Source organism: Mycolicibacterium baixiangningiae (assembly GCF_016313185.1).
GTDB lineage: Bacteria > Actinomycetota > Actinomycetes > Mycobacteriales > Mycobacteriaceae > Mycobacterium > Mycobacterium baixiangningiae.
On the sequence record NZ_CP066218.1, the window covers coordinates 5,100,777 to 5,330,067 of the forward strand.

221 protein-coding genes, 2 tRNA genes and 5 pseudogenes (2 of these 228 only partly in view) are annotated in these 229,291 nt (G+C 68.0%); 101 read left to right on the forward strand and 127 right to left on the reverse strand.

Annotation, left to right across the window (positions count from 1 at the left end; all coding sequences use genetic code 11):
• Positions 1-223, reverse strand: the 5' end (the start) of a protein-coding gene (locus I7X18_RS24205; RefSeq protein ID WP_193046528.1) for a GMC family oxidoreductase. 1,304 nt of this gene lie to the left of the window's left edge; only the first 223 of its 1,527 coding nucleotides appear in the window; it begins with the start codon at positions 221-223; its stop codon lies beyond the left edge, outside the window.
• Between the two features lie 12 nt (positions 224-235).
• Positions 236-1,132: a dioxygenase family protein gene (locus tag I7X18_RS24210; protein WP_198730473.1), complete on the reverse strand. Its 897-nt coding sequence runs from the start codon at positions 1,130-1,132 to the stop codon at positions 236-238.
• A gap of 75 nt (positions 1,133-1,207) precedes the next feature.
• Between I7X18_RS24210 and I7X18_RS30010 the strand changes: the two are divergent.
• Positions 1,208-1,315: pseudogene (locus I7X18_RS30010) on the forward strand (MerR family DNA-binding transcriptional regulator); the annotation flags it as partial.
• 139 nt (positions 1,316-1,454) lie between these two features.
• The gene (locus I7X18_RS24215) at positions 1,455-2,030 is read left to right on the forward strand and encodes a GyrI-like domain-containing protein (protein ID WP_319017987.1); all 576 of its coding nucleotides are present in this window, start codon (positions 1,455-1,457) and stop codon (positions 2,028-2,030) included.
• A gap of 13 nt (positions 2,031-2,043) precedes the next feature.
• On the opposite strand, the gene I7X18_RS24220 is transcribed toward I7X18_RS24215, so the two are convergent.
• The 26 genes and pseudogenes from I7X18_RS24220 to I7X18_RS24335 form a co-directional block, all read right to left on the reverse strand.
• Complete coding sequence (locus I7X18_RS24220; protein ID WP_193046529.1) at positions 2,044-2,856, reverse strand: alpha/beta fold hydrolase; 813 nt, start codon at positions 2,854-2,856, stop codon at positions 2,044-2,046.
• A 106-nt stretch (positions 2,857-2,962) separates the two neighbouring features.
• A complete protein-coding gene (locus I7X18_RS24225; protein WP_193046530.1) occupies positions 2,963-3,802 on the reverse strand; it encodes an SDR family NAD(P)-dependent oxidoreductase in 840 nt (279 codons plus the stop codon).
• A 4-nt stretch (positions 3,803-3,806) separates the two neighbouring features.
• The gene (locus I7X18_RS24230; RefSeq protein WP_193046531.1) at positions 3,807-4,175 is read right to left on the reverse strand and encodes a nuclear transport factor 2 family protein; all 369 of its coding nucleotides are present in this window, start codon (positions 4,173-4,175) and stop codon (positions 3,807-3,809) included.
• A 44-nt stretch (positions 4,176-4,219) separates the two neighbouring features.
• The gene (locus I7X18_RS24235; RefSeq protein WP_193046532.1) at positions 4,220-5,473 is read right to left on the reverse strand and encodes a polysaccharide biosynthesis protein; all 1,254 of its coding nucleotides are present in this window, start codon (positions 5,471-5,473) and stop codon (positions 4,220-4,222) included.
• Positions 5,457-6,464 (reverse strand): glycosyltransferase family 2 protein, encoded by a 1,008-nt coding sequence (locus I7X18_RS24240; RefSeq protein WP_193046533.1) that lies wholly within the window; start codon positions 6,462-6,464, stop codon positions 5,457-5,459. Before I7X18_RS24240 ends, I7X18_RS24235 begins: the two co-directional genes overlap by 17 nt.
• A 29-nt stretch (positions 6,465-6,493) precedes the next feature.
• Entirely contained in the window at positions 6,494-7,321 is an 828-nt protein-coding gene (locus I7X18_RS24245; protein WP_193046534.1) for a glycoside hydrolase family 16 protein, read from the reverse strand.
• 19 nt (positions 7,322-7,340) lie between these two features.
• Positions 7,341-7,535, reverse strand: a complete 195-nt coding sequence (locus tag I7X18_RS24250; protein WP_193046535.1) for a hypothetical protein — start codon at positions 7,533-7,535, stop codon at positions 7,341-7,343.
• Positions 7,532-9,562 carry a hypothetical protein gene (locus tag I7X18_RS24255; RefSeq protein WP_193046536.1) on the reverse strand — a complete coding sequence of 677 codons (2,031 nt, stop codon included), beginning with the start codon at positions 9,560-9,562 and terminating at the stop codon, positions 7,532-7,534. Before I7X18_RS24255 ends, I7X18_RS24250 begins: the two co-directional genes overlap by 4 nt.
• A 206-nt stretch (positions 9,563-9,768) precedes the next feature.
• Positions 9,769-11,019 carry a DegT/DnrJ/EryC1/StrS family aminotransferase gene (locus tag I7X18_RS24260; RefSeq protein WP_193046537.1) on the reverse strand — a complete coding sequence of 417 codons (1,251 nt, stop codon included), beginning with the start codon at positions 11,017-11,019 and terminating at the stop codon, positions 9,769-9,771.
• Complete coding sequence (rfbF, locus tag I7X18_RS24265; protein WP_193046538.1) at positions 11,016-11,789, reverse strand: glucose-1-phosphate cytidylyltransferase; 774 nt, start codon at positions 11,787-11,789, stop codon at positions 11,016-11,018. The genes I7X18_RS24260 and rfbF overlap by 4 nt, the downstream gene beginning before the upstream one ends.
• The gene (locus I7X18_RS24270; protein WP_193046539.1) at positions 11,786-12,820 is read right to left on the reverse strand and encodes an NAD-dependent epimerase/dehydratase family protein; all 1,035 of its coding nucleotides are present in this window, start codon (positions 12,818-12,820) and stop codon (positions 11,786-11,788) included. The genes rfbF and I7X18_RS24270 overlap by 4 nt, the downstream gene beginning before the upstream one ends.
• Positions 12,811-13,389, reverse strand: a complete 579-nt coding sequence (locus I7X18_RS29720; protein WP_226863750.1) for a glycosyltransferase family 4 protein — start codon at positions 13,387-13,389, stop codon at positions 12,811-12,813. Before I7X18_RS29720 ends, I7X18_RS24270 begins: the two co-directional genes overlap by 10 nt.
• An 84-nt stretch (positions 13,390-13,473) precedes the next feature.
• Positions 13,474-13,938: pseudogene (locus I7X18_RS30150) on the reverse strand (glycosyltransferase); the annotation flags it as partial.
• A complete protein-coding gene (locus I7X18_RS24280; protein WP_193046541.1) occupies positions 13,935-14,828 on the reverse strand; it encodes a glycosyltransferase family 2 protein in 894 nt (297 codons plus the stop codon). The gene I7X18_RS24280 and the pseudogene I7X18_RS30150, both read right to left, overlap by 4 nt.
• A gap of 1,443 nt (positions 14,829-16,271) precedes the next feature.
• Positions 16,272-16,943 (reverse strand): PE domain-containing protein, encoded by a 672-nt coding sequence (locus I7X18_RS24285; RefSeq protein ID WP_193046542.1) that lies wholly within the window; start codon positions 16,941-16,943, stop codon positions 16,272-16,274.
• Between the two features lie 27 nt (positions 16,944-16,970).
• Entirely contained in the window at positions 16,971-18,113 is a 1,143-nt protein-coding gene (locus I7X18_RS24290) for a hypothetical protein (RefSeq protein ID WP_193046543.1), read from the reverse strand.
• 292 nt (positions 18,114-18,405) lie between these two features.
• On the reverse strand, positions 18,406-19,149 hold the full coding sequence (locus I7X18_RS24295; protein ID WP_193046544.1) for a response regulator transcription factor: 744 nt from the start codon (positions 19,147-19,149) through the stop codon (positions 18,406-18,408).
• A gap of 70 nt (positions 19,150-19,219) precedes the next feature.
• Positions 19,220-19,348 (reverse strand): hypothetical protein, encoded by a 129-nt coding sequence (locus tag I7X18_RS29880; RefSeq protein ID WP_264295999.1) that lies wholly within the window; start codon positions 19,346-19,348, stop codon positions 19,220-19,222.
• Positions 19,341-20,663, reverse strand: a complete 1,323-nt coding sequence (locus I7X18_RS24300) for a hypothetical protein (protein WP_193046545.1) — start codon at positions 20,661-20,663, stop codon at positions 19,341-19,343. The genes I7X18_RS29880 and I7X18_RS24300 overlap by 8 nt, the downstream gene beginning before the upstream one ends.
• Positions 20,664-20,924: 261 nt before the next feature.
• Positions 20,925-21,794, reverse strand: coding sequence for a LuxR C-terminal-related transcriptional regulator (locus I7X18_RS24305; protein ID WP_193046546.1), 870 nt, complete (start codon positions 21,792-21,794; stop codon positions 20,925-20,927).
• 763 nt (positions 21,795-22,557) lie between these two features.
• Positions 22,558-23,715 carry a 17-hydroxy-3-oxo-4-pregnene-20-carboxyl-CoA lyase gene (locus I7X18_RS24310; RefSeq protein ID WP_193046547.1) on the reverse strand — a complete coding sequence of 386 codons (1,158 nt, stop codon included), beginning with the start codon at positions 23,713-23,715 and terminating at the stop codon, positions 22,558-22,560.
• Entirely contained in the window at positions 23,715-24,116 is a 402-nt protein-coding gene (locus I7X18_RS24315; RefSeq protein WP_193046548.1) for a MaoC family dehydratase, read from the reverse strand. The genes I7X18_RS24310 and I7X18_RS24315 overlap by 1 nt, the downstream gene beginning before the upstream one ends.
• Positions 24,113-25,105, reverse strand: a complete 993-nt coding sequence (locus I7X18_RS24320; RefSeq protein ID WP_269751280.1) for a bifunctional MaoC family dehydratase N-terminal/OB-fold nucleic acid binding domain-containing protein — start codon at positions 25,103-25,105, stop codon at positions 24,113-24,115. The genes I7X18_RS24315 and I7X18_RS24320 overlap by 4 nt, the downstream gene beginning before the upstream one ends.
• Before the next feature lie 28 nt (positions 25,106-25,133).
• Positions 25,134-26,297: an acyl-CoA dehydrogenase FadE29 gene (gene fadE29 / locus I7X18_RS24325; protein ID WP_193046549.1), complete on the reverse strand. Its 1,164-nt coding sequence runs from the start codon at positions 26,295-26,297 to the stop codon at positions 25,134-25,136.
• Between the two features lie 28 nt (positions 26,298-26,325).
• Positions 26,326-27,336: an acyl-CoA dehydrogenase family protein gene (locus I7X18_RS24330; protein ID WP_193046550.1), complete on the reverse strand. Its 1,011-nt coding sequence runs from the start codon at positions 27,334-27,336 to the stop codon at positions 26,326-26,328.
• A gap of 34 nt (positions 27,337-27,370) precedes the next feature.
• Entirely contained in the window at positions 27,371-28,621 is a 1,251-nt protein-coding gene (locus I7X18_RS24335) for a cytochrome P450 (protein WP_193046551.1), read from the reverse strand.
• Between the two features lie 131 nt (positions 28,622-28,752).
• Between I7X18_RS24335 and I7X18_RS24340 the strand changes: the two genes are divergently transcribed.
• The 8 genes and pseudogenes from I7X18_RS24340 to I7X18_RS24375 all read left to right on the forward strand — a co-directional run bounded on the left by I7X18_RS24340 (position 28,753) and on the right by I7X18_RS24375 (position 37,090).
• Positions 28,753-29,928: a steroid 3-ketoacyl-CoA thiolase gene (locus I7X18_RS24340; RefSeq protein ID WP_193046552.1), complete on the forward strand. Its 1,176-nt coding sequence runs from the start codon at positions 28,753-28,755 to the stop codon at positions 29,926-29,928.
• Between the two features lie 9 nt (positions 29,929-29,937).
• A pseudogene (locus I7X18_RS24345) lies at positions 29,938-30,315 on the forward strand (hypothetical protein); the annotation flags it as partial.
• Between the two features lie 15 nt (positions 30,316-30,330).
• Positions 30,331-30,831, forward strand: coding sequence for a nitroreductase family deazaflavin-dependent oxidoreductase (locus I7X18_RS24350; protein ID WP_193046864.1), 501 nt, complete (start codon positions 30,331-30,333; stop codon positions 30,829-30,831).
• Between the two features lie 185 nt (positions 30,832-31,016).
• Entirely contained in the window at positions 31,017-31,721 is a 705-nt protein-coding gene (locus I7X18_RS24355; protein WP_232375320.1) for an aldo/keto reductase, read from the forward strand.
• A complete protein-coding gene (locus I7X18_RS24360; protein ID WP_193046554.1) occupies positions 31,718-33,373 on the forward strand; it encodes a GMC oxidoreductase in 1,656 nt (551 codons plus the stop codon). Before I7X18_RS24355 ends, I7X18_RS24360 begins: the two co-directional genes overlap by 4 nt.
• 66 nt (positions 33,374-33,439) lie before the next feature.
• The gene (locus I7X18_RS24365; RefSeq protein ID WP_193046555.1) at positions 33,440-34,330 is read left to right on the forward strand and encodes a glycosyltransferase family 2 protein; all 891 of its coding nucleotides are present in this window, start codon (positions 33,440-33,442) and stop codon (positions 34,328-34,330) included.
• Positions 34,327-35,481 carry a hypothetical protein gene (locus tag I7X18_RS24370; protein ID WP_193046556.1) on the forward strand — a complete coding sequence of 385 codons (1,155 nt, stop codon included), beginning with the start codon at positions 34,327-34,329 and terminating at the stop codon, positions 35,479-35,481. The genes I7X18_RS24365 and I7X18_RS24370 overlap by 4 nt, the downstream gene beginning before the upstream one ends.
• 4 nt (positions 35,482-35,485) lie before the next feature.
• Positions 35,486-37,090: a right-handed parallel beta-helix repeat-containing protein gene (locus tag I7X18_RS24375; RefSeq protein ID WP_193046557.1), complete on the forward strand. Its 1,605-nt coding sequence runs from the start codon at positions 35,486-35,488 to the stop codon at positions 37,088-37,090.
• 15 nt (positions 37,091-37,105) lie between these two features.
• Here the strand turns inward: I7X18_RS24375 and I7X18_RS24380 are convergent, their stop codons facing one another.
• Both I7X18_RS24380 and I7X18_RS24385 read right to left on the reverse strand, forming a co-directional pair.
• On the reverse strand, positions 37,106-38,425 hold the full coding sequence (locus I7X18_RS24380; RefSeq protein ID WP_232375321.1) for an O-antigen polymerase: 1,320 nt from the start codon (positions 38,423-38,425) through the stop codon (positions 37,106-37,108).
• Between the two features lie 2 nt (positions 38,426-38,427).
• The gene (locus I7X18_RS24385) at positions 38,428-39,624 is read right to left on the reverse strand and encodes a hypothetical protein (protein WP_193046558.1); all 1,197 of its coding nucleotides are present in this window, start codon (positions 39,622-39,624) and stop codon (positions 38,428-38,430) included.
• A gap of 511 nt (positions 39,625-40,135) precedes the next feature.
• Between I7X18_RS24385 and I7X18_RS24390 the strand changes: the two genes are divergently transcribed.
• Both I7X18_RS24390 and I7X18_RS24395 read left to right on the forward strand, forming a co-directional pair.
• A complete protein-coding gene (locus tag I7X18_RS24390) occupies positions 40,136-42,052 on the forward strand; it encodes a cellulose biosynthesis cyclic di-GMP-binding regulatory protein BcsB (protein WP_198730474.1) in 1,917 nt (638 codons plus the stop codon).
• Between the two features lie 6 nt (positions 42,053-42,058).
• A complete protein-coding gene (locus tag I7X18_RS24395; protein ID WP_193046560.1) occupies positions 42,059-43,372 on the forward strand; it encodes a hypothetical protein in 1,314 nt (437 codons plus the stop codon).
• Here the strand turns inward: I7X18_RS24395 and I7X18_RS24400 are convergent.
• The 5 genes from I7X18_RS24400 to I7X18_RS24420 all read right to left on the reverse strand — a co-directional run bounded on the left by I7X18_RS24400 (position 43,309) and on the right by I7X18_RS24420 (position 48,534).
• Positions 43,309-44,436 carry a glycosyltransferase family 4 protein gene (locus tag I7X18_RS24400; RefSeq protein ID WP_193046561.1) on the reverse strand — a complete coding sequence of 376 codons (1,128 nt, stop codon included), beginning with the start codon at positions 44,434-44,436 and terminating at the stop codon, positions 43,309-43,311. The two genes, I7X18_RS24395 and I7X18_RS24400, sit on opposite strands and share 64 nt — an antisense overlap.
• 2 nt (positions 44,437-44,438) lie before the next feature.
• Positions 44,439-45,383, reverse strand: a complete 945-nt coding sequence (locus tag I7X18_RS24405) for an NAD-dependent epimerase/dehydratase family protein (RefSeq protein WP_226863720.1) — start codon at positions 45,381-45,383, stop codon at positions 44,439-44,441.
• Between the two features lie 24 nt (positions 45,384-45,407).
• The gene (locus I7X18_RS24410) at positions 45,408-46,541 is read right to left on the reverse strand and encodes a glycosyltransferase family 4 protein (RefSeq protein ID WP_193046563.1); all 1,134 of its coding nucleotides are present in this window, start codon (positions 46,539-46,541) and stop codon (positions 45,408-45,410) included.
• 296 nt (positions 46,542-46,837) lie between these two features.
• Positions 46,838-47,743: an SDR family oxidoreductase gene (locus tag I7X18_RS24415; RefSeq protein WP_193046564.1), complete on the reverse strand. Its 906-nt coding sequence runs from the start codon at positions 47,741-47,743 to the stop codon at positions 46,838-46,840.
• A gap of 14 nt (positions 47,744-47,757) precedes the next feature.
• Positions 47,758-48,534 (reverse strand): SDR family oxidoreductase, encoded by a 777-nt coding sequence (locus I7X18_RS24420; RefSeq protein WP_193046565.1) that lies wholly within the window; start codon positions 48,532-48,534, stop codon positions 47,758-47,760.
• Between the two features lie 65 nt (positions 48,535-48,599).
• Between I7X18_RS24420 and echA20 the strand changes: the two genes are divergently transcribed.
• Genes echA20 through I7X18_RS24455 form a run of 7 tightly spaced genes read left to right on the forward strand, consistent with a single transcriptional unit; the run spans position 48,600 to position 54,700 of the window.
• Positions 48,600-49,358 (forward strand): (7aS)-7a-methyl-1,5-dioxo-2,3,5,6,7,7a-hexahydro-1H-indene-carboxyl-CoA hydrolase, encoded by a 759-nt coding sequence (echA20, locus tag I7X18_RS24425; RefSeq protein ID WP_193046566.1) that lies wholly within the window; start codon positions 48,600-48,602, stop codon positions 49,356-49,358.
• Positions 49,359-49,392: 34 nt separating this feature from the next.
• Complete coding sequence (gene ipdA, locus I7X18_RS24430; RefSeq protein ID WP_193046567.1) at positions 49,393-50,280, forward strand: cholesterol ring-cleaving hydrolase subunit IpdA; 888 nt, start codon at positions 49,393-49,395, stop codon at positions 50,278-50,280.
• On the forward strand, positions 50,277-51,038 hold the full coding sequence (ipdB, locus tag I7X18_RS24435; protein ID WP_193046568.1) for a cholesterol ring-cleaving hydrolase subunit IpdB: 762 nt from the start codon (positions 50,277-50,279) through the stop codon (positions 51,036-51,038). The genes ipdA and ipdB overlap by 4 nt, the downstream gene beginning before the upstream one ends.
• The gene (gene ipdC / locus I7X18_RS24440) at positions 51,035-52,105 is read left to right on the forward strand and encodes a (3aS,4S,5R,7aS)-5-hydroxy-7a-methyl-1-oxo-octahydro-1H-indene-4-carboxyl-CoA dehydrogenase (RefSeq protein WP_193046569.1); all 1,071 of its coding nucleotides are present in this window, start codon (positions 51,035-51,037) and stop codon (positions 52,103-52,105) included. The genes ipdB and ipdC overlap by 4 nt, the downstream gene beginning before the upstream one ends.
• 57 nt (positions 52,106-52,162) lie before the next feature.
• Positions 52,163-52,795: a SatD family protein gene (locus tag I7X18_RS24445; protein WP_193046570.1), complete on the forward strand. Its 633-nt coding sequence runs from the start codon at positions 52,163-52,165 to the stop codon at positions 52,793-52,795.
• Positions 52,792-53,541: a hypothetical protein gene (locus I7X18_RS24450; RefSeq protein WP_193046571.1), complete on the forward strand. Its 750-nt coding sequence runs from the start codon at positions 52,792-52,794 to the stop codon at positions 53,539-53,541. Before I7X18_RS24445 ends, I7X18_RS24450 begins: the two co-directional genes overlap by 4 nt.
• 46 nt (positions 53,542-53,587) lie before the next feature.
• On the forward strand, positions 53,588-54,700 hold the full coding sequence (locus tag I7X18_RS24455) for an NDMA-dependent alcohol dehydrogenase (protein ID WP_193046572.1): 1,113 nt from the start codon (positions 53,588-53,590) through the stop codon (positions 54,698-54,700).
• 22 nt (positions 54,701-54,722) lie between these two features.
• Here I7X18_RS24455 and fadA6 read toward each other — a convergent pair whose 3' ends face one another.
• The 4 genes from fadA6 to ipdE1 form a co-directional block, all read right to left on the reverse strand.
• Positions 54,723-55,871 carry a steroid 3-ketoacyl-CoA thiolase FadA6 gene (gene fadA6, locus I7X18_RS24460; RefSeq protein WP_193046573.1) on the reverse strand — a complete coding sequence of 383 codons (1,149 nt, stop codon included), beginning with the start codon at positions 55,869-55,871 and terminating at the stop codon, positions 54,723-54,725.
• On the reverse strand, positions 55,864-56,424 hold the full coding sequence (locus I7X18_RS24465) for a TetR/AcrR family transcriptional regulator (protein ID WP_226863760.1): 561 nt from the start codon (positions 56,422-56,424) through the stop codon (positions 55,864-55,866). Before I7X18_RS24465 ends, fadA6 begins: the two co-directional genes overlap by 8 nt.
• A 62-nt stretch (positions 56,425-56,486) precedes the next feature.
• Complete coding sequence (gene ipdF / locus I7X18_RS24470) at positions 56,487-57,275, reverse strand: (5R,7aS)-5-hydroxy-7a-methyl-1-oxo-2,3,5,6,7,7a-hexahydro-1H-indene-carboxyl-CoA reductase (protein WP_193046575.1); 789 nt, start codon at positions 57,273-57,275, stop codon at positions 56,487-56,489.
• Complete coding sequence (ipdE1, locus tag I7X18_RS24475; RefSeq protein ID WP_193046576.1) at positions 57,272-58,420, reverse strand: acyl-CoA dehydrogenase IpdE1; 1,149 nt, start codon at positions 58,418-58,420, stop codon at positions 57,272-57,274. Before ipdE1 ends, ipdF begins: the two co-directional genes overlap by 4 nt.
• 48 nt (positions 58,421-58,468) lie before the next feature.
• On the opposite strand from ipdE1, the gene fadD3 reads away from it, so the two are divergent.
• From fadD3 to I7X18_RS24500, 5 genes are all read left to right on the forward strand, one after another.
• Positions 58,469-60,004 carry a 3-((3aS,4S,7aS)-7a-methyl-1,5-dioxo-octahydro-1H-inden-4-yl)propanoate--CoA ligase FadD3 gene (fadD3, locus tag I7X18_RS24480; protein ID WP_193046577.1) on the forward strand — a complete coding sequence of 512 codons (1,536 nt, stop codon included), beginning with the start codon at positions 58,469-58,471 and terminating at the stop codon, positions 60,002-60,004.
• Positions 60,005-61,147, forward strand: a complete 1,143-nt coding sequence (locus I7X18_RS24485; RefSeq protein ID WP_193046578.1) for an acyl-CoA dehydrogenase family protein — start codon at positions 60,005-60,007, stop codon at positions 61,145-61,147. It begins immediately after the preceding gene.
• A complete protein-coding gene (locus I7X18_RS24490; protein ID WP_193046579.1) occupies positions 61,144-62,097 on the forward strand; it encodes an acyl-CoA dehydrogenase family protein in 954 nt (317 codons plus the stop codon). The genes I7X18_RS24485 and I7X18_RS24490 overlap by 4 nt, the downstream gene beginning before the upstream one ends.
• Positions 62,097-63,038, forward strand: a complete 942-nt coding sequence (gene ipdE2, locus I7X18_RS24495) for an acyl-CoA dehydrogenase IpdE2 (protein ID WP_193046580.1) — start codon at positions 62,097-62,099, stop codon at positions 63,036-63,038. Before I7X18_RS24490 ends, ipdE2 begins: the two co-directional genes overlap by 1 nt.
• A 253-nt stretch (positions 63,039-63,291) precedes the next feature.
• Positions 63,292-64,404, forward strand: a complete 1,113-nt coding sequence (locus I7X18_RS24500; protein ID WP_193046866.1) for a pyridoxal phosphate-dependent aminotransferase — start codon at positions 63,292-63,294, stop codon at positions 64,402-64,404.
• A 12-nt stretch (positions 64,405-64,416) separates the two neighbouring features.
• Here I7X18_RS24500 and I7X18_RS24505 read toward each other — a convergent pair whose 3' ends face one another.
• From I7X18_RS24505 to I7X18_RS24515, 3 genes are read right to left on the reverse strand one after another with little or no spacing between them, the layout of a single operon-like run.
• Positions 64,417-66,366, reverse strand: a complete 1,950-nt coding sequence (locus I7X18_RS24505) for an acetoacetate--CoA ligase (RefSeq protein ID WP_226863722.1) — start codon at positions 66,364-66,366, stop codon at positions 64,417-64,419.
• Positions 66,351-67,097 carry an SDR family oxidoreductase gene (locus I7X18_RS24510; protein WP_193046582.1) on the reverse strand — a complete coding sequence of 249 codons (747 nt, stop codon included), beginning with the start codon at positions 67,095-67,097 and terminating at the stop codon, positions 66,351-66,353. The genes I7X18_RS24505 and I7X18_RS24510 overlap by 16 nt, the downstream gene beginning before the upstream one ends.
• Positions 67,094-68,482: an MFS transporter gene (locus I7X18_RS24515; RefSeq protein ID WP_193046583.1), complete on the reverse strand. Its 1,389-nt coding sequence runs from the start codon at positions 68,480-68,482 to the stop codon at positions 67,094-67,096. The genes I7X18_RS24510 and I7X18_RS24515 overlap by 4 nt, the downstream gene beginning before the upstream one ends.
• Before the next feature lie 133 nt (positions 68,483-68,615).
• Between I7X18_RS24515 and I7X18_RS24520 the strand changes: the two genes are divergently transcribed.
• Positions 68,616-69,530, forward strand: a complete 915-nt coding sequence (locus I7X18_RS24520) for a LysR family transcriptional regulator (protein WP_226863724.1) — start codon at positions 68,616-68,618, stop codon at positions 69,528-69,530.
• A 3-nt stretch (positions 69,531-69,533) separates the two neighbouring features.
• On the opposite strand, the gene I7X18_RS24525 is transcribed toward I7X18_RS24520, so the two are convergent.
• The gene (locus I7X18_RS24525; RefSeq protein ID WP_193046584.1) at positions 69,534-69,752 is read right to left on the reverse strand and encodes a hypothetical protein; all 219 of its coding nucleotides are present in this window, start codon (positions 69,750-69,752) and stop codon (positions 69,534-69,536) included.
• Positions 69,753-69,831: 79 nt separating this feature from the next.
• Here I7X18_RS24525 and I7X18_RS24530 point away from each other — a divergent pair, with 79 nt between their 5' ends.
• Positions 69,832-70,299 (forward strand): UCP032817 domain-containing protein, encoded by a 468-nt coding sequence (locus I7X18_RS24530; protein WP_232375322.1) that lies wholly within the window; start codon positions 69,832-69,834, stop codon positions 70,297-70,299.
• Positions 70,300-70,312: 13 nt separating this feature from the next.
• Here the strand turns inward: I7X18_RS24530 and I7X18_RS24535 are convergent, their stop codons facing one another.
• The 5 genes from I7X18_RS24535 to hsaA all read right to left on the reverse strand — a co-directional run bounded on the left by I7X18_RS24535 (position 70,313) and on the right by hsaA (position 74,409).
• Entirely contained in the window at positions 70,313-70,486 is a 174-nt protein-coding gene (locus tag I7X18_RS24535) for a CsbD family protein (protein WP_193046868.1), read from the reverse strand.
• Positions 70,487-70,843: 357 nt separating this feature from the next.
• Entirely contained in the window at positions 70,844-71,410 is a 567-nt protein-coding gene (hsaB, locus tag I7X18_RS24545) for a 3-hydroxy-9,10-secoandrosta-1,3,5(10)-triene-9,17-dione monooxygenase reductase subunit (protein WP_193046586.1), read from the reverse strand.
• A 15-nt stretch (positions 71,411-71,425) separates the two neighbouring features.
• Positions 71,426-72,328 (reverse strand): iron-dependent extradiol dioxygenase HsaC, encoded by a 903-nt coding sequence (gene hsaC, locus I7X18_RS24550; protein ID WP_193046587.1) that lies wholly within the window; start codon positions 72,326-72,328, stop codon positions 71,426-71,428.
• Positions 72,325-73,215: a 4,5:9,10-diseco-3-hydroxy-5,9,17-trioxoandrosta-1(10),2-diene-4-oate hydrolase gene (hsaD, locus tag I7X18_RS24555; RefSeq protein WP_193046588.1), complete on the reverse strand. Its 891-nt coding sequence runs from the start codon at positions 73,213-73,215 to the stop codon at positions 72,325-72,327. The genes hsaC and hsaD overlap by 4 nt, the downstream gene beginning before the upstream one ends.
• 9 nt (positions 73,216-73,224) lie before the next feature.
• Positions 73,225-74,409, reverse strand: coding sequence for a 3-hydroxy-9,10-secoandrosta-1,3,5(10)-triene-9,17-dione monooxygenase oxygenase subunit (hsaA, locus tag I7X18_RS24560; RefSeq protein ID WP_193046589.1), 1,185 nt, complete (start codon positions 74,407-74,409; stop codon positions 73,225-73,227).
• Positions 74,410-74,563: 154 nt separating this feature from the next.
• Here hsaA and I7X18_RS24565 point away from each other — a divergent pair, with 154 nt between their 5' ends.
• Together I7X18_RS24565 and I7X18_RS24570 are read left to right on the forward strand one after the other, a co-directional pair.
• Positions 74,564-75,625, forward strand: coding sequence for a ferredoxin--NADP reductase (locus I7X18_RS24565; RefSeq protein ID WP_269751324.1), 1,062 nt, complete (start codon positions 74,564-74,566; stop codon positions 75,623-75,625).
• Between the two features lie 21 nt (positions 75,626-75,646).
• Positions 75,647-76,219, forward strand: coding sequence for a hypothetical protein (locus I7X18_RS24570; protein WP_193046591.1), 573 nt, complete (start codon positions 75,647-75,649; stop codon positions 76,217-76,219).
• Between the two features lies 1 nt (position 76,220).
• Here I7X18_RS24570 and I7X18_RS24575 read toward each other — a convergent pair whose 3' ends face one another.
• A complete protein-coding gene (locus I7X18_RS24575; RefSeq protein ID WP_193046592.1) occupies positions 76,221-78,347 on the reverse strand; it encodes an acyl-CoA dehydrogenase family protein in 2,127 nt (708 codons plus the stop codon).
• 199 nt (positions 78,348-78,546) lie between these two features.
• On the opposite strand from I7X18_RS24575, the gene kstR reads away from it, so the two are divergent.
• From kstR to I7X18_RS24590, 3 genes are read left to right on the forward strand one after another with little or no spacing between them, the layout of a single operon-like run.
• Entirely contained in the window at positions 78,547-79,203 is a 657-nt protein-coding gene (gene kstR, locus I7X18_RS24580) for a cholesterol catabolism transcriptional regulator KstR (RefSeq protein WP_193046593.1), read from the forward strand.
• Between the two features lie 3 nt (positions 79,204-79,206).
• Positions 79,207-79,968, forward strand: coding sequence for a trehalose-phosphatase (gene otsB / locus I7X18_RS24585; RefSeq protein WP_193046594.1), 762 nt, complete (start codon positions 79,207-79,209; stop codon positions 79,966-79,968).
• Between the two features lie 49 nt (positions 79,969-80,017).
• Positions 80,018-80,959 (forward strand): phosphotransferase, encoded by a 942-nt coding sequence (locus I7X18_RS24590; protein WP_193046595.1) that lies wholly within the window; start codon positions 80,018-80,020, stop codon positions 80,957-80,959.
• On the opposite strand, the gene I7X18_RS24595 is transcribed toward I7X18_RS24590, so the two are convergent.
• Genes I7X18_RS24595 through I7X18_RS24615 form a run of 5 tightly spaced genes read right to left on the reverse strand, consistent with a single transcriptional unit; the run spans position 80,956 to position 85,541 of the window.
• The gene (locus tag I7X18_RS24595; protein ID WP_193046596.1) at positions 80,956-82,056 is read right to left on the reverse strand and encodes an Rv3575c family transcriptional regulator; all 1,101 of its coding nucleotides are present in this window, start codon (positions 82,054-82,056) and stop codon (positions 80,956-80,958) included. The two genes, I7X18_RS24590 and I7X18_RS24595, sit on opposite strands and share 4 nt — an antisense overlap.
• Before the next feature lie 30 nt (positions 82,057-82,086).
• A complete protein-coding gene (locus I7X18_RS24600; RefSeq protein ID WP_193046597.1) occupies positions 82,087-82,953 on the reverse strand; it encodes a metal ABC transporter permease in 867 nt (288 codons plus the stop codon).
• A complete protein-coding gene (locus I7X18_RS24605) occupies positions 82,950-83,735 on the reverse strand; it encodes a metal ABC transporter ATP-binding protein (RefSeq protein ID WP_193046598.1) in 786 nt (261 codons plus the stop codon). Before I7X18_RS24605 ends, I7X18_RS24600 begins: the two co-directional genes overlap by 4 nt.
• Positions 83,722-84,660: a metal ABC transporter solute-binding protein, Zn/Mn family gene (locus I7X18_RS24610; protein ID WP_193046869.1), complete on the reverse strand. Its 939-nt coding sequence runs from the start codon at positions 84,658-84,660 to the stop codon at positions 83,722-83,724. Before I7X18_RS24610 ends, I7X18_RS24605 begins: the two co-directional genes overlap by 14 nt.
• Before the next feature lie 47 nt (positions 84,661-84,707).
• Positions 84,708-85,541 carry a sulfurtransferase gene (locus I7X18_RS24615; RefSeq protein WP_193046599.1) on the reverse strand — a complete coding sequence of 278 codons (834 nt, stop codon included), beginning with the start codon at positions 85,539-85,541 and terminating at the stop codon, positions 84,708-84,710.
• Between the two features lie 32 nt (positions 85,542-85,573).
• On the opposite strand from I7X18_RS24615, the gene bluB reads away from it, so the two are divergent.
• A complete protein-coding gene (gene bluB / locus I7X18_RS24620) occupies positions 85,574-86,215 on the forward strand; it encodes a 5,6-dimethylbenzimidazole synthase (RefSeq protein ID WP_193046600.1) in 642 nt (213 codons plus the stop codon).
• A 10-nt stretch (positions 86,216-86,225) separates the two neighbouring features.
• On the opposite strand, the gene I7X18_RS24625 is transcribed toward bluB, so the two are convergent.
• Positions 86,226-86,732, reverse strand: a complete 507-nt coding sequence (locus I7X18_RS24625) for a GNAT family N-acetyltransferase (RefSeq protein ID WP_193046601.1) — start codon at positions 86,730-86,732, stop codon at positions 86,226-86,228.
• Between the two features lie 83 nt (positions 86,733-86,815).
• Between I7X18_RS24625 and I7X18_RS24630 the strand changes: the two genes are divergently transcribed.
• Together I7X18_RS24630 and I7X18_RS24635 are read left to right on the forward strand one after the other, a co-directional pair.
• A complete protein-coding gene (locus I7X18_RS24630) occupies positions 86,816-87,421 on the forward strand; it encodes a TetR family transcriptional regulator (protein WP_193046602.1) in 606 nt (201 codons plus the stop codon).
• 52 nt (positions 87,422-87,473) lie between these two features.
• Positions 87,474-88,238 carry a LamB/YcsF family protein gene (locus I7X18_RS24635; protein ID WP_193046603.1) on the forward strand — a complete coding sequence of 255 codons (765 nt, stop codon included), beginning with the start codon at positions 87,474-87,476 and terminating at the stop codon, positions 88,236-88,238.
• Here I7X18_RS24635 and I7X18_RS24640 read toward each other — a convergent pair.
• Positions 88,231-88,554 (reverse strand): ArsR/SmtB family transcription factor, encoded by a 324-nt coding sequence (locus tag I7X18_RS24640; protein WP_193046870.1) that lies wholly within the window; start codon positions 88,552-88,554, stop codon positions 88,231-88,233. The two genes, I7X18_RS24635 and I7X18_RS24640, sit on opposite strands and share 8 nt — an antisense overlap.
• Before the next feature lie 101 nt (positions 88,555-88,655).
• On the opposite strand from I7X18_RS24640, the gene I7X18_RS24645 reads away from it, so the two are divergent.
• Genes I7X18_RS24645 through I7X18_RS24655 form a run of 3 tightly spaced genes read left to right on the forward strand, consistent with a single transcriptional unit; the run spans position 88,656 to position 92,052 of the window.
• The gene (locus I7X18_RS24645) at positions 88,656-89,855 is read left to right on the forward strand and encodes an MFS transporter (protein ID WP_193046604.1); all 1,200 of its coding nucleotides are present in this window, start codon (positions 88,656-88,658) and stop codon (positions 89,853-89,855) included.
• Positions 89,856-89,889: 34 nt separating this feature from the next.
• A complete protein-coding gene (locus tag I7X18_RS24650; RefSeq protein ID WP_193046605.1) occupies positions 89,890-90,810 on the forward strand; it encodes an MBL fold metallo-hydrolase in 921 nt (306 codons plus the stop codon).
• A gap of 3 nt (positions 90,811-90,813) precedes the next feature.
• Entirely contained in the window at positions 90,814-92,052 is a 1,239-nt protein-coding gene (locus tag I7X18_RS24655) for an SLC13 family permease (RefSeq protein ID WP_193046606.1), read from the forward strand.
• An 81-nt stretch (positions 92,053-92,133) separates the two neighbouring features.
• Here the strand turns inward: I7X18_RS24655 and rlmB are convergent, their stop codons facing one another.
• The 5 genes from rlmB to I7X18_RS24680 are packed head-to-tail and all read right to left on the reverse strand — an operon-like array spanning position 92,134 to position 96,210.
• Entirely contained in the window at positions 92,134-93,078 is a 945-nt protein-coding gene (rlmB, locus tag I7X18_RS24660) for a 23S rRNA (guanosine(2251)-2'-O)-methyltransferase RlmB (RefSeq protein ID WP_193046607.1), read from the reverse strand.
• Between the two features lie 2 nt (positions 93,079-93,080).
• Entirely contained in the window at positions 93,081-94,538 is a 1,458-nt protein-coding gene (gene cysS / locus I7X18_RS24665; protein WP_193046608.1) for a cysteine--tRNA ligase, read from the reverse strand.
• Positions 94,539-94,557: 19 nt separating this feature from the next.
• Positions 94,558-95,043, reverse strand: a complete 486-nt coding sequence (gene ispF / locus I7X18_RS24670) for a 2-C-methyl-D-erythritol 2,4-cyclodiphosphate synthase (protein WP_193046609.1) — start codon at positions 95,041-95,043, stop codon at positions 94,558-94,560.
• Positions 95,044-95,050: 7 nt separating this feature from the next.
• The gene (gene ispD / locus I7X18_RS24675; protein ID WP_193046610.1) at positions 95,051-95,716 is read right to left on the reverse strand and encodes a 2-C-methyl-D-erythritol 4-phosphate cytidylyltransferase; all 666 of its coding nucleotides are present in this window, start codon (positions 95,714-95,716) and stop codon (positions 95,051-95,053) included.
• A gap of 5 nt (positions 95,717-95,721) precedes the next feature.
• A complete protein-coding gene (locus I7X18_RS24680; RefSeq protein ID WP_134056717.1) occupies positions 95,722-96,210 on the reverse strand; it encodes a CarD family transcriptional regulator in 489 nt (162 codons plus the stop codon).
• 323 nt (positions 96,211-96,533) lie between these two features.
• Between I7X18_RS24680 and I7X18_RS24685 the strand changes: the two genes are divergently transcribed.
• The 3 genes from I7X18_RS24685 to disA all read left to right on the forward strand — a co-directional run bounded on the left by I7X18_RS24685 (position 96,534) and on the right by disA (position 99,733).
• A complete protein-coding gene (locus I7X18_RS24685) occupies positions 96,534-97,109 on the forward strand; it encodes a copper chaperone PCu(A)C domain-containing protein (RefSeq protein WP_193046611.1) in 576 nt (191 codons plus the stop codon).
• A gap of 73 nt (positions 97,110-97,182) precedes the next feature.
• Entirely contained in the window at positions 97,183-98,574 is a 1,392-nt protein-coding gene (gene radA / locus I7X18_RS24690) for a DNA repair protein RadA (protein WP_193046612.1), read from the forward strand.
• A 43-nt stretch (positions 98,575-98,617) separates the two neighbouring features.
• Positions 98,618-99,733: a DNA integrity scanning diadenylate cyclase DisA gene (disA, locus tag I7X18_RS24695; protein ID WP_193046613.1), complete on the forward strand. Its 1,116-nt coding sequence runs from the start codon at positions 98,618-98,620 to the stop codon at positions 99,731-99,733.
• Positions 99,734-99,739: 6 nt separating this feature from the next.
• Here the strand turns inward: disA and I7X18_RS24700 are convergent, their stop codons facing one another.
• Together I7X18_RS24700 and I7X18_RS24705 are read right to left on the reverse strand one after the other, a co-directional pair.
• Positions 99,740-100,501 (reverse strand): hypothetical protein, encoded by a 762-nt coding sequence (locus I7X18_RS24700; RefSeq protein ID WP_193046614.1) that lies wholly within the window; start codon positions 100,499-100,501, stop codon positions 99,740-99,742.
• Between the two features lie 58 nt (positions 100,502-100,559).
• On the reverse strand, positions 100,560-101,180 hold the full coding sequence (locus tag I7X18_RS24705) for a carbonic anhydrase (protein ID WP_193046615.1): 621 nt from the start codon (positions 101,178-101,180) through the stop codon (positions 100,560-100,562).
• Between the two features lie 28 nt (positions 101,181-101,208).
• Here I7X18_RS24705 and I7X18_RS24710 point away from each other — a divergent pair, with 28 nt between their 5' ends.
• Both I7X18_RS24710 and I7X18_RS24715 read left to right on the forward strand, forming a co-directional pair.
• A complete protein-coding gene (locus I7X18_RS24710) occupies positions 101,209-102,075 on the forward strand; it encodes an HhH-GPD family protein (RefSeq protein WP_193046871.1) in 867 nt (288 codons plus the stop codon).
• A 59-nt stretch (positions 102,076-102,134) separates the two neighbouring features.
• A complete protein-coding gene (locus I7X18_RS24715) occupies positions 102,135-104,012 on the forward strand; it encodes a putative bifunctional diguanylate cyclase/phosphodiesterase (protein WP_193046616.1) in 1,878 nt (625 codons plus the stop codon).
• Positions 104,013-104,016: 4 nt separating this feature from the next.
• Here I7X18_RS24715 and I7X18_RS24720 read toward each other — a convergent pair whose 3' ends face one another.
• Positions 104,017-104,997, reverse strand: a complete 981-nt coding sequence (locus tag I7X18_RS24720) for a GlxA family transcriptional regulator (RefSeq protein WP_193046617.1) — start codon at positions 104,995-104,997, stop codon at positions 104,017-104,019.
• A gap of 71 nt (positions 104,998-105,068) precedes the next feature.
• Between I7X18_RS24720 and I7X18_RS24725 the strand changes: the two genes are divergently transcribed.
• On the forward strand, positions 105,069-105,332 hold the full coding sequence (locus I7X18_RS24725; RefSeq protein WP_193046618.1) for a hypothetical protein: 264 nt from the start codon (positions 105,069-105,071) through the stop codon (positions 105,330-105,332).
• Here I7X18_RS24725 and I7X18_RS24730 read toward each other — a convergent pair.
• On the reverse strand, positions 105,306-106,100 hold the full coding sequence (locus I7X18_RS24730) for an alpha/beta fold hydrolase (protein ID WP_193046619.1): 795 nt from the start codon (positions 106,098-106,100) through the stop codon (positions 105,306-105,308). The genes I7X18_RS24725 and I7X18_RS24730 overlap by 27 nt on opposite strands.
• A gap of 39 nt (positions 106,101-106,139) precedes the next feature.
• Between I7X18_RS24730 and mhuD the strand changes: the two genes are divergently transcribed.
• Together mhuD and I7X18_RS24740 are read left to right on the forward strand one after the other, a co-directional pair.
• A complete protein-coding gene (mhuD, locus tag I7X18_RS24735) occupies positions 106,140-106,469 on the forward strand; it encodes a mycobilin-forming heme oxygenase MhuD (protein ID WP_193046620.1) in 330 nt (109 codons plus the stop codon).
• Positions 106,444-107,823, forward strand: coding sequence for a serine hydrolase (locus tag I7X18_RS24740; RefSeq protein WP_193046621.1), 1,380 nt, complete (start codon positions 106,444-106,446; stop codon positions 107,821-107,823). Before mhuD ends, I7X18_RS24740 begins: the two co-directional genes overlap by 26 nt.
• Here the strand turns inward: I7X18_RS24740 and I7X18_RS24745 are convergent.
• From I7X18_RS24745 to lysS, 6 genes are all read right to left on the reverse strand, one after another.
• On the reverse strand, positions 107,820-108,371 hold the full coding sequence (locus I7X18_RS24745) for a histidine phosphatase family protein (protein WP_193046622.1): 552 nt from the start codon (positions 108,369-108,371) through the stop codon (positions 107,820-107,822). The genes I7X18_RS24740 and I7X18_RS24745 overlap by 4 nt on opposite strands.
• Entirely contained in the window at positions 108,368-109,162 is a 795-nt protein-coding gene (locus I7X18_RS24750; protein ID WP_193046623.1) for a CbtA family protein, read from the reverse strand. Before I7X18_RS24750 ends, I7X18_RS24745 begins: the two co-directional genes overlap by 4 nt.
• Positions 109,163-109,207: 45 nt before the next feature.
• Positions 109,208-109,423, reverse strand: a complete 216-nt coding sequence (locus I7X18_RS24755) for a CbtB domain-containing protein (protein ID WP_193046624.1) — start codon at positions 109,421-109,423, stop codon at positions 109,208-109,210.
• A 225-nt stretch (positions 109,424-109,648) separates the two neighbouring features.
• Positions 109,649-112,174 (reverse strand): ATP-dependent protease ATP-binding subunit ClpC, encoded by a 2,526-nt coding sequence (clpC1, locus tag I7X18_RS24760; protein ID WP_193046625.1) that lies wholly within the window; start codon positions 112,172-112,174, stop codon positions 109,649-109,651.
• A gap of 341 nt (positions 112,175-112,515) precedes the next feature.
• Entirely contained in the window at positions 112,516-112,860 is a 345-nt protein-coding gene (gene lsr2 / locus I7X18_RS24765; protein WP_193046626.1) for a histone-like nucleoid-structuring protein Lsr2, read from the reverse strand.
• 114 nt (positions 112,861-112,974) lie between these two features.
• Positions 112,975-114,453, reverse strand: a complete 1,479-nt coding sequence (gene lysS / locus I7X18_RS24770; protein ID WP_404822826.1) for a lysine--tRNA ligase — start codon at positions 114,451-114,453, stop codon at positions 112,975-112,977.
• A gap of 170 nt (positions 114,454-114,623) precedes the next feature.
• Between lysS and I7X18_RS24775 the strand changes: the two genes are divergently transcribed.
• Positions 114,624-115,871 carry an alanine racemase gene (locus I7X18_RS24775; protein WP_193046628.1) on the forward strand — a complete coding sequence of 416 codons (1,248 nt, stop codon included), beginning with the start codon at positions 114,624-114,626 and terminating at the stop codon, positions 115,869-115,871.
• Here I7X18_RS24775 and I7X18_RS24780 read toward each other — a convergent pair whose 3' ends face one another.
• From I7X18_RS24780 to ftsH, 10 genes are all read right to left on the reverse strand, one after another.
• A complete protein-coding gene (locus tag I7X18_RS24780; RefSeq protein ID WP_193046629.1) occupies positions 115,872-116,687 on the reverse strand; it encodes a type III pantothenate kinase in 816 nt (271 codons plus the stop codon).
• Positions 116,688-116,773: 86 nt separating this feature from the next.
• Positions 116,774-117,715: a pantoate--beta-alanine ligase gene (gene panC / locus I7X18_RS24785; RefSeq protein ID WP_193046630.1), complete on the reverse strand. Its 942-nt coding sequence runs from the start codon at positions 117,713-117,715 to the stop codon at positions 116,774-116,776.
• Positions 117,712-118,653, reverse strand: a complete 942-nt coding sequence (locus tag I7X18_RS24790; protein ID WP_193046631.1) for a Rossmann-like and DUF2520 domain-containing protein — start codon at positions 118,651-118,653, stop codon at positions 117,712-117,714. Before I7X18_RS24790 ends, panC begins: the two co-directional genes overlap by 4 nt.
• 82 nt (positions 118,654-118,735) lie before the next feature.
• Positions 118,736-120,202: a DUF6779 domain-containing protein gene (locus I7X18_RS24795; protein ID WP_193046632.1), complete on the reverse strand. Its 1,467-nt coding sequence runs from the start codon at positions 120,200-120,202 to the stop codon at positions 118,736-118,738.
• A 76-nt stretch (positions 120,203-120,278) separates the two neighbouring features.
• Positions 120,279-120,758, reverse strand: coding sequence for a DUF3180 domain-containing protein (locus I7X18_RS24800; protein WP_193046633.1), 480 nt, complete (start codon positions 120,756-120,758; stop codon positions 120,279-120,281).
• Entirely contained in the window at positions 120,758-121,288 is a 531-nt protein-coding gene (gene folK, locus I7X18_RS24805) for a 2-amino-4-hydroxy-6-hydroxymethyldihydropteridine diphosphokinase (protein ID WP_193046634.1), read from the reverse strand. The genes I7X18_RS24800 and folK overlap by 1 nt, the downstream gene beginning before the upstream one ends.
• Positions 121,285-121,662, reverse strand: coding sequence for a dihydroneopterin aldolase (folB, locus tag I7X18_RS24810; RefSeq protein ID WP_193046635.1), 378 nt, complete (start codon positions 121,660-121,662; stop codon positions 121,285-121,287). The genes folK and folB overlap by 4 nt, the downstream gene beginning before the upstream one ends.
• Positions 121,655-122,461, reverse strand: coding sequence for a dihydropteroate synthase (gene folP / locus I7X18_RS24815; protein WP_193046872.1), 807 nt, complete (start codon positions 122,459-122,461; stop codon positions 121,655-121,657). The genes folB and folP overlap by 8 nt, the downstream gene beginning before the upstream one ends.
• 20 nt (positions 122,462-122,481) lie before the next feature.
• Positions 122,482-123,087: a GTP cyclohydrolase I FolE gene (folE, locus tag I7X18_RS24820; protein WP_193046636.1), complete on the reverse strand. Its 606-nt coding sequence runs from the start codon at positions 123,085-123,087 to the stop codon at positions 122,482-122,484.
• 21 nt (positions 123,088-123,108) lie between these two features.
• Complete coding sequence (ftsH, locus tag I7X18_RS24825; protein WP_193046637.1) at positions 123,109-125,454, reverse strand: ATP-dependent zinc metalloprotease FtsH; 2,346 nt, start codon at positions 125,452-125,454, stop codon at positions 123,109-123,111.
• Positions 125,455-125,728: 274 nt separating this feature from the next.
• Here ftsH and I7X18_RS24830 point away from each other — a divergent pair, with 274 nt between their 5' ends.
• The 4 genes from I7X18_RS24830 to I7X18_RS24845 are packed head-to-tail and all read left to right on the forward strand — an operon-like array spanning position 125,729 to position 129,603.
• On the forward strand, positions 125,729-126,658 hold the full coding sequence (locus I7X18_RS24830) for an alpha/beta fold hydrolase (protein WP_193046638.1): 930 nt from the start codon (positions 125,729-125,731) through the stop codon (positions 126,656-126,658).
• Complete coding sequence (locus I7X18_RS24835) at positions 126,655-127,845, forward strand: LLM class flavin-dependent oxidoreductase (protein ID WP_193046639.1); 1,191 nt, start codon at positions 126,655-126,657, stop codon at positions 127,843-127,845. Before I7X18_RS24830 ends, I7X18_RS24835 begins: the two co-directional genes overlap by 4 nt.
• Positions 127,845-128,861 (forward strand): zinc-binding dehydrogenase, encoded by a 1,017-nt coding sequence (locus I7X18_RS24840; RefSeq protein WP_193046640.1) that lies wholly within the window; start codon positions 127,845-127,847, stop codon positions 128,859-128,861. The genes I7X18_RS24835 and I7X18_RS24840 overlap by 1 nt, the downstream gene beginning before the upstream one ends.
• Positions 128,862-128,877: 16 nt before the next feature.
• Positions 128,878-129,603, forward strand: a complete 726-nt coding sequence (locus I7X18_RS24845) for an SIMPL domain-containing protein (RefSeq protein WP_193046641.1) — start codon at positions 128,878-128,880, stop codon at positions 129,601-129,603.
• 13 nt (positions 129,604-129,616) lie between these two features.
• Here I7X18_RS24845 and hpt read toward each other — a convergent pair whose 3' ends face one another.
• The 4 genes from hpt to dacB are packed head-to-tail and all read right to left on the reverse strand — an operon-like array spanning position 129,617 to position 133,626.
• Entirely contained in the window at positions 129,617-130,201 is a 585-nt protein-coding gene (hpt, locus tag I7X18_RS24850) for a hypoxanthine phosphoribosyltransferase (RefSeq protein ID WP_193046642.1), read from the reverse strand.
• Between the two features lie 46 nt (positions 130,202-130,247).
• Positions 130,248-131,210, reverse strand: coding sequence for a tRNA lysidine(34) synthetase TilS (gene tilS, locus I7X18_RS24855; protein ID WP_193046643.1), 963 nt, complete (start codon positions 131,208-131,210; stop codon positions 130,248-130,250).
• Complete coding sequence (locus I7X18_RS24860) at positions 131,189-132,241, reverse strand: Rv3626c family coenzyme F420 biosynthesis-associated protein (protein WP_193046644.1); 1,053 nt, start codon at positions 132,239-132,241, stop codon at positions 131,189-131,191. Before I7X18_RS24860 ends, tilS begins: the two co-directional genes overlap by 22 nt.
• Positions 132,238-133,626 carry a D-alanyl-D-alanine carboxypeptidase/D-alanyl-D-alanine endopeptidase gene (dacB, locus tag I7X18_RS24865; RefSeq protein ID WP_193046645.1) on the reverse strand — a complete coding sequence of 463 codons (1,389 nt, stop codon included), beginning with the start codon at positions 133,624-133,626 and terminating at the stop codon, positions 132,238-132,240. Before dacB ends, I7X18_RS24860 begins: the two co-directional genes overlap by 4 nt.
• Positions 133,627-133,755: 129 nt before the next feature.
• Between dacB and I7X18_RS24870 the strand changes: the two genes are divergently transcribed.
• The 6 genes from I7X18_RS24870 (at position 133,756) to I7X18_RS24895 (ending at position 139,964) form a co-directional block, all read left to right on the forward strand.
• Positions 133,756-134,241, forward strand: a complete 486-nt coding sequence (locus tag I7X18_RS24870; RefSeq protein WP_193046646.1) for an inorganic diphosphatase — start codon at positions 133,756-133,758, stop codon at positions 134,239-134,241.
• Between the two features lie 158 nt (positions 134,242-134,399).
• Positions 134,400-134,921 carry a 2-oxo-4-hydroxy-4-carboxy-5-ureidoimidazoline decarboxylase gene (locus I7X18_RS24875; RefSeq protein ID WP_193046647.1) on the forward strand — a complete coding sequence of 174 codons (522 nt, stop codon included), beginning with the start codon at positions 134,400-134,402 and terminating at the stop codon, positions 134,919-134,921.
• Positions 134,922-134,943: 22 nt separating this feature from the next.
• On the forward strand, positions 134,944-135,957 hold the full coding sequence (gene alc, locus I7X18_RS24880; protein WP_193046648.1) for an allantoicase: 1,014 nt from the start codon (positions 134,944-134,946) through the stop codon (positions 135,955-135,957).
• 1 nt (position 135,958) lies between these two features.
• On the forward strand, positions 135,959-137,137 hold the full coding sequence (locus tag I7X18_RS24885) for a metallophosphoesterase (protein ID WP_193046649.1): 1,179 nt from the start codon (positions 135,959-135,961) through the stop codon (positions 137,135-137,137).
• 122 nt (positions 137,138-137,259) lie between these two features.
• A complete protein-coding gene (locus I7X18_RS24890) occupies positions 137,260-137,955 on the forward strand; it encodes an ATP-binding cassette domain-containing protein (RefSeq protein WP_193046650.1) in 696 nt (231 codons plus the stop codon).
• 14 nt (positions 137,956-137,969) lie between these two features.
• On the forward strand, positions 137,970-139,964 hold the full coding sequence (locus I7X18_RS24895) for a YhgE/Pip domain-containing protein (RefSeq protein WP_193046651.1): 1,995 nt from the start codon (positions 137,970-137,972) through the stop codon (positions 139,962-139,964).
• Position 139,965: 1 nt separating this feature from the next.
• Here I7X18_RS24895 and I7X18_RS24900 read toward each other — a convergent pair whose 3' ends face one another.
• Positions 139,966-141,411, reverse strand: coding sequence for a carotenoid oxygenase family protein (locus I7X18_RS24900; protein ID WP_193046652.1), 1,446 nt, complete (start codon positions 141,409-141,411; stop codon positions 139,966-139,968).
• Positions 141,412-141,479: 68 nt separating this feature from the next.
• Between I7X18_RS24900 and I7X18_RS24905 the strand changes: the two genes are divergently transcribed.
• Positions 141,480-142,139: a TetR/AcrR family transcriptional regulator gene (locus I7X18_RS24905; RefSeq protein WP_193046653.1), complete on the forward strand. Its 660-nt coding sequence runs from the start codon at positions 141,480-141,482 to the stop codon at positions 142,137-142,139.
• A 3-nt stretch (positions 142,140-142,142) separates the two neighbouring features.
• Here the strand turns inward: I7X18_RS24905 and I7X18_RS24910 are convergent, their stop codons facing one another.
• The 3 genes from I7X18_RS24910 to I7X18_RS24920 are packed head-to-tail and all read right to left on the reverse strand — an operon-like array spanning position 142,143 to position 145,249.
• Entirely contained in the window at positions 142,143-143,738 is a 1,596-nt protein-coding gene (locus tag I7X18_RS24910) for an aldehyde dehydrogenase (NADP(+)) (RefSeq protein WP_193046654.1), read from the reverse strand.
• A gap of 38 nt (positions 143,739-143,776) precedes the next feature.
• Entirely contained in the window at positions 143,777-144,184 is a 408-nt protein-coding gene (locus I7X18_RS24915; protein WP_193046655.1) for a hypothetical protein, read from the reverse strand.
• A 36-nt stretch (positions 144,185-144,220) separates the two neighbouring features.
• Entirely contained in the window at positions 144,221-145,249 is a 1,029-nt protein-coding gene (locus tag I7X18_RS24920) for a TerC family protein (RefSeq protein WP_193046656.1), read from the reverse strand.
• 274 nt (positions 145,250-145,523) lie between these two features.
• Between I7X18_RS24920 and I7X18_RS24925 the strand changes: the two genes are divergently transcribed.
• From I7X18_RS24925 to I7X18_RS24955, 7 genes are read left to right on the forward strand one after another with little or no spacing between them, the layout of a single operon-like run.
• Positions 145,524-149,540, forward strand: coding sequence for a Pls/PosA family non-ribosomal peptide synthetase (locus I7X18_RS24925; RefSeq protein ID WP_193046657.1), 4,017 nt, complete (start codon positions 145,524-145,526; stop codon positions 149,538-149,540).
• Positions 149,537-150,865: a M1 family metallopeptidase gene (locus tag I7X18_RS24930; RefSeq protein ID WP_193046658.1), complete on the forward strand. Its 1,329-nt coding sequence runs from the start codon at positions 149,537-149,539 to the stop codon at positions 150,863-150,865. The genes I7X18_RS24925 and I7X18_RS24930 overlap by 4 nt, the downstream gene beginning before the upstream one ends.
• Positions 150,862-152,142: a hypothetical protein gene (locus I7X18_RS24935; RefSeq protein ID WP_193046659.1), complete on the forward strand. Its 1,281-nt coding sequence runs from the start codon at positions 150,862-150,864 to the stop codon at positions 152,140-152,142. The genes I7X18_RS24930 and I7X18_RS24935 overlap by 4 nt, the downstream gene beginning before the upstream one ends.
• The gene (galE, locus tag I7X18_RS24940) at positions 152,139-153,128 is read left to right on the forward strand and encodes a UDP-glucose 4-epimerase GalE (protein WP_193046660.1); all 990 of its coding nucleotides are present in this window, start codon (positions 152,139-152,141) and stop codon (positions 153,126-153,128) included. The genes I7X18_RS24935 and galE overlap by 4 nt, the downstream gene beginning before the upstream one ends.
• On the forward strand, positions 153,074-154,879 hold the full coding sequence (locus I7X18_RS24945; protein ID WP_226863726.1) for a hypothetical protein: 1,806 nt from the start codon (positions 153,074-153,076) through the stop codon (positions 154,877-154,879). The genes galE and I7X18_RS24945 overlap by 55 nt, the downstream gene beginning before the upstream one ends.
• Before the next feature lie 56 nt (positions 154,880-154,935).
• A complete protein-coding gene (locus I7X18_RS24950; RefSeq protein ID WP_193046661.1) occupies positions 154,936-157,140 on the forward strand; it encodes a TPR repeat domain-containing protein in 2,205 nt (734 codons plus the stop codon).
• Entirely contained in the window at positions 157,140-157,916 is a 777-nt protein-coding gene (locus I7X18_RS24955) for a hypothetical protein (protein WP_193046662.1), read from the forward strand. Before I7X18_RS24950 ends, I7X18_RS24955 begins: the two co-directional genes overlap by 1 nt.
• A 105-nt stretch (positions 157,917-158,021) precedes the next feature.
• On the opposite strand, the gene I7X18_RS24960 is transcribed toward I7X18_RS24955, so the two are convergent.
• Together I7X18_RS24960 and I7X18_RS24965 are read right to left on the reverse strand one after the other, a co-directional pair.
• A tRNA-Thr gene (locus tag I7X18_RS24960) sits at positions 158,022-158,094 on the reverse strand.
• Positions 158,095-158,158: 64 nt separating this feature from the next.
• Complete coding sequence (locus I7X18_RS24965; protein ID WP_193046663.1) at positions 158,159-159,367, reverse strand: DNA polymerase III subunit delta'; 1,209 nt, start codon at positions 159,365-159,367, stop codon at positions 158,159-158,161.
• An 81-nt stretch (positions 159,368-159,448) separates the two neighbouring features.
• Here I7X18_RS24965 and I7X18_RS24970 point away from each other — a divergent pair, with 81 nt between their 5' ends.
• Positions 159,449-161,035, forward strand: a complete 1,587-nt coding sequence (locus I7X18_RS24970; RefSeq protein ID WP_193046664.1) for an adenylate/guanylate cyclase domain-containing protein — start codon at positions 159,449-159,451, stop codon at positions 161,033-161,035.
• Between the two features lie 6 nt (positions 161,036-161,041).
• Here I7X18_RS24970 and topA read toward each other — a convergent pair whose 3' ends face one another.
• From topA to I7X18_RS24985, 3 genes are all read right to left on the reverse strand, one after another.
• Positions 161,042-163,909 carry a type I DNA topoisomerase gene (topA, locus tag I7X18_RS24975; RefSeq protein ID WP_193046874.1) on the reverse strand — a complete coding sequence of 956 codons (2,868 nt, stop codon included), beginning with the start codon at positions 163,907-163,909 and terminating at the stop codon, positions 161,042-161,044.
• Between the two features lie 120 nt (positions 163,910-164,029).
• The gene (locus I7X18_RS24980; RefSeq protein WP_193046665.1) at positions 164,030-164,623 is read right to left on the reverse strand and encodes a hypothetical protein; all 594 of its coding nucleotides are present in this window, start codon (positions 164,621-164,623) and stop codon (positions 164,030-164,032) included.
• 132 nt (positions 164,624-164,755) lie between these two features.
• On the reverse strand, positions 164,756-164,959 hold the full coding sequence (locus tag I7X18_RS24985; protein ID WP_193046666.1) for a cold-shock protein: 204 nt from the start codon (positions 164,957-164,959) through the stop codon (positions 164,756-164,758).
• Positions 164,960-165,268: 309 nt separating this feature from the next.
• On the opposite strand from I7X18_RS24985, the gene I7X18_RS24990 reads away from it, so the two are divergent.
• A complete protein-coding gene (locus I7X18_RS24990; protein ID WP_193046667.1) occupies positions 165,269-167,596 on the forward strand; it encodes a DNA 3'-5' helicase SftH in 2,328 nt (775 codons plus the stop codon).
• A gap of 249 nt (positions 167,597-167,845) precedes the next feature.
• Positions 167,846-168,877 (forward strand): PAS domain-containing protein, encoded by a 1,032-nt coding sequence (locus I7X18_RS24995; RefSeq protein WP_193046668.1) that lies wholly within the window; start codon positions 167,846-167,848, stop codon positions 168,875-168,877.
• On the opposite strand, the gene I7X18_RS25000 is transcribed toward I7X18_RS24995, so the two are convergent.
• The 7 genes from I7X18_RS25000 to ssd are packed head-to-tail and all read right to left on the reverse strand — an operon-like array spanning position 168,866 to position 173,371.
• Entirely contained in the window at positions 168,866-169,216 is a 351-nt protein-coding gene (locus I7X18_RS25000) for an Rv3654c family TadE-like protein (RefSeq protein ID WP_193046669.1), read from the reverse strand. The genes I7X18_RS24995 and I7X18_RS25000 overlap by 12 nt on opposite strands.
• Positions 169,206-169,511 carry a TadE family type IV pilus minor pilin gene (locus I7X18_RS25005; RefSeq protein ID WP_232375324.1) on the reverse strand — a complete coding sequence of 102 codons (306 nt, stop codon included), beginning with the start codon at positions 169,509-169,511 and terminating at the stop codon, positions 169,206-169,208. Before I7X18_RS25005 ends, I7X18_RS25000 begins: the two co-directional genes overlap by 11 nt.
• 23 nt (positions 169,512-169,534) lie before the next feature.
• Positions 169,535-169,741 (reverse strand): DUF4244 domain-containing protein, encoded by a 207-nt coding sequence (locus tag I7X18_RS25010; RefSeq protein WP_193046670.1) that lies wholly within the window; start codon positions 169,739-169,741, stop codon positions 169,535-169,537.
• Positions 169,742-169,789: 48 nt separating this feature from the next.
• Positions 169,790-170,368 (reverse strand): type II secretion system F family protein, encoded by a 579-nt coding sequence (locus tag I7X18_RS25015; RefSeq protein WP_193046671.1) that lies wholly within the window; start codon positions 170,366-170,368, stop codon positions 169,790-169,792.
• On the reverse strand, positions 170,365-171,147 hold the full coding sequence (locus tag I7X18_RS25020; RefSeq protein WP_193046672.1) for a type II secretion system F family protein: 783 nt from the start codon (positions 171,145-171,147) through the stop codon (positions 170,365-170,367). Before I7X18_RS25020 ends, I7X18_RS25015 begins: the two co-directional genes overlap by 4 nt.
• Positions 171,144-172,310: a TadA family conjugal transfer-associated ATPase gene (locus I7X18_RS25025; protein WP_193046673.1), complete on the reverse strand. Its 1,167-nt coding sequence runs from the start codon at positions 172,308-172,310 to the stop codon at positions 171,144-171,146. Before I7X18_RS25025 ends, I7X18_RS25020 begins: the two co-directional genes overlap by 4 nt.
• Positions 172,307-173,371, reverse strand: a complete 1,065-nt coding sequence (gene ssd / locus I7X18_RS25030) for a septum site-determining protein Ssd (protein ID WP_269436118.1) — start codon at positions 173,369-173,371, stop codon at positions 172,307-172,309. The genes I7X18_RS25025 and ssd overlap by 4 nt, the downstream gene beginning before the upstream one ends.
• A 428-nt stretch (positions 173,372-173,799) precedes the next feature.
• On the opposite strand from ssd, the gene I7X18_RS25035 reads away from it, so the two are divergent.
• Positions 173,800-174,657, forward strand: a complete 858-nt coding sequence (locus I7X18_RS25035; RefSeq protein WP_193046674.1) for an HAD-IB family hydrolase — start codon at positions 173,800-173,802, stop codon at positions 174,655-174,657.
• A gap of 413 nt (positions 174,658-175,070) precedes the next feature.
• Here the strand turns inward: I7X18_RS25035 and I7X18_RS25040 are convergent, their stop codons facing one another.
• Positions 175,071-175,811, reverse strand: a complete 741-nt coding sequence (locus I7X18_RS25040; protein ID WP_193046675.1) for a Fic family protein — start codon at positions 175,809-175,811, stop codon at positions 175,071-175,073.
• A gap of 126 nt (positions 175,812-175,937) precedes the next feature.
• On the opposite strand from I7X18_RS25040, the gene acs reads away from it, so the two are divergent.
• Positions 175,938-177,887, forward strand: a complete 1,950-nt coding sequence (gene acs, locus I7X18_RS25045; RefSeq protein WP_193046676.1) for an acetate--CoA ligase — start codon at positions 175,938-175,940, stop codon at positions 177,885-177,887.
• 70 nt (positions 177,888-177,957) lie between these two features.
• Here acs and I7X18_RS25050 read toward each other — a convergent pair whose 3' ends face one another.
• Positions 177,958-178,665 (reverse strand): S1 family peptidase, encoded by a 708-nt coding sequence (locus I7X18_RS25050; protein WP_193046677.1) that lies wholly within the window; start codon positions 178,663-178,665, stop codon positions 177,958-177,960.
• A gap of 129 nt (positions 178,666-178,794) precedes the next feature.
• Between I7X18_RS25050 and I7X18_RS25055 the strand changes: the two genes are divergently transcribed.
• Entirely contained in the window at positions 178,795-179,334 is a 540-nt protein-coding gene (locus tag I7X18_RS25055) for a phage holin family protein (RefSeq protein WP_193046678.1), read from the forward strand.
• Entirely contained in the window at positions 179,334-180,296 is a 963-nt protein-coding gene (locus I7X18_RS25060; RefSeq protein WP_193046679.1) for an alpha/beta fold hydrolase, read from the forward strand. Before I7X18_RS25055 ends, I7X18_RS25060 begins: the two co-directional genes overlap by 1 nt.
• Here the strand turns inward: I7X18_RS25060 and marP are convergent.
• The 4 genes from marP to nth are packed head-to-tail and all read right to left on the reverse strand — an operon-like array spanning position 180,289 to position 183,735.
• Positions 180,289-181,476, reverse strand: a complete 1,188-nt coding sequence (marP, locus tag I7X18_RS25065; protein ID WP_193046680.1) for an acid resistance serine protease MarP — start codon at positions 181,474-181,476, stop codon at positions 180,289-180,291. The two genes, I7X18_RS25060 and marP, sit on opposite strands and share 8 nt — an antisense overlap.
• Positions 181,473-182,255: an NUDIX hydrolase gene (locus I7X18_RS25070; protein WP_193046681.1), complete on the reverse strand. Its 783-nt coding sequence runs from the start codon at positions 182,253-182,255 to the stop codon at positions 181,473-181,475. Before I7X18_RS25070 ends, marP begins: the two co-directional genes overlap by 4 nt.
• Positions 182,252-182,899: a TlpA family protein disulfide reductase gene (locus tag I7X18_RS25075; RefSeq protein WP_193046682.1), complete on the reverse strand. Its 648-nt coding sequence runs from the start codon at positions 182,897-182,899 to the stop codon at positions 182,252-182,254. Before I7X18_RS25075 ends, I7X18_RS25070 begins: the two co-directional genes overlap by 4 nt.
• 17 nt (positions 182,900-182,916) lie before the next feature.
• Positions 182,917-183,735, reverse strand: a complete 819-nt coding sequence (nth, locus tag I7X18_RS25080) for an endonuclease III (protein ID WP_372442992.1) — start codon at positions 183,733-183,735, stop codon at positions 182,917-182,919.
• A gap of 98 nt (positions 183,736-183,833) precedes the next feature.
• On the opposite strand from nth, the gene I7X18_RS25085 reads away from it, so the two are divergent.
• Positions 183,834-184,133, forward strand: a complete 300-nt coding sequence (locus tag I7X18_RS25085; RefSeq protein WP_193046684.1) for a hypothetical protein — start codon at positions 183,834-183,836, stop codon at positions 184,131-184,133.
• Positions 184,134-184,265: 132 nt separating this feature from the next.
• Positions 184,266-184,940, forward strand: coding sequence for a cAMP-activated global transcriptional regulator CRP (gene crp / locus I7X18_RS25090; protein ID WP_011562195.1), 675 nt, complete (start codon positions 184,266-184,268; stop codon positions 184,938-184,940).
• Between the two features lie 54 nt (positions 184,941-184,994).
• On the opposite strand, the gene I7X18_RS25095 is transcribed toward crp, so the two are convergent.
• The 3 genes from I7X18_RS25095 to I7X18_RS25105 all read right to left on the reverse strand — a co-directional run bounded on the left by I7X18_RS25095 (position 184,995) and on the right by I7X18_RS25105 (position 186,509).
• Positions 184,995-185,774 carry an MBL fold metallo-hydrolase gene (locus I7X18_RS25095; protein WP_193046685.1) on the reverse strand — a complete coding sequence of 260 codons (780 nt, stop codon included), beginning with the start codon at positions 185,772-185,774 and terminating at the stop codon, positions 184,995-184,997.
• An 82-nt stretch (positions 185,775-185,856) separates the two neighbouring features.
• The gene (locus I7X18_RS25100; RefSeq protein ID WP_193046686.1) at positions 185,857-186,351 is read right to left on the reverse strand and encodes a RidA family protein; all 495 of its coding nucleotides are present in this window, start codon (positions 186,349-186,351) and stop codon (positions 185,857-185,859) included.
• Positions 186,348-186,509, reverse strand: a complete 162-nt coding sequence (locus I7X18_RS25105; protein WP_134056910.1) for a Sp36 family protein — start codon at positions 186,507-186,509, stop codon at positions 186,348-186,350. The genes I7X18_RS25100 and I7X18_RS25105 overlap by 4 nt, the downstream gene beginning before the upstream one ends.
• Positions 186,510-186,557: 48 nt before the next feature.
• Here I7X18_RS25105 and I7X18_RS25110 point away from each other — a divergent pair, with 48 nt between their 5' ends.
• Positions 186,558-187,577 carry an ATPase BagA gene (locus tag I7X18_RS25110; protein WP_193046687.1) on the forward strand — a complete coding sequence of 340 codons (1,020 nt, stop codon included), beginning with the start codon at positions 186,558-186,560 and terminating at the stop codon, positions 187,575-187,577.
• Positions 187,578-187,678: 101 nt separating this feature from the next.
• Positions 187,679-188,809, forward strand: a complete 1,131-nt coding sequence (locus I7X18_RS25115) for an ATPase BagB (protein WP_193046688.1) — start codon at positions 187,679-187,681, stop codon at positions 188,807-188,809.
• A 24-nt stretch (positions 188,810-188,833) separates the two neighbouring features.
• Here the strand turns inward: I7X18_RS25115 and I7X18_RS25120 are convergent, their stop codons facing one another.
• Positions 188,834-189,190: a WhiB family transcriptional regulator gene (locus tag I7X18_RS25120; protein WP_404822822.1), complete on the reverse strand. Its 357-nt coding sequence runs from the start codon at positions 189,188-189,190 to the stop codon at positions 188,834-188,836.
• A 293-nt stretch (positions 189,191-189,483) separates the two neighbouring features.
• Between I7X18_RS25120 and ponA2 the strand changes: the two genes are divergently transcribed.
• The 4 genes and pseudogenes from ponA2 (at position 189,484) to I7X18_RS25140 (ending at position 194,452) form a co-directional block, all read left to right on the forward strand.
• Complete coding sequence (gene ponA2 / locus I7X18_RS25125) at positions 189,484-191,925, forward strand: transglycosylase/D,D-transpeptidase PonA2 (protein ID WP_193046689.1); 2,442 nt, start codon at positions 189,484-189,486, stop codon at positions 191,923-191,925.
• A gap of 77 nt (positions 191,926-192,002) precedes the next feature.
• Positions 192,003-192,989 carry a metallophosphoesterase gene (locus I7X18_RS25130; protein WP_193046690.1) on the forward strand — a complete coding sequence of 329 codons (987 nt, stop codon included), beginning with the start codon at positions 192,003-192,005 and terminating at the stop codon, positions 192,987-192,989.
• Positions 192,986-194,086 (forward strand): annotated as a pseudogene (gene cds1 / locus I7X18_RS25135) (L-cysteine desulfhydrase Cds1); the annotation flags it as partial. The gene I7X18_RS25130 and the pseudogene cds1, both read left to right, overlap by 4 nt.
• A gap of 292 nt (positions 194,087-194,378) precedes the next feature.
• Positions 194,379-194,452: transfer RNA gene (locus tag I7X18_RS25140), tRNA-Pro, on the forward strand.
• 34 nt (positions 194,453-194,486) lie between these two features.
• Here I7X18_RS25140 and I7X18_RS30230 read toward each other — a convergent pair.
• Positions 194,487-194,747, reverse strand: a pseudogene (locus I7X18_RS30230) (site-specific integrase); the annotation flags it as partial.
• 56 nt (positions 194,748-194,803) lie between these two features.
• Positions 194,804-195,178, reverse strand: a complete 375-nt coding sequence (locus I7X18_RS25150; RefSeq protein ID WP_232375325.1) for a cupin domain-containing protein — start codon at positions 195,176-195,178, stop codon at positions 194,804-194,806.
• Positions 195,179-195,231: 53 nt separating this feature from the next.
• Between I7X18_RS25150 and I7X18_RS25155 the strand changes: the two genes are divergently transcribed.
• The 4 genes from I7X18_RS25155 (at position 195,232) to I7X18_RS25170 (ending at position 198,661) form a co-directional block, all read left to right on the forward strand.
• Positions 195,232-196,269: a GlxA family transcriptional regulator gene (locus I7X18_RS25155; protein ID WP_198730475.1), complete on the forward strand. Its 1,038-nt coding sequence runs from the start codon at positions 195,232-195,234 to the stop codon at positions 196,267-196,269.
• A 226-nt stretch (positions 196,270-196,495) separates the two neighbouring features.
• On the forward strand, positions 196,496-196,870 hold the full coding sequence (locus tag I7X18_RS25160) for a metalloregulator ArsR/SmtB family transcription factor (RefSeq protein WP_404822823.1): 375 nt from the start codon (positions 196,496-196,498) through the stop codon (positions 196,868-196,870).
• Positions 196,867-197,982 carry an ACR3 family arsenite efflux transporter gene (gene arsB / locus I7X18_RS25165; protein WP_193046693.1) on the forward strand — a complete coding sequence of 372 codons (1,116 nt, stop codon included), beginning with the start codon at positions 196,867-196,869 and terminating at the stop codon, positions 197,980-197,982. The genes I7X18_RS25160 and arsB overlap by 4 nt, the downstream gene beginning before the upstream one ends.
• A 4-nt stretch (positions 197,983-197,986) precedes the next feature.
• Positions 197,987-198,661, forward strand: a complete 675-nt coding sequence (locus I7X18_RS25170) for an arsenate reductase ArsC (protein WP_193046694.1) — start codon at positions 197,987-197,989, stop codon at positions 198,659-198,661.
• Positions 198,662-198,680: 19 nt separating this feature from the next.
• On the opposite strand, the gene I7X18_RS25175 is transcribed toward I7X18_RS25170, so the two are convergent.
• Entirely contained in the window at positions 198,681-199,901 is a 1,221-nt protein-coding gene (locus I7X18_RS25175) for an MFS transporter (protein ID WP_193046695.1), read from the reverse strand.
• Positions 199,898-201,235: an NAD(P)-binding domain-containing protein gene (locus I7X18_RS25180; protein ID WP_193046696.1), complete on the reverse strand. Its 1,338-nt coding sequence runs from the start codon at positions 201,233-201,235 to the stop codon at positions 199,898-199,900. Before I7X18_RS25180 ends, I7X18_RS25175 begins: the two co-directional genes overlap by 4 nt.
• Before the next feature lie 87 nt (positions 201,236-201,322).
• On the opposite strand from I7X18_RS25180, the gene I7X18_RS25185 reads away from it, so the two are divergent.
• Complete coding sequence (locus tag I7X18_RS25185) at positions 201,323-201,682, forward strand: ArsR/SmtB family transcription factor (protein ID WP_193046697.1); 360 nt, start codon at positions 201,323-201,325, stop codon at positions 201,680-201,682.
• Positions 201,683-201,714: 32 nt separating this feature from the next.
• Here the strand turns inward: I7X18_RS25185 and I7X18_RS25190 are convergent, their stop codons facing one another.
• Positions 201,715-202,575, reverse strand: a complete 861-nt coding sequence (locus I7X18_RS25190; RefSeq protein WP_193046698.1) for a class II glutamine amidotransferase — start codon at positions 202,573-202,575, stop codon at positions 201,715-201,717.
• Positions 202,576-202,677: 102 nt separating this feature from the next.
• Between I7X18_RS25190 and I7X18_RS25195 the strand changes: the two genes are divergently transcribed.
• Together I7X18_RS25195 and I7X18_RS25200 are read left to right on the forward strand one after the other, a co-directional pair.
• A complete protein-coding gene (locus tag I7X18_RS25195) occupies positions 202,678-203,490 on the forward strand; it encodes an acyl-CoA thioesterase (protein WP_232375326.1) in 813 nt (270 codons plus the stop codon).
• Positions 203,491-203,553: 63 nt separating this feature from the next.
• A complete protein-coding gene (locus tag I7X18_RS25200) occupies positions 203,554-204,585 on the forward strand; it encodes an iron-containing redox enzyme family protein (protein ID WP_193046700.1) in 1,032 nt (343 codons plus the stop codon).
• On the opposite strand, the gene I7X18_RS25205 is transcribed toward I7X18_RS25200, so the two are convergent.
• Entirely contained in the window at positions 204,565-204,801 is a 237-nt protein-coding gene (locus I7X18_RS25205; protein ID WP_232375327.1) for a CDGSH iron-sulfur domain-containing protein, read from the reverse strand. The two genes, I7X18_RS25200 and I7X18_RS25205, sit on opposite strands and share 21 nt — an antisense overlap.
• Positions 204,798-205,493, reverse strand: coding sequence for a HemK2/MTQ2 family protein methyltransferase (locus tag I7X18_RS25210; protein ID WP_193046701.1), 696 nt, complete (start codon positions 205,491-205,493; stop codon positions 204,798-204,800). Before I7X18_RS25210 ends, I7X18_RS25205 begins: the two co-directional genes overlap by 4 nt.
• Before the next feature lie 42 nt (positions 205,494-205,535).
• Between I7X18_RS25210 and I7X18_RS25215 the strand changes: the two genes are divergently transcribed.
• On the forward strand, positions 205,536-206,261 hold the full coding sequence (locus I7X18_RS25215; RefSeq protein ID WP_193046702.1) for a phosphodiesterase: 726 nt from the start codon (positions 205,536-205,538) through the stop codon (positions 206,259-206,261).
• 3 nt (positions 206,262-206,264) lie between these two features.
• Here I7X18_RS25215 and I7X18_RS25220 read toward each other — a convergent pair whose 3' ends face one another.
• The 3 genes from I7X18_RS25220 to I7X18_RS25230 all read right to left on the reverse strand — a co-directional run bounded on the left by I7X18_RS25220 (position 206,265) and on the right by I7X18_RS25230 (position 207,994).
• Complete coding sequence (locus I7X18_RS25220) at positions 206,265-206,423, reverse strand: hypothetical protein (RefSeq protein ID WP_193046703.1); 159 nt, start codon at positions 206,421-206,423, stop codon at positions 206,265-206,267.
• Positions 206,424-206,470: 47 nt separating this feature from the next.
• Entirely contained in the window at positions 206,471-207,457 is a 987-nt protein-coding gene (locus tag I7X18_RS25225; RefSeq protein ID WP_193046704.1) for an LLM class F420-dependent oxidoreductase, read from the reverse strand.
• A gap of 72 nt (positions 207,458-207,529) precedes the next feature.
• Positions 207,530-207,994 (reverse strand): GatB/YqeY domain-containing protein, encoded by a 465-nt coding sequence (locus tag I7X18_RS25230; RefSeq protein WP_193046705.1) that lies wholly within the window; start codon positions 207,992-207,994, stop codon positions 207,530-207,532.
• 93 nt (positions 207,995-208,087) lie between these two features.
• On the opposite strand from I7X18_RS25230, the gene I7X18_RS25235 reads away from it, so the two are divergent.
• From I7X18_RS25235 to I7X18_RS25255, 5 genes are read left to right on the forward strand one after another with little or no spacing between them, the layout of a single operon-like run.
• The gene (locus I7X18_RS25235) at positions 208,088-209,320 is read left to right on the forward strand and encodes a DUF7847 domain-containing protein (protein WP_193046880.1); all 1,233 of its coding nucleotides are present in this window, start codon (positions 208,088-208,090) and stop codon (positions 209,318-209,320) included.
• 1 nt (position 209,321) lies between these two features.
• Entirely contained in the window at positions 209,322-209,972 is a 651-nt protein-coding gene (locus I7X18_RS25240; RefSeq protein WP_193046706.1) for a DUF4129 domain-containing protein, read from the forward strand.
• Positions 209,969-211,111, forward strand: coding sequence for a DUF4350 domain-containing protein (locus tag I7X18_RS25245; protein WP_193046707.1), 1,143 nt, complete (start codon positions 209,969-209,971; stop codon positions 211,109-211,111). Before I7X18_RS25240 ends, I7X18_RS25245 begins: the two co-directional genes overlap by 4 nt.
• Positions 211,108-212,091 (forward strand): AAA family ATPase, encoded by a 984-nt coding sequence (locus tag I7X18_RS25250; RefSeq protein WP_193046708.1) that lies wholly within the window; start codon positions 211,108-211,110, stop codon positions 212,089-212,091. Before I7X18_RS25245 ends, I7X18_RS25250 begins: the two co-directional genes overlap by 4 nt.
• A complete protein-coding gene (locus I7X18_RS25255) occupies positions 212,091-213,413 on the forward strand; it encodes a DUF58 domain-containing protein (RefSeq protein WP_193046709.1) in 1,323 nt (440 codons plus the stop codon). The genes I7X18_RS25250 and I7X18_RS25255 overlap by 1 nt, the downstream gene beginning before the upstream one ends.
• Here the strand turns inward: I7X18_RS25255 and I7X18_RS25260 are convergent, their stop codons facing one another.
• On the reverse strand, positions 213,414-214,406 hold the full coding sequence (locus I7X18_RS25260) for a stage II sporulation protein M (protein ID WP_193046710.1): 993 nt from the start codon (positions 214,404-214,406) through the stop codon (positions 213,414-213,416). It lies immediately after the preceding gene.
• Between the two features lie 26 nt (positions 214,407-214,432).
• On the opposite strand from I7X18_RS25260, the gene I7X18_RS25265 reads away from it, so the two are divergent.
• Positions 214,433-215,269 carry an RDD family protein gene (locus tag I7X18_RS25265; RefSeq protein WP_193046711.1) on the forward strand — a complete coding sequence of 279 codons (837 nt, stop codon included), beginning with the start codon at positions 214,433-214,435 and terminating at the stop codon, positions 215,267-215,269.
• Between the two features lie 4 nt (positions 215,270-215,273).
• Here I7X18_RS25265 and I7X18_RS25270 read toward each other — a convergent pair whose 3' ends face one another.
• Together I7X18_RS25270 and I7X18_RS25275 are read right to left on the reverse strand one after the other, a co-directional pair.
• The gene (locus I7X18_RS25270; RefSeq protein WP_193046712.1) at positions 215,274-216,611 is read right to left on the reverse strand and encodes a carotenoid oxygenase family protein; all 1,338 of its coding nucleotides are present in this window, start codon (positions 216,609-216,611) and stop codon (positions 215,274-215,276) included.
• Positions 216,612-216,721: 110 nt separating this feature from the next.
• On the reverse strand, positions 216,722-217,498 hold the full coding sequence (locus tag I7X18_RS25275) for an SDR family oxidoreductase (protein WP_193046713.1): 777 nt from the start codon (positions 217,496-217,498) through the stop codon (positions 216,722-216,724).
• A 154-nt stretch (positions 217,499-217,652) separates the two neighbouring features.
• On the opposite strand from I7X18_RS25275, the gene I7X18_RS25280 reads away from it, so the two are divergent.
• From I7X18_RS25280 to I7X18_RS25305, 6 genes are all read left to right on the forward strand, one after another.
• Positions 217,653-218,528: a helix-turn-helix transcriptional regulator gene (locus I7X18_RS25280; protein WP_193046714.1), complete on the forward strand. Its 876-nt coding sequence runs from the start codon at positions 217,653-217,655 to the stop codon at positions 218,526-218,528.
• Between the two features lie 56 nt (positions 218,529-218,584).
• Positions 218,585-219,292 (forward strand): GntR family transcriptional regulator, encoded by a 708-nt coding sequence (locus I7X18_RS25285; protein WP_193046715.1) that lies wholly within the window; start codon positions 218,585-218,587, stop codon positions 219,290-219,292.
• Positions 219,293-219,411: 119 nt separating this feature from the next.
• On the forward strand, positions 219,412-220,968 hold the full coding sequence (locus tag I7X18_RS25290; RefSeq protein ID WP_193046716.1) for an NCS1 family nucleobase:cation symporter-1: 1,557 nt from the start codon (positions 219,412-219,414) through the stop codon (positions 220,966-220,968).
• Positions 220,969-221,023: 55 nt separating this feature from the next.
• On the forward strand, positions 221,024-221,551 hold the full coding sequence (locus I7X18_RS25295; RefSeq protein WP_193046717.1) for a PadR family transcriptional regulator: 528 nt from the start codon (positions 221,024-221,026) through the stop codon (positions 221,549-221,551).
• A gap of 85 nt (positions 221,552-221,636) precedes the next feature.
• The gene (locus I7X18_RS25300; RefSeq protein WP_193046718.1) at positions 221,637-222,389 is read left to right on the forward strand and encodes a PadR family transcriptional regulator; all 753 of its coding nucleotides are present in this window, start codon (positions 221,637-221,639) and stop codon (positions 222,387-222,389) included.
• Positions 222,390-222,457: 68 nt separating this feature from the next.
• Entirely contained in the window at positions 222,458-223,321 is an 864-nt protein-coding gene (locus I7X18_RS25305) for an oxidoreductase (RefSeq protein ID WP_193046719.1), read from the forward strand.
• Between the two features lie 49 nt (positions 223,322-223,370).
• Here the strand turns inward: I7X18_RS25305 and glpK are convergent, their stop codons facing one another.
• Entirely contained in the window at positions 223,371-224,888 is a 1,518-nt protein-coding gene (gene glpK, locus I7X18_RS25310) for a glycerol kinase GlpK (RefSeq protein ID WP_193046720.1), read from the reverse strand.
• 42 nt (positions 224,889-224,930) lie between these two features.
• Between glpK and I7X18_RS25315 the strand changes: the two genes are divergently transcribed.
• Both I7X18_RS25315 and I7X18_RS25320 read left to right on the forward strand, forming a co-directional pair.
• Complete coding sequence (locus tag I7X18_RS25315; protein ID WP_193046721.1) at positions 224,931-225,692, forward strand: class I SAM-dependent methyltransferase; 762 nt, start codon at positions 224,931-224,933, stop codon at positions 225,690-225,692.
• Between the two features lie 65 nt (positions 225,693-225,757).
• Positions 225,758-227,083: an MFS transporter gene (locus I7X18_RS25320; RefSeq protein ID WP_193046722.1), complete on the forward strand. Its 1,326-nt coding sequence runs from the start codon at positions 225,758-225,760 to the stop codon at positions 227,081-227,083.
• A 4-nt stretch (positions 227,084-227,087) separates the two neighbouring features.
• Here the strand turns inward: I7X18_RS25320 and I7X18_RS25325 are convergent, their stop codons facing one another.
• Both I7X18_RS25325 and I7X18_RS25330 read right to left on the reverse strand, forming a co-directional pair.
• A complete protein-coding gene (locus I7X18_RS25325; protein ID WP_193046723.1) occupies positions 227,088-228,749 on the reverse strand; it encodes a catalase in 1,662 nt (553 codons plus the stop codon).
• Between the two features lie 63 nt (positions 228,750-228,812).
• Positions 228,813-229,291, reverse strand: partial view of an MBL fold metallo-hydrolase gene (locus tag I7X18_RS25330; RefSeq protein WP_193046724.1) — the 3' portion only. The gene runs 325 nt beyond the window's last position; only the last 479 of its 804 coding nucleotides appear in the window; its start codon lies off the right edge, out of view — the gene reads right to left on this strand; it ends in the stop codon at positions 228,813-228,815.

Below are 229,291 nucleotides of genomic sequence, written 5' to 3' on the forward strand. Positions count from 1 at the left end.
GCCCAACGGTTCCCGGCTGCGCAACGGTGCGGTAGCCGTAGTCGACCTCGGTGCCCCACAGCGCCGGCCATGCCGGTGGCGCGGCGATCTCGGGTCGGGTGTCGGCCTGCCCGGATTCGAGTAGCAGGACCCGGGTGGCCGGGTCCTCCGAGAGCCGCGTGGCGATCACACAACCGGCCGATCCGGCGCCGATCACCACGTAGTCGTAATGTTCGTCAAGCATGTCGGTGTCCAATCATGTTCGGCGAGTCAGCAATTCGGCTGCAGGATGAAGTCGTACGTCGCCAGGAGCCACGGCGCGTTCCACGTGCCCCCGTCCGGGGCGGGACCCGGCTCGCGCCGCTCGAACTCGACCACCCTTCGTACCGAACACGACGTCACTGTCGAGGTACTTCGCACCCTTCTGGAACAGGTGGGTGGTCAGCGGTTCGTAGCCCGGCACGTCGATCAGGAAATGGATGTGTGCGGGACGGAACGGCCTGATGTCGGTGTGCGAGATGAGCTCTCCGACAGGACCGTCCATCGGGATGGTGTAGCCGCGGGGTGCGACCGTCCGCAGGCAGTACGCCCCGTCCGGCTTCGAGGTGTACTTCGCGCGCAGCCTTGTCTCGTTCACGTCGAGCTGGGACTCGTAGGTTCCCTCCGGGTCGGCCTGCCACACGTCGAGCACCGCCCCGCCGACCGCGTCGCCGTCGAGGTCACGGACCATGCCGGTGACGAACAGCGGCACACCGGGCAGCCCGTCGGACATGTCGCCCCCGTACGCCAGTTCCGGTGAACCCGCAATGTGGAACGGTCCCAGCACTGTCGCGGGAGTGGCGCCCGGGTCGAGGCGGTGGTTCATGTCGACGACGAGCATCGACAGGCCCAGCACGTCCGAAGCGAGGATGAACTCCGCGCGCGTGTGGTCGCTGATCCGCCCGGTGCGGGCGAGCCACTGCATCGCGGCCATCCATTCGGGCTCCGTCAGCCGCACCTCGCGAGCGAAGTTGTGCAGGTTGCGCACCACCGCCTGCATGAGCTCCGCCAGCCTCGGATCGTGTGTGGTGCCGCAGCGCGCCACGGCGCGTTCAGTGATGTCCTTGTCGATGTCGTCGTCGATGTCGTCGTCGGGCACCAATTGCAGGTGCATTCCAGTCCTTTCGCCGATAGATTGCATCTCGCTTGCGAGGTCTCCCTTGTGGAGAACGCCAAAGGAGCCCCAGCCATGCGTTCCGGACTGACCATCGGAGAATTCGCCGCGTTGACGCGCTTGAGCGTGCGCACGCTGCGCCGCTACCACGAGGCCGGACTGCTCGAACCCGCGACGGTGGACCCGTTCACTGGCTATCGGTATTACTCGCCGGAGCAGATCCCGACCGCGCAGGTCATCCAGCCGTCTCCGCCAGCTCGACGTCCCGCTGTCCGAGGTCGAGGCCATTCTCGCCACCGAGGACCCCCGGGATCGGGCCGAGGTGATCGCGGGCCATCTCACACGCCTGGAAGCGGAGTTGGACCGCACCCGGGCTGCGGTCGTCTCACTGCGCCGACTGATGCGCCCCGAGCCCGGGCACCTCGACGTCGAGATGCGCTCGGTACCGGCCCGCACCGTCGCGGCGATCAGCGGGCACGTTCACCTCGACGAATCCCTTGCCTGGTACGACGCCGCGATGGTCGAACTGGACGCGGCCTTCCCGCCCTCGGAACGCACCGGACCACCCGGCGGGCAGTACGCGAACGAGCTGTTCACCCACGGCGCCGGCGCCTTCACCGTCTACCGGCCGGTCCGCTCGCCCCGCCCGTCCGGACGCATCCGGGCCGTCGACCTCCCATCGGCAGACCTCGCCGTCACCGTCCACCCCGGACCGCACGACGACATCGACGTCACGTACGGCCGTCTCGGCGCCTGGGTGGTCGAGCACGCCCTGGCCGTCGCCGGACCGATCCACGAGATCTACACGGTCGGCCCGCGGGACAGCGCGGATCCGTCGACGTGGCGCACGGAGATCGGCTGGCCGGTGTTTCACCTCGCGACGACGGTGCAGGCCTGACACGCAGCCGATCTCACGTGGTGCTCGCCCCGGCCGCCGTGTCGATCAGGTCCGCAACGGCTGCGGGCTGGGAGACGGTGACGGCGTGGGAGGCCTCGATCTCCACGTTCTGCGCGTTCGCCCGCTCCCCCATGAAGCGCATCGAGTCGGCGGGGATGGCGAGATCTTGAAGGGTGACCATGTTCCACGACGGGATGGTCTTCCAGGCCGTCTTCGTCGCCGGATCCTCCAGTGCGGCTGCGGCGATGGGCCGCTGGGTCGTGGCCATCAGAGCGGCGACGTCGGCGGGTACGTCCGCGGCGAACACCCGCTGGAACTCGTCTGACCTGATGTACAGGTCGTCGGCCAGCCCGCCGCCGGGGAGCGGGTACTTCACCGTGCGCAGGGCGGATCCGAGTTGGGCTCCGGGGAACTTGCCGGCCAGCTGCCCGGTGCTCTCCCCCGCCTCGAGGATGAAGCTGGCGATGTACACCAGCGCCTTGACGTTCGGGTGGCCGTCGGCGGCCTCGCTCATCACCGACCCGCCGTACGAATGACCGGCCAGGACCACCGGGCCGGAGACGCTGTCGAGGATGCTGCGCACGTAGTCGGCGTCGGGCTGCAGGCCGCGCAGCGGGTTGGCGGCGGCGATGACCGGATAGCCGTCGCTTTCGAGGATCTTGATCACGCCGTTCCAGCTCGAGGAGTCGGCGAACGCTCCGTGGACCAGCACCACCGTGGGCTTGTTGCCTTCAGCCGCAGGCTGTTCAGCCGCAGCGCCGCCGCAGCCCGCGGTCATGGCCGCCGCGGCCATCAGGCCGAGCGCGGCGAGTAGCGATTTGTTCATCTGTCGTGGACCTCTCGTTGTCGCGACGGGATATCGAAATGCAATATATTACATATGGAGGATGTTCACCGGGAAAGTCGCACATCCGCGCCGAACGGCGCGCCGGTTACCCGGCGGGGAAATCGGCGCCCCGGGAGAGCGCTTCGTATTCGCGGATCTCGGCGAGCGTGCTCTCGAGCGTCGCCACCACGACGTCGAACCCGTCGCCACCGAGCACCAGCCGCCGTGGCGGCGGATCCTGGGCCATGGCCGCGATGACCGCGCGTGCCCCACGGCGGGGATCGCCGGGTTGCGCACCGTCCTGCGCGACCATCGCGTCGCGAACCGCCTCCAGCATGGGCCGGTACTCCACGAGGGACTCCGCGACGGGCTCGTCGGCGAACCCGGCATAGGCACGCGTGCGGAAGGCCCCGGGCTCGACCGCCATCACCTTGATGCCGAACGGCGCGACCTCTTCGCGCAGCACCTCGGTGACACTTTCGACGGCGAATTTCGTTGCGCTGTAATAGCCGAACCCGGTGACGCCGCTCATGCCCGCGACCGACGACATGTTCACGATCCACCCGCCGCCCCGCGCGCGCATCCCGGGCAGCGCGGCGCGGATGACCGAGAGAACGGCGAAGAAGTTCAGCTCGAACATCGCACGCACATCGGAGTCCGCCATACCCTCGATGGAGCCGTACCAGCCGCGGCCGGCGTTGTTCACCAGCACGTCGATACCCCCGAAGTCCTCGGCCGCCGCCACCGCTTCCCGCACCTGATCCGCATCGGTGACGTCCAACGGCACGACGCGCACGCGATCGCCGTAAGCCCTTGCCCACGTGTGTAACTCGGCGGGCCGCCGCGCGGTGAGCACCACGCGGTCCCCGGCCTCCAGAGCCGCTTCCGCGAACGCCATACCGAATCCGCCCGGCGTGCCGCCGGTGATGAAATAGTTCCTCGTCATCGGACTAAGGCTCGATGATCAGCCGGCTGATGAGGCCGCCGTCCAGGGTGAACCGAAAATGCAGGTCGGCCACTCCACCGGGGAAGTCGCCCTCCAGGTGCTGGACCACATCGGCATACGCCCCGCCGGTCACGGTGGCATCGGTGAAGTCGGTGGTGAACGTGTACTCCCTTGCCGCGGCGCCCAGCCAGTCGACGATCTCGTCCCGGCCGCGGTAGGTGCGGCCCTCATCGGTCACGACGGCGTCGGCGGTGAAGGTGGCGATGGCCGTGTCGACGTCACGAACGCGGTGGGCGGCAAGGTATGTCCTGACCGCGTCGGGAAGATCGACCCAATCGGTCCTGATCACTTTGGTGCTCTTGTGGACTGTCATGACTTGAGCGTGAGGTCTCCCCCGAGGAGAGGGTCAAGCGGTGGCTAGTGGAGCCACCGTCGGTGCAGGTCCCAGGCGCCGACCGCGCCGAGAATCGCCGATACAAATGCAAGCCCGGACGCTGCACCGACGCTACCCCACATCCGTGTCATGCAGATAACCACCGGCACGGCTATCGCGAACGCGATGCTGTTGATCCGCAACACCTTTCCAGTTTCCAGCGCTGCCCGCAGCACTGACATCCAGAGTGAGTACGGGACCCGTAGCACCGAGGCCAGAGCCAACACGATCAAACACCGCTGGAACTCCGCACCGCGGTAGTCTCCGCCGAACAGCTGTCCCACCAATGAAGCTCCGAGCACGATCACAAGGGCGCCCAACACCACTGCTGCCTGTGAAATGATCCAAATGCGACGGACGTGGCCGATAGCCTTGGCGGGGTCCTTCGCCATGTGCGCTGTAAGCGCCGCTCCCATGCCGTCTGGAACAAAGTCCAACGCCTGCGCGACCGCGAACGCCACTGCCACAGTGGCACCGGCCACCGGCCCGGCCAACCATGTTGTCAGGAACGGCAACGCCAGGATCAGGCCGAAAGAGGTGGTGCTCGCCAGGCCGTCACGATAGGCGAACACCGTCAACGCCCTGCGCGTCAAACGCGGGTCCACCGGCAGATCAGCATGCCACTGGTGATGGCGCAGGACCGCGCGTGGCACGAGGACCATGAAGGCGATTCCCGCGGCGGCGGTCGCGGGTATGACCGTCGCCCAGACGGTGGCTAACGGAATCGTCGCCGCAAGCAAGACGAAAGCGACCTTGGCTGCCACCGTCAAGAGGTTCAGACAGGGCAGCCATTGGGCAGCGTGTAAGCCGATGAGGGCAGCATCCTTCAGGACGAAGAAGGCCATGGTCACGGATCCGGCTGCGACCATGATCGCTATCGCCGCACCGCCTGGGATGGCGCCTCCGATGACGAGCAGGGCAGCGAGTACACCGACCGTGGCCGACACCGCGAGCGTGATCATGACGCCGTCGAGCAGTCGCTTCCTACGGGGGCACTCGGGCACTGCCAACATCGCCTTGAAGGCGCTACCGACCCCGTAGGCAGTGACCGTGCCGACCGTCGTGATCAACGAGATGAGCGCCGTTTGGAGGCCCAACTCGGCCGCGGGGATCGAACGCGCGGCGACGACCCAGAACAACATGCCTGCCGCCGCGGTGAGGAAGTAGGTGGCGACGATAGCTGTCGAGTCGGAGGCCAGACCGCTGGGCCGATGCCTTATATCAGCGAAGGAAGCCATCGGACCTTGCGTCCCTCCACAACTGGGAGTCCCACCAGTCATGCAGCAGCGCGTATACGTAGCCTCCTGCAGCGGTCATCACCGACAATGCGATCACCGCTGACCGCGCAATACCGGCGAGCTCCCTGCTGGGGCCTCCGGATACCGCTTCGCGGAGGCCGCGCATCATTGCCACTGGCACGGTCCTCGACAAGTAGGCACGTTCGGTTCTGGTTGCATCCCCTCGCCCGACCAGCGCTACCATGCGCCGCTTGGAAACACCTTCTCCCGCGCATCTTCTGATGAAGTAGCGAAGATTGACGCGGTCAGGGGAAACATAATGGCGTACCCGCATTTTCGGCTCGAACACGATCGTCTTCGACGGCCATCGCTGGGCAATGCGGACGCAGATCTCCGTTTCCTCGCAGCCGACAGGGTAACTGCCCACGCGCCCGAGGCCGGTATTGAACCCGCCCACGGCAGTGAGTGACTCGCGTCTGAACGACATGTTGCAACCCATGACATTCCGTACGGGTGACACCTCCCGGGGAAGGCCTGCATAACTGCAGCCGACCACCCAGTCGCATTCCTGGGGTAGCCATCTTGGTCGGCCATCAGGCCACACCGGTTCCGCATATCCCCCCACCACTGTGACCTCTGCACCCCGATAGTGCGCAACGAGGGCTGCTCGCCACCCGCCCTGTACGGCGGCATCGTCGTCGACGAACGCAACGATGTCACCGGTCGCGTATGCGATCCCACTGTTTCGGGCGCCCGAGAGGCCACGCACATCGGTATTCGGGGTCACCACGACATCGAGCCCGCCGGTCGAGCGAAACGCACCGCGAGCGCGCGCGAGCAGGACCTCATTGTGGTCGATGACCAGAATCAGTTGGTCACCGTCTGCGAGCGCTTCAGTCGCTGCGTCAACCGATCGAACCAGATCGGGCCATCGCCGGTCGGTGTAAGCGCATATGATCAACGAAATCTTCGGCACGGTAGGCTGTTCCATTCCAATCCTATCTCTAGCCTGGACGCCGTCTATCCGACGTAAGACCAGACGGAGACCCAGTCGACGAGGAGCTGACCTCGGTTGTCTCCATCTCCGCGCGTCTCGGTCTGCAATTGCCACCGCATGGGAGTGGTTGGCACCCACTCAGTGCTATCGAGGACGACCGCTCCGTCCAACAAGTAACGCACTCGGCCCGGCGACCATTCGATGGTGTAAACATGCCAGTCGATGAACTGCGCCCCAGTATCAACATGCTTCGCGCAATCTCGACACGCCCCCGAGCCGGCGTAATGCTGAAAACCGTTGACTGTCCCGTCTAAATACCCTTCTGGAAAGTCCAGCTCGCCGTCTGCGGGCCACCGCTCCGATTGCGGCCAGAGCAGCCAGGCAACGTAGTACTCGCTCATAGTCGGCGTATCCACCCGCATTCTCGCCGAGTAGCGACCATACAACTGATACTGGCTGCCGTCCTTGATGATCGGTGACGGATTGGCCCCCGCCGGCTGCCCGTCGACAGAGTCCAGATGGAACCTCAAGTAGCCGTCGCCCACACTGAGGACCTCGTCGGCTCGATAGGGCCGGCCTTCTGCGGTATCCGTGAAACAACGCGGATATGTCAGCCATTGTTGGCCCTGCTGCCCCCTATACACGACCCGTCCTGCGTCGCAGTCATTCGCCCAGCTGCCCAGAGGGGCGGCCTTGTCGAAATCATCGCGGAAAATCAGCGCCCATTCACCCTCGTCCGGCGCACTGCTGACCGAAGGCAGACTGCCCGTACCGATTACGATGAGCAGGACGGTCACTATGACCACCGACATGCAGCGCTGTAGCATTTCCGGCCTCTCAAAACTGTGCATATTCGGCCTTCCTCAGCGTCTAGATCGACAGGATCATGTGCACGACGGAAAGCACTACGGCGAGAAGCGTGGCGCAAATCGTACTGACCACCAGCAAGGCGTTCAGAACCTGAGCGCGCGCCTTCCGCGCCGAACCGGTCGCCAGCTCGCGTGAGTAACTCGTGAGCGCGTACAACACCCCGCACACGACGAAGACACCAGCAAGTACGTTCACTGTCCTACCCCCAGCTCTATACGAGGAGCATCCGGTCGCCTCAGGACGTCGATGTACTCCCCGTCGTAGATGAGGTCGTAATTCTTGTCCGTGACCAGCTGAAGGATGGCCTCGCCGAAATCGTCGGGCTCGACGCCGAACCTGTACTGGAGGAACTTCTCGTCTTGGCGTGTGAGGACAACATAGGGAAGACCTTCGTCGGCGGTACATTCCGCCAGCTTCCTATTGGATTCTATGCAATTTGGGCCGAGGTCATAACTTTTCGGCGTACCCATCAGTGATCCTGGGCCCCAGTAGGCGACATCGTCGGATCCGACTGCATCGACGACTCGGGTGGCGATAGAGAGTTCTTCATAAGTCGTGTGCTCGAAGGATGTGTTCAGCCCCCGGTTCGTCGTGGCTACGACTGCCAGGGCGAAGAACAGTAAAGCCGCAACGGCGACGGGCTTTTTTGAGCCGGATTCCGATCGAGGCCGGGCTCGGACCAATGACTGTAAGGCCCATGCGGCGAGCGGTGCGAGGACAGGCGACGCATAGAGGAAGCAACGAATGACCACCTCGCCTCCGTAGCTCTGCACCAAGATCAATGTGAACGGAACGAGAGCGAGTGCCGCAAGTATCGGCCGGCATTTGTCACGACCGATTCTTCGCCATCCGAACGCGCCGATCACGAACAACGACGCTGCGGCGACTATTCTCAGGTACTGCATACGGCTGTAGACAAGGTCGCCGGATACGCGCGCCGAGACACTCGCACCAACGCTTTCGGTGACGCCACCCACTTCTGCAAGCACCTCACGGAGGTGTCCCTCCCAGAAGTTGTCTGCACCGTACGTGAACCACGCGGTGAAGACCACGATGGCGGCCGACCACAAGATCTTGTAGCGCGTTACTCCGAGCGCGGAGAAGAGTGAGGCCGCGGCAATAACGACTAAAGGGGTCAATTGGTGCGAGACAACTATTGCACTGATCAACAGAAGGAGGACGACCTCCATCGCGTGGTACCAACGACGGTCCCTGCCGACGACTCGTCCGGGCATGCGCTTGACCACCGCAAGAGTCCCGGTCAGGCGTCTCTTGACCAGAGATGGCACTTCCGCGCCGCGGAGTTGCCACAGGAGCACCGCCAGTACCGTCGCATACAGTTGCATGGCTACCGCTTGGGGTGCGAAGTAGTCCTGCTGGTACCAGTTGAAAAGTATGTAGATCGTCACGCCCACCCATGCAGCCCGTGGGTTGCCGCTGACCGAGATGCCAATGGCGTACACGGGGTAAATCATCAACACCCCGAAGAACAGCGACGCGTTGACGACGAATGTGTCGCTATCCGGTAGTGACCCAACTTTCATCAATTGCGCTGCGCCGGAGAAGAACCCCGCCCAGCTCATACGCGCATCAACAGCCGGAGGGAGCGTGCCGATCTCTGCGATCCAATTTGCGATATGGCGGTGGACATAGGCGGTCGCGAACGGGGCGGTGCGGTCGGCCCACGCTACGGGCATCGCCGTGTACACGATCAGCATGACGTTCGACGCTGCGATCGTCATCGGGTCGATGACCGCGCCGCGATACTCGGCGCCGAGCACCACGCACAGAAGGGCAAGCCCGATGAAGTATTCGACACCGAGGATTCCGATGATGCCGAAGGCATTACTGTGCTGGGTCTCCAGCCTCGCAACGGCGCTGAGAAAGAGGACGGACGACGCGACGAGCAGGATCGCACGTGATCCTCGCCTACGCCATGCAATGCGTTTCGCGCGACTCGAAGCCAGCATCGGCGAGCCACTTTTCAGCTCCGAGGCAGGACGCCGCCTGTCGACGAGTACTGCGACAGCAATCCAGGTGACGACGACTATCACCGTCTGAGAGAAATACGGTTGCCCGAGGCCGATCACTGTGCCCGCCTGAGAAACGAGCAGGGTGGTCGCCAGCGAGACACCTGTCGCAACGCTTGCGAAAATACCGTTCCGCGGCAGTCGAAGTACCGCCGCGATGGGGAGTCCCGGGAGTGTGATCGCGGCGAGCACGACGACGACCGCACGGGGTCCGGCCGGAACCACCTCAGCGAGTCCGAACTTCGAGAGAAGCGCCAAACCGAATGATGAGCCCGACAGCACGAGGGAGTAGAGAACCACTCGGGGCGCAGCCGCGGAGGGGGCATCCCATGCGGGGGTCCGCACAGTAGTCACCGGGGGACTCCGCACCCCTCGCGACTGATCTGGAACGGTGGCGATCACGCCGTTGCTGATCGTTTCACCGCATCGGTCGACCGTCTTCCTCGAAAGACGGTCGACACGGAATCACCGGCTCCGAAGAAGGCGCGCACCGCTTCAATAACCCGGTCGAGCGTCGACTTGTCCATATACGGGTGCAGCGGGAGCGTCAAGACCTGTTCAGCCACAGTCTCCGTGACGTCCAATCCCCCCCGGGCGCAACGCTCGTAGAAGCTGAAATGGTGTGCACCGATGAAGTGGATTCCCGTTGATATTCCGTACTGTTTGAGGTGTTCGATCAAGCTGGCTCGCTGCTCACCGTTCCGGACCCTGATCACGTATATGTAGGGCGCAATGCCCTCCCAGTCGGTGTCGAAGAGCTTTATGTCCGGAATACCGCTGAATCCTTCGTCGTAATACCGACAGTACGATTGCCGGTTCGAGATGAACTCGTCGACTCTCGACAACTGCGCCAAGCCGATGGCGGCGGGAACGGAGCCGAGGTGGCATCGATATCCTTGCCGTACAACGTTGAAATCCCAGTTGCGTTGGTTTCTGTAACGCGCGTCTGTATCGGAGTCGATACCAAGGTGGCGCAACTCGTGCAACGTTTGCCGGTCCGCTGGGTCCGGCGTGATGATCGCGCCCCCTTCGAGAGTGGTGATCATCTTGACGGGGCCGAAACTGAAACAGGTGATGTCGCCGACCGCGCCGATTTGCCCGCCGCTGCGGACAGTACCGAAGGCATGCGCCGCATCCTCGATGACCCGTAACCCATACTCACGGGCGATTGACATCAAATCGTCCAGGTAACAGGGCAACCCCAGATAATCGACCGCTAGGATCGCCTTGGTCCTCGGAGTGATCAGGCCCAGCACTCGTTCGGGGTCGATGCTCAGGAACCGGTTCTCCACGTCGCAGAATACGATCGACGCGCCGGTGCGACTGATCGCTTGGTGCCCGGCCACGTACGTGAACGACGGAGCAATGACTTCGTCACCGGGTTGGAGCCCGATCAGCCGCCCCGCAAGATGTAGGGCCTCGGTGCAGGAATTTGTGGACACGACCCGACGCTGCTGGAGCCCGAGGAAGCGCTCGACGGCGCATTCGAACTCCTGGCTCAGCTTGCCCATTCCCAGCCAACCTGCGGACAGCGCGTCGACCGCTGCGCTCTTGATGTCATCGCCCAGATAGGGCCGGTATACCGGTATCGGCACGTCATAGTCAGTGGTGACCGCTTCACACTCCGCTTCAACCGATGAGGGCCTCATTCGGAATCCCATCGCTTCCAAGGCGGATCCCCCTGCGCCCACAGATCATTCAGGTAGATCTTGTCCCAGATCGTGTCCATCCCGCGCCAGAAACCTTGATGCTTGTACGCAGTGAGCTGGCCTTCAGCGGACAGCCGCTCCAGCGGCTGTTGCTCGAGTAACGTGCTGTCACCGTCGATGTAATCGAGGATCTTCGGCGATGCGACGAAGAACCCACCGTTCACCCAGCCACTGCTTCCCTGTGGCTTCTCGCTGAACGCGGCATAGCCGTCGCTGATGTCTAGTGTGCCAAACCGACCTGGCGGCTGTACCGCCGTGACCGTCGCGATCGAGCCGGAATTCTTGTGGAAGGCAACGACGTCATTCACGTCGATGTTCGCAACACCGTCGCCGTACGTGAACGAGAAAGTGTCGTTACCGATGTAGTCCCTCGCCCGCAGGAGGCGCCCGCCGGTCATGGTATTCAAACCGGTGTTCAGCAGCGTGACCTTCCAGGGCTCACTTCGCGAATTCAACGTGCTGACGGTGTCGGTCTCGAGGTCGATGGTGACGTCCGTCGTGTGCAGGAAGTAGTTCGCGAAGTACTCCTTGATCATGTAGCCCTTGTAGCCAAGCAACACGATGAACTCGTTGAAACCTGCTGACTCGTAGATCTTCATGATGTGCCAGATGATGGGATGGCCGCCTATCTCCACCATCGGCTTCGGCCTATCTTGGGACTCTTCGCTGATCCGCGTCCCTCTGCCGCCAGCCAGTATTACTGCTTTCATATGACACCCTCCTCGACCCATCTGAGGTCTTCGTCGAGAAGACCTTTGTCACGCAACTCCTGCAGGGTGCGTAGACGCACGTAAGCCGGTCCTGTGAAGAGCGTTGCGGTCATGTGCTCACGGAAGCACTCGTACAGTTGGCTGATTCCTCGATCGACAGACCACCGGGGCTCATACCCCCGAAGCGTTGTCTCGATCTTGGTGAAGTCGACGACGTAGTTCCGCACGTCGCTTCCCGCACCGGGGCCGAACTCGAGGGAGCTGCCCGCGACGGTGTCCGCGACGAGTTTGGCGACGTCACGGATCCGGTAATTCTCCGAACTGCGGCCCACGTTGAACGCCTGGTCGTGCACCATGTCCCTCGGTGCGGCGAGCACTTGGCTGAAAGCGTGCGCAATGTCGAGCACATGAACCAGGGGGCGCCATGACTCCCCGTCGCTCATCAGATGGACGCGACCGGTGGTGACTGCGTGCCCCACCAGGTTGTTGACCACGACGTCGGCACGAAGACGGCGCGAGAAGCCGTATGCCGTCGCGTTTCTCAGGTAGGTAGGTGAAAAGCCGTCGTCTGCTAGACGACTCACTGCAGACTCGGTGCGGGCTTTCGACTCACCGTAAGGCGTGACGGGTCGAAGCGGCGCGTCTTCGGCGAGAGCCTCGCCACCACCACTCCCGTACAGGCTGCACGAAGATGAGAAGAGGAACCGCGACACCCCCGCTTGTTTCGCCGCCTGGGCCAGGCGAACACTGGCGTGCAGGTTTATGTCGTATGTGAGCGTTGGATTGAGCTGGGCCACCGGGTCATTCGAGAGTGCTGCAAGATGTACAACAGCATCGAACCCCTCGAGGTGTCGCGGCTCCACGTCGCGTATGTCGATGTCCAGTGCCGGTATGGGATCCGGCGGCGCGACGAAGTTCCCCGACGAGTAGTAGTTCGTGTCCAGTCCGATGACTTCGTGGCCGTAAGCGAGCAGATGTGGCACCATCTCTGCGCCTAGGTAACCGGAATGACCGGTCATCATTATGCGCATTTCGACCTCACTGTCGCCACAGTTGCGTAGAGCTGAGCTATGGCATCGAACATGGCATCTTCCGAGTACGCACTGGCTGTCACCAGAGCGTTCGATGACGCTGTTGTCCATGCTGACCGGCTGTTCAGCAAGTTCGCGAGAAGGCTCATATCGGCGTCGGTGTCGTCCGTGAACGTTGCCCCGCAACTGGACCTCGAAACTATGTCACCGATCTCTCCGCATGGAGTGGTCACGACAGGAGTTCCGCTGGCCAGCGCTTCGAGCGCGGACAGGGGAAGTCCTTCCCACCTCGAGGTCAGCATGAAGACCTTGGACCTCGCAACTATTTCACGAGTTGCAGAGTGACTCCCCCCAACGATCAGCTCGACCGTTCCGCTTAGGCCAAGCGCCTTCCGTCGGTCGAGGAACTGCCGCTTCAGCGAGCCGTCACCTGGCGCTATCCATGTGGCCGAGACAGGGTCGCCCAAAGTGCGGCCGAGCTGGTGAACGATGTCGAGGAATCTGAGCGGGTCCTTCTGTTCCTCCAGCCGGCCGATACACACAAGTCCGATCCGCCGTTCTGAGAACATGGGCACTTCCCCGGGGGGCCGGCTCACACCGTTGCGGATGACACCAAGACGGTACGGCCGCAGCCGGGGGTACGCCCGCAGCAGCCGCACAGCCAGTTGATCCGAGACGGCGATGACCCGCGGACCACGGAATGAAAGAACTCTATGGTCGTGGAAGTTATTGTGTACGTGCTCAATCGTCCGTGAGCGCGCTCCCAGAGCCTGCGATATCACCCCCAGGACCCTTTGATGACAGTGCACGATGTCCGCATTCCGAATCAGCCTGACCCAGCCGAGGTTCGGCGATGTATGAATGGGGATGCCTTGTTCGCGGCAGCGCGAATCCCACTCGCCTTTACCAAGAGTCACCACGTCGACTTTGTGATCGAGCCGTTGAAAGTGCGCGGCGGTCCGCAAAATGACCCGCGAGACGCCACCCGGGCTCATCCTGTCGGTCGCCAATACGATCCGCTGCGCGGGTTGCAGCTCCCGAACTTGCTGTTTCACCATGGTGTTCGGACCCGGAGGTGCATGCGGGATATCTGCGTGCCCGCGGTTCTCCAGGTTCATCGGAGCGCGTCCAGGTGTGGGCCGCTGCCGAGTCGGCGGCTGGTCCTCGCCCGGCGTGTCGACGGTTTCCACACTTGGCTGCGCGCGGAGTTTGCGATTCGGCCGACCTGGTGACCGCTTACCACCGTGCTGAGGACCCGCCGGCCATCGCGAATGGCGTGCAAGTTCGATTTGCCCGCTCGACGAGGGAGCTCAAGACTGGGGACCTCGGCGATCCGTAGTCCCGTCTGCATTGCGCGCACAACCATCTCGGCTTCGATCTCGAATCCTGTCGCCGTGAGGTTCAGGTGCTCGAGATACCGTCGATGAAACGCGCAGAAGCCGTAGCAGAGATCAGTGAGTTCGGCGTCGTAGAGAGAGTTGAATACGGCCAGCAGGAATCGGTTGCCCATTCGTCGGAACCGGGTGATGTCCAACGAACCGCCGCCGACGATGAATCGGGATCCTTTGACGAAGTCGTAACCGTTGGTGAGGAAGTGGAGATAGTGGCGTATCTCCTGCGGCGCCATGCTGCCGTCAGCATCCATCATGACGATGATGTCCCCTGAGGCAGCCAGAAAGCCGGTCCTGAGGGCGCTTCCCTTGCCCAGTCCCTCCTGGGCGACGACCTTGACATCTGGACGGTAGCTGCGGGCAGTGATCAATGTGGCATCGGTCGAGTTGCCGTCAACGAGGATGATCTCATCGACCTCATCGGCGACTTGCTCAAGCACCCATGCGATGTTCCGAGCCTCGTTCCTGACTGGGATGACGAGACTGACAGTGGATGTCGTCCGCACCGGATCGGTGGGGCGAGTCGCATACGTCGGCAGTGGATCAATCGGCAGGGTTTGCGGAGACTGCACACCGCTCAGGGTCCCGTGTCCGTTTGCGGACATCACCTCGGTCATTACTGATCCTCACTTGGTCTTGGCACTGTGGTCTCTGCTGTCGGCCCAGATGGCTGTACTTTTCTGACGTCCGATCGAGACACGCCTGGTCCACTGCCGTCACTCGCGCTGGTTGTCAAGGGTCGGTTCAGTCGGGCGTACCTTCGGTATGCGATGACTCCGCACATCACGACTCCTCCTGCCGCACGGAGAAGTGCCTGCGAGACTGCGGTGGCGTGGTGGGATCCCAACGCGTCCAGAAGACGTTTGCCGGTGATCGCCGGTCAAGTGCCCTAGCTAAAGCGAAAAACACATCCTCACTATCGAGGTCGACGCCGTTCCCGTACATGGACCATCCGAGCCAACTTTGGCTAGGCCGCGGCCTAGTTCTCCCGCGGCGCTCACGGAGGCCCGCGCGGTGCGCGAAGTGCCGCTTCTTCAGCACACGCGCTTACACCGAGATCGGTCAGAACGCCGTGTACGTGGTCTTCCCGGACGTACTGCGGCGGACAGCTGCGCTGCGATGTCTTGATTCGACCGACCCAGGTCCAGCATCCGCAGGATCTAAACCTTCCGCGTCGTAAGAGCTAGTTCTCTGCCCCTCAGTTGCTTCCGGGACCGAAGCGTTGAGATGGGTGACCGGTTGGCGCGCCTCCCGACGCAGCAGCATTGCCGAACCCTCAGCGAACATCCGACTCACCCGAAGCGACGTTCTGTGCGAGCAGAAGCAAGTCGTCAAGGGAGTCAGTGCTCATGCGACAGCCGACAACCCTCGCAGCGCTACCCGCAGGAATCTCGGCCTCGCCCTTTTCCGAAGCTAGCGAGGCAGATCAGTTCCTGGTGGCTTCGTCCCGAACACCTCGATCGGGTACCAGATCTGCTTGGTGAATGCGATGAACGCCAGCAAGGCCGCAGGTGCAGTGTCGAACTGTTCGACCACCTTCGGTAGTAGGCCGGTGTATTGCCGATCCCGTTGCGCTGCAGCGCAAACCATCGTATGGCTGATCGCGGCCCGGGTGGAGCAGAGAGTCCTCGAGTGACTTTGGCCGCTCTCTCGAAGGAGCGGCGAGGTCGGCGGTCATGTTCGATCCGCCCTCGCAGAGATCGCGCAAAGAATCACCCTGTTCCGGTTCCCCACAATCACATGCTGGATAAGACCTGATCCACTTGCTCCCTCAGGTTTCTGTCGTGTCCCCCCCATGAGAACCGATGGCCCAGATCTGCAAGGACGTGCGCTGACAGGGATGCTGCGGCTCGATCGGTTTCAGACTGCAAGTCTCCGGGCGAGTGCACTCTTTTCCGATGGCGTTACCCCGCCGCCGAGCCCGGAGGCGCCGACGAGGAACCAACCATCGTCTTGTGACACACACAGAATGGGGTTGCTAACACACCGACCCTCGACCCTGTGAGCCGCGGATGCGAGCGATCCGAGAATGGTCGGACTGATCAGGGGTCGACCGACCGCTACAGCATCCGGCGTGCCAGGTCCGCGATCTCGGCGTTCGTCGCCGGCGGGGGTACGGGGACCGCGCCGGCGTTCGGATCCTCGTTCGGCTCTGCGCCTTCGACGTGCTGCAGCGGTGTCCGCTGCTCGTCCTCCCGCCTCTCGTCTTGGGCGCGTTCGGGCTGAGCCTCCTGGACCTGCCCTGCCTGTGGGGGCGCCGGTGGCGGGGTGGCACCCGGTGCGGGCTGGCCGGCCGCCGCCGGCTGCGGGGCACCGCCGGCGCTCTGCGAACCACCGCCCTGACCGCCGAACTGCTGCGCCGCCTGCATCGCCTGCTGCATGAGCGAACCGAACATCCCGCCGCCCTGGCCTCCGCCGCCGCCCTGACCGGCCGCCTGGCCACCCATCTGCCCGAGTTGCCCGAGCATGCTAGTGATCTGGCCGACCGCCTGTCCTCCGGAGTCGTCCGCGTTCTGATAAGCGGACTGCGCGGCGGTCAGCTTGCCCGAGAACATGCCTTCCTTCGCCTGCAGCGCCGCGACATTGGCCATCAACGGTGCAGCCAGAGTCGGCAGCACCGCCGAGATCGTCGCGCTCATCGCGTCCTCACCCGGCGGGAGCATCGGCATCTCCGGCAGTTGCACCGTCGCTGCGTCCCACGAGATCCCCTCGGGCTTCTTCAGCGGATCCATCAGCGGCCGACTCCTCTCACGAACGTGTCACCACTCATCGTCGACGTCCTCGTCGAGGTCGTATTCCAGCGGCGCCGGAGCGGATAGTCCGGCGGTCGTGCTGCCGCCACCGGTACCGCGGCCGCCCATCATGCCCATCGGCGCACCCATACCACCACCGCCCATCGCGCCCGCGGCGACCGGTGCGGCTCCCCCTACCGCCGCCGTCCCCGCGACCATGGATTCCGCCGGTGCCACGGACACCGCGTTCGTTCCCACCAGACCGGCCATCAGGGGCGTCTGCGCGGGGACTCCACCTGAGCCGGGCAACGAGGCGGCGCGCGTCATCCCGCCACCCCCACTCGCACCCGAACCACCGGCCAGCGGATGGTTGGAGAACGACGAGAACGGCAGACCCGCGGCGCCGAGGGAATCCGATTTCCCGCCCTGCCCGAACATCGACGTCAGCTGCTGCAACGGCTGGGACAACTGCTGCAGCGGCTGCATCAACTGTTGCGGCGCCTGGCTGACCATCTGACCCAGTTGCTGCGGGAGTTGAGCGGCCATCGACGCCATCTGCGTCATCATCTGCATTCCCTGCTGCGAACCCTGCCCGCCGGCCTTACCAGCCTCCTTGGCAGCGTCCTGGGCCGTCTGCTGCCCGGGCACCGTCGGCGGGACGCCGGGGGTGGGGATGCTCGGTGGCACGCCGAAGGCATTGGCCAGTTCGCTCGAGCTCGCCGTGACCTGTGAGATGTTCTGCGAGAGCCCCATCTTGATGCGGCTCTGTACCAACTCCTGGGTATTGCTGAACGGCAACGCCTGGATCGCCTCGCACTCGTGCTGCGTTTCCTGCGCAATCGTGTTGACCATAGTCTTGGTCCGGACGACGGCGACCTCCATCTCGCGCAGCTTGGCGGCGATCGCCGTGGCGTGCGCCGCATTCGCCTCATGCCCGCCGATGATCGTGCTGGCTTCCCCGGTCGCGGCGACCGCGCCACCGCCCTCCCACGCGTCGGAGAGCTTCATCATCTGGCCCTGTTGCTGCGGCACGACGGATCCGCTGAGCTTCGCGGCGAGTGCCTCATACGACGCGGCCGCGGCGGCGAGGGTCTCCTCGTCGACGTTCGGCCACCCCGGACCCGTGACGGTCTGCGAACCGTACGGGCTGGTGTCCGGCATGATTCCCACGCGCGGCCCCCTTTTGGCGCAATGGACGACAACCTGCCAGCAAACTCTACCGCGTAGCTGGCAGGTGTACCGACGGCAATCCAGCCGGGAACGGGCTCTCAGGTCGGGACGCCCGCCCTGGCGGTTTACCAGCACGTGCCGGAACGCGCGGCTCGTCCGAAGGGCGCACTAGAGATCGCGCGTCGCACAGGCTCCCCGTCCGCATATGCCATGTCGCATCCGGATGATTGGTCGTGCGCAGTCCGGGTGCGGATGCGCGTTGGCCTGGCACACGGACCACCGGACCCCGACTTCAGGTGAACCGAGATCTAGATCTATTCCGCGTGACGACTTCCATCCTTGTGGACGTCGACAGCGTCGCCGCCTCGTCGCGGGTGTTCACGCTTAGCTTTCTCAAGACACTGCGTACGGGGTTTTCGACGGTGCGCACGGCGATGGACAGCTGGGTCGCGATGTCCTGGTTCAAGGGGCGGAGATCCAGCATCGACAGAATCTGCGCCTCCCTCACCGTCAGAGCTAGTTCCTTTACTGCCGGTCCCCCCTGAGATACCAAGTCAGAGAGTCGGTGAAGCAAGACAGCGGCGACCCGTGGCGGGCACACCATCCCACCTGCCGCGACATCTCGGATGAGGGTAAGAAGGTGCTGTAGGGAGCCCGTCCGCATGAGGTAGCCGGCGACCCCGGCCTCGGCGCAGGCAACGATCCCATCCTCATCGTCCTCCGATGCGCCGACGACGATCACCTGCGCGCAAGGGCAGATGTCCGCCACGGCACGCACCAGCAGTTGACTATCCCGGGTAGCGAGGTCGAGAACCACGACATCCGGTGTCGCGGCGTCAAGCGAGGCGACCAACGACGGAAGGTCCCACGCGACACTTGGAGCAGGCAGCCCGTGGCGGACCAGGGCCGCGGCCAAGTTCTCGCGATGGAGCGTCGAGTCGTCGACGAGGAGCATCTGTGTTTCGGACCCGCGGGCCGTGACCGTCGTCATCTGTTCCCGGACCGGTATCGCACCTTTGACGTCGATCGAGAACACCTATATGCCTCCGAACTGTTCCGTCTCAGCCTTGTTACCAGCCCCAGGTCGAAACTCGTTGTGTGCCCCCTCAGCGACGCCGGCGTACGGCGACCGCTCCTGCGGCGTCCACGGCGTTGGCGCGGAATCCACAGCCGGCGATGCAGCCTGAGGACAGCCGGTGCTTTCCGGTCGTCGTCGCGACGTCGGCTTCATTCATCGCTTGAAGATTCGCCACCGCCGTCTGCGCCGGTGGATCTAACGCCGTCCGAGGCGTTCGAGCCACCACCGGCGGAATCATCCGCCGTACCGCCCGACGAACTGATACCCGGCTCTGAGTCGCCCGATACCCTCGCAGTGGTGCGAGACAGGGCGTCACTGGCGCCGCCGTCCGAATCGCCATCGCCACCGCCGGAACCATCCGTCCCCTCGTCCGATTTTGCATCTGCGCCTTCTGGGACCGTCGCTCCGCCGTCGGTGCCACCAACCCCGCCATCGATGCCGCCCCCTCCGGGCTCGGTTCCGGCTTCGACGCCTCCCGCCTCACCGTCGCTGCCGCCCAGGAGTGGTTCGAGATCCACGACGGGTTCAGTCAGTTCGACGACAGGAGTGAGATCGACGACCGGTTCGGTCGAGTGCGCCGCTTGTGGCTCTACTGGGTCCGGCTCGGGTACTGACGGCGCAATCATCTCGGCCTCGGGAAGTGGAGGGGGTACCACCACGGAGGGCAGAAACACGGGTTCCACCAGGGCGGGGACGACGGGCGGTTCGACGGCAATCGGAACTTCGATGGCTGGTCGCGCAACCGTTGCCATCAAGGGTTCCGGTGGAGAGACCTCCTCGATTGCTGGCAGGACTTTTTGCGTCACGACGGCAGACGGCGCCGCAACGAAAGCGGACAGGATCTGCGCCCCAGGCGGCAGGGCCGCCGGGAGATGTGGCATATCCAGGGCCATGACGAGTGCCGGAAGCACAGTCGTGATGATCGCCGTCAGAGATTGCCCCCCGTACGTGGGGACGTTCTTCAACAGGAAGTCGAGTAGCACCATGAGGTTCGACAAGACGTCCACGGGAATGCCCATGCCGCCGCCGCCACCCCCGCCGCCACCCGGTGACGGCCATGTCAGGTCCGGCCGGAACGAACCATCGGACATCAGCAGTCCGAGGGAGTTGACCACATCGGCCAGCCCGTATGTCCGGACCAGCTCCAGAATCGATTGGGCACGCAGGCCGGAGAGATCGGCGTTCGCCAAATCGCCCACAAGCTTGAGCAGATCGGGCAATTCGAGCGTGGCAGCGCCGGCGATTGCCTGACCCGGATTTACCGACGTGATCAGGTCACGGACATCCGAGATTCCCTCCCCCGGCATCAGCAGGTCAAGAAGCGCCGAATCGCCCGGCAGCGGAACCAGTGAGGCGCCCAACGCCAGAGTGCCTGCCACGATTGCCGCGCCGACGGCGCGATTCGTCGACCGCTCGGATGGACCATGACGCGGAAAATATTGGCTCGATATGGGACTGATCGCGTCGGACATCAGTGGGTTCTCCTCGGGGTCAAGGGCTCAGCGGACCGAGATGGAACTTCACCTCTGGTTGTGTCATGTCGCCTCCGGTGGTCCGGCTGAGGCGACGCCGTGGCCTTAGCCGAGTGTGGTGGCCTGTTGAAACCAGAAATCAAGCTCTACAGACGATGCCGCCTCCGGGATCCAGCTAATGCGAACGGCACCCCTCCAATATCGGCCCCAGCCGACCGGAGGTACATAGGTCATCGGAGCCAATCTCGCACGGGTCCGTACCTAGTACTCCTCGGTCAATAGGGGGTGCCGGGTCGACCGCGAATAGGCCGCCGCCTCCGCCCGGCTGTTGACACCGAGCTTGCCCAACACGCTGTGCACATGATTCTTCACGGTATGCAGTGCGATACACAGCCGGTCGGCGATGGCCCGGTTGGAAAGACCTGATTCGAGCAGTCTCAAGATCTGAGCCTCACGGGCCGTGAGGACTAGTTCCTTCGCCGCCGGTTGCCGCAGCGCCGCCAGCGCGGAAAGACGCCTGAGCAAAATCGCCGACACCTTGGGCGAGCACAGCGACTCGCCGCTGGCGACCCGCGACATGAGGAGCATCAGATCATCCAGGGACTCGGCTCTCATGTGATAGCCGGCGACCCCCGCCTCGGCGCAGGCGACGATCTGGGATTCGTCGTCCTCCGAGATTCCGACGGCGATCACCTTCGCGTCCGGGCATGTCTCCCTGACGACTCGCAGCAGCATCACGCCGTCACGCGTGCCCATGTTGAGCAGAACGATGTCCGGGGTCGGCTGACTCAGCGCGGCGCAAACCGATGGCAGGTCCCACGCCACGGCGGGCGTGGAATCGCTGTGGGCAGCCATCACTGCCGCCAGGTTCTCGCGATGGAGGGTGCAATCGTCGATGATGAGGAAATTCGCCGTAGGTAGGAAGCCGTCGAGGACAACCGGCTGCGCCGGTTCTCCGATGCAGTCAGGATTCTGGGTCCGAACGGGCATGCCCGACGACGAATACATCGAATGCGCAGTCGTCTCGACGGGAGGAAGATCGCGCGGCGCCGGCACACCGCTGGTTACGGTACCGAGCGCCGGCTCCTTGAGCGGATTCTCAATCGGGCAACGGGCCAGCGCGCCCGCCATCTTCGCCGTTGCACCGGCCTTGTCGTTGGGTTCACGCCACCCTCGAGCTGCGCCGGCGACGTAACTTGCAGCAGCGACGCCGCGTCGACCATCTTCGGTCGAGTGTATTGAGTGAGCCACTTCTTCGACTCCATCCCCCGTGTTTTCATTCTTGATTCAGCGAGGGATGACTGGACGAGAGCGTGTAAACACCGCTCTCGCCCGTTCCCCCGTAGCAGCCAAGGCCCGAGTGACGCTTCATCGTCAACGGCCCTGCCTTTGTCCCCCGTAACCGCTTGCCCCGTGTGAGGTGGGCCAATGATAGACATTTGCCGGGAATGGGGTCAACCGACAAGTAGGGCGGCGCCACGCAAAGATTGTCTACGGAACTAGATCTCCTGGGCGAGCTTCGGAATGCGTCGCGGACTATTGCCTGCTCCGAGCCTGCTTTATCGCCCTACGTTGAGCGTTCGCTCCCGGATCCGTACTTCGATTTCGCCTGACAGGCGACACGCACAAGAGATCGATAGGCCGATACCCCAAAGCAGGGTCGCAGCGCTCGTTCACGATGCGGATTTCGAGCCGGGGATCCATGACCAGCCGTCAACCGTTATTGTCGGCAACAGATTCGGGGTTCTCCGCCTCATCAGCGTTGAGTTTGCTGGCGGGACGTGACAGCTGCTGACTAGTCGCGCTCTGAGTTCAGGCCCGGTCGTATCAGGCTGATCGTGACTACGAGATCTGCGCCGCTATGCCGAGGGTGGACGCGTCTCCTATCGGGATTTCAGCCGAGGATCAAACCCGACGTCGGAACCCCGGTGCCCGCCGTCACGAGCACGTGCTCGACGGCGTCGACCTGGTTGACCGAGGTGCCGCGCAGCTGGCGCACGCCCTCGGCGATGCCGTTCATTCCGTGGATGTAGGCCTCGCCGAGCTGGCCGCCGTGGGTGTTGATGGGCAGCCGCCCGCCGATCTCGATCGCGCCGTCGGCGATGAAGTCCTTCGCCTCACCCTTACCGCAGAAGCCGAGCTCCTCGAGTTGGATCAGGGTGTACGGGGTGAAGTGGTCGTAGAGCACCGCGGTCTGGATGTCCGACGGCGACAACCCGGACTGCCCCCACAGCTGCCGGCCGACCAACCCCATCTCGGGCAGCCCGAGTTCGTCGCGGTAGTACGAGTACATGGTGAACTGGTCGGCGCCCGCGGCCTGAGCGGCCGCCTCGATGATCGCCGGACGGTGCCTGAGGTCCTTCGCCCGTTCCGGGGTGGTCACGACGATCGCGACGCCGCCGTCGGTCTCCTGGCAGCAGTCCAGCAGTCGCAGCGGTTCGGCGATCCACCGGGAGTTCTGGTGGTCCTCGATGGTGATCGGCTTCTCGTAGAAGTAGGCGTTCGGATTCTTCGCGGCGTGCTTGCGGTCGGCCACCGAGATCGCCCCGAAGTCGGCACTGGTTGCGCCGTATTCATGCATGTAGCGCTGAGCGATCATCGCCACCGACGCGGCCGGGGTGCTCAGCCCATGCGGGTAGGACCAGCTGTACTCGACACCGCGGGAGTCGGCGTTGACCGTCAGACCGGTCATCACCTGACCGAACCGGTGCTCCGAGCGCTCGTTGAATGCCCGGTACGCCACCACGACCTCGGCCACCCCGGTCGCGACGGCCAGTGCCGCCTGCTGCACGGTGGCGGCCGCAGCCCCTCCGCCGTAACCGATTTGGCTGAAGAAAGTCAGCTCGCCGATCCCGGTCGAACGAGCGACGGCGGTCTCCAGATTGGAGTCCATCGTGAACGTCACCAGGCCGTCCACATCGGCAGGCGTCAGACCCGCGTCGTCCAACGCGTCGAGCACCGCCTCGGCGGCCAGGCGAAGCTCGCTGCGACCGGAGTTCTTCGAGAAGTCGGTCGCGCCGATACCCGCGATCGCGGCCTTTCCGGAGAGCATCAGTGGTCCCCCAGTTCGAGTGTCGCCGTGGCGATGACGTGATTGCCGAGGCTGTTGGCGCCCACCACCTTGACGGTGGCGACACCGTCCTCGACGGCGGTGACCTCACCGGTGAACGTGATCGTGTCGTACGCGTACCACGGGACGCCCAGGCGCAGCCCGATGGATTTGATCCGCGCCGTCGGACCCGCCCAGTCGGTGAGGTAGCGCTGCACGAGACCGGTGTCGGTCAAGATGTTGACGAAGATGTCCTTCGAACCCTTGGCCTGCGCCTTGTCCCGGTCGTGGTGCACGTCCTGGTAGTCACGGGTCGCGATGGCCGTCGAGACGATGAACGTCGGGTCGCCGTGGATCTCGAGCTCGGGCAGCTGAGTCCCGGCCTTCAGCGTGGGCGCGCTCACCGGGCCGGCTCCCAGGCATACAGCGTCCACGCAGGGCTGACGTCACTGTCCGGGAAGTCGATATACGTTGCGCGCACAGGCAATCCGATCTGCACTTCGCCGGGGTCGATGTCGCGCAACTCGCCGAGCATCCGCACCCCCTCCTCCAGTTCGACGAGGGCGATCACGAAAGGCAGGCTGCGGCCGGGCACCTTCGGTGCGTGGTGCACGACGTAGCTGTAGACCGTGCCGTTGCCAGTGGAGACCACGTAGTCGACGGGGGCCTCTTTGGCCTGCCAGACCGCGGGCACCGGCGGGTGCTGCAGCGTGCCGTCGGGGCGACGCTGGATCCGCAACTCGTGGGCGTTGACGCCGTCCCAGAAGAACTGGGTGTCCTTGGACGAGGCGGGCCGCATGAGCTTGTCCGGATCCAGGTCGTCCGGCACCGAGTAACTTCCCCGGTCGCTGCGCTCCTGCCCTCCGGCGGGCTTGTCCTCCGCCCGCGGCTTAAATTTCATGATGCGCCAGTTCATCTCGGCGACGGTCTCGCCACCGGGGACCGTCCACGTGATGAGCTGGTTGATGAAGTAGCCCTCACCCAGCGCGGTCTGCTTGGGCCCCACCACATCGGTGATGTCAGCGTGGATGGTGAGCTCTTCGCCCGGCTGCAGATAGCGGTGGTAGGTCTGCTCACAGTTGGTCGCTACCACCCCGACATAGCCGGCGTCGTCGAAGAGCTCCATCATCTTCGACAGCGGGTCGTCATCCGAGCGGCCTTGACCGAGCCCGCCCATCGTCCACACCTGGATCATCGCCGGGGGCGCGACGATGCCGGGGTGACCGGCGGCCTTCGCAGCCGATTCGTCGACATAGATCGGGTTCTTGTCACCCATGGCATCGACCCAGTGGTGAATCATCGGCTGGTTCACCGGATCCCGGCCGGCGCGCGGCTCGCTCTTCCCCTCCGCTTTGATCTTGTCGATGCCTGGCTGCAAGTCTGCAGTCGTCACGATCGTCTGCTCTTCGCGCAAGCGCTCATCACCGCGGAACCCTCGGCACCTTCAGGCCCGACGCCGCGATCATCTCGCGCATGACCTCGTTGACCCCACCGCCGAAGGTGATGACGAGGTTGCGCTTGGTCTGGCTGTCCAGCCACCGCAGCAGTTCGGCTGTATCGGGGTCGGCGGGGTTGCCGTACGCGCCGACGATCTCCTCAGCGAGCCGGCCGATCCGCTGAATCCGTTCTGTGGAGAACACTTTCGTGGCGGCGGCGTCGGCGACCGCGATGGTCTCCCCCGCCGCGGCGACCTGCCAGTTGAGCAGCTCGTTGATCCGCCAGACCGCGCGGATCTCCCCCAGCGCGCGGCGGACGTTGTCGTTCTCGATCGGCGTCGCACCGTTGGTTCCCGGCTTCGACGCCCACGCGTGCACGCGGTCGTAGATGCCTGCGACCTTGCCCGCCGGGCCGAGCATGACGCGCTCGTGGTTGAGCTGCGTGGTGATCAGCTTCCAGCCCGCATTCTCCTCGCCGACGAGCATGTCTGCGGGAACGTGGACGTCGTTGTAGTAGCTGGCGTTGGTGTGATGGGCACCGTCGGACAGGATGATCGGCGTCCAGGAGTAGCCGGGGTCCTTGGTGTCGACGATCAGGATCGAAATCCCTTTGTGCTTGGCGGCTTCCGGATCGGTGCGCACCGCGAGCCAGATGTAGTCCGCATCGTGGGCGCCGGTGGTCCACATCTTCTGACCGTTGACGATCCACTCGTCACCATGGCGCACCGCCGAGGTGCGCAGCGACGCCAGGTCGGTGCCCGCCTCGGGTTCGGAATAGCCGATCGCGAAGTGCACCTCACCGGCGAGGATCGCGGGCAGGAACTTCTTCTTCTGTGCGTCGTTGCCGTACACCTGCAACGTCGGACCGACCGTCTGCAACGTGACGGCGGGGAGCGGCACATCGGCACGGGCGGCCTCGTTGACGAAGATCGACTGCTCGACGGGGCCGAAGCCCAGCCCACCGAACTCCTTGGGCCATCCGACGCCGAGCTTACCGTCCGAACCCATCCGCTTGATCACCGCGCGGTAGGCCTCGTTGTGCCGGTCGGTCTCCATCGCATCCCGCTCTTCGGGCGAGATGAGCGTCGAGAAGTACTGCCGCAGTTCGGCTTGCAGTTGCCGCTGCTCGGGGGTCAGGTCGATGAACATTTGATCTCCCGTCGCTTCGCTCGCCCCATCAGGCTCCCACCAGGTCCAGACGGTGTGACGGGCCACCCAGTAACCGGGTCAGGTCCTTGATCGTCGAGTAGTAGCGGTTCATGGGGTAGGTGATGTCCATACCCATACCGCCGTGCAGGTGATGACAGGTCTGCATGACCGGCGGCGCCTGCGACGTCAACCAGTAGCCCAGCACCTCGAGGTCGTCGTCGGCATCCCGCCCTTCGGCGAGCCGCCAGACCACGGAGGTGCTCGCCAGATCCAGTGTGCGAGAGGCGATGTAGACCTCAGCGAGCTGCGCTGCGACAGTCTGGAACGTCGACAGCGGCCGCCCGAACTGATGCCGGTTGGCGACGTAGTCCGCGGTCAGCCGCAACGCACCGGCCACCAGCCCGGCGGCGAACGCCCCCGTGGAGGCCAACGCCAGCGCGTTCACCCGGCGAACCGCCTCCGGACCGGAGGCGAGCACATCGGCGTCGTCGACCGCCACGTCGGAGAAGGTGACCGAAGCCTCGTCACCGCCGTTCGACGTCGGTGTCGCGGTGACCGCCACACCGCCGGCGGACGCCGACACCACCACGACACCGCTGTCCGTGGTGACCAGAACCCATTCCGCCCCTTGGGCGTACGGGACCCCGACCTTCGTGCCGTTGAGGCGACCGCCGCCCAGCGTGGTCACCGGCCGGTCGGGCAGCGCCACACCCGGCTCGTTGAGCGCCGCGGTCAGGGTCGCACCCTTGGCCACCCCTGCCAGGTAGCGGTCCTGCTGCGCCTCGGACGCGAGGTCGAGCAACGGGACGAGCCCCAGACCGAGTGTGGCCAGCGCCGGGCTGATGGTGCCGCGCCTGCCGATCTCGGTCAGCGCGGTGGCCAGTTCGGCCAAGCCGACGCCGTCACCGCCGAGGCGTTCCGGTACGCCGAGCGCCGTGACGCCACCGGAAACCAAAGCGTCCCAGCTGTTGTCGCGCTCGAGCACCGAAGTCACCACATCGGCGACGGCCTGCTGCCCCTCATCTGGACTGAAATCCACCCGACTCCTCCTTGAGTCTTCGCCGCCTACTGGCCTACTGAGAGACCGGGCACTTGCCGGTGTAGTCCACCGGCCAGTGCTTGATGCCGTTGAGCCACCCTGACCGGAGCCGCTCGGGCTCACCGACCGGCTTGAGATCGGGCATGTTGTCGGCGACCGCGTTGAAGATCAGGTTGATGGTCATCTTGGCCAGGTTGGCACCGACGCAGTAGTGCGCACCCGTGCCGCCGAAGCCGACGTGCGGGTTCGGGTTGCGCAGGATGTTGAACGAGTGCGGATCCTCGAAAACCTCTTCGTCGAAGTTGGCCGAGCGGTAGGACATCACCACCCGCTGCCCCTTCTTGATGGTGACACCGCCCAGTTCGACGTCCTCCAACGCGGTCCGCTGGAACGCCGACACCGGCGTGGCCCACCGCACGATCTCGTCGGCGGCAGTCTCCGGGCGGTCCCGCTTGTAGAGCTCCCACTGTTCGGGGTTGTTCGAGAACGCGATCATGCCGTGGGTGATCGAGTTCCGGGTGGTCTCGTTGCCCGCCACCGCCAGCATGATCACGAAGAACCCGAACTCGTCGTCGGAGAGCTTCTCGCCGTCGAAGTCGGCCTCGATCAGCTTCGTGACGATGTCGTCGGTCGGGTTCTTGCTGCGCTCCTCGGCCATCTTCATGGCGTAGGTGATCAGCTCGAACGACGACATGGCCGGATCGATGTCGGCGTACTCCGGATCCTCGCCGCCGGTCATCTCGTTGGACCAGCGGAAGATCTTGTCACGGTCGTCCTGCGGCACCCCGAGCAGTTCGGCGATGGCCTGCAGCGGCAGTTCGGCCGAGACCTGCTCGACGAAGTCACCCTGCCCGCTGGCCAGCGCCGTCTTGGCGATGCTCTGCGCGCGCTGGTGGAGTTCATCCTCGAGGCGCCCGACCGCGCGCGGCGTGAAACCACGCGAGATGATCTTGCGCAGCCGGGTGTGCTGGGGTGCGTCCATGTTCAGCAGCACGTGGCGCTGCAGGTCGATGGCGTCGCGCGTCATCTCCTGTGGCCACGCGGGGATCGCGCCGTCCGGCGAGCTGCCGAAGACGTCACTGCGCTTGGACACCTCCTTGACGTCGGCGTGCTTGGTGACGAGCCAGTAGCCCTTGTCGCCGAATCCGCCGGTTCCGCCCGGGACGTCCACCCAGTGAATAGGCTCGGACTGACGCAGTTCGGCGAGCTCCTCGACGGGCAGCGCCTTGAGATTCACATCGGGGTCGAGAAAATCGAAGTTCTCGGGAAGATTCGGGCAGGCCATGAGTGGAACTCCTCAATACACAACGTGGTCTAGTGCCGATTAGGACCATTCAAACATGCCTTCTGCGCAGATCAAAGGCACGGCTGCATAGTCGCTTGTCAGACTAATGAAACGTGTTCTAGCCTGGCTGAATGGGTAACCCTGTCATCGTTGAAGCCACCCGCAGCCCCATCGGCAAGCGGAATGGATGGTTGTCGGGCCTGCACGCGACGGAACTGCTCGGCGCGGTGCAGAAGGCTCTGGTGGACAAGGCACGGGTCGAGTCCGGCTTTGATGCAAGCCAGGTCGAGCAGATCATCGGCGGTTGCGTCACCCAGTACGGCGAACAGTCGAACAACATCACCCGCGTGGCGTGGCTGACGGCCGGCCTGCCCGATCACGTCGGCGCCACCACCGTGGACTGCCAGTGCGGCAGCGGCCAACAGGCCAACCACCTGATCGCCGGGCTGATCGCCGCCGGCGCCATCGACATTGGCATCGCCTGCGGGGTGGAGGCGATGAGCCGGGTCGGGCTGGGCGCCAACGCCGGACCGGACCGGTCGAAGATCCGCGCGGAGTCGTGGGACATCGACATGCCCAACCAGTTCGAGGCCGCCGAGCGCATCGCCAAACGCCGCGGCATCACCCGCGAGGACATCGACCAGCTGGGGTTCGCCTCGCAGGCCAAGGCCAAGCAGGCGTGGGCCGAGAACCGCTTCGACCGCGAGATCTCCCCGATCGTGGCGCCGGTGCTCGACGAGAACAAGCAGCCGACCTCCGACCGCGCACCGGTCTCCAAGGACCAGGGCCTGCGCGACACCACCCTCGAGGGGCTGGCCCAGCTCAAACCGGTCATGGACGGCGGAATCCACACCGCGGGCACGTCGTCGCAGATTTCCGACGGCGCAGCCGCGGTGCTGTGGATGGACGAGGACAAAGCGAAGGCGCTGGGCCTGAAACCCCGCGCCCGGATCGTCAGCCAGGCGCTGGTCGGCGCGGAGCCGTACTACCACCTCGACGGTCCTGTGCAGTCGACGGCCAAGGTGCTCGAGAAGGCCGGGATGAAGATGGGCGACATCGACATCGTCGAGATCAACGAGGCGTTCGCCTCCGTCGTCCTGTCGTGGGCGCGTGTGCACGAAGCGGATATGGACCGCGTCAACGTCAACGGCGGGGCGATCGCGCTGGGGCATCCGGTCGGCAGCACCGGCAGCCGCTTGATCACCACGGCGTTGCACGAACTCGAGCGCACCGACTGCAGTACCGCGCTGATCACCATGTGCGCGGGAGGGGCCCTGTCGACGGGGACGATCATCGAGCGGATCTGACCGATTCCGATGATCCCCACCGCGGACCGCATCGCTGCCGCGCAGGCCTACATCACCGCGCTGGCCAGCCACCGGGCCGATGAAGTCCCATTCGCGCCCGGCTGCACCCGCGTCGAGGTCGGCCTCAAGACCGGCTTCTCGGGAGACCAGTTGCGCCGCAGCCTCAACCGCGGTCTGCAATACCGGGTGATCCGGGCGGTGACGTCACCGGAGTTCACCGTCGACGGTGACACCGTCGGTGCCCGGTTCGAGCTGTCGACGAAACCGTCGGTGGCCGGCCGCAGCATCGGTGCCCGCATCGACGAGACGTTCCTCATCCCGGCCGACGATCCGTCCGGGCGGGCGCAGATCCACCGCATCAAGGCCTCCATCCGTCCGTTCCTGACCGATGAGGTGCATACCATGACCCAGCCTCCGCGCCCGCTGAGTCCCAAGCAGGTCGAAAGCCTCAACTCGACGGCCGTCGGCGTCGGCATCAAGTGGATGTCGAAGCTCAACACGTGGGTCTACAAGGTCACGGACGGGCGGATCGGCTACAACTGGCGTCTCGGGTCGAACCGGTTCTCCGCGCCTCCCCCGGTGGGAATCCTGACGACGATCGGTCGCAAGTCCGGCCAGCCCAGGGAGAGCCCGCTGCTGTTCCTGCGCGAAGGGAACCGCGTCGTACTCGTCGCGTCGCAGGGCGGCCGTGCCACAAATCCGATGTGGTACCTGAACATTCAGGCCAATCCGCAGGTGATGTTTCAGATCAAGAACGAGAAGCTGGCGTTGGTCGCACGTGAGGCTACCGACGTCGAGCGCGACGAGTACTGGCCGAAGCTCGATGCGATGTATCCGGATTTCGTGAACTACCGCTCCTACACCGACCGCCAGATTCCGATTCTGATCTGCGACCCCGCCTGAATCGGCGTACCCGCCGCTCGAGCGGTTGACACTGCAAAGACGGTGTGGTCGAGTTAGCTGTGGGGATCGAGAAGTCCGGTATCCAGTGTGCGAGGACGACATTGCCCAACTCCGGTCTGGAGATCTCGCGGATCGGACTCGGCTTCGCGCACGCACATCTGATCGATCCGGCAACCCGGGCGGCGTTGGTCGACCGCGCCCTCGCACTCGGCATCACCCACTTCGACACCGCACGCCTGTACAGCGATGGATTGTCCGAAAGAGCGCTGGGCGATCTGCTCGCTCCACGCCGGGCGGCAGTGACGATTTCGACCAAGTTCGGCCTGTTGCCCACGCCGCTGGTCGGGTCGATGGGCAAGGCGGCCAAACCAATACGCAAGGTGCGGACTTTAGCCGACAGATTGAGGCTCGTGCCGTATCCGCTGCGCTCCTACTCGGCAGCGACGATGCGCAAGTCGCTGAAAGCGTCACTGCGCGCGTTGAAAACTGACTACATCGACATCTACGAAGTGCACGAACCGCAAGCCGACACCGTGCTGTCCGACGAACTCGTCACAGAGTTGGAACGCGCGAAGGCAGCCGGCACAATTCGCTCAATAGGGGTGTCAGGCAATGAGATAGACGCGGTGGTGCAACGGTACCGGGGTGTCTTCGATGTGATCCAGGCCGCCGAGTCGAGCTGGGACGCCGCACTCTGGGTGCCCGACATCACCCACAGCCTGTTCTCCGATACGGCGAACCGGTCGTCCAGCACCCTGCCTCCCGGCTCGATTCGCAAGATGCTGCATGAGGCGCTCGTGCGTCGGCCCGAGGGAGCCGTCATCGTGCAGACCCGAAGCCCCGAGCGGCTGACCCAGCTCGTGGAGTTCGCGCAGCAACAGGCGCGATGACGGTCAGGAAACTGGTCGACGCGACGACATCGTCGACGCCGTCGTCGATCACGCTGTCGAGCACTGTCTGCATCATCGGCGGTGGCATCGCGGGTTTGACCGCAGCGGTACGACTCGCGCGCGACCCCCGGGTGCGCGTCGTCGTGCTCGAAAGCGGCATCGACAAGGACGATCCGGACACACTCGCGCTCGACCACATCGACAACCCGCGGAAGAACTACGAAGGCAGCCTGCGTTCGCGCGGCCTCGGCGGAACGTCCCGGCGATGGGACGGCAAGCTGCTTCCCTTCTCGAGCGGCGATACGGCTGAGCGTCCATGGGTCGGTCTCTCGGCTTGGCCGTTCGACGTCGCCGAACTGGATCGCTACGTGAGCGAGATCGAAAGGCTGATGGGCGTCGACCGGGCCTCCTACGAGGAGGACATCGCGCCCCTGCTCGACCCGAGCGGGCTGCTACCGCGTGACGATTCCGACTTCCGGCAACGCTGGGCGAAACGACCATCCAAAGCGAACCTGGACCTTGCGCATGTGCTGCGCGATGACATCGCGACACGGGACAACCTCGACATCTGGCTGGGGGCGACGGTGTCGACGTTCGGCTTCGACCCGTCCGGTAGCCGGTTGGCATTTGTCGTCGCAGTCGACCGTCACGGTCACACATTGACGGTCACCGCCGATGAGTTCCTCATCGCAGCGGGTGCACTCGAGTCCACGCGGCTGCTGTTGGTCGCAGACCGCCAATCCGGGGGCGTGATCTCCCGCGACAGCGACGCTCTCGGCCGGTATTTCAACGACCACTTCGGGATCGAGGTCGCGGCTGTGCGACCGATCGATCACCGGCGAACGAATATGGCATTGGCGGACCGCTGGGTGCTCGGCCCGAATCGCCACCTGCATTTCGAGCTCAGGCGGGCCGTGCAGGAAGCAGGCCGCATCGGCAGTGCGTACTTCGACTTCGTCGTGGAGGTGCCCGAGACGTCAGCGCTGACCCAGGCGGAGTCGGCGGTACAGGCGGCCAAGCAGCGCCGTGTCCGCATCGCTGTGAGGTCGGCGGCCGCGGCGCTGACCGACCTGCCCACCTTGACGCGCATCGTGACGTGGCGGTATCGGGACAAGCTGAGGTATTGGCCGCCCCACCCGAGCGCGCGCATCAAGATCTGGATCGAACAGTTGCCTCATCGGCGCAACCGCATCGTGCTTTCCGACTGCGTCGATGCGCTCGGCCAGCCGTTGTTGCGACTCGAATTCGAGAAGACCGACGACGAGGAACGCGCCTTCCGCTTCACCGTGGAGAAAGTGCGTGCGTTCTGGGAGCGGCACATGAGCGGCCTCGCCACGCTCGACTGGATTCCGATGGTCGACGATCCGCACGGGCGTCTTGTCGAACTGTCGGCGGAGTTGGCCCATCCAGCGGGAGCGACCCGCATGGGGCTGGACCCCGCCACGTCGGTCGTGGACCCCTGGTTGCGTGTGCACCGCGTCTCCAACCTCAGCGTCGCGAGTTCTTCGACTTTTCCCTCCTCGGGCAGCGCCAACCCGACCTTCATGATCATGCAGTTGGCGATGCGCGCAGCCGACGCAATAGCGACCCGTCTCCAACCGCAACCCGACTCGCACGAGGCGCAACCGACGAAATCCCATACGGCGACATGATCATGACGGTTGCCGCACACCGATGTTCCGCAGCCCGTCAGCAAACGTCGATTAGGCTCAGTGCATATGACGATCGATGCGAATGCAAAGTTCGGCGTCGCCATCTCCACCGTCGGTCGGTGGGGTCCGCTCAAAGATCTACTCGGTGACCTGGTGACCCAGCGCCACCCACCGGTTGCGGTGGCGATCGCCCACCACGACGAAGCCCACGCCGCCGACCTGGCCGATACCGTCGGCATGTTCGCTGATGTCCTAGACATCCGCACCGTCGTCAGCCCTCGCGGAATCTCCAACGGACGCAATGCCGCTGCGGCACTGTTGGGTAACGAGGTCGATTGGCTCTGGTTTCCCAACGACACCAGCCGCGTCCAAGCTGACTTCCTGCAGCGCGCATGCCGTCACTGTGTCCCTCCCACCACCGTGTGCGCGGGACAGATGGTCGACAGCGAGGGCCCTCGGAATCCCCTTCCTGCTGCGGGTAGGACGCTGACGCGGCGATCCGTGTGGGGTGCGATCGAGCCGGCTACTCTGTTCCGCCGCGACGAGTTCATCGCAGCGGGCGGGTTCAATCCCGCATTCGGTACGGGCGCCGACACCCCGTGGCAGTCTGGCGAGGGAATCGACCTCCTGCTGCGGCTGGCCGACCGTCCTGGCTTCGCCATCGAGTGGGCACCAGACATCGAGGTCACTGCACTGACTGAATTCGCCCACCTCCCGGTCCGGGAGCGCAGTAGGAAACAACGCAGCTACGGACGAGGCGCCGGATACGTCCTGCGCACATGGAACTACCCGATCTGGTACCAAGTCGCTCATGTGGCCGCGGCCGCCCTGATGCCGTTGCGAAACCCCGAAAAGTTCAGCGCCCGGGAAAGCTTCGCGTTGATGGTCGGCCGCTTCGAAGGGGTGTTGGGGCGGCCCTTCCCAGGAGACGGCGACCACCGGGCGATCCTCCGATGAAACAAACGCCGGCCCGGCTTCGCGGAATTCCGACCAAGTATGTCGAGGGCGTCGCCCAGGTCGTCGCCGGTCTGGCGCTGGCGGCTTTCCCCGCGTTCTTCCTCGCCATCTACGCCAGGATCGCTCCGATCGAAGACCAGGGCTTCCTCGCCGTCAGCCTCGCCGTCGGGTCATATGTGGGGGTCGTCCTGAGCGCGTTCATCGTTGAGTCCAGGCTGGCCACCCCGGGCGCTCAGCACCCGGTCGCGCTACCGCGATGGATGGCGGTTGTCAGCGCCGCCGGTGGCGGATTGCTGATTCTCGGACCTCCCGTCCCGCCAGCGCCGGTTCTGCTGATCGCCGTGGTCGGACTCACGTCGGGCCTGTTGATGGCGCGATCCATCGGCGTCGTGTCCGGTAGGTGGAAGATGGAGGCGGCGGCGGCGATAACGCTGCTCGTCGGCTGCTGCCTCGCCCTCTTGCTGGCAACGCTGCACAACCCCCTCGGTCTGCGAGTCCTCGCAGGCGGTGCGGTCATCACTGTCGCCATGAGACTGTGGAATGCACCTCACGACGGTCATTCCGGTATTCCGCCGGACCTCAGGCGGGCGGCGTGGGTGAGTGGCGAGACTGCGGTCGTCGGCATCGTCCAACCCGCACTGACAACGCTCATCCTCGTCATCCTCGGGCCCGCCGCCTCTGTCGCCTTCCGGGTCATCTCAACCATCGCCGGAGCACTGGAACCCATCCTCGCCTACGGCCGTCTCCGGCTGCTGGCTTACGGGCACAAAGGCGAGATCGCGGTCATCGCAGTCGCTTTCGGCGGCGGGTTGGCCATGATCTTCTGCGCCGAGGCGCTGGGAGTATGGCGGCTGATCTTCGGGCCAGCGTGGGCCGGTGTGACGGTCACGGGACTGCTCATCGCGTGTCTGTGGAAGGGACTGATACTCGGTTCCACAGTACCGTTCGCGGCGGTGCGCCGGGCCGGTAGGACAACGCTCGTATTCTGGGCGAGGTGCGCCTGCACCGCCATCTACCTGATCCTCGGCGTCGCGTTCGTGATGGTATTCCGCACGAACACGGCCGCTTTCGCCTCGTTCGTCGTGACCGAGGTGCTCAGCATCCTGATCTACTACAGCGTTGCGAAGAGAACCGCATGGAGGAAGCCATGAGCTCATGAAACGCGTGGACGTGAACGTCTCCAGACGCCGCTTCATCTGCGCGCTACCCGCAGCGGTTGCGCTGGCGGCATGCACCCAGCCCGAGACCCCGCAGCGGCACGTCATCGATGTCCGCGATCACGGTGCGGTCGGAGACGGGATCGCCGACGATTCAGCTGCAATTCGCGCCGCTGCGGCAGCACTGGAGCCGGGCAGCACGCTTGTGTTCCCGCAGGGTACCTACCGATTCGCCGAGCAGCGCCCACAAACGGGTGCGGCGGTCCGCATCGACGGAATATCCGACCTCGTGGTCGAATTCGAGCCCGGCGCCGAACTGTTGATGGACAACGTCGACCCGGCGACCAACCTGGGAACGAGCCACGGCTTCCTCATACATGGCCCCGCCGCGAATATCGCGTTCCGAAACGTACGGATCCGATGGGCACACCGCGCATCGCGCTCGATGGGCGACGGCATTCGAATTCTCGGCTGCCCCACCGACTCCCAGCCACCCGCCGGATGGGACGGCCCACCGCGACCGGTCAACAACATCGAGTTGACCAACTGCGAGATCCGCTCGAGCCCGCAGACCGGCGCCATCATGAACGGTGTCTCCGACATCACCGTCACCGGGCTGCGGGTGCTCGACACCGCCGCCGACGGTCTCCACTTCAACGCCTGCCGCCGGGTCAAGGTCGACGACTACGTTGCCAGGAACAACGGAGACGACGGTCTGGCGCTGGTCACGTACTTCGCCGACGAATTCTCCTACGACCGAGCTGCCGAGACGTTCGCGTTCCCCACCCTCACCGACTGGTCCAACGCCGATTTCACCGCAACGAACGTCGATGTGAGCGAGGGTCTCGCCAACGGCGCGCGGATCGCCGGCGCCCACCGCGTGTCCATCCGAAATTTCACCGCCACCCGCAAGCCCGAGGGATCCGGCGTGACTGTGGATTCCGCAACGGTCGAATCCGACCCGATCTGGCATTACGTCGCTTCCCGTGACATCCGCCTGGAGGGCATCACCGTGGAGGAGTGCAGTATCGGGATCCAAGTGCTGGCCCGGCCACCGGCTGATGCCATCGATCCCCGTTTCACGGATTTCGACGTCGAGGTCGTTGACGCGGTCTTCCGCAATTGCACCAACTGGGGACTACAGGCCGAGTCGCTCACCGATCAGCGTGTCACCGGACTGCGGTTGGGCTCGTGCACCGTAGAGGCCGTGTCGACCGAAGGCGGCCGGGGCGGAGTCGGTCTGCACAACGCCGACAACATCACGCTCGGTTCGGTGTCGGTCACGCACGCCCATTCCGTCACCGCGTTCCTGTCCGATCGCAGCGACCGGCTGGCGATCGACCGTCTGCAGCTCACGATCAACGGTCCCGCACAACCCGACACTCCTCTGGTTCCCTGCGCGCACTTCGTGGACAGTGCGGGCACCGTCGACGTGATGGACGTGACCTGGCAGCAGGCGCCGCAGGACTGGACCCCGGTTCAGGTGACCAGCTCCGGCGTCGCGTGCGTCGCCCCCGACGCACCTGCTCCGCCGCTTCCGGTGGCCATCCGGTCCCTGACCGTCGTACCGCCGAGGCCGGGCAGCGCGATCGCGACGTGCTGACCGGGTCATCACCGATCAGAACGGGGCGGCCCTCTCGTCCACGCGGCACCAGAGCAACGCCGCGACAGCGCACGCCCAGGTGAGCAACAGCAGGAATATCACGAAGCCGTAGTTCACGATCTGGGTGCGCCATATCTCCGAGAGTGCGTACGCCATCACCCCGGCCGATCCCGCGACGACCACCCCGTAGCGCACGAGTCGCGCGAACAGATAGCCGGCAACCGAATACAGCAGGATCGCGTAGACCCAGCCCCACATCCCGTAGATGGCATAGGTGTCGGCGAAGACAGAGTTCGTGGTGAAGTTCGACTCCAATACGACGCTGTACCCGTAGAAAGCGCCTTCGCGCAGACCGTCTTCCTTACTGACCTTGGTGAACTGCAGGAATGTCGGTTGCGCCGCATTGATCGAGTCGATCCGGTGTCCGGTCTGCTCCCAGGAACCACTCATCACCGCCTCGGCCACTCCAAGCGACACCTGGGCGGGAGTGGCCAGGTAGGCACCCATCTGATAGAGGTTCATCTCGAATGGGTTGGCAACACCGGCATCCCGGTAATAGTTCGCGTTGCGAATGTAATTGAGCCCGGTGAGCACCCCGAAGCCCACTGCTCCGATGACGATGAGCGTCATCCACCGGCGCCCTCGATTCAGCCGGACACGTTTGGACGGCACCCTGCTGACCACCATGATGGTGACGAACACGAACGCGGCCATGAACAACGAAAGACGCGATGCGATGGCGGCATTCAACACCAGGAGCAGGACCGAAAGCGCCATCAAGTGAAACCCGATGACCTTCTTTCGCCACAGATAGATGCCGACCGGTGCGGCCAGAATCGTCGCTGAACGGAGCGTCTGTATTCCGGCGTAGCCGGGCAGCGAGGTGGTGAACTGATTACTCTGCGTCGTCAGCGAATCAAGAATGGACTGCGAACTGCCGATTTTGTAATAGGAGTACAGCACTCCGACCAGTGCGGCGGCCAGGACCAGGAGAAAGTACCGCTTCTCGAAGTTCGGGCTGCTGATCCGTTCGACGGTGGCGGGGTCGAGCTTCTTGTCAGTGCCCAACCGCCACCCGATCGTCGCCACCGACACCGCCGCGGCGTACCAGACGACCAGTAACACGATGCCCGACGCACTCGTCGTCGACGGTTCGGCGAATCCGGACAGCTTCGCCCACGAAGAGGTTCGTTCACCGAACTCGCGCCAGCCGACGAGGCCCATCCATGCCAGGAACGACATCGTGACGGGGAGCAACATGAAGAACGCCGGCCTGAACCACCACCGTCCGGCCAGTCCGGGCCGCACCGGCTGCGGTTCGGCCTCAATGGTCACCGCTACGCGTCCGCACGTGCGGGTTCGGCGGGGCTGTCCCGTTGCGTGGGGCCGAAGCTCCACCAGGGCCGATAGGTGAAGGCCGCGACAAGCGGTACGGCAAGCGACGCTGTGGCGGCGCGGACGGCCAGCACCTGCGTCACGGTGTCGACCCCGAGCCGTCCGACCAGCACGACGCAGGTCGCCGTCCCGAGGACACGGGGAACCAACGGTGAGCCGCCGAGAGCGCCCGCGTCGACGACGGCCGACCCGGCGCAGCTGTCGAGGACCAGCGATTCGTCGGCGGCGTCTCCGAGGGAGATGGTCGTGACCGGTCCGTTCTCCGCGGCCGCCGACGACAACAGGGTGGACACCCGTGCCGCGCCGGATGCCGATGAAGCGCCGAGGACGACCACGATGCGGTCTACGCCCGGCGCGTCCGGCAACTGCGCCCACAACGTTCGGGCCAGCGTGGTGTCGTCTTCGTTGCGGCGTCTTCCTTGCCGCAGATTCACCGCGGGGATCAGGATGCCGTCGACGGACTCGGCCACCTCGGGGTCTGACGACAACACACCCGCCCGCCGCCGGCGGCCCATCAGAACCAGCGGCAACGCGGATCCGGCGAGCAGAGCGCCGAGCAGCGCGCCGATCGTTGCGCGATGTGCGGTATCCGCGTTGACAGTTGGCGTCTGCAGCACGGCGGCGCCGCTCGACGCCGCCTGGAGCATCACGCTGTTCCGCAAGCCGTGGATCGTCTGGACGCGATCTGGGCCGGCCTCCTGCTCCCAGCGGTCGAGAACCGGCAGCACCACGCGCAGCTGCTGATCGGTGCGCTGAGCGAGTTGGGTCCGGTACAGCTCGACTGCCGCGGCGACTGTTCTGATGGCATCGCTTGCAGTGAGCGCGGTGCTGGTGATGGTCACCACTGTCGTCTCGCCGTCCTGCATGACATCGAGATCGGCCGGCTCGGATTTCCCCAGTTTCTCCGCGACTTCCTGGGCGAAACCACTCCCCGACAGGTAGGCGACCTCCCCGGAGGCGTAACTCCGCAGATTCTCCTGGGTGTCGGGGGTGCTCTGACTCGCTCCTCCGGCCACGGCCACCAGGTTCGGTGGTTGATCGATACGCAGAAGCGCGGTCGCGGTGGCATCAGTGCCGAGCAACCGGAAGACCGTGTGACCGATGAGCGCCCCGGCAACGACGCCGACCAAGGCCGCCACCATGAGCTTCGTCGTCCAAGCGCGACCTTCGATCGAGGCGAGCGACGATAACGTCGTCTCAGACGCCGCCCGCGCATTGGCAGACAAAGTCACGGGCCTCCATCCTGAAGGGTCGCAATGAAACTAGATAGTAGCGGTATTGGCGTCCCACATATTCGGGCAACGCTGCCGCGACCCCCCGCACTCGAATTACCCTCCCATGGCTGCTTTTACGGGCACGCGAATATCGGCAGCCCGGCCATCTCCGCGGTGCGCACCCGAGTCCTTGCGCTTGGCGTCGATGTGACCTTTGCGGCGGTATAGTTCAGCCACTGTCGAGAGTCCGAGCTCCGAACCGAAAGCGGAACAGCGTGCAATCACTGGGATCAGGAAGCCCGCGGTATTCGTGGACATCGGCACGGTGAATGCAATTCGGGCGGATCCAGCGCACTCCGTCCCCGCACAAAGTCGCCCACCCGTCAACGTTGCGCGCAAACGTCCCGTGGCACGGTCGTTAATCACCGCGTTTTTGTTGGCTGTCGCACCGTTGTTCGGCACCGTGACGCTACCGAGCGCACACGCGCAACCCGAACCACCCGGCGAGGTCGTGCTTTCGTTCCCGACCGTCGGCGTCAGTCCGCGACTCGAATTGGGCAACAACGTCGCTTCGGAGGTGAACCTACCGCTGCCGGCCGGGATGTCAGCGGTCCGACTGCGCGGTGTCATCCGCGACCAGGCGAACCTCGGAGCAGGTTTCCTGGAGGTCACTGACGACAACGGAACCTTCCTCGGAATGGTGGAGATACCACCGCGTTCAGCGCGACCCGCCCCCCTTCCGTTCGACATCGACATCTCAGGCGCCCGCCCGAAGGGTTCCTCGCTGCCGCTTCAATTCCTGGTCCGCACCAACGACATCCCCGCGGACTGTGGCCCGGCCCAACAGCTGGTCGTCACCGACCTCGCGGCCGTGTACTCGGGCGACGAACCCAGCCCGGTTACGATCGCGACGTTCTTCCCGCCGGTGTTGCAACGTGTCACCGTCGTCGCGCCCACTGACGCCGACCCGTCCGAGCAGCAGGCGGTCTTGACGCTGGTTTCCACGCTGACCCGTCTCTACAACCCACAGCCGGTGCAGGTGCGGGTCATCAGCTCACCGCGCGGCACCGCGCCACCGCCAACCGGTCCGATGGCGCGCGCGGTCGTCGTGGAGCGCGGATCGGCGGGCCTCGCCGTCGAAGAAGCAGGCAACCCGGGCGCATTTCTCCGTGTGTCCGGGAGGGGCGACGAGCTCACGGCGCAGATCTCACTGCTCGACAACGAACTCCAGTCGCTGGCACAGGTGACCCGGGCGCGCGTAGACCAGTCGGCGTCGCACCAGCTGCCGACCGGAGACACCCTGACCTTCAGCCAGCTGAACCTCGAGGGCCGTGCAGGTGTGTTGCGGCGCAGTACGTTCAACATCGGCGTCGACCGCGCCGCGCTCGGTGGCGGGCGGATCGCCGGGGTCGGTGTGAACCTGCTCGCCGACTACACACCGGTAGCCGGCGGCGATGCGGCGGCGCTGACGGTGCGCGCCCACGACACGGTCGTCTACACGGCACCGCTCAATGCCAGCGGTCGCGTCGATGCGACGTTCGATGTCCCGAGTCAGGCGCTGACACAACGGGTCGCGTTGGACTTCGAGATCACCTACACGCCCGGGCAGGAGTGTGGCCCGCTGATCGCGCCGATGGAGTTCGCCGTGGACCCACGGTCGACGCTCCAGCTCGTCCGCGGCGGGCCGCCGTTGGGTGGATTCGGCGCGCTGCCGTCGGAATTCAGCCCGAGGTTCTACGTCGCAATGGACGGCAGCGGGCAGGAACAGCTCGGTCACGCGGCCGCCGTCGTCGCGGCCGTCTCCAGGGCAACGTCGACACCGATGACACCGCAGGTGGTCGACGTCAAGGCCGCTGCGGAAGCGGATTCGGGTGCATTGATCGTCGCCAATTCGGTTGCGGTCGAGCAGACGTCGCTGAACCCACCGATCGGCGGCAATCGCTCGGCCATCGATGTCGGCCTGCCGCAGAACCTGCGCGCCGACATCGCCGACGGTCTGGGGTCGATCCAGGTGTTCGCGGACCCACCGCGTGATCGCACTGTCGTCCTGGTGACCACGACCGATGCCTGGACGTTGGTCGATCCGCTCTTCGGGTACCTGGACGGTCTGGCGGGCGGCTGGAACGATCTCCGCGGCGACGTGCTCGCCGCGGGCGCGGCGGGTACCCCGGTCGATCTCACGGTCAGGGCCGGTGGCAGCGATCCGTTCGAGCCTCCGAACGTCGTCGAGCATCGGGCACCGTGGCTCGGTATCGGTATCGGTATCGGTCTGGCGGTCGTCGCGGTGTGCACTGCGACCGTGGGTCTCCTGCTGTGGCGGCGCCGACGAACTGATGCCGCCGAAAGGCCGTAGCTCGCAATGTCTACGGAAGCACGTACCGCGTTGACGCCTCCGGTGGCGACGCTTGTGACGTTCGAACGGCAGATCCGCCGTCCGCGGCTGATTCTGACCGCAGTCGCCTGCACCGTCGTCGGCGCGGTGCTCGGCGCTCTCCTGTTCGCCCTGCGAGCGCCGGATGTCACAGCCACGGCATTCATCCGGATCACCCAACCGGCCGATCTCGCCGCGGTCGCGAGCGGTGCCGACTACTCGACCCCGGACACCCAGGCGGCGACCGAATCGTACGTCGCCGGCGAGGTCGCATATCTGTCCGGTGAGGGTTTCGCGCAAGCCGTGAGCACGGAAGCCGGGGACACCGAGGTGGTGGCCCAACAGGTGGGTGGTTCCTCGGTGGTCGAACTCAGCAGCGTCGCGACATCGGAGCACGACGCCAGGGCGGCCGTGCAGACCGCGATTGACGTGTACGGCCGGGCCGTGAAGGAACGCGCCGACGGTCAGTTGCGCTCTGTGCTGCCCACCCTCGACCAGTGGCAGACGGCGGCCACCCTCGACCCGCTACGGACTGCCGAGATCGCGAGGCTCAGGGAGGGCATCCTGGTGCAGGCGCAATCAGCGGGCGCGGTCACGGTCCTGCAGCCCCCGACAGTGGATGACAACCCGGCCGCCGAATGGATCACCGGAGCGGCGGTCGGGGCCGTGGGACTGGGCGGCGCCGTCGCCGGGTTGTCCTTGGCCCGCCGCAGGCGCTCACCCTCACTGGTCTCGCAGATCGCCCAGGCCTCAGACGGAGTGCTCATCCCGCCGGTGAACCTCCGTCTGCCCGAGTCCGCAGGCTGGGGCGCGCCCCAGGTCGCACTGGCCAGGACACTGTCAGCGCAGATCGGTGCTGCGAACACCCACCGAACGGTCGTCATCGTGGGCCTCACGCCGGAATCCGGAACCGACGTCGTCGCAGCACTTCTGGAGGTCGCCGCGGCTGACCACCGGCCGTCCCGGGACCCGGATGATCACTTGACCTCGATCATCGATGCGGGGGCCATCGGCACCGAGCCACTTTCTGACCTGCCCATTGAGGCCGCGACGCACATCGTGGTCGTGGTGCGCATCGACGTCGACGACGCCGCCGCCGTTGTACCCGTCTTCTCGGCTGCAGCCGGCTACGGCGTTTCGGTGTTGGCGGCGTTCACCTTCCGGCCGTGGTGGCAGCGTCGTAGGACGATCGCCCGGCCGATGCGCCGCACAGAGACGGGCGCCGCCCACAGACGTGATCAGCCGACGGCGAGTTCGGCGGCCACCGCTTCCGCTGCCGTCTCAAAGGCGATGCCCGACTGACGCGCGGTGACATGCGCCCACCCCCGCGCTGCCAGATCCGCTCTGGCACTGTCGTCGAGGCAGTACTTGGCGAGCAGCACCGCCAGAGCCCGATAATCACGGGGGTCGAAGTACTCGGCTCCGTCACCGCATGTCTCCCGCAACGCCGGGATGCCGGACGCCAGAACCGCAGTGCGCGACGCCATCGCCTCGATCGGTGGCAGACCCGCACCTTCGTGTAGCGAAGGCATCACCAACAGATCGGCCGATGCCACCAGGGCGCGCAGAACATCGAAGTCGAGCCGGCCCATCACCTCGACGCGGGCGCCCTGCCGGGCGGCGAGCTCGGCGACACGTTCGTCACCGGCGCGCAGCGACTCACCGCTGCCCGCGATCACGATCTTGGGCGGAATATCCTGCGCCACACCGGCGTATGCTTCCAGCAACAGTGGAAGATTCTTGTGCCATTTCGCGTTGCCGACATATAGGATGTACCGACCGGAGACCGGCGACAGTCCGGGATCGACCGGCTTGAACCATTGGTCATCGACGGGAATGGGCGTCACCATCACCGGTGCGGCAGGTGCCATCCTGGTCAACGACGACGCCGTCGCCTCAGAGGGCGCGAAGATCTTGCGACACATCCGGACGTCGAGGCGCATCATGGCCCGCGCATACATCCGTCGGGCGAAATTGTGACCGCTGACCTCCCGGCTCATCACATGCAATGTGTCATGCACCGTGCTGAACAGCATCGGTCTCGTTCCCGTCATGCGTAGTGCGGCGAGCGGGAACGGATAGTGGGGGGTCCAGAAGCCCTGTGGTCGAGTGCTTTTCAATACGCGATCCCAGACCCGTTGCTCGGCCAGTGAATACATCGGTGCGATCTCCCGTTCGACGATGGTCGTCGTGGAGTCCCGCAGTGGGGGCACGGCGCGTTCGGCGACCAGCACAGCCAGTGACATCCCGCGAGAGGCGAACGTCTCCTCCAGATGCGGCAGGAGGGTGGCGATATAGGTGCCGATACCGCTCTGCCGGATGTGCCGGGCATCGAACAGGAGATCGATGCGCTCACGTCCGACCATGGTTAGGTCAGGCGTCCTTCCAGTGCGGGGAGGAACTCGGGGTTGTCCCACATACGCTTCAGCGTTTCGTCGAGCCCGTGTACAGGGCTCCAGTCGAACACCTCGCGGATACGGGTGATGTCGGCGCCGAGGAACGGCCGGTCGACAGCGCGCATCCGGCGTTCGTCCTGGCTTACCTCGAACTGGAGTCCGAGCACCGACTTCATCCGCTCCACGATGTCGTTGACGGAGTACTGCTGTCCGCTGCCGAGGTTGACCACCTCACAGCTGCCGGGCTCCGGCGCGGCGCCGAGAGCGGCGGCCGCGAATCCTCCTGCGGCGTCGAGGACGTCGATGTAGTCACGCTTGGGCCACGTGTTTCCCAGGGAGATGGCTTCCGGGTTGTTCCGCAGCTGCGCCACGATCGCGGGCAGCAGATGCGGGTTGGTCTCGCCCGGCCCGATGACGTTGAACAGGCGCACGATCACACCCGCCAGGCCGCGGTTGGCGGCCAGCGTACGCAGGTAGTCTTCGCCGTGCTGTTTTGTGAAGCCGTAGATGTCGACCGGTGCGACCACCGATTCGTGCTCGCGGTGCGCCGCCTCATCCGGTTGGTAGACCGCTCCGCTGCTGGCGAATACGAACCGGGTGCCCTCCGGGCAGGGAGCCAGGAGGTTGACCGTTCCCGCGACGTTCGTCGCGACGGCGTTGGCGGGATCCTTGTCGCACTCGGGTATGTAGTGGATCGCGGCCAGGTGCACGATGACGTCAGGGGCGAACTCCTCGATCAGTTCCCGCGTGGCCGCGGCATCGCGGATGTCGATGCGGCGGAAGGCAAAACCTTCCGGTTCGCCTGCCAGCCAGTCGGGCGTGCCGTAGCGCAGCAGGTCGGCGACCAGCAGATCGGACCGATCGCGCAGCGCGCGCACCAACTCCTTACCGACGAAACCCGCTCCGCCCGTGACCATGATCCGCAACTACGTTCCCCCTCGTCAGCGTTGGTTTCGCCGCGTCACTGCGCGGGCGTGTTCTTCGAGCGTCGTGGCGATGCGCGACCAATCCAGCGAGTCGGTGCCGGCAAGACCTGCCCGGGAGAACCGATCCCACTGCGCTTCGGCCTCGTGCAACCCATCCGCGAATTCCGCGGGTTCGGTGCCGCAGACCACGCCGGCACCGAACTGCCGGACCACGTCGCGCGCCCCGTTCTCGGTGAAATCGGCCGTCACGACGGGCAGGCCGCTGGCCATCGCCTCGGCGATCACCCGCGGAAAACCCTCCCGGCGGCTCGGCATTCCCAGGATCGCCGAGCGGGATAGCAGGTCGATCTTCTGCGCCTCGTCGACCGGGCCCAGGACGCGCACCCGGTCGGCCACCGGGGACTGACGCGCGGAGGACTCGATGTCGGCGCGGGCCGGTCCGTCCCCTGCGATCACCAGGTCGCCCGCGAATCCTCGCTCAGCGGCCAAGGCGAAGGCGTCGATGAGCAATGGCAGATTCTTGTGCGGCGCCAACCTCCCGACGTAGAGCACACCGGAGCGCTCAGCCTTCGGCGCAGACCTGTACCGCCTCGACTCGATTCCGCTGGGTAGGACGCCACAATCCTGTCGGGACTGCTGACGTATCGACGCCGCCACCGCCTCGCTGACGGCGAAGTTCATGCCGACCCGTTTCGGCAGCTGCGCTTGGAGGACGCGCAGCAGCCGGTCTTCCCGGATCTCGCACCAGTGCACGGCGCTGCGGGATTTCACGGCGGCCGGTAGCGCCGGGACGTGCATGAGCGGCCACTGGTTCAGCAGGAAGAAGTCGTATCGGTTCCACGTCGCCAGCCGTCGCACTCCGGCGCTGTACTTCACGATGTCCGACCAATTCCTGCGCATGTCGGCCAATTTGGGAGTCTTGTAGTGCCCGCCGTTCGGATGACGGCGGACATGGACGCCGTTCACCACCTCGGTGTCGGCGAGCCCCGGTTGGTGGCCGATGCAGTGGACGTCGACATGGTGCCCACGTCTGACCATCGCTTCGGCCAGCTCCTGGAAGAAGACCTCCTGACCGCCGACGCTCGGATGGTAGAGCTCGGTCAGGAACCCGAACCGCAGAGCCGATCCATGGTCCGGTCGCGATGGCATCCGTTGAAGCCCCCCGTAGCTCGAACCTCACGCTGCCACCGGATCTCCCAGTTCGTCCGATGGCGCGGATTCGGAATCCCGATCGTACCCGCGATCCTTGCCCATGCAAGGGCATTGCTGGAGGTCGGTGTTTTCCGCGGTCGCCGGATGCGGCTCGGCCAGCTGGATCGAGGCGACAGTCACTGGACGGCTATGTCGCCCAGTCCGTCACCGCTCGTCGAATGTCCGACGTCATGGACCGCAGCGGACAGCTTGGAGATTTGCTGGTATGCCCGCATCAGGCCATTGGCTGCGCGTCAGGCGCCGTACACCGGCACCGGCGGATGTGACTTGGCGAGCAGATCTTTCACGACCGGCGCGAGTTCGGCGGGATCCCACCGGGCACCCTTGTCGACCTGCGGACCGTGCGCCCACCCTTCAGCGACGCGAATCTTGCCGCCCTCGACCTCGAACACCTTGCCGGTCACGTCGCGGGACTCGACGCAACCCAGCCACACCACCAGTGGTGAGACGTTCTCCGGTGCCATGGCGTCGAATTCGGCATCCTGGGTCGACATCATGTCGGCGAACACCGTCTCGGTCATCCGGGTACGGGCCGACGGTGCGATCGCGTTCACTGTCACGCCGTAGCGGCCCATCTCGGCCGCGGCCACCAGCGTCATCGCGGCGATACCCGCTTTGGCGGCACTGTAATTGGCCTGCCCGACGCTGCCCTGCAGCCCGGCACCGGAACTGGTGTTGACGATGCGGGCGTCCACGGTGTTGCCTGCCTTGGACTGTGCCCGCCAGTACGCCGCGGCGTGTCGCATGGTGGCGAAGTGCCCCTTGAGGTGGACGGCGATGACGGCGTCGAATTCCTCTTCGCTGGTGTTGGCGAACATCCGGTCGCGGACGATGCCGGCGTTGTTGACCAGGACGTCGAGCCCGCCAAAGGAGTCGACCGCCGTCTGGATGAGGCCTTCGGCCTGACCCCAGTCCGCGACGTTGGCACCGCTGGTGACGGCTTCGCCACCGGCGGCGGTGATCTCGTCGACGACGCTCTGCGCGGCGCTGCCGCCCCCTGCCGGGGACCCGTCGAGGCCCACACCGATGTCGTTGACCACCACCCGCGCGCCTTCTGCGGCGAATGCCAGCGCGTGCGCGCGGCCGATCCCGCCACCTGCGCCCGTCACGATGACCACACGGCCGTCGAGCAGTCCCATATGCGTGTCTCCTCTTACTGTTTGATGTCGGCGGTGGTGGCCGACAGATAGTGCGGGGGTTCGCCGCCGCCGTGCACTTCGAGTGATGCGCCGCTGATGTAGGACGCCACATCGGAGGCGAGAAACGCTGTCGCCCAGCCGATGTCGGCAGGCGCGGCCAACCGGCCCAACGGCACGTTGCGGGAGATGGCGGCGATCGACTCGGCGTCACCGTAGAACAGTTCTGACTGCTCGGTCTCGACCATGCCGACCACGACGGAGTTCACGCGCACCTTCGGCGCCCACTCGACGGCGAGGGTGGTGGTCATGTTCTCCATACCGGCCTTCGCCGCGCCGTAGGCGACGGTGCCCGGTGTGGGCCGTCTGCCGCTGACGCTGGTGATGTTGACGATCGAGCCGCCGGCCTCCTGGGTCTGCATGACGGCGTTGGCGTGCGTCGACACCGACAGGGCGCCCAGCAGATTCAGCTCGACGATCTTCCTGCTGAACTTGGCCGAGGCCTCGGCGGCGGGCACGTAGGGCGAACCGCCCGCGTTGTTGACCACCACGTCGAGGCGGCCGTGCGCGCCGACGATGCCGTCGATCAGCGCCTCGACCGCGTCGTCGTCCCGGATGTCGCAGGGGCGGAACTCGTACGGGCTGCCCTCGACCGGCCGGCGGGCGCAGGTCACCACCGTGGCGCCCTGAGCTGCGAAGACAGCGCTGATACCGGCACCGACACCACGGACGCCGCCGGTCACGAGCACCACCCGGCCGACGAGTCCGAGATTGATTCCAGCAGCGTCACTCACTGTGCTAGCGTACCAAGCAAGTGCTTGCTTAGGTAGTCACCCCAGCAGTCAGCTCAGGAGTTCGCATGTCCATCAGCACCAAGACCGTGGAACCGGGCATCGTCTCGGTCACCGTCGACTACCCGCCCGTCAACGCGATCCCGTCGCGCGGCTGGTTCGAACTCGGCGACGCCATCACCGCCGCGGGCCGCGACCGCAGCACCCACGTGGTGATCCTGCGGGCCGAAGGGCGCGGCTTCAACGCCGGTGTCGACATCAAGGAGATGCAGAACACCGAGGGCTTCACCGCGCTCATCGACGCCAATCGCGGTTGCTTCCACGCCTTCCGCGCGGTGTACGAGTGCGAGGTGCCCGTCGTCGCCGCGGTCAACGGATTCTGCGTCGGTGGCGGTATCGGGCTGGTCGGCAACGCCGACGTCATCGTCGCCTCCGACGACGCGAAATTCGGACTGCCCGAGGTGGAAAGAGGCGCACTGGGCGCCGCCACGCACCTGTCGCGGCTCGTGCCGCAGCACCTGATGCGCCGGCTGTTCTTCACCGCCGCCACCGTCGACGCCGAGACCTTGCACCACTTCGGCTCGGTGCACGAGGTCGTCCCGCGCGCCGACCTCGATGAGTCCGCGCTGCGGGTGGCCCGCGACATCGCCGTCAAAGACACCAGGGTGATCCGCGCGGCCAAGGAGGCGCTGAACCTCATCGACGTGCAGCCGCCCAACGCGAGGTACCGAATGGAGCAGGGTTTCACGTTCGAGCTGAACCTGGCAGGCGTGTCCGACGAGCACCGGGATGCGTTCGCCGGGACTGACAAGGGCGGGAAGGCATGATTCGGCGGGCACGAGCGAAGCGAGCGGGGAAGAGATGAGCGACAAGACAACGACTCTCGACGAGGCCGTCGCATCGATCGAGAGCGGTATGACCATCGGCCTCGGCGGCTGGGGTTCGCGGCGCAAGCCGATGGCCTTCATCCGGGCGCTGCTGCGCACCGATGTCACCGACCTCACCGTCGTCACCTACGGCGGGCCGGACCTCGGACTGCTGTGCTCGGCGAACAAGGTCAAGCGGGTCTACTACGGGTTCGTATCGCTGGACTCGCCGCCGTTCTACGACCCGTGGTTCGCCAAGGCGCGCACCACCGGCGCCATTGAGGCACGCGAGATGGACGAGGGCATGTTGCGGTGCGGTCTGCAGGCCGCCGCGCAACGTCTTCCGTTCCTGCCCATCCGCGCTGGCCTCGGCAGCGATGTGCGCACGTTCTGGGGTGACGAACTCAAGACGGTGCGCTCGCCCTACCCGACGGGTCAGGGTTATGAGGAACTGGTCGCGATGCCTGCGCTGAACCTCGACGCGGCGTTCGTGCACATGAACCTCGGTGACACGCAGGGGAATGCGGCCTACACCGGAATCGACCCCTACTTCGACGACCTGTTCCTGATGTCCGCCCAGCAGCGGCTGCTGAGTGTCGAGCAGGTGGTCTCCACCGAAGAGCTCATCAAGGCCGTTCCCCCACAGGCGCTTCTGGTGAACCGGATGATGGTCGACTCCGTCGTCGAAGCACCCAACGGTGCGCACTTCACCATGGCCGAACCGGATTACCGCCGCGACGAGAAATTCCAGCGGCACTACGCCGAGGCTGCCGGCTCCGACGAGACGTGGGCCACCTTCGTCAGCACGTACCTGTCCGGTAGCGAGGCCGACTACCAGGCCGCGGTCCGCAAGTTCGCCGAAGAGCAGGGAGCCGCGAAATGACCAGCGAAACGACCACTGTGACCCGCGCCGAAGTGTGCGCCGTCGCGTGTGCCGAATTGTTCCGCGGCGCAGGCGAGATCATGGTCAGCCCGATGGCGAACATGGTGTCGGTCGGCGCCCGCCTTGCCCGGCTGACGTTCTCCCCCGACATCCTGCTGACCGACGGTGAGGCCCGCCTGCTGGCGGACACCCCCGCACTCGGCGCGACGGGTGCCATCGAAGGCTGGATGCCGTTCGGCCGCGTCTTCGAGACGTTGACGTGGGGGCGACGCCATGTCGTGATGGGCGCCAACCAGATCGACCGGTACGGCAACCAGAACCTGTCGGCCTTCGGCCCGATCCAGCATCCCAAGCGGCAGATGTTCGGCGTGCGCGGCGCCCCGGGCAACACCATCAACCACGCCACCAGTTACTGGGTCGGCGGCCACAGCACGCGGGTGTTCGGCGATTCGGTGGACATCGTGTCGGGCGTCGGGTGGGACAAGGTGGACCCCGACAACCCGGCGTACCGGTTCCTCAACGTGTACCGCGTCGTGAGCAATCTCGGCGTCTTCGACTTCACCGGGCCCGACCACCAGATGCGCGCGGTGTCGCTGCATCCCGGCGTCGATGCCGCACAGGTCGCCGAGAACACCTCCTTCGAGATCCACGGTCTGGACTCCGCCGAGGTGACGCGTGAGCCGTCCGACGAGGAGCTACGCCTGATCCGCGAGGTGATTGATCCGAAGTCGCTGCGGGACAGGGAAATCCGGTCGTGACCCGTCTTCGCACGGCGCTGACCGAGCTCGTCGGGATCGACCATCCCGTCGTGCAGACCGGCATGGGCTGGGTGGCCGGGGCGCGGCTGGTGTCGGCGACGTCGAATGCGGGCGGTCTGGGCATCCTCGCGTCGGCCACGATGACGCTCGAGGAACTGCAGACGGCCGTCACCAAGGTCAAGGCCACCACAGACAAACCCTTCGGCATCAACATCCGGGCCGACGCGGGTGACGCGAACCAACGGGTCGACCTGCTGATCCGCGAGGGCGTGAAGGTCGCGTCTTTCGCGCTGGCGCCGAAACCCGACCTCATCGCACGGCTGAAAGAGGCCGGCGTCGTGGTGATCCCGTCGGTCGGCCTGGCGAAGCACGCCAAGAAGGTCGCCGGCTGGGGGGCCGATGCGGTGATCGTGCAGGGCGGTGAGGGCGGCGGCCACACCGGCCCCATCGCGACGACACTCCTGCTGCCGTCGGTACTGGACGCCGTGGCCGACACCGGGATGCCGGTGATCGCCGCCGGTGGCTTCTTCGATGGCCGTGGGCTCGCGGCGGCCCTGTCGTACGGTGCCGCTGGAGTTGCCATGGGCACCCGCTTCCTGCTGACCTCGGATTCCACGGTGCCCGACGCCGTCAAGCAGCGGTACCTGCAGGCCGCACTCGACGGCACCGTGGTGTCGACCCGGGTGGACGGGATGCCGCACCGCGTACTGCGGACCGGACTGGTGGAGAAACTCGAGAGCGGTTCGCCCGTGCGCGGCCTCGTCGCGGCGGTGGGCAACGCGCAGAAGTTCAAGAAGATGTCGGGCATGACGTGGCGTTCGATGGTCAAGGACGGCCTGGCCATGCGCCACGGCAAGGAGCTGACCTGGTCGCAGGTCGTGATGGCGGCCAACACCCCGATGCTGCTCAAAGCCGGCCTGGTCGAGGGCAACACCGATGCCGGTGTACTGGCGTCGGGTCAGGTGGCGGGAATCCTCGACGATCTGCCGTCGTGCGCCGAATTGGTGCCGTCGATCGTCGACGACGCCGTCAAGCACCTCCAGGCGGCCGCGGCACTGGTGGAGTAGCCGCTCGTCGATGTAGCTCACAGCTGAATTCGCCTCCAATTAAGCTATAGTCTTCATATGGGCGATGTTAAGCCGGATCCTTCAGCGGCCGCTGCGGTGATCGGTGACGTCGTCGCCTCGCGCCGCGCACCGGACCGCCGCGCGCTGCACCGGCAGCTCGGCGATGCGCTCGACGCGGCCGGTTTCGCCTTCACGGTCGGCGACGAGTTCCAGGGCACCCATCAGAGCGTCGGCGCCGCGATCGACGCCGCCCTGACGGTCCGGCTCGCCGTCGCACCGGACATCGACATCCGCTTCGGCATCGGGTGGGGGCCGATCACCGTGCTCGACGCCGAAACGGGCATCCAGGACGGCCCCGGCTGGTGGGCGGCGCGCGAGGCGATCGAGTGGACCGCATCCGCGCAGCGCCAACCGGGCCTCGCCGCCGTCCGCACGTCGTACCGCCGGGCCGCAGACACCGCCGGACCGGACGTCGACGCCGTCAACGCCGCACTGTTGTGTCGGGACCACCTGCTTGGATCACTCGATGACCGGTCGTCGAGGATCTTGAAGGGCCTGTTGAGCAACCGCACCAAGAAGGACATCGCCGCCGCCGAGCACGTCAGCGCCTCGGCGGTGTCCCAGCGTGCCGGCCGGGACGGGTTGGACCTGCTCGTCCTGACCACGACTTACCTGCGCGGTGTCCGGTGAGCGCGCTGGCCGTCCTGCTGATCGCGGTGGGTCTCGCCGACATGTGCCGGCGGGTCGCCCGCCGGGCATGGCTGCCCGTTGCGGTCGTGCCCGCGGCGGTCGTGGGGTGCGCGCTGCTGGCCGGCCTGTGGCACCGCGGCGACGTCCCGCTACTGGTGATCGCCTGCGCCGCCGGCATCGCCTGGGAGTTGCTCGGGGCACGCGCCGAACGCACCGGCCACCGGCAATGGGCCCCACTGCTGGTGTTGGCTTCGGCCGCCGCCACCCTGATCCTGTTGTCCGGGTGGGCCTCCGAGGTCACCGGGCTGGTCGGCCGGTGGTCGACGTGGACGCAACTGCCCGCGGTCGACGCCCTCACCCCCGACCGGCTGCTGATGGTGGTGGCCGTCGTACTGCTGCAGCTGGTCACCGGCAATCAGCTGGTGCGGCTGGTACTCGGGTCGGTCGGTGCGGTCAAACCCGCCGGGCAGCCGCAGCCGTCGGACCGGCTCAAGGGCGGGCGGCTGCTCGGGCCGATGGAGCGGCTGCTGATCCTCGGGCTCGGGCTGGCCGGACAGTTGGCCGCCGCGACCGCCGTCGTCGCCGCCAAGAGCATCATCCGATTCCCGGAGATCAACGCGCAGAAGGCGAAGGCGAACGGCAACGGCGATCTGGGTGTCGGCATCGACGAAGTGACCGAGTACTTCCTGGTCGGCAGCTTCGCGAGCTGGATCATCGCGCTCGGCGGGCTGGCTCTCGCGCAATAGTCGGCAAACGCCCGTCGCGCGGGCCGCGGCTTCCTAGACTGCGCGCATGAAGACCAACGCGGCCATTCTGTGGGAGTACGGGGGTGACTGGACGGTCGAGGAGATCGACCTCGATCCCCCCGGTGACGGCGAGGTACTGGTGTCGTGGGAGGCAACCGGTCTCTGCCACTCCGACGAACACGTCCGCACCGGCGACCTGCCGGGGCCGCTGCCGCTGGTCGGCGGTCACGAAGGGGCCGGCATCGTGCGTGAGGTGGGTCCGGGCGTCATCGGTCTGGCACCCGGCGACCACGTCGTGGCGTCGTTCCTGCCCGCGTGCGGACGGTGCCGCTTCTGCTCGACCGGACACCAGAACCTCTGCGACCTCGGCGCGATGATCATGACCGGAACGCAACTCGACGGCAGCTACCGTCGGCGCGCCCGGGGACAGGACGTCGGCGTGATGGCGCTCGTCGGCACTTTCTCTCAGCATGGGACTGTGCCCGAGGCATCCGTGGTCAAGATCGACGACGACATTCCGCTCTCGCGGGCATGCCTGCTGGGTTGCGGCGTGACCACGGGGTGGGGCTCGGCGGTGAACACCGCCGACGTGCAGCCCGGTGACACCGTCGTCGTGGTCGGCTGCGGCGGAATCGGCAGCGGCGCGATCCAGGGCGCCCGCCTGGCAGGCGCGGAGAAGATCATCGTCGTCGACCTGGTGGAGTCGAAGCGGGACAAGGCATTCCAGTTCGGCGCCACCCACTTCGTCACGTCGATGCCCGAGGCCACGGAGTTGGTCGCCGACGTGACCCGCGGCGTGATGGCCGATTCGGCGATTTTGACCGTAGGACTGCTGGAAGGCTCGATGATCGAGGATGCGCTCAACATCATCCGCAAAGGCGGCGGCGTGGTGGCCACCGCGATCGCCGCGATGACCGACACCACCGCCAACCTCGGCCTGATGATGTTCACTCTCTTCCAGAAGCGCCTGCTGGGCAGCCTCTACGGCGAGGCCAATCCGCGCGCCGACATCCCGCGACTGCTCAGCCTGTACCGCGAGGGCAAGCTACTGCTCGACGAGACCGTCACCCGCGAGTACAAGCTGGCCGAGGTCAACGAGGGATACGCCGATATGCGCGCGGGCCGCAACATCCGCGGCGTGATCATCCACGACCACTGACGCCTGTCTCGCGAGAAGGGGACTAGAGGCGCTCGATGATCGTGACGTTGGCGGTGCCGCCGCCCTCGCACATCGTCTGCAGGCCGTAGCGGCCGCCCGTGCGCTCGAGTTCGTTGAGCATCGTGGCGAAGAGTTTGGCGCCTGTCGCGCCGAGCGGGTGCCCCAGCGCGATCGCTCCACCGTTCGGGTTGACCTTCTCCGGGTCGGCCTTGGTCTCCTTGAGCCAGGCGAGGACGACGGGGGCGAACGCCTCGTTGATCTCCACGACGTCGATGTCGTCGATCGACAGCCCGGTCTTCTCCAGCGCGTAACGCGTCGCGGGGATCGGGCCCGTCAGCATAAACACCGGGTCGGCGCCGCGGGCGCTGATGTGGTGGATGCGGGCGCGCGGCTTGAGACCGTGCTCCTTTACGGCCTGCTCCGAAGCCAGCAGCACCGCACTCGACCCGTCCGAGATCTGGCTCGCCACAGCGGCAGTCAGCCGGCCGCCCTCTGCGAGCGGCTTGAGCGATGCGAGCTTCTCCAGCGTCGACTCGCGCGGACCCTCGTCGACACCGAAGTCACCCACCGGGATGACCTCGTTGTCGAAGTGGCCGCCGCGGATGGCGCCGAACGCCCGCTGATGGCTGGTGTAGGCGAACTGCTCCATCTCCTCGCGCGAGATGTCCCACTTCTCCGCGATCAGTTCCGCGCCGCGGAACTGGGAGATCTCCTGGTCGCCGTAGCGGTGCCGCCAGTTCTCCGATTCGCCTGTCGGCGAGGTGAATCCGAACTCCTTGCCCACCACCATCGCCGACGCGATCGGGATCTGGCTCATGTTCTGCATGCCGCCGGCCAGGATGATGTCCGCGGTGCCCGACATGATCGCCTGTGCGCCAAACGAAATCGCCTGCTGACTAGACCCGCACTGCCGGTCGACGGTCACGCCCGGCACCTCTTCGGGGTAGCCGGCGGCGAGCCACGCGTTGCGGCCGATGTTGCCGGCCTGCCCGCCCAGCGCGTCCACACAGCCGACGATCACGTCGTCGACGGCGCCCGGGTCGACGTCGACGCGGTCGAAGAGGCCCCGGAACGCATGCACGCCCAGGTCGATCGGATGCACATGGGCCAGCGAGCCGTTCCGCTTGCCGACGGGCGTCCGCACAGCGTCGATGATGTACGCCTCAGGCATGATGTGTTTCTCCTTCGGATGCGCCGGCGGTGATTCCGCCGAGGACTATGGCGAGGTACTGGCGGCCGACCTCTTCGGCCGTGAGCGGGCCGCCCGGCTGATACCAGCGGACCGACACCCACGTGGTGTCTCGGATGAACCGGTAGATCAGGTCGACGTCGATGTCGGGCCGGAAATAACCCTCCGCGATGCCCTGCTTGAGCACCTCGATCCACATCTTGCGCTGTTCCCGGTTGCGCTCCTCGACGTAGGAGAAGCGCGGCTGCGACGAGAGCCGCTTGGCCTCGTCCTGATAGATGACGACCTGGGCGTGGCGGGAGGCGATCGCCTCGAACGACGCCATGAACAGGCCCTTGAGCCGTTCGAGCGGATTCGGTTCGGTCTCGACGATCTGGTGATACCGCTCGAACAGCCAGTCCAGGAAACCGCGCAGCACCTCGTCGACCATCTCCTCCTTGGAAGAGAAGTGGTGGTAGAGGCTGCCGGACAGGATGCCCGCCGAATCGGCGATGTCACGCACCGTGGTGGCCCGCAGCCCGCGCTCGGCGAACATCGTCGCGGCGAGGTCGAGAAGTTCGTCGCGCCGGGTCGGCGGCTGGCCGGCTGCGGATGCGGTCACGGGTGCTGGCTCGATACCGAGATCACTTCGCCGGTCAGGTAACTGGAGTAATCGCTGGCGAGGAACGCGATCGTCGCCGCCACCTCCCAGGGTTCGGCGGCGCGGCCGAACGCCTCGCCTTCGGAGAGCCGGTCGAGCAGATCCGACGAACTCGTCTTCTCCAGGAACTTGTGCCGGGCGATGCTGGGCGACACCGCATTGATGCGCACCCCGTGCTCGACGGCCTCGATCGCACTGCACCGGGTCAGCGCCATCACCCCCGCCTTTGCCGCGGCGTAGTGCGACTGCGAGTGCTGGGCCCGCCAACCCAGCACGCTGGCGTTGTTGACGATGACGCCGCCGTGGTCGGCCTCGCGGAAGTAGCGCAGTGCGGCGCGGGTGGCCCGCATGACCGACGTCAGGGTCACGTTGAGCACGCGGTCCCACTCGTCGTCGGTCATGTCGACCACCGGTGTCTGGCCGCCGAGCCCGGCGTTGTTGACGAGAACATCGAGCCGGCCGGCCTTTTCGACGGTGGCGCTGATCAAGGCGTCGACGGCTTCGGTGGACGTGACATCGCAGACCACCGAGTCGACCTTGCCGAGCCCGAGTTCGGTGAGCTGGTCACGGGTTTCGCCCAGCCGGCGCTCGTGGTAGTCGGAGATGACGACGTCCGCGCCTTCGAGCAGCGCGCGCCGCGCCGTCGTCGACCCGATGCCGGTGCCGGCAGCGGCGGTCACCAGCACCACCTTGCCGGTCAGCAGGCCGTGGCCGTCGATCTCCTTCGGCGCTTCTGCGAGATTCATCCCTTGGGCTCCCTGGGTAGGCCGAGCACCCGCTCAGCGATGATGTTGCGCTGCACCTCGTTCGACCCGCCGTAGAGGGTGTCGGCTCGCGAGAACAGGTACAGCCGCTGCCATTCGTCGAAGTCGCCGTCTTTCAGGGCCAGACCCGCAGCGCCTTCGACGTCCATCGCGATCTCGCCGAGTTCACGATGCCAGTTGGCCCACAACAGCTTCGACACATTATCTTGGCCCGGCTGCTCGACGTCCATGGTCGCGAGCGCATACGACCGCATCGTGCGCAATCCGGCCCACGAGCGGGTGAGCCGCTCACGGATCAGCGGATCGTCGGCGGCGCCGGTCTTCTTGGCGAGCTCCGCGATCCCGGACAGTTCGCGGGCGTATTCGATCTGCTGACCGAGCGTGGACACGCCGCGTTCAAAGGTGAGCGTGCCCATCGCGACGCGCCACCCGTCACCCGGTTCACCCACCACCAGCGACGCGTCGGTGCGGGCGTCGTCGAAGAAAACCTCGTTGAACTCGGAGTCACCGGTCAGCTGGATGATCGGACGGACCTCGACGCCGGGCTGGTCGAGCGGCACCAGCAGATACGACAGACCGGCGTGCCGCTTCGACCCCTTCTCGGTGCGCGCGATGACGAAGCACCACTGCGCCCAGTGCGCCAGCGACGTCCACACCTTCTGGCCGTTGATCACCCACTGGTCGCCGTCGAGCACCGCGGTGGTCGCGACGTTCGCGAGATCGCTGCCGGCGCCGGGTTCGGAGTAGCCCTGGGACCACAGCTCGGTGACGTCGACGATCTTGGGCAGGAACCGCTCCTGCTGCTCGGGTGTGCCGTAGGCGATCAGCGTCGGGCCGAGGAGTTCCTCACCGAAGTGATTGACCTTCGCCGGCGCGTTGGCGATCGCGTACTCCTCGTAGAACGCGACGCGGTGCGCGACCGACAGCCCGCGTCCGCCGTGCTTCTCCGGCCATCCCAGACAGGTCAGCCCCGCCGCGGCGAGATGGCGGTTCCACGCCAGCCGCTCCTCGAATGCCTCGTGCTCGCGGCCGGGCCCGCCCAACCCCTTGAGCGCCGCGAATTCGCCGACCAGGTTGTCGGCGAGCCACTGCCGGACCTCGGCCCGGAACTCCTGGACCTCTATCACCCCTGTAGGCTAACCTACCAAGCACTTGCTTTGTTAGAGGGAGCATCAATGACGACCGCCCCGAGGACGATCCCCGCCGTTCTCGACCGGATTGCCGAGCAGTTCGGCGACCGCGAGGCGGTGGTCACGGACGACCGTCGCCTCACCTATGCGCAGCTTCGCGACGAGGTGCGGCAGGCCGCGGCGGCGATGATCGAACTCGGCATAAGCGCCGGCGACCGCATCGCGATCTGGTCCCCCAACACCTGGCACTGGGTGGTCGCATGCCTGGCCACCCACTACGCCGGCGGCGTCGTCGTCCCGCTCAACACCCGCTATACCGCCAGCGAGGCGAGCGACATCCTGGCCCGCACGTCCGCCCCGCTGCTGATCTCGGCGGGTGAGTTCCTGGGCGCCGACCGGACCGCCGACCTCGACCGCACCGCGCTGCCGTCGCTGCGCCACATCGTGCGGGTGCCGATCGACACAAACGACGGGACGTGGGACGAATTCGTCTCGCGAGGAACCGATCTGGGCGCGGTCGACGAGCGGGCAGGGGCCGTACGCCCTGACGACGTGTCCGACATCCTGTTCACCTCGGGTACCACCGGCCGCAGCAAGGGGGTGCTGTGCGCCCACCGCCAATCGCTCGACGCCTCCGCGGCCTGGGCCGAATGCGGACAGCTCTCCAGCTCCGACCGCTACCTCTGCATCAACCCGTTCTTCCACAACTTCGGCTACAAGGCCGGCATCCTGGCCTGCCTGCAGACCGGCGCCACGCTGATTCCCCAGCTGACCTTCGACTCCGAGAAGGCGATGGCCGCGGTCCAGGAGCAGCGCATCACCGTGCTGCCGGGACCGCCGACGATCTACCAGACGCTGCTCGACCACCCGAAACGCGCTGAGTACAACCTGAGTTCGCTGCGCTTCGCGGTCACCGGCGCCGCCGTCGTCCCCGTCGTCCTCATCGAACGGATGCAATCCGAACTCGACATCGACATCGTGCTGACCGCCTACGGGCTGACCGAGGCGAGCGGATTCGGGACGATGTGCCGGGCCGACGACGACGCGGTCACCGTCGCCACGACATGCGGGCGGCCGATCGCCGACTTCGAACTGCGCATCGACTCACCCGACGAACACGACGCGGGCGAGGTGCTGCTGCGCGGCCCGAACGTGATGCTCGGCTATCTCGACGACCCCGAGGCCACCGCCGCGACGATCGACGCCGAGGGCTGGCTGCACACCGGCGACGTGGGCACCGTCGACGACAACGGCAACCTACAGATCACCGACCGGCTCAAGGACATGTACATCTGCGGCGGATTCAACGTCTACCCCGCCGAGATCGAGCAGGTGCTGGCCCGCCTCGACGGGGTCGCCGAATCGGCCGTGATCGGTGTGCCCGACGAGCGGCTCGGTGAGGTGGGCAAGGCATTCGTCGTCACCAAAGCGGGCGCCCACCTCGATGAGCAGACCGTGATCGCCTACACGCGCGAGCATCTCGCGAACTTCAAGACACCGCGTTCGGTGGAGTTCCTCGACGCGCTGCCCCGCAACCCGGGCGGCAAGGTCGTCAAACCGCTCCTGAGGAAGAGAGCCTGAATGGACCTGACGTTCGACGACGCAAGCGAGGACTTCCGCGCCGAGGTGCGTGAATTCCTGTCCTCCCACCGCGACGACTTCCCGACGAAGTCCTACGACAACGCCGAAGGCTTCGAACAGCACCGGCGCTGGGACAAGGTGCTTTTCGACGCGGGCCTGTCGGTGATCTCCTGGCCGCAGCGCTACGGCGGCCGCGACGCGACGCTGCTGCAGTGGATCGTGTTCGAGGAGGAGTACTTCCGCGCCGGCGCACCCGGACGCGCGAGCGCCAACGGGACATCCATGCTGGCGCCGACGCTGTTCGCGCACGGCACCGATGAGCAGATGGACCGGGTGCTGCCGAAGATGGCCAGCGGCGAGGAGATCTGGGCACAGGCCTGGTCGGAGCCGGAGTCGGGCAGCGATCTGGCGTCGCTGCGGTCAACGGCGTCCCGCACCGACGGCGGATGGCTGCTCAACGGGCAGAAGATCTGGAGTTCGCGGGCGGTGTTCGGCGACCGGGCGTTCGGGCTGTTCCGTTCCGATCCGGAGTCGCAGCGGCACAAGGGTTTGACCTATGTCATGTTCGACCTGAAAGCCGACGGGGTGACCGTCCGCCCGATCGGCCAGCTCGGCGGCGACACGGGATTCGGTGAGATCTTCCTCGACGACGTGTTCGTCCCGGACGCCGACGTCATCGGTGCGGTCGACGACGGCTGGCGCGCGGCGATGAGCACGTCGAGCAACGAGCGCGGCATGTCGTTGCGCAGCCCGGCCCGGTTCCTCGCACCCGCCGAACGGCTGGTCGCCCAATGGCAGAAGGACCGCAACCCGGCGTTCGCCGAGCGGGTGGCCGACGCGTGGATCAAGGCACAGGCCTACCGGCTGCACACCTTCGGCACCGTCACGCGCGTGGCGGGTGGCGGTGAGCTCGGTGCGGAATCGTCGGTGACCAAGGTGTTCTGGAGCGACCTCGACGTCGCGCTGCACCAGACGGCACTCGACCTGCGCGGCGCGGACGGCGAGCTGGCCGACAACTGGACCGACGGCCTGCTGTTCGCGCTCGGTGGTCCGATCTACGCCGGTACCAACGAGATTCAGCGCAACATCATCGCCGAGCGGCTGTTGGGTCTTCCCCGCGAGCCGAAAGGGCAAGCGAAGTGAACTTCGAACTCGACGATCAGCAGCGGGATTTCGCTGCCAGTATCGATGCCGCACTGACCGCCGCCGGTGTTCCGGCCGCGGTGCGGGCGTGGTCCGACGGTGACACGGCACCGGGCCGCAAGGTGTGGGCCACACTGGCCGACCTCGGGGTGACCGCGCTGATGGTGGCCGAAGAACACGACGGTATCGACGCCACCCCGGTCGACCTGGTGGTCGCCGCCGAACGGCTGGGCCGCTGGTGCGTGCCGGGCCCGGTGGCGGAATCCGTTGCGGTGGCGCCGGTTCTGCTGCGCGGCGACGAGCGCAGCGCGGCGCTGGCCGCCGGTGAGCTCGTCGTCACCGTCGCGCTGCCCCCCGCCGTGCCGCGTGCGGTCGACGCCGACACCTCGGGGCTGGTGCTGCTCGCGCAGGACGGGACGGTCAGCGAGGCCACCGCCGCCGCACAGCACGAGTCCGTCGACCCCGCCCGCAGACTCTTCGACGTGAGCGCGTCCGGTGAGGCGCGTGACGCCGACGTCGCCCTCGCGTTCGAGTTCGGTGCGCTCGCGACGGCCGCGCAACTGGTCGGTGCGGCGCAGGCGATGCTCGACCAGTCGGTGGACTACGCCAAACAACGGCATCAGTTCGGCCGCGCAATCGGCAGTTACCAGGCGATCAAACACAAGCTGGCCGATGTGCACATCGCGATCGAGTTGGCCCGTCCGCTGGTGTACGGCGCCGCACTGTCGCTGGGCGACCGCTCCCCCGACACCGCGCGGGACGTGAGTGCGGCCAAAGTGGCCGCGTCCGAGGCCGCGCTGCTGGCTGCCCGCTCAGCGTTGCAGACACACGGCGCGATCGGGTTCACCCACGAACACGATCTGTCACTGTGGCTGCTGCGCGTGCAGGCCCTTCGCTCGGCGTGGGGCGATCCGACGTCGCACCGTGCGCGGGTGCTGGAGGCCTTCTGATGAGCGAAGAACGCGAGCTGCTGCGCGAGACGGTGGCGGCGCTGGTGGACAAGCACGCGTCGCCGGCCGCCGTGCGTGAGGCGATGACGTCGGAGCGCGGGTACGACGAGTCGCTGTGGACGCTGCTGTGCGAGCAGGTCGGCGCGGCCGCGCTGGTCGTGCCCGAGGAGTTGGGTGGCGCCGGCGGCGAACTCGCGGACGCGGCCGTGGTGATGCAGGAGCTCGGCAGGAACCTCGTGCCGACGCCGCTGCTCGGCACGACACTGGCCCAACTCGCGCTGCTGTCGGCCGGCGAGCCGGATACCGAAGCGCTCGAAGGGCTGGCCGAGGGCGCGCAGATCGGGGCGGTCGTCTTCGACCCCGGCTACGTCGTCAACGGTGACATCGCCGACGTCGTGATCGGGGCGGCGGACGGGCAGCTCACCCGCTGGACGTCGTTCGAGGCCCATCCGCTGCAGGCGATGGACCTGACCCGGCGGCTGGCCCGCCTCGAACCCGGCGAGACCGCCGAAATCGGCGCCGACCCCGGGCTGGCGGACACCGCGGCGCTGCTTCTGGCGGCCGAGCAGATCGGCGCGGCCACCCGATGCCTCGAGCTGACCGTCGCCTACACCAAGGACCGGGTGCAGTTCGGCCGCCCGATCGGCAGCTTCCAGGCGCTCAAGCACCGCATGGCGGACCTGTACGTGAAGGTGCAGTCCGCCAAGGCCGTCGTCGACGAGGCGCTGTCCGAACCCTCTCCGACGTCGGCTGCGCTGGCGCGCTTCTCGGCCACCGAGGCGTTCTCGGCGGTGGCCGCCGAGGCGGTGCAGATGCACGGCGGCATCGCGATCACCTGGGAAAGCGACATCCAGCTGTACTTCAAGCGGGCGCACGGCAGCGCTCAACTGTTCGGCCCGCCCCGCGACCAGCTGCGCCGGCTCGAATCACAGGTGTTCTAACGGCTGCGGCTGTACGCGCCGGAGGACGATAGGCGGAGTTGCCCGGCTATGAGCGACAGTGTCGCTACGAGGCGGGCAGTCGAGACAGCGGCGCGCCAGACAACGGTCGCCCCAGACAACGGTCCGGCGGTGTCGCCGGCGTCGCCGCCCACCGATACCGATGTTCTAGCCTCGACTGGTGAGTGGAGCGCACGCGAAAAGCACAGAGCACCGGAGCGTGGCGCTGCGCGCCGGCATCCCGCCGTTCTATGTCATGGACGTCTGGTTGGCCGCCGCGGAACGCCAGCGGACCCACGGCGATCTGGTGAACCTGTCGGCGGGCCAGCCCAGCGCGGGTGCCCCCGCCGCCGTACGCGAGGCCGCCGTCGACGCGCTGCACCGCAACCAGCTCGGCTACACCGTCGCGCTCGGTATCCCGGAACTGCGCGCCGCGATCGCCGGAAGGTACGCCGATCGGTACGGGCTCACGGTCGAAACCGACGACGTCATTCTCACGACGGGGTCGTCCGGCGGCTTCCTGTTGACGTTCCTCGCCTGCTTCGACGTCGGCGACCGGGTGGCGATCGCCAGCCCCGGCTATCCCTGTTACCGCAACATCCTCACCGCGCTCGGCTGCGAGGTCGTCGAGCTCCCGTGCGGCGCCGAGACCCGCTTCCAGCCGACCGCCGCGATGCTCGCCGCGCTCGATCCGCCGGTGCAGGGCGTGATCGTCGCGAGCCCCGCGAATCCGACCGGCACCGTGATCCCGCCGGAAGAGTTGGCGGCGATCGCCACGTGGTGTGAGGCGACCGGCGTCCGGCTGATCAGCGACGAGGTGTACCACGGCTTGGTCTACGACGGCGCTCCCCCGACCAGCTGCGCCTGGCAGACGTCACGAAACGCCGTGGTGGTCAACAGCTTCTCCAAGTACTTCGCGATGACGGGCTGGCGGCTGGGCTGGCTGCTCGTGCCTGCCGAACTGCGCCGCGCCGTTGATCGGCTCACCGGCAACTTCACCATCTGCCCTCCCGCACTGGCCCAGCACGCCGCGCTCGCCGCCTTCACACCCGAGTCGACCGCGGAAGCCGACGGTCTGTTGGCGCACTACGCCGACAACCGCCGGCTACTGCTCGACGGGTTGCGCGCCATGGGCATCGACCGGCTGGCCCCGACCGACGGCGCGTTCTACGTCTACGCCGACGTCTCGCATCTCACCGACGACTCGCTGTCGTTCTGCGCGACGCTGTTGGCGGACACGGGTGTGGCGATCGCACCGGGCATCGACTTCGACACCGTGCACGGCGGCTCGTTCGTCCGGCTGTCGTTCGCCGGACCGACCGCCGACATCACCGAGGCGCTGCGCCGGATCGGGGCCTGGCTGCGCTGACGTTCCGGGGCCTCACGTTCGCCGCTGCGTGACATACCAGTCCAGCAGCGCCGGATCGTCGACGGCGGTCGGCTCCACCACGCGCGCCGGGTCACCGCCCTGGAGAAGCTTCTTGATCGGCACCTCGAGCTTCTTGCCGGTGCGGGTGTGCGGGATGCCGGGTGCGAGCACGATGTCGTCGGGTACGTGTCGGGGCGACACCTCGGTGCGAATCGTCTGGCGGATACGGTCTTTGAGCTCGTCGGTGAGTTCGGCGTCGTCGGTCAGCGTGACGAACAGCGGCATCCAGTAGCCGCCGTCGAGCTGCTCCGCGCCGATCACCAGCGCCTCGGCGACCTCCGGTATCCGCTCCACGGCCTGATAGATGTCTGCGCTGCCCATCCGGATGCCGTGGCGGTTGAGCGTTGAATCCGACCGTCCGTGCACGACGACGCTGCCGTGGTCGGTGATGGTGATCCAGTCGCCGTGCCGCCACGCTCCCGGGAACATCTCGAAATACGCATCGCGGTAACGGGTTCCGTCGGGATCATTCCAGAACTTCACCGGCATCGACGGCAGCGGTTTGGTGACGACGAGTTCGCCGACCTCACCACGCACGGGCTGCCCCGAGGTGTCCCACGCCTCGACGGCGGCGCCGAGGTAGGGCGCCGAGAGCTCACCGGGCCACACCGGGACGGTGCGCACACCGCCGATGAACGCCGACACCACATCGGTGCCGCCGCTGATCGACGCCACCTGCACGTGCTCACCGACGTTGTCCCGCAACCACAGCGCCGATGCCGGCGGCAGCGACGAACCCGTGATCCCGACGGTGCGCAGCGCGGCCAGGTCGTGTTCTTTGCGCGGTACGGCACCCGCCTTGTCGCACGCCAGCACGTACCCGGGGCTGGTGCCCAGCACCGTCGCGCCCACCTGGGCGGCGATGCGCCACAGCGTGTCGGCCGCCGGATACGTCGGGCTGCCGTCGTAACAGACGATCGTCGCCCCGACCAGCAGGCCGGCCACCTGGAAGTTCCACATCATCCAGCTCGGGCTGGTGAACCAGAAGAATGTGTCCGCCGCGCCGATATCCGATTGCAGTGCAACGGCTTTGAGGTGTTCGACCACCACACCGCCGTGACCGTGAACGATACCCTTGGGCAGGCCGGTCGTGCCGGAGGAGTACAGCACCCACAGCGGGTGGTCGAAGTCGACGGCGACCGGTTCCAGCGTGCCGCCGTCGGCGGTCACCGTCTCCCAGTCCAGCCAATCCCCCTCCGGCGCCGCGGCACCGATACGTGGCACCAGGACCGCCCCCCGGACCGTCGGCAATCCGGCCCGCAGCGCGGCGACGTCGGCCGTCTTGTCATGGGTCTTACCGCCGAACCGGTAGCCGTCGGCCGCAATCAGGACCGCCGGTTCCAACTGCCCGAGCCGGTCCAGCGCGGCCTTCGCGGTGTAGTCCTGACCGCAGGCGCTCCAGATGGCCCCGATGCTGGCGGTGGCGAGGAACGCGATGACGGCTTCGGGCACGTTGGGCAGATACCCCGCGACGCGGTCACCCGGACCGACGCCCATCGACTGCAGTGTGCGGGCGAATCCTGCCGCCTGGGCGAGCATTTCGTCCCACGACCACTCGGTGACCTCGCCGCCCTCGGCGACGTAGAGGATGGCCGGCCGGTCGGTGCGGGCGTGCCGGAGAACCTGGTCGGCGTAGTTCAGTTGCGTCCCCGGAAACCAGCGCGCCCCCGGCATCGCATCACCGGCGAGCACCTCGGCTGGCGGATCGCCGAGGTCGAAATACTCCCACAGCGCCCTCCAGAACCCCGTGAGGTCGTCGACCGACCACTGCCACAGGGCGTGGTAGTCGGAGACGTCGGCGCCGGTGCGCTGCTGCACGAACCGGGCGAAGTCGGTGACCCGGGCACCCGCGATGTCCTCGTCGGTGGGCACCCACTGCGCTTCGCTCACCGCGCGCTCCATCCGCCGTCCATCGTGTAGGCCGCCCCGGTCACCATGCCGGACTGCGGGGAGGCCAGCCAGCCCACCAGCGACCCCACCTCGGTCGGTTCGACGAGGCGCTTGATGGCGCTCTCCTTGAGCAGGATGTCGGTCACCACGTCATCCTCACCGATGCCGTGCACCTTGGCTTGATCGGCTATCTGTTTGGTGACCAGCGGGGTCCGCACATAGCCGGGGTTCACGCAGTTGCTGGTGACCTGATGCGGCCCGCCTTCGAGCGCGGTCACCTTCGACAGCCCCTCCAGCGCGTGCTTGGCGGTGACGTAGCCGACCTTGTACTCCGAGGCGCGCAGACCGTGCACCGACGAGATGTTGATGACCCGGCCGAACTTCTGGGCGTACATGTACGGCAGAGCCGCACGGATGAGCAGGAACGGCGCCTCGACCATCAACGTCATCAGCATCCGGAAGTTCTCCGGCGCGAAGTCGACGATCGGGTCGATGCGCTGCACGCCGGCGTTGTTGACCAGGATGTCGGTGTCCAGCGCCAGGCTCTCCAGCGCCGACACGTCGAGCAGGTCCACCACCCACGGGTTGCCGCCGATCTCGTCGGCCAGCGCGGTCGCGGCGGTCTCGTCGCGGTCGGCGACGGTCACGGTCGCGCCCCGCGCGGCGAGCTCACGCGCACACGCCTCACCGATGCCGCTCGCACCGCCCGTCACCAGCGCGGTCCGTCCGGCGAGATCCCTCATGCGCCGGTTCTCGAGGCCGCCACCCGGGCGAGGTCCTCCCGGTCGGCCACGTCGAGGTCGTGCAGGTCGATGCCGTTGGTCTCACGGGTGAAGAAGACCGCGACCAACGTGATGGCACAAGCGATTGCCAGATAGATCGCGATCGGCACCGACGAGTCGTAGATGTCCAGCAGTTTGACCGCGATGAGCGGCGCCACCGATCCGGCCACGATCGAGGTGACCTGATAGCCAAGGGAGACACCGGAATACCTCATCCGGGTCGGGAACATCTCGGCCATGATCGCCGGCTGCGGCGCGTACATCAGCGCGTGGATCATCAGACCGATGCTCACCGCGGCCGTCACGACGACATAGTTCCCGCTGTTCATCATCGGGAAAGCGAAGAAGCCCCACGTCGCGCCGAGGACCGCGCCCACCACATACACCGGGCGGCGGCCGAAACGGTCCGACAACCGGCCGACGAGCGGCACGACCGCGAAGTGGATCAGGTGCGCCACCAGCAAGTACCAGAGGATGTCGCTGGTGTCGGCGCCGACCTGCACCTTCAGATAGGTGATCGAGAAGGTGACCACCAGGTAGTACATGATGTTCTCGCCGAACCGCAGACCCATCGCGGTGAACACTCCGCGCGGGTAGCGCTTGAGCACCTCGACCACACCGTACGAAGTGGATTTGGCCTGCTCCACCTCTTGCTGCACGGCCACGAAGATGGGGGCGTCGGTGACCTTGGTCCGGATGTAGTACCCGATCAGCACGACCACGGCCGACAGCCAGAACGCCACACGCCAGCCCCACGACAGGAACGACGTCTCGGGGAGGGTGGTGGTCAGGACGAGCAGCACCACGGTGGCGAGCAGGTTGCCCACGGGCACACCGGCCTGCGGCCAGCTGGACCAGAAGCCACGTTCCCTGTTCGGGCTGTGCTCGGCGACCAGCAGCACCGCGCCGCCCCACTCCCCGCCGACCGCGAAGCCCTGGATGAACCGCAGCGCGACGAGCAGCGCCGGCGCCCAGTACCCGATCTGTCCGTATGTCGGCAGACAGCCCATCGCGAAGGTGGCGGCGCCGACCAGCAGGAGGCTGAACTGGAGGAGCTTCTTACGGCCGTACTTGTCGCCGAAATGGCCGAAGACCACGCCCCCGAGCGGGCGCGCGACGAAGCCGACCGCGTACGTCGCGAACGCGAGGAAGATCGCGTTCAGCTCGCTGGTGGTCTCCGAGAAGAAGATCTTGTTGAACACCAGGGTGGCGGCGGTGCCATAGAGGAAGAACTCGTACCACTCGACGACGGTGCCCGCCATCGAGGCGACCACCACGCGTTTGAGCCCGGTCGGGACCGACCCGCGGGGGCTGGTGTCGGGTTGGGACGGAATCGGCGTGCTCATTGCTGGCTCCATTCATGACCGGGGACACGTCGGTCGCCTGAGTGTGACTGGCCACACATACACGTGAGTATTCATGCAGGTTTCCCCGGCGGCAATGGTCAAGTGTGCAGCGGCCATCTGCAAAACTGCAGACATGACCGCAATGTCGGGGCGACGGCCCAGCGCCGACGACCTCCTCGTCCTGCTCGCGGTGGGTCGTTCGGGCCGCTACACCACCGCGGCGGAGGAACTGGGTCTCAACCACACGACGATCTCCCGGCGGATCGCGGCGCTGGAGCAGTCGATCGGGGGGCGGCTCGTGGCCCGCGTCGCCGGCGGCTGGGAGCTGACCGATCTCGGCCGTGAGGCGCTCACCGCCGCCGAGGCCGTCGAATCGGCCGTGGGGTCGCTGACCGTCGACCCGGCCGGGCGGCGCGCGCTCGAGGGGGTCGTCCGTATTTCCGCGACCGACGGATTCAGCGCCCACATCGTGGCGCCGGCCGCCGCGCGAGTGCAGCGGGACCACCCCGGCGTGGCGGTCGAGATCGTCGCCACGACCCGTCGCGCGTCACAGCAGCGCTCGGGCCAGGACATCGAAGTGGTGGTGGGCGAGCCGCAGGTGCACCGCGCCGAGGCGATCCGCCTCGGTGACTACTGCCTGGGCCTGTACGGGGCACGCGACTACCTCGCCGAACACGGCACGCCCGACAACGTCGCAGACCTCGCCCGGTATCCGCTGGTCTACTTCATCGACTCGATGCTGCAGGTCGACGACCTCGACTCGGCGACCGGGTTCGCCCCGGCCATGCGGGAGTCGGTCACGTCGACCAACGTCTTCGTGCATGTCGAGGCGACCCGCGCGGCGGCGGGTCTGGGCCTGCTGCCGTGCTTCATGGCCGACCGGCACGACGATCTGGTGCGGGTGCTGCCGCAGTCGGCGTCGGTGCGGTTGACCTACTGGCTGGTTACCCGGGCCGAGACGCTGCGCAGGCCGGAGGTCGCCGCGGTCGTGGATGCCATCCGGGAACGCGTCCACGACCAGCGCGACGTACTGCTCGGCGCGCCGTAGGTGTCATTCTCCCCCGCCGCCGCCACCGCAGCCCCCGCCTCCGCCGTAATCGCCGCCTCCGCCGTAACCGCCGTAACCGCCGCCAAAACCGCTTCCCCAGTGGGCGCGCCGCCTGTGCGGGCGGGCGTCATGAGCCCGCCGGGAGCGGGCGACGAAGAACGACGTGATGACCAAACCCGTCAGCACCAACAAGATGCAGACCACCACGGCCGTGGCGCTCATACCTCGAAGCATACGCGTGTTCGCCGTCGGCGCATACAGTGAAAATGTGCTGCGGCGCAACAGACATCGGCTTGATCAGGTGAGCACGACCGTCGCGGATCTCGAGCTGCCTCCGGCCGTGTTCAAGACCTGCCCATGGCAGCCACGGGCGCTCGTCGAGACCGGTCTGCGCCAGTGGCTGCGGTGCTGCGCGCCCGCGATATGGGACGACCAGGTGATCGGAATGCCGTCGCGCGCGGTCGACGAGGCCTGGCACGGTTTCATTTTGTGCACCGTCCGGTACGCGGCTTTCTGCAGCGCGGCCTACGGCCGGTTCCTGCACCATCACCCCGAGGGTGGTGCACCGCCGGGTGTCCCCGCGGCCACCGACCCCGTCGGCGAGCAGTTGCGCAGGACGGTGGTCGCGTGGTCGATGGTCGCGCGGACCGACGAGGAATGCGTGCTGTGGGACCTCGACACCCGGCTCGGAGTCGACGAGCCGTGGGGCATCGACGCCGGCCGGGTGGAGGTCATCCAACGCGAGATCGCCGAATGTCGGCGTGCGTAGGCCTCAGCCCGCTCTACTTCTTGAAGGCGTCCTTCACCTTTTCGCCCGCGTCCTTGAGGCTGGACTTGGACTGGTCGGCTTTACCTTCATTGGCGGTGCTCTTGTCGCCCGTGGCCTTACCCAAAGCTTCCTTGGCCTTGCCGCCGAGATCCTCGATCTTGTTGTTGGCTTTGTCGGTGCCGCTCACGATGTACTCCTTCGGTCGCAATCGACCGGGTCGGCCGATGCACCGTCGGCATACCCCGCCCGGTGGGTCGGCGAAACCGCGGGTATCAGCCGTCACGCAGATGCGGGTCGAGCATGTCCCACCACGCGCGCGACATCCGGTCGTACTCCCCTCGTCGCACTGCGCGCCGATCAGGCGGACATCCTCGGGCGAGACGAAGGAGGACTCGTTGACGTCGGCCGCCAGCGCCTCCAGCAGTGCGCTCTCGGTGAGGATTCTGCGGCCGTTGACCGCCATGCGGGTGGTGGCGTCCTCGAAGACGACGGTCGAGTTCGGCACGGACGTCAATATGCCAGGGAACGACAGCTGCCAGGGGAACTACAGCCAAGTGTCCGGAGTGGTGGCCGTCAGGAACGCCTCGAGGTCGTCACGCCAATGGGCGGGCGAATTCTTGTCGGGTTCGATGCCGGTGTACTCGCCGCGGTAGAACAGCAATGGCCGCGGTTTCTTGCGCGGCACGTCCGACAGCGAGTGCACGGCCCCGAAGACCACCAGATGGTCGCCGCCGTCGTGCACCGAGTGCACTGTGCAGTCGATGTGGGCCAGCGTGCCGTCGATGACCGGCGACCCCAGCTTTGACGTCGTCCAGTCGAGGCCATTGAACTTGTCGGGCTCACGCGACCCGAAGCGTGCGGAGACGTCTTTCTGATTCTCGTGCAACACGTTCACACAGAACCGGCCGCTGGCCTCGATCGCCTTCCACGACCGTGACAGCTTGGTCGGGCAGAACAGCACCAGCGGCGGTTCGAGCGAGAGCGCCGCGAAGGACTGGCAGGCGAATCCGACCGGCGCGTCATCGTGGATCGTGGTGATCACCGTGATGCCCGTGCAGAACTGCCCGAGCACATTCCGGAACGTCCGCGGGTCGATCGTCGTGTCCGTCACGGTGACCTCGCGCAGTTACTTGAAGCCGACGCTGAAGTCGTGACCCCAGAGGCTCACCGCGGTGCTCTCCCGGGCGATCCAGCCCTCGTTGTCCTCGACTTCAAGTCCCTCACAACCGAATTCGATATCGAAGCCACCCGGAGTCTTCATGTAGAACGACAGCATCTTGTCGTTCACATGGCGACCGAGCGTCGCAGACATCTTCACCTTGCGGCGCAACGCCCGGTCGAGGCACAGGCCGACGTCGTCGGCGTTCTCCACCTCGACCATCAGATGCACGATGCCGCTGGGGGTCTCCCCCGGCATGAACGCCAGGCTGTGGTGGCGCGGGTTGACGCCGAGGAACCGCAGCCACGCCGGCGCACCGTCGGCGGGCCGGCCGACCAACTGCGGTGGCAGCCGCATCGAGTCGCGCAGGTAGAAGCCGAGGACGTCCCGGTAGAAGTGCAGCGTCTCGGCGTCGTCGCGCGTGGTGAGCACCACGTGCCCGAGGCCCTGCTCCTCGGTGACGAACTTGTGACCGTACGGGCTGACGACCCGACGATGCTCGAGCGCGACACCGTGAAAGATCTCCAGCGTGTTGCCCGACGGATCGTCGAAGGTGATCATCCCGTCGACACGGCGGTCGGCGAGTTCGGCCGCGGTGGCCTCCTTGTACGGGGTGCCCTGGATGTCGAGCCGGTGGCGGATCTCCTGCAGACCTTCGGCGTTGGCGGTCTCCCAGCCGGACTGCAGCAGCCGGTCGTTCTCACCCGGCACGATGACCAGGCGGGCGGGGAACTCGTCCATCCGCAGGTACAGCGCACCGTCGGTAGGGCCCTTGCCCTCCACCATGCCGAGCACCTTCAACCCGTACTCGCGCCATGCGCCGACGTCGGTGCTCTCGATCCGCAAATAGCCCAGTGACCGGATGCTCATCGCTCGCCTCCGAGGAAATCGATTGTCAGCTTGTTGAACTCGTCGAACTTCTCGAGCTGCGCCCAGTGTCCGCACTGGCCGAAGACGTGCAGTTGGACGCGGGGAATCTGCTTGAGTGCGACCAGCGCACCGTCGAGCGGGTTCACCCGGTCCTCCCGACCCCAGATGAGCAGTACCCGCTGGCGCAGCTTGTACACCTCACGCCACATCATGCCGAGCTCGAAATCCGGACCGGCGAACGACATCCCCATCGCACGGGCGGCCGCCAGCGATTCGGGCCTGCTGGCGATCGCGAACCGCTCCTCGACGAGTTCCGGTGTCACCAGCTTCTGGTCGAACACCATGATGCGCAGGAACTTCTCCATGTTCTCGCGCGTCGGATTCGCGGTGAAGCGGCCGAGGAGTTTGACGCCCTCGGTGGGGTCGGGTGCGAAGAGGTTGACGCTCAACCCGCCCGGCCCCATCAGCACCAGCCGGCCCGCGCGCTCGGGATTGTCCAGCGCGAATCGCACCGCGGTGCCACCGCCGAGCGAATTACCCACCAGCGCTGCGCGTTCGATGCCGAGATGGTCGAACAGGTTCAGCAGGGCGGTGGCGCTGTAGCGGTTGTACTGCTCATGCTCGGTGTGCTTGTCGGAGTGGCCGTACCCCGGCTGGTCGACGGCCAGCACGTGGAAGTGGCGCGCCAGCACCTCGATGTTCTTCGAGAAGTTCGACCAGCTCGACGCACCCGGCCCGCCGCCGTGCAGCAGCACCACGGTCTCCGAGTGACTCACCCCGGCTTCGTGATAGTGCAGGCGCATGTCATCGCGAACCTGCGCGTACCGCGAGGTGGATTCGAAGGTGATCTCGACCTGGGACTCGGTCTGCTTGATATAGGAAGTCATCGCGTCCGATCAGACCATCGTGTCCTGCGGCGGGAGGCCGAAGGCGTCGTTGCCGAAAATCAGGTAGGCCCGCTCCGGCTCGTTGGCGGCGTGCACCCGCCCGGCGTGCGCGTCGCGCCAGAACCGCTGCACCGGCGCGTCGAGGTTCAGCGCGGTGGCGCCGGACGCCTCGAACAGCATGTCGATCGACGCGATAGCACGGGCGGTGGCACGCACCTGATCGCGGCGGGCCCTGGCGCGCAACTCGAACGGAATCTCGTTGTCAGCCTGCAGCAGCGCGTACTCGTCTGCCACGTTGCCGATCAGCTGCCGCCAGCCGGCGTCGATATCGCTTGCCGCCTCGGCGATGCGGATCTTCGCGAACGGATCGTCCTTGGACTTCTCCCCGGCGAACGCCGCGCGCACCCGCTTGCCCTGATGCTCGACGTGAGCGTCGTACGCGCCGTAAGCCATACCCATGATGGGCGCGGTGATGGTGGTGGGATGCATTGTCCCCCAGGGCATCTTGTAAACCGGCGCGGTGTTGTTCTCCAGTCCGCCTGCGGTGCGGTCGTTCATCGCCTTGTAGGACAGGAAGCGGTGGCGCGGGACGAAGACGTCCTTGACGACGACGGTGTTGCTGCCGGTTCCCTTAAGGCCCACCACATTCCAGACATCATCGATGCGATAGTCACTGCGCGGGATCAGGAAGCTGCCGAAGTCGACGGGCTTGCCGTCCTTGATCACCGGGCCGCCGAGGAACGCCCAGGTAGCGTGATCGCAACCCGACGACCACTGCCAGGCGCCGCTGACCAGGTAACCGCCGTCGACCACGGTGCCCGCACCCATCGGCGCATACGACGACGACACCCGCACCGACGGATCGTCGCCCCAGACCTCGTCCTGCGCCTTCTGGTCGAACAGTGCGAGGTGCCAGTTGTGCACGCCGATGATCGACGCGACCCACCCCGTCGACCCGCACGCGCTGCCGAGGCGGCGCACCGCCTCGTAGAACAGCGCGGGATCGCATTGCAGACCGCCCCACTGCTCGGGCTGCAGCAGCTTGAAGAAGCCGAGCTCGTCGAGATCCTTGACCGTCTCGTCGGGCAGGCGGCGCAGTTCCTCGGCCTCCGGCGCGCGCTTGCGCAATGTGGGCAGCAGGTCGTCGATGCCGCTGAGGACCGCCTGCGCGTCGCGCTGTTCAATGGACGTCACTGCTTGCCTCCAAGATGCGGGACTGAAACGGGGCTGTAGAAAGATTAGAACACGTTACGATTTGTGTCGAGCAGCCTAACGCTGCAGCTGCTGGACCTGCGGAAGCTCATTTCTGTAACATGTTCTAGTTATGACGGAAAGGGCGGTCGACGACGTGACGGACGAGCCACTCGGTAGCCACGTGCTCGAACTGGAGGTGGCCGACGTCGTCGAGGAGACCGCCGACGCCCGGTCCCTGGTCTTCAAAGTCCCCGCCGGCGGCGCCGACATCCCCGCCGAGCGGCTCCGTTACTCACCCGGCCAGTTCCTCACGCTGCGGGTGCCCAGTGACCGGACCGGATCCGTCGCGCGCTGCTACTCACTGAGCAGTTCGCCGTTCACCGACGATCCGCTGACCGTCACCGTGAAGCGCACCGCGGACGGCTACGCCTCGAACTGGCTTTGCGACAACGCCCACGCCGGGATGAGGATGCACGTGCTGGCGCCCTCGGGCACCTTCGTGCCGACGTCGCTGGACGCCGACTTCCTGCTGATGGCCGCAGGAAGCGGCATCACCCCGATGATGGCGATCCTGAAGTCGGCGCTGGTCGAGGGCAGCGGAAAAGTGGTGCTGGTCTACGCCAACCGCGACGAGTCCGGCGTCATCTTCGCCGGTGCGCTGCGCGAACTGAGCGCCAAGTACTCCGACCGGCTCACGGTCGTGCACTGGCTGGAATCCGTCCAGGGACTGCCCACCGCGAGCGCGCTGGCCGGCCTGGCCGCTCCCTTCACCGGCCACGACGCCTACATCTGCGGACCCGGCCCCTTCATGACCGCCGCCCAGGAGGCGCTGACCAGCGCGGGCACCGCCGCGGACAAGATCCACATCGAGGTGTTCAAGTCCCTGGAGTCCGACCCGTTCGCTGCCGTCGTCATCGAGGAGGACGACAGCGACGAGGGTCCGGCGACCGCGGTGGTCACCCTCGACGGGCAGACCCACGAGGTGCGCTGGCCGCGCAGCGCCAAACTGCTCGACGTGCTGCTCGACAAGGGCCTCGACGCACCGTTCTCCTGCCGGGAGGGCCACTGCGGCGCCTGCGCGGTGCTCAAGAAGAGCGGGGACGTCGCGATGGAGATCAACGACGTACTCGAGCAATCCGACCTCGACGAAGGCCTGATCCTGGGGTGCCAGGCGGTGCCCCGCTCGGATTCGGTCGAAGTCACCTACGACGAGTAGCGAAGGGCTAACTTCAACACGATGAACCGGCTCGCAGCAGCAAGTGCGGCGGCAATGCTGACGGCACTGCTCACCCACCCCGCCACGGCGGCGGCCGCGTCCAACTCGGCGCTGACCTCGATCCCCGTCGACCCCGCCACCAAGATCGAGATGCATGTCAGCGCGGACTGCGTCGGCAACAGGTGCGCGTTCAACACCACCGCGAACCTGATGACACCGGGCGGTCCGACGGGGCTGCCCGGCGACGCGTGGTCGCGCCAGACCATCACCCTGCGCAGCAACGATCGCAACGTCTGGCAGGAAGCCGAGTACAGCGCGCCCGCGGGTACACCGCGAGAAGTCAAGGGCGCCAACCACAACAACGTGCTGTCGAAGATGTACAAATCGCTGCGCGACGTCGAGATCTCGGTGACGTCGTTCGGCGGCGGGCCGATCGAGCGTTACCGGGTCGACGGCAGCTCGATGCCCACCGACTGGTACACCGGCCAGCCGGCTACCAAGGCGGCGTTCATCGTCTGCAGCCACATCCAGGTGGTCTACTCCGGGGTGAACCTGACCACCCCGGATGCCTGCGCGCAGACCACCTTCGGCTGACCTACCGGGGCAGCCCGAGCAGGCGTTCACCGGCGAGGGTGAGCAGGATCTGCTCGGTGCCGCCGGCGATCGTCAGGCAGCGCATGTTGAGGAAGTCGTGCACCTGTTGATTGATCACGGCGCCGGACCCGTCGGACAGGTCCATCCGGAACTCCGACAGACCCTGCCGGTAGCGCACCCCGATCAGCTTGCGGGCGCCGGCTTCCGCGCCGGGATCCTGTCCGCCCACGGCCTTCTGCGCGATGCGCTGATCCAGTAGCGACCCCACCTGCGCGGTCAGGATCAGCTGCCCCAGCCGGTCCTGATCGGCCGGGTCGATCCCGTGTTCGGCCACGGTCTGCAGCAGTTCCTCCATCGGATTGCCCAGCGCGGTGCCGCCCGCCATCGCCACCCGCTCGTTGGCCAGTGTGGTGCGGGCCAGCCGCCACCCGTCGTTGACCTGCCCGACCACCATCTCGTCGGGGACGAAGACGTCGTCGAAGAACACCTCGTTGAACAGTTCGTCACCGGTGATCTCGCGCAGCGGGCGGATCACGATGCCCGGCGACTTCATGTCGATGAGGAAGTACGTGATGCCCTTGTGTTTCGGCGCGTCGGGGTCGGTACGCGCCAGGCAGACGCCCCAGTGCGCCTTGTGCGCGGCCGACGTCCACACCTTCTGCCCGGTCAGCCGCCAACCTCCCTCGTCGCGAACGGCTTTCGTGCGCAGCGCAGCCAGATCCGAACCCGCGCCCGGCTCGCTGAACAGCTGGCACCAGGACAGCTCACCGCGCAGCGTGGCGGAGACGAACTGTTCGATCTGCTCGGGGCTGCCGTGCTCGAGGATCGTCGGGACGGCCCACCAGCCGATGACGAGGTCGGGCCGGGACACTCCCGCCTGGGCCAATTCCTGGTCGATCAACAGCTGTTCGGCCGCGGATGCGGCCCTGCCGAAGGGTTTCGGCCAGTGCGGGGCGAGCAGACCGGCCTCGGCGAGCGCGGGCTGCCGCTGCTCGGCGGGCAGCGCCGCGACGTCGGCCACCGCTGCGCTGATCTCGGGCCGCAGCCCCTCGACCGAGTCGAGATCGATACGCAGCTCGCGGCGGACACCCTGCTGGGTCAGGTCGGCGATGCGGCGCAGCCACCGCGAACGACCGCCGAGGAACTGCGAAATACCGTATGCGCGACGCAGATACAGGTGGGCGTCGTGCTCCCAGGTGATACCGATACCGCCGAGCACCTGGATGCAGTCCTTGGCGTTGGCCTTCGCCGCGTCGATGCCCGCCGCCGCAGCGACCGCCGCCGCGATGCTCAGCTGCCGCTCGTCGGCATCGGTCACCGCGCGGGCGGCATCCGCCGCCGCCACCGACACCTGCTCGGCACGCAGCAGCATCTCGGCGCACATGTGCTTGATCGCCTGGAAACTGCCGATCGGCTTGCCGAACTGCTCACGGACCTTGGCGTAGTCGGTGGCGGTGACCAGTTGCCAGCGCGCCAGACCGGCCGCCTCGGCCGCCAGCAGCGTCGCCGCGAGGTCCGCCAACCGCGACGCGGTGACGTCGAGCGTCGTGACGGGCGCGTTGTCGAGGACCACCCGGGCCAGTGGGCGCGAGAAATCCGTGGGCGTCAGCGGTTCGACCGTCACCCCGTCGGCGGCGGCGTCGACGAGCACCACCGCGTCTCCGGCCGGGAGCAGCAGCAGCCCGGACGGTTCGGCGCCGAGCACCTGTGGCGCGACACCCGAGGCGGTGCCGCCGTCGACGGTCACCTCGGCGGCCAGCGTGACGCCGGCGGTGCGTTCACCCGACGCGAGCGCCTCGAGCAGTCCGTGGTCGGTCACCACCAGGGTGGCCAGCGCCGTGGTCGCGACCGGCCCGGGAACCATGGCCGCGGCGGCCTCGTCGACCATCGCGCACAGGTCTTCGACGGTGCCGCCGGCACCGCCCTGCTCCTCCGGGATCGCGACGCCGAAGATGCCCAGCTCGGCCAGACCCGCATACGCCCGGCGCCATGCGTCCACGTCGCCCTGCTCCACCTCGCGCCCGGCTTCCACCGCCCGGGACGCGGCGGCCCAGTCACGCACCATTTCGCGGGCAGCAAACTGCTCGTCGGTGCCGGGGCCGGACCCCGACAGCACTGACTGGGTCATTTCCGCACTCCTCGCGTTTGGGTGAGAAGGCTCATACTCCCCACTAGAACGTGTTCTAATGGTGCCAGCGTTCGACCGTCAAGTCGACTGGCATCGCAGCAGCACAGGTCGGTGGCACACCGATGCTGAGGTGAGAAAACGGAGCCCGACATGCGTATCGTTTTGGGGGGATACGCGCAATGAAGGAGCGTCATACGGCATGTCGTCGCCAGCAAGCAGTTCGGGCTCTCGGCCACGTGAGGTGATGACCGTGGCAGTGCTCGCCGAATCCGAACTCGGCTCCGAAGCGCAGCGGGAGCGGCGCAAGCGGATCCTCGACGCCACGCTGGCCATCGCCTCGAAGGGTGGCTATGAGGCTGTGCAGATGCGTGCGGTGGCCGAACGTGCCGACGTCGCCGTCGGCACCCTGTACCGCTACTTCCCGTCCAAGGTCCACCTGCTGGTGTCCGCGCTGGGCCGCGAATTCGAGCGGATCGACGCCAAGACCGACCGCGCCGCGCTCGCCGGCGGCACCCCCTATCAGCGGCTGAACTTCATGGTCGGCAAGCTCAACCGCGCGATGCAGCGCAACCCCCTGCTGACCGAGGCGATGACGCGGGCGTTCGTGTTCGCCGACGCGTCCGCGGCCGGTGAGGTTGATCACGTCGGCAAACTGATGGACTCCATGTTCGCCCGCGCGATGAGCGACGGGGAACCGACCGAAGACCAATACCACATCGCCCGCGTCATCTCCGACGTGTGGCTGTCGAACCTGCTGGCGTGGCTGACCCGCCGCGCCTCGGCGACAGACGTGAGCAAACGGCTCGATCTGGCGGTGCGCCTGCTCATCGGCGACGGTGACCGCCCTAAGATCTGACGCGTGGCCGACGGCTTACCGACAGACCTTCGCCTGGCGCTCGACGGCGCCGCGCGACTTCCCCGACTCCTGATCGCCTGCGACTACGACGGCACGCTGGCGCCGATCGTGTCCAACCCCGCCGACGCCCGCCCACTGCCCGCGGCGTCGGCCGCCCTGGAGGAACTGGCTGCGCTGCCGGCGACCACCGTCTCGCTGATCTCAGGCCGCGCCCTGGCGGTCCTCAAGGAGCTCTCCGGGATGTCCGACCGTATCCACCTGGTCGGCAGCCACGGCTCGGAGTTCGACACCGGATTCGTCTCGCCGATCGATGCGCGGGCCGAGGCCCTGCTGGTCGAGATCAAGCAGACACTCGACGCCATCGCCGCCGAATATCCAGGCGTGACAACCGAACTCAAACCGGCCAGCGTCGCGTTGCACGTGCGCAACGCCTCGGAATCCGATGGCGAGTCGGCGATGCGCCGCGCGAATGAGGCCGCGGCGCAGTGGGATGCGCAGGTGACCGACGGCAAGGCGGTGAAGGAGTTCGCCGTCATCCACACCGACAAGGGGCAGGCGGTGGACATCCTGCGCGAGCAGCACGACGCGTCTGCGGTGCTGTTCCTCGGCGACGACGTGACCGACGAGAAGGCGTTCCGCCGGATGCGCGACGGGGACATCGGGGTGAAGGTCGGGCCGGGCGAGACCGCGGCGGGTTACCGGGTGGACGAGCCGCAGGACGTGGCCGAGGCGCTGGAGTACCTGCTGGCGGCCCGGCGGGCCTGACCGGATAACCGTTCGACGCGAGGCGGGAGCCTCGGCGATACTCGCGCAGGTGCTGACCTCCGACGACCTGACCGACCGGACCGCCCGCGCCCTCGCGGCCGCCACGGTCGCCGGGCGCGACCTCGGCCTGCGCGTCGACGAGCCCCGTGTGCTCCACGACGTGTTCTCCGTCATCGTCCACCTGGCGCCTGCCCCGGTCGTGGTGCGGGTGCCGACGGTGCTGCCACCCTCGCTGCGGTCGGACCCGGACCGGCAGGCGGCTCAACAGCGCGCCGAACTGGCCGTGGCGGGCTGGCTGGCCGACCGCGGACTGCCGGTGGTGCCGCCGAGCCCGCTCGTTGCGCGCGAACCCGTTGCCCGCGAAGGGTTCTCGATGACGTTCTGGCAGTACGTCGATGGGGTGAGCGAGACCGAGCCGGACTGGGAACAGCGGTGCGCGTCGACGGCGCGGCTGCACGCCGCGCTGCGCGAGTACGACGGCGACGGGCTGCAGTTCTTCACGCAGTTCGACACCTACATCCCCGAAGCACTCGCCGAGCTGGAGCGCGATCCCGACCTACTCGACGGCGCGGATCTGCGCCGCGCACAGCAAAATTGGGAGCGCATTGCGCCGGTGGTGACGTCCAGGGCAGCGTTCGAGTCGGCGTTCCCCGGCGTCGACGTCCAACCGATCCACGGAGATGCGCCGTTCCACAACATGATCGTCACGGCCGGCGGCGAATACTGGTCGGACTTCGAGCTGGTCACGCTCGGCGCGGTGGAGTCGGACCTTGCACTCGTCGGGCCCGAGGGCCGCGCCGCCTACGACGCGGCCGCCGTCGGGCTCGGGCTGCGCACACTCGACTCGCGGGTGCTCGAGGTGACGGAGTCGGCGGCGCTGCTCGCCTCGGTGGCGTGCCTGGCGATGGCGCCGCAACTGCCGATGCTGGTCGACGCACTGAGACCGACGGTGGAATCGTGGCGCTCGCTCGCGGAGCGCGGAGGTGGCTAGGCCGGGGGGCCGGCGGTGCGGCCGCGCACCATCTCGGTGTCGAGGATGTCGATGGCCGGCAGACCGCTGCGGGGTGGCTGGTGCAGCAACCGGCCTGCGCGGCGCCCCTTTTCGATGCTGGGCTGCACGACGGTGGTCAGGCCGCGGCGCAACGCATCGGGAATCCCGTCGAAGCCCGTGACGGTCATCTGCCCCGGTACGTAGATGCCGCGCGAGCGTAGATAGTCCATCGCCGACAGCGCGAGCACGTCGGCGGTGCACATCAGCGCGGTCAGGCGCGGATTGGCGGCCAGTGCGACCTCGGCGGCCGCGCCACCGGAGGTCGGCATGTGCTCGTAGCTCTCGACGACCGTGACCGCCCGCTGGTCGAGTCCGGCCGCGGCGATCGCGTCGTACACGCCCGCGATGCGCTCGCGCTGCACGTGGAAGTGAGGTGTCCGGAGGCGCTCGGGGGCGGCCACCGTGGGACGCGGATTGTCCTCGGGCCGTTCGAGGCCGAGCCGCATCGTCAGCAACCCGATGTCCCGGTGGCCGAGTCCGAGAACATATTCGGTGATTCCCCGCATCGCCGCCCGGTCGTCGATACCGACCCGCGACGTGCCGGGCACATCCTTGGGCTGGTCGACGACGACGACGGGCAGATGCCGTTGCTGCACCACCGGCAGATACGGGTCGTCGTCGCTGGCCGAGTAGACGACGAACCCGTCGACGCCCGCGGCCAGCACGGCCGCCGAACCGTCCTCCACGCTGCGGTTCGGTCCGATCGCGACCAGCAGCAGACCCTGTCCGGCGTCCTCACAGGATTCAGCAAGGCCGGCAACGAAATCCAGTGCAGCCGGATCGCTGAAGGAGTAGTTCAGCGGTTCGGTGATCATCAACCCGACCGCACCCGCCCGGCGGGTCCGCAACGATCTCGCCACCGGATCCGGCCCGGGGTAGCCCAAACGCTTGGCGGCGGTGAAGATCCGCTCGCGCAGTTCGGTCGACAACTGGTCGGGCCGGTTGTACGCATTCGAGATCGTGGTGCGGCTGACCTTGAGTTCCGCGGCGAGGGAAGCCAGGGTCGCATGCCGTCGCGGCTCGGGACTCCTGGACATGCTCCGCCACGTTAGCCGATGCGGCGGCGGTCAGGTGACCAGGACGCGGTCGGCCGACGAACGCAGTCCGCGTTCGACCGCCCACACCACCGCCCACACGCCACACGCCATCGTGACGATGATGAAACTCGGCGGCGCGTTGAACATCGCCGACAGCGCCAGGCCGGCCCACACCGCGACCAGATTGATCGCCGTCGACAGGGCGATCGCCGCGGCCGGGCGGGCGGTCAGCATGATCGCGGCCGCCGCGGGTGTCACCACCAGCGCGAAGAGCAGCAGCGTCCCGACCGCCTGCACCGCCATCGTGACGGTGAGGCCGAGCAGCACCATGAACACGACCGAAAGTGCGCGCACCGGCACGCCCTTCGCGTCGGCCACCTGCGCGTTGACGGAGCTGAACAGCAGCGGGCGGTAGATCAGGCCGATACCGGCGGCCAGCACGGCGAGCAGCACCGCGAACGACACGAGCTGTTCGCCGGTGATCGCCAGCAGATTGCCGAACAGGACGTTGGTCAGCGTGCTCGAATTACGGGTCGCCAGGGAGTTGAACAGCAGTCCGAGGCCGGTCGCCATCGCCAGCACCGTACCCGTAGCCACCTCCCGGTCGGCCGCCCGGCGGCCCAGTGCCCCGATCACCAGGGCGCCCCCGATGCAGAACACGCCCAGGCCCAACGCCACCGGCAGTCCGAGCAGTACAGCACCCGTCGCCCCCGGCAGCCCGATGTGGGCGAGCGCGTGCGCGGCGAACGCGGTGTTGCGTACGACGACGAAGTATCCGATCAGCCCGGCCGCCAGCGCGACGATGGTGCCACCCGCCAACGCGTTCCGCATGAAGTTGGACGTGAGGATCTGCCACCAATTGTCCTGATAGGACAGCGCCACCAGTGTCGTCGTCACAGCATCCTCCGCACGTAGAGATCCCCCTGCGGGGTGCGCACCACCTCGACCGCGGCGCCGTACAGGTGGGTGAGCAGTTTCTCGTCGACCACCCCGTCGAGGGTGTCGTAGTGCGGGTGACCGTCGAGCAGGTAGATCGCGCCGGTGAGGATCGGCAGCAGCGGGTTGAGATCGTGCGCGACCACCAGCACGGTGACGCCGAAATCGGTGTTGACCGTCTTCACCAGCGCGACCAGTTCGTGTTGGCTGCGCATGTCGAGCGCGGCCAGCGGTTCGTCGAGGATGAGCATCTTGGGACGGCCGACGAGCGCTTCGGCGAGCGCGACACGTTGCCGCTGACCACCCGACAGCTGCGAGAGCCGCCGGTCGGCGAACCCCGTCGCGTCGACCGCGGCCAGCACCCTGTCGACGCGCGCCCGGTCCTCACGCGAGGCCAGGCCCAGCCCCCACCGGTGCCCGTTGAGGCCCAGCATCACCGCATCTCTCGCGCGCACGGCCTCGCCGGCGTTCGACCCGTAATTCTGTGGTACGTAACCGATCTCGCCGTTGGCAGCGCCCGGCGGTCTGCCGAACACCTCGACACGGCCGGTCGACGGCGCCAGGAGGCCGAGTACCACCTGCAGCAGCGTGGTCTTCCCGGCCCCGTTGCTGCCGATTACCGCGACGACACCACCCGCGGGCACGTCGAAGTCAGCCTGCGACCAGACCGTGTGCCGGCCCCTGACCACGCTGACGTCGCGGAACGTCAGCGCCGGCCCGGGATTCGGCTCAGCCGCCGACACCAAGTGCCTCGGCGAGCGCGGAGAGTTGGTCGACCTGCCAGGTCTCGAACGAGGTGGTGCCGGGCGGCACGGATTCCGTGACGTCGACGACGGGCACCCCGGCCTGCTCGGCGGCGGCCCGGATCTGTTGTGGCACCGACCCTTCCGTCTGGACGTTGTAGATGAGGACGTCGACGCCGCGATCGCCCAGCAGCCGCAGGAACGCGTCCAGATCGGCAGGCGACGGATCACTCTCATGCGACGCGGCGGCCTGGTACCCCGGCGGGGTGCGGTTCACCAGTCCGACGGCGGCGGCCATCTCGTCGAAGACGCTCTCGGTCGCGGCGTAGGTCTTACCGCCGGCGGTGGCTCGCAGCGATCCGACGATCTGGTGGTACGGCGCCAGCGAGTCGCCGAATTCGGCGTGGCGCTCGGCGAAGTAGTCCGTGGCATCGGGTGCGAGCCTGCCGAGTTCGGCGGTGACCGCGTCGGCGACAGCCGTCACCACCGCGGGGTTGTACCAGACGTGCGGGTTGCCCTCGTCTGTGTGCGCCGCTGGACCGCTGAGCGCGACGGCGTCGATCACCGGTGCGTCCGGGGCGGATCCGGCGGCCAGCTTGCTCGCCCACTCGTCGTAGTGGCCGCCGTTGACGACGATCAGCTGCGCGTCCTCGAACAGTGCGGCGTCCTTGGGGGCGGGTTCGAAGTCGTGGGGGTCGACCGCGGAGCTCGCGACCACAGTGGAGACGGTGGCGCACTGTCCGCCGAGTTCGGAGACGATGCCGCCCCACTGGTCGACACTCACCACCACCGACACCGGATCCGCGGGGCAGTCACCGCCCGGCGCCGCGCTCGGGGACGGCTGATCCCCACCCGAGCATGCGGCCAGAGCCAGCGGAAGCACCACGGCGAAGCCGGCGGCCAAGACACGTCGGGGTCTCACCATCACTCGCTAATGATAACGGTTTGCATTTCCAAATGCGATTCGCGGGCCTACTCGCCGGTGGCCACCGGCCGCGACGGGTCGGCACTCCACTGCGACCAGGACCCCGGGAACAGAGCGGCCTCGACGCCCTCGGCGCGCAGCCCGGCGACGACGACCGCGGCGGTGACCCCGGAGCCGCAGTACGCGCCGACCTTCTCGGCGCCGCGCACCCGCTCGAGCACGTCGGCATCGGAGCGGAAGATGCCCTCGGCACTCAGGACGCCCGTGCTCGGCGCGTTCACCGCACCCGGGATGTGACCTGCCACCGGATCGACCGGTTCGGCCTCGCCGCGAAACCGCTCCGGCGCCCTGGCGTCGAGCAGTAGTCCGTCGAACTGCGCCACGTCGTCAGCGGTCAGCGTGGGCAACGCGCCGCGGTACAGATCCTCGTGAGCCACGCGGACATCACCCGGCGACGGGGTGGCCGCGTCGGTCTCGAGCGCACCGCCGGCCGCCACCCAGGCCGCGAGCCCGCCGTCGAGGATGCGGACCCCGTCGATACCCGCCGCCGTCAACACCCACCACGCACGCGCCGAACCGGCGCGGTTCCAGTCGTCGTAGGCCACGGTGAGCACACCGTCGCGCACACCCCACCGGCGTGCCGACGCCTCGACGGCGGCACCGCTGGGCAGCGGGTGACGGCCGCGGCCGCTGACGGTGTGGTCGGTCAGCTCGTCCTCGAGGGAGACGTACACCGCGCCGGGGAGGTGGCCGGCGCGGTAGGCCGCGCGGCCGTCGGGCTGCGCCAACTGCCAGCGCACGTCGAGCAGGGTGACCGGGCGGCCGGCGGCGATGTGCTCGGCCAGGTCTGCCGCGGTGATCAGGACGTCGGCGCGTGTCACCCCTCGATGGTCGCATCCCTACCCTGTGAGACGTGACCGACCACGCGTTCACCGCCGCCGAACGCCACGCCGTGTACCGCGCCATCACCGAACGCCGCGACATGCGGCGCTTCGTCGCCGGGGAGAAGGTCTCCGACGACGTCCTCACCCGGTTGCTGGCCGCTGCGCACGCCGCCCCCAACGTCGGACTCATGCAGCCGTGGCGGTTCATCCGCGTCACCGATCCGGCCGTGCGTCGCGACATCCATGCGCTGGTCGACGAGGAGCGTCACCGCACCGGCGCGGCGCTTGGCCCGCGCGGTGACGAGTTCCTCGCGCTCAAGGTCGAGGGCATCCTCGACTGCGCCGAATTGCTCGTCGTCGCCCTGCGTGACGGCCGCGAACAGCACGTGTTCGGGCGGCGCACCCTGCCACACATGGACCTGGCGTCGGTGTCGTGCGCGATCCAGAACATGTGGCTGGCGGCGCGCACCGAGGGCCTGGGGATGGGATGGGTGTCGATCTTCGACCCGCGCAGGCTTGCGGAGCTGTTGGGTATGCCCGACGGCGCGGAGCCCGTGGCGGTGCTGTGCCTCGGCCCGGTGCCCGACTTCCCCGACCGCCCCGCACTCGAACTCGACCACTGGACGTACGCCCGTCCGCTGGGCGAGTTCGTCACCGAGAACCGTTGGTAGCCAACGCGGCTCACAGGTCGAGGACCCAGTTCTGGCCGGTCAGGTCATGACCGAAACTGTGGTGACGTTCCTCGCCGACAAGCCGGAATCCGAGCCCCTGATAGATCTTTCGCGCCGAGACCAGGACGTCGTTGGTCCACAGACCCACCCGCCGATAGCCGGCCCCACGGGCGAACCGCAGACACTCCTCGACCAGGCGACCGCCCACCCCGAGGCCACGTCCGTCCGGGGTGACCAACAGGATCCGTAGTCTGGCCACGCCGGGTTCGTCGCCGGCCACACAGCAGATGCACCCCACCCGCCGGCCGTCGACCTCGGCGATCCAGGCCGCTTCCCCTGCCGGGTCGTGCTGCGCGGCATAGTCGGCGACGATGCGCGCCACCAGAGCCTCGAATTCGGTGTTCCAGCCAAACTGCTCGTCGTACGCCTCACCGTGGGCCATGACCATCCATCCCAGATCTCCGGGCTTGTCCGCCTGACGCACGACCACCCCGGCGTGGTCGACCTGCTGCACCATCGCGAACCTCCCATCCGCGGCGGTGGACGGTCTCCATCCTGCCGCTACTGAAACACTCGTTTCAGTAGCGTTAGGCTACCAACGTGCCCTCGGATGCGACAAGCCCCTCCGCGCGGCGGACCGAGCTGCTCGAAGCCGCCTACCGCTACGCGTTGACCCACGGGCTCGCCGAACTGTCGCTGCGCCCCCTTGCCGCCGCCATCGGCTCCAGCCCAAGGGTTCTGCTGTTTCTCTTCGGTAGCAAGGACGGTCTGGTGCGGGCCCTGCTGCAGCGGGCCCGCGCGGACGAACTGGCACTCCTGAACCGGCTCCAACCTCCCACCGCATCCGAGCCCAGCGGCCTGGCTGCCGCCGGCGGTCAGGTGTGGTCGTGGCTGGTGGCCGAGGAACACCGTCCGTTGCTCAGGCTCTGGACCGAGGCGTACGTCCGCTCCTTGGTCGAACCCGACGGGCCATGGGGCGGATTCGCCCGCGACACCGTCGAGGACTGGCTGGCCGTCCTGGCCACGTGGCAACCCGCACAGCCCGGCCACGCCGAACCGGATGCCACCGCTCGAACGCTCACGCTCGCTGTCCTGCGCGGAGCGCTCCTCGACCTGCTGGCCACCGGCGACCAGACCCGGGTCACCAACGCGGTCACCCGCCATTTCGCCTTGCTCCGACAGGATGTTTCGGAAAAATCGCCCTAGGGGCCGGCCCCATGCAGGACCGGCGGCCGACTCGCCCCATTAGGCTGGCGCCGTGCCCGCGTCGTCCGTCGACCTCAACGCCGACCTCGGCGAGGGGTTCGGGGTGTGGACGTTGGGCGATGACGACGCGATGCTGGAGATCGTCACCTCCGCGAACGTGGCCTGCGGATTCCACGCCGGCGACCCGGCCGGCCTGGCCCGGGTGTGCCGAGCGGCCGCCGCGCGCGGTGTGCGCATCGGCGCGCAGGTCAGCTACCGCGATCTCGCCGGCTTCGGCAGGCGGTTCATCGACGCCACCCCCGAGGACCTGACCGCCGACGTGATGTACCAGATCGGCGCGCTCTCGGCGCTGGCCACCGCCGCGGGCACCACGGTCTCCTACGTCAAACCCCATGGTGCGCTGTACAACTCGATCGTCACCAACCGCGATCAGGCCGGCGCCGTTGCGGCCGCGGTGCACGCCGTGGATCCTCGGCTGCCGGTGCTGGGGCTGTCCGGTTCGGTGTTCTTCGCCGAGGCGCGCGAGCTGGGTCTGCAGACGGTGGCCGAGGCGTTCGCCGACCGGGCGTACCGGCCGGACGGACAACTGGTGTCGCGGCGCGAACCCGGCGCGGTCCTGCACGACGTCGACGAGATCGCCGACCGCGTCCACTCGATGGTGACCGCGGGCCGGGTCACCGCGATCGACGGGTCGACGATCGACGTCTCGGTGGATTCGGTGTGCGTGCACGGGGATTCGCCGGGCGCGGTACAGATCGCCACCGCCGTCCGGAACCGCTTGACCGCCGAGGGCGTCGCCCTGGCACCGTTCAGCTGACGCCGGCCTGCTTGTTCGCGCTCCGCACGACGCTGTCGAGCAGCCCCGGGATGGCGGCCTCGAGTTCGTCGCGGCGCAGCCGCTGATAGGTCAGGCCGTCGATCACCAGCCGTTCGGTGACACCGGCTTCGCGCAGGATCTTGAAATGGTGGGTGGCGGTCGACTTGTTGATGCCGTCGTAGAGCGCCCCGCACTGCATCGGCGTGCCCGCGTTGTGCAGCCGCCTGACGATCTCGAGGCGCACCGGGTCGTGGATGGCGCCCAGCACCTGCTGCACCGGCCCAACGGGGGCGGCGGTCAGCGTGTCGTCCGCCATGAAAGTGCCCTTCACCACGTAGGTTTGATGATCGTCAAACCCAGCGTACGCTTGATCAGGTTCGATATCCGTCAAACCTACTCCACCGGGGGTAAACCGCGATGGCGACATTCGACCGTTCGATCGGCGACGAGACGCAGCGGTGGGCCTATCCCCTGCTGCTCGTGCTGAGCGGGGTCGCGCTCGGAGTGTCCGGCGTGCCCGCACCCCTCTACGGCCTCTACGAGTCGAACTGGCACCTGTCCCCGTTGGCGACCACGCTCATCTTCGCGGTGTACGCCGTCGCGGCACTGGGCGCCGTCCTGGTGTCCGGGCGGATCTCCGACGTGGTCGGCCGCAAACCGGTGCTCATCGCCGCGTTGATCGCGCTGGTGGTCGGACTGGGTGTGTTCCTCATCGCCGACAACATGGCGCTGCTGCTGCTGGCGCGCGCCATCCACGGTGCCGCGGTGGGCTCGATCATCGTCGCCGGTGCCGCCGCACTGCTGGACCTGCGGCCCCACCACGGTCTGCGGTCGGGCCAACTCAGCGGCGTGGCCTTCAACATCGGGATGACCGTCGCGATACTCGGATCGGCCCTGCTGGCCCAGTACGCGCCGCATCCGCTGCGCACACCGTATGCCGTCGTCGCGGTGTTCTGCCTGATCGTCGGCGTCGGACTGGTGGCGCTGCGCGAACCGCACACCGCCCGCACTCCCGGCCGTATCCGCATTGCGAAACCCGCGGTGCCCGAGGAGATCCGACGCGACTTCTGGTTCGCCGCACTGGGCGCCATGGCGTCCTGGTCGGTGCTGGGCGTACTGCTGTCGCTGTATCCGTCGCTGGCGGCGAAGCAGACCCACATCGACAACCTCGTGTTCGGCGGCGCAGTGGTCGGCACGACGGCGTTCGCCGCGGCCCTCGCTCAACTCGCGGCCACTCGCGTACCCGCCCGCCGCGCCGCCGTCATCGGTGACGTCGGGATGGCGATCGCACTTCTTCTCACCATCCCGGTGCTGCTGACCCACCAATGGCCGCTGGTATTCGTCGCGGCCGCCCTGCTCGGCGCGACGTTCGGGCTGGGGTTCGGCGGATCGCTGCGCCACCTGTCCGACGTCGTGCCCGCGGGTAAGCGCGGCGAGACGATGTCGGCGTTCTACCTGCTGGCGTATACGGCCATGGCGGTGCCGACCCTGCTGGCCGGCTGGGCGGCGACGCGCTGGGAACTGGTGGTGGTGTTCCCGTGGTTCGCGGCGGCGGTGGCCGCGGCATGCCTGGGCGCCGCAGTTGCCGGAATGCGTAGTTCGGCGCGGGCGCACTGAGCTGACCCGCAGCGTGGGTGCCTACAGTGTGCGCATGCGCGTGCGAGCCGGACGGCCCGATCTGCAGGATCACGCGCGGTGGTTCGACGCGCCGGCCGCCACCGCGGATTCCGCGCTCACGGTGACGTGGGCCGGCGTCACCACCCTGCTGATCGACGACGGCTCGTCGGCGGTGCTGACCGACGGCTTCTTCTCGCGCCCCGGCCTGGTGTCGGTCGGACTGCGCCGCATCGCACCGTCACCGCCGCGGGTGGACGGCTGCCTGTCCCGCTTGCGGGTTGACCGCCTCGACGCGGTGCTGCCCGTGCACACCCACTTCGACCATGCACTCGACTCCGCACTGGTCGCCGAACGCACCGGCGCGGCGCTCGTCGGGGGGACCTCGGCCGCACAGCTGGGCCGGGGGCATGGACTCCCCGAAAGCCGTGTGCGCACAATCGCTTCCGGGGATACCGTCACCTACGGCGCCTACGACCTGACCCTCGTCGAATCGAGACACTGCCCGCCCGACCGCTTCCCCGGCCGCATCGAACGGCCCGTGACCCCGCCGGCCAAGGTGTCGGCCTACCGGTGCGGTGAGGCCTGGTCGATCCTGCTGCGCCACCGGCCGACGGCGCGCAGCCTGCTGATCGTCGGCAGCGCCGGCTTCGTCCCCGGTGCGTTGAACGGCATGCGCGCCGACGTGGCGTACCTCGGTGTCGGGCAGCTCGGGCGACAACCGGAGAGCTATGTGCGCGAGTACTGGACCGAGACCGTCCGCGCGGTCGGCGCCCGCCGCGTGGTGCTGATCCACTGGGACGACTTCTTCCGCCCGCTGCACAAGCCGGTGCGTGCGCTCCCCTACGTGGCCGACGATCTCGACGCCTCGATGCGGGTGCTGACCCGCCTCGCCGGCGAGGACGGTGTCGCGCTGCATCTGCCGCTGCTGTGGCAGCGCGCGGACCCCTGGAGCTGACGGTTGCTGCTCGCGCTGCTGCTGCTCGTCGTCGTGCTCACGTTCGCGTTGGTGCGACCGCGCGGCTGGTCCGAAGCGGTCGCCGCGGTTCCGGCCGCCGGGCTGCTGATCGCGGTCGGGATCATCTCGGTCGACGACGCCGCGGCGGAGGTCGTGCGGCTGGCGCCGGTCGTCGGATTCCTCGCCGCGGTACTCGTTTTGGCGCAACTGTGCGAGGACGCCGGGCTGTTCCACGCGGCCGGGGTGTGGATGGCCCGCTCCGGGGCGGGTGATCCCCGACGGCTGCTTGCCGTGGTGTTCGTGATCGCCACCGGCACCACCGCGGTCCTCAGCCTCGACGCGACGGTCGTGCTGCTCACCCCGGTCGTCTTGGCCACCTGCCGCACCCTGTCCATTCCGGCCGGGCCGCACGCGTACGCGACCGCACACCTGGCCAACAGCGCATCGCTGCTGCTGCCGGTGTCGAACCTGACCAACCTGCTGGCGTTCACCGCCGCGGGTCTGTCGTTCACCCACTTCGCGGCGCTGATGACCCTGCCGTGGCTGGCCTCGATCCTCGTCGAATACGTCGTACTCCGTCGGTTGTTCGCCCGCGACCTCGCCATCACGCCGCGGCGCGCCGAACCGCTGCCCGACGTCGAGATGCCGGTGTTCGTCCTCGTCGTCCTCGCCCTGACGCTGGCGGGTTTCGCGGTGACCTCGCTGGTCGACGTGGCACCCGCCTGGGCGGCACTGGCCGGCGCGGTGGTGCTGGGTGTTCGCGGTCTGCTGCAGCGGCGCAGCACGGTGACGGGCATCGCGAGGTCGGTCAACGTGCCGTTCCTGGCGTTCGTGCTCTGCCTCGGCGTGGTCGTCGAGGCGGTGATGAGCCACGGTCTCGACGAGGCCATGCTGTCGGTGCTCCCCGACGGGGAGAGTTTCGCGGCGCTACTGGGCATCGCGGCCGTCGCGGCGGTGCTGTCCAACGTCGTCAACAACCTGCCCGCCGTGCTGGTGCTGCTCCCGCTGGTGGACGTCGCCGGACCGGCGGCCGTATTGGCGGTGCTGATCGGCGTCAACGTCGGCCCGAACCTCACCTACATCGGGTCACTGGCTAACCTGTTGTGGCGCAACGTGGTTCACCGGGCCGACGTGCCCACCGGGGTGCTGCGGTTCAGCGGGGTGGGGCTGTGCACCGTACCGCTCACCCTCGTTGCGGCGGTGTCCGGCCTGTGGGTGGGACTTCGCGTGATCGGGGTGTAGCCCATCGCGAGACTACGGTTGTTGACGGATTCAGGCTGGAATCCGTCAACAACCGTAGTGTGTCGACGAGTTCTCGTCGGGTCAGCTACGGCGCTGGCGGGCGATCTCGGCCAGCACCACACCCGCGGCCACCGAGGCGTTCAGCGATTCGGTCGGCCCGGCCATCGGGACCGACACCACCGCATCGCACTGCTCGCGCACCAGGCGCGACAGACCCTTGCCCTCCGACCCGACGACCACGACCATCGGGCCCGTGCCGTCCACGTCGTCGAGGGTGGTGTCGCCGCCGGCGTCCAGACCCACCACCTGCAGACCCGCGTCGGCCCAACTCTTCAGCGTCCGAGTGAGATTCGTGGCCCTCGCGACCGGCAGACGGGCCGCCGCACCGGCACTGGTGCGCCAGGCGACCGCGGTCACCGATGCCGAGCGGCGCTGCGGGATCAGCACGCCGTGCCCGCCGAACGCCGCCACCGACCGCACGATCGCGCCGAGGTTGCGCGGATCGGAGATGTTGTCGAGGGCGACCAGCAGCGCGGGGGCGCCGTCGGCCTTCGCCATCGCGAGCAGATCGTCGGGATGGGCGTAGTCGTACGGCGGCACCTGCAGCCCCAGCCCCTGGTGCAGGGCGTTGTTGCTCATGCGGTCCAGGTCCGGCCGCGGCACCTCGAGGATGGGAATGCCGCTGTCGGCGGCGATCTGGACGGATTCGGTGACCCGCTCGTCGGCCTCGGTGCCCATCGCCACGTAGAGCGCGCTGGCAGGTACCCCGGCGCGCAGGCACTCCACCACCGGGTTGCGGCCGAGCACCAACTCGGTCTCGTCGGTCTTGCGCACCGGGCGTCGCTGCTGTTGCTTCTGCGTCCTGGCGGCCCGCTTGGCCGCCGGATGGTGGGGCCGTTCGTGGGCGGGAGGTGTCGCGCCGCGACCCTCGAGGCCGCGCCGTCGCACCCCGCCCGAACCGACGGTCGGGCCCTTCTTGGTGCCCTCCTTACGCACCGCGCCACGTCGTTTCGAGTTACCCGCCATGGTCAGGCATCCTTGCTGTCGCCGTCGAGCAGCGACCATTGTGGACCGTCGGCGGTGTCGGTCACGTCGATGCCGGCTTCCTTGAGCCGGTCGCGGATCTGATCGGCCGTCGCCCAGTCCCTGCGGTTTCGCGCGTCGGCACGGCTGTCGAGCGCCCAGCGCACGAGGACGTCGACGGCGGCCAGCGCGGCCGAGGTCTCGTCGCGCGACTCCCACCGTTCGTCGAGCGGGTCGCAGCCGAGGATGCCCATCATGGCCCGGATGGAGCGGGCCTGCGTCATCGCCGTCTCGTGGTCACCGGAGTCCAGCGCCCGGTTGCCCACGGCGCGTGCGGCGTGCACTTCGGCCAGCGCGATCGGCACCGCCAGATCGTCGTCGAGCGCGGCGGCGAACTTCGGCGTCCACTCGCCGGGCACGACGGTGCCCACCCGGTTACGCACGCGGTGCAGGAAGTCCTCGACCCCGGTGTAGGCCTTCACCGCATCCTGCAGCGCGGTCTCGGAGAACTCCAGCATCGAGCGGTAGTGCGCGCTACCGAGGTAGTAGCGCAACTCCGCGGCGCGAACCCGTTGCAGCACAGCGGGAATCGACAGGACGTTGCCGAGCGACTTGCTCATCTTCTCGCCGCCCATGGTCACCCAGCCGTTGTGCAGCCAGAAGCGGGCGAAACCGTCGCCCGCGGCCTCGGCCTGGGCGATCTCGTTCTCGTGGTGCGGGAACACCAGATCCATCCCGCCGGCGTGGATGTCGAATTCGGCACCGAGGTACGCCTCGCACATCGCGACGCATTCGGTGTGCCAGCCCGGCCGGCCGCGGCCCCACGGGGTCGGCCATGAGGGTTCGCCCGGTTTGGCGCCCTTCCAGAGCGTGAAGTCGCGCTGGTCGTGTTTCCCGGTCGCGACACCCTCGCCCTGGTGGACGTCGTCGATCCGGTGTCCGGAGAGCTTGCCGTAGTCGGGCAGCGTCGCGACGTCGAAGTAGACGTCCCCGTTGCCCTCCTGATCGGCGGCGTAGGCGTGCCCGCGTTCGATCAGCCGGGAGATCAGCTCGACCATCTGGGTGATGTGCCCGGTCGCCCGCGGTTCGGCCGACGGCGGCAATACGCCGAGCGCGTCGTAGGCCGCGGTGAACGACCGCTCGAAGGTGGCCGCCCACTCCCACCACGGCCGTCCGGCGTCGGCGGCCTTGTTGAGGATCTTGTCGTCGATGTCGGTGACGTTGCGGATGAACGCCACGTCGAGCCCTTTGGCTGTCAACCAGCGCCGCAGCACGTCGAACGCGACCCCGCTGCGGACGTGTCCGATGTGAGGGAGGCCCTGGACGGTCGCCCCGCACAGATAGATGGAGACGTGTCCGGTGCGCAGCGGCACGAAATCGCGCACGGCACCTGCCATGGTGTCGTAAAGCCGCAGGCCCGTCGGCGACGTCGCCGACCGGCCGGCTTCTGCGCGATCGGTCACGACGTGCCAGCTTACCGGCCTAATCGCGTAATCCCGCATCGACCACCAGAGCGGTCGCTATCGCGGCCAGACCTTCACCCCGGCCAGTGAGCCCCAGCCCGTCGGTCGTCGTCGCCGAAACCGACACCGGCGCGCCGACCAGTTCTGACAGCAACGCCTGCGCTTCGGCCCGCCGCGGTCCGATCTTCGGCCGGTTCCCGATCACCTGGACGGCCGCGTTCCCCACTCGCAGGCCCGCGTCCCGCAGCAGGCCGTGGACGTGGCGCAGCATGTCGGCGCCGCTGACGCCCTCCCATTCGGGCCTGCCGGTGCCGAACACCTCACCGAGGTCACCCAGCCCCGCCGCGGACAGCAGCGCGTCACAGAGCGCGTGGGCGGCGACGTCGCCATCGGAGTGCCCCGCGCACCCGTCGGCGCCGTCGAAGTGCAGGCCGAGCAGCCAGCACGGCCGGCCCGCTTCGATGGGGTGCACGTCGGTGCCGAGGCCGATCCGCGGCAGCGTCATCGGGCGCTCACCGTGCGCCGGCCAGGATCGCCTCGGCGAGAACGAGATCGAGCGGGGTGGTGATCTTGAACGCCAGCGGATCGCCGTCGACGGTCTGCACCTGACCGCCGGACTGCTCGACCATCGACGCGTCGTCGGTGAAACCGCCGTCACCGGCGCGTGCGTACGCCCGGCGCAACACGTCGACGTGGAAGCCCTGCGGGGTCTGGACGGCGCGCAGTCCCGCCCGCTCGGGCGTGCCCAGCACGGCGCCGTTGGCGTCGACGGCCTTGATGGTGTCGGCAACGGGGAGGGCGGGGACGACAGCGCCGTATCCCGCTCGGAGCGCCTCCACCACCCGGACCACCAGCGAAGGCGGGGTGAGGGCGCGCGCGGCGTCATGGACGAGGACGAACTCGGCATCGCCGACGGCGGTGAGCGCGAGGCTCACCGATTCGGTGCGGTCCGCGCCGCCGGCGACGATCAGCGCGTCACCGCCGAAGATCAACGTCGCTTCGTCGGTACGGCCCGGCGGGACGGCGATCACGATGCTGTCGACCACGCCGGACTCCCTGAGCCCGGCGATGGCGCGTTCGAGCATCGGCCGCCCGGCCACATTCACGAAGGCCTTGGGCGCGCCGGCCGCGAGCCGTTGCCCGGATCCCGCGGCCGGGACAACGGCCACAGTGGTCATACGCGTCAGGACGCGGCAGCCAACGCCTCATCGAGGATGATGGTGGCCTTCTCGTCTTCGACGTTCTCGGCGAGTGCGAGTTCGCCCACGAGGATCTGTCGGGCCTTGGCCAGCATGCGCTTCTCGCCGGCGGACAGCCCGCGCTCCTGGTCGCGACGCCACAGGTCACGAACAACCTCGGCGACCTTGTTCACGTCACCGGATGCCAACTTCTCCAGGTTCGCCTTGTACCGGCGAGACCAGTTGGTCGGCTCCTCGGTATGGGGTGCGCGCAGCACCTGGAAGACCTTGTCGAGACCCTCTTGTCCGACCACGTCGCGCACACCGACGTACTCGGCATTGTCAGCGGGCACTCGAACGGTCAGGTCGCCCTGGGCGACCTTGAGGACGAGGTACTCCTTCTGCACGCCCTTGATGCTTCGGGTTTCGATCGCTTCGATCAATGCAGCACCGTGGTGGGGATATACGACGGTGTCTCCGACCTTGAAAATCATCAGTTTCGAGCCCCTTTCACCCGTCCATGCTAACACGGGCCGTCGACACGTGCGGAACAACTATGCAGGTCAGGGGCACTGCGGATGAAGATCAAGGGTTGACAGGGTGCCGAATTCGTGCAACGCGGTAATGATCGGGAACCCGGGTAGCGGGTCTCGGAGCGCTCCGCTGCGGGCCCCGTTTGCAGGTGCCGCGCAACGCCGTTCGGGTGCGCGGCGGCTTCCGCCCTGCGGCCCGCCGTGGTCACCGCCGACCGTCACCTACTACTCTGCATAGTCGAACTGTGAACGACAGACTGGGCGACCCTCTGCAGGAGGCTTGAGTGAACCGCATCCATCCCCGCGCTTCTGCCGTCACCTCGGGACTGGCGGCCTGCGGGCTGGCCCTCGCCCTCACGGCGTGCGGCGCCGGGCAGATCTCCCAGACCGCCACCCAGGCTCCCGCCGTCAACGGCGTGAACGCCGGAGTCGGCGACATCGCGATCCGCAACATCCACCTGCGCGCCCCGCAGACCTCGGACTACGTCCGCCCGGGCAGCGAGGCCGAGCTCCTGTTCGTCGCCAGTAACGAATCCGCCGACCAGCCCGACCGGCTGGTGTCGATCCGTTCCGACGTCGGGTCGGTGCCGGTGCAGGGCGACACGACGATCGCCCCGAACGGCGTCCTGGTCGCCGGTGAACCCGACGGTCAGACCGCCGCACTGGAAAGCGTCCAGCCGGCCGAACCGCTGACCGCCGCCGTCACGCTGACCAAGCCGATCACCAACGGTCTGACCTACCCGTTCACGTTCACGTTCCAGCGCGCCGGCGAGGTCACCGTGCAGGTGCCCATCTCGGCGGGCGAGGAACCGCGCCGCGACGACAGCGGTGGCGGGTCCGAGCACTCCGGCGGACACTGACCCGCAGCGCGACACGCACTGACCCGGGGCCGGCCGGACCCGTTCTGTCGGCACCGACCGATACCGTCGTCCTGTGGCCAAGGCACGTTCTCAGTACCGCTGTTCGGAGTGCCGGCACATCAGCGCCAAGTGGGTGGGCCGGTGCCCGGACTGCGGCACCTGGGGCACGGTCGAGGAAGTCGCGGTGCTGGCCGCCATCGCCGGCTCACCCGGCCGGCGCCCGGTGGTCCCGAACTCCCCCGCCGTTCCGATCAGCAGCATCGACCCGGGCCGCACCAAACACGACGCGACCGGCATCAGCGAACTCGACCGGGTCCTCGGCGGCGGGCTGGTCCCCGGATCGGTGACCCTGCTCGCCGGTGATCCGGGCGTCGGCAAGTCCACCCTGCTGCTCGAGGTCGCCCATCGCTGGGCGTCGTCCGGGCGCCGCGCCCTCTACCTGACCGGCGAGGAGTCCGCGGGCCAGGTCAGGTTGCGCGCCGAACGCACCGGCTGCACCCATGACGAGCTCTATCTGGCTGCGGAATCCGATCTGCCGACCGCACTCGGCCACATCGACGCGGTGGCGCCCAGCCTCGTCGTCGTCGACTCCGTGCAGACCATGTCCACCACCGAGACCGACGGCGTCACCGGCGGAGTCACCCAGGTTCGCGCGGTCACCACGGCGCTCACCCAGTATGCGAAGGGTGCGGCGGGCCCCGGCGGTATCGCGATGGTGCTGGTCGGCCACGTCACCAAGGACGGCGCGATCGCCGGGCCGCGCTCGCTGGAACACCTCGTCGACGTGGTGCTGCACTTCGAGGGCGATCGCAACTCGACGTTGCGGATGGTGCGCGGTGTGAAGAACCGGTTCGGCGCCGCCGACGAGGTGGGCTGTTTCCAGCTGCACGACACCGGCATCGAGTGCGTGGCCGACCCGTCGGGACTGTTCCGCGACCAGCGGGACAGACCGGTGGCCGGGACGGCGGTGACCGTGACGCTCGACGGGAAGCGGCCGCTCATCGGTGAGGTGCAGGCGCTCGTCGGTGCGCCGACCGGCCCGAATCCCCGCCGCGCCGTCAGCGGTATCGACTCCGCTCGCGCCGCGATGATCGCCGCGGTCCTCGACAAGCACGCCAAGCTGCAGGTGGGGCCCTGCGACATCTACCTGTCGACGGTCGGCGGGATGCGGCTGACCGACCCGTCGTCAGATCTCGCGGTCGCGCTGGCGATGGCCTCGGCCAAGATCGAGCGGGCGATGCCGGCCAACTCGGTGGTGATCGGCGAGCTCGGGCTGGCCGGTGACCTGCGCCGCGTGACGGGGATGGACCGCCGCCTGGCCGAGGCCGCCCGGCTCGGGTTCACCGGAGCCGTCGTACCGCCGGGCACGCCGTCGGTGCCGGCCGGGTTGCGTCTGCTGCCTGCCGAGAACATCACCGCGGCATTGCAGGTGCTGTACCGCATCGCGGACAATGGCGGCCGATGAGCGCTTGCGCGAAGAGCCGGCAACAGCGCGCCCGGGAGGAATGATGGCCGTGAAGACCGTCAGGACGAGCAGCAACGTCGTCCAGCTGGCCCGTCCGACGCTGCGGGAGACACTCGGCCGCCTGGCACCGGGAACACCGCTGCGCGACGGTCTGGAGCGCATTCTGAGGGGCCGCACGGGCGCGCTGGTCGTGCTGGGTTACGACGACAGCGTCGAGGCGATCTGCGACGGCGGATTCGAACTCGACGTGCGCTACGCGCCGACCCGGCTGCGCGAGCTGTCGAAGATGGACGGCGCGGTGGTGCTCTCCAGCGACGGCACCCGGATCCTGCGGGCCAACGTCCAGCTGGTGCCCGACCCGTCCATCCCCACCGACGAATCCGGCACGCGGCACCGCTCCGCGGAGCGCACCGCGGTCCAGACCGGTTATCCGGTGATCTCGGTCAGCCACTCGATGAGCATCGTGACCGTCTACGTGGCCGGTGAGCGGCACGTGGTGCCCGACACCCCGACGATCCTGTCGCGGGCCAACCAGACCATCGCCACCCTGGAGCGCTACAAGTCCCGCCTCGACGAGGTGAGCCGGCAGCTGTCGACCGCCGAGATCGAGGATTTCGTGACGCTGCGCGACGTGATGACCGTGGTGCAGCGGCTGGAGATGGTGCGGCGGATCAGCCTGGAGATCGACGCCGACGTCGTGGAACTGGGCACCGACGGGCGACAGATCAAGCTGCAGCTCGAGGAGCTCGTCGGCGACAACGACAACGCCCGCGAGCTGATCGTGCGCGACTATCACGCCAACCCCGACCCTCCGACTCCCGCTCAGGTCAGCGCGACCCTCGAGGAACTGGACTCGCTCTCGGACAACGAACTGCTCGACTTCACCGCGCTCGCACGCGTTTTCGGCTACCCGTCGACGCTCGAGGCACAGGACTCGGCGATGAGCTCACGCGGCTACCGCGCCATGGCGGGCATCCCGCGGCTGCAGTTCGCCCACGTCGATCTGCTGGTGCGCTCGTTCGGCTCGCTGCAGGGTCTGCTCGCGGCCAGCGCCGACGATCTGCAGTCGGTGGACGGCATCGGTTCGATGTGGGCGCGCCACATCAGGGAAGGGTTGTCCCTGCTGGCGGAGTCGACGATCGCCGACCGGCTGGCCTGACGGCGCTCAGCCCACCCCGGGCGCGGGGACACCCGGTGCGGGCGCCTGGCCGGGCGGCGCGGCCGGGGCCAGGATGAACGGCACCGGCGAGGACCGCAGATTGCCCAGCTGGACGATCAGGTTGTAGGTGCCCGCGCCGATCGGCTGACGGGGCAGCGGGCACTGCGGTGCCGAACCCATCCCCGTCCACGTCACCTCGGTGGTGACCTGCTCACCCGGGGCGAACGTCTTGACCAGCGTCTCGTTCGACGGCGCGCAATCGAGGTTCGACCACAGGCGGGTGTTGTCCAGCGAGTACACGTAGGCCGCCAGCACGGCGGCACCGACGTCACGCTTGCAGGCGACCAGGCCGATGTTGGTCACGACCATCGTGAACTTCGGCTGATCGCCGACGACGTAGCCGGGCTGACTGGTGATGCCCTTGACCGCGAGCGTCGAGTCCGGGCAGTCGTCGCCCTCCTGCAGTACCGGCGGAGGCGCGACGGCCGCGGTGGGCGTCGGAGTGGGCGGCGGGGCCTGCGCGGGCGGCGGCACGATCGGGGTCTTCACCTCGGGGTTCTCCCCGGGCAGCGGAGTCGGCGCCGCTTCGGCGGTCCCCGCCGACTGCTGGTCGGCGTTCTTGTTGTCCGCGCCGGAACCTCCTGACACCACCATCACCACCACGGCGGCGACGATGCCGATGACGACCACCGCGATGCCAATCGCCAGCGCGCGGCGTCGCCAATAGATCTGGGTCGGCAGCGGGCCTTGCGGTTCGAGATCCAGCACATGACCACGGTAAAGCCCGGTCAGGCTCAGTCGCCCGAGGTGACCCGGCGTGTCGCGCTCAGGCTTCGCCGATGTCTCCCAGGTGGTCCCGCAGGGCGATCTGCCCGTCGGCCAGGTGGTAGGTCACACCGGCGATCGCGACGGTGCCCGCTGCGATGCGTTCGTTGATCGCGGTGGACCGCTCCCGCAGCTGCACCACGGTCTCGTTGACGTGGCGGGCCTCGAATTCGTCGACGCGTGTGAGCCCCTCGCGACGGCCGTGCAGGATCGACGGCGTCACCCGCTCGACCACGTCACGCACGTACCCGCCGGGCACCGCGCCGTCGTCGAGGGCCGCCAGTGTGGCCTTGACCGCGCCGCAGCTGTCGTGGCCGAGCACCACGATCAGCGGCACGTCGAGCACGGTGACCGCGTATTCGATGGAACCCAGCACCGCGGAGTCGATGACGTGACCCGCGGTCCGCACCACGAACATGTCGCCGAGACCCTGGTCGAAGATGATCTCGGCGGCGACGCGGCTGTCGGCGCAACCGAACACCACCGCGGTGGGCCGTTGCCCCTCGGCCAGCCGGGCGCGGTCCTCGATACCCTGACTCGGGTGCTCGGGCTGACCGGCCACGAAGCGGTCGTTACCCTCTCTGAGTGCCTTCCATGCGGTCACCGGACTGGTATTTGGCATGCCGACCATTGTGCCCCAGCGGTGGTCGATGATCGATCCCACCGAGCTGTTGGTGTGGTATGACCGCGAACAGCGGGACCTGCCGTGGCGTCGCCCCGGCGTGACACCGTGGCAGATCCTGGTCAGCGAGTTCATGTTGCAGCAGACGCCGGTCGCCCGCGTCGAGCCGATCTGGCTGAGCTGGATCGCGCGCTGGCCGACGCCGTCGGCGACCGCGGCCGCAGGCGCCGCCGACGTGTTGCGCGCGTGGGGCAAGCTCGGATATCCGCGCCGCGCGAAGCGGTTGCACGAATGCGCGACGGTGATCGCGGCCGACTACGGCGACGAGGTGCCGTCGGACGTCGACGTGCTGCTCACCCTGCCGGGCATCGGTGCCTACACGGCCAGAGCCGTGGCCTGTTTCGCCTACCGGCAGCGGGTTCCGGTGGTGGACACGAACGTCCGCCGGGTGGTCGCCCGAGCGGTGCACGGGCGCGCCGACAGCGCGGCCAGCAGTCGCGATCTGGGCGACGTCGCGGCCCTGCTGCCGGAAGGGCCTGACGCACCGCGGTTCTCGGTCGCGGTGATGGAGCTCGGGGCGACGGTGTGCGTGGCCCGGGCGCCGCGATGCGGGCTGTGCCCGCTGAGCGGCTGCACGTGGCGTTCACTCGGATATCCGGCGGCGACCGCCCCGCCCCGGCGGGCGCAGCGCTACGCGGGCACCGACCGGCAGGTCCGCGGCAGGCTACTGGATGTGCTGCGCGGCAGTGAGTCACCCGTCACACGTGCCGAACTCGATGTCGCATGGCTGACAGATCCGGCGCAGCGCGACCGCGCCCTGGATTCGCTGCTGGTCGACGGCTTGATCGAGCAGACGACCGACGGCCGCTTCGCCCTCGCGGGAGAAGGCGCGTGAACGCTGCCGTACCACGCGGTCGCACACCCATTGACGCGTCTGCGGGATAACGTGAGCACATGACGCGGAGCCTGGATCAGGTCGTCACCGCGGCGGCGGCGGAGTTGATGGCGGCCACCGCGACCAACGTGATCGCCAGCTGCACCCGGGTACTCGCCGACGTCGTCGACCATCTGGGCGTCGACTTCAGCTTCCTGCGTCACAACGACCACACCATCAAGGCCACCAAGCTGGTCGCCGAATGGCCCATCCGCGACTACATTCCGGACCCCGACCCGATCGGGGTGATCTACTTCTCCGAGGCCGACCCCATCTTCCGGCAGGCCGAATACCTCAAGAAACCGCTGATCGTGCGTCCCGAGCCCGACAACGACGACTACCAGCGGCGCATCGAAGAGGGCCGGGGACTGCCTTCGGTGTCGATGGCCTGCGTCCCGCTGCTATCCGGTGAGATCACCTCGGGCATCCTCGGCTTCATCAAGGTCGGTGACCGCGAGTGGACCACCGAGGAGCAGAACGCGCTGCAGACGATCGCGACGTTGTTCGCCCAGTTGCAGGCCCGCATCGCCGCCGAAGAGCAACTCCAGTACCTCGCCGAGCACGACGACCTGTCCGGACTGCTCAACCGCCGGGCGCTGATGGCCCACCTCGACCAGAGGCTCGCCGACGGTGAACCCGGTCCGGTGTCGGTGCTCTTCCTCGACCTCGACCGGCTCAAGACCGTCAACGACTATCTGGGGCACAATGCCGGCGACCAGTTCATCAAGATGTTCGCCGAACGGTTGAAGGCGGGCACCGAGAATCCGGCGGCGATCGCCCGTGTCGGCGGTGACGAGTTCGTGGTCGTGCCCGACGGGCCGATAGACATCGCCACCGCCGAGAGTTTCGCCCGCCGACTCCAGACCTGGCTGCAGCGCAGAGTGGTGATCGACGGCGAAATGCTGGCCCGCACAGTCAGCATCGGCGTGGCGGTCGGTGCGCCCGGCCACGACTCCACGTCGGATCTGCTCCGCCGCGCCGATCAGGCGGCGCTGTCGGCGAAGAGTGCCGGTGGCAGCATGACCGCGGTGTTCACCACCGAGATGGCCTCACAGCACGCCATCCGCAACGACATCGAATTGCACCTCGAAGGGGTCATCGACGACGCCGGCAGCGCGCTGGTGCTCCACTACCTGCCCGAGGTCGACATGCGCACCGGGGAGGTGCTCGGCACCGAGGCCCTGGTCCGCTGGCGGCACCCCACCCGCGGACTGCTGCTGCCCGAATCGTTCATCGGGGTGGCCGAATCCATCAACCTCGCAGGCAAACTCGGCCGGCTGGTGATGCGGTCGGCATGCGCGGACTTCGCCCGCTGGCGGTCCCGGCGGACCGCCGAAGACGCGATCCTGCGCATCAACGTCTCCCCAGTGCAATTGGTTTCGGACGGTTTCGCCGCCACGGTCGACGGCACCCTTGCCGAGTTCGGGCTCGACGGCTCCGCTGTGTGCCTGGAGATCACCGAGAGCGTGGTCGTCCAGGACATCGAAGCCACCCGGCACACGCTGGCCGCGCTCAAAGAGGTCGGCGTGCGCATCGCGATCGACGACTTCGGTACGGGCTACAGCGTTCTCACGCACCTGAAGTCGCTGCCGGTCGACACCGTGAAGATCGACCGCGGCTTCGTCCGCGACCTCGGCGCCAACCCCGGCGACCTCGCGATCGTGCGGGCCATCCTGGCGCTGGCCGACGCGTTCGGCCTCGAGGTGATCGCCGAGGGCGTCGAAACAGTTGCGGCCGCCAAGACGCTGCTCGAGCTGGGTTGCCCGCGCGCGCAGGGTTTCATGCTCTCCCGTCCGATCGACGCCACGGCCATGGAGGCATTGTTCCGCCAGGGGCACATCGCGGTGGACGCGCTACACGACACCTCGGCCACCGCCGGGCGCCACGCACCCGAGTGAGACCTCAGGCGGTGCGTACAGCCGGGCTGTCACCGCAGCAGAACCGCCTGCGGTAATCAGTGGGCGTCACCCCGATGATGCGGCGGAAGTGGTGGCGCAGCAGGGTGGCCGTACCGAAGCCGGACCGTTCGGCGATGCGGTCGATGTCGAGGTCGCTCTCCTCGAGCATCCTGCGCGCGTAGAGCACCCGCTGATCGGTCACCCACTGCATGGGGGTGGTGCCCGTCTCCTCGACGAATCGGCGGGCGAAGGTGCGCGCGGACATGTTCGCCCGACGCGCCAGCGTGCTCACGGTGTGCGGTTTCTCGAGATTGGCGACGATCCAATCCAGGTGCGGTGCAAAGCGTTCCGAGTGCCTGACCGGGATCGGCTGTTCGATGTACTGCCGCTGGCCGCCGTCGCGCTGCGGCGGCACCACCATCCGGCGGGCGATCTTGTTGGTCACCTCGCTGCCGAGTTCACGCCGCACCAGGTGCAGGCAGGCGTCGATGCCTGCCGCGGTGCCTGCGCTGGTGATCAGGTTGCCATCGTCGACGAAGAGCACGTTGCGGTCGACCCGCGCGGTGGGGTACATCCGCGCCAGCGCATCGGCGTGCATCCAGTGCGTCGTACACGGCCGCCCGTCGAGCAGACCTGCCGCACCCACGACGAAGGCCCCTGAGCAGACCGACAGGATGATCGATCCGCGGGCCGCCGCGGTGCGCAGCACGTCCAGCGCCTCGGGCGGATAACCGTTCTTGCCCGAGGCGATGGCGGGCACGGCGACCAGGTCCGCGCCGATGAGATCGTCGAAGTCGTGGTCGGGTGTCAGCGTCGCCCCGATCGAGGTCGTCACCGCCTTACCCGCCTCCGGTCCGCAGACCTTGAAGTCGAAGTTGGGCACGTCATCGGCGGAGCGGTCGATTCCGAAGACCTCGCAGATGACGCCGAACTCGAAAACCGCTAGACCGTCGAGCACCAGTGCCGATACGCTTTTCAACGCCATGGCAGCATATTAGCTCAAGATGTCAGTGCTGCCACTGTTGGCGGAATGTGTCTCGTCGAAAGATATCTGCCATGAGTACAGCATTGATCTCCCTCATCGTGATCAGCCCGTTCGCGTTGGGAGCCGCCATGATCTGGGCGGCCCGCCGTGAAGGGTTGCTGCGTTGGAATCTCGACCAGTTCCGGGTGTGGGCGCCCATGGCGGGTCGATTCGACAGCCGACGGGACGAGGACCGCGATTTCTCCCGGGCCCAACACGACCTCGACGCGATCCGCACCCGCTTCGAGGAGCACCCGTCGTGGCCGAGTTCAGGTGTGCTGGGTGAGCGACGCTAGGAATGGCTCGACCGCGTCGCGGTACACCTGCGGTCGTTCGTCGTGGATGAGGTGACCCGCGTCGGGAACCTGCAGATATGTTGTGCAGTAACCGATTTCGGCCATCCTACGCATCTGGCCCGGCGGCGTGACGGAGTTGCCCGCCTCCAGGAGCAGCGCCGGAACGCGCACCTGCTGCCACTGCTGCCAATAGTCCCGCAGCCCCCACTCCGCGGCGATGTCGATCCAGTGCCTGCGCCGCCCGTGCAGACGCCACCCGGTGGCGGTCCGGTCGAACGCCTCCAGGAAATAGCGCCCGGCGATCGGACCGAATTCGGCGAGCACCTGTTCCTCGGTCCCGAACTCGACGGGCAGCGCGTGCAGCCACGGCTCCCACGGTCCGGTGGTGCGACCGCGGAAGTCCGGCGCCATGTCCTCCACCACGACCGCGCTGACCAGATCGGGCCGGTGCGCGGCCAGACACCACGCGTGCAGAGCGCCCATCGAATGCCCGATCAGCACGGCCGGGCGCCCAAGTGCCGCGACCGCGTCACCGAGTTCGCCGACGAAGTGTTCGGTGCTGATCGGATGCGGTTCGGTGACGTCGCGGCCGCGATGCCACGGCGCGTCGTAGGTGAACACCGTTCCGAGCGCGGTGAGCCACGGCAGCTGACGCCCCCAGGTACTGCCCCGCCCCATCAGCCCGTGCACCAGCACCAGAGGCGCGCCGTCGCCGCCCCTGGCGATGAGCAGTGGGCGGCCCCGAGCGGTCAACCGTGCGGAGTCCATGTGCTCATCTTGCCCAGCCCAACCGGTAGCCTGAACGGCATGCCCAGTCAGAACCCTGTGGTGAAGATCAACGCAATCGAGGTCCCGCCGGACGCCGGTCCGGAACTGGAGAAGCGGTTCGCGCACCGCGCCCACGCCGTGGACAACCAGCCCGGATTCCTCGGCTTCCAGCTCCTGCGGCCGGTCAAGGGTGAGAACCGCTACTTCGTCGTCACGCAGTGGGAGTCCGACGAGGCCTTCCAGGCGTGGGCAACCGGCCCGGCGATCGAGGCGCACAAGGGTCAGGCCGCCAACCCGGTCGCGACCGGTGCCTCCCTGCTGGAGTTCGAGGTTGTGCTGAACGTTGCCGGGTCCGGCGACAAGGCCTGACGCGAGGCGGTATGCGCACCGGGTGACCGGCCTGGTGAGTGCCGCCGCTCTCGTCGTCTCCCTGACGTCCGGATGCGGTGATACGAGCACCGCGCCGGCCGACGCCGCCTACGGCGCACACATCGGCACGACCACGCCCCAGGGTCTGCGCGCGAAGCAGACGATGGACATGGTCAATTCCGACTGGCCCATCGGCGACGTCAACGTCCGCACGATGGCTGTCGAGGACCAGGTCGACCACATCATCGACGCGATGGGCAACCTGTGGTGGGACCGCCCCATCACCGTCACCGCCGTCGACATCCGCGCGGGCAGCGCGACCCTGCACGTCAAGACGCCCTACGGCGCCGCGCAGGACATCACACTGCGCACGGACGACAACGGTCTGGTCGACCGGTTCGACGTGGAGCTGCGTCCGCCGGTGATCGAGAAGTGGGCCGACATCGACAAGGTGCTGGGCGAATCCGGTGCGCGCTACTCGTATCAGGTGTCCAGGGTCGACCGCAGCGGACCGCTCGGGAAGTGCCAACCGGTGGCCGGCACCAACACCGAGATGTCGCTGCCGCTGGCGTCGATCTTCAAGCTCTACGTGCTGCTGGCCGTGGCGCACGCCGTCGCGGACGGCACCGTGACCTGGGACGACCAGCTGACCATCACCGAGCGCGCGAAAGACGTCGGCTCGGCCGGACTCGAGGAGCTGCCACCGGGTGCGACCGTGTCGGTGCGCTCCGCCGCGCAGCAGATGATCTCTGCCAGCGACAACATGGCCACCGACCTGCTGATCGGCCGGCTCGGACCGGGTGCGGTGGAGCGCGCGCTGGTCGCGGCCGGCCACCACGATCCCGCCAGCATGACGCCGTTCCCGACCATGCACGAACTGTTCTCGGTCGGCTGGGGCGAGCCGGATCTGCGCGAACAGTGGAAGCAGGCCGACCGGCAGGGCCGCGCTGCGCTCCTCCAGCAGGCCGATACGCGTCCCTACGAGCCCGACCCCACCCGCACGCACACCCCGGCCTCCGGGTACGGCGCCGAGTGGTACGGCAGCGCCTCGGACATCTGTCGCGTGCACGCCGCGCTGCAGGACGCGGCCGTCGGCGAAGCGGCACCGGTCAAGGACATCCTCTCCGCCATCCCCGGGGTGGAGTTGGACCGCGCGAAGTGGCCGTACATCGGCGCGAAGGGCGGCAACCTGCCCGGCGATCTGACGTTCAGCTGGTACGCCGTCGACCACACCGGTCAGGCGTGGGTGGTCAGCTTCCAGCTCAACTGGCCGCGATACCAGAGCCGGACGGCGGCCAGCTGGCTGCTGGCGATCGTGGGCCAGACGTTCGCGATGGTGCCGGTCGCCGATTAGAGCGCCGAGCGCAGCGTCCAGGCGTGCCCGCGGAAGTGCAGCACGGTCCGGCTGACCGGCGCGACATCGATCCGCCAGAACGATCTCGCCGGTGCGTCGAGCGCCACCAGGATGGCCGCGCGGACGACGGCCGGATGCGTGACGGCGACCAGCCTCCCGCGCCGGTTGGCCAGCGAGTCCATCCACCGTCGCACCCGGTCGATCACGTCGACCACCGATTCCCCGCCGTGCGGCGCCTGGACGGGATCGGTGAGCCAGATGGCCAGCTCCGCCGGACGAACACCGCCCAGCACGTCACCGCGCCACCGACCACAGTCCAGATCGGCCAGCAGCGGTTCTACGGCGGCGTGCAGGCCGAGTAGTTCGGCCGTCTGCCTGGTCCGTTTCTCCGGTCCGCAGCAGGCGGCGTCGGTGGGCCCCAACTCGACGCAGGCGTCGGCCTGGCGATGGCCCTGCGCATTGAGTGGCTCGTCGGTGGGGAATCGTCCGGCTGACACGGCGTCGGTCATGGCGTGCGACACCAGCGTCAGCCGGACGACCTCGCTCACGCCCGCAGCACGTCGCGGCGGCCGTCGAGCAGACGCGACGCCAGCGGTGCGAACACGCACGCGAGCGTCGCCCACATCACCACCTGGGTGCCCAGCGAGTACAGCCGGAAGTCGTAGAGGACGTCGGCCGGGAAACCCTCGTAGACGATGACGCCGGCGTCGTCCCGCAGCGGGCCGGGGGTCTCGTCGACGGCGGGCAGGATGAGCATCAGCACCGTGCAGGCCAGCACGTAGCCGCCCGCACCTGCCAGCGTGGCGTTCCAGCCGCCGAGCCGGTCTCTGAGCCGGCGCCCCAGATAGACGGCGCCGACGAGCAGTGCGGCCGACAGCACGACCATCAGCAGGTACAGCAGGGTTCGCTGCCGCAGGGTTTCGTCGAGGCTCAGTGCGGGCGGGCTCGCCGGGTACTTCAGCGACGGCACGACGTAGAGGCTCAACAGCATTCCGCCGGCCACGTAGAGCGACAGCATGCGAGCCGAGACGTTGCCGACCCGGCCGTAGGCGACGGTGAACACGATGGCGAACAACGCCCCCATCGCGACGCTGAACGCGAGCACCCCGAAGCCCATGCCGATGTTGGCCTGCACGGCGCGCGAGAACCCCCCGCCGTCCTCGCCGTGGGTGTGTCCCGCGCCGGCATGTTCGATGGCCGCGTGCGCGGCGCCGACGCCGTCCTCGTAAGCGATCGCCAACTCGATGACGGGTTCGACGAAGATCCGCGCGAAGACGAACGTGACCACGGCAGCGACGGCGCCGGCCAGGAGGCCGCGCCCGATGATCTGCTTCTCCATTTTTATTTGTCTCTCCTGCCGGCTTGTCTCTTCCGTGCCGGTCGGTCAGTGGCAGGGGAAGCCGAGGAGATGGCGGGCGTCGTGGATGAACTCGTGGACGGCGGTGTTGTCGCCGAACACCGAGGTCGCGCCCTGGTCGAAGCCGAGGAAGTAGAGCGCCAGCAGCGCGAGGAATGCGGTGGCCGACAGCCAGACCGCCGAACGCGTGGCCGTCAGGTCGACGGCCGGTACCCGGGTCTTGTGTGCTTGCGGTGACGTCATCGGGGGTCCTTTCCGGGATTTCGCGTCCCGTGTGGGGTGAGCAGGGGTCGGGTCTGACTCTCACAGTGGCGCGACCGTTCTGGATTCTCACCAGATTCCTTCGCCTGCCGATTACATCGCACATCCTAAGCACTGCGCGCAGGAATCGCGCCGTCACCCTGGAACCGACGTTGAACAGCGAAACGGGCGGCCACCCGAAGGTGACCGCCCGTCTGCGATTCGTCGTTACTCGGCCGCGCCGGCCTGGGCCAGATCCGGCTCAGCAGGTTCGGTGCGCTTCGGCCCACCCGAGAAGGTGAACTTGGCGTCCTCGCCAGCGCCTTCGCCGTCCCAGTTCTCGACGTCGACGGTGATCAGCTGACCGGGTCCGATCTCGTCGAACAGGATCTTCTCCGACAGCTGGTCCTCGATCTCGCGCTGGATCGTGCGACGCAGTGGCCGCGCACCGAGCACGGGATCGAAGCCGCGCTTGGCCAACAGCGACTTGGCCCGGTCCGTCAGCTCCATCACCATGTCCTTTGCCCGCAGCTGGTTGCCGACCCGGCCGATCATCAGGTCGACCATCTGGATGATCTCGTCCTGCGTCAGCTGGTGGAACACGATGATGTCGTCGATACGGTTCAGGAACTCCGGGCGGAAGTGTTTCTTCAGCTCGTCGTTGACCTTCTGCTTCATCCGCTCGTAGTTGTTCTCGCCGCCACCCTGGGTGAAGCCGAGCCCGACCGCCTTGCTGATGTCGCTGGTACCGAGGTTCGAGGTGAAGATCAGCACGGTGTTCTTGAAGTCGACCGTGCGGCCCTGACCGTCGGTGAGCCGGCCGTCCTCGAGGACCTGCAACAGGCTGTTGTAGATCTCCTGGTGGGCCTTCTCGATCTCGTCGAACAGCACGACACTGAACGGCTTGCGACGCACTTTCTCGGTGAGCTGGCCGCCCTCCTCGTAGCCGACGTAGCCCGGAGGGGCACCGAACAGCCGCGAGGCGGTGAAGCGGTCGTGGAACTCGCCCATGTCGATCTGGATCAGCGCGTCGTCGTCGCCGAACAAGAAGTTCGCCAGCGCCTTGGACAGCTCGGTCTTCCCGACACCGGACGGGCCGGCGAAGATGAACGAGCCCGACGGACGCTTGGGGTCCTTCAGTCCGGCGCGGGTGCGGCGGATCGCCTTCGACACCGCACGGACCGCATCTTCCTGACCGATGATCCGCTTGTGCAGCTCGTCCTCCATGCGGAGCAGACGCGTGGTCTCCTCCTCGGTCAGCTTGAACACGGGGATGCCGGTCCAGTTGCCGAGCACCTCGGCGATCTGCTCATCGTCGACCTCGGCCACGACGTCGAGATCGCCTGAGCGCCACTGCTTCTCCCGCTCAGCGCGCTGGGCGACCAGCTGCTTCTCGCGGTCGCGCAGGTTGGCGGCCTTCTCGAAGTCCTGGGCGTCGATCGCCGACTCCTTCTCCCGGCGCGCGTCGGCGATCTTCTCGTCGAACTCGCGCAGGTCTGGCGGAGCGGTCATCCGGCGGATGCGCATGCGGGCGCCGGCTTCGTCGATCAGGTCGATCGCCTTGTCCGGCAGGAACCGGTCGTTGATGTAGCGGTCGGCGAGTGTCGCGGCGGCCACCATCGCGCTGTCGGTGATCGAGACGCGGTGGTGCGCCTCGTACCGGTCGCGTAGACCCTTGAGGATCTCGATGGTGTGCTCGACGGTCGGCTCCCCGACCTGAACCGGCTGGAAGCGGCGCTCCAGGGCGGCGTCCTTCTCGATGTACTTGCGGTACTCGTCGAGGGTGGTGGCACCGATGGTCTGCAGCTCACCGCGGGCCAGCTTCGGCTTGAGGATGCTGGCGGCGTCGATCGCACCCTCGGCGGCACCCGCGCCGACGAGCGTGTGCAGCTCGTCGATGAACAGGATGATGTCGCCGCGGGTGTTGATCTCCTTGAGGACCTTCTTGAGGCGTTCCTCGAAGTCACCGCGGTAGCGGCTGCCGGCGACCAGCGAACCGAGGTCGAGGGTGTAGAGCTGCTTGTCCTTGAGCGTCTCGGGAACCTCGCCGTGGACGATCGCCTGTGCGAGGCCCTCGACGACAGCGGTCTTGCCGACGCCGGGCTCGCCGATCAGCACCGGGTTGTTCTTGGTGCGGCGGCTCAACACCTGCATGACCCGCTCGATTTCCTTCTCGCGGCCGATGACGGGGTCGAGCTTGCCCTCCATCGCGGCGGCGGTGAGGTTGCGACCGAACTGGTCGAGCACCAGGGAGGTGGACGGGTTGCCGGACTCGCCACCGCGGCCGCCGGTACCGGCTTCCGCGGATTCCTTGCCCTGGTAGCCGCTCAGCAGCTGGATGACCTGCTGGCGCACACGCGTCAGTTCGGCGCCGAGCTTGACCAGAACCTGGGCGGCGACACCCTCACCCTCGCGGATGAGCCCGAGAAGGATGTGCTCGGTGCCGATGTAGTTGTGGCCGAGCTGCAGCGCTTCGCGCAGGGACAGCTCGAGCACCTTCTTGGCGCGCGGGGTGAAGGGGATGTGGCCGGACGGCGCCTGCTGGCCCTGGCCGATGATCTCCTCGACCTGGCTGCGCACGCCTTCCAGCGAGATGCCCAGCGACTCCAGTGACTTGGCCGCTACGCCCTCACCCTCGTGGATGAGTCCCAGCAGGATGTGCTCGGTGCCGATGTAATTGTGGTTGAGCATCCGGGCTTCTTCTTGCGCCAGGACGACGACCCTGCGGGCACGGTCGGTAAAACGTTCGAACATCGGTGGTTACCTGCTCTCCATCGCATAGGTAGTGCACGTAGTCCGGAGGCGCCGCTAGTGCTGTTGCCACTGAACTCCAGTACACCTGCCGTCCACTCTATCGGGCGGCTGCACCGGGCGCCGTGGTTGGCGGTCCGTACCGCCTCGGCTGCCAGGACCCCGGGCGCAGCCTGTGCCGCGCCGTTCGCCCTGTTCCCGCTGCTGACTATGCCAACGCTGCGGTGGGGCGATTCGTTTCCGATGGCGGGCATCGTTTGGTTCGCCACCAGCGAAAGCCGGCCCCACCTGGGGATGAGACACGAATGGGCAACACCCGAAGGCGTTGCCCGATTCGCCGGAGTTCAGGTGGCGGCGTGGAAAGCGTCGATGACGTCGGCGGGGATGCGACCGCGGGTCGACACATTGTGTCCATTGCGGCGGGCCCACTCACGGATCGCGGCACTCTGCTCGCGGTCGATGGCGCCCCGGCCCCTGGTCGGGCCTGTGGTCGCGCGGCCACGGCGACGACCGCCGACGCGCCGTCCGGCGTCGACCCACTGCCTGAGGTCTTCGCGAAGCTTCTTTGCATTCTTCGTTGAGAGGTCGATCTCGTAGCTGACTCCGTCGAGTCCGAATTCAACCGTTTCATCGGCGGTACCTTCACCGTCGAAATCATCGACCAACGTGACGGTGACTTTTTTCGCCATCAGCTCACACTGACCCTTCTACCTGCGCTTGGTGGATAGTTTTGGCAACCGAATCTCGACTACCAATGTGCCACACGAACCTACACTATTCAACGACGCCCCAAACACAGGTCTTCAGTTGCTGTGACGGCGCACTATCGGGAAGAGAATTGTCTCTCTAATTGACAGACCGGTCAAGGCCATCAACAGCCGGTCGATCCCCATTCCGGTGCCGGTCGTCGGCGGCATCCCGTACTCCAATGCGGCGAGGAAATCGTCATCGAGAACCATTGCCTCGTCGTCACCGGCCGCCGCGGCGCGCGCCTGGGCCTCGAATCGCTCCCGCTGGATTACCGGGTCGATGAGTTCGGAGTAGCCGGTGGCCAACTCGAACTTGCGGACGTAAAGGTCCCACTTCTCGGTGACGCCCAGAATGCTGCGGTGCGCGCGGGTCAGCGGTGTCGTCTCCAAGGGGAAATCCCGCACGAAAGTGGGCGCCCAGAGGTGTTCGCCGACGGTGTGTTCCCACAGTTCTTCGATCAATTTGCCGTGGCCGTAACCGCGGTCACGGGCAATCTCCACGCCGAGTCGGTCGGCGATCTTCCATAGGTGCTCGACCGGGGTCTGCGGAGTGATCTCTTCGCCCAGCGCCGCGGAGAGTGACGGGTACATTTCGAGCGAGTCCCACTCACCATCAAGGTCATAGACGGTGCCGTCAGGCAATGGCACCTGGCGGGTACCGATGGCTTCGTCGGCGACTTCCTGAATAAGTTCCCGCGTCACCTCGGCGGAATCGTTGTAGTCGCCGTAAGCCTGATATGTCTCCAGCATCGCGAATTCCGGCGAATGCGTGGAATCGATGCCTTCGTTTCGGAAGTTGCGATTCAGCTCGAAGACCTTCTCGAAACCGCCGACCAGCGCGCGCTTGAGGAACAGTTCGGGCGCGATACGCAGGTATAGGTCTACATCGAGCGCATTCGAGTGCGTGACGAACGGACGGGCGGCGGCGCCACCGGCGAGGGTCTGCAGCATCGGCGTCTCGAGTTCGAGGAATCCGCGCCGCTCGAGCGCGTTGCGGACCGCACGCACCACGGCCACCCGCTGGCGGGCGATGGTGCGGGCCTCCGGACGCACGATGAGGTCGACGTAGCGCTGCCGGACCCGTGCCTCTTCGCTCATCTCTTTGTGCGCGACCGGTAGCGGCCGCAACGCCTTGGAGATGATTTGCCAGGAATCCGCGAGCACAGAGAGCTCGCCGCGGCGCGAACTGATGACCTGCCCGTGCACGAAGACGATGTCACCCAGGTCGACGTCGGCCTTCCAGCTGTCGAGCGACTCCTGGCCCACCTCCGCGAGGCTGATCATGGCCTGCAGCTGGGTACCGTCGCCCTCCTGCAGGGTGGCGAAACACAGCTTGCCCGAGTTGCGGGCGAACACCACGCGGCCGGCGACGCCGACGATCTCGCCGGTCTGGGTGTCGATCGGCAGTTCGGGAAATGCGGCACGCAATTCGGCGAGGGTGTGCGTGCGGGCGACTTCCACCGGATAGGGGTCGCGACCCTCGGCCAGCAGGCGTTCCCGCTTGGCCTGACGAATGCGGAACTGCTCGGGGATGTCAGGGTCGTTCTCGGGCGCATTGTCGTCGGGCGCGTTGTTCTCGGGCGCATTGTCGTCGCCGGCGGTCGGTGTCACGGGGTGCCAGCTTAACGCTGCAGTAGCGGCTCCTTCACACGCCGCGACCGCCCTACCCGATCGATGGCAACCGCGACGCCTTTAATGAACGGATGCCCAGCCTCATCGACCACGCCGCCGTCGCGGCGCTGGCGAACCAACCACTCGACTGGCGGTTCAAGGGGCTGCCCGCCGAATGGTGGGGCGCCACGCCCGCGCAGATCCGCGGGCGGGCGCCCGACTTGTTCTCCTCCGGGATGGTCGGTCCGGTGTGCGTGCTGCACGCGTCGGCGCTGACCCACAACCTGGTCACGATGGCGCGCTGGTGTCGCAGGCGCGGTGTCGACCTGGCCCCGCACGCGAAGACGCACATGGCTCCTGCGCTGCTGGCCCGCCAGCTCGACGCGGGCGCCATCGCCGCCACCGCCGCGACCGTCAGCCAGGTTCGTGTCCTGCGCGCCTTCGGGGTCGGCAGCGTCCTGCTGGCCAACGAGGTCGTCGACCCGGCGGGACTGGCCTGGCTGGCGCGCGAGATGGCCGCCGACCCGGACTTCCGGGTGGTCTGCTGGGTGGATTCGGTGCGCGGCGTCGAGCTGATGTCGACCGCGCTGACCGGGTCCGCGCGCCCGCTCGACGTGTGCGTGGAGGTCGGGATGGCCGGCGGCCGCACCGGATGCCGAACGGCCGCCGAGGTCGATGCGGTCGCCCGGGCGGTGACCGCCTCCGCTCAGCTCCGCCTGGTCGGGGTCGCGGGGTACGAGGCGGCGCGCGGACACGACGTGACGGCGGAGGCGCTGGCCGTGGTGACCGGCTACCTGACGGAGATGCGCGACGCGGTCGTGCGGCTGGCGGATGTCTTCGAGACCGAGGAGGTGCTGGTCACCGCGGGCGGCAGCACATACTTCGACCTGGTCGCCGACGTGCTGACCGGAGGGTGGCCCGCGGGGTCGACGGTGCGCACGGTCCTGCGCAGCGGTTGTTACCTCACCCACGACGACGGGCTCTACGACCGGACGTCACCGCTGCGCGATGCCGGAACCAGTGGCCTCACCGCGGCGATGAGCGTGTGGGCCCAGGTCGTCTCACGCCCGGAGGACGGCCTGGCAGTGCTCGGGATGGGACGCCGCGACGTTTCGTTCGACCAGGGGCTTCCGGTGCCCAAGACGCTGCGCGAGGCCCACATCACCAAGCTCAACGACCAGCACGCCTACCTGCAGCTCGGCGCCTCCGATCACGTGCAGGTGGGCGACTGGCTTCGGTTCGGCGTCTCGCACCCCTGCACGACGTTCGACAAGTGGCCGCTGATCCCGGTGCTCGACGATGACAACCGGGTGGTCGACCTGGTCCGCACGTACTTCTAGCTAACGCGCCGGCTTGAGGCGACCGCGCTGGCTGTCGCGGTTGCGTTCGTACACCAGGCGCAACCCGTCGAGGGTGAGGTGGCGGTCGTAGTGCGCGACGGTGTGCACGTCGGGAAGCACCAGCGGTGCGGTGTGGCCGGTCGCGACCACCGCGACGTCGGTACCGGAGAACCCCTCGACGTCGTGGCGGATGCGGTTGACCAGGCCGTCGACCAGACCGGCGAACCCGAACACCGCACCCGACTGCATGCACTCGACGGTGTTCTTCCCGATCACCGACCGCGGCCGGGTCAGCTCGACGCGGCGAAGCGCCGCCGAACGGGCCGCCGCGGCGTCCGACGACACCTGGACGCCCGGGGCGATCGCGCCGCCGAGGAACTCCCCCTTGGCCGAGACGACGTCGACGCAGATCGACGAGCCGAAGTCGACCACGATGGCCGCGCTGCCGAACCGGTGATAGGCCGCGAGACAGTTGACGATTCGATCCGCCCCGACCTCTTTGGGGTTGTCGACCAGCAGCGGAATGCCCGTCCGCACCCCCGGTTCGATCAACACGTGCGGCACCGACGGCCAGTACTGCTCGAGCATCAGACGGACCTCGTGCAGTACCGAGGGCACCGTGGACAGGCCGGCGGCGCCGGTGAGGCGCTCGGAGTCCTCACCGATGAGACCGTCGATGGTCAGCGCGAGTTCGTCGGCGGTCGCCTCGGCTTCGGTGCGGATCCGCCACTGCTGCACCACTTTCGCGTGGTCGCCCGATCCGGAGATCAGCCCGACGGTGGTGTGGGTGTTACGGACGTCGATGGTGAGCAGCACGGCGCTACCGCGTCATCTCTCGGGTCATTTCGTTCCCGCTCTGACGGTGGCGCGGTGGATCTTCGACTTCAGCATGGTGTGAAGCATCAGTTCCTCCAGGGCAGTTGGTGATCGGGCGAGCCGACACGGGGATGGCCGTCGATACCGCCCGAGGCACCGATGTCGACGGCGATGTTGTCCAGCAGCCGGGTCCGGCCCAGCCGGGCGGCCACCAGCAGGCGTGCCGCGCCCTCGACGGGCGCCGGCCCCAGCATCGGGTCGCGGATCTGCAGATAGTCGACGGCGATCGCGGGGACCTCGTCGAGTACGGCGCGGGCGGCGTCGAGTGTGGCGGCCGCGCCGGCGGACGCGGCGTACATGCCGGCCAGCAGGGCGGCCGACAGAGCGCCGGCGTGTTCGCGTTCGACCTCGTCGAGATAGCGGTTGCGCGAGGACAGCGCGAGCCCGTCGTCCTCACGGACCGTCGGCACCCCGACGATCTGGGTGTCGATGTTCAGGTCTGTCACCATCTGCCGGATCAGCACCAGCTGCTGGTAGTCCTTCTCGCCGAAGAAGGCGCGGTCGGGCCGCGCGATCTGGAGCAGCTTGCACACCACGGTGAGCACACCGACGAAATGGCCTGGGCGCGAAGCACCTTCGAGATCCTCACCGAGCGGACCGGGGTGGACAGAAGTCCGGATGCCGTCGGGGTACATATCGGAAACCGTTGGCGTGAAGGCGATCTCGATACCTTCACCGCGCAGCGCGGCGAGGTCGTCGTCGAGCGGGCGCGGATAGGCGTCGAGGTCCTCCCCCGCACCGAACTGCAGCGGGTTGACGAAAATCGACACCACCACGACGGCGCCCGGCACCCGTTTGGCGTGCCGGATGAGCGTCAGGTGGCCCTCGTGCAACGCCCCCATGGTCGGGACGAGCATGATGCGCCTACCGGTGGTGCGCAGCGCGCGCGTCACGTCGGCGATGTCACGCGGCCGGCGGTAGACGTTGAGCTCACCTTTGGTGAATTGCGTCGGGCGGCGGGTGATCACGACTGCGCCGCCAAAGCCGCGAAGACGTCGTCGGAGGCGTGCGCCCGTTGGGCGGTGCGCAGTGAGTTGGTCCGATATGCCTCTGCCAGTTGGGGGTTCACCTCGGCGAGCGCGCGCAGGTGCGCGCTGACCGCCGGCGCGTCGCCACGTGCCACCGGACCCGTCAGGGCGGCTTGCCCGCGCTGCAGTGCGTTCTCCAACGACGCCCGGGCCAGCGGGGCGATCACCCGCTCGGCGATTCCACCCGGTGCGTCCCCGACCATTTCCTGACCCAAGAGTTCCTGCCCCCACAGTGCGGACCGCAATGCCTCGACCGCGTCGAGGAGAACGGTGATGACGTGATTACCTGCATGCGCCAGCGCCGCGTGGTACAGCGCGCGAGCGTCTTCTCTGACCCGGAACGGTTCACCGCCGATCTCCAGCACCAGCGACTGGGCGATCGCGTAGCCGATGTCGTCGGCGGCGGTGACGCCGAAGCAGGCGTCGGACAGCCGGGCGATGTCCTCGTCCCCGCCGGTGAAGGTCATGGCCGGATGGACCGCCAGCGGAATGCACCCCTGTTCGCTCAACGGCGCGAGGATGCCGACACCGTTGGCGCCGGAGGTGTGGGCGACGATGGTGCCCGGACGGACCGCACCGGTGGCCGCCAGACCGGAGACCACGGCGGCCAATTCGGAATCCGGAACGGCGAGCAACAGCAACTCGGCGCGGCCGGCCACATCGTGGATGGGCAGGACCGCACTGTCGGGCAGTCTGCGCTCGGCGCGTTGGCGCGACGCCGCGGAGATGGCACTGCATGCGACCACGACGTGTCCGGCGCGTTCGAGTGCGACGCCCAGTGCGGTGCCGACGCGGCCGGCGGAGATGACGCCGACTGACAGCCGGGCCGGGCGCAGTCCGTCGGGCGGATCCCACGTCGGCGCAGGGGGCTGCTCCATTGCAGACGACCTCGCAAGTCTCGAGTTCTCGTTACGTTCCGGTCCTGCGGCGCAGGTACCGGACGACCGCTAGCAGATTAGCTCACGGCTCGCGGCGCCGACGACCGCCGCCCGTGGTGGGGTTGGCCTGCAGCCGGGCCAGCAGTTCGGCGACGGATTGCCCGCCGGTGTCCTCGAAGCTGCGGCGCCGCCGCGCGTGCGCCTCTTCGGCGGACTCCTCCGGGGGGCCCGGCTGCGGCTCGGGTGCCGGCGGGGCGGCCGGCTCGGCGGCCGGTGCCGGAGGCGGGGCAGGTTCCACGGCGTCCGCGCCTGCCGAGTGCTTACCGCGGCGCGGTTCGGGGGGCGGCGGTGTGGTCATCGCCGGTTCCTGGGCCCGTCGACGTCCGACGTAATCCGATGACTGCTCCTCTGCCACCGGGGTCGTCCAGTGGCTTCCAGGGGCTCCGGCCGGGATCCACTGGCCCTCGGCGGGTGCGGGTCGCCAGCCTCCGACCGGGGCCGGCTCCTGCTCCTGCGGTTGAGATGGAGTCTGCGGTGGCAAGGGCTCGGGCGCCGGTGCAGGTGCGGGCGCCGGTTTCGGTGCGGGTGCGGGTGCGGGTGCGGGACGCTGCCACGGAATCGGCGCCTGCTGCGCCGCCATCCCGGGTTCGGTGTCCGCCTCCGATTCCGGTGCCTGCTCTGGCTCTGGCTCTGGCTCTGGCTCCGGTTCTGGCTCCGGTTCTGGCTCCGGTTCTGGTTCTGGTTCTGGAGCCGGGGGTGGGCCCTGCGCCGGCGCGGGCGCCACCCAGGCCGGGGTCTCCTCCTGAGGAACCGGCTCCTCCGCACGACGTCGCCTGCCGCGTCGTTCGTCTTCGGGCGGCTCAGCTTCCGACGGACGCCGGTGCGCACCGCCGAACCCGGGCGGTGGCACCCAATCCGGTTCAGGCGGTTGCGGTTCGGCGGGCACGTCGATGATCGGGCTTTCCTCGGTGCGCGACTCGCTCTGGTCGACATCGGCTTCACGCAGCATCGCGTCGAGTCGGCTGCTGCTCACGCGGCCGGTGGTCTCGGAGTCGGGCGCCCAGTCACGGTAGGCGCGCACGGTGGTGCGGTCGTGCTCGAGGGCAGGCCTGTGCGCCAGATCGGTGTCGAACAGGATCTCGAGATTCGTTCTCAGCGCGGCGAGCTCGGCACGCAGTGCGGACACCTCGTCAGCGGCCTGGGCCTGCAGTTCGGAGGCGAGCTCGCGGCGCAGCTGTGACTCGACGGTCAGCTCGTATTCGCGGCGCGCCGAGATCTCCCGGTCCAGCTGAAGGTCGTAGACGAGCTTGAGATCGCGCGCCTTCGCCTGGTCGTGATCACTTTGCCGGCGATAGATCACCGAGACGAACGCGGCGGCCACCGCAGCCCACAACGCCAGGATGACGGCGAGTTTGAGCAACTCCACCCGGTTGGTGAACACCAGCGCAGAACTTGCCAGGATCGCCAGGACCAGCAACACTGTCAGCAGCATCCAGCCCGGCCTGCGATTGCCGCGCCGGGCGCGCGGTCCGCGGGGCAGGACAGTCATGGGCCGACTGTACCCGCCACAGGTCATCGAGCGTGTCGACCCGCGCGGCGATTCGAAGGCCGTCCCGGGAGAGCGTTCAGTCCGACGCCGGGTCGGGGTCTTCGGGCGGCTCGGGCGGCGACTTGCAGCAATGCTGAAGCCACAGACCGGCAACCATGAGCGCAAGCGCGCTGAGCGCCGCTACCACCACGCCGGCGGTGTCCTCACCGGCCGCCCGCAACGCACCGCGCTGCGGCAGCAGCTGTACGAGGATTCCCGCCCACCAGCCCAACACCGGGGCCCCCACCCATGCCGACGCTTTCGCGATCACCACCGAGCGGGCAACTGCGAGAGGGTGCAGGCGGCCCGGACCGTCACCGATCTCACCGTCGCGGATCTTGGTGCGCACGTTGACGCCCCACGCCGCGATCGCGACGGCGACGCCGAGCAGGGACAACCCGGTCCACAGCGTGATCGGCGGGAACATCTGCGGATAGGCCAGCAGCGCCGCGACGTATCCGAAGATGCCTGCCAGGAGCGCCGCGGCCGCGAGGTCGCGTTTACGGGTCGGGCCCATCAGTCCGCCGCTATCTCCGTGCGCAGGGCCAGGTCGGTCAGCCGGACGCTCGCGCGCTCGGCGGGATCGAGTTCCTCCAGCCACAGCGACACCGGACGCCTCGTGCCCGCCACCGTCAGCGTGGCGTCCGGATCGGCCGCCAGCCACGGCGTCAGAACGAACGCCCGTAGATGCGCGTATGGATGCGGCAACGTGAGTTCCGCTGTCGCAGAGAGTATCTCGTCGTCACCGTCGTGGCAGGTGATGATGTCGACGTCGAGGGTGCGGGGCCCCCAGCGCTGCCCGCGGATGCGGTCGGCGGCCTGCTCCAACGCCTGCCCGCAACGCAGCCAGCCGTGGCAGTCCAGGTCGGCATCATCGGCGATGAGCACCGCGTTGAGGAACGGACCCTGTTCGACACCACCCCACGCCGCGGTCTCGTAGACGGGTGACACCGCGCGTACGGCGCCACCGAGGCCGTCGACCACGGATTGCAACCGTGCCAGGCGGTCACCCACATTCGAGCCGATGGACAGCACGACTCTCGTCATCTGCGCTCCTCACGCGTGCGGGACCTGTGCGCCACCACTGCGACGTCGGAGAAGGTCAACGGGATCGGCGCTTGTGGTTTGTGCACGACCACCTCGACGGCCTCGATGCGGTCGTCGTTCATCACGTCCTCGGCGATCTCCGCCGCGACGGTCTCGATCAGATCCCGGGGTGGGCCCGCCACGATGTCGTGCGCCCGTTGTGCCAGACCGCCGTAGTCGACGGTGTCGGCGAGGTCGTCGCTGGCCGCCGCGGCGGTCAGGTCCAGCCACACCGTCAGGTCGATAACGAAGTCCTGGCCGTCGCGACGCTCGTGGTCGAAGACTCCGTGGTTGCCGCGAACGCTCAACCCGCGCAGTTCGATACGGTCAGTCACTCCCACCGCCCTCCCAGGCCTCCAGCACTCTCAGCGCGTCCACGGTGGCACGGACGTCGTGCACCCGCACGCCCCACGCTCCGTGCATCGCGGCCAGCGCAGAGATGACCGCCGTCGCGGTCTCCCGGCCGTCGGGCGGGCGCACCGCCCCGTAGGCGTCGGCGAGCAGGGCACCGAGGAACCGTTTGCGGGACGCTCCGACCAGCACCGGTATCTCCGTGGACACCAGCTCGTGGAGCGCGTGCAGCAGCGCCCAATTGTGTTGTCCGGTCTTGGCGAATCCGAGGCCCGGGTCGATGATCAGGTTCCGTGGCTCCACGCCCGCCGCGACCGCGGCGTCCACACTGGTGAGCAGCTCCGCGCGCACCTCGCTGACCACATCGCCGTAGGACGGCACCCGGTGCGGGTCGTCGGCGTCGACCGAACGCCAGTGCATCAGGATCCACGGCACCCCGGCTTCGGCGACCACCCGCGCCATGTCCGGATCGGCGCGGCCGCCGGACACGTCGTTGACGATCGCGGCGCCGTGTTCCAGAGCGGCCTCGGCCACCCGGGCGTGCATCGTGTCGATGCTCACCGTGATGCCGCCTGCCGCGAGCGCTTCGACCACCGGCACGACCCGAGCGGTCTCGACGTCCGGATCGACCCTGCTGGCACCAGGCCGCGTCGATTCGCCGCCGACGTCGATGATCGCCGCACCCTCGGCGGCCAGCGCCATCCCGTGTGCGACGGCGTGGCCCGCATCGAGGAACAAGCCTCCGTCTGAGAACGAGTCGTCGGTGACGTTGACGACCCCCATCACCTGCACCCCGGCGGCGCTCACTTCCGCAAGATCAGGTCCAGTGCCTCGGACCGCGAAGCCTTGTCTGTCTTGAACTGGCCGCGGACCGCGGAGGTGGTGGTGGTTGCGCCGGGTTTCCGGATGCCGCGCATCGCCATGCAGAGGTGCTCGGCCTCGACCACCACGATCACCCCGCGGGGGTCGAGCTTGCGCATCAGCGCATCGGCGACCTGACCGGTGAGCCGCTCCTGCACCTGCGGGCGCTTCGCGTACAGGTCGACCACCCGGGCGAGCTTCGAGAGCCCGGTGATCCGGCCGTCCTCGCCCGGGATGTATCCGACGTGTGCGACGCCGTGGAACGCCACCAGGTGGTGTTCACATGTGGAGTACATCGGGATGTCCTTGACCAGCACCATTTCGTCGTGCTGCTCGTCGAAAGTGGTGTTGAGGACGTCGTCGGGGTTGACGTAGAGGCCCGCGAACATCTCCTGGTACGCACGCGCCACCCGAGCCGGCGTGTCGATGAGTCCATGCCGGTCGGGATCCTCCCCGACCGCGATCAGCAGTTCGCGCACCGCTGCCTCGGCGCGCTGCTGATCAAACCCCGCGATGCTCACCGTGGCCGAGTTGTGCGACCGCGTCATCGAGGCCTCCTTGTGAAATTGTCAGTTCTGCGCAGGCGGGTTGGAACGGTCCCCTGGACGGTCGCCGTCGCGCCCCTGCTCCTGCTGGGGTTCGCGCGGGGGGTTGCCACCCTGAGGCTGCTGACCGGGCTGCGGGTAGGACTGGTACGGCGGATACGGCTGCTGCCGATGCGGTTCGCGCCAGCCCGACGGGTTCGGCGGCGGCGGCGGATACCAGTACCCGCCCTGCTGACCCGGACCCTGCTGGCCCGAACCCTGCGGGGGCGGCCAGCCCGGAGCGTGCCAGCCGGCGGGGGCACCGTAGTCGGGCTGCGTCGCACCGTTGGGCGCTCCGTTGCTGCCGTTGGATCCGTTGGACCCGTTCTTGCGGGCGGCTTCCTCGGCGGCCTTGCTGGCCGCGGCGATCGCGGCCTTGAACGCGGGTTCCGGCTTGGCTTGCGGCCATTCCTCACCGCGTTCGATGGCCAGCTCGCCGGGGGTCTTGATCGGCGGCTTGTCCGACGGCACGCGGCCACCGAAGTCGTCGAACATCGTCAGGCGCGGCCGCTTCTTCACATCACCGAAGATGGCTTGGAGCTCGACGCGGTGCAGGGTCTCCTTCTCCAGGAGTTCACCGGCCAGGGTGTCGAGGATGTCGCGGTACTCGGTGAGGATCTCCCACGCTTCGGTGTGGGCGGCCTCGATGAGCTTGCGGACCTCGTCGTCGATGATCTGCGCGACCTCGTGGCTGTAGTCCGACGAGGTGCCCATGGTGCGGCCGAGGAACGGGTCGCCGTGCTCGGTGCCGTACCGCACGGCACCCAGCTTGCTGCTCATGCCGTACTCGGTGACCATCGCCCTGGCGATCTTGGTGGCCTGCTGGATGTCGGACACCGCGCCGGTGGTGGGCTCGCGGAACACGAGTTCCTCTGCGGCGCGGCCACCCATGGCGAACACCAGCCGGGAGATCATCTCCGACCGGGTCATGAGGCCCTTGTCGTCCTCGGGAACGGCGACCGCGTGGCCGCCGGTGCGGCCGCGGGCGAGGATCGTCACCTTGTAGATGGGCTCGATGTCGGGCATCGCCCAGGCCGCCAGGGTGTGACCGCCCTCGTGGTAGGCGGTGATCTTCTTCTCGTGCTCGCTGATGATGCGGCTCTTGCGGCGGGGTCCGCCGACCACCCGGTCGACGGCTTCCTCGAGCGCCAGACCTGTGATGACGGTGCCGTTCTCGCGTGCGGTGAGCAGCGCGGCCTCGTTGATGACGTTGGCGAGGTCTGCGCCGGACATACCGACGGTGCGCTTGGCCAGGCCGTCGAGGTCGGCGTCGCCGGCCATCGGCTTGCCCTGCGAGTGCACCTTCAGCACGGCGCGACGGCCGGCGAGGTCGGGGCTGGTGACGGGGATCTGACGGTCGAACCGGCCCGGCCGCAGCAGCGCCGGGTCGAGGATGTCGGGTCGGTTGGTGGCCGCGATGAGGATGACGCCCTGGCGGTCGCCGAAGCCGTCCATCTCGACGAGCAGCTGGTTGAGCGTCTGCTCGCGCTCATCGTGTCCGCCACCCATACCCGCGCCGCGCTGGCGGCCGACGGCGTCGATCTCGTCGACGAAGATGATGCTCGGGCTGTTCTGTTTGGCCTGCTCGAACATGTCGCGCACGCGAGAGGCGCCGACGCCGACGAACATCTCGACGAAGTCCGAACCGGAGATGGTGAAGAACGGCACCCCGGCCTCACCGGCGACGGCGCGGGCGAGCAGCGTCTTGCCGGTGCCGGGCGGACCGTAGAGCAGCACGCCCTTGGGGATCTTCGCGCCCAGCGCCTGGTAGCGACTCGGGTTCTGCAGGAAGTCCTTGATCTCGTACAGCTCTTCGACCGCTTCGTCTGCACCTGCGACGTCGGCGAACGTGGTCTTGGGCATGTCCTTGCTGAGTTGTTTGGCCTTCGACTTGCCGAAGCCGAAGCCCATCCGGCCGCCGGTCTGCATCCGCGAGAAGAAGACGAACAGCGCCACGAGCAGGAGCAGCGGGAGCATGTAGATCAGGAGCGAACCCAGCACACTGCCCTGGTTGACGACCGTGTTGACCTTGGCGTTCTTGTTCTGCAACGCCTCGAACAGGGTGACCGCGTACCCGGTCGGGTACTTGGTGAGGATCTTGTCGCTGTCCTCGGTGTCGCCGTTGCCACTCTTCAGCTCGAGGCGCAGCTGCTGTTCGCGGTCGTCGATCTGGGCGCTGTTGACGTTGTCGGCGTTGATCTGCGCGATCGCCACGGAGGTGTCGACGGGTTTGTACCCGCGGGTGTCGTCACTGAAGTAAAAGAACGACCAACCCAGCAACAGCACGACCGCGATCACGATCAGCGTGCGGATCACATTTTTCCGGTTCATCTTCTCCTAGGCCCGCAGTGGCTGCCGGCCGCGTCCTTCCGATATGTGCAGCTGGGATAGTTCAGGCTACCGCTAGACCAACGTCTGCTTGTTCCCGACGGGAACCATGGGCACGGTCCGACGGCTTGGCCCCTCGACTTCTACCCCATGGTCGCGAATGTCGGCGATCGACGACCCCGACGTGGAAGTCGGCGAGTTCGCAGCCGCGCAGCGTTGTGGACACGGGCGTGTCCACACCCTTCCGCAGCCTCGGCCCGTGTGCTTGGGTGAAACGGTGATCACCCCGACCGAACGGTCAGTTGACACCAACGGCGTACGCCTGCACATCGTGGAGGCCGGTGAACGCGGAGCGCCCGTCGTCGTCCTCGCGCACGGCTTCCCGGAGCTCGCGTACTCGTGGCGCCATCAGATCCCAGTCCTCGCCGACGCCGGCTACCACGTGATCGCGCCCGATCAGCGTGGCTACGGCGCCTCGTCACGCCCCGAGGCCGTGAACGACTACGACATCGTCGCGCTGGCCGGAGACCTCGCCGGACTGCTCGACGACGTCGGCGCACAACGCGCGGTGATGGTCGGACACGACTGGGGATCGCCGGTGGTCACCAACTTCGCGCTGCTGCATCCCGACCGGATCGCGGCGCTTGTGAACCTCAGCGTGCCGCCGGTGCCGCGCGCCAAGAACCCGCCGACGCAGATGTGGCGCAAGACCTTCGGTGAGCACTTCTTCTACATCCTGTATTTCCAGGAGCCCGGGGTCGCCGACGCCGACCTCGGCCACAACCCGCGGGAGTCTCTGCAGCGCATGGTGGCGCTGGAGGGGTTCACCGCCCCGGCCACCGAACTCGTGGACAAACCGCTTCCGCCGCTGCCGGAGTGGATGGCCCAGGAGGAGTTCGACCACTACGCCGAGGTGTTCACCCGCACCGGCTTCACCGGCGGACTGAACTGGTACCGCAACTTCGACCGGAACTGGGAACTGACCGCCACCACACCGGCGGCCACCATCACCGTGCCGACGCTGTTCATCGCGGGCAGCGCGGACCCGGTCCTCGCTTTCACCCCGCGCCACCGGGTGACCGATCTGGTGACCGGGGAGTACCGCGAGGTGCTGCTCGACGGCGCCGGCCACTGGCTACAGCAGGAACGCCCCGACGAGGTCAACGCCCTGCTGCTGGAGCACCTGTCCGGATTGGAGCTGGTATGACCCGCAAACCGCTGGACTTCGGCGTGTTCATCACCCCGTTCCATCCCGTCGGCCAATCCCCTACCGTCGCACTGGAATACGACCTGGAACGCGTGGTGCGGCTGGATCGGCTCGGATTCGACGAGGCGTGGTTCGGCGAGCACCACTCGGGCGGTTACGAACTCATCTCCTGCCCCGAGGTGTTCATCGCCACGGCCGCGGAGCGCACCAGGCACATCCGCCTCGGCACCGGGGTGGTGTCGCTGCCATACCACCATCCGCTGATGGTGGCGGATCGCTGGGTGCTGCTGGACCACCTGACCCGGGGACGGGTCATGTTCGGCACCGGTCCGGGCGCACTGCCGTCGGACGCCTACATGATGGGCCTCGACCCGGTCGAGCAGCGCCGGATGATGCAGGAGTCGCTCGAGGCGATCCTCGCGCTGTTCCGCGCGGAGCCGGACGAACGCATCACCCGCGAGACCGACTGGTTCACGCTGCGCGACGCGCAACTGCACATCCGGCCCTACACCTGGCCGTATCCGGAGATCTCCACCGCGGCAATGATATCCCCGTCCGGGCCGCGACTGGCCGGTGCGCTGGGCACATCGCTGCTGTCACTGTCGATGTCGGTGCCCGGCGGGTTCGCCGCACTGGAGTCGACGTGGCAGGTCGTCGTCGACCAGGCCGCCAAATCCGGCCGTCCCGAACCGGACCGGGGCGACTGGCGGGTCCTGTCGATCATGCACCTCGCCGACACCCGCGAGCAGGCCATCGACGACTGCACCTACGGGTTGGCCGATTTCGCGAACTACTTCGGTGCCGCGGGGTTCGTGCCGCTGTCCAACAGCGTCGAGGGTGAACGCTCCCCTCGCGAGTTCGTCAGCGAATACGCCGCGCAGGGCAACTGCTGTATCAGCACACCGGACGACGCCATCGCCTACATCGAGGATCTGCTGGAGAAGTCCGGCGGCTTCGGGACACTGCTGCTACTCGGCCACGACTGGGCCTCACCGGAAGCCACCTACCACTCCTACGACCTGTTCGCGCGAAAGGTGATGCCGCACTTCAAGGGACAGCTGACCGCGCCGCGCGCCTCGCACGACTGGGCCAAGGGTATGCGGGACCAGTTGCTCGGCCGGGCAGGCGACGCGATCGTCAAGGCGATCACCGAGCACACCGACGAGTTGAAGACGGATACCCGGTAGTGCGCGCGGCGGTACTGCGCGACGGACGCATGGTACTGCGCGACGATGTGCCCGAACCGGTTCCGGCTCCGGGGCAGGTACTGGTCGCAGTGAAGGCGTGCGGCATCTGCGGATCCGATCTGCACTTCGCCGCACACGGCGCCGACGCGTTGGCGGCCGGAGCGCAGATGGAGGGGATGCCCGCACTCGGCGACCCCGTCGACCTGTCGGCCGATGTGTTCATGGGCCACGAGATCTCCGCCGAGGTCCTCGAGGCCGGCCCGGACACCGACGCGCCGCCGCCGGGAACCGTCGTGACCTCGATTCCGGTCCTGCTCTCGACGACAGGTGTCGCCCCGATCGTGTACTCCAACAGCGTCATCGGCGGATATGCCGAGCGCATGCTGCTCTCGGCGCCGCTGCTGCTGCCCGTGCCGAACGGGTTGGATCCCCGGCGCGCCGCACTGACCGAGCCGATGGCGGTGGGCCTGCACGCGGTGAACAAGTCCGCGATCACCCGCGGGGAGTCCGCCCTCGTGCTGGGCTGCGGGCCGATCGGAATGGCGATCATCGCCGCGCTGCGCCTCCGAGGTGTGGAACACATTGTCGCCGCGGACTTCTCGGCTTCGCGGCGCCGGCTCGCACAGACCATGGGCGCACACGAGGCCGTCGACCCGGCCCAGCGGTCACCGTTCGACGGTACGACGCCCGCGGTGGTGTTCGAAGCGGTCGGCGCGCCCGGCATCCTCAACGACATCCTGCGCCGCGCGCCCGCCCGCACCCGCGTGGTGGTCGCCGGGGTGTGCATGGAACCGGACGAGCTGGTGCCGTTCTACGCCGCCCCCAAGGAACTCACCGTCCAGTTCGTCTTCGCCTACGACGCAGGCGAGTTCGCGGAGACGTTACGCGCCATCGCCGAGGGGGCACTCGACGTCGCGCCGCTGATCACCGGGGAGGTCGGCCTCGACGGTGTGGGTGAGGCGTTCGATGCGCTAGCCCGACCCGACGAGCAATGCAAGATCTTGGTCACCCCCTGACGGTAGGGTGCCTGGCATGCCGATCGCTGCACGCGCAAAGACCCGGTTGTCCGTCCTCGCCGCGGCAGGTCTGGCGGTCATGGGCGTCGCGGCGTGTGACGCCACCTCCGGTCCCACGGCCGGCGCACCCGCGGACACTCGGCAGGTCACCGTCGTGGGAGCGGGTCAGGTTCAGGGCACACCGGACACCTTGACCGCGAGCGTCGCGATGGAGGCGATCGCCGCCGACGTGACCGGTGCGATGAACCAGTCCAGTGAACGCCAGCAGGCCGTCATCGACGCGGTGGTCGACGCCGGCGTCGCCCGCGAGGACATCAGCACCACGCAGGTCAGCCTCCAACCCCAGTTCGACGCCGACGGCACCGCGATCATCGGTTACCGGGCGAGCAATTCGATCGACGTCAAGATCCGCGATCTGAGCGCGGCGTCGCAGGCGCTTGCGTTGATCGTGAGCACGGGCGGTGACGCCACGCGCATCAACTCGGTCAACTATTCGATCGAGGACGATTCGCAGTTGATCCGCGATGCGCGGGCCCGGGCGTTCGAGGATGCCAAGGGTCGCGCCGAGCAGTACGCCGAGCTGTCCGGTCTGGACCTCGGCAACGTCATCTCGATCTCGGAGTCGGTCGGCGCACCGCCGCCCACCCCGATGCCGCGCGCTGACGTGGCGATGGCCGTCCCGCTCGAACCCGGCCAGCAGACCGTCGGGTTCAGCGTGACGGTGGTCTGGGAGCTGGACTGACGCCGCAGGGCGGTCAGCCGTCGCTGTAGACCTTCGGCTCGAGGGTGCCGATGTAGGGCAGGTCCCGGTAGCGCTCGGCGTAGTCCAGGCCGTAGCCGACGACGAACTCGTTGGGGATGTCGAAACCCACATAGGTGATGTCGACGTCGGCGCGTACGGCGTCGGGTTTGCGCAGCAGCGTGCACACCCGCAACGAGCGCGGCTGCCGGGTGGCCAGGTTGCGCAGCAGCCACGACAGCGTGAGGCCGGAGTCGACGATGTCCTCGACGATCAGCACGTCACGGTCGTTGATGTCGCGGTCGAGGTCTTTGAGGATGCGTACCACCCCCGACGACGAGGTCGAGGATCCATACGAGCTGACGGCCATGAACTCGAGCTGCGTGGGCAGCGGGATCGAGCGGGCCAGATCGGTGACGAACATGACGGCGCCCTTGAGCACCGTCACCAGCAGCAGGTCCTGCCCGTGCTCGGTGACGGCGTCGCGATAAGTGTCGGCGATCTGCGCAGCCAGCTCGGCCGTCCGAGCCTGGATTCGTTCCTCCGAAAGCAACACTGATTTGATGTCGCCGTCGTACAGGTCGGCTGAATGCGCAGGCACGTCCCAAGCGTGCCATGCCGTTGGGGCCGGAACCAACGCGGCTGTTCTACACCGGCTCACGACGCAGGGTCAGGATCCCGTCGCGGCGCCCGGCGATCAGGCGCTGACGCGTCAGCTCCGAGCCGACCGCGACCCCGCCCTGTCCGCGCCAGGCGCTGACCAGGGCGTCGACTCCCTGGATCTGGGTGTCGGTCAGCCCGCGGGCGCCACCGGCGAGCAGCCAGGCGCGGATCACCCGGCGCCGGATGGCGGCGGGCAGCATCGCCAGCCGTGCAGTGTCGAGGCCCACACCGGTCGTCACGTCGCCCAGCGCCGCGTCGGCCTGTGCGTCGAGGGTGTCGTTGTCGTCCTGCAGCGCGGCGGCGGTCCGGGCCAGCGCCCCGGCCACCCCACCGGCGAGCACGTCCTCCAGTAGCGGCAGCACCTCGGTGCGCAGCCGGCTGCGGGTGTACCGGGGGTCGGCGTTGTGCGGATCCACCCACGGCTGCAGCCCGAGTTCGGCACAGGCGGCGACGGTGGCTGCGCGCCGCACCCCCAGCAGGGGGCGGAACCACGGCGGGTCACACACCCGCATGCCGGCGATCGACCGTGGCCCCGAACCGCGGCCCAGCCCCAGCAGCACCGTCTCCGCCTGATCGTCGAGGGTGTGGGCCAGCAGCACCGGGGCGTCCCCGTGCGCCGCGCTCAGCGCGTCGTAGCGGGCGGTGCGCGCGGCGGCTTCCGGACCGCCCGCGGTTCCGACGGCGACGGTCAGTACCCGCGCGTCGGCGCAGCCGAGCGTCACGGCCTGTTCCCGGGCCGTCTCGGCGACAGCGGCCGAACCCGGCTGCAGACCGTGGTCGACGATCAGCGCGGTGGTGGGCAGGATCCCGGCGGCCACCGCGGTCAGGGCCAGTGAATCGGCTCCACCGGACAGCGCCACACACCACCGTCGCTGCCCGGACATGTGGCGGCGGGCGAACCCGGCCACCTCCGCGCGCAGCGCAGCTACAGCACGCGGTCGATCCATCGCTGCGGCTCGTCGACTTCGGTTGGCAGCGGCAGGGTTTCGGGCCCGGACCAGACGGTGTTGAACCGCTCCATCCCGACTCTGGACACCACGTGATCGACGAACGCCTTACCGCGGGTGTACTGGCTGATCTTGGCGTCGACGCCGAGCAGGGCCCGCATGATGCGCTGCACCGGCGGCTGTTTGCGCTGGCGCCGCTGGTTGAAGCGGGCACGGATGGTCGCGACCGACGGCACGACGGCCGGACCCACCGCGTCCATCACATGGTCGGCGTGGCCTTCGAGCAACGTGCCGAGTACCAGCAGTTGATCGAGTGCGCGCCGCTGCGGTTCGGCCTGCACCGCGCGCATCAACCCCAGCACGCCCGTCGAGTTCGGGTCGGTGTGCGCATCCCGATTGCGGACGAAGTCGGCCAGCCGCGCGGCCACCTCGGTGACGTCGTCGCCGCCGTCCTTGGTCAGCACCGCGAGCGCCGACGACATGTGATCGGCGAGCCAGGGATTGGCGCGGAACTGCACCCGGTGGGTGACCTCGTGCAGACACACCCAGAGCCGGAAGTCTGCGGGCGACACCCTCAGCTGACGCTCCACCGCAATGACATTCGGCCACACGAGCAGTAGCTCCCCGCCCTGCCCGCCGCCGTCGGCGAACGGGTCGTATTGCCCGAGGATGCCCGACGACACGAACGCCAGCACCGCGCCCGTCTGCGCCCCGGTCACGTGTCCGGTGACGAAGCCGCTCGGCCGGTCGGTGCCGCCGGTCATCACCCGCATCGACTGCGCGGCGGCGCGGATCCACCCGGGGCGGTCGACGATGCGTGCCTCGGTGACCGCGCTGCCTTCGTTGAGCCCGGTGACCTCGCGCACCGGTAGTTCGGCTTCCCGCGCCGCCGTCGCGAGCTGCTCGATGGCCTGGTTGCGGGTGTAGTCGGTGGCCGGCGGCCCGGGTCGCGCCAGTCTGGCGCCGACGGTGGCGGCGAACCGCCAGTCCACGGTGCGGCCGACGGTGAGATCGTCCGCCGAGGCGCTCATGAGCCGCACCCGCAGGTGCGCAGCGTGGCCGCCAGCGCGTCCAGGGCCGTACGGCCGGTCGGGCCGGCGTTGTTCGACATGAGCGCGAAGGTCAGCACACGTCCGCGGGCGTCGGTGACGATGCCCGTCAGTGAGTTGGTGCCGGTCAGCGATCCGGTCTTGGCGCGCAGCCAGCCGGCGGCGGCGCGGCCGGGGGCGGTGTCGAGGTAGCGGTTCGACAACGTGCCGCTGCCCCCGGCGATCGGCAGCAGGTCCACCAGCGGGCGGAGCGCGGGCTGCTCGTCACCGGCGGCGGCGGTGACGACCTCGTCGAGAGTCCGCGCGGTCAAGCGGTCGTCGACCGACAGGCCGCTGGAGTCGAGCAGCCGCGCGCCCCTGGTGTCGACGCCGGCCGTACGCAGTTGTGCGAGCACCGCTTTCGCCCCCTCTTCGAAGCTCTGGGGGCGGCCGAGCTGGGCGGCCACTTCCCTGCCGATCGCCTCGGCCATCACGTTGTCGGAGGCGTTCATCATCACCCGCAGCCGCTCCATCAGCGGTGGTGACTGCACGGCCGCGATCTGCCGCCCGCCCCGGTACGGCCCCGGCAACACCGTCACCTCGGCGGGGTCGATGCGCAGCGCGGTGGCCAGGGCGCGTCCCGCGTCGACCGCCGGGGTGAGCGAGCGGCGGGATTCTTCGCTGACGGGTTGTGTGCGCCCGGCGTCGAGCATGACCGGAACCATCGGCGCGATGTCGCCGCCGGGGATGTCCAGCGGATCCCACCCGGGCGCCATGTCTGGTCCGGAGTACGCGCTGGTGTCGACGGCCACCGCGGTGGGTTCGACGCCGCTGCGCCGCACCTGGTCGGCGAGTTCGCTGATGCGGGCGGCGTCCTTGTACCAGGTGTCGGTGCCGCGCGGCGCCGCGGACAGGGTCGGGTCGCCGCCGCCCTTGAGGACCACCAGGCCGGGGTCACGCTTCTGGTCGCCGGCCACGACGGTGGTGGTCAGCTTGGCGTCGCGGTCCAGGGTCAGCAGCGCCGCGGCCGCGGTGAGCACCTTGTTGGTCGAGGCGGGTTGCATCGGGACGTCGGCGCGCTGGTCCCACAACGGGTCGCCGGTCATGGCATCGGTGACGCGGCCGGCCAGATCGCCGAGGTTCGGGTCGGCCAGGGCCGGTGCCAGCGCCGCGGCGAGACCCGCGTCGGTCGGTGTCGGTGCGGATGCGGCGACAGGGACGACGGCCGGATTCGCGGTGGCCGGGGCGGGCACGGGCTTGGCGGCCTGGGCGTCGCCGGTGGTGCGGCCGGTGAGCACCGCGGCGGCCGCGACGACGACGGCGACCAGCAGCAGTACCGCGAGGCTGACCACCACATGGGTTGATCGCCGCCACCGGGTCGGCCGCATAGCACTCCTGCTGTCGAATGAAGGGTGAGCGAACCACCCCGCCAACAGCAGCGTATCGCTCGTTTACTGTGGACCCGCGTCGTCACCCGACGACCCCCCGGCTGAAAACACGCGAAGGAGCCGACTGCGGTGGAGTTCGACGTCGTCATCGAGATCCCGAAGGGTTCGCGCAACAAGTACGAGGTGGACCACGACAGCGGCCGGCTCAAACTGGACCGCTACCTGTACACCTCGATGGGCTACCCCACGGACTACGGGTTCATCGAGAACTCCCTCGGCGAGGACGGCGATCCGCTCGACGCGCTGGTGTTGCTGCCCGAGTCGGTCTTCCCCGGCTGCATCGTCGAGGCGCGCCCGGTGGCGATGTTCCAGATGACCGACGAGGCCGGCGGCGACGACAAGGTGCTGTGCGTGCCCGCGGGCGACAAGCGCTGGGATCACATCCAGGACCTCGCCGACGTTCCGGAGCAGGTACTCGAAGAGGTCAAGCACTTCTTCGTGCACTACAAGGACCTGGAGCCGAACAAGTACGTCAAGGCAGCGGACTGGACCGGCCGCGAGGCGGCCGAGGCCGAGGTGAAGCGGTCGTTCGAGCGGTACACGCCGGGTCACTGACCGCCGGAGGCGGTCGTCAGGCAGGTGACCGCCGGAGGCGATCGTCAGGCAGGTGACCGCCGGAGGCGGTCGTCAGGCAGGTGACCGCCGGGACCTGAATTATCGCGCCCGTAACATGGCGTAACGCGGCTGTGCCATGGGGCTTTGATCATGGGCCCATGCTGATGCACCAGGGCATTGGCCTCGCGGCCTACAACAACATGCCGATCCGCCGCGCCGTCCACGCGGTGTACGAGTGCTGCTGCAGCGTGGCCCTGGCCGCCGACCTGGCCCGCGGCCGGCCGTACGCGAACCACGACGAGTTGTTCCGGCAGGCCGACGCGCTGCTGTTCGCCCTGTCCGAGGAGTCCATCGACTCGATCCTGCAGGCGTATCCGGACGTCGGCCGCCGCCCGGGCAGCGAGAAGTCCGCGGCTGAGCAGTGCGCGGTGTTCGACGAGCGGCCGGAAGTGATGGAGCAACTGAGCTCGGCCTCCCGCCGCTACATCGAACGCTTCGGGTTCGGATTCGTCATGTACTGCAACGGTTTCTGCGCCCAGGACGTGCTGGGCACCATCACCGACCGCCTGCACAACGACGTCGACACCGAGCGCAAAGTGGTGCGCAACGAGCTGGCCCGGATCAACCGGGCCCGGCTCGAGCGGATGCTCGGGCCCGAAGGCGGCTACAGCAACTGGTGAGGTTCTCCCCTACGCTGCGCGGGTGAGCACCCCGCATTCTCATTTCCTCTCGTTGCCCGACCTCGCCTCCCGCGCGGCGGGCGGTGCCGTTGTGTGGGCCAACGACGAGTTGTTCGCCGAGAAGGAGAACCTGATCACCCCGGCCGCCGCCGAGTACCGTCCGGCGACGTTCGGCCACAAGGGCCAGGTGTACGACGGGTGGGAGACGCGGCGGCGCCGCGGCGCCGACCGGGAGTCCTGCGATTCGGCGATCGTCCGGCTCGGTGTGCCCGGCGTCGTACGCGGTGTCGTGGTGGACACGGCCTGGTTCACCGGCAACTACCCGCCGGAGGTGTCGGTCGAGGCCGCCTACGTCGCCGGCCATCCGTCGGCGACCGATCTCGCCGAGCACACCCACTGGACGACGATCGTCGAGCGCAGCCCCGCCAACGGGGACACCCGCAATCCGTTCGCGGTCGGTTCGGGGCGGCGCTGGTCGCATGTGAAGCTGTCGATCTACCCCGACGGCGGTGTGGCCCGCCTGCGGGTACACGGTGAGGGCCTGCTGGACCCGCAGTTCGCCGAACTGCCGCTGGATCTGGCGGCACTGGAGAACGGCGGCCGAATCACGGGGTGTTCCAACATGTTCTACAGCTCACCCAACAATCTGCTGCTGCCTGGCACCGCACGCACCATGGGCGACGGGTGGGAGACCTCGCGGCGGCGCGATGCGGGCAACGACTGGGTGCAGGTGCAGTTGGCCGCCCAGGGCGTGCTGAGCTTCGCCGAAGTCGACACGTCGTATTTCATCGGCAACGCACCGGGTTCCGCGCGGCTGCGGGGGCGCGACGGCGAGGGCGAATGGTTCGACCTGCTCGACGAGGTGGCGCTGCAGCCCGACACACGGCACCGGTTCCTCATCGACGCTCAGCGGCCGGTGACCGAGGCCCGGCTTGACGTGTTCCCCGACGGCGGCATGGCGCGGTTGCGGTTGTTCGGCCGCCTCACCGACGACGGTCTGCGCGGTGTCGCGGAGAAGTGGAGCCTGTCGGGCTGACATGTTCATCGTCATCCTCGCCGCGATCCTGGCGCTGATCCACCTCTATCTGTGGAAGCGCCTGGTGAGGGACACCACCCGGCCGGGACGAGCCCGCCGGCTCCTGACCGCCGCCCTCCTCGGATGCCTGGTCCTGCTGTTCGCGGCGCTGCTCCTGCCGAGGACGATCGGTGTCCGGGAGTCGGCGTGGTTCGCGTGGCCGGGGTACCTCTGGTTCGGGCTCGCCGCCTACCTTCTGCTGGCACTGCTCGTGCTGGAACCGGTCCGGCTGGCACTTCGTGTCCGCACGCGGCGGCGACGGGCGCGCCCGGACACGGCGGAGCAGGCCGCCGCCTCGTCGGACGTGAACCGGCGCCTGTTCCTGGCCCGTGCCGGGGCAGCGGCGGCGGGCGCGGCGTCGGTGGGCCTGGTCGGGTTCGGTGCGGCGACTGCATTGGGCCCGCCGAATGTGCTCACCGTCCCGGTCCGGCTGCGCCGCCTCGACCCCGCGTTCAGCGGCTTCCGGATCGCGGTGGTGTCGGACATCCACCTGGGGCCGCTGGCGGGCCGGGCGCACACCGAGCGGATCGTGCGGATGATCAACGAGGCCGGGCCCGACCTCGTGGCGATCGTCGGTGACCTGGTCGACGGCACGGTCGCCGAACTCGGCCCGGCCGCTGAGCCGTTGCGCGACCTCAGCGCTCCCGAGGGCACGTTCTTCGTCACCGGAAATCACGAGTACATCGTCGACGACCCGTTTGCGTGGCTGCGTGAACTGGAACGCCTGGGCGTGCAGCCGCTACGCAACGAGAACACGGCGATCACGCGCGGCGGGGCGGCCTTTCACCTGGCCGGCGTCAACGACCTCGCCGGTGAATCGCATTCCGACGCACCGGATTTCGACCGCGCCCTGGCCGGGCTCGACGCCGCCCGCCCGACGGTGTTACTGGCGCACCAGCCGATACAGGTCACCGAGGCCGCCGCCCGCGGGGTCGACCTGCAGTTGTCCGGGCACACCCACGGCGGCCAGATGTGGCCGTTCCACTACGCCGTCGGTGCCGTGCAGCCCGCGATCGCGGGGCTGTCCACGGTTGACGACACCCAGTTGTACGTGAGTCGCGGCGCGGGGTTCTGGGGTCCACCTGTGCGGATCGGCGCGCCACCGGACATCACGGTGTTGTCGTTGCGGACCGACCGGTGACATCGGCCGGCCGACGTGGGCAATGCCATCCCTTGCCTGCGCGAATTCCATATCCTTGACCGAGACCTGAGCCGACATCTCCGCGACAGCGCCGACTCGACTCGGCCCTCGAAGGAGGTCGCATGTCCGACGTTCCAGAAGTGGCCGTCGCGGCCCGCGGCATCGCGGTGTCGGGTCCGTGGGGTCCGGTGTACGGGCCCGTCGACCTCGACGTCGACTCCGGTGGGGTTACCGTCCTGGTCTGCCCGGCCGGATCGGGGCGTACCGCCCTGCTGTTGACGCTGGCGGGGCGGATGCGCCCGAACCGTGGGGCGCTCTCGGTTTTCGGTGTCACCGATCCGCGGCGTATCTTCAGGATGTCGGCGATCGCCGGCATCGACGAACTCGACCAGGTGGCCGAATCGGTGACCGTCCGCGACGCGGTGACCGAACAGCTGCGCTGGAACGCCCCCTGGTACCGGTTCGTCCGCCGCGCCCGCGCGGCGGACCTGCGCACGGTGTGCGCGCCGGTGTTCGGTGACCTGCCGCTGCCGCCGCTCACCGAGTACGTCGAAGAGCTCTCCGAACTGGACCGCCTGCTGCTGCGCATCGCGTTGGCCAACACGGCACTCCCACCGCTGCTGGTGGTGGGCAACCTCGACTACGTCACCAGCGATCACAACCGAGAGCTATTGCTGCAGCGGCTGATCGAGCTCGGCCGTAGGCAGACCGTCATCACCACCACCGTCAACGGCGTCACGAGCGCCGCGGTGCGCGCGCAGATCGTCGTCGACAACACCTCCCGGGCCGATCTCGTTCACGGCCAGAAGGGCGAATGATCATGCTGGCCGGGATGTCCCTGGGGACCGACATCAAGCGCTACTCCCGGGGCACGCTACCCCGCATCGCATTGGTGACGATCGTGCTCCTGCCGCTGCTGTACGGCGCGATGTACCTGTGGGCGTTCTGGAATCCGTTCGCCGAGGTGAACCGGCTGCCCGTCGCACTCGTCAATGAGGATGTCGGCGCGCAAACCGGGGGCCGCCATGTCAACGCCGGCGACCAGGTGGCCGGCACGTTGCTGGCATCCGGCCAGCTCGATCTGCACCCAGTTTCGGCGGAGGAGGCGGCCAGGGGCGTCGAGGACGGCCGCTACTACTTCAGCGTCACCATCCCCGCCGACTTCAGCGCGGCAGTCGCCTCACCGGCCGGCGATGCGCCGCGCAAGGCGCAGTTGCGATTCACGTTCAACAACACGAACAACTACTTGGCGTCGATCATCGGGCAGAACGCCGCCCGAGATGTGGCGGCGCAGGTCGACGCCGCGATCGGGCAGCAGACGGTCGGCCAGGTGCTCGACGGCGTCGAGGACGCCGGTGCTGGGCTGCGCCGGGCGGCCGACGGTGCGGACCAGTTGCGCGACGGTCTGGTGCAGGCCGACGACGGTGCACACCGGTTGGCGTCGGGATCCGCCGAGCTCTCCGAGGGTCTGGTGACCGCGCGGGACGGTTCGGCGACGCTGGCCGCCGGCGCCGACGAGTTGTCCGCCGGGATCAGTACGGCGACGGATCCGCTGCTCACCGTGCTGGACCGGGTCGGCGGCCTGGGGCTGAACCCCGACGAAGTGGGTTTGCTGGCATCGGATGTGAGCGGTCTGGTCCGCTCGGCGAGTGATCGCATCGCCTCGTTGAACATCGACCAGGCGCAGGCGGCCGTCATCGTCGATCAGGTGATCGGGTTCCTGCGCGCGAATCCGGATCCGACGCTGCGCGCCCTCGGCGACACCCTGGCCGGCGCCCAGCGACTGCTGCGGGCACAGAACGCCGATCCGACCACCGATCAGGGTCTGATCACGCTGCGCGACAAGGCCGCTCAACTGGAAGCCGAGTTCGGCGATCCGAACAGTTCGCTACGGACGTTCCTGACCCGGGCGCTGACCGGCGGACTGCGTGCCGACGTGGAACGCCTGCGCGACGGCGCCGCCCAATTGAGCAGCGGCGCAAACCAACTCAACAGTGGTCTCGACGCACTCGCCGCCGGCGGCAGTCAGGTGTCGCAGGGTTCGGCCACGCTCGCCGACGGCACCGGCCGGCTGCGGGACGGCAGTGCGGAACTGGCCACGGGCCTGCGCGACGGTGCCGGACAGGTGCCGCAGTGGTCGGACCGGCAGCGCAGCGAGGTCGCCCAGACCCTGGCCCAGCCGGTCGCCATCGATCAGGTGGTGGAGAACCCGGCGGCGACGTTCGGTACCGGGTTCGCGCCGTTCTTCCTGCCGCTGGCGTTGTTCATCGGCGCGCTGATCATCTGGATGCTGTTGACCCCGCTGCAGGCCCGGCCGATCGTCAACGGTCTCGGCGCGCTGCGGGTGGTGCTGGCCTCGTACTGGCCAGCCCTGCTCATCGCGTTGTGCCAGGTGGTCGTGATGTATCTGGTCGTGCACTTCGGGGTGGGGTTGAAGGCGACGCACGCGCTGGGCACAGTGCTGTTCCTGATGCTGGTGGCCGGCGCGTTCCTCGCCCTCATCCAGGCGTTCAACGCGCTGTTCGGGGTCGCGGTGGGCCGGGTGGTGACGCTGGCGTTCCTGATGTTCCAGCTGGTGTCGGCGGGCGGCATCTATCCGGTGGAGACCACCCCGAAACCGTTCCAGGTACTGCATGTGGTCGACCCGATGACGTACGCCGTCAACGGTTTACGTCAGCTGACGGTCGGCGGTATCGACTCCCGTCTCGGCGTGGCGATCGCGGTGCTCACCGGGGTTCTGGCGGTGTCACTGGCGGCCAGTTCGTGGGCGGCCCGGCGCAACCGGCAGTACACGATGGAACGCCTCAAACCGCCGATCGAGGTGTGAGTCAGCGGTCGGCAGGGATCCAGTTGCCGTGAAAGCCGGCCGGAACCCGGTGCGGCAGTCCGATGGTCGCGACGTCTTCAAGTGTCTGCGCGTCGAGGATCGCCAGCGCGCTGCGGCCGACAGTCCGGTCGTACACGTAGCCCATCAGCACACCGTCGTCCTCCGCGGCGTCCGGTGAGGACGGATGAAAAATGAACTCACCCAGGGCTTTCCCCTCGCCGAAGGACCGTGTCAGCGTCTCGCCGACCGCGAGGTCATGCTTGATCAGCACATCGGAACCGGTCGCACGGTCACCGACCGCGGGTGCGTACCCGTAGCGGCTCCGTTTGCCCACCAGGCGCTCGTCCACACGCGGGAACTCCTGCGCGCGGTCATCGATCCGGGCCTCGCGCACCTTGCCGTCTGCCAGGTCGACCGTCCAGCGGTCCAGCGTGGGGGGCCCTTCGTTCGGGCCGAGATGGTCGGTGGCGAACACCTTCGGATGCCGGATGACGTCGAGCACGATCGTGTCGCCGTCCTCGTAGGCGTTCATCGGATGGAAGACGTAGCACGGCTCGACGTCGAACCAGCGCACGTCGGCCGAACCGCCGTCGCGCGGCATCACCCCGACGCGCGCCGGGTACCGCGGATTCCACGAGTACGGGAACCGCCGGTCCGAGGCCGCCGTGACCGTCGGCTGCCGCGCACTGATCGGGTCGGGCACGCGCACCCGCCCGATCACCGCCGACAACAGCAGGCGCGCCGGCAGCCGTAACCCGCGCGGCACGGTCATTTCCGTCGCCTGACGGACGTCGAACGTGACAGGCAGGTCGTAGAACACGACATGGCGTTCCGTCAGCGAGAAGTCGTGCATCATCGGGCTGCCGCTCACTTCGATGTCGACGGTGCGTTTGGCGCGACCGTCGACGCCGATCACCGAGTACTGCACGGTGTTGCCGCGGTTCATGCTGTAGGACACCGCGTGTAGTTCGCCCGTGTCGGGGTCCCGCTTGGGATGTGCGGTGTAGCCGCCGGTGAGCGTGCCGTCGAAGTCGCAGACGCCGACCGTGTCGAGTTCGTCGGTCAGCTCGTAGTTCGCCTGCCCGGCCTCGATCAGTGCGAGCGTCTTGCCCGCATGTCCGATGACGTTGGTGTTGGCGCCCATCGGGGATGCGCCGAAGTGCCCGCGGGGCCGGGGTTCGCCCAGCACGCGGGCCGCCTGGGGTCCGCGCACCCACCGGTTGCGGTACCACTCGGCCCCGCCGTCGCGGATGCGGATGCCGTGCACCATGCCGTCGCCGATGAACCAGTGATAGAGCTCCGGATCGACCTCGCCGATCGGGTTGGGCCCGTTGCGCAGATAACGGCCGTCGAGGTACTCGGGGATCACGCCCTCGACCTCCAGATCGGTGAGTGTGTACTCCTGCGCCAGTGGCGCGAAGAAATCCTCCAGATAGCGATTGGTCACAGTGCCCCCCAATAACAGTGTTATAACCCTTCCGCCAGGTATAACACTGTTATGAGGCGTTGGCAACAGTGAGCGGTGTCCGGCAGCAACTGATCGAGGCCGGTGTGCGACTCATGGAGCGCGACGGCTTACCGTCGCTCAGCGCGCGGAGTCTGGCCACCGAAGCGGGCACCTCGACGATGGCGGTGTACACCCATTTCGGTGGGATGACCGGGGTCGTCGAGGCGATCGCCCGCGAGGCGTTCGACCGCTTCACCCGCGCGCTGACCGAGATCCCGCGAACCGACGATCCGGTCGCCGACTTCATCGTGATGGGGGTGCGTTACCGGGAGTTCGCACTCGCCCACCCCGAGCGGTACCAGATGATGTTCGGCACCTCGGCGAAGTCACTGAACCGACACCACACCGACGTCACGACGACCGGAAACACCAGCGACAGCGCCGAATTCGCGGTGTCGTTCGAAGCACTCCTCGATGTGGTGAGCCGGATGGTCGAGGCCGGGCGCATCCGCGACGACGGGGTGCCGGTGCTCGCGGGACGGCTGTGGAGTCTCACCCACGGTGCCGTCCTCCTCGAGATCGCCGGCTTCTTCGGCCACGAGGATCACGGCCTGACGCAGATACTCGCTCCGCTGGTCTTCGACACGCTCGTCGGTATGGGCGCCGAGCGGGAACAGATCGACCACTCGCTGGAGAAGGCGCTGCGAACCCTGTCCGGCGCCCCGTGACATTCAGTCTCTGGTGAGTTCGCCGTCGATGCGGCGCCACAGGCGGTCCGGATTGCCCTCGGCCACTGCGGTGGGAAGCAGTGACTCCGGTGCGTTCTGATAGCAGACCGGGCGCAGGAACCGTTCGATCGCCCGGGATCCGACCGACGTGGTGCGCGGGTCTGTGGTGGCGGGGAACGGCCCGCCGTGAACCATCGCGTGAGTGACCTCGACGCCGGTCGGCCAGCCGTTGAACAGGATTCGCCCGGCTTTGAGCTCCAGGATGGGCAGCAGATCGGCGGCCTGGCCGTAATCGGATTCGTCGGCGTGCAGAGTGGCCGTCAACTGTCCCTCGATGTGGGCGGCGACCGTCTTCATCTCCGTGAAGTCGGCACAGCGCACGATCAGGCTCGATGCGCCGAACACCTCCGCCTGCAGTGACGGCGATCCGAGCAGGCTGACCGCGTCAGTGCCGAACAGCGCCGCGCGGCACGACACCGCCGCGCCCCCGTCGGCCGATCCGCGGGCGATCACGTCGGCTTCACCGGCCAGCGCACCGACTCCCCTGCGGTAGTTCTCGGCGATCCCCAGGGTCAGCATCGCCGTCGCCGCCGATTCGGCCAGCGTCTCGGCGGCAGCGGCGACGAAGGCGTCGAGATCGGGTCCGGCCACACCGACGACGAGTCCCGGGTTCGTGCAGAACTGGCCCGAACCCATCGTGAGCGACCCAACGAAGGCCCGCCCGAGTTCGGCTCCGTGGCCGGCGAGCGCACCGCTGAGCAGGAACACCGGGTTGACCGAACTCATCTCCGCGTACACCGGTATCGGTTCGGGCCTGCGGGCAGCGGCGGCGGCCAGGGCCAGCCCGCCGGCCCGCGAGCCGGTGAACCCGACCGCCTTGATCCGCGGATCGGTGACCAGCGTGACGCCGAGTTCCTGGCCAACGTAGAGCAGCGAGAAGGTGCCGGCCGGCAGTCCGGCAGCGGCAACGGCGTCGGTGATCACCCGGCCGACGAGCTCGGAGGTGCCGGGGTGGGCGTCGTGCGCCTTGACGACGACGGGACACCCCGCCGCCAGCGCGGACGCGGTATCCCCACCGGCCACCGAGAAGGCCAGCGGGAAATTGCTCGCCCCGAACACGGCGACCGGCCCCAACGGGACGGCGCGCTGGCGCAGGTCCGGGCGCGGCAACGGCGTGCGGTCGGGTTGGGCGGGGTCGATGCGCACGCCGTTCCAGCTGCCTTCCCGCAGCACGGCGGCGAACAACCGAAGCTGCCCGGTGGTACGTGCGGCCTCACCGGTGAGCCGGGCCTCGGGCAGCCCGGATTCCGCGTGCGCGCGGCGGACCAGATCGTCGGTGATCGCGGCCAGGCCGTCAGCGATCGCCTCCAGGAACCGGGCCCGCCGATCGGAGGTGGTGGCGCGATACGGCCCGAACGCTTCGGCGGCCGCGGCGCACGCCGCGTCCACGTGCGAGGCGTCCCCGCGGTGGTATTCGGGTGCCAATTCTCCGCCGGTGTTCGGGTCGACGCCGCGGATCGCCCTTCCCGAACCACGCACGGATACACCGGCGATGAGCATGTGCCCGATGAGTTCGGTGTTCGACGACGCCGCTGTCATACGTGCACGCTAAGCCGCCCGATCAGCGGCTGTCCAAATCAGCTGGCCCGCTGCCCCCGCAGCGCCAACCGTGCCAGCACGTCGCGACCCAGCGCCCGTAGATCCTGGCGCGGACCGGCGGCGAGCAGCGTGACGCCGTCGGCGACGTCGGCCGCTTCGATGTCGGCGATCAGGCCGGCGAGCCCGTCGAGCGTGCCGGTGTACCGCACCGTCTGGTCATCCTCGGCGCCCGGCTGAAGAGCCGAGCGCGCCGACCGGAAATCGGCGCCCACCGCGACCGTCACGTCCAGGATCACCGCGACATCGTCATTACCCGCCCGGATCCGGGCGCGGGCCCGCCGGGCCTGCTGCAGGTCGGGCGCTGACACCCGGACCGCAACCCGGTCGCCGTCGGTCAACTCGTCCCACACACCACGGTCCGCCACGAATAGCCGCACCGCAGTCACGCTAGGCGGTCACCGGCGTCCTGTCGAAAGTTGCGATCAGTGGGAGTCGAAGGACTTCGTGTCGTCGTCCTCGATCTTCTTCTGGGCGTCCTTGACCTCGTCGGCGCCCTTGCCCCGCGTCTTCATCAGGCTCAGCACCGTGGTGATGATGAGCGTGACGACGATGACGCCCAGGCTGAGCAGCGTGGGGATCTCCGGCACCGCCACATGCTCACCACCGTTGATGAACGGCAGCTCGTTCTCGTGCAACGCGTGCAGGAACAGCTTCACGCCGATGAACAGCAGGATGAACGCCAGCCCCTGCGACAGGTACACCAGCCGTTTGAGCAGCCCGCCGAGCAGGAAGAACAGCTGCCGCAGACCCATCAGGGCGAACACGTTGGCGGTGAACACCAGATACGGTTCCTGCGTCAGACCGAAGATCGCCGGGATCGAGTCCAGCGCGAAGATCAGGTCGGTGGTCCCCAGCGCCACGATCACCAGGAACATCGGGGTCATCAACCGCTTGCCGTCTTGCTTGATCCACAGCTTCAGGCCGTCCCACTTGTCGGTGAGCGTCAGGTGGTTGCGCGCGAACTTGACCACCGCGTTCTCGCCGTCGTCCTCGTGGTCGGAGTCACGGGCCAGGTTCCACGCGGTGTACACCAGGAACAGGCCGAAGATGTAGAAGACCCAGGAGAACTCGTTGATGGCCACCGCACCCAGCGCGATGAAGATGCCACGGAAGACCAGCGCCAGGATGATGCCCACCATCAGCGCTTCCTGCTGATACTTCCTGGGCACGTTGAAGCTGGCCATGATGATGATGAAGATGAACAGGTTGTCGACCGACAGGCTGTACTCCGTCAGCCAGCCCGCGAAGAACTCGATGCCATAGTCCCCGCCGTGGTACAGCCACACCCACACGCCGAACGCGATGGCCAGCGATACGTAGACCGACAGCGCGATCGAGCATTCCTTGATCGAAGGCTCGTGCGGGCGCCGGGCGATGGCCACCACGTCGAACAGCAGCACCGCCACCGTGACTGCGATGGTGATGCCCCACTCCAGGGCGGAAACGTTCACTCGATATACCTCCGGTCGTCGAACACGCCGGAGGTCTCTTCCGCCGACGTACGCGTCGGCCCGCAGCACCGGCCGACCAATGATGGACGACGTAGTGACGACACCGCGGCGAAGGAATACTCCCCTCCGGATGCGATTGTGCCCGGCGCGTGCCGACCGAGCCAATCGGGGTCCGATAAAACTTTCCCGGTCGGGGATACCCGCCTTGATGCAATTGTCACCACCCGCCGCCCGCGCCGTGCGGTCCGCCCGGCGGGCTGCTTAGTAGTTTGAAGTGGTGACAGCAGCGGTCCCGGGCGCCCACCTACTCCATCAGTACCTGCAGTCGAATTTCGCTGCCGCGCCGCGCACCCTCGTCGACATCCTCTACGACACGGCGGCCCGGTTCCCCGATGCGCCCGCCATCGACGACGGCGCGGTCCAGCTGACCTACGCCGAGTTGATAGCCGACATCGAGGACAGTGTGGAGTGGCTGGCCGCCCGCGGTATCGGGCGGGGGGACCGCATCGGTATCCGGATGCCGTCGGGCACGTACGCCCTGTATGTGGCGATCCTGGCCACCCTGGCCGCCGGCGCCGCCTACGTCCCGGTCGACGCCGACGATCCCGACGAGCGCGCGCACATGGTGTTCACCGAGGCAGGCGTCGTCGGCATCATCACCGAGCGGGGTCTGGCGCGCGGCCCCGGATCGTCTCGCGGGTGGCGTGCGGTGGCCCCGCTGAGCCGTGACGACGCGTGGATCATCTTCACCTCCGGATCAACCGGGGTGCCCAAGGGCGTAGCGGTCACCCATCGCAGCGCCGCCGCGTTCGTCGACGCCGAAGCGAAGATGTTCCTCACCGACAACCCGCTGGGCCCCGGCGACCGGGTGCTGGCGGGGTTGTCGGTGGCGTTCGACGCCTCGTGCGAGGAGATGTGGCTGGCCTGGCGGCACGGCGCCTGCCTGGTGCCCGCGCCGCGGTCGCTGGTGCGCAGCGGGATGGACCTGGGCCCCTGGCTGGTGTCGCGGGATATCACGGTCGTCTCGACGGTGCCCACGCTTGCGGCGCTGTGGCCGGCCGAGGCCCTCGAAGCGGTCCGGCTGCTGATCTTCGGCGGCGAGGCATGCCCGCCGGAGCTGGCCGAACGTCTGGCCGCCGGCGAGGACGGCGCCGGTCGCGAGGTGTGGAACACCTACGGCCCCACCGAGGCGACGGTGGTGGCGTGCGCGGCCCGGCTGGACGGGTCCGGCGGGCAGGAGCGCCGGGGGTACCGCCCAGCCGAAGGCGAGGGGGCCGACCCGGGGAGTGGACCGAGCCCGGTGAGCATCGGTCTGCCGCTGCCCGGTTGGGACCTGGCGGTAGTCGACAAGGACGGCCTGCCGGTCGCCACCGGCGAGGTCGGAGAGCTGGTCATCGGCGGGGTCGGGCTCGCCCGCTACCTCGATCCGGACAAGGACGCCGAGAAATACGCCCCGATGCCGACGCTGGGCTGGGACCGCGCGTACCGCAGCGGCGATCTGGTGCGGCTGGAGCCCGAGGGTCTGTACTTCATGGGACGGGCCGACGATCAGGTGAAGGTCGGGGGCCGGCGCATCGAACTCGGCGAGGTGGACTCGGCGCTGATGCACCTGCCCGGTGTCAGCGGCGGCGCGGCGGCGGTGCGCCGCACCCCCAGCGGCACTCCGCTGTTGGTCGGGTACGTGGCGAGCGCGGATCCGGCGTTCGATCTGGTCGCGGCCCGCGCCGCGCTCGCCGAGGCGCTGCCCGCGGCCCTGGTGCCGCGGCTCGTGCTGGTCGACGAACTGCCCACCCGCACCTCGGGCAAGGTCGACCGTGACGCGCTGCCCTGGCCGGTCGGCGACGCCGACGACGATGACGCGTCGGCATTGGGCGGCACGATGGGCTGGCTGGCGGGGTTGTGGCGCGAGGTGCTGGCCGCCCCGGTCGACGGTCCCGAGGCGGACTTCTTCGCGTGCGGCGGCGGTTCCCTCTCGGCGGCGCAACTGGTGGCCGCGCTGCGTCAGCGCTACCCGATGGTGACGGTGGCCGATCTCTACGACCACCCACGGCTGGGATCGCTGGCCGGATACCTCGACGAACTCGACCCGCCACCGCGGGTGGTCATCCGTGACGTCGCGCCGACGCCACGGCTCACGCAGGCGGTGCAGGTGGCGCTGTCGCTGCCACTGGCCACGCTGACTGCGCTGCAGTGGGTGGTCTGGCTGGCGCTGCTCAACAATGTTGCCGCCGAACTCGCGCTGGTGTCGTGGGTGGTCCCGCTGAACTGGTGGGTGGTGCTGGCCGGCTTCGTCCTGTTCGTCTCCCCCATCGGCCGCATGGGCATCGCCGTGCTGTTCGCGCGCATGCTGCTCGGCAACCTGCAGCCCGGCACCTATCGCCGCGGCGGACCCGTCCATCTGCGGGTGTGGCTGGCCGAACGGCTCGCCGCGGCCAGCGGCGCCGAGAACCTCGCGGGCGCGCCGTGGATGGTGTATTACGCTCGCGCGCTGGGCAATTCGGTCGGCAAGGGGGTCGACCTGCACTCCGCTCCCCCGGTGACCGGCATGCTCAAGATCGGCCACCGCTGTTCGGTCGAACCCGAGGTCGACCTGTCCGGGCACTGGGTCGACGGCGACCAGTTCCACGTCGGGCACATCACCATCGGCAACGACGCGACCATCGGCGCGCGGACCACCCTGCTCCCCGGCGCGGTGGTGGGTAAGAACGCCGACGTCGCCGCCGGCTCGGCGGTCGTGGGGAAGGTCAAGAACGGTCAGTACTGGACGGGTTCACCCGCGGTGAAGTCCGGCAAGGCCCGGCACCCGTGGCCGGGTCAGCGCCCGCCCCGCGCCCCGGTGTGGGTTGCGGTCTACGGGCTGACGTCGTTACTGCTCGCGGCGTTGCCCCTGGCGGCCCTCGCGGCCGGGCTGGCGGTCATCGGCTGGGGAGTGCGCGACACCACGTCGGTGCTCGACGCGGTCCTGCCCGCGCTGCTGTGGTCGCCGGTCGCCACGGCGGCGGCGTTGATCACCTATGCGGTGCTGACCGTTGCGGGGGTGCGGGTGCTGTCGCTCGGACTGCGCGAGGGGTATCACCCGGTGCGCAGCCGGATCGGCTGGCAGGTGTGGGCCACCGAACGGCTCCTCGACGCCGCCCGCACGTATCTGTTCCCGCTGTACGCGAGCCTGCTGACCCCGTCGTGGCTGCGGGCGCTGGGTGCGCGGGTGGGCAGCGGCACCGAGATCTCGACGGCGCTGTTCACCCCGAAGTTCACCGTCATCGAGGACGGCGCGTTCCTCGCCGACGACACCATGGTGGCGTCGTACGAACTCGGCGGCGGCTGGATCCACGTCGCCAAGGCCACCATCGGCAAGCGAGCGTTCCTCGGCAACTCGGGTATCACGCAGCCCGGCCGCAAGGTGCCCGACGACGGTCTGGTGGCCGTGCTGTCGGCGACTCCGCGCAAGGCGAAGGCCGGATCGTCGTGGCTGGGCAGCCCTCCGGTCCGGTTGCGCCGCCAGCCCACCGCGGCCGACGCGCTGCGCACCTTTGCGCCCTCGCCGCGGCTGAAGGCGATGCGCGGCGCGGTCGAGACCTGTCGGCTGATCCCGGTGGTCGTGACGTTCGCGATCGGTGTCGGTGTGCTGCTGTCGCTGCAGGCGTTGGTGATACACCTCGGCTACCTGTGGGCGGCGCTGCTCGGCGGGGTGGTCCTGCTGGCCGCGGGTGCGGTGGCCGGCGCCATCGCCGTCATCGCGAAACGGGTGGTGATCGGGCGGATCGAGGCGATCGAACATCCGCTGTGGTCGTCGTTCGTGTGGCGCAACGAGGTGTCCGACACGTTCGTCGAGACCGTCGCAGGCCCGTGGTTCGCCCGCGCCGCCAGCGGCACACCGGTGATGAACCTCTGGCTGCGCGGCCTCGGCGCCAAGATCGGCCGCGGCGTCTGGTGCGAGACGTATTGGCTGCCGGAGGCGGATCTGGTCACCCTGGGCGACGGCGCCACCGTCAACCGCGGGTGCGTGGTGCAGACCCACCTGTTCCACGACCGCATCATGCGCATGGACACCGTCGTGCTCGACGACGGCGCGACGCTGGGCCCGCACTGCGTGGCGTTGCCCGCCGCCCGAATCGGCGCCGGCGCGACGGTGGGACCGGGTTCGCTGGTGATGCGGGGTGACGAGGTGCCGGCGTCCACCCGCTGGCAGGGCAATCCCATCGCGCCGTGGGATGTGTTGCGCAAGAAGAGGGGTGAGGCCGCGGCGAAGAAGAAGCGGTCCGACCGCAGCCCGGAGGACTCCGCTGCGTGACGCGTTCGAAGAAGACGAAGACCGCCGCCGCGATCATCGACCCCTACCTGCCTGAGACCGGCAATTTCGGTTACCGGGTGTCGCGCTACGAGCTCGACCTGGAGTACAAGGTCGCGATCAACCGGCTCTCGGGCGCGGCGTCCATCACGGCCGTCACGCTGGCCGCGTTGCGCGCCTTCACCCTGGATCTCGCCGGCAACCTGCGGGTGACCAAGGTGTCGGTCAACGGCCGACGGCCGGCGCGGTTCTCCTGTTCGCACAACAAACTTCGCATCGAACTGTCCACGGCGCTGCCCGCCGGTGCGGCACTCGTGGTGGAGGTGCGGTACAGCGGCACTCCCGAGCCCATCGAAACCCTCTGGGGTGACGTCGGTTTCGAAGAACTGACGAACGGCGCGCTGGTCGCCGGACAACCCAACGGGGCGGCATCGTGGTTTCCGTGTGACGACCACCCCGGGTCGAAGGCCAGCTACCGCATCCAGATCAGCACCGACAGCCCGTACTGTGCGATCGCCAACGGAGAGTTGGTGTCCCGCCGCGTGCGGGCGGGACACACCGTGTGGACCTACGAGCAGGCCGAGCCGACGTCGACGTACCTGATCACCCTGCAGATCGGCATGTACGACATGCACCGGCTGACGAAGGCGCCGGTGCTCATGCAGGCCGCGCTGCCCGCACGGCTGCGCCGCAACTTCGAGCACGACTTCGGCCGTCAGCCGCAGATGATGAAGCTGTTCGTCACCCTGTTCGGGCCCTATCCCCTCTCGAGTGGCTACACCGTGGTGGTGACCGACGACGACCTCGAGATCCCGCTGGAGGCGCAGGGCATTTCGATCTTCGGCGCCAACCACTGCAGCGGCACCCGCAGGTCGGAACGGTTGATCGCCCACGAACTGGCCCACCAGTGGTTCGGCAATTCGGTCACGGTGCGCCGCTGGCGCGACATCTGGCTGCACGAGGGCTTCGCCTGCTACGCGGAATGGCTGTGGTCGGAGCACTCCGGTGGCCACAGCGCCGACCACTGGGCCCGCCACTACCACCGCAGGCTGGCCGATCTGCCGCAGGATCTCCTGCTGGCAGATCCGGGTCCGCGGGACATGTTCGACGACCGGGTCTACAAGCGGGGCGCCCTGACCCTGCACGTCCTGCGCAGGCAGATCGGGGACGAGAAGTTCTACGCCCTACTGCGGGACTGGACGGCGCGGCACCGCCACAGCACCGCGTTCACCGACGACTTCACCGGGCTGGCGGCCAATTACGCCGACGAGTCGCTGCGCCCACTGTGGGATGCGTGGCTCTACGCCGAGGACCTGCCGAAGCTGTGACCGACGCGGCGCCGTCGACCGGCCCGGTCACGCGGAGCAGCGTGGCGCGGGTGGGTGTCGCGACGGCGGTGACCGCGATGTGTGGATACGCGGTGCTGTACCTGGCCGCGCGTGATCTGGAACCCGCGGGCTTCTCGGTGTTCGGGGTGTTCTGGGGGGCCTTCGGTCTGGCCAGCGGGGCGGCGTTCGGCCTGTTGCAGGAGGCGACGCGGGAAGTGCGCGACGCCCGCGCAGACCATCCGGCCGACGGTCCGCACACCCGCCCCATGCGGGTCGCCGCGGTGGTCGCCGTCGTCGCGGCCGTGCTGATCGTCGTGACCTCGCCGCTGTGGGCGGGGCACGTTTTCGTTGAGGCGCAATGGCTTTCGGTGGTGCTGCTGAGCGCCGGGCTGGCCGGTTTCTGCCTGCACGCCACGCTGCTCGGCATGCTGGCCGGCGTCGACCTCTGGACCCAGTACGGGGCGCTGATGGTGACCGACGCGGTGATCCGCGTACTGGTGGCCGCGGCGACGTTCGCGGCCGGATGGGGTCTCGGCGGATTCCTGTGGGCGACGGTCGGCGGTGCCGTCGCGTGGCTGATCCTGCTGGCCTGCTCCCCCGCCACGCGCATGGCCGCGCGGCTGCGCACCCCGGGCAGCACGGCGACGTTCCTGCGCGGCGCCGCGCACTCGATCGCCGCCGCAGGCGCCAGCGCGGTCCTGGTCATGGGCTTTCCCGTCCTGCTGCAGGCGACGTCGGACGATCTGGGAGCCACCGGCGGCGTGGTGATCCTCGCCGTGACGCTGACCCGGGCGCCGCTGTTGGTCCCGTTGACCGCGATGCAGGGAAACCTGATCGCCCACTTCGTCGACCAGCGCACCGCCCGCCTGCGTGCGCTGATCGCCCCGTCGGCGCTGGTGGTCGGACTGGGAGCGGTCGGTGTCGTCGCCGCGGGGCTGTTGGGGCCGTGGCTGCTGCGCGCCGGGTTCGGCGAGCAGTACCGGGCCGACGGCGCGCTGCTGGCGTGGCTCACCACGGCCGCCGTGGCGATCGCACTGTTGACGTTGACCGGCGCGGCGACCGTCGCCGCCGCCATGCACCGCACGTACGCGGTGGGATGGGTGAGCGCGACCGTGGCAGCCGTGCTGTTGCTGCTGCTCCCGCTGGACCTGGAGACCAGGACCGTGATTGCGTTGCTCTGCGGTCCGGTGGTCGGTATCGCCGTGCACCTCGCCGGACTTGCGGGCTCGTACGACCGGGCGCATATCCTGCGTTCTCGACGAAGGAGGACACCATGACGTGGCTGGTCACCGGCGGCGCGGGGTACATCGGCTCGCACGTCGTCCGGGCGTTGGCCGAGGCCGGCCTACCGGTCGTCGTGATCGACGACCTGTCGACGGGACTGGCGCAGTTCGTGCCCGACTCCGTGCCGCTCGTCCGCGGCACCCTGCTCGACGGACCGCTCGTCGAGCAGACACTGCGTGACCATGCGGTCACCGGGGTCATCCACGTCGCGGGCTTCAAGTACGCCGGGGTCTCGGTGCAGCGCCCGCTGCACACCTACGAGCAGAACGTGTCCGCGATGGTGACGCTGCTCGAAGCGATGCAGACCGTCGGCGTCGACAGAGTCGTGTTCTCGTCGAGCGCGGCGACGTACGGCACCCCGGACACCGATCAGGTCGACGAGACCACCCCCACGCGCCCGGAGTCCCCGTACGGCGAAACCAAGCTGATCGGTGAGTGGCTGTTGCGGGATCTGGGGCGCTCAGCGGGCCTCCGGCACACCAGCCTGCGGTATTTCAATGTCGTCGGGTCGGGTTCCACGACGTTGTTCGACGTCAGCCCGCACAACCTGTTCCCGCTGGTGTTCGACATGCTCTACCGCGGGGAGACACCGCGCATCAACGGTGACGACTACCCGACGGCGGACGGCACCTGTGTGCGTGACTACGTCGACGTCGGCGATGTCGCGCTGGCACACGTCGCCGCGGCCCGTCGGCTCGACAGCGGCGAACCGGTGGAATCGGTGTACAACCTCGGCAGCGGTGCCGGCACCTCGGTGCGCGAGATCATGACCGCCATCCGTGAGGTCACCGGCGTCGACTTCGAACCGCAGATCATGCCGCGGCGTCCGGGTGATCCGGCGCGGATCGTGGCCAACGGCGACCTCGCGGCGCGCGACCTCGACTGGAAGATGCGTCACTCGCTGAAGGACATGGTGGCCTCGGCATGGGCGGCGCGCCAGGCGGCGGGCGCCGGATATCCGGGAGCAGGGCAGTCCTGAATCGGGTCGCCCGCGCCGCCACTGCGCTCATCGCGGTGCAGTTGGTCGTGCGCGCAGTGCTGGCGTTCGGCGGGTACTTCTACTGGGACGACCTGATCCTGATCGGCCGGGCCGGCACGCAGGGACTGTTGTCGCCGTCCTTCCTGTTCGACGACCACGACGGGCACGTGATGCCGGCGGCGTTCCTGCTATCGGGGGCGATCACCCGGGTGGCGCCGTGGTCCTGGGTGCTGCCTGCGGTGAGCCTGGTGGTGTTGCAGCTGTTGGCGTCGCTGGCGCTGCTGCGCGCCCTGCACGTCATCCTGGGCTGGCGCCCGGTTCTGTTGGTGCCGTTGACCTTTGCGTTGTTCACCCCGCTGGCGGTGCCCGGCTTCGCGTGGTGGGCCGCGGCGCTGAACTCGCTGCCGATGCTGGCGGCGCTGGCGTGGGTGTGCGCGGACGCAGTGCTGTTGGTGCGCACCGGCCGGCAGCGCTACGCGGTGACGGCGGTGGCGGTGTATGTCGGCGGGCTGTTGTTCTTCGAGAAGGCGGCGGTGATCCCGTTCGTCGCGTTCGCCGTCGTAGCGCTGCTGGCGTACGTGACGGGCGACCGGGCCGCGGTGGTGACGGTGTGGCGGCGCGGCGTTCGGCTCTGGGTCAGCGCGCTGGCGGTGACGGCGGCGTGGGTCGGGGTGTATCTGCTCGTCGTCGACCAGCAGCGGTGGAGCTTCGATCTGGCGATGACGTGGGATCTGCTGGCGCGGTCGATCACCCACGGCATCGTGCCGGGACTGGTTGGCGGACCGTGGGATTGGCAGCGGTGGGCGCCGGCGTCGCCGTGGGCGACCCCGCCGGTGGCGGTGATGGTGCTGGGCTGGGCGGCGTTGGCCGCCGTCGTCGCGGTGTCCTTTGCACGCAAGCGGCGGATCGGGCCGGTGTGGGCGGTGGCGGTCGGGTACGCGGTGGCGTGCCAGGTGCCGATCTATCTCATGCGGTCGTCGCGGTTCACCGCCCTCGAGTTGGCGCAGACCCTGCGATACCTGCCGGATCTGGTGGTCGTGCTGGCGCTGCTGATGGCGGTCGGGTTCTGCGCGCCGAACCGGGAGGGTGTGCGGTGGCTGGATGCGTCGGGGCGCCGGACCGCGGTGGTCGTTGCGCTGATGGGCGCCTTCGTGGCGAGCAGCCTGTACTCGACGGTGACGTTCCACCGGATCTGGCGCGACAGTCCGGTGCCGGCCTATGTGGCGAATGCGCGGGCCGGACTGGCCGGGGTGGACGCGCCGATGCTCGACCAGGAGGTCGATCCGCTGATCCTGCAGAGGGTGGCGGCGCCGGAGAACCTGGCGAGCCACATGTTCGCGTTGGTCGAGGACCGCCCGGAGTTCGCGGCGAGTACGACGGACCTGCGGGTGCTGGACCCGTCGGGCCATGTGGTCGACGCATTGGTGACGTGGGTGCGCGCGATACGGCCGGGCCCCGAGCCGAACTGCGGGTATCTGGTGCAGCCGGACTTCCCGGTGCGGATGCCGCTGGATGGGCCGCTGCTGCCGGCGGACTGGACGGCGGAGATCAACTACCTGGCGAACAGCGACGGATCGCTGATGATGGCGCTGTCGGAGGGCCCGGAGGTGAAAGTTCCGGTGCGTCCCGGCCTGAATCGGGTGTTCGTACGGTTGCCAGGCGCCGGTGACGCAATCAATGTCAGCGCGAGCACCGCGGCGTTGTCGGTGTGCATATCGCCCGGTCCGGTTGGATTCGTGGCACCGAGGTAGTCCGGGGTACGGGATACTGGGCAAATGATGTTGCGACGCGGTGGGGTGCCGTGCCGGTGAGCGCTCTCGACGGTTTCTACACGACCTGGGACAACGCGAGAGAGACGTTCGGTCAGGGCACCCCGCAAAGCGGTACCGACTTCGACAAGAGCCCGCAGCTCACCAACCTCGGGTCGGGCGTCACCGCGGCGGCGCCGGGATCGACGTGGTCGGGGGCCGCGGCGGCGAACTACGACAAGGCGAACACCGATCATCAGAAGGTGTTCACACAGCTGGCCGAGTTGGACCGCAAGATCGCCCAGCAGGTGGACCAGTCGGCGCAGGTGGTGGCGACCGGACGGCAGAACCTCGACCAGGTGCGGCAGTGGGTGACCGACACGGCCAACAGCGTGCCGCCGGGCAAGCAGCGCGACATGTTCCTCATGCAGATCGCCAACAAGGGACTCGGGCAGCTCACCGAGGTGGTGCAGAAGACCAACGCCGAGTCGAACACGGTCGCGCAGGACCTCAAGAAGTTGGCGCCTGAGTTCGACGCGCTGGCCCGCGACCAGAAGTTCGGGAACGGCGAGAAGGACGAGAAGAAGGACGACCCAGAGATCCAGCTCGTCTCCAACGAGGAGGTGATGGGGCCGACCCCGACAGAGCGGCAAGCCGAGCAGGATGTTCAGGCGGCGCTCGCGGGCGACCAGAATGCTGCTGCCCGGGTCGAAGAAGTCATCGGCAAGATCCAGCCTGGGCAAGAACTGTCACCTGAGCAAGGTTCCTACTTGAGTCAGATGCAGGCCCAGCAGAACGGCATGACAGTCGAGGAACTCAAATCGGCGGAAGAACGGTTAGGCGACAACAGGGACATCATCGGTGACTCGTGGCAGCTGATGAGCAACGACGATGTCAGATTCCCGAAGACCGAGACCACCCCGGAGGCCGTCGACGATCCGAACCAGATGGTGACGGGCGGGTTTGACCAGCTTCCGCAGAGCGTCCAGGACACACTCAACGGCGCAGGCGACTTGAAGCAGGTTGACGACACGAATGTCCTCAAGAATTACGGCGAGCTGCAGACCATTTCGGACATCGTCAAGAACGGTAACGACCATCTTCAGACCGGCACCGAGATCGACCGCGGTCTGATGAGGGCGGCCGACGCCGTCATGGACAGCGACGTTCCCGCGGCACACGCGTCCGTGGCGACGCAGGGCCTCTTCGAAGCCGTTGCGCCGGACCATCAGATCATCCACGACCATGTGCTCGGAACTCACGGGAGCGATGGACAAGATTTCCTGCGTGACGTGAACCACATGCCCTGGAATGACAATGGCAAGGCAGCCGGGGCGCTGTTCAGCTGGACGCACGACAATCACCTCGAACCAGACATCGCTTCCGCCACGGCCGCGGTGTATGCCGAATACCTCGGGGCACACAAGAGCGACCTGATGGATATCGGCGGTCAGACGTTAGGCGACTACAACCCCGACCTCGTCAAGGCATACGCCCACGGCCTCTCCCCCTATGTCGACGACATTGCCAGCGTTGGCGGCGACGACGGCGACGGATTCGCCGACATCGACGGAAGCAATTCTGAGCGACCAATCGGTAAGGGCATCTTTTCGATTCTGAGCACACAGGAAGATGCCTACATTGAATTCAACAGCGCTGCCGATGCGCTTGCAGTTGACCGCTCCCTCGACTGGGCCACCGACGTCAAGAACAACGTGCCGGTGTCCGAGGATGACTCCAGGATGGCTGACGCCGCGGTGCTGAAGGGCATGGTTTCGGCTGGCGCGGCAGATGCCGCACATGAAATGCAGCAGAACGCGGCTGAGGCTCAACAGTGGCGAGAAACCGCGTATAAGACCGGAATTGCCGCTTTGAGCGGAGTGAGCGGACCGGTGGGTGGACCTATAGTCGCGACCTTCGGCGAAGCGATGGAGAACTCATTCGTTGGGCCGGCGCCGGATACATCGACTCCGGTTGTTCCGGACATGAAGCCTGATGAAGCATCGCGCTTTGCCGCCAACGCTTTGTTGGCGACGGGGGCGATCCGGCCGGAAGACGTTGCCGGTGATTACCTGCTAGACGGAAACTTGGCATCCCGCGAAGAACTCGAAGCTCGGGGATTGGATGTGCCGACAGACACCGACTACAGCGATGACCTGAATGACTACATCAAGCAGGCTCTTGGCGGCTCTGACGCGAATCCGTCCAACGACTTCATGTACTGGTACAACATGATCGTCAAGATTCCCGGTGGTGGAGGCTAATGTTGGCGGTTCAGCGCATCATCGCCTTTCTGTTGCTCGTGTTCTTGGTGTCGGCGTGCACGGAGAACCGCGATATCGCGCGCTGGCAGGGTCCCATTGCGGACCTGAGGTACCTGTGGACGGCAGAGCCAGGAATCGACGTGCTGACGGGCCCCGCCGTGCCGGTTCGCGCTTTCGTCGAATCGTTCATGCTCAGCCAATACGCAGGCGACATGGCTTATGCCTACCCAGGATTCGACCAAGCGGCGCCCGATAGCGGGTCCGAGCTGTGGGTCACCCGACCCGCTCTGGACGTTCCGCGCGAGGAGCATTCGGTAGGCAACATCACTCACCACATTCTCTCCATGAACCGCACCAATGAGGACTTCGCTGCGGTGATCTGCAGGTACAGCTACCGCGTCGCTTCGAAAACGGAGGACGGCTCGTATCGGAGCGTGGCGCGCACCGGATCGAAGGACACGCGCGGGATCGACGTAGTGCGTGTTGGCTTAACAGGTCCTTCGGGACCGACGCCACCCCAATCCGGCCCGCGGCCCGATCCCGTCGGCGACGTTTTCGGTGACTGGCGCGTCCGCGGAATGCTCACTTACTGGAGGGTGAACGACCCGGGGTTCGCACAAGCATGGCCGACATACGAGGCCGACAGGCAGACATGCGTCGACAAAGCGCCGGATCCGCCGGCGGTTCGAGCAGAAATCATCGACGGCACCCACCCTCGTGACTTCTTTCCGACAGCACCCGCCAGTCCGGGTTGGCCCGCGCGTGCGGACGAGTAACGAAGCGGAGCGGTCACGTGCGGACGTGCCGCGCCGAGCCTACGGTTGTTGACACGAAATGCGAGTAGCGGCGTCAACAACCGTCGTCTCGGCGCGGACAAAGAGAGCCGCCTAGGAGAATCGAACTCCTGACCTATTCATTACGAGTGAATCGCTCTACCGACTGAGCTAAGGCGGCGCGCCCGGCGGACCGGGCGGCACGAGTCTACGGCAGCGCCCACCGCGGGCCAAAACACCCGGAGTCAGTCCCGGAGCGCCTGCCCGACGGTGGCCACCATCGCGTCGACCGCGAACTTCGGCTTCACGTTGATCGCCAGCGCCTCACGGCACTCCAGCACCGCCTCGATGCAGCGCAGCAGCTTCTCCGGTGGCGCGTGCGCGGCCAGCGCCGCCACCTTGTCCGCCATGTCGGGATGGTTGGCCTGCACATGACCCGCTCCCGACGACACCAGCAGGGCATCCCGGAAGTAGGTGGCCAGGTCGATCAGCGCCCGGTCCAGCGCATCTCGCGACGCCCGGGTCTGCCGCGACTTCTGCCGCTTCTCCAGATCCCTGATCGCGCCCGTCGCACCGCGCATCGTCCCCGCTGTGCCCTTACCCGTACCGCCCGCGCCCAACGCCGTCCGCAGCTCCTCGGCTTCGGATTCGTTGCGGTCCACGGTCAGCGCCTTGGCTTCGGCCTCCGCCGACGCCACCAGTTCTTCGGCGGCGGCGTAGGCGCGCGTGGGCGTCGCCGCGTCGCGCGCCAGGCTCAACGCCCGCTTGCGACGGTCACGCGCCTGCTCGTCGACCACCAACCGTCGCGCGCGCCCGACATGCCCGCCGCTCACCGACGCCGCCCACCGGGCGTCCCCTTCGGACATCCCGTCACCCTCGATGAGCACCTGGGTGATCGCCTCCACCGACGGCGTCACCAGCGCAACGTGCCGGCAGCGTGACCGCAGGGTGATCGCGATGTCATCGGGGTCCACCGACGGCGCGCACAGCAGGAACACCGTCGACGGCGGCGGCTCCTCGACCACCTTGAGCAATGCGTTCGCCGCGCCCTCGGTGAGCCGGTCGGCGTCTTCGACCACCACGATCTGCCACCGGCCCGTTCCCGGACGCCGCGAGGCGATCTGCACGATCGAGCGCATCTCGTCCACACCGATCGACAGGCCCTCGGGGATGATGCGCCGCACATCGGCGTGCGTGCCTGCCATCGTCGTGCTGCACGCCCGGCATTCGCCGCAACCCGGCACCGCCTCGGACGTGCACTGCAGCGCGGCGGCGAAGCACAGCGCCGCGATCGACCGTCCGGACCCCGGCGGGCCCGTGATCAGCCACGCGTGTGTCATGGTCCCCGTCACCGAGGCACTGTGAGCGTCATCACCACGGGCGGCCTGTGCGGCGCCCACCAACTCCGCTTCCACAGCGTGTTGGCCCACCAAACGGGAAAAAACTCCGGCCATCGCGGTCAACAGTAGTGGTCAGGCCGACACAACTCGCTGACAGCGGCGCTCAACGTCGCCTCCGCCCGATACGGTAAACGGGTGGCATCGGAAGCGGCACCGATCGGGCGGATCAGCGCATTCGTCCGGTGGGTCGCGCGTACGCCGTGGCCGGTCTTCACACTCGGCATGCTGCAGGCCGACATCATCGGCGCGCTGTTCGTCCTCGGCTTCCTCCGGTTCGGCCTCCCGCCGGAAGACCGCGTGCAACTCCAGGACCTGCCCGCGTTCAACCTGGCGATCTTCCTGGGCTACCTGTTCGTGTCCTTCATTGTCGGCGCCTACCTGAGCCTGCGGCTGCTCATCCCGGTCATCCGGTGGCAGCGTCGCGACGCGCTCCTGGCCGACGGCGACCCCAGCACCACGAAACTGGCTCGGGCCCGCGCCCTGCGGATGCCCTTCTACCGGACGATCATCAGCGTCGCGAACTGGTGCCTGGGTTCGGTCGTTTTCATCGTCGCCAGTTGGCCCGTCGCCAGTAAGTCGGCCCCCGTGGTGGCCGTCGCCACGGCTTTGGGCGCCACCGCCACCGCCATCATCGGCTACCTGCAATCCGAACGCGTGCTGCGCCCGGTCGCCGTGGCGGCACTGCGGGGCGGCGTCCCGGAGAACTTCCGCGCCCCCGGCGTGATCCTGCGGCAGGTGCTCACCTGGGTGCTCTCCACGGGCGTCCCGGTGTTGGCCATCGTCCTGGCGCTGGTGGCCAGCCAGTTCGACATCCTCGAAGCTCCCGCGGAGCGGCTGACGATGCCGATTCTGCTGCTGGCCATCGCCGCGCTGGTGATCGGCCTGGCCGGCACCGTCCTGGTGGCCATGTCGATCGCCGACCCGCTACGCCAGTTGCGCTGGGCGCTGGGCGAGGTGCAGCGCGGCAACTACAACGCCCACATGCAGATCTACGACGCCAGCGAGCTGGGCCTGCTGCAGGCCGGGTTCAACGACATGGTGCGCGACCTGTCCGAGCGGCAGCGCCTGCGCGACCTGTTCGGCCGCTACGTCGGCGAGGACGTCGCCCGCCGAGCGCTGGAACGCGGCACCGAACTCGGCGGCCAGGAGCGCGACGTGGCCGTGCTCTTCGTCGACCTGGTCGGCTCCACCCAACTGGCGTCGACCATCCCCGCCTCCGAGGTGGTGAACCTGCTCAACGACTTCTTCCGCGTGGTCGTCGACGCCGTCAACCGGCACGGCGGCTTCGTCAACAAGTTCCAGGGTGACGCCGCCCTGGCCATCTTCGGCGCGCCGATCGAACACCCCGACGCCTGCGGCGCCGCCCTTGCCGCCTCGCGAGAACTGCACGACGAGCTCATCAAGGTCCTCGGCCAGACCGACTTCGGCATCGGGGTGTCGGCAGGTCGCGCGATCGCCGGCCACATCGGCGCTCAGGCCCGCTTCGAGTACACGGTGATCGGCGACCCGGTCAACGAGGCCGCGCGGCTGACCGAACTCGCCAAACTGGAGCGGGGTCACGTGCTGGCGTCGGCGAACGCGGTCAGCGGTGCACTCGACGCCGAAGCGCTGTGCTGGAACGTCGGCGAGACCGTCGAACTTCGCGGCCGCATCGCCCCGACACAACTGGCCCGCCCGGTGAACCTGATGTCCCCCAGAGAGGTCAGCGACGTGTCGCGCTGAGGCGCGCTACGCCTTCTTCGCGGCGGCCTTCTTGGCCGGGGTCTTCTTCGCGACGGCCTTCTTCGCCGCCGTCTTCTTCGCAGGTGCCTTCTTGGCGGCGGCCTTCTTCTTGACCGGCCCGCGCGCACGCCGGTCGGCGAGCAGTTCGGACGCCCGCGCGTCGGTGATCGACATGACGTCGTCGCCCTTGCGCAGGCTGGCGTTGGTCTCACCGTCGGTGACGTACGGCCCGAAGCGGCCGTCCTTGATCACCATCGGGCTACCGCTGACCGGGTCAGTGCCCAGCTCGCGCAGCGGCGGAGTCGCCGCACCCTGCCGGCCCCGACGCTTGGGCTCGGCGTAGATCTTCAACGCCTCGTCGAGGGTGATGGTGAACATCTGCTCCTCGGTAGCCAGCGACCGAGAATCGGTGCCGCGCTTGAGGTATGGGCCGTAGCGGCCGTTCTGCGCGGTGATCTCCTCATTGGTGTTCGGGTCCACGCCCACCACCCGGGGCAGCGACAGCAGCCTGAGCGCATCCTCGAGGGTCACCGTCTCGAGGTCCATCGTGCGCAGCAGCGAACCGGTCCGCGGTTTGGGCCCCGTCGGCTTCTTGCCCTTCTTCGCCGGCGCACCGTCTTCGGGCTCTTCCGGGGGTGCGGGAAGCACCTCGGTGACGTACGGCCCGTACCGGCCGTCCTTGGCGACGATCTCGTGGCCGGTCTCCGGGTCGACGCCCAGCGTGCGGCCCTCTTGCGGTGTGGAGAACAGCTTTTCGGCCAGCTCGAGTGTCAACTCGTCCGGGGTCAGCTCGTCCTTGAGGTTGGCGCGCTGAGGTTTGAGCGCTCCCGGCTCACCGTCTTCGTCGGCCACCATCCGTTCGAGGTAAGGCCCGTTCTTGCCGACCCGCACATAGATCGGACGGCCCTCGGCGTCGTCGAAGAGCTTGATGGAGTTGACTTCTCGAGCGTCGATCTCCTCGAGGTTGACCCCGACCAGTTTCTTGAGGCCACCGGAGCGCGCGATCGAATCGCCGACGCCGTGCTCCCCCCCGAAGTAGAAGTTCTTGAGCCAGTTGGTCCTTCGCTCGTGACCGGAAGCGATCTCGTCGAGCTCGTCCTCCATCGCCGCGGTGAACCCGTAGTCCACCAGACGGCCGAAATGCTGTTCGAGCAAACCGATCACGGCGAACGCCACCCACGACGGGACCAGCGCGCTGCCCTTCTTGTGGACGTAGCCGCGGTCCTGGATCGTCTTGATGATCGACGAGTACGTCGACGGCCGCCCGATGCCCAGATCTTCGAGCGACTTGATCAGCGACGCCTCGGTGTAGCGGGCCGGCGGGCTGGTCTGGTGGCCGGCGGGCGTGAGGTCCTTGGCGTCCACACGCTGACCCTGGGTCAGGTTCGGCAGCCGGCTCTCGGCGTCGTCCGCCTCACCACCGGCCTGGTCGTCGATGCTCTCGACGTAGGCCTTGAGGAAGCCGGCGAACGTGATGGTGCGGCCGCTCGCGGAGAACACCACCGACTGTCCGTCGCGCGAATCCCCGCCGATCCGCAGCGACAGCGTGGTGCCGCGGGCATCGGCCATCTGCGAGGCCACGGTGCGCTGCCAGATCAACTCGTAGAGCCGGAACTCGTCGGTGTCGAGCTGCGCGTGTAGCTGCCCGGGGGTCTGGAACACGTCACCGGCGGGGCGGATGGCCTCGTGCGCCTCCTGCGCGTTCTTCACCTTGCGGGTGTACTGGCGCGGCGTCGGATGCACGTACTCCTCGCCGTAGAGCTGCCCGGCCTGGCTGCGTGCGGCGTTGATGGCCGACTGCGACAGCGTCGTCGAGTCGGTACGCATGTAGGTGATGTAGCCGTTCTCGTACAGCCGCTGCGCGATGCTCATCGTGCGCTCGGAGGAGAACCGCAGCTTGCGGCCCGCCTCCTGCTGCAGCGTCGACGTCATGAACGGCGGATAGGGCTTGCGGGTGTAGGGCTTCTGCTCCACCGAGGCGACAGACAGCTGCGCCCCCCGCAGCCCGGCGGCCAACGCCCCGGCACCGGCCTCGTCGAGCACCAGCACCTCGTCGGGCTTGCGGACCTGGCCGAGAGAGTCGAAATCGCGACCGGTGGCGACACGGCGTCCGTCGACGCTGTTGAGTTTGGCGGTGAACGTCGGCGGGGTGGCCTGCGGATCGGACACGCTGGCGTCCAGCTCGGCGCTGACATCCCAGTAGCCGGCGGTGCGGAACGCCATGCGCTCACGTTCGCGCTGCACGATGATGCGCGTCGCCACGGACTGCACGCGGCCCGCCGACAGCTTCGGCGCCACCTTCTTCCACAGCACCGGGCTGACCTCGTAGCCGTAGAGGCGGTCGAGGATGCGGCGGGTCTCCTGCGCGTCGACCAGGTCGATGTCGAGGTCACGGGGGTCCTCGGCCGCGGCGCGGATCGCCGATTCGGTGATCTCGTGGAACACCATCCGCTTGACCGGGATGCGCGGTTTGAGCGTTTCGAGCAGATGCCAGGCGATGGCCTCGCCCTCACGGTCACCGTCCGTCGCCAGGTAGAGCTCGTCGACGTCCCTGAGCAGGCCCTTTAGCTCGGTGACCGTGCCCTTCTTGTCGGGGCTGATGATGTAGAGCGGTTCGAAGTCGTGCTCGACGTCGACGCCGAGCCGGGCCCACGGCTCCGACTTGTACTTCGCGGGGACGTCAGCCGCTGCCCGGGGCAGGTCACGGATATGTCCGCGCGACGATTCGACGATGTAGTTCGAGCCGAGGTAACCGGCGATTTTGCGTGCCTTTGTCGGCGACTCGACAATGACGAGTCGCCGCACGCCGCCGTTTGCTCGTCGCGCAAGCGGCTCATCGCCACCGTTCCCGCTTCCGCGGCTACCGTCAGCCAACTGGACCTGCTCCACTTCTTCGGTTGCCATCCCGCGCCGGATGCCTCCGTCGGCGCCTGTCAGCACCTGACAATTTCGCACCCTACGCTGGCCGACGCAAACCGACCCCCTCGTCACCGGTCACGGAGTGCTGGGCCAATGGGGTAACGCCGCGGCATGCTCCGGCGGTTCCCCCACCGTCTCCACCAGGCGTGTCAGCCGTCGTCGACCACTGATCCGCAACGCCGGACGCGCCCCCCGGGTACCGATCAATGTCGGTGCGATACCGATGCGCATCATCGCCGACGCCAGCGGCGAATGGGTGTCCGGCGCGTGCGGGTCGAGGCCGAGCAGATATCCGTTGGGTTCCCGCGTGCCTGCGGCCAACGTCCACGCCCGCAGTTCCCGGGGACCGGGCAGCCACTGCGAAGGGACCGTCTTGACCGCACCACGGGTCCACTCGGCGGCGATGGCGACCAGTCGCGACTCGACCTCGGTGCGCACCAGCGGGGTCTGCTCATCGGTGCGCGAGATCTGCGGACGCAGGCCGGCGTCGCTGATCATCTCCGCGAGCGCGTCGGCCCGCCACAGATCGTCCACGACCACCGACAGCCGCGCACCCTGCTCGCGGCCGCTGCCCACCAGCACCACCTGACCGGGTGCCGCGAGCAACCCGGTGAGGTCGGCGACGGCGGGGGGTACCGCCTCTGCCGAGAAGAAGGACAGCTGGCTCACGGCTCGACAGTAAGCCAGCAGAGCTCCGCCCGTGAGATGCCCCGCGCAGCGGTAACCCCCGGCACCGTCAACGAAAACACCCCCACAGGTCCGTGGTGCGGATCGATGGGGGCGTTTCGTCAGCTCGCCGCACTAAACGGTGCGCACACCCGTAGCTTGCGGTCCCTTGGGGCTCTGGCCGACCTCGAACTCGACCTTCTGGTTCTCCTCCAGGGTGCGGAAGCCGCTGCCCTGAATCTCCGTGTAGTGGACAAACACGTCTGCGGAGCCGTCCTCGGGGGCGATGAAGCCGAACCCCTTCTCCGCGTTGAACCACTTCACAGTTCCCTGTGGCATTTCCTGTTGTTTCCTTTTCTTCTTCTCCGGGTGCGGTCCACCGTTTCGGTACACCGGGCCCGTTCCGACCGCCATCCTTCGTGGAGTCGTCGGAACTCGACCCGACCTACAACCCTCGCAGGAACCGCGACCGCAACGTCGATCCTGCGAGTGCGAGTACACGAACACAGAAGCTGCGACCGCGCTAAGTCAATCACGTTCAGCGCTGGTGCGACAGTTCTCGGCGGAGTTCCTTGGGGAACAATTCACCTATGCGGCGGCGTCGATAGTTCGGCGTGCTGTTACACGCGTGTTTCGGAAGGGTGGGCAGTGTCAGATTTCGGCCGGGAGCTGCTGTCTTGCGCGGTGGCGGGCGTTGCGGCCGACGAGCATCCGGTGCGTCACGTGGCCGATCTCCCGCCGCGTTCTGGCACCCCCGAGACGTGGCCGAAGTGGGCGCACCCAGATGTGGTGCAGGCGTTCGTTGATCGGGGCGTGCGGACACCGTGGTCGCATCAGCGCGCGGCGGCCGATCTCGCCCACGAGGGCAGGCACGTGGTGCTCAGCACCGGTACCGCGTCGGGCAAGTCATTGGCCTATCAACTCCCGATCCTGTCCGCGATGGCGTCCGAGCCCCGAACGCGCGCACTGTATCTGTCGCCGACGAAGGCGCTCGGCCACGACCAACTGCGCACCGCGCAGGCCCTCACCGATGCGGTCCCCGCGCTGCATGACGTGGCGCCGTCGTCCTATGACGGTGACAGCCCCACCGACGTCCGGCGGTTCGCCAGGGAGCGGTCCCGCTGGATCTTCTCCAATCCGGACATGATCCATCTGTCGCTGCTACGCAACCATGCCCGCTGGGCGGTGTTCCTGCGCCACCTCAAATACATCGTGGTCGACGAATGCCATTACTACCGCGGCATCTTCGGATCCAACGTGGCGCTGGTGCTGCGCCGGCTGCTGCGGTTGTGCGCGCGGTACTCGGCCGGGGCGGGTGGGCCGACGGTGATCTTCGCGAGCGCGACCACGGCCGCACCCGCCGACACCGCCGCCGAGTTGATCGGGCAGACCGTCACCGAGGTCACCGCCGACGGTTCGCCTCAGGGCGCCCGGACGGTGGCGCTGTGGGAGCCGGCGTTGCTCACCGACCTCGTCGGTGAGAACGGTGCGCCGGTGCGGCGTTCCGCGGGTGCGGAGGCGGCGCGGGTGATGGCCGATCTGATCGCCGAAGGCGCCCGCACACTGACGTTCGTGCGGTCCCGCCGAGGCGCCGAACTCACCGCGCTCAGTGCCCGTGCCCGCCTCGAGGAGATCGCGCCGCATCTGGTCGAGCAGGTCGCGTCCTACCGCGCCGGGTACCTCTCCGAGGACCGCCGCGAACTCGAGCGTGCCCTCGCCGAGGGAGAGTTGCGCGGGCTTGCCACCACCAACGCACTGGAACTCGGCGTCGACATCGCCGGATTGGATGCGGTGGTGCTTGCCGGCTTCCCAGGGACGGTCACGTCGTTCTGGCAGCAGGCGGGCCGCTCGGGACGGCGCGGCCAGGGGGCGCTGATCGTGCTGGTCGCCCGCGACGACCCCCTCGACACCTACCTGGTGCACCATCCGCACGCCCTGCTGGACCGGCCGATCGAACGCGTGGTGATCGATCCGGCCAACCCGTATGTACTTGCCCCGCAACTGCTGTGCGCCGCCACCGAGCTTCCCCTCACCGATTCCGAGGTGCGGATGTGGGACGCCGAGGCGGTCGCGGAGTCACTGGTCGACGACGGTCTGTTGCGCCGCCGGGCCCACGGATACTTCCCCGTGCCCGGCCTCGACCCCCATGCGGCGGTGGACATCCGCGGATCCATCGGCGGGCAGATCGCGATCCTCGAGGTCGACACCGGACGCATGCTGGGCAGTGCCAACGCCGGTCAGGCGGCAGCCTCGGTGCACCCGGGCGCGGTGTACCTGCACCAGGGCGAGAGCTACGTCGTGGACTCGCTGTCCTTCGAAGACGGGGTGGCGTTCGTCCATGCCGAGGATCCGGGCTACACCACGTTCGCGAGGGAGGTGACCGATATCGCGGTGACCGGCGCCGGTGAACGGGAGCCCTTCGGGCCGGTGACCGTCGGCCTGGTTCCAGTGTCGGTGTCCAACACCGTGGTCGGGTATCTGCGCCGCCGGCTCACCGGCGAGGTCATCGATTTCGTCGAACTCGACATGCCGACCCGCACCCTGGACACCATGGCGGCGATGTGCACGATCACACCGGAGACGTTGCTGGACAACGGGATCGACCCGCTGCGGTTTCCCGGCTCGTTGCACGCCGCCGAACACGCCGCGATCGGTCTGCTGCCCCTGGTGGCCAGTTGCGACCGCGGCGACATCGGCGGGGTGTCCACTGCGGTGGGTCCGGAGGACGGCCTGCCGACGATCTTCGTCTACGACGGCTATCCGGGTGGTGCGGGCTTCGCCGCCCGCGGGTTCCACCAGATCCGCACGTGGTGGACCGCCACCGCCGACGCGATCGAGGCGTGTGAGTGTCCCGGCGGCTGCCCGTCCTGTGTCCAGTCGCCGAAGTGCGGTAACGGCAACGATCCCCTCGACAAGGCCGGTGCGGTGCAGGTGCTGCGCCTGGTGCTGCGCGCACTGACCGATCGTCACCATTGACGGGAGACCGACCGACCCCTCGACGGTCGACTCTCCTCACGCGTGTCCGGCAGCCACCGGCCACTACTTCGCGCGGGACGCTCGAGACTCGATCCGTTCCGCCCACCCGGTACCGGGCGTGCAAGCAAAATACCTTGATATGGGGCGGCGCGCCACCAGTTGGGAGGCCTATCGGGGGCCGGCGCAGCGCACTCATTGACCGCTTCACAACTGATCCGGTGGGGCCCGGCGCCACGTAGCATCGCGGGCATGGCCCACGACTGGCTGCTCGTGGAGATACTGGGTAGTGAGCCCGTGGTCGTCGCGCGGGGCGGACGAACCGAGGACATGGTCCCGATCAGGGGATTCCTGCGGCGCAACCCCCATCTGATGGCGGTTCAGACCGCCATCGCCGAGACCGTCCGCGCCGGACACGGGCTGTCGAGTATCACTCCCAAGAACGACCGCGTGATCCGCACCGAGGTGGTGCGGATGTCGGACGGGCGGATCCACGGCGTCCACGTCTGGATCGGTCCACCCGGTGCGGACCCGCCCGAGCGTCCGCTACCCGGCCCGCTCAAATGGGACCTCACGACCGGCGTCGCCACCGCCACCGCGGAATCGCTGGCCAACAGCGGCCGCAACCCCAACGTGGAGGACACCCACGGCCGCACCCTGGCCGAGGACCTGCCGATGCGCGACCTCAATCCGAGTGAGACCAAGGTGCTCTCGATGGCGATCAGGCCGGAACCCGGCCAGACCTTCTGCAGCACGTGGGATGTCACCGATTACCGGGGTGCGCTGATCGCTGTCGGGTTCAGCGCGCGGGCGCTGCTCGAGACGGAGGAGGACGGCGGAGAGCGGCTGGTGTGCCGGGCGATGAACTGGCGTGCGGAACGCGAGGGTCCCGCCTATACACCGCACCATCTGGCCCAACGGATCATCGACGGACTGGCCCAGTCCGGGCTGCACCGGGCGCTGGTGGATCTGGACGACTGGAAGGTGCTCAAGTGGCTCGACCCGCCGGCATCGTTCTACGACTGGCGCGCCAACGAGGTCCACCCCGACGACGGGATCCACTTGGCGCGGATGATCATGGAGCTCGCGGACGGCGCCACGACGGCGGTCATGCGTCTGCGCACCGCCGACGGTGGCTGGGCGCCAGTGCATGTGACCATCAACCGCATCGAACTCGAGCCGGACACCTTCGCCGGACTGGCCTCGGTGCGGCTGCCCACCGACTCCGAGGTGCGCGACGCTCGGTTGTTCCCGGCGGGCACCCAGCCCCTCTCACCGGAGTAGCACGGGTCCGGCGCGCGCCGCGGCCTGAGCCGGCCCGAAGCGCCAGGCGCCGAGGCCGAGTGCCGCGTCGACGCGAACCACCACCTCCAATCCGTCCACTGCACAGCCGGTCAGCGATGTGTCCATCGCCTGCGTGACCAGAGTCGCCTGCGCACAGGCTGATTCAGTGCCCGCTGGGATCGAGGTCGCCGCGGCCAGTGCGGCGAGATCCGCGGCGGCCTGCGCCCGGTGACGCGCGATGACCGCCGAACCGACGTGGGCCAGACCGCCCGTGACGGCGATCAGCACCGCCAGGGCGGCGACCGCGGTGAGGCTGGCCGCCCCACGCTCATCGGACACCGGGTTCGGCCGCGGCCACCGCTCGTGCGGCGATCGTGATACCGAACAGCATCGGGGGCCTGCTGCTGACCCGGGCGACGACCAGTCGACCGTCCCACCGCAGGTCCACCGCCGCCCCGTCCGGCGCGATCCGGCCGGCCACCTCGGTCGCCGTGGACTGGTCACCGCGCGCCGCCAGACGTGCCGCCTCGCGCGCGGCGTCGACGCACCGCACCTGCGCACCGACCGCGGAGAGGCCGGCGACGCACATCGCCAGCACGAGCACCACCGCGGCGATCGCGAACGCCGCTTCCACCGTGGCGCCACCGGAATCGTCACTCAGACATTGGTGTTGAGCGCGCGACTGATGATGTTGGTCAACGCACTGACGATGGAATCGCCGGTGACGACCGTGTAGAGGATCGCCCCGAACGCCGCCGCGGCGATCGTGCCGATGGCGTATTCGACGGTCGACATGCCGGCGTCGTCCACCGCCAGGACGGTCACCCGCACCTTGACCTCGTCGAGCATTTCTCCCAGTGACATCGTGCCCTCCCTTACTCCCGTCCGCGGACCGTCCGCGAACTCCCCTTCTCACCACAGACCCGACTGCAGAACGTCACCGGCCAGCCCCACCACGACGGGGACGATGCCCAGACACAGGAAGGCCGGCAGGTAACACACGCCGAGTGGCGCGGCGATCAGCACCGCCGCGCGTTCGGCCGCACCCCGTACGACATCTGCTGCGTCACTTCGCGATTCGGCCGCGAGTTCCGCGACTCCCTGTGCCAGTGCCGTTCCGGACTCCGCCGACCGCCGCGCCAGTCGCATCAGCGCACGGGCATGGTCGTCGAGCGGCGGTCCGGGGTCCGACCAGGCGGTGGCCGCATCCGCGCCGAGTGCCAGCATGTCGGCCGCCCTCGTGAGGATCCGGGCCAGGCCGGCCGGGGCCGACGCCGCCGCAGCGGAGGCAGCAGCCGACACCGCCATGCCCGACGACAGACAGGCCGCGAACACGTCGAACGTCGATGCCGCCGCGAGCGGATCGGCCTGTGCGCGCTCGAGCGGGCGGTCGATCCGCCGTCCGGCCACGCGCATTCTGGCCAGTCGCGCGCCGCCGTCGCGCCCGGTGAGCAGCAGGGCCAGCGCGAGCAGTGTTGCCGACACACTCACCTCGTCACCCCCGCGGTGATCCGGTCCGACCACAGCAGCCCGGCGCACGACAGCGTCACGCCGATCAGCAGCAGCCACCCTCCCGCCCCACCCGCGAGCAGGAACCGCACCGGATCCGCACCGATCAACTGGCCGAGACCGATTCCCAGTACCGGCAGTGCCGCCAGCACCGCCGCCGTGGCGCGAGCCCCAGCCATACCGGCGTTCACGAGTGACGAAAAGCGTTGCCGCTCATTGATATCGCGCTGGGCGGTCTGCATCAGTGTCGCAATGGACAGGCCGTGTGTGGCAGCCAGGTTCCAGCACACGGCGATCCGGTCCCACTGCGACGAGAGATCCGACCCCCTCGCGGTGTCGCGCAGACCTGCCGCGACGTCGGCGCCGAGCCGAGCGCGCGCTGCCACCGAGCGGAGGGCCGCGGCGATCTGGCCGTCGGTGTCGTCGGCTGCCGCCTCGAACGCCGCCACCGGATGCGCGCCCACACGCAGTTCACTCACCAACGTCTCCAGTGCGCACTGCAGCGACTCCGACTCCCGATCCCGTCGGCGCACCGCACGGCGGTCGCGGATCCGCATCGCCGCGGTCGCGCCGACCACCATCGCGGCGAGGACGACTCCCGCGGGGGCAACCGCCCACACCGCCACCGCCGACACCGCGGCGAGCGCGATGGCCACCCGGTGCCGGCCAGGCGGACGCCGCACCGGCCTGCGCAGCCGCCGACCGACGTCGACGGGGTTGAGCAACACCGCCAATGCGAGGGCGAGCGCGGCGATGCTCACATCGACCTCCGCATCGACACGAGGCGATTCAGCTCGGCGGCACCGGCGGCGAAGCCGCCGCCGGCCCGCCACGCCGGAACGACCCGGACCCGGCCGTCGTCGTGGGGCCGCAGCACCGCGATCTCGGTGAGCCGGCGCGAACCGGCGCCGTCGCGCGCCACGTGCAGCAGCACCTGCACCGCTGCCGCCAATTGGCTGTGCAGCACCGCGCGGCCGAGGCCGCCCACCGCACCGAGGGCCTCCATCCGCGCGGGGACCTCAGCGGGATTGTTGGCGTGCACGGTCCCCGCTCCCCCGTCGTGGCCGGTGTTGAGCGCGGCCAGCAGGTCGACGACCTCGGCGCCGCGGACCTCGCCGACAACGATGCGGTCCGGCCGCATCCGCAGCGCCTGGCGCACCAGATCGCGGACCGTCACCTCGCCGACCCCCTCGACATTGGCGCCGCGCGCGACGAGTTTCACCACGTGGGGATGCTGTGGCGCCAGTTCAGCGGCGTCCTCGACGCAGACGATCCGCTCATGAGCACCGACCGCGCCGAGGGCAGCGGCCAGCAGTGTCGTCTTTCCCGCTCCGGTGCCGCCGCTGACCAGAAAAGCCAGCCGGGCGTCGATGACGTCGCGCAGCAGCGGGGCCGCCTCGCCGGCGATGGTGCCCGCGGCCTCGAGTGCGGCGAGATCCTGGCTGGCCGGCCGTAGCACGCGCAGTGACAGACACGTACCGGCGGTGGCGACGGGTGGCAGCACGGCGTGCAGGCGCACCGTGAACTCGCCGGTGCCCAGCCCGTGCAGTTGCCCGTCGACCCAGGGCTGCGCCTCGTCGAGGCGGCGTCCTGCGGCAAGCGCCAACCGCTGCGCGAGCCGTCGCACCGCGCCCTCGTCGGAGAAGCGGACGGAGGTACGGCGCAATCCTCGTCCGTCGTCGATCCACACCGCATCGGGTGCGGTGACCAGTACGTCGGTGGTCCCCTCGGCGCACAACAGCGGGTCGAGGGGTCCGGCGCCGGTCAGCTCGGTCTGCAGCGCCCGCAGATTGGTGAGCACCTCGGTGTCGCCGAGGACTCCGCCGGACTCGGCGCGGATCGCGGCCGCGACGACCGCCGGGTGCAGAGGGGACGCTTCGGCGGCCAGCCGCTCACGGACCCGGTCGATGAGTGAGGACGTCATGCGACCTCCGCCACCGGATGGCGGTGCAGCACGCCCAGCACACGGTGCGCGGCAGCTGAGAGCGGGGAGCGTCGCGACATCCGGAGGCCACCTCGCTCGAGCGCCTCGGCCAACCCGGGCTGTGGTCGCATCGTGGCCAGCAGCGGGAGCCCGACGGATCCGGCCACCTCGCGGGCGCGCAAACCGCCCGGTGCGGGCCCGCGAACCACCAGTCCGACGTTCGGATTGATCGCCGACAGCCACGGCACCATCGCGCTCGCGGCCGCGCACGCCCGGACCTCGGCGGTCACGACCACGATGACCAGGTCGGCGGCGTCCAGAGCGATTTCCGCCGCCGACGTGGACCGGCGCGGCACATCGCAGACCACCATGGCGCCGCCGCGGCTGCCCGCGTCCAGCACCGCGGCCAGCGCCGTCGGGTCGACCTCCCCGCCGGCGCGGCCGTTGGCCAGCAGGGTGACCCCGGCGTGGCGGGGCAGGGCGTCGCGCAGCGCCGGGTAGCCGATGCGGCCGCCTCTCAACGTCAGGTCCGGCCAGCGCAGACCCGTCGCGGTCTCGGCGCCGAGCAGCAGGTCCAGCCCGCCACTCCAGGGATCAACGTCGACGAGTAGCGCGTCAGGGCCGGATAGGGCGAGCGCCGTGGCGAGTACGGATGCGCCCGCGCCGCCCCGTCCGGCGATCACGGCGGCGACCGCGCCGCGCCTGGCGTCCTCGCGCATCGATTCGGCGGCATCCGACAGTGAGACGACGAGGTCGGCCTCTTGGTCCGGCAGCGTCAACACCCGCTGAGCGCCCACCGCGATCGCCGCGTGCCAGTGCGTCTCCCGCAGCTGATCGCGCTCGATGAGGATGACGCGGTCCCGTCGCGGAAGCGCCTGCGCGGCGCAGCGGCGGGCGGATGGCTCGTCGAGTAGTACCGCCGCCGCTGCGCTCCAGACTTTGCGGCTCGACGGTTCCTCGGCGTAGACCACGTTGATCGCTGCCGCCGCCGCGACACGGTCGACGTCGTCGCGCAGTGCCGGATCGCTCAGCAAGACGAGCACGCCGGGGTTGGTGGCCATGGCCCAACTGTGCCGCGCGGGCCGCCGTCGCAGCGCTGGCCAGGGGCCGATCAGCTACCCGCTGTGGATGAACCAGCAACTGTGGACAAGTACCCGGTTACACACCTGGGTTCAGTTCGGCAACGTTTCGGCATCATCGGAGTGATCCGTATTGCGAAGAAAACACCCGGAAAAAGGGACGACCCCCGCCAGGGGGGGAGGAGGCGGAGGTCGTCGTGTATCAGCCCCGGGGGGTCGGGCTGATGCACACCCGGCATAACCCGGGTAACGCCCACTATACACACGGTACGGCTACGGAATGCAAGTCCCAGGCGCCTGAGAAATTAGTGATTCTTGAGAAAACCTGCGCGTACGGACACCTGTCGTGATCTGCCATTTTGTACACCTGACCCCCCAGATGTCACGACGATGCCGTTTATGCTGGCCTGGTGAGCGCATCGGAGCCGGCCGCCGCACCGTCGATCGATCCCGGACCAGGTTCGTCGCCGGGTCGCCCAGTGCGCACCGCTGCGTTTTTCGATCTTGACAAGACAGTCATCGCCAAGTCCAGCACGTTGGCTTTTAGCAAACCTTTCTTTGATCAGGGCCTACTGAATCGGCGAGCGGTCCTCAAGTCGACCTATGCGCAGTTCCTTTTCTTGATGTCCGGCGCTGATCACGACCAGATGAACCGCATGCGGTCCTACGTGACGAACATGTGCACCGGGTGGGACGTCGAGCAGATCAAGTCCATCGTGGGCGAGACGCTGCACGAGATCGTCGACCCGCTCGTCTTCGCCGAAGCCGCCGATCTGATCGCCGACCACAAGCTCTGCGGCCGCGACGTGGTCGTCGTATCGGCGTCCGGGGAGGAAATCGTCGCACCGATTGCCCGTGCGCTCGGCGCCACCCACGCGATGGCGACCCGGATGGTCGTCGAAGACGGCAAGTACACCGGCGAGATCGCCTTCTACTGCTACGGGGAGGGCAAGGTCGAGGCGATCCGCGCGTTGGCGGCGCGGGAGGGGTACGCGCTCGAGCATTGTTACGCCTACTCGGATTCGATCACCGACGTGCCGATGCTCGAGGCCGTCGGCCATCCGACCGCGGTGAACCCCGACCGGGCGCTGCGCAAGGAGGCCGCCGCCCGCGATTGGCCGGTGCGGACCTTCACCAGGCCGGTGTCGCTGCGGGACCGCATCCCCGCGCCGTCGGGTGCGGCCGTGGCGACCACCGCGGCGGTGGGCATGAGCGCGCTCGCCGCAGGCGCACTGACGTATTCGCTGCTCCGTCGCTTCGCGCTCTGACGACGACGGCCCGGTAGCTGGGCGGTCCGTCGTAACGATCCGGAATCGCGCACCCGCCGGCACTTGATGTGATGGCGGTCACGGAGTACAAAGGAAGCACGGAAGCCCGGTGAGGCCAAGGTGTCACCGGAAGAGAAGGAGACACCTCCCGAGCCGGGCGACCCAGCACGGAACCCGGCACCCACGCGGAGCACATGCCGCGGAATAGGCAAAAGTGTTGCGGGCCTGCGTAATTGCGAAGAGCGAACGATCACGGCGACTCTTTGGGTGGAGTAGTCCGTCGAAGCGCATCGCACTGACGCCGAGGCCAACCCACGCAACCCCCACAGCACGCTTGGTAACCGGAGTCCGTGCTAGCGGGCGGCGAGCCGAACTCGGATCGGAGCGTCGCCCGCTTTGCGTTGCTGGAGGTATCACCCCGACGTCGCCGAGGCGATCTGCAAGGCCTCGCGAGCGCCGGCATGCAGGGCCCGGCAGCTGAGGAGCAGCCACGCCGTCAGCCCGTCGGGGGTGCCGGAGGCGAACCCGCGGGCGGCGGCCTGATAGTCACCGGACTGGCGCATCCAGTAGACCTCCGGAACCCCGAGGCCGTGCGGGTCGAGGCCGCTGGTGATCGTCACCAATCGCGACACCCCCCGGGCCACCACCCCGTCGGCCGTGCCGAACGGCGCCAGGGTCAACAGCTCTCCGTGGGCGACGGCGGCGAGCACCGGTGCAGGCACGCGTGAACCGCCGGTGAGGATCTCGACCAGCAGCTCCAGCCGGGTGCCCACACCCACGTCTGCGCGGGGCCGGCCGAGGTGCTCGTCGTCGGTGAGGTCGGCCGCGGCCAGCGCGTGCAGTCGGGCCAGCGCCTGCAGCGGCGCCCGCTGCCACACGTCGACCAGTGCGGTCGCGCCGCCCTCGAGCGCTTGTGACACCCGCAGCGCGCCGGCCAACACCGGATCGGGGTCACCGGTGTCGGTCAGTTGCAGCGATCCGCCGTCGAGCACCGACGACGCCCGCGCCGCGCGTAGCGCCGCCTCGGCCGCCGTGGCGGGCCAGCCGCGGAGGTTCGTGCGGTGCCGGTGCGCTCGTCCGAGCGCCTCGCGGGCTTCGTCGCTGGCTTCGGCCACCCCGGGTAACTCGGCGAGTGGGGCCAACGGATCGGTCATGGCTGCACACGGTAGTCGACCGCTGGACCGGTGATTTCCGACGCTCGTCGCACCACACCGGCCGTCCGCAGGCGGTGTTGTGAGGTCTCGACGTGGACACCCCGCCGGGTGACTACCCTCACATGTATGTCTGAGGCGCACACCGAAGTCCAGTCCAGCTATCCGCCGCCCCCCGAGTTCGCCGAGCAGGCGAATGCGACCGAGGAGTTGTATCGCGAGGCCGAGCAGGATCGACTCGCGTTCTGGGGCAAGCAGGCCGAGCGGTTGTCGTGGGACACCCCGTTCACCGATGTGCTCGACTGGTCGGGCGCCCCGTTTGCGAAGTGGTTCGTCGGCGGCAAGATCAACGTCGCCTACAACTGCGTCGACCGGCACGTCGAGGCCGGCAACGGCGACCGCGTGGCCATCCACTGGGAGGGTGAGCCCGTCGGCGACTCCCGCTCGCTGACCTACGCCGAGCTCAAAGACGAAGTGTGTAAGGCGGCCAACGCGCTGACCGATCTCGGACTGGTGGCCGGCGACCGGGTGGCCATCTACATGCCGATGGTGCCCGAGGCGATCGTGGCGATGCTGGCCTGCGCCCGGCTCGGCGTCATGCACTCGGTGGTGTTCGCGGGCTTCTCGGCGGCGGCGCTCAAGGCCCGCATCGAGGATGCGGAGGCCAAACTCGTCATCACCACCGACGGCCAGTACCGCCGCGGCAAGGCCGCCTCGCTGAAGGAAGCCGTCGACGAGGCTGTAGACGGGCAATCCTCTGTTCAGCACGTTCTGGTGGTGCGCCGCACCGGAATCGACATCGATTGGACCGACGGACGCGACCTGTGGTGGCACGAGACGGTCGACGGCGCGTCGGCCGAGCACACCCCCGAGGCCTTCGACGCCGAACACCCGCTGTTCCTGCTCTACACCTCGGGAACGACGGGTAAGCCCAAGGGCATCATGCACACCACCGGCGGCTACCTCGTCCAGTCGTCCTACACCCACTTCAACGTCTTCGACGTCAAACCGGACACCGATGTGTACTGGTGCACCGCTGATATCGGCTGGGTGACCGGCCACACCTACATCGTCTACGGGCCCCTGTCGAACGGCGTCACGCAGGTGGTCTACGAGGGCACACCGACGTCGCCGAGCGAACACCGGCACTTCGAGGTCATCGAAAAGTACGGTGTCACCACCTATTACACCGCGCCGACATTGATCCGCACGTTCATGAAGCTCGGGCGCGAGATTCCCGATGCCCACGATCTGTCGAGCCTGCGGCTGCTCGGCTCGGTGGGCGAACCGATCAACCCCGAGGCGTGGCGGTGGTATCGGGATGCGTTCGGCGACAAGAAGACTCCGATCGTCGACACCTGGTGGCAGACCGAGACCGGCGCGATCATGATCTCCCCGCTGCCCGGTGTGACGGCGGCGAAACCGGGTTCGGCGATGACGCCGCTGCCCGGCATCTCGGCCAAGATCGTCGACGACGACGGCAACCAGCTCGCACCCGGAAGCGGCCACGGTGAGCAGGCGAACGGCTATCTGGTGCTCGACCAGCCGTGGCCGGCCATGCTGCGCGGAATCTGGGGCGATCCGCAGCGCTTCAAGGAGACCTACTGGTCCCGATTCGCCCGGCAGGGTTGGTATTTCGCCGGCGACGGTGCGCGCTACGACGCCGAGGGAAACATCTGGGTGCTGGGCCGGATCGACGACGTGATGAACGTATCGGGGCACCGCATCTCGACCGCGGAGGTCGAATCCGCACTCGTCGGCCACAACGGTGTCGCCGAAGCCGCGGTCGTCGGCGCCAGCGACGAGCAGACCGGACAGGGCATCTGCGCGTTCGTCATCCTCGAATCCCACGCCAAGGACAACGACAAGATGGTCGAGGAGCTGCGGGCCCAGGTGGCCAAGGAGATCTCGCCGATCGCGCGTCCGCGGGAGATCCACGTCGTCCCCGAACTGCCCAAGACCCGCAGCGGCAAGATCATGCGCCGGCTGCTGCGCGACGTCGCCGAAGGCCGTGAACTCGGCGACACCTCGACGCTGGTCGACCCCAGCGTGTTCGAGGCGATCCGCGCCAGCAAGTAGGCGCCGAAACAGCATTCCCGGTCATCAAGTCACACACTTGACGACCGGGAATGCTGTTTCGCGCGGAAAGTCAGCGAGCGCCGACCGGGACGAAACCCGAACCCGGTCGGTTCTTGGCGGCGATGTCGGCCAACTGCGTGTTGAACGACATGGTCACCGCCGGTGTGTGCAGCGGGATGTACTTCACCACGCACGTCGGCAGACCCTCGGTGTAGGCGCCGTGGATCATGCCGACCAGCCGGTTGTCGACCGTGACCGGTGCACCGGAGTCACCTGGCTGACCGCACACCTGGTTGACGATGGTGCCCGGATCCTCACCCGGTCCCCACGTCACCCCGCACGAGTAGCCGGTGGTGCGTCCCAGTTTGCAGGCGACCTGCCCGAACGCCGGGTCGGGACCGAGGCCGTTGATCTGGAAGCCGTTGACATTATTGGTCGGGGTGACCTTCTGCGGATCGAACTGGATCACCGCGTAATCGAGCGCCTCGTTACCCGCGACCATGGTGCCGAGGATGCCCGCGTCCTGTGCGCCTTCGGCCGACACCGTCGCGCCGGGTCCGCCGCAGTGCGCGGACGTGAAGCCGATCAGGTTGCCGCGGTTGTCGTTACCGATGGTGGTCAGGGTGCAGAAGGATTCACCGTTGACGACGATGCCGGAGCCACCACCGAGGACAACGGGCCCGACCGCTCCGGCGGCGGGCGCCGTGGCGAGCACGTGGGCGACGCAGAAGGCCAGGGCCGCCACGATCGAGGCCAGTCGGCGGTGTCCGGTACGCAATGTCGCTCCCCCATCGATGTGCCCGACCCACCTGACGATCGGGTCAGTCTATCGTCGGCCGGAATCGTTTAGCTGATCGCCACATGGCAACATGAAGCCCGACTGACATCACAGTGGGAGGAAGTGTCCGTGAGCAGAGGCGAACGCAAGAACGGCGTGCCCACCACCGTCACGTCGATTCCGCTGGTGGATCCGCATGCGCCCAACCCCGATCCCTCGATCGGAGATCTGGTCAAGGACGCCACCTCGCAGGTGTCGACGCTGGTGCGGGCCGAGGTCGAGTTGGCCAAGGCCGAGATCACCCGTGACGTCAAGAAGGGTCTGACCGGCAGCGTCTTCTTCATCGCCGCGCTGGTCGTGCTGTTCTATTCGACCTTCTTCTTCTTTTTCTTCGCCGCCGAGTTGCTCGACACCTGGCTGTGGCGGTGGGCGTCGTTCCTGATCGTCTTCGGTGTCATGGTGGTCGTCACCGCACTGCTGGCGCTGCTCGGTTATCTGAAGGTGCGCCGTATCCGCGGTCCGCGGCAGACCATCGAGTCGGTGAAGGAGACGCGGGAGGCGCTCACCCCCGGTCACGACAAGGTCCAGAAGTCGGTCGCCGTCGGAGACGGCCAGAAGGCACGAGCCGTCTCCGACGGTCAGAAGACCGGCGACCCGTCCGGCTGGTAATGCCGCCACCCGATCCGTCGGTCGTCCGGATCGACGGTCCCTGGCGTCATCTCGAGGTCCACGCCAACGGCATCCGCTTCCACGTCGTCGAGGCTGATTCGCCGGATGCGGCCGCCGTCCCGTTGACCGAACGGCCGCTGGTCATCCTGCTGCACGGGTTCGCGTCCTTCTGGTGGTCGTGGCGCCATCAGCTGCGGGGACTGACCGGCGCCCGTGTGGTGGCCGTGGATCTGCGCGGATACGGCGGCAGCGACAAACCTCCGCGCGGTTACGACGGCTGGACGCTGGCCGGTGACACCGCCGGCCTGGTGCGGGCGCTGGGCCACGAGACCGCGACACTGGTCGGCCACGCCGACGGTGGCCTGGTGTGCTGGGCGACGTCGGTGCTGCATCCCCGCGTCGTCCGTGCCATCGCAGCGGTCAGCTCCCCGCATCCGTACGCGCTGCGCGCGTCGGCGACGAGGCGGCGTGACCAGGGCCGCGCACTGCTGCCGTCGCTGCTGAAGTATCAGTCGCCCATATGGCCCGAACGGGCGCTGACCCGTCACGACGGCGCGGAGGTCGAACACCTCATGCGGGCCCGCTCCAGCGTGGAATGGCAGCGCACCGAGGACTTCTCGGAGACGATCGGACACCTGCGCAAGGCCATCCAGATCCCGTCGGCGGCGCACTGCGCGCTGGAGTACCAGCGCTGGGCGGTACGCAGCCAACTGCGCGGGGAGGGGCGGCGGTTCATGCGCTCGATGAAGCGGCCGCTGGTGGTGCCGATGCTGCACCTGCGCGGCGATTCGGATCCGTACGTTCTCGCCGACCCGGTGTACCGCACCCAGAACTTCACCCCGCACGGGCGATACGTATCGCTAAGGGGTGCAGGTCATTACGGTCATGAGGAAGCCCCCGACGAGGTCAACGAACAGCTCGGCCGGTTCCTCGGCCAGGTGTACGGACGTCAGATCAGCTGACGCAGACTCCGGTGGGCACCCGGGTGGTGTTGCCCACCTTGGCCAGTTGATGGCCCACCTCGTCGGAGGTCAGCACGAACCCGGTGTCGGCGTCGTCGACGGCGGCCCCGAACACCACGCCCAGCACCTTGCCGCCGCGGTTGATCATCGGGCCACCTGAATTGCCTTGCCGCACAGTGCCTCTGATCGTGTACACCTCGCGGGTGACCGTGGTTTTGCGGTAGATGTCGGGACCGTTGAGCTCGATGGTCTCGCGGATCCGCGCCGGGGTCGCGGTGAAGTCACCGCCACCGGGATAGCCCATCACGATGGCGTCGGTTCCCGACGGTGCCAGCTCGTCGACGAACGGCAACGGGCCCGCGGGCAGGTTCGGGACGTCGAGGATGGAGATGTCGGCGTTCGGATCGTAGGACACCACGAAGGCCTCGTAGGTCTGGCCCTCGACCTCCACGGTCACGCTCTCCGAACCGGCGACGACGTGCGCGTTGGACATCACCCGGTTCGGCGACACGACGAATCCGGTGCCCTCGAGCACCTTCTGGCAGCCGGGCGCGACCCCGCGGATCTTCACCACGCTGCCGCGGGTGGCACCGACCACGGCGTCGGTGGCGAGCGCCGCGTCCGGTGCGTCGACGGTGGCGATCGGTGTGCGGCCGAACGGTTCGAGGACTTCGGGCAGGCCCGAGGTGTCGAGCAGGCCGGACAGCCGGGTCGGCACGGACTTGAGCCAAGGCGGTGCCACGTCGTCCACTTCGCTCAACACCCGCGAACCCTTGACGGCGGCCGCCAGGTTCGGCTGGTCGGACGACGTCAGCGGAGTCGCCAGCAACCACGATGCGAGCAGTACCGCCACGATCTGCAGGCCCACCCCGATGACCGAGTCGAACAGGCGCAGCGTGCGGTTGCGGATCGCCCCGCGCACCGCCCGGCCGAGGACCACGCCGGCGATCTCGCCGATCACCACCAGCGCGAGGATCAGGAACAGAGCCGCGAACAGTTTGGTCCGTGGGCCGCTGATGTGGGTGACCACATGCGGTGCGAGCAATACCCCGGCGACCGCGCCGAGCACCACGCCGATGAAGGACATGAGTGAGCCCAGCGCTCCCGAGCGCCAGCCCGAGATGGCGGCGACGAAGGCGACGGCGAGGACGAGGAGGTCAAGCCACTGAGACGGTGTCATTGTTGGGACTCACCGTAACCGGCATCGTGGCCGACGAGCGCCATTGCCTCGTCGAGTCCGCGGACGTCGTCGATGTTCCACGACACGGCCCAGCCGGCGACGTCGAGGATGGCGGAGATGACCTGACCGGTGAAACCCCACACCAGCATCTCGTTGAGCAGGAAGGCCGGACCTGCCCACCTGCGGGAATTGGCGTCGCGGTAGACCATCAACCGGTTGTCGGGGTTGATGAACGCGCGCACCGGCACCCGCGCCACGATCGCGGTCTCGGATTCGTCGACGACGGCCACCGGCCCCGGGTCGGGCGAATACGCCAACACCGGCACGACATGGAAACCCGACGGCGGGATGAACATGCGCTGCAGCGTCGCCAGCGGCCGGATGCGGGTGGCGTCGAGACCGGTCTCCTCGGTCGCCTCCCGCAACGCGGTGTGCACCGGGCCCTCGTCGTCGGGGTCGGTGGCGCCGCCGGGGAAGGCGGCCTGACCGGCGTGATGGCGCAGTGTCGACGCTCGCACTGTCACCAACAGGTCGGCGTCGTCGGGCAGTGCCTCCCCGGGGGCGTCCTCGGGTCCGGAGAACAACACCAGCACCGCAGCGTCCCGCTTGGTGCCCGTCACCGTTGCGCTCGCGTTCGCGACGGTCAGCGCGGACAGTACGTCCGGTGGCACCCGGCGACGGTAGGCACGAGGCACCCCGTCGGTGTTGTCGACCAGCGGTTTGAGCCAGGCGGGTGCGGCGTCGGGCGTCAAACGGTGCCCGTCGCGCGTGGCGCTCACCCCGGCTCTCCCCTCGTCTGTTCCACCGCAGCCTCGATCTCGTCGGCGGTGGCGAAGGACCGCGGCAGAATCCCGGCAACGGTACCGTCCGGACGCAGCACGACCGTCGCAGGCATCACGTTCGGCGCCTTGACCGCCGCCGCGATCAGCCGGCGTCCGTCCTGCAGTGTCGGCAGCCGCACCCCGAGCTCGGCCAACCGCAGCAGCGCCGCCGTTTCGTTCTCGTCCTGATGGACGGTAAGCACCGTCACCGCGTCACCGACCCGGCGCTGGTACTCCTGCATGGCGGGCAGTTCGTCCGCGCAGGGCCCGCACCAGTAGGCCCACAGGTTGAGCACCACCGTCCGGCCGGCGAGCGCCCGCGCGACGTCGGTCATCTGCCCGTCGCCGGCGCATTCGAGCTCGATGCCGCGCAGCGACTCGGGACCGGCACCGGTGCCGGGCGCCGGGCACGGCGGCAGGTCCGCCTCGGCGCGCGGACCGGCCAGCGCCTCGGGGGTGTCGGCATCGCGGTGGTCGCGGGTCGGTGCGGGGCCGTCGCGACGCGTGGGTGCGGGATCCTCGGCCAACTGCAGCGAGAGAGCGACCACCAGGGCGAGCGCAACGGCGAGCACGGCGACAGTCCAACGGGCCGAGGTGCTCATAGGAGGAGAAGGACGGCCTACAGGCCGGCGAGCGCGAGTAGGTGTTCGGTCTCCGGACCTTTGACGAGCGCGGCAGCCGCCTCCCGATCGGTCGGACCGATCCCGAACGACGGGCAGTCCTTGGCCAACACGCACACGCCGCAGGCGGGCTTGCGGGCATGGCAGACGCGGCGGCCGTGGAAGATCACCCGGTGGCTCAGCAGGGTCCACTCACTGCGGTCGATGAGTTCGCCGATGGCGTGTTCGACCTTCACCGGATCCTCTTCGGAGGTCCATCGCCACCGGCGCACCAGCCGCCCGAAATGGGTGTCGACGGTGATTCCGGGAACGTCGAAAGCATTTCCGAGGATCACGTTGGCGGTTTTGCGGCCCACCCCTGGCAACGTGACCAGATCGTCGATGTTCCCGGGTACCCGCCCGTCGAAGCGCTCGACGAGCTCCTGGCCGAGCCGGATCAGCGAATTGGCCTTGTTCCGGTAGAAGCCGGTGGGCCGGATCAGTTCCTCGAGTTCGGTGCGGTCGGCCTGGGCGTAGTCGAGCGCGGTGCGGTACTTCTTGAACAGCGCGGGGGTGGTCAGGTTGACGCGTTTGTCGGTGCTCTGCGCGGACAGGATGGTGGCCACCGCGAGCTCCAGTGGATTGGTGAAGTCGAGCTCGCAGTACACGTGCGGAAACGCTTCGGCCAGGGTGCGATTCATACGCCGCGCCCGGCGCACCAGGCCCAGCTGGGTTTCGTTGTCCCATTTCTTGGCGGTGGGACGCCGCGCCGGCTTCGAATCGGCCGGAGCTCTGGCCGACTTCTCGGCGGGGGACGCACCTGCGGTCACGGAAGCCAGCGTAGGCGAGACCCGTGACATCGACCGCGATCAAGGTCGTCGATACCGGTGACAATTCGTGATCACGCTGAGACCTTGGCCCGGTTTACTTCTGCGTTGTGTCCTGGTTGCTCGTGGCGTTCATCCCCTGGTTGCTGATGGTGGCAACGTTCGGGCTCGAGCGCCTGGAGTCGGGTCTCGTCCGCGAGACCGTGTCGGCGTCGGACGTGGACGACTTCCTCCAGCAGGCCGGGGCGGACGACGTCGGCAGGCTCGCCCGCGACGGTATGAGCCACGCGATCGACGGGATGGCACGTCGCCAGAAGAGTCGGCTGGAAGCGGTCGAGACGCTGCCGACCCGGATGGCGGCGGCGGGTTTGCCTACGCGGGTGTACATACCACACCGACCGAATCCGTAGTTTCAGCCGCCCAGTCACGTGAATCGTGTGTAGCGTTGGCACGTTGCGAAACGGAATACCTCTACACTGAGCACGCTAACCAGTAAGAGGTCGGCTTCGCATTATCCAACCCAACAGCTTAAGAGGGGCAACGTGGACGAGATCCTGGCCAGGGCCGGAATCTTCCAGGGAGTCGAACCCAGCGCCGTTTCCGCGCTCACCAAGCAATTGCAGCCCGTCGACTTCCCGCGCGGACACACCGTGTTCGCCGAAGGTGAGCCCGGCGACCGGCTCTACATCATCATCAACGGCAAGGTGAAGATCGGCCGCCGCTCCCCCGACGGCCGCGAGAACCTCCTGACGATCATGGGTCCGAGCGACATGTTCGGTGAACTGTCGATCTTCGACCCGGGCCCTCGGACGTCGAGCGCCACCACGATCACCGAAGTGCGCGCCGTGTCGATGGACCGCGAAGCGCTGCGCGCCTGGATCGCCGATCGCCCCGAGATCGCCGAGCAGCTGCTGCGCGTGCTTGCCCGCCGGCTGCGCCGCACCAACAACAACCTGGCCGACCTGATCTTCACCGACGTGCCGGGACGCGTGGCCAAGCAGCTGCTGCAGCTCGCGCAGCGGTTCGGCACCCAGGAGGGCGGCGCCCTGCGCGTCACCCACGACTTGACGCAGGAGGAGATCGCCCAGCTCGTCGGCGCCTCCCGCGAGACCGTGAACAAGGCGCTCGCCGATTTCGCCCACCGGGGCTGGATCCGCCTCGAGGGCAAGAGCGTGCTGATCAGCGACTCCGAGCGACTGGCCCGTCGCGCCCGCTAGACCTTGCGATTTGGGCGCGCTGATCGACGCTGAGCGTCGGTGAGCGCGCCCAAGTCACATGCGCAGGTAGTCCAGCTGGGCTTGGACGCTCCATTCGGCGGCGTCCCACAGTTTCTCGTCGACGTCGGTGTAGACGTGCTCGACGACCTGACGCGCCGACGCCTCTTCACCCAGTTCCCGTAACGCCGCGCGCACCTGGTCGAGCCGCTCCTCGCGGTGCGACAGGTACATCGCCGTGACGGCCTCGAGGTCACCGAGGTCCGGCCCGTGGCCCGGTAGCACCGTCCGCCGGCCCAGCCCCTGCAGGCGGTGCAGCGACTCGAGATAGTCCCGCAGGCTGCCGTCCTCGCTGTCGATCACAGTGGTGCCCCGGCCCAGCACGGTGTCGGCGGTCAGCACCGCGTCGTCGAGAACGAACGACACCGAGTCGGCGGTATGCCCCGGCGTGGCCATCACGCTGATCCGCACACCCGCCGCCTCGATCACCTCGCCGTCGGTCAGCGGGCCACCGAGACCGCGAAGGAACCCGCTGCCGACCGACCGGACGACCGCGCCGGTGCGATCGACGATCTTGTCGATGCCGCCGGTGTGGTCTTCGTGTTTGTGGCTGATCAGCACCAGCGCGATGCGGCCGAGTTCGGCGACCTTGGCGATGTGTTCGTCGTCGTCGGGCCCGGGATCGACGATCACCAGTTCGTCGCTGCCCGGTCCGCGCAGCACCCAGGTGTTCGTACCGTCGAGCGTCATCAGCCCCGGGTTGTTGCACAGCAGCACCGAGGCGGTCTCGGTCACCGGGCGTAACAGCCCGTATGCCGGATGCTCGGGTGCGCTCACCTGGCTACGCGACCTCTGCCGATTCGTCGCTCACGCGACCTCTGCCGATTCGTCGCTCACGCGACCTCTGCCGATTCGTCGCTCACGCGACCTCGACGATCAGCTCGACTTCCACCGGTGCGTTACGCGGCAGCTCCGCCACCCCGACGGCGGACCGGGCGTGCGCGCCTGCGTCGCCGAACACCTCACCGAACAGCTCCGATGCGCCGTTGATAACGCCGGGCTGACCGTCGAAGCCGGGCGCCGAGGCGACGAACCCGACGACCTTGACCACCCGGGTGACCGCGTCGATGCCGACGAGTGCGTTCACCGCGGCAAGCGCGTTGAGGCCGCACAGCCGCGCGAGGTCCTTGGCGTCCTCGGCGGTGACCTCGGCGCCGACCTTTCCGGTCCGGGTCAGCTCACCGGAGACGATCGGCAGCTGACCGGAGGTGTAGACCAGGTTCCCGGTCCGCACGGCCGGGATGTATGCCGCCAGCGGCGCCACGACCTCGGGCAGCTCGATCCCGAGGTCGGCCAGCCTGCCTGACCACTGCGATTTCCCCGGGTCGCTGCGCTCCTGCCCGCCGGCGCTCACTTCGGGCGCTTCAGGTACGCGACGTGCTGTTCACCGGTCGGCCCGGGCAGCACCGACACCAACTCCCAGCCGTCGGCGCCCCACTGGTCGAGGATCTGTTTGGTGGCATGCGTCAGCAACGGCACGGTGGCGTACTCCCACTGGGTTGGTTCGCTCATGAGGCTGAGCTTATCGGGCGCCGCGCGGCGCTTGGCTAGCATGCAGAGGTGGCAACAACTACCAATGGCGGTAGAGCCGTCGGCTGGCCGTCGCGCCTGACGAAGGTGAAACTGCACTTCGTCACCGGCAAGGGCGGTACGGGCAAGTCGACGATCGCCGCGGCGCTCGCCCTGGCGCTCGCCGCCGGGGGCCGCAAGGTGTTGCTCGTCGAAGTCGAAGGGCGCCAGGGCATCGCTCAGCTCTTCGACGTGCCACCACTGCCCTACAAAGAGGTGAAGATCGCCACCGCGGACGGCGGCGGGCAGGTCAACGCGCTGGCGGTCGACACCGAGGCGGCGTTCCTGGAATACCTCGACATGTTCTACAACCTCGGCCTGGCCGGTCGGGCGATGCGCCGGATCGGCGCGGTGGAGTTCGCGACGACGATCGCGCCCGGGCTGCGTGACGTGCTGCTCACCGGGAAGATCCGCGAGGTCGTCACGCGGGCGGAGAAGGGTAAGCAGCCGGTGTACGACGCCGTGGTTGTCGACTCTCCACCCACCGGGCGGATCGCGCGGTTCCTGGACGTGACCAAGGCGGTGTCCGATCTGGCCAAGGGCGGTCCGGTGCACTCGCAGGCCGAGAGCGTGGTGAAGGTGCTGCACTCCGACATCACGGCGATCCATCTGGTGACCCTGCTCGAGGCGCTGCCGATGCAGGAGACGCTGGAAGCCATCGACGAGCTCAGGGCACTCGGCCTGCCCATCGGCAGTGTCATCGTCAACCGCAACATCCCGGCGTACCTGTCGCCGGACGATCAGGCCAAGGCCGCCGAGGGCGACATCGACGCCGACGCCATCCGCGCGGACCTGGCAGCGGTGGGAATCGAGTTGAGCGACAACGACTTCGCCGGGCTGCTGACCGAGACGATCCAACATGCCACCCGCATCGCGGCGCGATCCGAAACCGCCGAACAACTCGAGCGTCTCGACGTGCCGCGGCTCGAATTGCCTTCCCTGCCCGAAGGTGTCGACCTCGGCAGCCTCTATGAACTGGCCGAAGTGCTCGCCCATCAAGGCGTGCGATGAACGAAGAGAAGAGCACCATGGGGGTCCGTCGATGAACGACGAGAAGAGCACCATGGGGGTCCGTCGATGAACGAAGAGAAGAGCACCATGGAGGCCGGTCGATGAGTACGACACCGCCCGCCCTCGACCTGGGTGCGATCCTCCACGACACGTCCAACCGGGTGGTGGTCTGCTGCGGCGCCGGCGGCGTCGGGAAGACGACCACCGCCGCGGCGATGGCACTGCGGGCCGCCGAATACGGCCGCACCGTAGTGGTTTTGACGATCGACCCGGCCAAGCGTCTCGCACAGGCACTGGGCATCAAGGATCTGGGCAACACCCCGCAGCGGGTCCCGTTGGCCCCCGAGGTGACCGGTGAACTCCACGCCATGATGCTCGACATGCGCCGCACCTTCGACGAGATGGTGCTCCAGTACTCGGGCCCCGACCGCGCCGACTCCATCCTGGACAACCAGTTCTACCAAACGGTGGCGACGTCACTCGCCGGCACGCAGGAGTACATGGCGATGGAGAAGCTGGGACAGCTTCTCGCAGAAGACAAGTGGGACCTCATCGTGGTGGACACACCACCGTCGCGCAATGCGCTGGACTTCCTCGACGCCCCCAAACGGCTGGGCAGCTTCATGGACAGCAGACTGTGGCGGATGCTGCTGGCGCCCGGGCGGGGTATCGGCAAACTGGTGACGGGTGCGGTGGGGCTGGCCATGAAGGCCATGTCGACCATTCTTGGATCCCAAATGCTCTCTGACGCAGCAGGTTTCGTGCAGTCTTTGGACGCGACGTTCGGCGGTTTCCGCGAGAAGGCCGACCGGACCTACGATCTACTGAAACGGCGTGGCACCCAGTTCGTGGTGGTGTCGGCGGCCGAACCCGACGCCTTGCGGGAGGCGGCGTTCTTCGTCGACCGGTTGTCCTCGGAGCGGATGCCGCTGGCCGGGCTCATCTTGAACCGGACGCACCCGACGCTGTGTTCGTTGCACGCGGACAAGGCCAGTGAGGTGGCCGAGACACTGTCGGCAGAAGACCCGGAGTCGTTGACGGCGGCGGCGCTGAGCATTCACGCGGACCGGACGCAGACCGCCAAACGTGAGGTGCGCCTGTTGTCCCGGTTCACCGGCGCCAATCCGCATGTGGCGATCGTCGGTGTGCCTTCGCTGCCGTTCGACGTGTCAGACCTCGACGCGCTGCGGGTGATCGCCGATCAGATCACCGGCGCGGCGAACGCGGCCTGACGGTCCAGCGAGAAAGAGTGTGGCTCAGACCGCGCTGCGATGTTTGCGCTGAGCGGAGAAGAACTCGGCCCAGGAAACGACCTCGGGGTGCTGCTTGAGCAACGCCCGGCGCTGACGTTCGGTCATTCCGCCCCACACACCGAATTCGACCCGGTTGTCGAGGGCGTCCGCACCGCATTCGAGAATGACCGGGCAGTGGCGACAAATGACGGCGGCCTTGCGCTGCGCGGCGCCGCGGACGAACAGCTCGTCCGGGTCGGCCTGGCGGCACCGGGCCTGGGAGACCCAGGCGATCCGTGCTTCGGCCTCTGCACCGTGAACGGGGGTCGAGGAGGGGACGGTTGTGACGGTCTTTTCCACCGCGGGCCGGATGATTGACACCAGCGATCCCTTCGTTCTGCCGCCGCAGCGACGGCGAGTCCTCCGGAGTAGAACGCTGATGCGATCTACGCCACACTGCGCCAGTTAGTGTGTCCTGGATCGCACTGTGTGTCCAAGCTAGGTGGTCAGGCCACATTTACGCAACACTTTGTCTCCGACTTTTTTGGCACGGCCGTGCCGTCTGATCGAGTTCATAGAGTTGAGGCGTCTCGGCGCACCGGGTTCGCGACCGCAAACTCGGCGAATCCTGCTGCTCCGGCGATGCCGTCGGGCGGCGTCGTTACTCTGTACACATGCCGGAACGCCCGCCAACAGCCGTCACGGTCGTCAAGCTCGCCTGGTGCTGCTTGCTGGCCAGCGTGCTGACTGCCGCACTGATGTTCCCGGTGGTCGGCGGCATCGGGCTGATGTCGAATCGCGCCTCCGACGTCGTCGCGAACGGTTCGGCCGCCCTCGTCGAGGGCGAGATCCCGCAGGTGTCCACGATGGTCGACGCCAGGGGCAACACCATCGCGTGGCTGTACTCCCAGCGACGTTTCGAGGTGCCGAGCGAGCAGATCGCCAACACGATGAAGCTGGCGATCGTCTCCATCGAGGACAAGCGGTTTGCCGAGCACAACGGCGTCGACTGGCAGGGCACGCTCACGGGGTTGGCCGGCTACATGCGCGGCGACACCGACACCCGCGGTGGCTCGACCCTCGAACAGCAGTACGTCAAGAACTACCAGTTGCTGGTGGTGGCCCAGACCGACTCGGAGAAGCGGGCGGCCATCGAGACCACCCCGGCGCGCAAGCTGCGCGAGATCCGCATGGCGCTGACGCTGGACAAGACCTTCACCAAGCCGGAAATCCTCACCCGCTACCTCAACCTCGTGTCGTTCGGAAACGGGGCGTTCGGCATCCAGGACGCCGCCCAGACGTATTTCGGGGTCAACGCCTCGGAGCTGAACTGGCAGCAGTCCGCGCTGCTGGCCGGTCTGGTCCAGTCGACCAGCACGTTGAATCCGTACACCAACCCCGACGGTGCGCTGGCGCGCCGCAACCTGGTGCTCGACACGATGATCGAGAACCTGCCGAACGAGGCCGAGGCGCTGCGCGCGGCCAAGAACGAGCCGCTGGGCGTCCTCCCGGTTCCCAACGAGCTGCCGCGCGGGTGCATCGCCGCCGGCGACCGGGCGTTCTTCTGTGATTACGCGCTGGAGTACCTGGCCCGTGCGGGCATCAGCAAGGAACAGGTGGCCAAGGGCGGCTACCTGATCAAGACGACGCTGGATCCCGACGTGCAGGCGTCGGTGAAGTCCGCGGTCGACAACTTCGCCGACCCCGACACCCCGGGCGTCGCGAGTGTGATGAGCGTGATCCGGCCCGGCAAGGAAACCCACCCGGTGCTGGCGATGGCGTCCAACCGCACCTACGGGCTCAACCTCGACGCGAACGAGACCATGCAGCCGCAGCCGTTCACGCTCGCGGGTAACGGCGCCGGGTCGGTGTTCAAGGTCTTCACCACCGCCGCCGCCATGGAAATGGGCATGGGCATCAACACCCAGCTGCAGGTGCCCGGGTCGTTCCAGGCCAAGGGTCTGGGTAGCAGTGACCGCCCGGGGTGTCCGGCGGCGACCTGGTGCGTGAGCAACGCCGGCGGCTACCGCGGTTCGATGAACGTCACCGACGCGCTGGCCACCTCGCCGAACACCGCGTTCGCGAAGCTGATCTCGCAGGTGGGCGTGGCGCGCGCGGTGGACATGTCGGTCCGGCTGGGCCTGCGGTCCTATGCGCTGCCCGGCACCGCCCGCGACTACGACCCCGAGAGCAACGAGAGCCTGGCCGACTTCGTCAAACGTCAGAACATCGGCTCGTTCACGCTCGGACCCATCGAGGTCAACGGCCTCGAACTGTCGAACGTCGCGGCGACACTGGCGTCCGGCGGTGTGTGGTGCCCGCCGAACCCGATCGCCCAGGTCGTTGACCGCACCGGTGAAGAGGTGTCGGTGACCACCGAGACCTGTGAACAGGCGGTTCCCGAGGGCCTGGCCAACACGCTCGCCAACGCGCTGAGCAAGGACGACACCGGTGCCGGCACCGCCGCCGGTGCGGCCGGCTCCGTCGGCTGGGATCTGCCGATGTCCGGTAAGACCGGGACGACGGAGTCCAACCGGTCCTCGGCGTTCCTCGGGTTCACCAACCAGCTGGCAGCCGCGAACTACATCTACGACGACTCGCCGACACCCGGCGAGCTGTGCTCGTTCCCGCTGCGCCAGTGCGGGTCGGGAAACCTGTTCGGCGGCAATGAGCCGGCCCGGACGTGGTTCACCGCAATGAAGCCGATCGCCACCAATTTCGGGCCGGTGGCGCTGCCGCCGACCGATCCGCGCTACGTCGACGGCGGACCCGGCTCGCAGGTGCCGAGCGTGTCCGGTCTGACCGTGGACGGCGCCCGGCAACGCCTCCGGGACTCCGGCTTCCAGGTCGCCGACCAGCCCAGCTCGGTCAACAGCAGCTCCCGGGCGGGCACGGTCGTCGGCACCAACCCCAACGGCCAGACCATCCCCGGCTCGATCATCACCATCCAGGTGAGCAACGGCATCGCCCCGGCGCCACCCCCACCGCCGATCAGCATCCCCGGCCTGCCGGGCGGCCCGCCTGCGCCGATCGGGCAGACGGTCGTCGAGATCCCCGGCTTACCGCCGATCACCGTGCCGGTGCTCGGACCGCCACCACCGCCGCCGCCACCGTGATCGGCGCTGACCGGGGCTTTCCCACGGGCACCGGGTGGGAAGCGGTGGGCGCGGCGTTCTGGCAGTAGGCTGCTGCCATGGCTGCTGCTCTGCCAAAATCGACCGGGTCGTCGTCGATCAAGCTCCTGAAGAACACCGCCGCGGTGAGCGCCGGCTCGCTGGTCGCGGGTATCGGCTACGCCTCGCTCATCGAGCGCAACGCGTTCACGCTGCGCGAGGTGACCATGCCGGTGCTGACGCCCGGCTCGTCGCCGCTGCGCGTGTTGCACCTCAGCGACATCCACATGCGCCCCGGCCAGCGTCGCAAGCAGGCATGGCTGCGGGACCTGGCGCGGCTGGAACCCGATCTGGTCGTGAACACCGGCGACAACCTGGCGCACCCCCGCGCGGTGCCCGCCGTCGTGCAGGCGCTCTCGGAGCTGCTGTCGGTGCCCGGCGTGTTCGTCTTCGGCAGCAACGACTACTTCGCGCCGCGGCTGAAGAACCCGATGAACTACCTCACCAATCCGGGCCACCGGATCCACGGCCAGCCGCTGCCGTGGCAGGACCTGCGCGCGGCGTTCACCGAACGTGGCTGGCTGGACATGACCCACACGCGTCGTGAACTCGACGTCGCCGGGTTGCGGCTCGCGGTCGCCGGCGTCGACGATCCCCACCTCAAACGCGACCGGTACGACACGATCGCCGGTGCGGCCACGCCGACCGCCAATCTGTCGCTGGGGCTCACCCATTCGCCCGAACCGCGGGTGCTCGACCGCTTCGCCGCTGACGGCTACCACCTGGTGATGGCCGGCCACACCCACGGCGGACAGCTGTGCGTGCCGTTCTACGGCGCGCTCGTCACCAACTGCGAGCTGGACCGGTCCCGGGTGAAGGGCGCCTCGCGGTGGGGTGCCGATATGGCCCTGCACGTGTCTGCGGGTATCGGCACGTCGCCGTTCGCGCCGGTGCGGTTCTGCTGCCGCCCGGAGGCCACACTGCTGACTCTGGTCGCCGCCCCGACCGGTGGCCGCGACGCCGATGTGCAGGCAAGCCAGTCGCCGTCGACCGTTTCGGCGCGGTGACGGGGCGGTCCTCGATCGCCACTCACAGTCACCCTCGCGCGTGGGTCGACAATGCCGTCCGGTTGATCGAGGCCGACGCCCGGCGCAGTGCCGACACCCATCTGCTGCGGTACCCGCTGCCGTCGGCGTGGGGTGACGACTGCGGTGTCGCGCTGTATCTGAAGGACGAGTCGACGCACATCACCGGGAGCCTCAAGCACCGGTTGGCGCGCTCGCTGTTCCTCTACGGGCTGTGCAACGGATGGATCCGCGAGAACACGACGGTGATCGAAGCCTCGAGCGGATCGACTGCGGTGTCCGAGGCCTACTTCGCGGCGCTGCTCGGTGTGCCGTTCATCGCGGTGGTGCCGTCCTCGACCAGCACCTCGAAGGTCGCTTTGATCGAATCACAGGGCGGCCGTTGCCATTTCGTCGCCGAGTCGTCTCAGGTGTACGCCGAGGCCGAACGGCTGGCCGAGGAGACCGGCGGGCACTATCTCGACCAGTTCACCAACGCCGAACGCGCAACGGACTGGCGCGGCAACAACAACATCGCCGAGTCGATCTATCACCAGATGGCCGACGAGGAGCACCCGATCCCCGAGTGGGTCGTCGTGGGGGCGGGCACCGGCGGGACGAGCGCGACCATCGGCCGCTATATCCGCTACCGCCGCTACGCCACGGGGTTGTGTGTGGTCGATCCGGAGAACTCGGCGTTCTTCCCCGCCTACGCCCAGGGCGATCCGACCATCGTCACCGGAGCGTCATCCCGCATCGAGGGCATCGGCCGCCCGCGGGTCGAGCCGTCGTTTCTGCCGGACGTCGTGGACCGTATGGTCGCGGTCCCGGACGGGGCGTCGGTGGCGGCGGCCCAGCACGCGAGTCGGGTACTCGGCCGGCGGGTCGGCCCGTCGACCGGCACGAATCTGTGGGGGGCTTTCGGGCTGCTGGCGGAGATGAAGGCGCAGGGACGCGAAGGATCGGTGGTGACGCTGATCGCCGACAGCGGCGACCGCTACGCCGACACTTACTTCTGCGACGAGTGGCTGAGCAGCCAGGGCATCGACCCGTCGGAGTCGGCCGAGGTTCTCGTCGCCTTCGAGCGGTCCTGCGTCTGGCGCTCATCGTCGGACCCGCCGGACAGCGGCCCGTCAGCGGTCAGAAACAGCCAGATCGCTGCCAGAGCGAAGAACCCCAGGTAGATGGAAGCTCCCAACCCGGTCATGTCTGCCTCGTTTCACCAGTCGTGCGGCGCTCTGCCGTTATTCTGATCAACGCCACCGACAAGCCCCGGCATTCCGCATTTGCGGTATCGCGTGTCGCGAGATCTGCACGACAGTGGCGGCGGCGCGACCAGGCGGGCGTTTGGCTTTCCGGCGCTCCGGTGCGATACCCTTTCAAGGCTTCACGCGGGGTGTGGCGCAGCTTGGTAGCGCGCTTCGTTCGGGACGAAGAGGTCGTGGGTTCGAATCCCGCCACCCCGACTCGCGTTGGTGCAGGTAAGCGGCCCTGACTGGTTCAACCGGTCAGGGCCACTTGCGTACTCGGTACGTTTTCTCCAGCCAAATCACTGCCGGTGATGGTCGTTGAAGGCAGCCCGAGCGCCTTCGTCCTGGCTGCGTCGAGGACATCAGCCAAGGCATCAGGATTCGTGTCGAACGGGTCCGCATACGTCTCCAGCGTCATCTTGGCCGACTCATGCCCGAGCATCCTCGCTAGTGCGAGCACGTTCCCTCCGGCCGACACGATCAAGCTCGCGGCCGTGTGCCTGAGGTCGTTTTGCAGTAGGAAACACTCTGGTCATGTCGTGCCTCCACCCAGCTGGGCCGACCGAGCTACAGGGCGTGCCCGGTCGTGGCGTCGACGTGATCGGGCACGCCCTCGTGCTGATCGCCGACGGTGACGGTCCCGGTCGGCTCCACCATGAGGATCGACGCGCCGCCCTCCGACGACGGCTTGTGCTCGGTTCCGCGCGGCACCGTGAAGACATCGCCTCGTTGCAGCACCACTGTGCGGTCGCGGAGGGCAATGGTCAGCTCGCCCTCCAGCACCAGGAAGAACTCGTCGGTGTGGTCATGCGTATGCCAGATGTGCTCGCCGCGCACCTTGGCGATGCGGATGTCGTAGTCGTTGACCCGGGTCACGATGCGCGGGCTCCACAACTCCGCGAAGGACGCCAGAGCCGTGGTCAGGGAGATCGGTTCAGTCACGCCACCCATCGTGCGGCCTTCCTGAAGTACGGCGTGAGTGCTAGGAATCGCATGTGACGAAAGAATCCTTGCATCGCGTCGTGGCGCTGGTCGACGCCGGTTCTAATCCCTTCGAGCTCGGCTGCGCCACCGAGGTCTTCGGGCTTCACCGCCCCGAACTCGGCCGCGACCTGTACAACTTCCGTCTCTGCTCGGCTACCCGTACCACTCGGATGCGCGACGGCTTCTTCGATCTGACCGGAATCGCCCCGCTCGACGCGATCGACGAGGCCGACACCGTCATCGTCCCGAACCGGCCCGATGTCGATGCCCCGCGGCGCCCGGCCGTCCTGGACGCAATCCGCCGTGCCCACGCCCGGGGCGCCCGGCTGATCGGCTTCTGCAGCGGGGCGTTCACGCTGGCCGAGGCCGGGGTACTCGACGGAAGACGAGCCACCGCCCACTGGCAGTGGGCGGCTCAGTTCCGGTCGCGTTTCCCTCACGTACACCTGGAGACCGACGTTCTCTTCGTGGACGACGGTGACATCCTCACAGCGGCGGGAAGTGCTGCGGCCCTCGATCTGGGCCTGCATGTAGTGCGGCGCGACCACGGCGCCGAGATCGCCAACGCGGTCAGCCGCCGACTCGTCTTCGCCCACCGCGACGGCGGTCAGCAACAGTTCATCGAGCGCCCGATCCCCGACATCCCGGACGATTCGCTGGGCCCGCTGCTGGCCTGGATCCAGCAGCACCTCGACCGCCCGCTGACGGTCGCGGACCTCGCCGGTCACATGGCGGTGAGCCCGGCGACGCTGCACCGTCGGTTCCGGACCGAGTTGGGCACGACGCCGCTCGCCTGGCTGACCGGCGAGCGTGTCGTCCTCGCCTGCCGCCTGCTCGAACGCGGCGAGTCCCGCCTGGACGTGGTCGCCCACCGCAGCGGCCTCGGCACGGCAACGAACCTGCGCACACTAATGCGCCGTGAAACCGGCCTGACCCCCACCGAGTACCGCCGCCGCTTCGGCCGCGACTCCGGCCGTCAACCAGATCAATCCCAAGGCATGCCAAATCTACGCGGAGCGATTGAACGGCACGACGAAGTGACCGGCTAACGTCCGGCCTCCAGGGTTGGTGCACAACAGGACTTCAGACATCCGTGCAGCCCGCTTCGAAAACTGACACCACCCGTCCACCCCGACTCGTGTGTGAGCACGAGAAGGTCCTGACTGTCATCCAGCTCAGGGCCTTCTTCGTTGCCGTCCAGATCTCAGAACCCACGGGTGAGTCGTCACCAGCTGTTCGCTTGAGTTCTGATTCGATCGCTGTCAATATCGATAAGTGTCGAATTCAGAGGGTGGGATCGCGGACGCCTGCTGTGCGACGCCGCCGCTACTTCACGAGCCGCTGAGCGAGTCCGCGGCGGTCGAGATGTCCAAGAAGTTGAAGGCGCTGGCTGACCCGGTGCGGTTGCGGCTCTTCAGCGCCATCGCCAGCCACGCCGGCGGCGAGGCTTGCGTGTGCGACATCTCTGGCGGCATCGATGTTTCGCAGCCCACGGTGTCCCACCATCTCAAGGTGTTGCGCGACGCCGGTCTCTTGACCTCGCAGCGTCGGGCGTCCTGGGTGTACTACGCGGTGGTACCCGAGGCGCTTCACGGGCTGTCGGCACTGCTGACTCTCAATACTGCGGCGTTCGCAGGGGTCACGGCATGACCGACACCGTGGCATCGGACTCCGCAACGCCCGTGGTGGGCAAGTTGTCCACGTTGGACCGCTACCTGCCGGTGTGGATCGGGGTCGCGATGGCCGCCGGTCTGCTGCTGGGGCGATGGATCCCGGGTGTGAACACAGCCCTGGAAAGGGTTCAGGTAGACGGCATTTCGCTACCGATCGCGCTCGGTCTGTTGATCATGATGTACCCGGTGCTGGCCAAAGTGCGCTACGACCGCCTCGACACCGTGACCGGTGACCGCAGACTCCTGCTGAGTTCGCTGTTCTTGAACTGGGTGTTCGGGCCCGCGTTGATGTTCGCGTTGGCCTGGCTGATGCTGCCGGATCTGCCGGAGTACCGGACCGGACTGATCATCGTCGGGCTGGCCCGCTGCATCGCCATGGTCATCATCTGGAATGACCTGGCCTGCGGCGATCGGGAAGCCGCCGCCGTCCTGGTCGCGCTGAACTCGATCTTCCAGGTCATCATGTTCGCCGTCCTGGGCTGGTTCTACCTGTCGGTACTGCCCGGCTGGCTCGGCCTCGAACAGACCACCATCAGCACCTCCCCCTGGCAGATCGCCAAATCGGTCCTGATCTTCCTGGGCATCCCGCTGCTGGCCGGCTACCTGTCCCGCCGACTCGGCGAGAAGACCAAGGGCCGCGACTGGTACGAGACCGAGTTCCTGCCCCGGATCGGACCGTGGGCGCTCTACGGGCTGCTGTTCACCATCGTGGTCCTGTTCGCGCTGCAAGGCGAGCAGATCACCAGCCAACCGCTCGACGTGGTCCGGATCGCACTTCCCCTGCTCGCGTATTTCGCCATCATGTGGGGCGGCGGCTATCTGCTCGGCGCCGCGATCGGCTTGGGATACCAGCGCACCACCACGCTCGCCTTCACCGCCGCCGGCAACAACTTCGAACTCGCTATCGCGGTGGCGATCGCCACCTACGGCGCCACGTCCGGCCAAGCCCTTGCCGGGGTGGTCGGCCCACTGATCGAAGTCCCCGTACTCGTCGCCCTCGTCTACGTCTCGCTGGCGCTGCGCCGACGCTTCACCGACCACACCGTCGCACCCGTCTCAGCCCCCTCATCGACGACGAAGGAGTCCTAACACCATGGTCGACAGCCCCACCGCCCCGGCCGAGCACCCGCACCGCGACCTGTCCATCGATCAGCAGCACGCCCTGAGAACCGCGGCCACCCGGTTGGAGCGCGACTTCGCCGACACGTTCGGCGTCGACACCATCGAACGGTTCCTGCACACCTCGTACGACCAATTCGCCGGTCGCGCAACGATTCCGAACTTCCTGCCGCTGCTCGCCGAACGGTTCGCCCGCCAACGCCTGCACGCCCTGGCCCGGGTAGAAGGCAAGATCAGCGACGGTAAACCCACCGTCCTGTTCCTGTGCACCCACAACGCCGGCCGCTCCCAGATGGCGCTGGGTTTCTTCACCCACCTCGCCGGTGACGACGCCGTGTCCTGGTCGGGGGGCTCTGAGCCTGGGGATCACATCAACCCGTCCGCAATCGAAGCGATGGCTGAGGTCGGCATCGACATCACCGGCGAGTTCCCCAAACCGTGGACCGACGAAATCGTGCAGGCCGCCGACGTGGTGGTCACCATGGGCTGCGGGGATGCCTGCCCAGTGTTCCCCGGCAAGCGCTACGAGAACTGGGAGCTGCCCGACCCTGCGGGGCAGGACGTCGATGCGGTCCGCCCCATCCGCGACGACATCGAAGAACGTGTGCGTCGCCTGCTCGCAGAACTCGACGTCACCGCCACCAGGTAGCAACCCCAAAGGTGCGCGGTCAGACCCGAATGATCGGTGCGGGTGTCCGCACTCGCGGTGTGGTGGCCATCGCCAACAGCGCCCCCGCGGCAGCGATCGCCCCGAGAACGACGAACATGGCGGCGTAGCCGCCGAGCACACTGGCCAGCGCGGCACCGACGAACGGCCCGACCGCGGTGGCGATCATGACCGGCGCGGACAGGAAGCCGCTCAGATGGCCATAGTGGGTGGAGCCCCAACGCTCGGTGACCGCGGTTGCCTGCAGCAGCGTCATGATCCCGCGCATCACCCCTGCCCCGATCGCGACCGCCACCAGCGCCGCGTAAGCGCTGAAGGCGCCGAGGAGTGCGGTGCTGACCGCCACGCCTGCCATGACGATCACTGTCCGGGGCACGACGCCGACGCGGCGCACCAGGGTTTGATAACCGAGGCGGCCCAGCACTTGTCCCGCACCCCCGAGCCCGAGTGCGACAGCGGCGGCGCCGGTGCTGATACCGCGTTGAGTCATCAGCGGCACCAGGTTGGCGATCACCGCGTACGACGCCAGCCCGGCGAGTGCGAACGCCGCCATCAACGCCAGGAAAGGCCCGCTGCGCACGGTGCGGGTCGGCGCCTCGACCTCGTGCTTGGTGGGCATCGAAGGCCACGGCCGACGCAGCCCGAAGAGATGCGCCGGAATGGTGACCGCTGCCATGACGGCGGCCAGGATCAGATAGGTGTGCCGCCAACCCATTTGAGCCGACAATGCCGCGGTCAGGGGCGCGAACACGGTGCTGGCGAAACCGGCCACCAGCGTCAACACCGTCAGCGCGCGCACCGCGTCGGTGCCGAAGAACCGCGTCAGCGCCGCGAACGCGGGCGCGTAGAACACCGCGCTCATCGCGATGCCGGCGAGAACCCAGGCAGCCACGAACCAGCCGAAGTTCGGTGCGGCCACCACCGCCAGCACCGAAACGACACCCAGTACCGAACCGGCCGTCATGATCCAGCGCGGGCCGATGCGGTCCAGCCACCGTCCCACCGGGATCCCCATCACCGCCGAGGTCACCAAACCGGCCGAGAACGCCGCGGTCACCGCGGGCGCCGACCACCCGGTGTCTGCGCTGATCTGCTCTGACAGCACGGTGAAGGCGTAGTACAGCACGCCCCAACTGGTGATCTCGGTGATGCACAGAGTCACCAGCACCCAGCGCAGTCGGTGGGCCGCGCTGGGTGCTGCATGAGGATTCTCGTCGGTCATCCGCCAACGGGGTTGAGCGACAACGACAACGGCTGAATCGATGCCGGGGCCGGCCCGCAGCACCCGCCGCCCGAATTCTCCCCTTCCGGGCTGTCGAACAAGCCCGCCCCGTTGCACACCCCGGTATCGGGCAGTGTCAGCTCGACGCGGCGTGCAGCCTCGTGGTCGCCGGCCAGCGCGGCGGCGATGCTGCGAACCTGCTCGTAGCCGGTCATCGCCAGGAAGGTCGGCGCCCGCCCGTAGGACTTCATCCCCACGATGTACAGATCCGGTTCGGGATGGGCCAACTCGGCGGCACCGTGCGGCAACACACTGCCACAAGAATGCGCGTTCGGATCGATCGATGGTGCCAGCTTGATCGGAGCCTGCAGGATCGGATCCAGCTCGATGCGTATCTCCGACAGGAACGACAGGTCCGGTCGGAAACCAGTGAAAACCAGCACCTGATCAGCAGGCGGCAGCGCCCGGCCGTCCTCCGCGGTCACCACAGCGCGCCCGTCCACCAGGTCGACGCGCTCAGTGCGGAACCCGGTCGACAGCGAGACCCGGCCCGCCTCCACCGCTTCCCTGGATCGGACACCCAACGCACCACGCTCCGGCAGCTCATCGGCCGCGCCGCCGCCGAAGGTGTCGTCGGACACCCCGCGCCGCAGCACCCAGGTCACCGTCGTCGACGACTCCTTGCGCGCCACCTCGCCGAGCTGGATCACCGCCGTCATCGCCGAATGCCCGCTGCCGACGACCACCACATGCTTGCCCGCCAGCGCCGAGGCCTGCGCAAGCGTCGGCGGGACGTACGTCAGCACGCCAGCGGCCGCGGCCGCACGCTCCCCGATGGCGGGAACACCGTCAGCGCCAGCAGGATTGGGCTGCCCCCACGTGCCCGAGGCGTCGATGACCGCCCGTGCCTGCACCCGGTATTCAGTCCCCTCGGCGCTACTCACGTGCACCACGAACGGCGCCTCTTCGCGGCCCGGGCTGACCAGCCGGTCCCGGCCGAGCCGTGACACCGCCCCCACTCGCGCGCCGTATTGCACCCGCGTGCCCAGAGCGTTCGCCAGCGGCGTCAGGTAGTCGTCGATCCACTCTCGGCCGGTGGGGAAACCCGCCTCGGGAGCCGTCCAGCCCGTCGGCTCCAGCAACCGCGCGGCAGCCGGATCCACCAATTCGGGCCACGGCGAGAAGGTGCGCACGTGCTCCCATTGCTCGACCGCCGACCCCGGGCCCTGGCCGGCCTCGAACACCAGTGGTGTGAGTCCACGCTCCAGCAGGTGCGCGGCCGCCGCCATGCCCAGCGGCCCGGCACCGATCACCACGACGGGCAGTTCGGACATCCTCGACCCCTCTCATCGACATTCTTCGATGGATCGATCGTCCTCGACCCATCGATGATTGTCAATGCGTGTGACAGAATGAATCGCATGGCGTCCGTGACCGCTCCCGTGACGACCAGTGACGTGACCGCCTGCTGCTCCCCGCTCACCGGCGGCGCGCTGGACACGGCGGCCGCCGAGCGCCTCGCCTCGGTGTTCAAAGCCCTTGCCGATCCCGCGCGGGTGAAGCTGGTATCGCTGATCGCGGCGTCGGACGGCGGTGAAGCGTGCGTCTGCGACCTCACCGAACCCCTTGGACTGTCCCAGCCCACCGTGTCGCACCACATGAAGATGCTCGTCGACACCGGTCTCGTGACCCGTGACCAACGTGGCAAGTGGGCCTACTACCGGGTCGATTCCGAGGCGTTGGACCGTATCGCCGCCGCGGTTTCGACACACGCGCGGTAACGAGGCGCTCACCGCCGCCTGACCCCGAACGCTCACGCCGGCACGTGCTGCGATTCGGCCGCCGCGGGGCTGAGGTCGGCACGCGTCAGTTGCCGGGCGGGCGGATTCGGCAGCTCCATCCGCCGGGTGATCCGCAGCCCGGCATCGATGTGCACCAACTCCCCCGGCGTCATCGGCTGCCACCGCTCGTCGTCCATCGGCTCGCTCGCGAAGACCACTGCCGGCTGTTCGACGAGGTGCGCACTGCTGGCGCTGATCCGGTTGGTACGCAGAGTGAACTCGGCCCCGTCGGCCGCGGTCCGATCGAGTAGGTACAGCGCGTGGGTGTCCGGATACCGCAGCGCCCACATGTCAGTGGGCGTGGCCAGCAGCAGGTTCACCGCGTAGATCGGCACGCTGTCGGCCAGCCAGTGCAGTGCGTCCGCGATTCCTGCCCCGACGTCGCCGTCGCGCGCCCGCACCGACGCGGTGATCAGCGCGAAGACCCGCTCGGAATCGGTCTCGCCACGGACGAGGTCGCTGACGCCGAGCTCGTGCAGCCGGGCGTCGAGAGTGTCGAGGCCTTCCACCACTCCGTTGTGCGCGAAGAGGCGTCCGTCCTGCAGGAAGGGGTGGCTGTTGCGCACCTCCAGGGATCCCGTGGTGGCGTAGCGGACGTGCGCGATGAACGTGGTACCGGTCAGCTCCTGGGCTTCGTCGGTGAATTCGGCGTCGCGCCACGCGGCGATCGGCTGCTTACGCACGTCTGGTGTGCCGTCCGGGCGGAAAACGCCCAGACCTGTGCCGTCGGGGTTGCGCCGGCTCTGCTCGGCGAGGTTGTCGGGCGCCTGCAACAGCCAGAACGTGGCCTTCACCGCGCGGCCGTCGGCATGCAACCCGAAGAGGCGGCACATCCCATCACCTCCTGCCGGAGCGTCCCGAACACATCCTTCCTGTCTACTCCGTGCCGACGCCCCCCGACGCGTCCCAACCAAGTGGTGGATAGGCTGCCGAAGGTGACCGCGCTCCACGAGACCCTGCCGCACGGCGCTAGCTGGATCGCGCGTCTCCTCGAATTCGAATGCGACGGCGACACCTTCCTCGCACCGCAGGTCACCAGTGGCCCGGCGCAACGACTGTTCGGCGGGCTGATCGCCGCGCAGGCGCTGGGCGCAGCCGGGGCGACGGTCGATCCCGACAAGCGGGCGCAGTCGCTGCACGCCTACTTCGTCCGCGGCGGCAAGTACGGCATCGACGTCGAAATGCAGGTCGAGCGCACCCGCGACGGCCGATCGTTCGACACCCGGCGCGTCACCGCCATCCAGGAGGGCAAGGTCATCCTCGAGATGATCACGTCGTTCCATCGCCCAGAGGAGAGCGCCGACTGGTATCCCCAGCGACCGGCGGCGCTCACGTTCGACGATGCGGTGGCGAAAGCCCCCGACCTGGAGTCGGTGGACCGTTTCGAGATCCGCTGCCGGCGCGACGATACGTCGCCGTTCGCCGTCCCGCCGTTCTGGATCCGCACCCGCGACCCGATCGAGGACGATCCGCTCATCCGGGCGTGCATGCTGACCTACATGTCTGACCTGGGACCGGTCCCCGCCGCCCGCCCCTCTGGTGCGCCCGACGAACCGGGCGTCGGAATGGCCGCATCGCTGGACCATTCGGTGTGGTTCCACCGGCCGTTCGATCCGCACCGCTGGCACCGCTACGAGGTCAGCGGGGTCAACAACAGTGACGCCCGCGGCCTGGCCGTCGGTTCTCTGTACGACGACGGCGGTGTGCTGATCGCCAGCACCACCCAGGAAGCGCTCTGGCGGTTCTGACGACACGATCACACCCGGCCGAAAACGGATTGGACAGCCCAAGCAGCGGGTAAGTCCACCGGCGTGACTTACGCGCCGATCTTGGTTGATCCGTTGTTGCCCGACGCACGGGGCCCCATCTCGCTGGCCGTGCTGAATCTGCTCACCGAGCGGGCACCGCGCAACCACCTGGCCCGCATCGAGGCGTCACTGGCCGACTCCGACCCGTACGGCATCGACCTGCAGTTGGCGCTCTACGTCTGCTACGAACTGCACTACCGCGGCTTCGCCGGCGTGGACCCGCACTGGGAGTGGAACGCCGGCCTGCTTCACCTGCGCGGGCAGATGGAGCAGTCGTTCCTCACCGCGGTGCGTCGCGATGTCGGCGAGATCGACCCGGACCAGACGGCCGCCGACGAGATGACCGCACTCGCCGTCGAACCGGTCGACGGCCACCCCGACGCCAGCGGCCCGTCGTACTTCCTGCGCGACAAGGGCACGTGGGAGCACATGCGCGAATACTTCGTGCACCGCTCGCTGTATCACCTCAAGGAGGGCGATCCACACGCGTTCGCCATCCCCCGCCTGACCGGACAGGCGAAGGCCTCCTTCGTCGCAGTCGAATTCGACGAGTTCGGCGGCGGCCGGGGCCCGCAGCTGCACCAGCAGCTGTTCGCCGACCTGATGGCGGCCGCGGACCTGGACGCCTCCTACCTGGGCTACATCAACGACGTCCCCGCCGAGGCGCTGGCGGCGGTGAACCTGATGTCACTGTTCGGGCTGCACCGCGCGCTGCGTGGAGCCGTGGTCGGCCACTTCGCCTCCACCGAGATCACCTCGTCACCCGGTTCACGCCGACTCGTCGACGCGCTGGAGCGGATGGGCGCGCCGGATACATGCGCGGCGTTCTACCGCGAGCACGTGGAGGCCGACGCCGTTCACGAACAGGTGGTGCGCACCGACGTGGTGGGTGACCTGGTGGCCCGGGAACCGCACCTGGACACCGACGTGGTGTTCGGTATCCGGGCGCATGCGCTGGTCGAGAACATGCTGGCCGATCACCTGATGAAGTGCTGGACGGCGGGCGAGACCTCGCTACGCCGACCGCTGTCCTGACGGAGCCGACGAGGGAGACGGGTCGTCGTCGCCACGGCGACGCCGACGATGGCTGGTATCGCACAGCGGATAAGTCTTGCTGCGTTTGCACGCGCAGATCGCGACCATGAAACGGTCCGATTCCACGACGCTGCCGTCGGGTAGCTCGATGCGGACCGGCCCCTGCACCATGATGGGGCCGCCCTGCACCACCCGCACGGTGCGCGGTTCGGTCACGGTTTGTCCGCGCGGATGACCAGCAGCTCCTCTTCGCGACGGCCCGGATCGAGCCGGCCCGTCTCCTCCAGCCATTCGGCGCGTGCGGTCAGCACCGGGCCGAACGGAATCCACTGCCATGCAATCACTTTCGCATCCAGCCCAGCGCTCGACAACGCTGCCAGGGTCCGGCGCGGATCGGCGAACTCCGACTGCACGAGCAGCAGGCTGCCACCGTCGGCGAGCAGATCCGGCAAGGCCTCGCACAGCGGGTCGAGCACGAGCCGGCCGTCGTAACCGGCGTCCCAGGCACGCGCGGGGCCGACGGTCGACGGCACCGGCGCGCGATCGGCCTCCGGGGCGTGCGGGATGTACGGCGGGTTGCAGGTCACCAGATCGAACGGCGCGAATTCCACCGCCCGCGCCCAGGACCCGAGATGAACGTCCACTTCCGCACCGGCGCCCAGTGCGTTGCCGCGCGCACAGCGCACGGCTTTGGGGCAGATGTCGAAGGCCGTGACCGACGAGGCGCCCTGCAGGGCGGCGTTGACCGCCACCACTCCACTACCCGTGCACAGGTCGACGACGCGACGGCCGACGGCGAGACCGGTCTTCTCCATGATGTCGATCAGGAGTTGCGAGTCTTCCTGCGGGGCGTACACGCCTTCCGCGGCGACCACGGTGTCGCGCTCGTCGGTATATGCAGTCGTCACTTCGGCCTCTCGACGTCAAGGGGTCATTTGCTGGGGTGATTAATGCCCTGTATCGCGATTGTTAAACCCGCACACCCCGTTTGCGCTGCTGTTAGGCCGGGCACCCGATCAGGCGTGAATGTCTCAGATCTCCTCGCACTCCCGGTCGAAGCCGGGGCCGCGATACGCCGACGCAGGCTGTTCCACCCTGTCGGAGTGCTCGCCCGCGGCCGCATCGAGCGGATCGCCCCGCCGGGTCAGGGGCTGCCGATCGAGACCGGCGACGTCGTCGGCCGGGTCTCCAAGGCTGTGGGGTTGCCGGGGTCCGTCCCGGACATCGCCGGGTTGGCGTGGCGGATGACGCCCGGTTCCCGTCCCTGGGACGTCCTGCTGGCGACCACCGCACTTAACCGGTTCCTGTTGCTGCCCACCACGTCCTGGGATGACACCACCTATTCGAGCCTCATGCCGTTCCGGTACGAGGGCGGTGTGTGGTGGCTACGGGCCCGGCTCGTCACGAAGCTCGGCCGCCGAGGGCTGTCCCTGGACACCGTCGCCGACCAGCTGTCGCGCGGCGACCTCGAGTACAGCGTCGATCAAGCCGCCGGCACAGGCGGATTCGGACCGCTGGCCCGGTTGACGCTCTCCGAGGTCATTCCGCCCGACCGCGATCTGTCCTTCGACCCGACGCTCAACACCGCGCAGGGAGTGACCCTCACGCCCGGATGGCTGACGAACTTCCGCCGCGCCGCCTACCGCCGCAGCCGGGAGGGCCGCGACGCCCAGTGACGCTTACTCCGGTGACTCCTCGGTGTCATCGGGCGTGGTGATCTCGGGCGCGACCTCACGCGACGCCATGCCGCCCTCGTGACCCTGATCGGTCGGGCCGGGGCGCCCGCCCTTGGGTTCGGTGGCGTGATCCTCGTCGTAGATACCTTCTCCACGGGGCACAGGCCCCTCCTTTCGTCACCGCGCGGACTACCCTCCCGTCGCCGGATTCAACCGGCCGCACTGCGCAGCTTCTCCAGCAGCGGGCCCGCCGCCTCGTCGAGGAAGCGGTCCTGGCCGTCGTCACCGACCTGCACCAGCGCGATGTCGGTGAACCCGGCCTTCCAGTATTCGCTGACGGCCTCGACGATCGCGTCCAGATCGGGTCCACATGGAATCGACTCCGCGGTGTCCTCCGGGCGGACGAACTGCGTGGCGCCCGCGAATCCCGCCGTCGTCGGCAGGTCGGCGTTGACCGCCCAGCCACCGGCGAACCAGCGGAACTGCTCATGGGCCCGCGCGACCGCCGCCTCGCGGTCGGGGTCCCAGCAGATCGGGATCTGGCCGATCACCCGCACATGCCCGGGCAGGCCGGTCGCGCGCCGCGCCTCATGCCATGCGTCGACGAGGTCCTTGTTCGGTTCGACGGCGATGAGGTGGTCGGCGAGTTGGGCGAAGGCGTCCACCGAGCGGTCACCGGATACGGCCGCGGCGATCGCGACCGGCGTCTCGGGCAGGTCCCACAGCCGGGCGGAGTCGATCTCGAAATACTCGCCCCGCCAGTCCACCACTTCGCCGGTGAACAGTTCGCGGATGAGCTGGATGGCCTCGCGCAGCATGTCCTGCCGTCGCGCGACGGTCGGCCATCCCTTGCCGACCACGTGTTCGTTCAGGTTCTCGCCGCTGCCGAGGCCGAGGGTGAAGCGGCCGTCGGCGAGGATCTGCAGCGTCGCGGCCTGCTGGGCGACGATCGCGGGGTGATAGCGCATCGTCGGGCACGTCACGTAGGTGAACAGCTCGACGCGTTCGGTGACGTGCGCGACGGCGCCCAGGATGGTCCAGGCGTTCGGCGCGTGGCCCTGTGCGGCGAGCCAGGGCGAGTAATGGTCGCTGGAGACCTCGAAGTCGAATCCCGCGCTCTCAGCGGCGGCGGCGTAGCGGACGAGATCCTTGGGTCCGCTCTGCTCGGTCATCAGGGTGTAGCCGAAGCGCGTCATGCCGTGCGGGTAGCCCGTGCCGGACGGGTACAAACGACGGACGGCTGACTCGTTCGGCGGCAAGGAGTTTGGTCAGAGACGCGCCTTGACGGCGGCGGACAGCCGCGACCCGTCGGCCTTGCCCGCGGCGATCGCCGACGCCGCCTTCATGACCTGACCCATCTGCTTCATCGAGGGGCGCTCACCGAGTTGTTCGGCGACCTGTGCCATCGCCGTGTCGACGACGTCGGCGAGTTCGGCCTCGGTCAGTGGCGTCGGCAGGTACTCGTCGATGACGCGGGCTTCGGCGTGCTCGTTGGCGGCGAGTTCGCCGCGCCCGTTCTGGGTGTAGATCTCGGCCGCCTCGCCGCGCTTGCGCGATTCCCGCGCGAGCACCTTGAGCACGTCGTCGTCGGTGAGCTCGCGCGCCTGCTTACCCGACACCTCTTCGGTCTGCACCGCGGCGAGCAGCATCCGCAGGGTGGCCGTGCGAAGTTTGTCCTGTGACTTCATCGCGGCCGTCAGGTCTGCGCGCAACCGAGCTTTGAGTTCCGCCATGACACCGAAACTACGCCGGTGTCGCCGGCAGATCCTTCGGTCCACGCCGCAAACACGCGCGGCACGTTGTCAATTGGCGTGGTGATCGACAGGATGGTTCACATGAGCAACGACGCCGGCGGGTCCGGTCACGTCAACCCGCCGCCGCCATATGCCCCACCGGGCTACCCTCCCCCGGGCTACCAGCAGGCGTATCCGCCCCCCGGCTATCAGCAGGGCTACCCGCCGCCGGGGTATCAGCAGGGCTATCCGCCGCCCAGCTACCAACAGGGCTACCCGCCGCCCGGCTATCAACAGGGCTATCCGCCGCCCGGCTACCCACCGCAGCAGGGGTACTCGCCGGCCGGAGTCCTCAAGCCCGGCGTCATCCCGTTGCGTCCGCTGGGGCTGTCGGACATCTTCAACGGCGCGGTCAACTACATCCGCCGCAACCCGAAGGCGACGCTGGGCCTGACCGCCATCGTGGTGGTGGCCGCCCAGTTGATCTCACTCGTCCTGCAGATCCTGGGTCCGATGATCGCCACCGGTGACATCGACCCGACCCTCAGCGGCGAGGCACCCACAACGGGTGACGTCGTCGCGCTGTCCGGGTCCGCGCTGGCCGGGTCGATCACCACCGCGCTGGCGTCGGTGGTGCTCAGCGGCATGCTGACGGTCATCGTCGGGCGCGCGGTGTTCGGCGCGGACATCACCATCGGCGAGGCCTGGCAGCGGGTCAAGAGCAGGCTGTTGGCCCTACTCGGCTTCACCGCGCTCGAGGCGCTGGCGATCCTGGTGCTGATCGGGATCGTCGTGGTCGCCATCATCGCGGCCGAGGCTGTCGGCGGCGGCGTCGCCGCGTTCCTCGTCGGCGCCCCCCTGGTCATCGCCGCCGTCGCGCTGATCGTGTACGTCGCCACGTCGCTGCTGTTCACGCCTGCCCTGATCGTCCTGGAACGGCTCGGCGTCGTCGACGCGGCGAAACGGTCGTTCGCACTGGTGAAGAAGGACTTCTGGCGGGTGCTCGGCATCTGGATCCTGGCCGCGCTCGTGGCGGCCGTCATCGCGGGCGCGGTCGGTGTCCCGTTCAGTTTCGGCGGACAGCTGCTGGCGTCGGGGTCGGGTTCCGCAGGTGGTGCGGTGGCCGGACTCGTCCTCATCGCGGTCGGCGCGGCGGTCGGTCAGATCCTCACCGCCCCGTTCAGCGCCGGGGTCGTCGTGCTGCTCTACACCGACCGCAGGATCCGCTCGGAGGCCTTCGATCTGGTGCTGCACACCGGCGCGGCAGCGGGACCCAGCGTCGCGGCCGATTCCACCGACCACCTGTGGCTGACCCGCCACCCCTGACGTGCCGACCGTAGACATCGATCGGGACGCTGCGCACGAGGCCGCCCAGCAGGAACTGAACAAGCCGATCTACCCCAAGGCGTCGCTGACCGACCGTCTCTCCGAATGGTTCAACGAGTTGATCTACCGGCTCGCCCAGGGAGGCGCCGGCGTACCGGGCGGCTGGCTGACGATCGGCGTGCTGCTCCTGCTGGCGGCGGCGGCGGGAGTGGTGGCCGTTCGCATCGCGCGCAAGACCATGCGCACCGACCGGGGTGGCCACTCTCTCTACGACGGTCACGAACTCAGTGCCGCCCAACACCGTGCCACCGCACAGCAACACGCCGCCGCCGGCCAATGGTCGCTGGCGATCCGGCACCGGCTCAGGGCGGTGGCGCGTCAACTCGAGGAATCCGGCGTGGTCCCACCGGTTCCCGGCCGCACCGCCACCGAGTTGGCGAGCGACGCCGGACAGGCGCTTCCCCAGCTGACCGGCGAATTACGCGACGCGGCAACAGCTTTCAACGACGTCACCTACGGCGACCGGCCCGGGTCGGAGGCCGCGTACAGGTCGGTGGCCGAACTCGACGACCACATCCGCGCGGCCACCCCACCGGCCGGCCACACCGACGGCGCCGCGCAGGCCCACACGGGTTGGGCGGAGGTGCGATGACGCGCACTGTGACGGCAGTCAACCCGACTGTCCGGCAGCGCTGGCGGACCGGGCGCTGGGTGGCCCTCGCGCTGTTCGTCATCGTCGCCATCGCCACGGTCGGCACCTATCTCACCGCGCCGCGGCCCGGCGCGCCGATGGATCCGCAGTCCACCTCACCCGACGGCGTTCGCGCGCTCGTCACCCTGCTGCGCGACCGCGGCGTCGAGGTGGTGGAGGCCCGCAGCGTCGCCGACGTCGAAGGGGCGGCCCGCGACGACACGTTGATCGTGTTCGCCGAGACGTTCCGCCTCACCGGCGACGAGCAGTTGCGGCGCCTGGCCGACCTGCCGGGCGATCGGCTGCTCGTCGAACCCGTGTCCCGCGTCCGCGAAGCACTCGCCCCGGAACTGCGCAGCGCGGGGGCGAGTTCGTTCGCCCCCGCGCCGGACTGCGACCTGCGGGAGGCGAACCGCGCCGGTGACGCTCAGCTCGGGTTGGCCGACAGTTACCGGTCGGCCAACCCCGACCTGCCGTTGACCAGCTGCTACGACGGCGCGCTGGTCCGCTACCGCGACGCCGGCCGCACGATCACCGTCGTGGGCACGTCGGGATTCATGACCAACGCCGGACTGCTCAAACAGGGCGACGCCGCGCTCGCGATGAACCTGGTGGGCAGCTCGCCGCGCGTCGTCTGGTTCGCGCCGCGGGAACGCGAGGGCGCCGCCGGCAGCGCCACCCTCACCGACCTCATCCCCGACCAGGTGACCTGGATCGTCCTGCAGTTGTCGCTCGCGGTGGCCCTCCTCGCGTTCTGGCAGGGCCGGCGCATGGGACCGCTTGTCGCCGAGACACTTCCGGTGGTGATCCGGGCGTCGGAAACCGTCGAGGGCCGCGGCCGGCTGTACCGGTCCCGACGCGCCCGCGACCGCGCCGCCGAAGCCCTGCGCACCGCCACGCTCTCGCGGCTGCTGCCCCGGCTCGGCCTGGCCGCAGGCGCGCAACGCCCCGCGGTCATCCAGGCCGTCGCCCAGCGGACCGGCGCCGACCCCGAGGCCGTCGGGCGCACGCTGTACGGACCGGCCCCGGCCACCGACACCGAACTGGTCACCATCGCCCATCAGCTCGACGACATCGAAAGGCAGGTCGCCCACTCGTGACACAGCCATCAGCGCAGCCCATCCGCGAGGTGACAGCCGATTCAGCGCGTCAGGCGCTGCTGGCCCTGCGGGAAGAGATCGGCAAGGCCGTGGTCGGCCAGGACGCTGTGGTCAGCGGACTGGTCATCGCGCTGCTGTGCCGTGGTCACGTGCTGCTCGAAGGCGTTCCGGGAGTGGCGAAGACGCTGCTGGTCCGCACGCTGGCCGCCACCTTGGCGCTGGAGTTCAAGCGGGTGCAGTTCACGCCGGATCTGATGCCCGGCGACGTGACGGGGTCGCTGGTCTACGACGCGCGCACCGCCGAATTCGAATTCCGCGCCGGGCCGGTGTTCACCAACCTGCTGCTGGCCGACGAGATCAACCGGACTCCGCCGAAAACCCAGGCGGCGCTGCTGGAGGCGATGGAGGAGCGGCAGGTCAGCGTCGACGGTGAACCCCGTCCGCTGCCCGACCCGTTCATCGTCGCCGCCACCCAGAATCCGATCGAGTACGAAGGCACCTACCAACTGCCCGAGGCACAACTCGACCGCTTCCTGCTCAAGCTGAACGTGCCGCTGCCCCCGCGTGAGCAGGAGATCGCGATCCTCGACCGCCACGCCCGCGGCTTCGATCCGCGCGACCTGTCGTCGGTGCGGGCGGTCGCCGGGCCCGCGGAGCTGGCCGCGGGCCGGGCCGCGGTGCGTCAGGTACTGGTCGCCGACGAGGTGCTCGGCTACATCGTCGACATCGCCGGCGCCACCCGCCGGTCGCCGTCTCTGCAGCTGGGCGTCTCACCACGCGGTGCGACCGCGCTGCTGGCGACGGCGCGCTCGTGGGCGTGGCTGTCCGGGCGCACCTATGTCACCCCCGACGACGTCAAGGCGATGGCCAGGCCGACGCTGCGACACCGCATCGCGCTGCGCCCGGAGGCCGAACTGGAGGGGGCCAGCCCGGACGGGGTGCTCGACGGCATCCTCGCCTCGGTGCCGGTGCCACGCTAGTGGTCCTCACCGGGCGCGCGGCGCTGATCGCCCTGCTCTGCGTGGTGCCGATCGGTGCGGCGCCGGCCCCCGGGGTGGCGTTCGTGGTGCTGGTCGGGGCACTGCTCGCCGCGATCGTCGTGGACATCGCGCTGGCGGCGAGCCCGCGCGCGTTGGCGCTGACCCGGTCCGGGGACACCGCGGCCCGGCTCGGACAGTCTGTCAACTCCGTACTGGCCGTGCACAACCCGGGCAGACGGCGGTTCCGGGGCCGACTGCGCGACGCCTGGCCGCCGAGCGCACACGGTGAACCGCGCACTCATCGCGTCGATCTGCCTGCCGGACAACACCTCACGCTGCGCACCACCCTGCGCCCGACACGGCGCGGCGACCTGACCTCCGCGCTCGTCACCGCACGTTCGATCGGCCCGCTCGGCCTGGCCGGACGGCAGACCTCCCACCGCGTGACCGGCCAGATCCGGGTACTGCCACCGTTCCTGTCCCGCAAGCACTTACCGTCCCGGCTGGCGCGGCTGCGCGAACTCGACGGCTCGACACCCGCATTGATCCGCGGCCAGGGCACCGAATTCGATTCACTGCGCGAATACGTCATCGGTGACGACGTCCGCTCGATCGACTGGCGGGCCAGCGCGCGGCGCGCCGACGTCGTGGTGCGCACGTGGCGGCCGGAACGCGATCAGCGCATCGTCATCGTCCTCGACACCGGCCGCACCTCGGCCGGCCGCGTCGGTGTCGACCCGACGGCAGCGGACACTGGCGGCTGGCCCCGGCTGGACTGGTCGATGGACGCCGCGCTGCTGCTGGCGGCGCTCGCCGCCCGCGCCGGTGACCGTGTCGACTTCCTGGCCCACGACCGGGTCGCCCGCGCCGGGGTGTTCAACGCGTCGCGCACCGAGTTGCTGGCGCAGCTGGTGACGGCGATGGCTCCGCTGCAACCCGCGCTCGTCGAATCGGATCCGGCCGCGATGGCGTCGGCGGTTCAGCGCCGGGTCCGCCGTCGCGCGCTGGTGGTGCTGCTGACCGATCTGAACGCCTCCGCGCTGGAAGAGGGTCTGATGGAGGTGCTCCCGCAGCTCGCCACCCGCCACCACGTCCTGATCGCCGCGGTCGCCGATCCGAGGGTGGATGTGCTGGCGGCGGGACGCGACGACGCCGCGGCCGTATATGACGCCGCCGCCGCCGAACGCGCACGCAACGACCGGCACCGCATCGCCGCCGCGCTGCGGCAGGTGGGGGCGGACGTCGTCGACGCCCCACCCGATGAACTCGCACCCGCGCTCGCCGACCGTTATCTCGAGATGAAGGCGACAGGCCGCATGTGATCAGCCGGTCGGCACCACGTCAGGCGCATCTTCGATGTCTCCGGACTCGCCGGCCCTGACCGCCCTGCGGCCGAAATGCACGACGTAGCCGAGGAAGGCGAGCTCCGCGGCGACCCCGATCGCGATCCGCGCGAAGGTGGGTAGCGGCGAGGGGGTGACCAGCGCTTCGATCAGACCGGACAGCAGCAGGACCACCACCAGACCGGCGGCGACGGCGACGACGGCACGGCCCTGTTCGGCGAGCACCTGGCCCCGCGGCCGGTGGCCGGGCGCGATCACCATCCAGCCCAACCGCATCCCGGCCGCCGCCGCGAGGAAGACGGCGGTCAGCTCGAGCAGTCCGTGCGGGGTCAGCAGCCCGAGGAAGATGTCGCCCTTGCCTGCGTCGAACATCAATCCGCCCACCAGGCCGAGGTTCGCCGCGTTCTGGAACAGGATGTAGGGAATCGGCAGGCCGAGCAGGATTGCGAAGCCGATGCACTGCGCGGCCACCCACGCGTTGTTCACCCACACCCGCAGGGCGAACGAGCCCGCGGGATTCTCGCTGTAGTACGAGGCGAAATCCTCGTTGACCAGTTGATCGATATCGCTCGGGGTGCCGATGGTCGACTGCACCTCGGGATTGCCCGCCACCCAGAACCCGATCAGTGCGGCGACGAGGAAGAAGGCGGCGGCCGAACCGAGCCACCACCGCCAGGACCGGTAGGCGACGACGGGGAACGAGACCGTCCAGAAGCGCGCGAACTCCCGCCACAGCGGAGCGTGTGCGCCGGTCACCGCCGCGCGCGCCCGCGCCACCAGTCCGGAGAGCCGGCCGACGAGCACAGAGTCCGTGGAGGCCGAACGCACCATGGACAGGTGGGTCGACACCCGCTGGTAGAGGTCGACGAGTTCGTCGACCTCCTCGCCGGTCAGCCTGCGGCGCCGCTTGACGAGTTCGTCGAGCCGGTCCCAGGTGGGGCGGTGGGCCAGCACGAACGCATCGACATCCACGCCGGCCAGCCTAGTAGCGTGGCCATATGGTCTCCCAGCCCGAACCGGTGGTCACCGGTGACGCGGTGGTGCTCGACGTCCAGCTCGCCCAACTGCCGATCCGCGCGCTGTCGGCGATGATCGACATCGTCGTCATCTTCGTCGGCTATGTACTCGGCGTCGTCCTGTGGGCGACCACCCTGAGCGACTTCGACACCGCGCTGTCGTCGGCGGTGCTGATCATCTTCACCGTTCTCACGCTGGTCGGTTATCCGCTGGTGTTCGAGACGGCGACGCGGGGCCGGAGTCTGGGCAAGATGGCGCTCGGTCTGCGGGTGGTGTCGGAGGACGGTGGCCCGGAACGGTTCCGGCAGGCCCTGTTTCGCGCGCTGGCCGGATTCATCGAATTGTGGATGCTCGCGGGAGGACCGGCGGCGGTGTGCAGCCTGCTCTCGCCGAAGGGCAAACGCATCGGTGACATCTTCGCCGGCACCGTGGTGATCAGCGAACGGGCGCCGCGGGTGAGCCCGCCGCCGGTGATGCCGCCGTCGCTGGCGTGGTGGGCCGCATCGCTGGAGCTGTCGGGGCTCGGCGGCGAGCAGGCCGAGCGCGCCCGCCAATTCCTCTCGCGCGCAAACCAACTCGATCCCCGGCTGCGGGATGAGATGGCGTACCGCATCGCCGGCGAAGTCGTCTCGCGGATTTCGCCGCCACCGCCGCCCGGTACGCCGCCGCAGTTCGTCCTGGCCGCCGTGCTGGCCGAACGGCACCGGCGCGAGCTGGCGCGCCTGGTGCCCACCCCCCCGGTGTACCCCTCGGCCCCCGCGCCGTCGTACGCGGCCGCCGCACCGCCGCAGGGTACGGGTTTCACCCCGCCCGGCTGAGCGTCTAGCTGTCGATCCAGTTGCCGTGGAATCCGTACGGAACCCGGTGCGGTAGTTTGATTTTGGCGACCGGCGGGGCCGCGAAGTCGGCAGCGTCGAGGATCACCAGATCGCTGCCGTCGCGCTCCGGGTCGTAGACGTATGCCAGGTACCACCCGTTGAGCTCGTCCGCAGGTCCCGACGACGCCGGCACGAACACCGCCTCTCCGGGTCCGCCCGGCGCATCCGCGGTACCGAAGGCATGCTCCACGGCCGCACCGGTCGTCAGGTCGTAGCGGACCAGTCGTTGATCGCCCACCGACACCGCATAGCGCGCGGGCAGGCCCGCCAGCCGGTCGTCGATGCGGGGGAACTCGACCGCCCGGTCGTCAAGTTGCCCTTCACGAACCACACCGGTCGCGAGGTCGATCGTCCAGCTCCACAGCACGCTGTCGACGTCGAATCCACCTGTCTCACGCCACAAATGGGGGTAGCGCACCGCCTGCAGCACCAGCGTGTTGCCGCTCTCGTAGGCGTTGGCGACGTGGAACACGTAGCACGGGTCGATGTCGAACCAGCGGACCTCGCCGAACGGATCGTCACGCCGCAGCACGCCGAGGCGGGCGCCGTAGGAGTCGTCCCACCGGTAGGGCATGTCGCCTTCGCCCTTGAGCGCGATGTCCATGTTGAACACGATCGGCAGATCCATGAAGATGATGTGCCCGCTGGTCATCGCGAAGTCGTGCATCATCGTCAACGCCTTGACGTCGATCGGCCGGTTGACGGTCAGCTGACCGTCGGCGTCGGCGCGGTGGTAGGTCACGTACGGCTCGAACAGGTTGCCGTACCCGAAGAAGTGCAGCTCGCCGGTCGTGGGGCAGATCTTGGGGTGGGCGGTCATCGAGTCGACCAGTTTGCCGCCGAAGTCGTAGGCGCCGATGGTCTGCAGGTCGTTGGTGATCTCGTAGGGCAGCGAGGATTCGACCAGGGCGAGCGTCTTACCGGCATGGTTGACCACGTGGGTGTTGGCGACGCTCGAGTGCAGGTTGCGGGAGCCGTCGGAGTTGTAGACCGGGAAGTTCTGCTCGAAGCTCTCGGTGCGCACCCACCGGTTGCGATACCAGGCGGCGCGGCCGTTCTCGATGCGGACGCCGTGGATCATGCCGTCGCCGGTGAACCAGTGCGCGTTGGGTTGGCGGGGGTTGGGGCCGTTGCGCAGGTACCAGCCCTGCAGGTCCGGCGGGATTCGCCCCTCGACGGGCAGGTCGAAAGCGGTCAGTTCGTCGGCTACGGGCGCGTAGTTGCCCTTCTGGAAGAACTGACCGGTGCCGAACAGGGCGGAGGTGTCAGTGGTGTCGGTCATACCGGACTCCTGGGGTTGGACTGGAAAGTCTGCCACCACGATGACACTCCTCATGTGACATGTCAATAGTGGAATGTGAGGAGAGCGGGGTCGGGTTCCCCGCTGCCCGGTCAGATCGCCTGAGCGGTCGGCAGGATGGTGATCTCGGTGAGGTTGACGTGGCGGGGCACCGCGGCGATGAACGCCACGGTCTCGGCGACGTCGGCCGGGGTGAGGACGTCGATGTCGGCGAGGAGATCGGCCATCAGCTTGCTGGCATCGGGATCGGTGACGTGCAGCGGCAGTTCGGTGTCGACCATGCCGGGTTCGACCGTCGACACCCGAACCATCTTGCGGCCGAGTTCGACCCGCAGCAGCCGCGTCAGCTGGCTGAGGTAGGCCTTGGTCCCCGAGTAGACCGAGAACTTCTCCAGCACCCGGGTGGCCGCGATCGACGACGTGGTGATCAGGTCGGCCGGTCGCCCGGCGCCGGCGGCCGCGATCAACTGCGGGACGAAGGCGCCGATCACGTTCATCACGCCCGTGACGTTCAGATCGATCTGGCGCTGCCAGTCGTTGACCTTGAGCTCCTCGATCGCCGAGATCAGCTGCACGCCGGCGTTGTTGAACACCAGGTCGGCGGGCCCGAACTCGTCGGTGACCCGGTCCGCCGCGGCAGTCACCGCATCCCGGTCGGTGACATCGAGCGGCAGCACCAGGGCGGTCCCGCCGTCCGATCGGATGCGCTCGGCGAGGCGCTCGAGGTTGTCGGTGCGGCGGGCGGCGACCGCGACCCGGGCACCGACTGCGGCCAGGCGCTGCGCGGTGGCTTCGCCGATTCCGCTGGACGCACCGGTGACGACGGCGACCCGGCCGGCCAGTGGGGTGTTGGTGATGAGTGACGACATACGTGTCCCTTTCTCGTGACTGACTGCTTTGCGCACTCCAGACAACCGGCCGGACGCCGCCGCATGGGGCCCGGAGCTGGCCTGATTCATCGGGGGACAAGGTGGGCCACCTTCGGGTCCGTGGACGCCGGCCGGTGGCGGCACACTGAAGGTCATGGGTGATCGCAATGGAACTGAACTCGCCGAGTTCCTCAGTGCCCGCCGCGCCCGTCTCACCCCCGACGACGCCGGTCTGGACGGTGCCCAGGTGCGCCGCCGGGTGCCGGGGCTGCGCCGCGAAGAGTTGGCACAACTTGCCGGGGTCAGCGTCGACTACTACACCCGGCTCGAGCAGGGGCGCAGCCGCAGCGCATCTGCCGACGTCCTCGACGCACTGGCGACCGCGTTGCAGCTCACCGACGCCGAACGCCAGCATCTGCACCAGCTCGGCCGCCCCCGACCCGGCCGCCGCACACGCCGTCCCCGCCCGCAGCGGGTGGACCCGGCCACGCTGCGGCTGCTCGATCTGATGGACGAGGTGCGCTCGCCGGCGTTCGTCCTCGGGCGGCGTCTCGATGTGCTCGCGCACAATCGGCTGGCCGGCGCCCTGATCACCGAGTTCCGCGAGCTCGCCGCACCGCAGCGCAACCAGGCCCGTTTCGTCTTCCTCGACCCCCACGCCCGCGAGCTGTACGCCGACTGGCGCCAGGTGGCGGCCGATACGGTGGCGATGCTGCGGTTCGATGCCGGCCGCTACCCCGACGACGAGAAACTCTCGACCCTCGTCGGCGAGCTCTCCATCCACTCCGAGGAGTTCCGCAGGTGGTGGTCCGGTCACGATGTGCAGCGCCGCACCACGGGCAGCAAGGCCTACCACCACCCGCTCGTCGGTGATCTGACTGTGCAGTACCAGGCACTCAGCCCTGCCACCGACCCCGATCAGATCCTGTACGTCTACACGACCGAACCGGGTTCGCCCTCCGAGACCGCGATGCGGCTGCTGGCCACGTGGCACGCCCGCGACGAGCGTCCCGCGCCGGTCCGCAGCTGACGGTCGTTCGGCGCTTCGGCCCGCGCATCGGCGCCGAACGGAGGAAGATCCATCCAATGCCGGCCCGTCGACACTCCGCTCTGTTGACGAAGCTGTCGGCCAACCGATCGCCGGATTCACGGCGCACAGTGGTCGACGAGCTGCGCCGCGTCATCCTCGAAGGTGGCGCCCCGCCCGGGTCGGCCATCCCGGTGAACGACGTCGCCGAGGTGCTCGGCGTCAGCGCCATCCCGGTCCGCGAGAGCCTCAAGACGCTCGTCGCCGAGGGCCTCGTCGCGCACCAGCCCAACGTCGGCTACAGCGTCGCGCTGCTGACGGCCACCGAACTCGCCGAGATGTACATCGTCCGCGAGACGCTCGAGTCGGCGGCACTCGCCGCGGCGGTGGCCAACGCGTCGCAGGCCGACCGCACGGCGGTGGCCGCCGCACATCGTCTGCTGGAGAGGGCGGTGGAGGAGGACGATCGGCACTCATACCACCGCCAGAGCCGGCACTTCCACATCGGCATGACCCGGCCGTCCGGAATGCTGCGCCTGGTGCACATGCTCGAATCCGCTTGGAACATAACCGAACCCGTGCAGCTGATGGTGCACGTCGAGCGAGCCGAACGGGCCGCGTTGCACGCTGACCACGGCCGCATGCTCGAAGCCTTCCTCGACCGCGACGTCGACGCACTCCTCGCGACGAGCCGAGATCACCACCGGCGGCTCAACACCGTGGTGGCAGCGCTGCCCCCGGACACCGGACTGATCGCGCACGGGTGAGCGGCGAATGAGTCGATCATGTTGCCGATGGCGGCGAAATATATTCACTGCGCAATGACGGTGAAACACACCGAAGCTACGTTCCGTTCATCGCCTCGCCCGATGGACAGGAACCACACATGACAGAGATCCGTGACCTCCCACCGAGCGCCGTGGTCGGCGCGGGCGACGTCGTCGAAGCCGCGGGGCATCCCGTCGGCAGCGGGGTGATCAAGGACAGCTACGACCCGCAGCTGACCAACGAGGACCTCGCGCCGCTGGGCAAGCAGACGTGGTCGTCGTACAACATCTTCGCGTTCTGGATGTCCGACGTGCACAGCGTCGGCGGCTACGTCACCGCGGGCAGCCTGTTCGCCCTCGGTCTGGCGAGCTGGCAGGTGCTGATCGCCCTTCTCGTCGGCATCGTGATCGTCAACGTGCTGTGCAATCTGGTCGCCAAGCCCAGCCAGCAGGCCGGTGTGCCGTACCCCGTGGTGTGCCGTAGTTCCTTCGGCGTTCTCGGCGCGAACATCCCGGCAATCATCCGCGGGCTGATCGCCGTGGCCTGGTACGGCATCCAGACCTACCTGGCCTCGGCGGCACTCGATATCGTGCTGCTCAAACTGTGGCCCGGTCTTGCGCCCTACGCCGACGTCGACCAGTACGGCTTCACGGGCCTGTCGCTGCTGGGCTGGTGCAGCTTCATGCTGCTGTGGGTGCTGCAAGCCTGCGTGTTCTGGCGCGGGATGGAATCGATCCGCAAGTTCATCGACTTCTGCGGCCCCGCCGTCTACGTCGTGATGTTCATCCTCTGCGGCTACCTGCTGTGGAAGTCGGGCTGGCACGTGAGCCTGTCGCTGGGCGGCGAGAAGCAGGGCAACACGCTGGTCGTCATGCTCGGCGCGATCGCACTGGTGGTGTCGTACTTCTCCGGGCCCATGCTGAACTTCGGCGACTTCGCCCGCTACGGCAAGAGCTTCGATGCGGTCAAGAAGGGTAACTTCCTCGGGCTGCCGATCAACTTCCTGATGTTCTCGATACTGGTGGTCGTCACCGCGGCCGCCACGGTGCCGGTGTTCGGCGAACTGCTCACCGACCCGGTCGAGACCGTCGCGCGGATCGACAGTGTCACCGCAATCGTGCTCGGCGCCTTGACGTTCTCGATCGCGACGATCGGCATCAACATCGTGGCCAACTTCATCAGCCCCGCGTTCGACTTCTCCAACGTGAGCCCGCAGCGGATCAGCTGGCGCATGGGCGGCATGATCGCCGCGGTCGGGTCGGTGCTGCTCACGCCGTGGAACCTCTACAGCAACCCTGAGGTCATCCACTACACGCTCGAGACGCTCGGCGCGTTCATCGGTCCGCTGTTCGGTGTGCTGATCGCCGACTTCTACCTGGTTCGCAAGCAGAAGATCGTCGTGGACGACCTCTTCACGATGTCGAAGACGGCCAACTACTGGTACAAGAAGGGCTACAATCCGGCCGCGGTGGCCGCCACACTGGTGGCTGCCGTGCTGGCCATGGCGCCCGTGCTGCTCGGCGGCGTCGTGTTCGGCATGGCCGGCGCCGCGCAGTACAGCTGGTTCATTGGCTGCGGCGTGGCGTTCGCCATCTACTACGTGCTGGCCACCCGCGGCCCGTGGCGGCTGACCGCCCTGCGCGTCGCAGAAGGCGCGACGCTGGTCACCAACTAGGCGACACGCCTACGGCCCGACATTCCACACGTGGAATGTCGGGCCGTACGCTTTCGTGGTGAGCCTTCGATTCGCCGCCCTCGGCCTCCTCGCGCAGCAGCCCGGCAGCGGATACGACCTGCTCAAGCGCTTCGAGAAGTCGATGGCCAACGTATGGCCCGCGACGCAGAGCCAGCTCTACAGCGAGCTGAACCGACTTGCCGACGCCGGTCTCATCGAGGTCACCGACGTCGGTCCGCGGGGACGCAAGGAGTACCGCGTCACGGCCGCGGGGCGGGCCGAACTCAGACGGTGGATCACCGACGCAGGCGACGATCCGCCCCTGCGCCGACCGGATCTGCTCCGGGTGTTCCTACTCGGCGAACTCACCCCGGCCGCCGCCCGCAGGTACGCCGCCGAGTTCGCCGAACACGCCGAGGCTGAACTCGCGCGCCTCGAGGCGTTGCGCGACTCGCTGCATTGGAACGACGACGATGCCGCGTTCTACGGCCGCGCCGCCCTCGAATACGGGCTCCGACTGGCCGCCATGGAGGCCGAATGGGCCCGCGGTGTGGCGGAGGGGATCGACCAGCGCAGAAATTGATCGTTGCATCGCGATAGTTTCCGATATATCGTCAACGTATCGGAAGCGCGTTCCGTGCTTCCTCGGCATCGAAGGATTCACGAACATGAGCAACTCATTCATCACCCCACCCGGCGGTTTCGGTTTCGGCTTCGGCCCCGGTGATCGGCGTGCGCTGCACGGCCAGCGCAGGCAGGCCCGCCGCGACTTCCGCGACCAGATGCGAGAGCAGCGTCGCACCGACTGCGTCGACGAGCACGGCCCAGGCTTCGGACCGGGCTTCGCCCCCGGTTTCGGACCGGGCTTCGGTCCCGGGTTCGGCCGCGGACCCGGCCACGGGCCCGGCTTCGAGTTCGGATTCGACCCCCGCGGCGGCGGTTTCGGCTTCGGGCCGGGTCAGAGGGGACGGCGCGGTGGCGGCCGTAGTCGCCGCGGCGACGTGCGCGCCGCGATCGTCACGCTGCTGGCCGAACGGCCGATGCACGGCTACGAGATGATCCAGGAGATCGCCGCACGCAGCAACGGGCTGTGGAAGCCCAGCCCCGGCTCGGTGTATCCGACGCTGCAACTGCTCGTCGACGAAGGACTCATCGTCGGCACCGAGACCGAGGGCAGCAAGAAGCTGTTCGAACTCACCGACGACGGCCGCTCGGCCGCCGAGAAGGTGGAAACCGCGCCGTGGGAACAGATCACCGACGACGCCGGACCCGGTCACGCCAACCTGCGCAGCGCGGCCGGTCAGCTGATGGGCGCCGTCGCGCAGTCGGCCTACGCCGCCAGTGACGAACAGCAGGCGCGCATCATCGAGATCGTCAACAACGCCCGCCGGGAGATCTACGGCGTCCTCGGCGAGGAATAGCCGTGATTTCGGCGTGGTTGGTTGCGCTGGGCGCGACCAATCACGCCGAAATCGACGATAGGTGACCTATGCAGACCTTCCCCCTCGGACCCCACACCGTCGGCCGCGTCGGCTTCGGTGCGATGCAGCTGACCGGCCCCGGCGTCTTCGGCCCACCCCGCGACCATGATCAGGCGATCGCGGTGCTGCGCCGCGCGGTCGAACTCGGTATCAATCACATCGACACCGCACAGATCTACGGACCGAACGTCGCCAACGAGCTGATCCGCGAGGCACTGCACCCCTATCCGGCCGACCTCGCGCTGGTCTCCAAGGTCGGCGGGACGCGGGGCGACAACGGTGAGTGGCTGCCGGCGCAGGAGCCCGACGACCTCCGTCGGCAGATCGAGGAGAACCTCGAGACGCTCCACACGGACCGGCTGGCCGCGGTCAACCTGCGGTTGTTCGCACGCGACGGCGGCGACGCTCCTGCCGTCGTCGAGGACCGCGACCTGTTCGACCGTCAGCTCACTGCGATGATCAGGGCCCGCGACGAGGGTCTGATCGACGGCATCGGACTGTCCAACACGTCGCTGGAACATCTGCGGATTGCGCTGGATCGCACCGAGATCGTCTGCGTGCAGAATGCCTACAACCTCGTCGACCGCACCTCACAACCCGTCCTCGACGCCTGCACCGAACAGGGCATCGCGTTCGTGCCGTTCTTCCCGCTGGGATCCGCGTTCACCGCCGACAACCCCGTGCTCGGCAACCCCGTCGTCACGAAGGCCGCAACGGATCTCGGCTATACACCCGCGCAGATCGCGCTGGCCTGGACGCTGACCGTGGCGCCGAATGTGTTGTTGATCCCCGGCACGTCGTCGGTCGCGCACCTCGAGGAGAACACCGCTGTGCGCGATATCGAACTACCGGCCGAGTTCCTCACCGCCTGAGCGGTTTCGGCGCGCTCACGTACGCCCACGGCACGGGAGCGCGCCGAAATCACTCGACGTCCACCCAGTCGAGCGTGCGCTGCACGGCTTTCTGCCAGCCGGCGTAGCCGTCGGCGCGCTGTTCGTCGGTCCAGTCCGGCGTCCAGCGCTTGTCCTCCTGCCAGTTTCGGCGCAGATCGTCGGCGCCGTCCCAGAAGCCGACCGCCAACCCCGCCGCGTATGCCGCACCGAGCGCGGTGGTTTCGGCCACCACCGGTTTGACGACGTCGACGCCGAGCACGTCGGCCTGGATCTGCATGCACAGGTCGTTGGCGGTGATGCCGCCGTCGACCTTGAGCACCTCGAGGTGAACGCCGGAGTCGGCCTCCATGGCGTCGACGACGTCGCGGCTCTGGTAGCAGATCGCCTCCAGCGTCGCGCGGGCCACATGGGCGTTCGTGTTGTAGCGGGACAGCCCGACGATCGCGCCGCGGGCGTCCGAGCGCCAGTACGGGGCGAACAGTCCGGAGAACGCGGGCACGAAGTACACGCCGCCGTTGTCCTCGACCTGCCGGGCCAGCGCCTCGCTCTGCGACGCACCGCTGATGATGCCCAGCTGATCGCGCAGCCACTGCACCGCCGACCCGGTCACCGCGATCGAACCCTCAAGGGCGTAAACGGGTTTCGCGTCTCCGAACTGGTAGCAGACCGTCGTCAGCAGCCCGTTGTCCGAGCGGACGATCTTCTCGCCGGTGTTGAGCAGCAGGAAATTGCCTGTGCCGTAGGTGTTCTTGGCCTCCCCCGCCGACAGGCACACCTGCCCGACCATCGCGGCCTGCTGATCGCCCAGGATGCCGGTGATGGGCACCTCACCGCCGAGCGGTCCGTCCTCGCGGGTGACACCGTGACAGTCCGGACACGACGAGGGTTTGATCTCGGGCAGCATCTGGCGCGGAATCCCGAAGAACGACAACAGCTCGTCGTCCCAGTCCAGCGTCTCGAGGTCCATCAGCATGGTGCGGCTGGCATTGGTCACGTCGGTGACGTGCACGCCGCCGCGCGGCCCGCCGGTCAGATTCCACAGCACCCAGCTGTCAGCGGTGCCGAAAATCGCGTCACCCTTCTCGGCAGCCTCCCGCACCCCGTCGACGTTGTCGAGGATCCACTGCACCTTGCCCGCGGAGAAGTACGTCGCGGGCGGCAGCCCGGCCTTGCGGCGGATCACGTCGCCGTGCCCGTCGCGGTCGAGCGCGGTGGCGATCCGGTCGGTACGGGTGTCCTGCCACACGATCGCGTTGTAGTACGGCCGCCCCGTGCGACGGTTCCACACCAGCGCGGTCTCCCGCTGGTTGGTGATCCCAAAGGCGCACAGATCCGTCGCCGACAGGTTGGTCCGGTTGAGCGCCGACATGATCACCGACGCGGTGCGCTCCCAGATCTCCACCGGGTTGTGCTCCACCCAGCCCGCCCGCGGAAGGATCTGCTCGTGTTCGAGCTGGTGGCGGCCGACCTCGGCGCCGTCGTGGTCGAAGATCATGCACCGGGTGCTGGTGGTGCCCTGGTCGATGGCGGCGACGAACTCGGCCACACTTCTCCTTCATGTCCGTCGTGTCGGGTTCAGTCGTCCATCATGGACCACATGGCAACGCAGATCGCCGACATCGACCGGATGCCCCGCGGTGGTCCGCGCGCATCGTGTCTGGACCGGCTCCTGGAAACCGACCGCCAGGAGTACCTGGATCGCGACGACGTCGACGAGCGCGTGAAGCGCAGCGTCGTGCGCGCGCTGGAGCGCACCGGTGACTTCTTCGGCAACCACGACAAATTCGCCGAGATCGCGCTGGCGGAGATCGCCGACGTACCCGATCCGAAGGTGCTCGAACTGGGCGCAGGCCACGGCGGCCTGTCCCGCCGGCTGCTCGACGCACACCCCACCGCCGAGGTGACCGTCACCGATCTCGACGAAGCGTCGGTGGCCGCGATGGCCGAAAGTGAACTCGGCGCCGATCCGCGGGCGCGGGTGAAGGTCATGGACGCGACCGCGATCGACGCCGACGACGGCGCGTTCGACCTCGCGGTGTTCGCGCTGTCGTTTCACCACCTGCCGCCGGCCGCGGCCGCCCGGGCGATCGCCGAGGGCACCCGGGTCGCCGACAAACTGTTGATCGTCGACCTGCCGCGGCCGCCCGCGCCGCTGCACGTGCTGCGGCTGCTGACCATGCTGCCGCTCGCACCGTTCGTGCCGTTCGTGCACGACGGGGTGATCAGCTCGCTGCGCTGCTACAGCCCGGCCGCGCTGCGTGCGCTGGCCGCACACGCCGGCCCCGGCATCGAGATCGAGCTGCGCGGCGGGGTGCTCAGCGAGCAGATCCTGATCGCTCATCGGCGCTGAGCACTTCGGATCACCGTGCGCAGAAATCTTGCGCGCACGTACCGAATCGGGGCTAATAGCGCAGCGTGACCATCGCCGACCCACCGATCGCCCCGGGATCTGACGCCGCCGAGCCCGACGCACGACGGGTGCGTACCGCCCTGCTGTCCAGCCTGGTCGGGACGACGATCGAGTGGTACGACTTCTTCCTCTACGCGACCGCCGCGAGCCTGGTGTTCAACCACGCGTTCTTCCCGGATCAGAGTTCGTTCGTCGGGACCATGCTGTCGTTCGCGACGTTCGCGGTCGGCTTCGTGGTGCGGCCTATCGGTGGGTTCGTGTTCGGGCACATCGGGGACCGCATCGGCCGCAAACGCACCCTGGCGCTGACGATGTTCCTGATGGGCGGGGCGACCGCGCTGATGGGTGTCTTGCCGACGGCCGCGCAGATCGGCGTACTGGCGCCGATCCTGCTGTTACTGCTGCGCATGGCGCAGGGGTTCGCGCTCGGCGGCGAATGGGCCGGCGCGGTGCTGCTGGCCGTCGAGCACAGCCCGGCCAACCGGCGCGGCTTCTCCGGCAGCGTCCCGCAGATCGGTCTCGCGCTGGGTCTGGCGCTGGGCACCGGGGTGTTCGCGCTGCTGCAGGTGGCGCTGCCCGAGGAGGCGTTCCTGACCTACGGCTGGCGGATCGCGTTCCTGGTGAGCGTCGTGCTGGTGATCTTCGGGGTGGTGGTGCGCCTCAAGGCCGCCGAGACCCCGGCCTTCGAAAAGGTCCGCGCCGACGACCAGCGTTCCGCGGTCCCGGTCAAGGAGATCTTCCGCCCGCCGATGCTGAAGACGACCGTGCTGGGCATGCTGTCGCGCTGGGGTGAGGGTGCCGCCTTCAACACCTGGGGCGTGTTCGCCATCTCGTACGCGACGGCGACGCTGCATTTCGAGAAGGTGCCGGTGCTGATCGTGGTGACGGTGTCGGCGCTGCTGATGGCCGTCCTGCTGCCGGTCTCCGGAATGCTCGTCGACCGGTTCGGCGCCAAGGTGGTCTACGGGTCGGGCATCGCCGCCTACGCGGCCGCGGTATTCCCGGTCTTCGCGCTGTTCAACACCGGCAGCATGGTGGCGTACACGATTGGCATGGTGCTGGTCTTCGGCGTCATCCACGCCTGGTTCTACGGCGCGCAGGGCACGCTGTACGCGTCGCTGTTCCCGACCCGGATCCGCTACACGGGGCTCTCGACCGTCTATCAGCTCTCCGGCGTCTACGCCTCCGGTCTGACCCCGCTGATCCTCACGGCGCTCATCGCCGTCGGGGGCGGCACCCCGTGGCTGGCCTGCGGCTATCTGGTGGCGACCGCGGTCATCAGCGTGGTGGCGACACTGCTGCTGCGACCGCGGCCGCTCGCCGAACTCTGACCCCTCAGGTGCCCGCAACCACCACGTGCTCGTCGGGCACGCAGTGCGTCATCGTCAGACCCTCCACATCGCGCGGGCCGTTCTTGCCGAGGTTGGCCCGGCGCTGCTCTTCCTCGTCGGACAGCGTCTGGGATTTCAGCGGTTCCAGATGCCGCACGTCGTCTGGCGAGATGCCCAGACCCTCGCCGACCCGGATGCCGAGCTCGTCGTCGCACATCAGGAAGTGCCAGACCATCCGCTCCTGGACGTCGCGCACGGCCTCGGAGATGTTGGTGGCCAGGTTGAGCACCAAATCGTCGCGCTCCCACTGCTCCATCAGCTGATAGCGCTGACCCGCCTGGGTGTAGTCGTTGGTGCGCGGAATCCGCTTGCGGGTCAACCGGCCGCTGATCACCGGACCCACCTCGTCGTGGGTCGGGTACGCCGCTTCCCGCAGCCCACCGGTGATCGACGGCTCGTAGTTGACGTGCGGGTTGGCCCCGTTGTCGTCGACGCGGTACTGCATCTGGCCGCCCTGCTGATTGGTCGACACCTTGGCGTTCTTGGCCTGGTTCACCGGCAGCTGCAGATAGTTCGGCCCGACGCGGTAGCGCTGGGTGTCGGAGTACGAGAATGTGCGCCCGACGAGCATCTTGTCGTCGGAGAACTCCAGCCCGTCGACCAGCACACCGGTGCCGAACGCGATCTGTTCGTTCTCGGCGAAGTGGTTGGACACGTTGCGGTTGAGCACCATCGTGCCGACGTGCTTGGGCGGGAACTCGTTCTCCGGCCACAACTTCGTGTCGTCGAGGGGATCGAAGTCGAGTTCGGCGTGCTCGTCGTCGCTCATCATCTGCACGAGCAACTCCCACTCCGGGTAGTCGCCCGATTCGATCGCCTCGTAGATGTCCTTGCTGGCGTGGCCGAGGTCCTGGGCCTGGATCGCGGCCGCGTCGGCCTCGGTGAGGCTCTTGACCCCGATCTTGGGCATCCAGTGGTATTTCACGAGAACCGAGTCGCCGTCGGCGTTCACCCACCGGTAGGTGTTGACGCCGAAGCCCTGCATCGTGCGGTAATTCGCCGGGATGCCGCGTGGCGAGAACAGGTTGACCAGCATGTGCATCGACTCCGGCGTCTGCGACATGAAATCGAAGATGCGTGCCGGCTCCTGCCGGAAGGTCACCGGATCGGGCTTGAGGGAATGGATCACGTCCGGGAATTTCACGGCGTCGCGGATGAAGAACACCCCGAGGTTGTTGCCGACGAGGTCCCAGTTGCCGTCCTCGGTGTAGAACTTCACCGCGAAACCACGCGGATCGCGGGCGGTCTCCGACGAGTCGCGGCCGCCGATCACACTCGACAGCCGGATCGCCAGGTCGGTCCGCTTGCCGGGGGTGTCGAAGATCTTGGCGCGCGTGTAGTTCGCGATCGGCTCGTCACCCCATGTGCCGCTGCTCTCGAAGTACCCGTAGGCGACGAATCCGCGGGCATGGACGACCCGCTCGGGGATCCGCTCACGATCGAAGTGGCTGGTCTTCTCGAGGAAGTGGTAGTTCTCCAGGGTCGCCGGGCCGCGCGCGCCGACCGTGCGCTGATTCTGGTTGTCGTAGATCGGATGACCTTGCCGATCGGTGAGCACATCGCGGTTGTCGCCGGCGTCGGGCGGCTTCGATGAAACGTCGGTCATGTCGGGCTCCTTCGATGGTGTGGGCCAGCCCACGTCAGCGGCGCGTACCCACCGCCCAACCCGTCAAACGGTGACCGATGCGCCGCGGTCCAGTTCGATGACGCGCTCGGCCAGGCCGCGCCCCTTCATCTCGTCGAGGAAATCCGACAGCGGTGAGGCGAACACCCCGTAGTCGTTGAAGTGCACCGGAATCACCTTCGGCAGGTCGAGGAGTTCGGCGACGCCGGCGCCCTGCTTGCCGTCCATCGTCACGGTCAGCCCGAATGGCAGATGCCTGCCGAACGGCAGCCGGGTACCGCCGAGGTGCAGGACGCCCGCGTCGATGTCGGGGAACCGGCGCGGGATCTCGCCGAGTTCCTCGATGAGCAGGGTGTCGCCGGAGATGTAGAGCCGCCGCCTGGAGCCGTCGGGGCCGGAGACCTCCACCATCGACCCCATCACCGGGGGCAGCACGCGGTTGACGGGGGTCGGCGCGTGCCGCCCGGGCAGTGCGGTGACGCTGACCGTGGTGCCACCCTTGGTGATGGTGTGCTGCTGCCACG

Coding starts and splice junctions, on each gene's coding strand:
- I7X18_RS24210 (WP_198730473.1), bottom strand. CDS start 1,132: ATGCACCTGCAATTGGTGCCCGACGACGACATCGACGACGACATCGAC.
- I7X18_RS24220 (WP_193046529.1), bottom strand. CDS start 2,856: ATGAACAAATCGCTACTCGCCGCGCTCGGCCTGATGGCCGCGGCGGCC.
- I7X18_RS24225 (WP_193046530.1), bottom strand. CDS start 3,802: ATGACGAGGAACTATTTCATCACCGGCGGCACGCCGGGCGGATTCGGT.
- I7X18_RS24230 (WP_193046531.1), bottom strand. CDS start 4,175: ATGACAGTCCACAAGAGCACCAAAGTGATCAGGACCGATTGGGTCGAT.
- I7X18_RS24235 (WP_193046532.1), bottom strand. CDS start 5,473: ATGGCTTCCTTCGCTGATATAAGGCATCGGCCCAGCGGTCTGGCCTCC.
- I7X18_RS24240 (WP_193046533.1), bottom strand. CDS start 6,464: ATGGAACAGCCTACCGTGCCGAAGATTTCGTTGATCATATGCGCTTAC.
- I7X18_RS24245 (WP_193046534.1), bottom strand. CDS start 7,321: ATGCACAGTTTTGAGAGGCCGGAAATGCTACAGCGCTGCATGTCGGTG.
- I7X18_RS24260 (WP_193046537.1), bottom strand. CDS start 11,019: ATGAGGCCCTCATCGGTTGAAGCGGAGTGTGAAGCGGTCACCACTGAC.
- rfbF (WP_193046538.1), bottom strand. CDS start 11,789: ATGAAAGCAGTAATACTGGCTGGCGGCAGAGGGACGCGGATCAGCGAA.
- I7X18_RS24270 (WP_193046539.1), bottom strand. CDS start 12,820: ATGCGCATAATGATGACCGGTCATTCCGGTTACCTAGGCGCAGAGATG.
- I7X18_RS29720 (WP_226863750.1), bottom strand. CDS start 13,389: ATGTTCTCAGAACGGCGGATCGGACTTGTGTGTATCGGCCGGCTGGAG.
- I7X18_RS24280 (WP_193046541.1), bottom strand. CDS start 14,828: ATGACCGAGGTGATGTCCGCAAACGGACACGGGACCCTGAGCGGTGTG.
- I7X18_RS24285 (WP_193046542.1), bottom strand. CDS start 16,943: ATGGATCCGCTGAAGAAGCCCGAGGGGATCTCGTGGGACGCAGCGACG.
- I7X18_RS29880 (WP_264295999.1), bottom strand. CDS start 19,348: ATGAATGAAGCCGACGTCGCGACGACGACCGGAAAGCACCGGCTGTCC.
- I7X18_RS24300 (WP_193046545.1), bottom strand. CDS start 20,663: ATGTCCGACGCGATCAGTCCCATATCGAGCCAATATTTTCCGCGTCAT.
- I7X18_RS24305 (WP_193046546.1), bottom strand. CDS start 21,794: ATGGCGGGCGCGCTGGCCCGTTGCCCGATTGAGAATCCGCTCAAGGAG.
- I7X18_RS24310 (WP_193046547.1), bottom strand. CDS start 23,715: ATGCTCTCCGGAAAGGCCGCGATCGCGGGTATCGGCGCGACCGACTTC.
- fadE29 (WP_193046549.1), bottom strand. CDS start 26,297: ATGTTCATCGACCTGACCCCCGAGCAGCGGCAACTGCAAGCCGAACTG.
- I7X18_RS24335 (WP_193046551.1), bottom strand. CDS start 28,621: ATGGCCTGCCCGAATCTTCCCGAGAACTTCGATTTTCTCGACCCCGAT.
- I7X18_RS24340 (WP_193046552.1), top strand. CDS start 28,753: ATGGGTAACCCTGTCATCGTTGAAGCCACCCGCAGCCCCATCGGCAAG.
- I7X18_RS24350 (WP_193046864.1), top strand. CDS start 30,331: ATGACCCAGCCTCCGCGCCCGCTGAGTCCCAAGCAGGTCGAAAGCCTC.
- I7X18_RS24360 (WP_193046554.1), top strand. CDS start 31,718: ATGACGGTCAGGAAACTGGTCGACGCGACGACATCGTCGACGCCGTCG.
- I7X18_RS24365 (WP_193046555.1), top strand. CDS start 33,440: ATGACGATCGATGCGAATGCAAAGTTCGGCGTCGCCATCTCCACCGTC.
- I7X18_RS24370 (WP_193046556.1), top strand. CDS start 34,327: ATGAAACAAACGCCGGCCCGGCTTCGCGGAATTCCGACCAAGTATGTC.
- I7X18_RS24375 (WP_193046557.1), top strand. CDS start 35,486: ATGAAACGCGTGGACGTGAACGTCTCCAGACGCCGCTTCATCTGCGCG.
- I7X18_RS24395 (WP_193046560.1), top strand. CDS start 42,059: ATGTCTACGGAAGCACGTACCGCGTTGACGCCTCCGGTGGCGACGCTT.
- I7X18_RS24400 (WP_193046561.1), bottom strand. CDS start 44,436: ATGGTCGGACGTGAGCGCATCGATCTCCTGTTCGATGCCCGGCACATC.
- I7X18_RS24405 (WP_226863720.1), bottom strand. CDS start 45,383: ATGGTCACGGGCGGAGCGGGTTTCGTCGGTAAGGAGTTGGTGCGCGCG.
- I7X18_RS24410 (WP_193046563.1), bottom strand. CDS start 46,541: ATGCCATCGCGACCGGACCATGGATCGGCTCTGCGGTTCGGGTTCCTG.
- I7X18_RS24415 (WP_193046564.1), bottom strand. CDS start 47,743: ATGGGACTGCTCGACGGCCGTGTGGTCATCGTGACGGGCGCAGGTGGC.
- echA20 (WP_193046566.1), top strand. CDS start 48,600: ATGTCCATCAGCACCAAGACCGTGGAACCGGGCATCGTCTCGGTCACC.
- ipdA (WP_193046567.1), top strand. CDS start 49,393: ATGAGCGACAAGACAACGACTCTCGACGAGGCCGTCGCATCGATCGAG.
- ipdB (WP_193046568.1), top strand. CDS start 50,277: ATGACCAGCGAAACGACCACTGTGACCCGCGCCGAAGTGTGCGCCGTC.
- I7X18_RS24445 (WP_193046570.1), top strand. CDS start 52,163: ATGGGCGATGTTAAGCCGGATCCTTCAGCGGCCGCTGCGGTGATCGGT.
- I7X18_RS24455 (WP_193046572.1), top strand. CDS start 53,588: ATGAAGACCAACGCGGCCATTCTGTGGGAGTACGGGGGTGACTGGACG.
- fadA6 (WP_193046573.1), bottom strand. CDS start 55,871: ATGCCTGAGGCGTACATCATCGACGCTGTGCGGACGCCCGTCGGCAAG.
- I7X18_RS24465 (WP_226863760.1), bottom strand. CDS start 56,424: ATGTTCGCCGAGCGCGGGCTGCGGGCCACCACGGTGCGTGACATCGCC.
- ipdF (WP_193046575.1), bottom strand. CDS start 57,275: ATGAATCTCGCAGAAGCGCCGAAGGAGATCGACGGCCACGGCCTGCTG.
- fadD3 (WP_193046577.1), top strand. CDS start 58,469: ATGACGACCGCCCCGAGGACGATCCCCGCCGTTCTCGACCGGATTGCC.
- I7X18_RS24485 (WP_193046578.1), top strand. CDS start 60,005: ATGGACCTGACGTTCGACGACGCAAGCGAGGACTTCCGCGCCGAGGTG.
- ipdE2 (WP_193046580.1), top strand. CDS start 62,097: ATGAGCGAAGAACGCGAGCTGCTGCGCGAGACGGTGGCGGCGCTGGTG.
- I7X18_RS24500 (WP_193046866.1), top strand. CDS start 63,292: ATGGACGTCTGGTTGGCCGCCGCGGAACGCCAGCGGACCCACGGCGAT.
- I7X18_RS24505 (WP_226863722.1), bottom strand. CDS start 66,366: ATGGAGCGCGCGGTGAGCGAAGCGCAGTGGGTGCCCACCGACGAGGAC.
- I7X18_RS24510 (WP_193046582.1), bottom strand. CDS start 67,097: ATGAGGGATCTCGCCGGACGGACCGCGCTGGTGACGGGCGGTGCGAGC.
- I7X18_RS24515 (WP_193046583.1), bottom strand. CDS start 68,482: ATGAGCACGCCGATTCCGTCCCAACCCGACACCAGCCCCCGCGGGTCG.
- I7X18_RS24520 (WP_226863724.1), top strand. CDS start 68,616: ATGACCGCAATGTCGGGGCGACGGCCCAGCGCCGACGACCTCCTCGTC.
- I7X18_RS24525 (WP_193046584.1), bottom strand. CDS start 69,752: ATGAGCGCCACGGCCGTGGTGGTCTGCATCTTGTTGGTGCTGACGGGT.
- hsaC (WP_193046587.1), bottom strand. CDS start 72,328: ATGAGCATCCGGTCACTGGGCTATTTGCGGATCGAGAGCACCGACGTC.
- hsaD (WP_193046588.1), bottom strand. CDS start 73,215: ATGACTTCCTATATCAAGCAGACCGAGTCCCAGGTCGAGATCACCTTC.
- I7X18_RS24570 (WP_193046591.1), top strand. CDS start 75,647: ATGAACCGGCTCGCAGCAGCAAGTGCGGCGGCAATGCTGACGGCACTG.
- I7X18_RS24575 (WP_193046592.1), bottom strand. CDS start 78,347: ATGACCCAGTCAGTGCTGTCGGGGTCCGGCCCCGGCACCGACGAGCAG.
- kstR (WP_193046593.1), top strand. CDS start 78,547: ATGTCGTCGCCAGCAAGCAGTTCGGGCTCTCGGCCACGTGAGGTGATG.
- I7X18_RS24595 (WP_193046596.1), bottom strand. CDS start 82,056: ATGTCCAGGAGTCCCGAGCCGCGACGGCATGCGACCCTGGCTTCCCTC.
- I7X18_RS24610 (WP_193046869.1), bottom strand. CDS start 84,660: ATGGTGAGACCCCGACGTGTCTTGGCCGCCGGCTTCGCCGTGGTGCTT.
- I7X18_RS24625 (WP_193046601.1), bottom strand. CDS start 86,732: ATGGTGCAGCAGGTCGACCACGCCGGGGTGGTCGTGCGTCAGGCGGAC.
- I7X18_RS24640 (WP_193046870.1), bottom strand. CDS start 88,554: ATGGCGGACGACACGCTGACCGCCGCCCCCGTTGGGCCGGTGCAGCAG.
- I7X18_RS24645 (WP_193046604.1), top strand. CDS start 88,656: ATGGCGACATTCGACCGTTCGATCGGCGACGAGACGCAGCGGTGGGCC.
- I7X18_RS24650 (WP_193046605.1), top strand. CDS start 89,890: ATGCGCGTGCGAGCCGGACGGCCCGATCTGCAGGATCACGCGCGGTGG.
- rlmB (WP_193046607.1), bottom strand. CDS start 93,078: ATGGCGGGTAACTCGAAACGACGTGGCGCGGTGCGTAAGGAGGGCACC.
- ispF (WP_193046609.1), bottom strand. CDS start 95,043: ATGACGCTGCCGCGGATCGGCCTCGGCACCGACGTGCACCCCATCGAA.
- ispD (WP_193046610.1), bottom strand. CDS start 95,716: ATGACCACTGTGGCCGTTGTCCCGGCCGCGGGATCCGGGCAACGGCTC.
- I7X18_RS24680 (WP_134056717.1), bottom strand. CDS start 96,210: ATGATTTTCAAGGTCGGAGACACCGTCGTATATCCCCACCACGGTGCT.
- disA (WP_193046613.1), top strand. CDS start 98,618: ATGGCCGTGAAGACCGTCAGGACGAGCAGCAACGTCGTCCAGCTGGCC.
- I7X18_RS24705 (WP_193046615.1), bottom strand. CDS start 101,180: ATGCCAAATACCAGTCCGGTGACCGCATGGAAGGCACTCAGAGAGGGT.
- I7X18_RS24710 (WP_193046871.1), top strand. CDS start 101,209: ATGATCGATCCCACCGAGCTGTTGGTGTGGTATGACCGCGAACAGCGG.
- I7X18_RS24715 (WP_193046616.1), top strand. CDS start 102,135: ATGACGCGGAGCCTGGATCAGGTCGTCACCGCGGCGGCGGCGGAGTTG.
- I7X18_RS24720 (WP_193046617.1), bottom strand. CDS start 104,997: ATGGCGTTGAAAAGCGTATCGGCACTGGTGCTCGACGGTCTAGCGGTT.
- I7X18_RS24725 (WP_193046618.1), top strand. CDS start 105,069: ATGAGTACAGCATTGATCTCCCTCATCGTGATCAGCCCGTTCGCGTTG.
- I7X18_RS24730 (WP_193046619.1), bottom strand. CDS start 106,100: ATGGACTCCGCACGGTTGACCGCTCGGGGCCGCCCACTGCTCATCGCC.
- mhuD (WP_193046620.1), top strand. CDS start 106,140: ATGCCCAGTCAGAACCCTGTGGTGAAGATCAACGCAATCGAGGTCCCG.
- I7X18_RS24750 (WP_193046623.1), bottom strand. CDS start 109,162: ATGGAGAAGCAGATCATCGGGCGCGGCCTCCTGGCCGGCGCCGTCGCT.
- I7X18_RS24755 (WP_193046624.1), bottom strand. CDS start 109,423: ATGACGTCACCGCAAGCACACAAGACCCGGGTACCGGCCGTCGACCTG.
- clpC1 (WP_193046625.1), bottom strand. CDS start 112,174: ATGTTCGAACGTTTTACCGACCGTGCCCGCAGGGTCGTCGTCCTGGCG.
- lsr2 (WP_193046626.1), bottom strand. CDS start 112,860: ATGGCGAAAAAAGTCACCGTCACGTTGGTCGATGATTTCGACGGTGAA.
- I7X18_RS24775 (WP_193046628.1), top strand. CDS start 114,624: ATGCCCAGCCTCATCGACCACGCCGCCGTCGCGGCGCTGGCGAACCAA.
- I7X18_RS24790 (WP_193046631.1), bottom strand. CDS start 118,653: ATGGAGCAGCCCCCTGCGCCGACGTGGGATCCGCCCGACGGACTGCGC.
- I7X18_RS24795 (WP_193046632.1), bottom strand. CDS start 120,202: ATGACTGTCCTGCCCCGCGGACCGCGCGCCCGGCGCGGCAATCGCAGG.
- I7X18_RS24800 (WP_193046633.1), bottom strand. CDS start 120,758: ATGGGCCCGACCCGTAAACGCGACCTCGCGGCCGCGGCGCTCCTGGCA.
- folK (WP_193046634.1), bottom strand. CDS start 121,288: ATGACGAGAGTCGTGCTGTCCATCGGCTCGAATGTGGGTGACCGCCTG.
- folP (WP_193046872.1), bottom strand. CDS start 122,461: ATGGGGGTCGTCAACGTCACCGACGACTCGTTCTCAGACGGAGGCTTG.
- folE (WP_193046636.1), bottom strand. CDS start 123,087: ATGACGCGGTCGCACAACTCGGCCACGGTGAGCATCGCGGGGTTTGAT.
- ftsH (WP_193046637.1), bottom strand. CDS start 125,454: ATGAACCGGAAAAATGTGATCCGCACGCTGATCGTGATCGCGGTCGTG.
- I7X18_RS24835 (WP_193046639.1), top strand. CDS start 126,655: ATGACCCGCAAACCGCTGGACTTCGGCGTGTTCATCACCCCGTTCCAT.
- I7X18_RS24845 (WP_193046641.1), top strand. CDS start 128,878: ATGCCGATCGCTGCACGCGCAAAGACCCGGTTGTCCGTCCTCGCCGCG.
- tilS (WP_193046643.1), bottom strand. CDS start 131,210: ATGGATCGACCGCGTGCTGTAGCTGCGCTGCGCGCGGAGGTGGCCGGG.
- I7X18_RS24860 (WP_193046644.1), bottom strand. CDS start 132,241: ATGAGCGCCTCGGCGGACGATCTCACCGTCGGCCGCACCGTGGACTGG.
- dacB (WP_193046645.1), bottom strand. CDS start 133,626: ATGCGGCCGACCCGGTGGCGGCGATCAACCCATGTGGTGGTCAGCCTC.
- I7X18_RS24875 (WP_193046647.1), top strand. CDS start 134,400: ATGCTGATGCACCAGGGCATTGGCCTCGCGGCCTACAACAACATGCCG.
- I7X18_RS24885 (WP_193046649.1), top strand. CDS start 135,959: ATGTTCATCGTCATCCTCGCCGCGATCCTGGCGCTGATCCACCTCTAT.
- I7X18_RS24890 (WP_193046650.1), top strand. CDS start 137,260: ATGTCCGACGTTCCAGAAGTGGCCGTCGCGGCCCGCGGCATCGCGGTG.
- I7X18_RS24895 (WP_193046651.1), top strand. CDS start 137,970: ATGTCCCTGGGGACCGACATCAAGCGCTACTCCCGGGGCACGCTACCC.
- I7X18_RS24910 (WP_193046654.1), bottom strand. CDS start 143,738: ATGACAGCGGCGTCGTCGAACACCGAACTCATCGGGCACATGCTCATC.
- galE (WP_193046660.1), top strand. CDS start 152,139: ATGACGTGGCTGGTCACCGGCGGCGCGGGGTACATCGGCTCGCACGTC.
- I7X18_RS24945 (WP_226863726.1), top strand. CDS start 153,074: ATGGGCGGCGCGCCAGGCGGCGGGCGCCGGATATCCGGGAGCAGGGCA.
- I7X18_RS24955 (WP_193046662.1), top strand. CDS start 157,140: ATGTTGGCGGTTCAGCGCATCATCGCCTTTCTGTTGCTCGTGTTCTTG.
- I7X18_RS24965 (WP_193046663.1), bottom strand. CDS start 159,367: ATGGCCGGAGTTTTTTCCCGTTTGGTGGGCCAACACGCTGTGGAAGCG.
- I7X18_RS24985 (WP_193046666.1), bottom strand. CDS start 164,959: ATGCCACAGGGAACTGTGAAGTGGTTCAACGCGGAGAAGGGGTTCGGC.
- I7X18_RS24995 (WP_193046668.1), top strand. CDS start 167,846: ATGGCCCACGACTGGCTGCTCGTGGAGATACTGGGTAGTGAGCCCGTG.
- I7X18_RS25010 (WP_193046670.1), bottom strand. CDS start 169,741: ATGTCACTGGGAGAAATGCTCGACGAGGTCAAGGTGCGGGTGACCGTC.
- I7X18_RS25025 (WP_193046673.1), bottom strand. CDS start 172,310: ATGACGTCCTCACTCATCGACCGGGTCCGTGAGCGGCTGGCCGCCGAA.
- ssd (WP_269436118.1), bottom strand. CDS start 173,371: ATGGCCACCAACCCCGGCGTGCTCGTCTTGCTGAGCGATCCGGCACTG.
- I7X18_RS25040 (WP_193046675.1), bottom strand. CDS start 175,811: ATGACCGATCCGTTGGCCCCACTCGCCGAGTTACCCGGGGTGGCCGAA.
- acs (WP_193046676.1), top strand. CDS start 175,938: ATGTCTGAGGCGCACACCGAAGTCCAGTCCAGCTATCCGCCGCCCCCC.
- I7X18_RS25060 (WP_193046679.1), top strand. CDS start 179,334: ATGCCGCCACCCGATCCGTCGGTCGTCCGGATCGACGGTCCCTGGCGT.
- marP (WP_193046680.1), bottom strand. CDS start 181,476: ATGACACCGTCTCAGTGGCTTGACCTCCTCGTCCTCGCCGTCGCCTTC.
- I7X18_RS25075 (WP_193046682.1), bottom strand. CDS start 182,899: ATGAGCACCTCGGCCCGTTGGACTGTCGCCGTGCTCGCCGTTGCGCTC.
- I7X18_RS25105 (WP_134056910.1), bottom strand. CDS start 186,509: ATGAGCGAACCAACCCAGTGGGAGTACGCCACCGTGCCGTTGCTGACG.
- I7X18_RS25115 (WP_193046688.1), top strand. CDS start 187,679: ATGAGTACGACACCGCCCGCCCTCGACCTGGGTGCGATCCTCCACGAC.
- ponA2 (WP_193046689.1), top strand. CDS start 189,484: ATGCCGGAACGCCCGCCAACAGCCGTCACGGTCGTCAAGCTCGCCTGG.
- I7X18_RS25130 (WP_193046690.1), top strand. CDS start 192,003: ATGGCTGCTGCTCTGCCAAAATCGACCGGGTCGTCGTCGATCAAGCTC.
- arsB (WP_193046693.1), top strand. CDS start 196,867: ATGACCGACACCGTGGCATCGGACTCCGCAACGCCCGTGGTGGGCAAG.
- I7X18_RS25170 (WP_193046694.1), top strand. CDS start 197,987: ATGGTCGACAGCCCCACCGCCCCGGCCGAGCACCCGCACCGCGACCTG.
- I7X18_RS25175 (WP_193046695.1), bottom strand. CDS start 199,901: ATGACCGACGAGAATCCTCATGCAGCACCCAGCGCGGCCCACCGACTG.
- I7X18_RS25180 (WP_193046696.1), bottom strand. CDS start 201,235: ATGTCCGAACTGCCCGTCGTGGTGATCGGTGCCGGGCCGCTGGGCATG.
- I7X18_RS25185 (WP_193046697.1), top strand. CDS start 201,323: ATGGCGTCCGTGACCGCTCCCGTGACGACCAGTGACGTGACCGCCTGC.
- I7X18_RS25190 (WP_193046698.1), bottom strand. CDS start 202,575: ATGTGCCGCCTCTTCGGGTTGCATGCCGACGGCCGCGCGGTGAAGGCC.
- I7X18_RS25215 (WP_193046702.1), top strand. CDS start 205,536: ATGCCCTGTATCGCGATTGTTAAACCCGCACACCCCGTTTGCGCTGCT.
- I7X18_RS25225 (WP_193046704.1), bottom strand. CDS start 207,457: ATGACGCGCTTCGGCTACACCCTGATGACCGAGCAGAGCGGACCCAAG.
- I7X18_RS25230 (WP_193046705.1), bottom strand. CDS start 207,994: ATGGCGGAACTCAAAGCTCGGTTGCGCGCAGACCTGACGGCCGCGATG.
- I7X18_RS25235 (WP_193046880.1), top strand. CDS start 208,088: ATGGTTCACATGAGCAACGACGCCGGCGGGTCCGGTCACGTCAACCCG.
- I7X18_RS25245 (WP_193046707.1), top strand. CDS start 209,969: ATGACGCGCACTGTGACGGCAGTCAACCCGACTGTCCGGCAGCGCTGG.
- I7X18_RS25265 (WP_193046711.1), top strand. CDS start 214,433: ATGGTCTCCCAGCCCGAACCGGTGGTCACCGGTGACGCGGTGGTGCTC.
- I7X18_RS25270 (WP_193046712.1), bottom strand. CDS start 216,611: ATGACCGACACCACTGACACCTCCGCCCTGTTCGGCACCGGTCAGTTC.
- I7X18_RS25275 (WP_193046713.1), bottom strand. CDS start 217,498: ATGTCGTCACTCATCACCAACACCCCACTGGCCGGCCGGGTCGCCGTC.
- I7X18_RS25280 (WP_193046714.1), top strand. CDS start 217,653: ATGGGTGATCGCAATGGAACTGAACTCGCCGAGTTCCTCAGTGCCCGC.
- I7X18_RS25285 (WP_193046715.1), top strand. CDS start 218,585: ATGCCGGCCCGTCGACACTCCGCTCTGTTGACGAAGCTGTCGGCCAAC.
- I7X18_RS25290 (WP_193046716.1), top strand. CDS start 219,412: ATGACAGAGATCCGTGACCTCCCACCGAGCGCCGTGGTCGGCGCGGGC.
- I7X18_RS25300 (WP_193046718.1), top strand. CDS start 221,637: ATGAGCAACTCATTCATCACCCCACCCGGCGGTTTCGGTTTCGGCTTC.
- I7X18_RS25305 (WP_193046719.1), top strand. CDS start 222,458: ATGCAGACCTTCCCCCTCGGACCCCACACCGTCGGCCGCGTCGGCTTC.
- I7X18_RS25315 (WP_193046721.1), top strand. CDS start 224,931: ATGGACCACATGGCAACGCAGATCGCCGACATCGACCGGATGCCCCGC.
- I7X18_RS25325 (WP_193046723.1), bottom strand. CDS start 228,749: ATGACCGACGTTTCATCGAAGCCGCCCGACGCCGGCGACAACCGCGAT.